Source organism: Saccharothrix coeruleofusca (genome assembly GCF_017876325.1).
In the GTDB taxonomy this organism is placed as follows: Bacteria; Actinomycetota; Actinomycetes; order Mycobacteriales; family Pseudonocardiaceae; genus Actinosynnema; species Actinosynnema coeruleofuscum.
Genome location: NZ_JAGINV010000001.1, coordinates 3,762,460 through 3,993,145, shown reverse-complemented (window position 1 = coordinate 3,993,145; position 230,686 = coordinate 3,762,460). Strand labels below are relative to the sequence as shown.

133 protein-coding genes, 2 pseudogenes and 1 CRISPR repeat array (2 of these 136 running past the window's edge) are annotated in these 230,686 nt (G+C 71.8%); of the genes and pseudogenes, 80 read left to right on the top strand and 55 right to left on the bottom strand.

Annotated features, from left to right (window positions below):
- The 9 genes from JOF41_RS17700 to JOF41_RS17660 form a co-directional block, all read left to right on the top strand.
- A protein-coding gene (locus JOF41_RS17700; protein ID WP_209620396.1) for a LamG-like jellyroll fold domain-containing protein crosses the window boundary here: on the top strand, positions 1-2,924 show its 3' portion. It extends 532 nt beyond the left edge of the window; only the last 2,924 of its 3,456 coding nucleotides appear in the window; the start codon falls outside the window, past its left edge; its stop codon occupies positions 2,922-2,924.
- Positions 2,925-2,959: 35 nt separating this feature from the next.
- Positions 2,960-9,790 (top strand): HNH/endonuclease VII fold putative polymorphic toxin, encoded by a 6,831-nt coding sequence (locus JOF41_RS38305; RefSeq protein ID WP_209620392.1) that lies wholly within the window; start codon positions 2,960-2,962, stop codon positions 9,788-9,790.
- Between the two features lie 8 nt (positions 9,791-9,798).
- Complete coding sequence (locus JOF41_RS17690; protein ID WP_209620390.1) at positions 9,799-10,200, top strand: Imm50 family immunity protein; 402 nt, start codon at positions 9,799-9,801, stop codon at positions 10,198-10,200.
- A gap of 1,060 nt (positions 10,201-11,260) precedes the next feature.
- The gene (locus JOF41_RS37830; RefSeq protein ID WP_372448484.1) at positions 11,261-12,679 is read left to right on the top strand and encodes an RHS repeat-associated core domain-containing protein; all 1,419 of its coding nucleotides are present in this window, start codon (positions 11,261-11,263) and stop codon (positions 12,677-12,679) included.
- Positions 12,651-13,193, top strand: coding sequence for a DUF4265 domain-containing protein (locus JOF41_RS17680; protein WP_209620383.1), 543 nt, complete (start codon positions 12,651-12,653; stop codon positions 13,191-13,193). Before JOF41_RS37830 ends, JOF41_RS17680 begins: the two co-directional genes overlap by 29 nt.
- Before the next feature lie 136 nt (positions 13,194-13,329).
- On the top strand, positions 13,330-14,817 hold the full coding sequence (locus JOF41_RS17675; protein WP_244991259.1) for an RHS repeat-associated core domain-containing protein: 1,488 nt from the start codon (positions 13,330-13,332) through the stop codon (positions 14,815-14,817).
- Entirely contained in the window at positions 14,802-15,122 is a 321-nt protein-coding gene (locus JOF41_RS17670; protein ID WP_209620377.1) for an Imm32 family immunity protein, read from the top strand. The genes JOF41_RS17675 and JOF41_RS17670 overlap by 16 nt, the downstream gene beginning before the upstream one ends.
- A gap of 419 nt (positions 15,123-15,541) precedes the next feature.
- Positions 15,542-16,510, top strand: a complete 969-nt coding sequence (locus JOF41_RS17665; protein ID WP_209620374.1) for a polymorphic toxin-type HINT domain-containing protein — start codon at positions 15,542-15,544, stop codon at positions 16,508-16,510.
- Between the two features lie 167 nt (positions 16,511-16,677).
- Positions 16,678-17,082 carry a hypothetical protein gene (locus JOF41_RS17660; protein ID WP_209620372.1) on the top strand — a complete coding sequence of 135 codons (405 nt, stop codon included), beginning with the start codon at positions 16,678-16,680 and terminating at the stop codon, positions 17,080-17,082.
- A 223-nt stretch (positions 17,083-17,305) separates the two neighbouring features.
- Here the strand turns inward: JOF41_RS17660 and JOF41_RS17655 are convergent, their stop codons facing one another.
- Positions 17,306-18,364, bottom strand: coding sequence for an integrase core domain-containing protein (locus tag JOF41_RS17655; protein WP_209620369.1), 1,059 nt, complete (start codon positions 18,362-18,364; stop codon positions 17,306-17,308).
- Between the two features lie 153 nt (positions 18,365-18,517).
- Between JOF41_RS17655 and JOF41_RS17650 the strand changes: the two genes are divergently transcribed.
- The gene (locus JOF41_RS17650) at positions 18,518-19,297 is read left to right on the top strand and encodes a transposase family protein (RefSeq protein WP_209624283.1); all 780 of its coding nucleotides are present in this window, start codon (positions 18,518-18,520) and stop codon (positions 19,295-19,297) included.
- A gap of 38 nt (positions 19,298-19,335) precedes the next feature.
- Here the strand turns inward: JOF41_RS17650 and JOF41_RS17645 are convergent, their stop codons facing one another.
- The 4 genes from JOF41_RS17645 to JOF41_RS17630 all read right to left on the bottom strand — a co-directional run bounded on the left by JOF41_RS17645 (position 19,336) and on the right by JOF41_RS17630 (position 22,938).
- Entirely contained in the window at positions 19,336-20,265 is a 930-nt protein-coding gene (locus JOF41_RS17645) for a hypothetical protein (RefSeq protein ID WP_209620366.1), read from the bottom strand.
- Positions 20,266-20,386: 121 nt separating this feature from the next.
- On the bottom strand, positions 20,387-21,319 hold the full coding sequence (locus tag JOF41_RS17640; protein WP_209620364.1) for a Hint domain-containing protein: 933 nt from the start codon (positions 21,317-21,319) through the stop codon (positions 20,387-20,389).
- 160 nt (positions 21,320-21,479) lie between these two features.
- A complete protein-coding gene (locus tag JOF41_RS17635; RefSeq protein ID WP_209620360.1) occupies positions 21,480-21,926 on the bottom strand; it encodes a hypothetical protein in 447 nt (148 codons plus the stop codon).
- Positions 21,927-21,963: 37 nt separating this feature from the next.
- Positions 21,964-22,938: an IS630 family transposase gene (locus JOF41_RS17630; RefSeq protein ID WP_372448528.1), complete on the bottom strand. Its 975-nt coding sequence runs from the start codon at positions 22,936-22,938 to the stop codon at positions 21,964-21,966.
- 196 nt (positions 22,939-23,134) lie between these two features.
- Between JOF41_RS17630 and JOF41_RS17625 the strand changes: the two genes are divergently transcribed.
- Complete coding sequence (locus JOF41_RS17625) at positions 23,135-23,755, top strand: DUF6928 family protein (RefSeq protein ID WP_209620355.1); 621 nt, start codon at positions 23,135-23,137, stop codon at positions 23,753-23,755.
- A 189-nt stretch (positions 23,756-23,944) separates the two neighbouring features.
- Here JOF41_RS17625 and JOF41_RS38620 read toward each other — a convergent pair whose 3' ends face one another.
- Positions 23,945-24,160, bottom strand: coding sequence for a transposase (locus JOF41_RS38620; protein WP_372448527.1), 216 nt, complete (start codon positions 24,158-24,160; stop codon positions 23,945-23,947).
- A gap of 581 nt (positions 24,161-24,741) precedes the next feature.
- Here JOF41_RS38620 and JOF41_RS17615 point away from each other — a divergent pair.
- From JOF41_RS17615 to JOF41_RS17600, 4 genes are all read left to right on the top strand, one after another.
- Complete coding sequence (locus JOF41_RS17615) at positions 24,742-25,524, top strand: SDR family NAD(P)-dependent oxidoreductase (protein WP_307867447.1); 783 nt, start codon at positions 24,742-24,744, stop codon at positions 25,522-25,524.
- Between the two features lie 607 nt (positions 25,525-26,131).
- Positions 26,132-27,634 carry a multicopper oxidase family protein gene (locus tag JOF41_RS17610; protein ID WP_209620349.1) on the top strand — a complete coding sequence of 501 codons (1,503 nt, stop codon included), beginning with the start codon at positions 26,132-26,134 and terminating at the stop codon, positions 27,632-27,634.
- 1,429 nt (positions 27,635-29,063) lie between these two features.
- Entirely contained in the window at positions 29,064-29,699 is a 636-nt protein-coding gene (locus JOF41_RS17605; protein WP_189225955.1) for an MFS transporter, read from the top strand.
- Between the two features lie 102 nt (positions 29,700-29,801).
- Positions 29,802-32,576, top strand: coding sequence for an AAA family ATPase (locus JOF41_RS17600; protein ID WP_276515695.1), 2,775 nt, complete (start codon positions 29,802-29,804; stop codon positions 32,574-32,576).
- A 133-nt stretch (positions 32,577-32,709) separates the two neighbouring features.
- Here the strand turns inward: JOF41_RS17600 and JOF41_RS17595 are convergent, their stop codons facing one another.
- Positions 32,710-33,543: an SDR family oxidoreductase gene (locus JOF41_RS17595; protein ID WP_189225953.1), complete on the bottom strand. Its 834-nt coding sequence runs from the start codon at positions 33,541-33,543 to the stop codon at positions 32,710-32,712.
- Positions 33,544-33,772: 229 nt separating this feature from the next.
- On the opposite strand from JOF41_RS17595, the gene JOF41_RS17590 reads away from it, so the two are divergent.
- The 4 genes from JOF41_RS17590 to JOF41_RS17575 all read left to right on the top strand — a co-directional run bounded on the left by JOF41_RS17590 (position 33,773) and on the right by JOF41_RS17575 (position 36,670).
- A complete protein-coding gene (locus JOF41_RS17590) occupies positions 33,773-33,937 on the top strand; it encodes a hypothetical protein (protein ID WP_189225952.1) in 165 nt (54 codons plus the stop codon).
- Positions 33,934-35,115, top strand: coding sequence for an LLM class flavin-dependent oxidoreductase (locus tag JOF41_RS17585; RefSeq protein ID WP_189225951.1), 1,182 nt, complete (start codon positions 33,934-33,936; stop codon positions 35,113-35,115). The genes JOF41_RS17590 and JOF41_RS17585 overlap by 4 nt, the downstream gene beginning before the upstream one ends.
- A gap of 140 nt (positions 35,116-35,255) precedes the next feature.
- On the top strand, positions 35,256-35,447 hold the full coding sequence (locus tag JOF41_RS17580) for a hypothetical protein (RefSeq protein ID WP_209620344.1): 192 nt from the start codon (positions 35,256-35,258) through the stop codon (positions 35,445-35,447).
- 26 nt (positions 35,448-35,473) lie between these two features.
- Positions 35,474-36,670, top strand: coding sequence for a cytochrome P450 (locus tag JOF41_RS17575; RefSeq protein WP_189225950.1), 1,197 nt, complete (start codon positions 35,474-35,476; stop codon positions 36,668-36,670).
- A gap of 121 nt (positions 36,671-36,791) precedes the next feature.
- On the opposite strand, the gene JOF41_RS17570 is transcribed toward JOF41_RS17575, so the two are convergent.
- The 5 genes and pseudogenes from JOF41_RS17570 to JOF41_RS17550 form a co-directional block, all read right to left on the bottom strand.
- Positions 36,792-37,670 (bottom strand): 3-hydroxybutyryl-CoA dehydrogenase, encoded by an 879-nt coding sequence (locus tag JOF41_RS17570; RefSeq protein WP_209620342.1) that lies wholly within the window; start codon positions 37,668-37,670, stop codon positions 36,792-36,794.
- A complete protein-coding gene (locus JOF41_RS17565; protein ID WP_189225948.1) occupies positions 37,667-38,677 on the bottom strand; it encodes a 3-oxoacyl-ACP synthase III family protein in 1,011 nt (336 codons plus the stop codon). The genes JOF41_RS17570 and JOF41_RS17565 overlap by 4 nt, the downstream gene beginning before the upstream one ends.
- Positions 38,674-40,020 carry a crotonyl-CoA carboxylase/reductase gene (ccrA, locus tag JOF41_RS17560; protein ID WP_209620339.1) on the bottom strand — a complete coding sequence of 449 codons (1,347 nt, stop codon included), beginning with the start codon at positions 40,018-40,020 and terminating at the stop codon, positions 38,674-38,676. Before ccrA ends, JOF41_RS17565 begins: the two co-directional genes overlap by 4 nt.
- Positions 40,020-44,018, bottom strand: a pseudogene (locus tag JOF41_RS17555) (type I polyketide synthase); the annotation flags it as partial. The pseudogene JOF41_RS17555 and the gene ccrA, both read right to left, overlap by 1 nt.
- A 150-nt stretch (positions 44,019-44,168) precedes the next feature.
- A complete protein-coding gene (locus tag JOF41_RS17550; protein ID WP_443705586.1) occupies positions 44,169-55,967 on the bottom strand; it encodes an SDR family NAD(P)-dependent oxidoreductase in 11,799 nt (3,932 codons plus the stop codon).
- Positions 55,968-56,343: 376 nt separating this feature from the next.
- Here JOF41_RS17550 and JOF41_RS17545 point away from each other — a divergent pair, with 376 nt between their 5' ends.
- The 9 genes from JOF41_RS17545 to JOF41_RS17440 all read left to right on the top strand — a co-directional run bounded on the left by JOF41_RS17545 (position 56,344) and on the right by JOF41_RS17440 (position 93,160).
- Positions 56,344-56,868: a pyridoxamine 5'-phosphate oxidase family protein gene (locus JOF41_RS17545; protein WP_189226092.1), complete on the top strand. Its 525-nt coding sequence runs from the start codon at positions 56,344-56,346 to the stop codon at positions 56,866-56,868.
- Between the two features lie 312 nt (positions 56,869-57,180).
- Complete coding sequence (locus JOF41_RS17540; RefSeq protein ID WP_209620330.1) at positions 57,181-70,242, top strand: type I polyketide synthase; 13,062 nt, start codon at positions 57,181-57,183, stop codon at positions 70,240-70,242.
- 11 nt (positions 70,243-70,253) lie between these two features.
- Entirely contained in the window at positions 70,254-88,619 is an 18,366-nt protein-coding gene (locus JOF41_RS37120; RefSeq protein ID WP_244989611.1) for a type I polyketide synthase, read from the top strand.
- A 108-nt stretch (positions 88,620-88,727) separates the two neighbouring features.
- Positions 88,728-89,984: a cytochrome P450 family protein gene (locus JOF41_RS17465; RefSeq protein ID WP_209620327.1), complete on the top strand. Its 1,257-nt coding sequence runs from the start codon at positions 88,728-88,730 to the stop codon at positions 89,982-89,984.
- Between the two features lie 38 nt (positions 89,985-90,022).
- Entirely contained in the window at positions 90,023-90,382 is a 360-nt protein-coding gene (locus JOF41_RS17460; protein ID WP_189227122.1) for a nuclear transport factor 2 family protein, read from the top strand.
- A 27-nt stretch (positions 90,383-90,409) separates the two neighbouring features.
- Positions 90,410-90,832, top strand: coding sequence for an allene oxide cyclase barrel-like domain-containing protein (locus JOF41_RS17455; RefSeq protein WP_189227079.1), 423 nt, complete (start codon positions 90,410-90,412; stop codon positions 90,830-90,832).
- Between the two features lie 134 nt (positions 90,833-90,966).
- Positions 90,967-91,800, top strand: a complete 834-nt coding sequence (locus tag JOF41_RS17450; protein WP_189227080.1) for a mycofactocin-coupled SDR family oxidoreductase — start codon at positions 90,967-90,969, stop codon at positions 91,798-91,800.
- Positions 91,801-91,895: 95 nt separating this feature from the next.
- Entirely contained in the window at positions 91,896-92,360 is a 465-nt protein-coding gene (locus JOF41_RS17445) for a nuclear transport factor 2 family protein (RefSeq protein ID WP_209620323.1), read from the top strand.
- Positions 92,361-92,386: 26 nt separating this feature from the next.
- Complete coding sequence (locus tag JOF41_RS17440; protein ID WP_307867446.1) at positions 92,387-93,160, top strand: thioesterase II family protein; 774 nt, start codon at positions 92,387-92,389, stop codon at positions 93,158-93,160.
- A 98-nt stretch (positions 93,161-93,258) separates the two neighbouring features.
- Here JOF41_RS17440 and JOF41_RS17435 read toward each other — a convergent pair whose 3' ends face one another.
- Positions 93,259-94,179 (bottom strand): helix-turn-helix transcriptional regulator, encoded by a 921-nt coding sequence (locus JOF41_RS17435; protein WP_209620319.1) that lies wholly within the window; start codon positions 94,177-94,179, stop codon positions 93,259-93,261.
- A gap of 165 nt (positions 94,180-94,344) precedes the next feature.
- Between JOF41_RS17435 and JOF41_RS17430 the strand changes: the two genes are divergently transcribed.
- On the top strand, positions 94,345-95,319 hold the full coding sequence (locus JOF41_RS17430; RefSeq protein WP_209620316.1) for an SMP-30/gluconolactonase/LRE family protein: 975 nt from the start codon (positions 94,345-94,347) through the stop codon (positions 95,317-95,319).
- A 48-nt stretch (positions 95,320-95,367) separates the two neighbouring features.
- On the opposite strand, the gene JOF41_RS17425 is transcribed toward JOF41_RS17430, so the two are convergent.
- The gene (locus tag JOF41_RS17425; RefSeq protein ID WP_189227082.1) at positions 95,368-95,991 is read right to left on the bottom strand and encodes a TetR/AcrR family transcriptional regulator; all 624 of its coding nucleotides are present in this window, start codon (positions 95,989-95,991) and stop codon (positions 95,368-95,370) included.
- A gap of 158 nt (positions 95,992-96,149) precedes the next feature.
- On the opposite strand from JOF41_RS17425, the gene JOF41_RS17420 reads away from it, so the two are divergent.
- Genes JOF41_RS17420 through JOF41_RS37115 form a run of 3 tightly spaced genes read left to right on the top strand, consistent with a single transcriptional unit; the run spans position 96,150 to position 98,237 of the window.
- Positions 96,150-96,950, top strand: a complete 801-nt coding sequence (locus JOF41_RS17420; protein WP_209620313.1) for an alpha/beta fold hydrolase — start codon at positions 96,150-96,152, stop codon at positions 96,948-96,950.
- A gap of 34 nt (positions 96,951-96,984) precedes the next feature.
- On the top strand, positions 96,985-98,118 hold the full coding sequence (locus JOF41_RS17415) for an FAD-dependent monooxygenase (RefSeq protein ID WP_189227084.1): 1,134 nt from the start codon (positions 96,985-96,987) through the stop codon (positions 98,116-98,118).
- Between the two features lie 8 nt (positions 98,119-98,126).
- A complete protein-coding gene (locus tag JOF41_RS37115) occupies positions 98,127-98,237 on the top strand; it encodes a carotenoid oxygenase family protein (protein WP_372448526.1) in 111 nt (36 codons plus the stop codon).
- Positions 98,238-98,478: 241 nt separating this feature from the next.
- Here JOF41_RS37115 and JOF41_RS17410 read toward each other — a convergent pair whose 3' ends face one another.
- The 4 genes from JOF41_RS17410 to JOF41_RS38300 form a co-directional block, all read right to left on the bottom strand.
- Positions 98,479-99,720, bottom strand: coding sequence for a glycosyltransferase 87 family protein (locus JOF41_RS17410; RefSeq protein WP_209620310.1), 1,242 nt, complete (start codon positions 99,718-99,720; stop codon positions 98,479-98,481).
- Positions 99,721-99,725: 5 nt separating this feature from the next.
- Positions 99,726-100,241, bottom strand: a complete 516-nt coding sequence (locus tag JOF41_RS17405) for a VanZ family protein (RefSeq protein WP_189227086.1) — start codon at positions 100,239-100,241, stop codon at positions 99,726-99,728.
- 141 nt (positions 100,242-100,382) lie between these two features.
- Positions 100,383-101,009, bottom strand: a complete 627-nt coding sequence (locus tag JOF41_RS17400; protein WP_189227087.1) for a response regulator transcription factor — start codon at positions 101,007-101,009, stop codon at positions 100,383-100,385.
- Positions 101,006-102,037 (bottom strand): sensor histidine kinase, encoded by a 1,032-nt coding sequence (locus JOF41_RS38300; RefSeq protein ID WP_209620307.1) that lies wholly within the window; start codon positions 102,035-102,037, stop codon positions 101,006-101,008. The genes JOF41_RS17400 and JOF41_RS38300 overlap by 4 nt, the downstream gene beginning before the upstream one ends.
- A gap of 358 nt (positions 102,038-102,395) precedes the next feature.
- Between JOF41_RS38300 and JOF41_RS17390 the strand changes: the two genes are divergently transcribed.
- Positions 102,396-102,818 carry a hypothetical protein gene (locus tag JOF41_RS17390; RefSeq protein ID WP_189227089.1) on the top strand — a complete coding sequence of 141 codons (423 nt, stop codon included), beginning with the start codon at positions 102,396-102,398 and terminating at the stop codon, positions 102,816-102,818.
- A gap of 155 nt (positions 102,819-102,973) precedes the next feature.
- Here JOF41_RS17390 and JOF41_RS17385 read toward each other — a convergent pair whose 3' ends face one another.
- Positions 102,974-103,519, bottom strand: a complete 546-nt coding sequence (locus JOF41_RS17385; protein WP_189227090.1) for a hypothetical protein — start codon at positions 103,517-103,519, stop codon at positions 102,974-102,976.
- A 76-nt stretch (positions 103,520-103,595) separates the two neighbouring features.
- The gene (locus tag JOF41_RS17380) at positions 103,596-104,714 is read right to left on the bottom strand and encodes an FAD-dependent monooxygenase (protein ID WP_209620304.1); all 1,119 of its coding nucleotides are present in this window, start codon (positions 104,712-104,714) and stop codon (positions 103,596-103,598) included.
- A gap of 652 nt (positions 104,715-105,366) precedes the next feature.
- On the opposite strand from JOF41_RS17380, the gene JOF41_RS17375 reads away from it, so the two are divergent.
- Positions 105,367-106,161: an alpha/beta fold hydrolase gene (locus JOF41_RS17375; RefSeq protein ID WP_307867445.1), complete on the top strand. Its 795-nt coding sequence runs from the start codon at positions 105,367-105,369 to the stop codon at positions 106,159-106,161.
- A 13-nt stretch (positions 106,162-106,174) separates the two neighbouring features.
- Here JOF41_RS17375 and JOF41_RS17370 read toward each other — a convergent pair whose 3' ends face one another.
- The gene (locus JOF41_RS17370) at positions 106,175-106,987 is read right to left on the bottom strand and encodes an IclR family transcriptional regulator (protein ID WP_189227091.1); all 813 of its coding nucleotides are present in this window, start codon (positions 106,985-106,987) and stop codon (positions 106,175-106,177) included.
- Positions 106,988-107,438: 451 nt separating this feature from the next.
- On the opposite strand from JOF41_RS17370, the gene JOF41_RS17365 reads away from it, so the two are divergent.
- The 15 genes from JOF41_RS17365 to JOF41_RS17295 all read left to right on the top strand — a co-directional run bounded on the left by JOF41_RS17365 (position 107,439) and on the right by JOF41_RS17295 (position 165,632).
- Entirely contained in the window at positions 107,439-108,977 is a 1,539-nt protein-coding gene (locus JOF41_RS17365; protein WP_307867444.1) for an alpha/beta hydrolase, read from the top strand.
- A complete protein-coding gene (locus JOF41_RS17360) occupies positions 108,953-110,467 on the top strand; it encodes an FAD-binding oxidoreductase (protein ID WP_209620301.1) in 1,515 nt (504 codons plus the stop codon). The genes JOF41_RS17365 and JOF41_RS17360 overlap by 25 nt, the downstream gene beginning before the upstream one ends.
- A gap of 450 nt (positions 110,468-110,917) precedes the next feature.
- The gene (locus JOF41_RS17355; RefSeq protein ID WP_209620299.1) at positions 110,918-113,968 is read left to right on the top strand and encodes an AfsR/SARP family transcriptional regulator; all 3,051 of its coding nucleotides are present in this window, start codon (positions 110,918-110,920) and stop codon (positions 113,966-113,968) included.
- 194 nt (positions 113,969-114,162) lie between these two features.
- On the top strand, positions 114,163-115,218 hold the full coding sequence (locus JOF41_RS17350; protein WP_209620296.1) for an ATP-grasp domain-containing protein: 1,056 nt from the start codon (positions 114,163-114,165) through the stop codon (positions 115,216-115,218).
- A gap of 524 nt (positions 115,219-115,742) precedes the next feature.
- A complete protein-coding gene (locus tag JOF41_RS17345) occupies positions 115,743-116,393 on the top strand; it encodes a nitroreductase family protein (RefSeq protein WP_229796303.1) in 651 nt (216 codons plus the stop codon).
- Between the two features lie 32 nt (positions 116,394-116,425).
- The gene (gene fabD / locus JOF41_RS17340; protein ID WP_209620293.1) at positions 116,426-117,994 is read left to right on the top strand and encodes an ACP S-malonyltransferase; all 1,569 of its coding nucleotides are present in this window, start codon (positions 116,426-116,428) and stop codon (positions 117,992-117,994) included.
- On the top strand, positions 117,987-118,265 hold the full coding sequence (locus tag JOF41_RS17335) for an acyl carrier protein (protein WP_209620290.1): 279 nt from the start codon (positions 117,987-117,989) through the stop codon (positions 118,263-118,265). The genes fabD (JOF41_RS17340) and JOF41_RS17335 overlap by 8 nt, the downstream gene beginning before the upstream one ends.
- A 5-nt stretch (positions 118,266-118,270) precedes the next feature.
- A complete protein-coding gene (gene asnB, locus JOF41_RS17330) occupies positions 118,271-120,241 on the top strand; it encodes an asparagine synthase (glutamine-hydrolyzing) (RefSeq protein ID WP_209620287.1) in 1,971 nt (656 codons plus the stop codon).
- A gap of 24 nt (positions 120,242-120,265) precedes the next feature.
- Positions 120,266-129,553 carry an SDR family NAD(P)-dependent oxidoreductase gene (locus JOF41_RS17325; RefSeq protein WP_209620284.1) on the top strand — a complete coding sequence of 3,096 codons (9,288 nt, stop codon included), beginning with the start codon at positions 120,266-120,268 and terminating at the stop codon, positions 129,551-129,553.
- Between the two features lie 42 nt (positions 129,554-129,595).
- Positions 129,596-152,758 carry an SDR family NAD(P)-dependent oxidoreductase gene (locus JOF41_RS17320; RefSeq protein ID WP_209620281.1) on the top strand — a complete coding sequence of 7,721 codons (23,163 nt, stop codon included), beginning with the start codon at positions 129,596-129,598 and terminating at the stop codon, positions 152,756-152,758.
- A gap of 34 nt (positions 152,759-152,792) precedes the next feature.
- Positions 152,793-155,036: an ACP S-malonyltransferase gene (gene fabD / locus JOF41_RS17315; protein WP_209620270.1), complete on the top strand. Its 2,244-nt coding sequence runs from the start codon at positions 152,793-152,795 to the stop codon at positions 155,034-155,036.
- Between the two features lie 26 nt (positions 155,037-155,062).
- Complete coding sequence (locus tag JOF41_RS17310) at positions 155,063-156,271, top strand: cytochrome P450 (RefSeq protein ID WP_209620268.1); 1,209 nt, start codon at positions 155,063-155,065, stop codon at positions 156,269-156,271.
- 258 nt (positions 156,272-156,529) lie between these two features.
- Positions 156,530-163,480: an SDR family NAD(P)-dependent oxidoreductase gene (locus JOF41_RS17305; RefSeq protein ID WP_209620266.1), complete on the top strand. Its 6,951-nt coding sequence runs from the start codon at positions 156,530-156,532 to the stop codon at positions 163,478-163,480.
- Positions 163,473-164,690 (top strand): cytochrome P450, encoded by a 1,218-nt coding sequence (locus JOF41_RS17300; RefSeq protein WP_189227104.1) that lies wholly within the window; start codon positions 163,473-163,475, stop codon positions 164,688-164,690. The genes JOF41_RS17305 and JOF41_RS17300 overlap by 8 nt, the downstream gene beginning before the upstream one ends.
- Positions 164,691-164,774: 84 nt before the next feature.
- Positions 164,775-165,632, top strand: coding sequence for a methyltransferase domain-containing protein (locus JOF41_RS17295; RefSeq protein WP_209620263.1), 858 nt, complete (start codon positions 164,775-164,777; stop codon positions 165,630-165,632).
- A gap of 82 nt (positions 165,633-165,714) precedes the next feature.
- Here the strand turns inward: JOF41_RS17295 and JOF41_RS17290 are convergent, their stop codons facing one another.
- The 10 genes from JOF41_RS17290 to JOF41_RS17245 all read right to left on the bottom strand — a co-directional run bounded on the left by JOF41_RS17290 (position 165,715) and on the right by JOF41_RS17245 (position 178,490).
- A complete protein-coding gene (locus JOF41_RS17290) occupies positions 165,715-166,158 on the bottom strand; it encodes a hypothetical protein (protein WP_189227106.1) in 444 nt (147 codons plus the stop codon).
- A gap of 350 nt (positions 166,159-166,508) precedes the next feature.
- Complete coding sequence (locus tag JOF41_RS17285; RefSeq protein ID WP_307867443.1) at positions 166,509-167,297, bottom strand: FHA domain-containing protein; 789 nt, start codon at positions 167,295-167,297, stop codon at positions 166,509-166,511.
- A gap of 12 nt (positions 167,298-167,309) precedes the next feature.
- On the bottom strand, positions 167,310-168,446 hold the full coding sequence (locus JOF41_RS17280) for a serine/threonine-protein kinase (RefSeq protein ID WP_209620260.1): 1,137 nt from the start codon (positions 168,444-168,446) through the stop codon (positions 167,310-167,312).
- On the bottom strand, positions 168,443-170,479 hold the full coding sequence (locus JOF41_RS17275; RefSeq protein ID WP_209620257.1) for a transglutaminase domain-containing protein: 2,037 nt from the start codon (positions 170,477-170,479) through the stop codon (positions 168,443-168,445). The genes JOF41_RS17280 and JOF41_RS17275 overlap by 4 nt, the downstream gene beginning before the upstream one ends.
- Positions 170,476-171,615, bottom strand: coding sequence for a DUF58 domain-containing protein (locus JOF41_RS17270; protein WP_189227109.1), 1,140 nt, complete (start codon positions 171,613-171,615; stop codon positions 170,476-170,478). Before JOF41_RS17270 ends, JOF41_RS17275 begins: the two co-directional genes overlap by 4 nt.
- 2 nt (positions 171,616-171,617) lie before the next feature.
- Positions 171,618-172,580: an AAA family ATPase gene (locus tag JOF41_RS17265; RefSeq protein WP_209620255.1), complete on the bottom strand. Its 963-nt coding sequence runs from the start codon at positions 172,578-172,580 to the stop codon at positions 171,618-171,620.
- Between the two features lie 26 nt (positions 172,581-172,606).
- On the bottom strand, positions 172,607-174,712 hold the full coding sequence (locus JOF41_RS17260; protein WP_209620252.1) for a fibronectin type III domain-containing protein: 2,106 nt from the start codon (positions 174,710-174,712) through the stop codon (positions 172,607-172,609).
- A gap of 59 nt (positions 174,713-174,771) precedes the next feature.
- Positions 174,772-176,412 carry a serine/threonine-protein kinase gene (locus JOF41_RS17255; RefSeq protein WP_209620249.1) on the bottom strand — a complete coding sequence of 547 codons (1,641 nt, stop codon included), beginning with the start codon at positions 176,410-176,412 and terminating at the stop codon, positions 174,772-174,774.
- Between the two features lie 100 nt (positions 176,413-176,512).
- Positions 176,513-177,445 carry a DMT family transporter gene (locus tag JOF41_RS17250; protein WP_209620246.1) on the bottom strand — a complete coding sequence of 311 codons (933 nt, stop codon included), beginning with the start codon at positions 177,443-177,445 and terminating at the stop codon, positions 176,513-176,515.
- A gap of 277 nt (positions 177,446-177,722) precedes the next feature.
- On the bottom strand, positions 177,723-178,490 hold the full coding sequence (locus JOF41_RS17245) for an alpha/beta fold hydrolase (protein ID WP_189227113.1): 768 nt from the start codon (positions 178,488-178,490) through the stop codon (positions 177,723-177,725).
- A gap of 122 nt (positions 178,491-178,612) precedes the next feature.
- On the opposite strand from JOF41_RS17245, the gene JOF41_RS17240 reads away from it, so the two are divergent.
- Positions 178,613-179,374 (top strand): HpcH/HpaI aldolase family protein, encoded by a 762-nt coding sequence (locus tag JOF41_RS17240; RefSeq protein ID WP_209620243.1) that lies wholly within the window; start codon positions 178,613-178,615, stop codon positions 179,372-179,374.
- Positions 179,375-179,469: 95 nt separating this feature from the next.
- The gene (locus JOF41_RS17235) at positions 179,470-179,784 is read left to right on the top strand and encodes a hypothetical protein (RefSeq protein ID WP_189227115.1); all 315 of its coding nucleotides are present in this window, start codon (positions 179,470-179,472) and stop codon (positions 179,782-179,784) included.
- Positions 179,785-180,180: 396 nt separating this feature from the next.
- Here the strand turns inward: JOF41_RS17235 and JOF41_RS17230 are convergent, their stop codons facing one another.
- On the bottom strand, positions 180,181-180,642 hold the full coding sequence (locus JOF41_RS17230; RefSeq protein WP_189227116.1) for a cupin domain-containing protein: 462 nt from the start codon (positions 180,640-180,642) through the stop codon (positions 180,181-180,183).
- 84 nt (positions 180,643-180,726) lie between these two features.
- On the opposite strand from JOF41_RS17230, the gene JOF41_RS17225 reads away from it, so the two are divergent.
- Positions 180,727-181,320, top strand: a complete 594-nt coding sequence (locus JOF41_RS17225) for a TetR/AcrR family transcriptional regulator (protein WP_189227117.1) — start codon at positions 180,727-180,729, stop codon at positions 181,318-181,320.
- Between the two features lie 157 nt (positions 181,321-181,477).
- On the opposite strand, the gene JOF41_RS17220 is transcribed toward JOF41_RS17225, so the two are convergent.
- Positions 181,478-182,953 carry an MFS transporter gene (locus JOF41_RS17220; protein ID WP_209620240.1) on the bottom strand — a complete coding sequence of 492 codons (1,476 nt, stop codon included), beginning with the start codon at positions 182,951-182,953 and terminating at the stop codon, positions 181,478-181,480.
- A gap of 14 nt (positions 182,954-182,967) precedes the next feature.
- Entirely contained in the window at positions 182,968-183,975 is a 1,008-nt protein-coding gene (locus tag JOF41_RS17215; RefSeq protein WP_244989608.1) for an MBL fold metallo-hydrolase, read from the bottom strand.
- A gap of 21 nt (positions 183,976-183,996) precedes the next feature.
- On the opposite strand from JOF41_RS17215, the gene JOF41_RS17210 reads away from it, so the two are divergent.
- From JOF41_RS17210 to JOF41_RS17175, 8 genes are all read left to right on the top strand, one after another.
- Positions 183,997-184,926 carry an AraC family transcriptional regulator gene (locus tag JOF41_RS17210; protein WP_209620236.1) on the top strand — a complete coding sequence of 310 codons (930 nt, stop codon included), beginning with the start codon at positions 183,997-183,999 and terminating at the stop codon, positions 184,924-184,926.
- A 399-nt stretch (positions 184,927-185,325) separates the two neighbouring features.
- Complete coding sequence (locus tag JOF41_RS17205) at positions 185,326-185,898, top strand: hypothetical protein (RefSeq protein WP_209620233.1); 573 nt, start codon at positions 185,326-185,328, stop codon at positions 185,896-185,898.
- Positions 185,899-186,099: 201 nt separating this feature from the next.
- Positions 186,100-186,873 (top strand): LysR substrate-binding domain-containing protein, encoded by a 774-nt coding sequence (locus JOF41_RS17200; protein ID WP_209620230.1) that lies wholly within the window; start codon positions 186,100-186,102, stop codon positions 186,871-186,873.
- A 3-nt stretch (positions 186,874-186,876) separates the two neighbouring features.
- The gene (locus JOF41_RS17195) at positions 186,877-187,332 is read left to right on the top strand and encodes a YbaB/EbfC family nucleoid-associated protein (RefSeq protein WP_189227794.1); all 456 of its coding nucleotides are present in this window, start codon (positions 186,877-186,879) and stop codon (positions 187,330-187,332) included.
- Complete coding sequence (locus tag JOF41_RS17190; protein WP_189227795.1) at positions 187,332-187,637, top strand: type VII secretion target; 306 nt, start codon at positions 187,332-187,334, stop codon at positions 187,635-187,637. Before JOF41_RS17195 ends, JOF41_RS17190 begins: the two co-directional genes overlap by 1 nt.
- 158 nt (positions 187,638-187,795) lie before the next feature.
- Entirely contained in the window at positions 187,796-192,316 is a 4,521-nt protein-coding gene (locus tag JOF41_RS17185; RefSeq protein WP_244989606.1) for an RHS repeat-associated core domain-containing protein, read from the top strand.
- A 19-nt stretch (positions 192,317-192,335) separates the two neighbouring features.
- Positions 192,336-193,118 carry a hypothetical protein gene (locus JOF41_RS17180; protein ID WP_209620224.1) on the top strand — a complete coding sequence of 261 codons (783 nt, stop codon included), beginning with the start codon at positions 192,336-192,338 and terminating at the stop codon, positions 193,116-193,118.
- A gap of 413 nt (positions 193,119-193,531) precedes the next feature.
- Positions 193,532-193,945 (top strand): hypothetical protein, encoded by a 414-nt coding sequence (locus tag JOF41_RS17175; RefSeq protein ID WP_209620221.1) that lies wholly within the window; start codon positions 193,532-193,534, stop codon positions 193,943-193,945.
- Between the two features lie 721 nt (positions 193,946-194,666).
- On the opposite strand, the gene JOF41_RS17170 is transcribed toward JOF41_RS17175, so the two are convergent.
- Positions 194,667-195,050 (bottom strand): MerR family transcriptional regulator, encoded by a 384-nt coding sequence (locus JOF41_RS17170; protein WP_189225104.1) that lies wholly within the window; start codon positions 195,048-195,050, stop codon positions 194,667-194,669.
- A gap of 65 nt (positions 195,051-195,115) precedes the next feature.
- Here JOF41_RS17170 and JOF41_RS17165 point away from each other — a divergent pair, with 65 nt between their 5' ends.
- Positions 195,116-195,922, top strand: coding sequence for an SDR family NAD(P)-dependent oxidoreductase (locus tag JOF41_RS17165; RefSeq protein WP_209620218.1), 807 nt, complete (start codon positions 195,116-195,118; stop codon positions 195,920-195,922).
- A 104-nt stretch (positions 195,923-196,026) separates the two neighbouring features.
- Positions 196,027-196,298: a CRISPR direct-repeat array (repeat unit 28 nt; unit sequence GGACCACCCCCGCTCGCGCGGGGAAGAC).
- A gap of 394 nt (positions 196,299-196,692) precedes the next feature.
- Here JOF41_RS17165 and JOF41_RS17160 read toward each other — a convergent pair.
- Positions 196,693-198,063 carry a helix-turn-helix domain-containing protein gene (locus tag JOF41_RS17160; RefSeq protein WP_209620215.1) on the bottom strand — a complete coding sequence of 457 codons (1,371 nt, stop codon included), beginning with the start codon at positions 198,061-198,063 and terminating at the stop codon, positions 196,693-196,695.
- A 409-nt stretch (positions 198,064-198,472) separates the two neighbouring features.
- Between JOF41_RS17160 and JOF41_RS17155 the strand changes: the two genes are divergently transcribed.
- The 3 genes from JOF41_RS17155 (at position 198,473) to JOF41_RS17145 (ending at position 200,177) form a co-directional block, all read left to right on the top strand.
- Entirely contained in the window at positions 198,473-198,793 is a 321-nt protein-coding gene (locus JOF41_RS17155) for a hypothetical protein (protein WP_189225108.1), read from the top strand.
- A gap of 331 nt (positions 198,794-199,124) precedes the next feature.
- Positions 199,125-199,592 carry a peroxiredoxin family protein gene (locus JOF41_RS17150; protein WP_209620212.1) on the top strand — a complete coding sequence of 156 codons (468 nt, stop codon included), beginning with the start codon at positions 199,125-199,127 and terminating at the stop codon, positions 199,590-199,592.
- 33 nt (positions 199,593-199,625) lie between these two features.
- Positions 199,626-200,177, top strand: coding sequence for a carbonic anhydrase (locus tag JOF41_RS17145; protein ID WP_209620209.1), 552 nt, complete (start codon positions 199,626-199,628; stop codon positions 200,175-200,177).
- A 53-nt stretch (positions 200,178-200,230) separates the two neighbouring features.
- Here JOF41_RS17145 and JOF41_RS17140 read toward each other — a convergent pair whose 3' ends face one another.
- On the bottom strand, positions 200,231-200,629 hold the full coding sequence (locus JOF41_RS17140) for a hypothetical protein (protein WP_189225111.1): 399 nt from the start codon (positions 200,627-200,629) through the stop codon (positions 200,231-200,233).
- Between the two features lie 186 nt (positions 200,630-200,815).
- Positions 200,816-201,454 carry a TetR/AcrR family transcriptional regulator C-terminal domain-containing protein gene (locus tag JOF41_RS17135; protein WP_244989605.1) on the bottom strand — a complete coding sequence of 213 codons (639 nt, stop codon included), beginning with the start codon at positions 201,452-201,454 and terminating at the stop codon, positions 200,816-200,818.
- A gap of 92 nt (positions 201,455-201,546) precedes the next feature.
- Between JOF41_RS17135 and JOF41_RS17130 the strand changes: the two genes are divergently transcribed.
- Entirely contained in the window at positions 201,547-202,749 is a 1,203-nt protein-coding gene (locus tag JOF41_RS17130) for an FAD-dependent monooxygenase (RefSeq protein WP_209620202.1), read from the top strand.
- Positions 202,750-202,794: 45 nt separating this feature from the next.
- Here the strand turns inward: JOF41_RS17130 and JOF41_RS17125 are convergent, their stop codons facing one another.
- Both JOF41_RS17125 and JOF41_RS17120 read right to left on the bottom strand, forming a co-directional pair.
- A complete protein-coding gene (locus JOF41_RS17125; protein WP_209620199.1) occupies positions 202,795-203,529 on the bottom strand; it encodes a TauD/TfdA family dioxygenase in 735 nt (244 codons plus the stop codon).
- Positions 203,526-204,707, bottom strand: coding sequence for an MFS transporter (locus tag JOF41_RS17120; RefSeq protein ID WP_209624267.1), 1,182 nt, complete (start codon positions 204,705-204,707; stop codon positions 203,526-203,528). The genes JOF41_RS17125 and JOF41_RS17120 overlap by 4 nt, the downstream gene beginning before the upstream one ends.
- Positions 204,708-204,866: 159 nt before the next feature.
- Here JOF41_RS17120 and JOF41_RS17115 point away from each other — a divergent pair, with 159 nt between their 5' ends.
- The 3 genes from JOF41_RS17115 to JOF41_RS17105 are packed head-to-tail and all read left to right on the top strand — an operon-like array spanning position 204,867 to position 207,692.
- Complete coding sequence (locus tag JOF41_RS17115; RefSeq protein ID WP_209620196.1) at positions 204,867-205,841, top strand: ABC transporter substrate-binding protein; 975 nt, start codon at positions 204,867-204,869, stop codon at positions 205,839-205,841.
- On the top strand, positions 205,834-206,928 hold the full coding sequence (locus tag JOF41_RS17110) for a FecCD family ABC transporter permease (protein WP_189225115.1): 1,095 nt from the start codon (positions 205,834-205,836) through the stop codon (positions 206,926-206,928). The genes JOF41_RS17115 and JOF41_RS17110 overlap by 8 nt, the downstream gene beginning before the upstream one ends.
- Before the next feature lie 56 nt (positions 206,929-206,984).
- Positions 206,985-207,692: an ABC transporter ATP-binding protein gene (locus JOF41_RS17105; RefSeq protein ID WP_307867442.1), complete on the top strand. Its 708-nt coding sequence runs from the start codon at positions 206,985-206,987 to the stop codon at positions 207,690-207,692.
- 46 nt (positions 207,693-207,738) lie between these two features.
- Here the strand turns inward: JOF41_RS17105 and JOF41_RS17100 are convergent, their stop codons facing one another.
- The 3 genes from JOF41_RS17100 to JOF41_RS17090 form a co-directional block, all read right to left on the bottom strand.
- Positions 207,739-208,173 (bottom strand): VOC family protein, encoded by a 435-nt coding sequence (locus tag JOF41_RS17100; RefSeq protein ID WP_209620190.1) that lies wholly within the window; start codon positions 208,171-208,173, stop codon positions 207,739-207,741.
- A gap of 187 nt (positions 208,174-208,360) precedes the next feature.
- Positions 208,361-208,996, bottom strand: a complete 636-nt coding sequence (locus JOF41_RS17095) for a choice-of-anchor M domain-containing protein (RefSeq protein WP_209620187.1) — start codon at positions 208,994-208,996, stop codon at positions 208,361-208,363.
- Positions 208,993-209,640 (bottom strand): choice-of-anchor M domain-containing protein, encoded by a 648-nt coding sequence (locus JOF41_RS17090; RefSeq protein ID WP_209620185.1) that lies wholly within the window; start codon positions 209,638-209,640, stop codon positions 208,993-208,995. Before JOF41_RS17090 ends, JOF41_RS17095 begins: the two co-directional genes overlap by 4 nt.
- 232 nt (positions 209,641-209,872) lie before the next feature.
- Between JOF41_RS17090 and JOF41_RS17085 the strand changes: the two genes are divergently transcribed.
- The 6 genes from JOF41_RS17085 to JOF41_RS17060 are packed head-to-tail and all read left to right on the top strand — an operon-like array spanning position 209,873 to position 216,899.
- A complete protein-coding gene (locus tag JOF41_RS17085; RefSeq protein ID WP_209620182.1) occupies positions 209,873-211,402 on the top strand; it encodes an anchored repeat ABC transporter, substrate-binding protein in 1,530 nt (509 codons plus the stop codon).
- Positions 211,390-212,226, top strand: coding sequence for a TIGR03773 family transporter-associated surface protein (locus JOF41_RS17080; protein WP_209620179.1), 837 nt, complete (start codon positions 211,390-211,392; stop codon positions 212,224-212,226). The genes JOF41_RS17085 and JOF41_RS17080 overlap by 13 nt, the downstream gene beginning before the upstream one ends.
- Positions 212,223-212,975: an anchored repeat-type ABC transporter ATP-binding subunit gene (locus JOF41_RS17075; RefSeq protein WP_209620176.1), complete on the top strand. Its 753-nt coding sequence runs from the start codon at positions 212,223-212,225 to the stop codon at positions 212,973-212,975. Before JOF41_RS17080 ends, JOF41_RS17075 begins: the two co-directional genes overlap by 4 nt.
- The gene (locus JOF41_RS17070) at positions 212,972-213,841 is read left to right on the top strand and encodes an anchored repeat-type ABC transporter permease subunit (RefSeq protein WP_189225123.1); all 870 of its coding nucleotides are present in this window, start codon (positions 212,972-212,974) and stop codon (positions 213,839-213,841) included. The genes JOF41_RS17075 and JOF41_RS17070 overlap by 4 nt, the downstream gene beginning before the upstream one ends.
- Positions 213,838-215,244, top strand: coding sequence for a choice-of-anchor M domain-containing protein (locus tag JOF41_RS37105; protein WP_189225124.1), 1,407 nt, complete (start codon positions 213,838-213,840; stop codon positions 215,242-215,244). The genes JOF41_RS17070 and JOF41_RS37105 overlap by 4 nt, the downstream gene beginning before the upstream one ends.
- Complete coding sequence (locus JOF41_RS17060) at positions 215,241-216,899, top strand: TIGR03773 family transporter-associated surface protein (RefSeq protein ID WP_209620173.1); 1,659 nt, start codon at positions 215,241-215,243, stop codon at positions 216,897-216,899. Before JOF41_RS37105 ends, JOF41_RS17060 begins: the two co-directional genes overlap by 4 nt.
- 43 nt (positions 216,900-216,942) lie before the next feature.
- Here JOF41_RS17060 and JOF41_RS17055 read toward each other — a convergent pair whose 3' ends face one another.
- The 5 genes from JOF41_RS17055 to rpmB all read right to left on the bottom strand — a co-directional run bounded on the left by JOF41_RS17055 (position 216,943) and on the right by rpmB (position 219,106).
- Positions 216,943-218,100: a GTP-binding protein gene (locus JOF41_RS17055; protein ID WP_209620170.1), complete on the bottom strand. Its 1,158-nt coding sequence runs from the start codon at positions 218,098-218,100 to the stop codon at positions 216,943-216,945.
- Between the two features lie 61 nt (positions 218,101-218,161).
- Complete coding sequence (gene rpsR, locus JOF41_RS17050) at positions 218,162-218,395, bottom strand: 30S ribosomal protein S18 (RefSeq protein WP_189225127.1); 234 nt, start codon at positions 218,393-218,395, stop codon at positions 218,162-218,164.
- An 8-nt stretch (positions 218,396-218,403) separates the two neighbouring features.
- Positions 218,404-218,700 (bottom strand): 30S ribosomal protein S14, encoded by a 297-nt coding sequence (rpsN, locus tag JOF41_RS17045; RefSeq protein ID WP_189225128.1) that lies wholly within the window; start codon positions 218,698-218,700, stop codon positions 218,404-218,406.
- Positions 218,700-218,867 carry a 50S ribosomal protein L33 gene (gene rpmG, locus JOF41_RS17040; protein WP_189225129.1) on the bottom strand — a complete coding sequence of 56 codons (168 nt, stop codon included), beginning with the start codon at positions 218,865-218,867 and terminating at the stop codon, positions 218,700-218,702. The genes rpsN and rpmG overlap by 1 nt, the downstream gene beginning before the upstream one ends.
- On the bottom strand, positions 218,867-219,106 hold the full coding sequence (rpmB, locus tag JOF41_RS17035; RefSeq protein ID WP_229795969.1) for a 50S ribosomal protein L28: 240 nt from the start codon (positions 219,104-219,106) through the stop codon (positions 218,867-218,869). The genes rpmG and rpmB overlap by 1 nt, the downstream gene beginning before the upstream one ends.
- Positions 219,107-219,155: 49 nt before the next feature.
- Between rpmB and mrf the strand changes: the two genes are divergently transcribed.
- The 3 genes from mrf to rpmF are packed head-to-tail and all read left to right on the top strand — an operon-like array spanning position 219,156 to position 220,661.
- Entirely contained in the window at positions 219,156-220,250 is a 1,095-nt protein-coding gene (gene mrf, locus JOF41_RS17030; RefSeq protein WP_209620167.1) for a ribosome hibernation factor-recruiting GTPase MRF, read from the top strand.
- Positions 220,247-220,498 (top strand): type B 50S ribosomal protein L31, encoded by a 252-nt coding sequence (locus JOF41_RS17025; protein WP_209620165.1) that lies wholly within the window; start codon positions 220,247-220,249, stop codon positions 220,496-220,498. The genes mrf and JOF41_RS17025 overlap by 4 nt, the downstream gene beginning before the upstream one ends.
- Before the next feature lies 1 nt (position 220,499).
- Entirely contained in the window at positions 220,500-220,661 is a 162-nt protein-coding gene (rpmF, locus tag JOF41_RS17020; RefSeq protein ID WP_209620163.1) for a 50S ribosomal protein L32, read from the top strand.
- A gap of 148 nt (positions 220,662-220,809) precedes the next feature.
- Here the strand turns inward: rpmF and JOF41_RS17015 are convergent, their stop codons facing one another.
- The 7 genes and pseudogenes from JOF41_RS17015 to JOF41_RS16990 all read right to left on the bottom strand — a co-directional run bounded on the left by JOF41_RS17015 (position 220,810) and on the right by JOF41_RS16990 (position 228,119).
- Positions 220,810-221,550, bottom strand: a complete 741-nt coding sequence (locus tag JOF41_RS17015; protein WP_209620160.1) for a class I SAM-dependent methyltransferase — start codon at positions 221,548-221,550, stop codon at positions 220,810-220,812.
- Complete coding sequence (locus JOF41_RS17010; RefSeq protein ID WP_209620156.1) at positions 221,547-222,023, bottom strand: Fur family transcriptional regulator; 477 nt, start codon at positions 222,021-222,023, stop codon at positions 221,547-221,549. The genes JOF41_RS17015 and JOF41_RS17010 overlap by 4 nt, the downstream gene beginning before the upstream one ends.
- A 19-nt stretch (positions 222,024-222,042) precedes the next feature.
- Positions 222,043-222,477, bottom strand: a complete 435-nt coding sequence (locus JOF41_RS37825; protein WP_307867441.1) for a methyltransferase — start codon at positions 222,475-222,477, stop codon at positions 222,043-222,045.
- Positions 222,478-222,551: 74 nt separating this feature from the next.
- Positions 222,552-223,013, bottom strand: a pseudogene (locus JOF41_RS37820) (methyltransferase family protein); the annotation flags it as partial.
- Positions 223,014-223,211: 198 nt separating this feature from the next.
- Positions 223,212-224,210, bottom strand: a complete 999-nt coding sequence (locus JOF41_RS17000) for a WxL protein peptidoglycan domain-containing protein (protein WP_209620153.1) — start codon at positions 224,208-224,210, stop codon at positions 223,212-223,214.
- 68 nt (positions 224,211-224,278) lie between these two features.
- Complete coding sequence (locus tag JOF41_RS16995) at positions 224,279-225,721, bottom strand: choice-of-anchor M domain-containing protein (protein WP_209620150.1); 1,443 nt, start codon at positions 225,719-225,721, stop codon at positions 224,279-224,281.
- Between the two features lie 148 nt (positions 225,722-225,869).
- Entirely contained in the window at positions 225,870-228,119 is a 2,250-nt protein-coding gene (locus JOF41_RS16990) for a TIGR03773 family transporter-associated surface protein (protein ID WP_209620146.1), read from the bottom strand.
- A 159-nt stretch (positions 228,120-228,278) separates the two neighbouring features.
- On the opposite strand from JOF41_RS16990, the gene JOF41_RS16985 reads away from it, so the two are divergent.
- From JOF41_RS16985 to JOF41_RS16975, 3 genes are all read left to right on the top strand, one after another.
- Complete coding sequence (locus tag JOF41_RS16985; RefSeq protein WP_209620143.1) at positions 228,279-229,325, top strand: GTP-binding protein; 1,047 nt, start codon at positions 228,279-228,281, stop codon at positions 229,323-229,325.
- 120 nt (positions 229,326-229,445) lie between these two features.
- Entirely contained in the window at positions 229,446-230,573 is a 1,128-nt protein-coding gene (locus JOF41_RS16980; protein ID WP_209620140.1) for a FecCD family ABC transporter permease, read from the top strand.
- Positions 230,574-230,576: 3 nt separating this feature from the next.
- Positions 230,577-230,686, top strand: partial view of an ABC transporter ATP-binding protein gene (locus JOF41_RS16975; protein WP_209620137.1) — the 5' portion only. Its footprint extends 682 nt past the window's final position; 110 of the gene's 792 nt are visible here — the first part of the coding sequence; it begins with the start codon at positions 230,577-230,579; its stop codon lies beyond the right edge, outside the window.

Here is a 230,686-nt window from a genome sequence, read left to right as displayed (position 1 = left end):
TCGAAGCGGGGTTGCGGGGTTTCAGCGAGGTCCTGGTGGTCAAGACGCCGCAGGCCGCCGACCACCCGGAGCTGCGCACCATCGACTTCCGGTCGCACACCGAGAACGTGCGCATCGAGGAAGTGCCGAGCGGGCTGGCGGTCAAGGACGAGGCCGGCAACACGGTGTTCGCCGGGGACGCGTCGCGGATGTGGGACTCCTCCGGTGAATCCGAGGAGGATCGGACGGACGGTCCCACCCCTGGTGACCGCCGGGCCACCATGGACGTCGAGGTCACTCCGGACACCGTCGCGGTGACCCCGGATCAGGCGTTCCTGGACGACCCGGCGACCACCTACCCGGTGCACATCGACCCGAACTACTCCTGCACCACCTGCGGCAAGGCCCACCACGTGGTCGTGCAGTCGCCGTGGCCGGACGCGCGCAACTTCGACGCCACGACCGGAATGCTCAGCGACCTCAAGGTCGGCTATGTCAACGGCGACGAGCTGCAGAGCCCGAACGGCGAGGCGGGCACCTCGCGAACCTACGTGCAGATGAACACCGGCGCGATCATCGGCAAGCACATCGAATCCGCCACCTTGAAGGCCAGGGTGATCAAGTCCTACTCCTGCTCGCCTTCGCCGACGTCTGTGCATTTGACCAATTGGGTGGACGCTAATACCACGTGGCGCAACCAGACGCCGTGGATGCGACACCTGGACACCAACAATCGTGCGAACAATCCAGGCGCGAACTGTGCCTCGGATGGCACGGCGAACTTCAACGTGATGTCGGCGATCGAGGAGGCCTCGGCCAAGGGGTGGGGAATCACCACGTTCGTGCTCGCTGCCAGCAACGAGGAAGACCTGAACCGCTCGTGGCGGCGCTTCGACCTCAACCCGTACCTGGAAGTGGTCTACAACAGCTATCCCAACCCGCCGAGTGACATGAGTATGGAAGCCTTCAGCCCCGACGGCGCGCACACACTGCCATGCCGGGTGGGAGCTAACCGAGCCTTCGTGTTCACCCGCACCCCCAAACTGAGCGCACGACTGTCCGATCCGGACCAAGGCTTTCTGGATGCCGCGTTCAAGCTCTACTCCGGAACGGAAGGGGCACTGGGCGACGAGAACCAGTTTGCGCAGTTCACGGCCATCGATATCCCGTCCAACTCGATCGGCTCCGCGTTCGTTCCTGGTGGCTACATCAAGACCGACGGCATCTACACCTGGCGTGTGTGGGCGGGTGACCGCCAGTTCCACACCTGGTCGCCGTACTGCGAGTTCGAGGTCGACACCGTCCGCCCCAACATCCCGGCGGTGTTCTCGAATGACTATCCGACCAGCGGCGTCCACGGCAGCGTGGGGCACACGGGCAACTTCACCTTCAAGGTCAACGGCAACACCGGCCGTGACGGCAGCATGGACATCGTCCGCTACACGTGGTCGCTCAACGGCGGCAGCGGGAAAGCCCACACCGTGGATGTGGCCTCGAGCGATGGCACGGTGACCGTGCCGATCACGCCGACCCGCGCGGGCACCAACGTGCTCTACGTCAACGCTCTCGACCGGGCGGGCAACAGCTCGGGTGCTCCTGCCGAGTACCGGTTCGAGGTCACCCCGCCGCTGCCAGCACTGGCTGAGTGGAAGCTGGACGAGATCTCGGGTGACACCGCGGCCGACACCGGAGCCGGGAACCGGCCGTTGACGCTGTCCGGTGGGGCGGAGTTCGCACCGGCGTATGCCGGTAACGGACTGAAGCTCAACGGGGATAGCGCTGCCGCGGCGTCAGCGTCGTCGATCGTGGACACTGCGAGGGCGTTCTCCGTCGGGGCGTGGGTCAAACTGGAGCGGACCGACGGTTACTTCACCGTGCTCAGCCAGGACGGCAACCGGGTCAGCCCGTTCTACCTGCAGTACGACCCGGCCGTGAACCGGTGGCGGATCAGCGCGACCGAACGGGATGCCGATTCCCCGCCGGCAGTCTCGATCAACTCGTTGGACGCCCCCGAGGTCGGTGCCTGGACGCATCTGCTGGCCACCTACGAGCCCAACAGCCGCAACGCCACGCTGTATGTCAACGGCAAGGCGCAGGGATCGGTGGCGATGAGCTTCTGGCAAGCTGCCGGCAGCCTGGTCGTCGGTGCCGCGCGGTGGAACGGCGCGCGCGCCAACCACTTTCCCGGCGCGGTGGACCACGTCCAGTTGTGGGACCGGGAACTCGGTGCCGACGACGCCGCGGCCGCGACCAACCTCGCCGTGCCGCGTGCCCGCTACCTGCTCGACGAGCGCTCCGGCGGCACGACACGCGAGGAGGTGTCCGGGGCCAACGCCACGTTGGCCGGTGGTGTGGCCTGGGCGGGTGCCGCGCAGTCCCAGGCCGCCAGCGAGGAGAAGTGGCTCAACTACGACGCCTCCGGCACCGGCGAGGTCACCGGAACGCTCCCGGGGAATGCGCGCACCGACCGCTCCTACACGGTCACGGCATGGGTCCGCCACGGCGAATTGGATTCCTCGGCACGCGCCGCCGTGAGTATCGGGGACACCAAGTACTCACCGTTCCTGCTCGGCTACCGACCCGAGACCGGCAAATGGGGCTTCCTGGTGTCCAAGTCGGCCACCACCGGTGACGGGTGGACGGCGCTGTCCGACAAACCCGCCACGGCAGGGGAGTGGGTGCACCTGGCGGCCACCTACGACGCCGTCACCGGAGGTATCACCTTGTACGTCAACGGTGTCAAGCAGAGCACCTTCTCCAACACCCCTGACGGCACCGGCATTCGAGGTTGGCAGGCCACCGGGCCGCTGTGGATCGGTCGCGGCATCTGGGAAGGCCGACGCTCCGATGCGTGGAAGGGCGACGTGGACGACGTGCGGATGTACTCGGGCGTGCTGACCTCGGCCGAGATCAACCTGCTGTTCGACAACACCTTCCACTACTGAGATCGCACCGGTTCGACTTCATGAGGAGCCTTGTCGTGAGCGCTGGATCGCCGTCCTGGAGAAAGCGGGCAGTGGCGTTCGGTGTCGTGCTGGTGCTGGCCGCGTCGTCCACCCAAGCCGTCGCCGCACCGGACACCGGGACCGAGCTGCCCGTGGTGCCGAAGGAAAAACCCCTGCAGGTCAACCCGATCCCGCCGCGAACGCCGCAACCGGATCCGAACGCGGGCCTGGCCATCACCGAACCCGCGAAGGTCGTTTGGCCGCGGGCGGCCCGCAGCGAGGTCGACTTCGCTGCGACCGGTGGCACCCCTGCCCAGGTCGCGGCCCGTGTGGCGGGTACCGCGGTGCGCGCGGCGGGGACTCCGGTCTCCCTGGCTGTCGCGGGGGATCAGTCCGCGCGGCGGCAGGCGGCGGTGGGCACGGTGCGTGTCGAGGTGGCCGATCCTGCGGCCACGCAGGCCGTGGCGCCTTACGGGGTGGTGTTCAGCCTCGTCGACGGCGGCAACGCGGCGAACACGCCGTTGGATGTCCATTTCGACTACGAGTCGTTCGCCGACGCATTCGGTGGTGGCTACGGCTCGCGCCTGAAGCTGACCGCGTTGCCGTCGTGCGCGCTGAGCACGCCGGACAAGCCGGAGTGCCGCACGGCTACCCCGGTTCCCGATGCTGTCAACAACACCGCGGCACGACTGCTGTCGGGTAGGGCGACACTTACCCAATCGGGCCAGCCAGCGGTTTTTGCCGTCACCGCGGCGGCTTCCGGTGAGAGCGGCACGTACAAGGCGACGTCGTTGGCTCCGGCGGGGTCGTGGAGTGCGGGTGGTTCGTCGGGTGATTTCACCTATGGCTATCCGATGCGGGTTCCGCCCGCAATCGCGGGTGCGGCGCCGTCGGTGTCGTTGGGCTATTCCTCGCAGAGCGTGGACGGGCGCACCTCGGCGACCAACAACCAGGCCACGTGGGCAGGCGATGGTTGGGACGTGTCCGCGGGTGGGTTCATCGAGCGGCAGTACAAGCCGTGCAGTCTGGACCTGGGCGGTAACAACGGTCAGACCAAGACCGGTGACCAGTGCTGGGCCACCGACAACGCCACGATCAGCCTGGCGGGTGTGTCGGGCAAGCTGATCAGGATTCCCGGTACCAACACCTGGCGGGCCCAGGCCGATGACGGCGCGCGGGTGGAGTTGCTGACCGGTGCGGCCAACGGTGACGAGGGCGATGCGGGTCGGGATGTCGGTGAGCACTGGAAGGTCACCACGACCGATGGCACGCAGTACTTCCTGGGCTTGAACCGGCTGCCTGGTTGGTCGTCGGGCAGGGACGAGACGCAGTCGGTGTGGACCACTCCGGTCTACGGCAACCACGGCGGTGAGTCGTGCAACAGGAGCACCTTCGACGCCTCGTGGTGCCAGCAGGGCTACCGGTGGAACGTGGACTACTCGGTCGACCCGAACGGCAACGTCACCACCTACTACTACGAGCGGGAGTTCAACCACTACGGCCGTAACGCGGATGCGGCCAAGGGCACGCCGTATGTTCGTGGTGGTCACCTCAAGCGCATCGAGTACGGCCTGCGCGCGGACAACCCCTACGCCCAGCCCGGTGCCAGGATCGACTTCGAGACCGCCGAGCGGTGTCTGCCCGGTGGCGCGGTGACCTGTGACCCGTCGCAGATCAAGTCCTCGCCCTCGTCGTGGCCGGACGTGCCCGCCGACCAGATCTGCAACGCGGGCGAGCAGTGCACCAACCGCAACAGCGCCTCGTTCTTCACCCGCAAGCGGTTGACCAAGGTCGTCACCCGTGTGGCCAACGGCAGTGGCGGGTTCCAGGACGTGGATTCCTGGAGCCTGGAGCACGCGTTCCTGCCCACCGGTGACGGCAACCCGCCGTCGCTGAACCTGACTGCGGTCGTCCACACCGGACTGGTCGGCACCCCGATCACGCTGCCGCCGACGAAGTTCGGCTACAGGGCGATGCCCAACCGGGTCGACGGCGTCGACACCGGCGATCCCTGGACCCGCTACCGGATCGATAGGATCACCGGCGAAGGCGGTGCCATCACCGAAATCCGGTACAGCGAGCAGGACTGCGTGCCCGGCTCGCGGATGCCCGCCTCGCCCGAGAACAACACGCTGCGCTGCTACCCGATCTGGTGGACACCCGACGGCGCACCCGAGCCGATCATGGACTGGTTCCACAAATACGTCGTCACCACCGTGGTCGACGACGAGTTCACCGGCGGCTCCAAACGCATCCCCACCTACTACGAGTACTCCGGTACCCCGGCGTGGCACTTCGACGACAACGAGTTCGCCGAGCCGAACCGGCGCACCTGGTCGCAATGGCGCGGCTACGAGACCGTGCGCACCGCCAAGGGCGGCACCGAATCCGGCGAAGGACCGCAGACGGTCACCGAGACCGTCTACCACCGCGGCATGGACGGCGACAAACAGCCCAACGGCACCCGTGAGGTGTGGGTGCGGACCAGCGAGGGCGAGCCGGTGCGCGATGCGGACCGGTTGCGCGGCTTCGTCCGGGAGACCCGCCAGTACAACAACGGCGAGATCGTCTCGGCATCGGTCAACGACCCCTACCTGCCACAGACGCCGACCGCGACCGACACTGCGGGCAACAAGGCGTTCGTCACCGGCAACGAGGCGGTGCGCGGCCGGACCAAGCTGGAGAACGGCACCTGGCGGCGCACCAAGGTCGTCAAGTCCTTCAACGCCGAGGGCATCGCCACCCAGGTCGAAGACCACGGCGACCTCGCGGTCACCGGGGACGAGAGCTGCACGCGCACCCAGTACGCCCGCAACGAAGCGGCCTGGATGCTCACCTACGCCCAGCAGGTGGAAACGGTCGTGGGTACCTGCGCCGTGACCGCCTCGCCCACCACGATCATGTCTCTGGCCCGCTCGTACTACGACGGCCAGAACTTGGGCGTGCCCCCGACCCGCGGCCTGATCACCAAGGCAGAGGCGCTGGACAAGTGGGACGCCTCCGGCCAGACCTGGGTGACCGCCTCCACCTCCAGCTACGACGCCTACGGCCGCCCGCTGGACGTGCATGACGCGATGGGGCAGAAAACCTCGACGGCCTACACACCCTCCACCGGCCCCGCGACACAGATCTCCAGCACCAACGCTCTGGGGCACACGGCAACGGAAACGGTGGACCCGGCGTGGGGCGCCTCCACCGCGTCGGTCGACGCCAACGGCAGGCGTACCGATCTGGTCCACGATGCGCTCGGACGCCTGACCGCCGTGTGGCTGCCCGGTCATGACAAGACCAAGGTCAAGGCCGACGCGGTGTTCGAGTACTACTACAACACCACCACGCCCAGCGTCGTGGTCAGCAAGAAGCTGCAGGAGAACGACCAGTACCTCACTGCGTACACGCTCTACGACGGCCTGATGCGCGAACGTCAGACCCAAACTCCGGCGGTGAGCGAGGCCGGCGGACGGCAGCTGTCCGACATCTTCTACGACTCGCGTGGCCTGCCCTACAAGACCAACGGCACTTACTGGGACAGCCAGGCCCCCGACGGCAAGCTGACCGGAACCTTCGACAACGCCGCACCCAGCCAGACGATCACCCAGTACGACGGCCTGGAACGACCTGTCAAAGCCACTTTCCGCGTGCTCTACGACGAGAAGTGGCACACCACCACCTCCTACGGAGGCGACCGCGTCCACACTGTCCCGCCCTCCGGTGCCACGGCCACGACCGTCATCAACGATGCCCAGGGCCGCACCGTGGAGAAGCGGCAGTACAAGGCGGGACTGGGCGGCGAGTACGACGCCACGAAGTACACCTACACCGCAGCGGGCCTGCTGGAGACCGTGACCGACCCGGCGGGCAACGTCTGGCGCTACGGCTACGACCTGCGCGGGCGCAAGATCAGCGCGGACGATCCGGACACCGGCCACAGCACCACCACCTACAACGCCGCGGGTCAGGTCACTAGCACCACCGACGCCGAAGGCCGCACGGTGGCCACCACCTACGACCCCCTGGGCCGCCCCAGCGCTCGCTACGAAGGCTCCCCACAGGGCACGAAGCTGGCCGACTGGGAGTACGACAGCGTCATCGGCGGCCTGGGCCTGCCCGCGATGTCACGCCGCTGGGTCGACGGCGCCGCATACACCAAGCGCACGACGAAGTACGACGCCGCCGGACGCCCCGAAGTCCAGCAGGTAAGCATCCCCTCGTCCAAGGAAGGAGTCCTGGGCACCACCTACGAGCTGGTGCAGAGGTACAACTACTCCGGCCAACCCACCACCACCCTGCGCAGAGCGGTCACCTCCGGCGGCGTGCAGATCGTCCCCTCCGAATCGGTGACCAGCGGCTACAACACCGCCAACGGTGTCCTGAACACCACCTCGGGAACCGACACCTACGTGGCCGCCACCACCTACAACGACTTCGGCGAGGTCGAACAGGAAGTCCACGGCCCCGGCCTCAAGATTCCCGGGGCGAAGAACGTCGTGGTCACCAACTCCTACGAAGTCGGCACTCGCAGGTTGTCGACCACGCGGGTGACGCGGACGGCCACCAGCGGCAACATCGTCGCCGATCGCGGCTACAGCTACGACGCGGCGGGCAACATCACCCGCATCGCCGACACCCCCGAGGGCGCGGTTCCCGACATCCAGTGCTTCGCCTACGACTACCTGCGCCGGATGACCGATGCCTGGACCCCGTCCACGGGCAAGTGCGGCGACGAGAAGTCGGCCACGGCGTTGGGCGGTGCGGCGCCGTACTGGCACTCCTGGACCTTCGACAAAACCGGCAACCGCATCACCGAGACCCAGCACGCCGCCGCGGGCGACACCGTGCGCACCACGACCTACCCGCAGCCGGGCAGCCCGCAACCGCACACCGCCCTGTCGGTGACCACAACCGGGCCCAACGGCACCGCACGGGACACCTTCGGCTACGACGCCACCGGCAACACCACCACGCGCAAAATCGGCGGGGACGAGCAGGTCCTGTCCTACGACGCCGAGGGCCGCGTGGCCAAGGTCCGCAACCCCGACGGCAAGGAATCGAGCTACCTCTACGACGCCGACGGCGAGCGCCTGATCAGCCGGGAACCCTCGGCCACGACGCTGTACGTGTTCGGTCAGGAGATCCGCCTGGAGACCGGCACCTCCACCCCGACCTGGACCCGCCAGTACACCCACGGCGGCAGGGTCGTGGCGGTGCGCAACAGCGTCACCGGCCTGAAGTGGGTGCTGCCCGACCACCAGGGCACCAACCTGGCCACCGTCTCCGCTACGACGATGGAGGTCACCCATCGCCGCCAGACCCCCTTCGGTGGGGCGCGTGGTGGGCTGCCCGCCACGTGGCCGGACCGGTTGGGTTTCGTCGGTGGCCGCAACGACGAGTCCGGGCTGACCCGTGTGGGCGCGAGGTTGTACGACGCGGGTTCGGGACGGTTCCTGTCGGTGGATCCGATCATCGACAACAACGATCCGCAACAGCTCAACGGCTACGCCTACAGCAACAACAGCCCCGTCACCTTCAGCGACCCCACCGGTCTGCGCAGTTGTGGTCCGGATGGTGTGTTGTGCGGTCGTTACATCAAAGCCATCCACGGCAGCCAAGACCAGTTCAACAAGGAGCGGGAGACTTTTACACGGCGGGCGCGGGTGGCGCAGTTCGTGCAGTCGCAGGCTGATGAGGGGGCGCGGAAGGCGCGGCGGGCCGCGGGGATCAGTGACGAGGAGTACGCCAGGGCGTTGGCGGATGCCCACAAGACGAAGTGGGATGTGATCAAGGAGGTCGCCTGGGAGGCGGTCAAGGACATCTCCGGGTGGAACGACATCGTCGATTGTTTCACCAAGGGTGACATCTGGGCCTGCGGCGGCATGATCGCCGGCCTGGTGCCGTGGGGGAAGATCGGCAAGGTCCTGGAGGCCGGTTACAAGGCGGTCAAGGCGGTCGCGTCGTTGGCGTCGATCGTGGAGAAGGCGCGGGGTGTCCTGCGTCGGGTCGACTCGGTCACCGCCGAAGCACAGCGGGTGGCCAACGAGTCGTTCGCCAAGCTCGGCAATGCCGGTGAGAGTTGTGCGCTGCACAGTTTCGTGGGCTCGACGCGTGTGCTGATGGCCGACGGCTCGACCAAACCGATCGCCGAGGTCGATGTCGGCGACAAGGTCAAGGCCACCGACCCGACCACGGGTGAGACGAGTGATCGCGAGGTCGTGGGCACCATCGTCCACTCCGACGAAGGTGACATGACCCGCCTGACGGTGCGCGCCGAGGACGGCACCACCGGCAGCGTCGACGCCACCTCCTGGCACCCAGTCTGGAGCGACAGCGAAAAACGCTTCATCGACATCGGCGATCTGGAGCTTCGTCAGTACCTGACCGCTGTTGATGGCACTTCACCGCAGGTTCTCGATGTTGAACGCTATGTGTACTTCGAGCCGGTATACGATATTACTGTTGACAGCGTTCATACCTACTATGTAGTCCTCGGCGCCACTTCGGCTCTGGTGCACAATTGTGCCGCTAGCGCCCCTACGCACAAGACGCTACCTAGCAGGAACGCTGCTTTTCGCGAAGCTAAGCGTGATCTCGGAATTCCAATGGGGCGACAACCGGTCGAAGTTAATAAAGTTCCCATGACGGATCGTAACGGTTCTCAAGTAATGGATGGCAACGGGCGTCGAGTGATGACTCGCGAATACACTTTCGAACAGGATGGTGGCAATCTGGTGATAATTCAAGATCACTCATATGGGCATAGATTCGGCGAAGGTGGAGTCGGTGATCAGGGGGCACATCTCAATGTTCGGCCGCATGAAAACCCGCGGACTGGTAAGATTCCGGGCACTGCTCAACACTACGAGTACTAGCAGGCGTCATGGGCTGGACTGATATCGTGTCGGATGCGCAAGGCGTTATTGCGGTTTACCATGGGCAACCGCCAGACTTGCGGCGAGTACGTGTTCATGAGGTGTCGGTCAGCAGAGAGGGGCCTGCCTTTCGACTTAGGATAGATCTGCCGAGCTATCCTGAATTGCCGCCAGCGAAATGGATTCGCAGTGGTTTTAACACCGTGCAAATTGAATTGTTGTTCGGCGGTGTCGAGAGTGTTTTGATTGATGGCATATCGACGAATGTAATTGCGGACATTGATGTCCGAGTTGACAGGGGGGTGCGTCTGGAGTTGACTTCTCCCTCGATGCGCGTCGTGGTATCCGCAATTTCGGCGCACGTTCTCAAGGTGGGCGCTTACCTGAATGGTGAGCCTTTCTCGTCCTAATTATCCCGGATCTTTCATGAGGTTGGCGGCCTCGCTGCTGTTGCGGGTTCTCCTTTCGGTGTTCGGGATGGTCGAGGTGGCCCGTTGTCGGACTGGGTTGCCGCCGGGTTCCACTGCCCGGTGGTGGGTGCTGATCGCTCGTAGGGGGTGCGTCAAACGAGCGACTCTGGCCTGTAGTCGTGGGGACGTTGGGTGTCTGTCAGGGGAGGAGGATGCGGTGGCGGAGATCGAATCTGGCGCGTTCGTGATTTGATCGATGAATCCGGAAATGCGCACGGATGTCACACCTGCAATGCCACGACCCCTGGCACTAAAAACGGAGACCGGATTCCGGACCATCAGCCGCCGTCTAGCCTCGTGACTCCTGGATCTCCGCAGACGGCGTATCCTCAGTGCCTGTCCTGCGCTAGATGGCAGGGTGGGGTCGTCTCGCAACTTTCACAAGGAAAGAGTAAAAAGGGGTGGTAGCTAATAGTCCCGTGGTCGCGTTCCTGACAAAAATCGAGCATGGATGCCTGATCTTGCGGGATGTGGGAAGTGACGATGACGTCAGCGACTGAGACCCGGCGTTCAGCAGTTGGCATCGAGAGGGCAGTTCACTCATTTTTGGTGTTCAGGCCAGTGTCGACGGTCCTGTTGAATGCGAAGTATGGAAGTCGGCTTCGCCTGTAGCGCTTCCGGTGAACCTCTTTGAAGCGTCACTTCCATGTCCATCCGGATGGCTTGTATTGCGCGACCCGAACGAATATATCCGAATGCAATTTGCGGGATTCCGTGGATCTGTGGCCTGCTCGGTGATGGTGGATGACCCGCAGTTCCGTCAAAGGTTCAAATTTTCCTGAAAGGGGAAGTTGTCGTGGGATAGATCGTGACTGGGGTTTCTGACCCGGTCGGCGGTCCAGGACCTAGAGAGTCCATGGAGCGAGAGATGGAGGAAAAGGAGGACCCGTGCAAGATCGACGACATCTTGAAAGTCGCCCTCACCTTAAACCATTTCAAACACGGACGACTCACCTGAACTCGCCGAAATCACGTCAATGACGAGTCCGGGCTGACCCGTGTGGGTGCGCGGTTGTACGACGCGGGTTCGGGGCGGTTCCTGTCGGTGGATCCGATCATCGACAACAACGATCCGCAGCAGCTCAACGGCTATGCCTACAGCAACAACAGCCCCGTCACCTTCAGCGACCCCACCGGGTTGCGCAGTTGTGGTCCGGACGGGGTGCTGTGTGGCTGGCCGAACTCCTCGATCAAGGGCCCCAACCACAAGGCGGAGAAGGAGACCTTCACGCGGCGGGCGCGGGTGGCGCAGTTCGTGCAGTCGCAGGCTGATGAGGGTGCGCGGAAGGCGCGGCGGGCCGCGGGGATCAGTGATGAGGAGTACGCCAGGGCGTTGGCGGATGCCCACAAGACGAAGTGGGATGTGATCAAGGAGGTCGCCTGGGAGGCGGTCAAGGACATCTCCGGGTGGAACGACATCGTCGATTGTTTCACCAAGGGTGACATCTGGGCCTGCGGCGGCATGATCGCCGGCCTGGTGCCATGGGGCAAGATCGGCAAGGTTCTGGAGGCCGGTTACAAGGCGGTCAAGGCCGTCTCGTCACTGGCCTCGATCGTGGAGAAGGCACGGGGCGTCCTACGCCGAGTCGACTCGATCACCGACGAAGCGCAACGGGTTGCCAACGAGGCGGGTGCCAAGCTCGGTGATGCCGGTGAGAGTTGTGCGCTGCACAGTTTCGTGGGCTCGACCCGCGTGCTGATGGCCGACGGCTCGACCAAACCGATCTCCGAGGTCGACATCGGCGACAAGGTCAAGGCCACCGACCCGGCCACGGGTGAGACGACTGATCGCGAGGTCGTGGGCACCATCGTCCACTCCGACGAAGGTGACATGACCCGCCTGACCGTGCGCGCCGAGGACGGCACCACCGGCAGCGTCGACGCCACCTCCTGGCACCCGGTCTGGAGCGAAGCGCAGGATAGCTTCGTCGACATCGGAGGTCTCCGACCTGGACAGGTTCTGACTTCGACAAACGATTCGGTTCCTACTGTTGCGGAGGTTCGGCGTTATACGAACTTTGAGTCGGTCCATGATCTGACTGTCGAAGGGGCTCACACCTACTATGTGCTAGTAGGAGCCACTCCGATCCTAGTGCACAACTGTGGTAGGGCCGGTTTGGATTTCACCGATGCTGAGAGGCAAAAGGTCTATGATGCTAACGCTGCAAAGAATGGTGGCGAGTGCAGGTGTGACTACTGCGGACAGAAAGTGGAACGACGCGGATCGCGAGACGTCAACGGAAATCCCGTTCAGGGGAGGCCTGACGATGCTCAGATTGATCACGTAGAGCCGAGGGCCAGTGGTGGGCACGGTGGCGCACATAATGGTGCCGTGGCTTGTCGCAGATGCAATAGGGATAAGTCCACGAAAACCATGGAGGAGTGGGACGATGAACTCAGAGACTTCCTCGATCTCTAGTGGCGGTGCGTCAGCATCGGAAGTGAAGCCCGAGAGATTGTACAAAGTAGCCTTCGATCTTCCTGATGAGACTGCCGACTGGGCCCGTGCTTCCTCGGAAAGACTCTGGGCGGGGAAAACGTCCGTGCAAATGGAGGTTCAGGTTCGGAACACTCCCTTCTACGTGAAGGGAGTTGCCTTCGGGGATATTGTGCGAGTCAGGGCCGATCATGAGCGCCGGGAACTCGTGTTCGAAGAATTTGTGTCGGAGGGCGGCCATTCGACGGTCCGGGTAGTCATCAGAGATGACAACGTGCGAAGCATAGTCGACGACATACTTCGCAGCTTCGAGTGTTCCTGGGAGGTTGATGCGACAGGATATCTGTGGGCAATTGACGTACCGCCGGAGGTTGATTATGTGCCCATGAGGGCCGCTCTCCTCCGTATCGTCAATGAGGGGAGAATCGGGATGGAGGAAGGTGTCCTTGCGCGTATTCGACGTGATGAACTCGGACTGCTCGGTTTTGATTGCTGATCAGGCTGGGGAAAGCCCCGAAAAATTCCTGCATTGAGCAATGCTTCAGACGTCGTGCGCACTTCCGTAGTCTGGCCTTTGCTCGAGTGGATTGTGAACCGCTGCATGTAGCTTGAGGTGTGGTGGGTTGCCCGCCATGTGGCCGGACCGGTTGGGTTTCGTCGGTGGTCGCAATGACGAGTCGGGGCTGACCCGTGTGGGCGCGCGGTTGTACGACGCGGGTTCGGGACGGTTCCTGTCGGCGGATCCGATCATCGACGACAACGATCCGCAGCAGCTCAACGGCTACGCCTACAGCAACAACAGTCCCGTCACTTTCAGTGACCCCACCGGGTTGCGCAGTTGTGGTCCGGATGGTGTGTTGTGCGGTCGTTACATCGAGGCGATCCACGGTAGTCGGGAGCAGTTCAACAAGGAGAAGGAGACCTTCACGCGGCGGGCGCGGGTGGCGCAGTTCGTGCAGTCGCAGGCCGATGAGGGGGCGCGCAAGGCGCGGCGGGCCGCGGGGATCAGTGACGAGGAGTACGCCAGGGCGTTGGCGGATGCCCACAAGACCAAGTGGGACGTGATCAAGGAGGTCACCTGGGAGGCGGTCAAGGACATCTCCGGGTGGAACGACATCGTCGATTGTTTCACCAAGGGTGACATCTGGGCCTGCGGCGGCATGATCGCCGGCCTGGTGCCATGGGGCAAGATCGGCAAAGTCCTCGAAGCCGGCTACAAAGCCATCAAGGCCGTCTCGTCACTGGCCTCGATCGTGGAGAAGGCACGGGGCGTCCTGCGCCGAGTCGACTCGATCACCGACGAAGCGCAGCGGGTGGCCAACGAGTCGGGTGCCAAGCTCGGCAATGCCGGGGAAAGTTGCATGGCCGCAGGGCACAGCTTCGTGGGCTCGACCCGCGTGCTGATGGCCGACGGCACGACCAAACCGATCGCCGAAGTCGACGTCGGGGACAAGGTCAAGGCCACCGACCCGGCTACCGGGCAGACGACTGATCGCGAGGTCGTGGGCACCATCGTCCACTCCGACGAAGGCGACGCCCTAATTGAGCTGACGGTCACCGCGCAGGACGGCTCGCGGGGCACCGTAGAGGGAACTTCCTGGCACCCCGTGTGGCTCGCCGAGGAACGGCGGTTCGTTACCCTTGGGGACCTCGAGCCGGGTCAACACCTAGCTGCAGTCGACCGCACGTCACCGATTGTCACCACTGTCGAACCCCGCACCCACTGGGCGCTGGTCTACGACCTCACCGTGGCCGACGCCCACACGTACTATGTGCTCGCCGGTAGCACCTCGGTGCTGGTCCACAACTGCGGTGAAGGCTTGCCAGCAGGAGTGGCCAACCTCAAAGACGGCGCGTACATGGCGACCAGTGACGCCATGGACACGGCTGCTGAGTTCGTCGGGCCGGGATACCGTGACATGGGCGGAGGTCGTTTCTTGAGTAGTGACGGGCTTCGCCAGGTTCGGCTTACGGATGCGGATCTCGCGCACCCGCGGCAGAACCCCCACATTAACTTCGAAACCTATAGCAGCCCGATCGGGCCTGGGGTTCGTGGCGGCAAGCCAGTTAGCAACATCCACATTTTTCTACCTGAGGAGTCAGGATGGCATCGTCCGTAGACCCTGCCGAAGAGCGTTCCCGGTCGGTGGTACCCGTCGAGGTCGAGGTCACCGCATACGACCCCATGCTCGGTGTCAGTACCTGGTGGAACGAAGACACCGTTCTTCGAGTGGAAGTGTGGGATTCGCCCGAGAAAACGGTGGTTATCTCTGGGAATCCGGCCGGCCTCGTGTCCCTCGCCAGGCACCTGCTCACCCTCGCCCAAGAATCGGTTCCGGACGGGCGTCACTTCGACTTCGACACCTATTGCGGATGGCTAGAGGAGGGGTCAGTCGCTATTCGTGTGGAAGTGGACAAGAGGTAAGGGTGCGGCGCTCCATCTGAAGGAACGAGGTGCCACAGCGAGTTGTTGCTCGGTGTGGCCTCAAAGGCTATCCCTGCCGTCCCGGCTCTCACCGACCGGGCGACGACGTGCCGGAGATGGCGCATCGCCGCCCGGTTGGAAGGTCAAGCTCCGGCATCTCAACTGTTCTCGATCCCTGGGGTTCGTGCCTGCAATAGTGACCTCACCAAGAGGTTCAATGATGAGGCGGTAGGCAACTTTGGTTATGACGCCACCAGCGACACCACCTCGTGCAGGATCGGCGGGGGCGAGCAAGTCCTGTCCTACGACGCCGAGAGGGGCAAGGCTTGCAACCTCGACGCAGGGAGTCGACCTACCTTGGGGCAGAATGACATCGTCGACTGTTTCACCCCAACGGTGACATCTGGGCCTGTGGCGGCATGATCGCCGGTCTGGTGCCCTGGGGCAAGATCGGCAAGATCGGCAAGGTCCTCCAAGCCGGTTACAAGGCGGTCGCGTCGTTGGTGTCGATCGTGGAGAAAGCACGGTGCGTCCTGCGCCGAGTCGACTCGATTACCGATGAAGCGCAGCGGGTGGCCAACGAGGCGGGTGCCAAGCTCGGCGGCGCCGGGGAAAGTTGCATGGCCGCAGGGCACAGCTTCGTGGGCTCGACGCGTGTGCTAATGGCCGACGGCACCACCAAACCAATCGCCGAGGTGGATATCGGCGACAAGGTCAAAGCCACCGACCCCGCCACCGGGCGGACCGCCGACCGTGAGGTCACCGCCACCTTCGTTCACGACAATGAAGGCGACGCCCTGGTCAAGCTGACGGTCACCGCGCAGGACGGCTCGCGGGGCACAGTGGAGGGAACTTCCTGGCACCCCGTGTGGCTCGCCGAGGAACGGCGGTTCGCCGACCTCGGGGACCTAGAGCCGGGGCAACATCTAGCCGCAGCCGACCACACGTCACCGGTCATCACTACCATCGAACCCGGCGTCGACCCGGCACTGGTCCACGACCTCACCGTGGCCAACGCCCACACGTACTATGTGTTGGCGGGCGAGACTCCCGTGCTCGTGCATAACTCCGGAGGCTGCCCCGACCTGGATGCGCTTTCGCAGAGTGGAATGCGTCCAGCAAAGGGGAAGACGACCCATGCAGGACGTGAATACCAGAAGCATATGAGCCGAGGCGATCTTTCTGTGGTTCACGGTAAGGATTTGAAGGTTGTCGGGCAGGATTTGTTGGACGACATTCTGACCAATCCGCAAACCGTTACATCGACTGTCAATTCGGGTAACTTCGCGGGCGGAATGCGGTATATCATGCCGGACCCTGCTGGTGGACGTGGGATCGGTGCGACCTTCGACGCAAATGGACAATTTCAATACTTCGGGCGGTACTAGGCATGTTGGTAATCGAGCCGTGGAATGCAAAGGCGCGCGGCGGCGCTACTCTAGATGACTTTCGGAGTGCGATCGCGGGGGCGCCTGTGGCTGCGGTCCGCTACGTAGTTCCGCAGGGAGGAACCTGGCCCGAAGGGCATAGAGAGGATCGTGCTCATGAAGTCGATATGGCCGTTGAGCTGGTCATGAGTACCGGGGCTACACTGTCCCTGTCCTGGGCGATGGATGGCCTCAATGAAGGGGTGGCGATCGAACTCAGGGAACCTGAAGAGTCGGACGTCGACTTGCCTAGGGATACTGTCGACGTAAGCGGCCATGTTGATTGGGAAATGTTTCTGGGGGCGCATATTGTAGAAATCAGTCCTGCTTGGCACATTCCCAACGAAGGTTGTCCTGAAATGCCGTGGGCATATCGCCTTGGATTCTCCAATGAGTCAAGCCTGGTTATAGCTCTAGGTGTCGCTAAGGGGAGAGGGTTCGCGTATATGCCCGACGAGTTGATCGTGTTCTTCGACGAGGGTCTCGCAGCCTCCTATATGATCCCAGTGAGTGATACTTCTTCGCGCGGGTAGGTTGAACCGACTCAGGGGGTTTGATGATCGCCTGGCGCGAGACGTCTGATATTTCGGCATCTCCATTGCTTGGGTAAATAGATCAAACGGATCCCGCCGGAATGACCTCCGGCGGGGTTGGCCTCTTGTGGCGGCAATGTCAGCGGACGATTACCATCGAGGGTGGGACTGTAAAACACGAGCGGCTCTGGCCCTGTACCGCTCGAAAAGTCATCGCTGCTGGTCAAGCTGCGTGTCTGTACTCGTTGATGAGGCCGCCGAGGACGCGGGTGCGGTGCATTCTGTGGGTGTCGAGATTGTGTACCGCGGCCGGGTGCTGTTGGGTCTCGGGTGGTAGTTGGTCTCGGCCCTGGTGGGGGCGGTGTCGGTTGTAGTGGTCTTCGTAGGTCGTGAGGATCTGTCGTGCGTGGCTCTCGCCCAGGATCACGATGTGGTCGAGGAGTTCGCGTCGGAGGGTGCGGATGGCCCGTTCGCAGTGGGCGTTCATCCGGGGCGCCTGTGGCGCGGTGGTGATGACGCGTAGATCATTGGACTGGAAAACGGCGTCGAGCGCCTGGCTGTACTTGCCGTCGCGGTCTCGTAGCAGGAATCGGAGCGACTCCGTCCGGTGTCCGAGGTCGGCGGCGAGGTTCCTGGCCTGTTGAGTGGTCCATGCCTGGGTCGGATGGGCGGTGACGCCGGTGATGTGCGGGCGTCGGGTGCCGTGTTCGAGGAACGCGAGCGCGTACAGGCGTGTGCCGAGCACGGTGTCGAGGTGGAGGAAGTCCGCCGCGATGATGCCCTGGCCCTGGGCGGTGAGGAACTGCCGCCGGGTCGGGCCACCACGACGTGGTGCCGGGTCGATGCCCGCGTCGTGCGGGATCCGCCAGACCGTCGAGCAGGCGATGCGGTGGCCGAGTCGGGCCAGCTCGCCCTGGATCCGCCGATGCCCCCATCGTGGGTTCTCCTGGGCGAGCCGCAGCACGAGCGTCTTGACCGCCGCTCGGGTTGGTGGGCGTCCGGTGCGTCGGTGCGCGGAGTAGTCCCACTTGCGGGCTGTGAGTTTGCGGTGCCAGGCGAGCAGGGTGCCCGGCGTGACCGGGAAGGCCTCCCGCCGCCGGAGGCGATCAACCGGCGCGGACAGGGCGGCGGACCAGAGCCGGTCCGCGGGCTTGTAGCGGACTGGACTGGCGAGTTGCCGACGGAGTACGGCGTTCTCGTGGCGCAGGACGAGCAGTTCGGCGTCCTTCGGCGCTTGACTGCGCAGCAACACCGTCGGGACGGACAGCAGCTTCCGAGTCACCTTGAGCCTTTTTCATCCTGATCTGCATGCGTTGGCGCACAAGGGATGCTGATCACAGGCTGGCGGTAGTCGGCGTGTCGGTGCCCGGACATGGCGAAGCCCCTGGTAGCAGAACTCTCGACCAAGATCGTCCGGCACATCCAGGAGCTTCACGTGCTGTTCTACCGCGCCGCGCTGCCGTTGTCACATCGGACCCTGACCTTTGTCTCCGGCCTGGTCCGCACCCATCGCCGACAGTCCGGTTCGGTGTGGCGCAGGCTCGGCCCGGGACAGCAGGCCCTGCTGGTGCTGGTGTACTTGCGCAAGGGCGAGACCTTCGCCGAGGTCGGCGCCGGGTTCGGCGTCTCCACCGCGACGGCCTGGCGCTACGTCAACGAGACCGTCGAACTCCTGGCGGCGAGGGCACCGAAGCTGCGCCAGGCGCTACGGAAAGCGAAACGCCGGGGCCTGGCCTACGTGATCGTCGACGGTACCCTCATCCCGATCGACCGCGTTGCCGCCGGCCGGCCCTTCTACTCGGGTAAGCACCGGATGCACGGGGTGAACCCGCAGGTGATCGCCTCGCCGGACGGCACGATCCTGTGGGTGTCCGGCCAGTTGCCGGGCAGCACCCACGACACCGCCGCCGCCCGGATCCGGAACATCCTCGCCGCGCTGCGCGACGCCGGCCTGATCGCCCTGGCAGACAAGGGCTATCACGGCTACGACGAGACCGGCCACCATGTGACCACCCCGTACAAGGGCCGCAACAAGCCCGAGTCGCAGAAGCAGGCCAACCGCGCCCACGCCCGCCTGCGCGGACCGGGCGAACGCGCAGGCGCCCAACTCAAGACCTGGCGCGTCCTGCGCAAACTACGCAGCTGCCCCTACCGCGCCGGACGCCTGGCCAAAGCCATCCACATCCTCCAGAACTACGAGACCACCGCAGGATGAAAAACGCTCACTGGGTCACCTTTCCCTGAAAACGATTTCTACCGCTTTGGGCTACCCAGAGCGGAAAGGTCGATGCGTGTACAGAAATTAGCTACAGTGGCAGCGACATCTACAGATCGTTCGATTGCCCTGTCGAGCGCACGATCGTCAGCAGAATCGGTCAAGTCCATACAATCCTGGAACCACATCCGGTCCTCCATGGCCGCCACACCGTCGTAACCAGGCTCCGAAAAAATCCGCTCCAACATCCAGAACGACTCGAAGAACCTTTCAGAAGCATATGCCAGGAGGTCCGACGAGCCCGCTCTAAGCCCTTCCTCGACAAATTTCAAACCTAGCGCCAAAAGGTCACTGATATCTTCCGCACTCAGGTCGCGGGAGGCGCCCATTACAGACGCCTGCGAAATACCCGCCGTCATTTTAATGAGAGCATCTTCCGAAAAACTTGGTTCAACAGCAGGTCGATGTGACATTTTAATCAAATGCTCTACACGACTTCCCCTGCCGACAATGCCGGAGAGAAGGGGCTCCAATCGAATTAGCGCAAGCAGTATCCAGTTCCGCTGCTTCTGAAAATTTAGACGGGCGAGCATTTGTCGACGTTGACGCATGAACTCCGGAAAGAAGCACCGCGGCTCCTGTCCTATTTTCCAGATCCTGCCGACGTTTTCATCAATGACGCGCAGGACAATAGAGGCCACATCCATTCCGGTCGAACCGGGGAATTCGTTACCCGTCACAACGCCCAAGAAGAAGTTCCGAACTCTGCTTACCCCTACACGAAAGGACACGCCAGGAAAAGGCGTGCGGAATCCGGATTCTGCTAGCGACAGGAGACGATCGGCGTCGAAGTGTTCTAGCGTTTCAACAGCCCACCGGACTAGCAGGGCACCACCGGAGAGAGGCTCCGCTGATGGGATAGAAACCACAGGGATACGAATCCCGTCATAACTCGAATCAAAGGACATCGACGTCTCCACAGGCTGGCAAATAGCTATATCTTGATGGTGGCAACCTACTCCAGAGATGCCATGGCCGCAGGTTTGAAGATGACTTCCTGTGGCATTCCCTCACCTGTCGTTCGAGTGATTATTTTCCAGCTGCCACATGTCGATTATACGTACATCTACACATCCTGGCGACCACCACGGCTGCGTCACTTCGCGCGCCGCCATTCCTTGAGACTCCCCACTGGGCAGCATTGCTGAGGTTCGGATCACCAGGACCAGAAATGGCGTAGGTGAACAGGTTCCCAGGTTGCCCCAGTCTACCGCCGTGAGAAGCCGCACGCGCCGCGTCACCACTCAAAGCGTTTTGGTCGATATTTGCAGCGTGTTCGACAGTCGTACCGTGAGCAAAATCAAGCTGCTCATCGCAGTTGTGCACCATAAATGGAGCAGAACCCGCTAGCACATAGTATGTGTGTACGCCTTCGACGGTCAGGTCGTACACGGGTTGGAGATGAAAGTAGCGTTTCACGGAGTCGACCACCGGCGATGAATCATCGGCCGCCAGCAATCGCTGCTCCGACTGCAGGCTGCCGATGTCGATGAAGCGTTTTTCGCTGTCGCTCCAGACCGGGCGCCAGGAGGTGGCGTCGACGCTGCCGGTGGTGCCGTCCTCGGCGCGTACGGTCAGGCGGGTCATGTCGCTTTCGTCGGAGTGGATGATGGTGCCCACGACCTCGCGATCAGTCGTCTGCCCGGTAGCGGGGTCGGTGGCTTTGACCTTGTCGCCGATGTCCACCTCGGAGATCGGTTTGGTCGTGCCGTCGGCCATCAGCACGCGGGTCGAGTCCACGAAGCTGTGCCCTGCGGCCATGCAACTTTCCCCGGCGCCGCCGAGCTTGGCACCCGACTCGTTGGCCACCCGCTGCGCTTCATCGGTAATCGAGTCGACTCGGCGCTGGACGCACCGCGCCTTCTGCACGATCGACGCCAACGAGGAGACGGCCTTGACCGCCTTGTAACCGGCATCCAGAACCTTGCCGACCTTGCCCCACGGCACCAGGCCAGCGATCATGCCGCCACAGGCCCAGAGATGTCGCCCTTGGTGAAGCAGTCGACAACTGTCTGAATCTGCCCGCTCGTCCGCTGACGTTGCCGGAAACTACTGCCAGCAAGACGCTGAGATGGCTTCGTCAGAGTCGACTCTGACGAAGCCATCTCAGCGTCGAGTTAATTTAAGACAACAATTCTCGACGCGACTTCGAATAGGAGTCTGCGTTCTCTGGGAGAAGCTTCGACATCTTTTCGAAAAACACCACTCCCGCCTCCCTCAGCGCCGCCACGAAATCAGATGCTGAAACGCTCGCCTTCTTTACGCTCGCGTCCGATTTCGCCGAAACGAGAACTTGAGACCCTTGCCGTCGGAAAGAAAGCTCAATCGGCTGATCCGGGAAATAAGTCGATGTGCACCCCGCAGTCGAGAGTTGCGGGACCATACTGGCCATGTATGCCCACAGTTGGTCAACGTAATCCCATTCACCGATTCCAATGATTTCAACTCCGTGGATGACAATTCGCGCCGCACCCTCGACGTAGTCTGCATCAATTGGGCGGGTAACACAGGAATCAACCTGCACGAATTTACCACCCGAATCCCTTAGGTACGTCTCGATCTCGATCACGTCGCGATTCCTTATTGAGTCGAAAGTGTTCGGTTGCCTACATGTCGGCGTAGCGGACGTGCGGAGCGCGGAAGTAACCGCGGATGATGTGTGGCTGGCGCTGGCGGCGGCGCAGGAACCGGCGGGTCTGGTGGGCGAGCCGGTCGACGTTGTGAGCCCGCGAGGCATTGACGTTGCGCTTGAGGTCGGCGTTGAGCAGCTCGTCCGGGTTCAACTCCGGGCTGTAGCCGGGCATCAGGTGCAACTCGACCCGGTCGGCGTTGGCCTCCAGCCAGGCGCGGACGGCCTTGCCGCGGTGCACGGGATGCCGGTCGGCGATGACATGGACCTTCCGGTCGGCCTGGCGGGCGACGCGGTCGAGGAAGCCGGTGAACACCGGTGCGGTGAAGCGTTCGGTGAACACGGTGAACCACAACGCGCCACGCGAGGCGACCGCGGACATGACATTGACTCGCAGGCGTTTCCCGGTCACCCGCACGACCGGCGTGCGCCCCTTCGGCGCCCGGGACCGACCGGGCGGGGCGGCATCCGAACGCAGCCCGCACTGATCCACCCACGCGATCACCGCGCCCTCGGCCTTCGCCCGTGCCTCGATCGCCGGATACTCCTCGTCCAGCCATGTACGCACCGCGGCGGGCTGCTGCTCGTAGGCGCGCCGCGCCGGGCGTTGCGGGGTGAAGCCGTGGCGGCGCAGCCACAACCCGACACCCTGCTCGGTCATCTCGACCCCGACCACCAGCCGGATCAGTTCGACCACCGCCTGGCGGGTCCACAACGGGCCGCCGATCAACAACTCCTCGGGCGTGTAGTCGGCCATCGCCGCGAACAGCGTGCCCCGGTCCTCCGCGCTGATCAGTTCGGCGGGGCCGGGAAGTCCTTTGCGGGTCGCCAGGCCGTCGCGACCGTCCCGTCGGTAGGCGCGCCACCAGGTGCCCACCGAGCGCTCCGAGACCCCGAACACCTCTGCGGCCCGCCGGTAACCCTCGACCTGCCCGGACTCCAACGCCGCCACCACCCGCAACCGCAGCACCTCACGCTCCGCGGACGATAACCGGTGCGCACCCTCGACCTCGATCACGAGTGATCAACCTACAGGAAGATGATCGGTTTTGACTCAATAGATATATGGCAGTGTCCTTCGTGTGGCAAGTAAGCCTGGAATGCTAGCATTTGAGTGCAAGTCAGAGGTTGGACGGCAGGGAGGATTTATGGGGACAAAAGCGGCCATGGTTGTTTTTTCGGAAAATGATCCGCGCAAGTCCTTTCGTGTCCACCTGAAACTTAATCGAGGCGAGTCTAGAAGACTTGCTGAAAAATTTTTCGGAAGCGTGGTCGAAGAAGTTCGAACCCGGTCGCTCGATGACGCCGTGTGGCCAGCGCCAGGGATCATGTGCGTAGCTCATTTTGGTGAGCTCGAAATTATTTGTTCTCGTGAGCTTGGACTACGGCAACCTAGCCAACTTACCGATCGAATCCGTGACTTGGCGGGGAATAAAAGGGCTTACGGCGTTTTTATGCACGGTGTGGAGGATTGGGCGGCTTTTGCCGTGTGGTCGAGTGGCAGGCTGGTTCGATCGATAAGTTTGAGCCCTGAGGGCGGGGTAATTGAGGACCTAGGAGAGAGGATGGAATTTGAAGAACCGTTCTGGCAAGGCAAACGCCCCCTGAAGCAAAGTCGGGATTACCCTTTGCCGTTTCATCCCGTCGAATTTGGCAACGAGGCGTTGAAAACGTTCTTTGGTTTCATTCTCGAAGGGTGGGAAGGTAAGGATTGTTTTGACCCTGAAGAAGTCGATGTTATTGCCTATCGGCGACGTGTTGGAAACTAAACTTTTCGTGTGGTCGACAAAGTGAAGGTTAATCCTGTATTGAGCCTTTTTTGTCCTGCGGTGACCTCGTAGTTCTGTAGGACGTGGTATGGCCTCGTCCAGGCGACTGGGGTTTGTCAAACGAGTGGTTCTGTCGCTGATTGCGTGATCAACGATGTGAGTTGAGTGGGCGAGACGCCACGACTGTTGCTACTGGTCGAGCAGGATCCGCTTGCGCAGCAGGGCGAAGCTTGCCCATCCGTAGGTCTGCCGCTTGAGCAGCTTGATCTCGTTGACGACTCCTTCGGTGGGACCGTTGCCATTGGGCAGGGTCAGCCCTGCGAGTACCGCCTCGTTGTCCTTGCGCGGACCGTGGACAAAGCGGTTGGGGCGGGCGGATCGTCGGCCGGAACGGTGTCGATCCAGGCGTCGAGATCGTGTCCTTGGCGGCGGGTGGGGATCGCGGTGAACCCACGGACCCGCTGGGCGAGCGTCGTCATCAACGGACAGTTGGTGACCAGATCATCGAGGTGGCGACGGTGGTGGGCGGGCAGGTTCTCGGGCTTGCTCGTCAGCCGCTCGTTTGACAGAGCCGATGGCGGTGAAGTCGTTCACGCGGTCTGGTCGGCTGGAGCTTTGTGAGCTGCCGACAGCGGGCAGAGCGCGATGGACAGCCTCGGTGTAGGTGGCCGAGGGTGTCCCGGCACACGACCCAGGACGCCGGGATGCTCGCGCAACCGGGACTACAGGGCGGTCGCGTCGCAGCCGGGCAGGACAGCGGCATGTCGATCGGCACGCCGATCACCGGGCGGTGGTGGTGTGCGGGTGTTCGGGGTGGTCCCCCGGTGGACAGGGGGAGTTTGCGGCAGAGATTGGCACCGATCGGGCAGTCGTTGACGGCTTCGTCCGGGATTCCCGACAGCTGGACGAGAATGGGCACGTGCGCGGACGCCTGGTCTTCATCGTCTCCTGACGGCGCCGCTGTCCCCATCGAAAGGAACAGATTCGTGAACGAGAATGCCCCTCGCGGCGACCGGCCTGCCGAGGGCTCCTGGGCGCTGGTCACCGGTTCGACCAGTGGCATCGGGCGGGAGACGGCCCTGCGCCTGGCCGCAGACGGCTACTCGATCGTGGTCTGCGGCCGGGCCGCCGACCGGGCCGCCGAAACCCGGCAGGCGATCGAGGGGGCAGGCGGCCGGGCGGTCGCCCTGCTCGCCGACTTCACCGATCCCGCCGCCGTGCGCCGCCTGATCGCCGAGACGAGGGAGGTCACCGCGGGGGGCACCGTCGACGTGCTGGTCAACAACGCGGGCGGTGGCGGGTTCGCCGCCACCGAGGACACCACCGAGGAGATGTTCGACGCCGTCTTCGCCCTCAACGTCAAGGCGCCCTACCTGCTGACCGGTGCGTTCGCGCCGGCCATGGCCGAACGCGGCCGGGGCGCGATCGTCAACGTCGGCAGCCTCAGCACCAGCATGGCGGCGTCCGGCACGAGCGCGTTCCAAGCCGCGAAGGCCGCTCTCAGCATGCTCACGAAGTCTTGGACCGCGGAGTACGGCCCACGCGGTGTGCGGATCAACTCGGTCGATCCCGGTTACGTCCTGACCAGGGTCAACGAGCACATCCGCGACATGTTCGGCGGCTACCTCGCGGGCCTGCCCGCAGGCCGAGGCGCCGAACCGGGGGAGGTGGCTGAGGCCATCCGGTTCCTTGTCTCGCCGAAGGCGTCCTACATCCAGGGGGCCGTGCTGGCCGTCGACGGGGGGAAGAACGCCGTCGTAGCCATGTGAGTCGCGACGTCCGGCTCCCGTTCGTGCCCAGGCGGCGATCCAGGCCGTCCACAGCGACGTCCACGCCGCGGACCACACCGGCTGGCCCCGGACCCTCGCCTGGGCGGTGAAATCCCTTCCGCCAGCGCGGTTCCTCGGCCGGTGGTGGGGTGCCGGAAGCACTCGATGCCCTGACCCGCCGGGCAACCGGTGATTCTGTGGAGGATCGTCGCCGGGTGTCCTCACTGGACACCCGCTTGCGACGGTGTTCCTGTCGTGCGCACGGTGATCCGAGCCAAGGGGCGCACCGGTGGCTCGCGCCTGTGGCTGGACCGACTCGATCGCGTCTTCCAGCGGCCGAGAGCAGAAACGGCGTGCCGAACGGGAACGTCGCGGGCCTTGGGCATCGAGGCGTACGCGCGCGGCTTGGTGCAGGAGTCGCACATCGCGCACCTGGTCGCCACCGGCGCGACGTCCCACGGGGTCGCGGACCGGTTGTTCAGCAGCTTCCCCGACATCCTCCGGGCTCGGCACCACCTCCCGCAGGCAGTTCGGGGACCGGCGGGACCTCGGATCTACGTAGTTCTTGCCGACGCGACGGCGGCCCCCGTCGCGGGACTGTCGTCCCATGAGACGTCGCACGGTTCTGAAGGCCCTCGGGTTCGGCGTCGGGGGCGCGGCCGTCCTCGGCAGCGGTGGCCTCGGCGCCTACTACTTCACCGCGAAGCAGGACACCACCGGGAAGATCGCCTTTGACAGGGCGCTGGCGATCCCCCCGCTGGCCGAGGCGGGCAGCGGCGCGGCGGGCGCCAGGGTGTTCCAGCTCGGCATCGAGGCGGGCGAGACCCGGTTCAAGGACGGGCCCGCCACCCGCACCTGGGGCGTGAACGGCGCCTACCTCGGCCCGACCATCCGCGTCCGGCGCGGCGAGCTGGTGGAGTTCGCCGTGCGCAACGACCTGGACCAGGAGACCTCGCTGCACTGGCACGGCATGCACCTGCCCGCCGTCATGGACGGCGGGCCGCACCAGACCGTCCCGGTGGGCGGGACCTGGCGACCGCGCTGGACGGTCGACCAGCCCGCCGCGACGCTGTGGTACCACCCGCACGTGCACGGCTCGACCGCCGACCACAGCTACCGCGGCCTGACCGGGCTGCTCATCGTCGACGACGAGGTCACCGACGCGCTGAACCTGCCGTCGGAGTACGGCGTCGACGACATCCCGATGATCGTCCAGGACCGCGCCTTCGACGGCGACAACCAGTTCGAGCAGCGGGTGCCGCTGGGCGGGGCGCTGGGCGTGATCGGGGACGAGATCCTGGTCAACGGCACTATCGGACCGCACTTCAACGTCACCACCAGGCTCGTGCGGCTGCGGCTGCTCAACGGCTCCAACGCGCGCCTGTACAACTTCGGCTTCTCCGACGGCAGGCGCTTCTCGCTCGTCGCCACGGACGGCGGCCTGCTCGCCGAGCCCTGGGAGACCGACCGCCTGTACCTCTCGCCGGGCGAGCGCGCCGAGATCGTGGTGGCCTTCGAACCGGGGGAGCGGGTCGAGCTGCGCTCCTACCCGTCCGAGCACGGTGGCACGCTGGGCAGGCTCGAAGGCTTCGACGACCTCCTGGACATCTGCCAGTTCCGGGCCGCGGGCACCCTGTCCGACACCGCCGAGCTGCCCGCCACCCTCGGGGCCGCGCCGGACCTCGCGGGCCAGGCCGTCGCCCAGGAGCGCTCCTTCGCGCTCGCGTCGGACCAGATCAACGGCCAGGCGATGGCGATGGACCGCATCGACTTCGGCGTCCGCGAGGGCACCGTCGAGGTGTGGGAGGTGACCAACGACAACGGCTACCTGCACAACTTCCACGTCCACGACGTGCGGTTCCAGGTCCTGTCGGTCGACGGCGGGATGCCGGAGCCGCCCCTGCGCGGCTGGAAGGACACCGTCATGCTGGTGCCGGGGAAGCGCTACCGGCTGGCGATGCGCTTCAGCGACCACACCGATCCGAACGTGCCGTACATGTACCACTGCCACCTGCTCCAGCACGAGGACAACGGGATGATGGGCCAGTTCGTCGTTCTGGGCGAGGGCGAGCAGATCGGCGTCGTGCCGCAGAAGCACCACCATTCCTGAGCGCGCCGCTCGCAGTCGGAGCACCGGGGCAGGTCGTCAGCCTGGACGGTGTCGAGCGCTTGGCTGTACCGACGGAGGCGGCCCTGCTGGGAAGAATCGTCGCGGCCTGCCCGAGAGGACCGCACTCGCGCCAACGGTCTCCAAATCGAATGGTCCATTGTGGACACCGCCCTACCGGGACAATCGCACTGAAAACGTCGACACCGCAGGTTCGTCGGCATCGGGCGTCTCTGGGACCACAAACAAGGGCAGGTCCATCGTCGACAACCAGCCATCGGGCACTGTCAGTCACTTCTGCGACTGGCACACCGATCGGGCGGAATGGGTGGACCTGGGCTACTCGCACGCAAAGGCTGGTCGTCCCATCGTCAGTGCTGGCGTCGCTTCGGCGGAGGGTCTGAACGTCTGCTGACCCCGCGTGTCGACGGCCAAGTCCGCAAACAACGCCGACATCCGCCCGAACCGTTTGCTCGCGCTGACGAGCGCAGTGGAAGAATCTACTGCCGGTGCCTGCCTCCGACCTCGGCAGGATGGGGCTCCTCGGTGTGCGGAAAAGGGAACTCCTGGTAGGCCGGACGTTGTCGAAGTGCCGCTCCGCCAGGAGTCCCGTTGCTGCTCATTCGCGGCCCAGGCGGGTTGGTCGAGGTAACGTAATCGCACAACGCGCGACCCGTCGACACCCTCCCCGCCTGCTTCCGCGTCCGCAATCCCAGCCGTAAGCGGGGCCTCGACTCGGCCCTGACGACCGGGTGGTCACCGCCGAGCTGCGCCGAGTCGTCCTGCGCAGCACGTTCCCGCGCGGGAAGTGGCGCATTCCGTCGACCAGGCGGGATCTGCGGTCCGCGCCAGTGCCCGATCTGGTGAACCGGGCTTCAGCGCGCCCGCGTCCGACCGGTTGTGGCACCGATCCTGTGTCCGGTGCTGTGGAGTACGCGATCCGCTCTGGACGTGCGAGACGGACGGTTGATCCGGCACGGCGACCGCAGGTCGGCCCACATGGCTGCACGGTTCACCGAACGGTTGGCGGACACTCCGATTCTGCCCTCGACGGGATCGGTCGACGACTCCTGCGACAACGCCCTGACTGAGAACTCCTCCACGGGGTCTGCGACACCGGGCGCGTCCGGAAGGGCCTCGACTGGTTCGGTCTCGACGGGCGCGAAGCCGCCTGGCGCGCCGTCCAGGCCCAACTGTCTACCATCCCGGCATCGCCGATGGCAGCCAGGTAACAACCGTCTCGGGTTGTCGGGGAACTCTGGCTGGTCAAAAGTGCAGGATTTGTTTTGATGATCTTCACCGGTCCCGTCCGACGGTAGTCTGAGGCCATGATCGATGTGGCCTCGCCGTGCGGGACCCGGCTGTTTCTGGAAACACCACAGCGTAGGAAATCACCCATTCGGGTGACCGGTTGCGCGGGGCAAGGCAAACGGTGGTGATCCCCGCCCCAGCCCTGTTCGATACCTCGCGCCGGCGGATCGGCCCGTCGGGTTTTCTCGACACGACGATCGAGTACTACAGTTTCCTGCTTCGCGGTACCGCCGCGATGATCGTCTTCGACGAGCTCTTCTTCCCCGATCCCGACCCGGTGCTGGGCGCCATCGCGGCGCTGGCGTCGCTCGTCGCCTGGTTGGCCGGTGGCCTGGTGTTCGATCATTTCGGCGACAAGTGCGGCCGCGAGCAGGCGTTGATCATCACGACTGGCGTGGCGGGGACGCTGCCGGTGCTCCCGGGAACGCGGGTAGTGCGCGGCGAAGGCGGTGACGGCGCGCAGGCAGGCGGCGGTGCCGTAGCCGCAAGTCATCAACACCAGCCGCTCGGCGGGCCCTTCGGGGCTGATCCCGACCTCTTCCCTGGCCCCGCCCGCGCGGTCGGCCAGGGTGGTGGTGCGCCGGGGCAGCCGGTGCGCGGCACCGCCCCTTCGAGCGTGTGTCGGCCAAGGCGACGGTGTCCCGCAGGCGGCCGAGCGCCGTTCCCGATCCCCCGAGGCCCGGCCCGTGGGGCGGGCGTGGCGTCGGGGCGGGTCGCTGCCCGGATGCCGAGTCGTCGAGCGCCCAAGGCGTCGTGATCCCTGTCCGGCAGGACTTCTCGCAGACAAGACCAGTGCGGCGATTCGTTCGGGGTTCCCGCCAAGCGGAAGCTCCGGCTCCGTAAGACGAAGGGATCGTGCATGATCGAACGAGAGTCTGAACTCGCTGAGTTGACCGCGGCTTTTGCCGAGTCCGCCACCGAGGGCGTGCGCGTCGTCGTGCTCCAGGGGGTCGTCGGAACCGGCAAGACAGCGCTGATCGACGAGTTCGGCGCCTGGGCTCGGGGCGTGGGGGCGCGACTGCTCCGCGCCAGTGGGGCGTCGACCGAGCACTCGCTCTCCCTGGGCATCGTGCGCCAACTGCTCGCCGGCGAGGTCTTCGACCACGACACGGCGGTGCTCGTCAGCGGTCTGCTCGACCACCAGCTGCTTGCCGATGCGGCATCGGACGGGGTGAGTCGCTCTCGCGTGCTGGACGGGCTGGCGACGGCGGTGCTGGAGCTGGCGGGCCAGAGCCCAGTGGTGATCGCCATTGACGACACGCAGTACCTCGACGCGTTCTCCCAGGACTGGTTGATCTACCTGATCCGCCGTGCCGGGCTCGCCCGAATCCTGATCGTCTTCGCCTGGCGCGACGGTATCGAGATGTCCCCGAGCAACTCCCGGCTGCTCTGCGCCGAGCTCTACCAGCAGCCCTACTTCCGGCAGCTGCTGCTGGCCCCCCTCTCGCCGAGCGGCGTCGCCGAGCTGGTGACCGGGCGAGTCCTCGAGCCGGGTGCGACGGAACTGGCCGCGAAGGCGCACGAGCTCACCGGTGGCAATCCGCTGCTCCTGCACGCGTTGCTGGAGGACAGCCGGGCTGCCGCCGTCGGCGATGGCCCGCCTGCCGAGCTGGATGCGGGGCCCGAGCTCGAGCGGGCGGTCCAGCTCGCCCTGCGCCGGTGCGATCCGGTGACGCTGCGGGTCGCGGGCGCGATCTCGGTGATAGGTGAGCCGTCGCGGTTCGCGTTGCTCGGCTGGCTCGTCGACGCCGCGCCGGACCGGATCGCCGTGGCGATGCGCGTGCTGACCCAGATCGGTCTGGTGGAAGCGGGTCGGATGCGGCACCCGATCATCGCGGGCGCCGTGCTCAGCACCTTCTCAGCCGCTGATCGGTCCAGGCTGCACTGGCGCGTGGCGGATCTGCTCAAGGCCTGCGGCGCGGACTCCTTGACGATCGCGGAGCACTTCGTCGCCTCCGGCCGTCTGGACGACCCGTCGGTCGTGCCGAACCTGGTCGAGGGGGCGCAGCAGGCGCTGGAGAAGGGCTATCCGCGGCGGGCCACGGAGCTGCTGCGGCTGGCGTACCAGGTGGACACCGATGTCCAGCGCAAGGTGGAGAGCCTGGCCCTGCTGATGCGGGCGGAGTGGCGGGTCGACCTGGGAGCCTCGATCGGCCATCTGTCCGAGTTGGCCGACGCGATGCTGAGCGGTCGGCTTCGGGGCAGGCACGCGACGATGCCCCTGATCATCATGCTGGTCCAGGGGCGGGTGACCGACGTCTGCTCCGTGCTGTCCCGGCTGGCGGCCGACTCGCCGCCGGACTCCCGACCCTCGTGGGAGTTCGAGATGGTGCGGATATGGCTGACCGGCATGTATCCGGGCATCTTCGGTCCAGCGGCTGACGAGGGCAGGACGAACGGCACGTCGATCACGCCTCTGGGCGCTATCGGTTATCAACTGCTCGAACACTTCCGGAGCACCCACCACGAGGGGGTGACCGCGGAACGCCTGGTGCAAGTGGACGAGGCGTTCTGGCAGCAGCCGCTGACCGAGATCAACCTGCTGCCGGTCATCCTCGCGCTGTGCACGATGATCTACGCCGAGCGGCTGGAGGAAGCGGAACGGCGCTGTCGGGGACTGATGCTGACCTGCCTCGACCTCCAGGAGCCCACTTGGCATGCGCTGTTCTGCGCGATCGCGGCGGAGGTCGCCCTGCGCAGGGGCTCGCTCAGCGTCGCGGCCACCAGGGCGGCCGCCGCGCTCGAACTGATCCCGGTCGCCGGGATGGGTGTGCTGGCCGGTGTGCCGTTGAGCACCCTGCTGATGGCGCAAACGCTGCAGGGCAAGCACGATGAAGCGGCGCGCACACTCGCCCTGCCCGTGCCGGACGTGATGTTCGAGACGCCGTCCGGCTTGTTCTACCTGATGGCGCGTGGCCGTCACTACGTCGAGCGCGGGCTCGCGCAGGTCGCTCTCGACGATTTCCAGGCCGTCGGTGACCTGCTCGACCAGTGGGGGATGGAGCAGAACGAGGCGTTGCCGTGGCGCACGGAGATGGCCGCCGCTCACCTGCAGCTCGGGGACCGCGAGGCAGCCGCGCGCTATGCCCGCGAACAGCTGCGCCGGATCGGCCAAGGCGGCCACCTGCGGGTGCGCGGGCGCACCTTGCGGCTGCTGGCGGCGACCCGTGAACTGCGCCTCCGGCCACCGGTGCTGCACGATGCCGTGGACGTGCTGCACCGGAGCGGGGACAAGTTCGAGTTGGCGAGTGCGCTCGCCGCCCTGCACGACGCGTACACCCAACTCGGCGAGGCAGGCCGGGCGCGGTCGGTGGCACGCAAGGTCAACAGCATCAAGCAGGCGTTCTTCGTGGAGCAGCCCGCTCGGCGGGTCGACGCGGCGGACGGGCCGGCGGAGACCGAAGTCGACATGCTCATCCTCAGCGACGCGGAGCGCAGAGTCGCCAGGTTCGCGGCGAAGGGCCTGACCAACCGGGAGATCGCGGGCAGGCTCTACCTCACCACCAGCACGGTCGAGCAGCACCTGACCCGGATCTACCGCAAGCTGGGTGTCAGCTCACGGGTGCAGCTGCTGTCCCGCCTCGGGCCCCAACCGGCCGTTCCGCACCCGGCTCACGGCGAGGCGTCCGCTTAGCGCTCCGGCCGCGCTTCGTCAGGTCGGGTGGCGCCGCCGACAACGGTGTCGGCGGCAGCGGCACGGCCGGAGGACGTTCGCGCCGTGGGACCGAGCTGAGCCCGGCCCACGGCGTGCTGCGGAACGAGTGGGCTCAGTCGCGGTGCGCGGTGGCCAGCGACCTGTCGCGCCAGGGGGCGATGTGCTCCGCCACCATCGCGTTCTTGATCTCGAGACGCTCGTAGGCGTCGCTGCCCACCAGCAGGTGCGAGGGCAGCGTCTCGCCGTCGGTCACCTCGACGATCAGCGCCGCGCCCTTGGCCGGGTCCCCTGGCTGGAGGTGGTTGGCCCCACCGATCCCGTCGCGCATGTGGTGGGCGGGGGTGCCGTCGTAGGCCGCCAGCCGCGCTCCGGCGACCGACATGGAGCTGGGGTCGAGGAGGTCGGTGCGGAACGCCCCCGGCTCGACGACCATGCTCTGGATCCCGAACGGACCCAGCTCGACGGCGAGGGCTTCGCTGATGCCCGCGACCGCGAACTTCGAGGCGCTGTACAGGCTCATCCCCGGCTCGCCCTCGAACCCCGCCCTGGAGCCGATGTGCACGATCTTGCCCTTGCCCGCGGCACGCATGGTCGGCAGGACCGCTCGCGTCACGTTGATCAGACCGAAGAGGTTGACGTCGAACAGCGACCTCGCCTCGGCGTCGGTGATCTCCTCCAGCGCACCCACCAGTAGGCGACCGGCGTTGTTGACCAGCACGTCGATCGTGGCGAACCGGTCGACGACCTGCGCGACGGCACGGTCGATTTGCGCCTGGTCGGTGACGTCGAGGGTGACCGGATGGCACCTTTCGGCGCCGCGCAGGTCGTCGGGCAGCGCGTCGACACGCCGGACGCCTGCGGCGACGTCGTGTCCCGCCTTCAGAGCGTGCCGGGCTATTTCGACGCCCAGCCCTCGGCCGGCTCCGGTGATGAACCATGTCGCCATGACGGAAACGCCTCCTTCTGCGGGCATCAGTGCTCGCCCCGAACCGTGATCCGCTCGCTGACGCCCATCCCACCACATATTCACAGCACCGGGTTCGGTCGCCCGCGCGTCGAGACCCCAGAGATGTCGTGCAAAAAACCCCAGAGACGCCGTGTGAAGATTAGGGGGATGCTTACCGAGTCGGCGATGGTCTACCTTGGGGCGCAGCTGGATTTCCGGAGGTAAATTCATGGCCAATGCCGACCACGCGCCCGTCCCGATCCCCTTTCCGGGCGCGCCGTCAATCTTCCACCCCGCGCCGGAGCTGAATCATCCGCCGGTTCGCCGACCGGTCGCGGCGAGCGGGTCGCTCGCGCGGAGCACCGACGTCGAGTTCCCCGTGGTGCTGACGTGACCGGTCTGCGCTTCGGCGCGTTCCTGCCCCCGATCCACCCCCTGGGGGAGAGCCCGACGTGGTGGCTGCGCCACGACCTGGACCTGATGGCGCACCTGGACCGGCTGGGCTTCGACGAGGCGTGGATCGGGGAGCACCACTCCACCGGCCGGGACATCATCGCCTCGCCCGAGATCTTCATCGCGGCGGCCGCGGAGCGCACCAGCCGAATCCGCCTGGGAACCGGCATGACCTCGATCACCTACCACCACCCGCTGTGGGTGGCCGACCGGATGGTGATGCTCGACCACCTCACGCGGGGCCGCGTGATGTTCGGGGTCGGACCCGGCTCCCTGCCCGCCGACGTCGCCATGATCGGCATGACCCCCACCCAGAGTCGCGAGCTCCTCGAGACCCATCTCGACGTCATCCAGCGGCTGCTGGCCGGTGAGTCGGTCACCGCGACGGTCGGGAGCCACACGCTGGTCGACGCGACGCTGCAGCTGCGCCCGTTCACCGAGCCGTGCTTCGAGATCGCGGTGGCCGCGACGTCGTCGCCGACCGGCGCACGCCTGGCGGGCAGCCGCGGGGTGAGCCTGATCTCGCTCGGGGCGACCATGACCAAGGGCGGGTTCGACGCGCTGGCGTACCACTGGGGGATCGCCACCGAGCGCGCCGCCCACGCGGGACGGCCCGCGCCCGACCGCTCGACCTGGCGGCTGGTCACCGAAGTGCACGTCGCCGAGACCAGGGAGCAGGCCTACCGCGACGTCGAGTTCGGGCTGCGGGACTGGTTGGAGCACCTGCAGGAGAACGCGGCCGTGCCGGGGCTCACGCTGCCCAGCGGCAGCACGCGGGAGCTGATCGACTTCGTCAACGAGTCGGGCATGGGCGCGATCGGCACGGCCGACGACGTCCGCCGCCAGATCCAGCGCATGGTCGACCAGTCCGGCGGGTTCGGCACCGTGCTGCTGCTGGCGCACGACTGGGCCGACCCCACGGCGGCGTGGCGCTCGTGGGAGCTCATCGCCCGTCAGGTCGCCCCGCACTTCCAGGGGCCGGGGAAGACCCACGCCCAGTCCTCCCGCGACGCCAGGGCCCGCATTCTCGCGCGGCGCGAGGAGGCGAGCGTCGCGGCCAGCGCGGCGGTCGAGCACATGACCCGCAAGTACGCCGACGAGGTGGCCGGGAGGGCCTGACCGCGCCGTCGTGACACGCCTGTGCGTGGTCGGCGAGCACGGCCAGGGATTGACGTCCGAAGCCGCGCCCGGATGTCGGCGGCGCGTGCTCGTCCTCGGAGCGCGCCGCGACCGGGGTCGGTCGACAGGAGGGTGCGGCCATGAACGCTGGCCTTGAAGTGAGCTGCCCGATGTGCGGAGGTCTCATCGAGGCGACTGACCAGGACGAGCTCATCCGCTTGTCCCAGCTGCACACGCTTGATGCCCACCGCTACAACGTTCCCGCCGAACACGTTTTGGCCGCGATGATGCCCGGTGGTGTCGATCCCGACCGGGGAGAGGACCTGCGATGAACTCCGTAGTGGCGGAATGTCCCACCGTGGACTTCGACATGCTCGATCCCGACTTCGCGCAGGACCCCTACGAGACCATGGGCGCGTGGCGGGCTCTGGGGCCGGTCGTGTACAACTCCCGGCACGACCAGTACATGATCACCTCGCATCACAACTGCTCGCGAGTGCTCGGTGACACCCGCCGCTTCAACTCCGCGAACGTGCTCGCGGAGATGGAGAAAGCGTTCGGCGGGCCGACTTTTCTCGGCATGGACGGTCTCCGGCACCAGACGGTTCGCGAGATCTGGGCGCCGGGGTTCGAGCGCAAGGTCGTCGAGGTCGACTGGCCGGAGCGGATACGACGGGTTGTGGACGTCTACGTCGATCGATTCGTCGAACGCCTTCGGTCCGGCGAATCCCTCGACGCCCTGGCGGAGATGACGCGGATCATCCCGACCATTGTCACCGCCCAACTGCTGGGTGTCGAAGAGGACGTGTACGAGGACTTCATCAAGTGGAGTGACGCCACGGCGGCGGTCCTCAGCGCGCGGCTGGACTCGACTCCGAGGAGTCAGGAGATCTTCGCCGAGGGCGCTGCCGCGGCGGCTGCGCTGAACTCCTACATCGGCGGCCTCGTCGAGAAGCACCGCGCGCTGGGGGTGTCCGATGGCACGCTCATGGCGCAGATGGTGTTCGACGACTTCGCGCCGTCCATGCCCGATCGGGAGATCATAGCGAACGGGACGATGCTGACGGTCGCCGCGAACGAGAGCTCGGCGCAGTTGATGGCGCTGGCCCTGTACGCGCTGGGACGCCATCCCGACCAGCGTCGCGCGCTGGTCGCCGACAGGTCGCTCGTGCCTGCCGCGCTCGAGGAGGTCCACCGCTGGTTGACGCTCACGCAGTCGGTTCTGCGCTACGCGTGCAGCGACGAGTCGCGGGTCCAGGGGGTCACGATCCCCAAGGGTTCCGCGGTCATGCTCCTCCTGGGGGCTGCGAATCGCGATCCCGCTCGCTGGGACGACCCGAACTCCTTCGACATCTTCCGTCCCCGCAAAGCGCATCTGGGCTTCGGCTTCGGGCCGCACATCTGCCTCGGCGTCCACCTGGCCCGGCTGGAGATGAACGTCTGGTTGAACCGGCTGCTGGACAAGCTGCCGGAGTACGAGTTCGCGGGTGACATCGAATTCGGCTCCGACTTCACGCTGCGCGGCCTTCGGGGAGTCCCGATCAAAGCGGCCTGATCGCCAGGGGGAGCGCAGGCCGGAGATGCCGGAGTGCGGCGGGTTTCGCCCGGTCGAGGGTTGAGCCGGGAACGCGAAGGCCGACGAGCGTGGTCGCTCGTCGGCCTTCGCGGCGATGGGGTCAGCCCGCTTTCCGGGCGGCGGGGGAGTAGTCGTGGAAGCCCCGGCCGCTCTTGCGGCCCAGGAAGCCGCCCTCGATCATGCGCAGCAGCAGGGTGGGAGGCGCGTACTGGGGGTCCTTGAGCTCCTCGTACATCGACTGGCCCACCGAGGCGATGATGTCCAGGCCGATCAGGTCGACCAGGCCCAGGGGGCCGAGCGGGTGGCCGCAGCCCAGGACCATGGCGCGGTCGATGTCGGCGGCGGAGGCGACGCCGGACTCCAGCATGCGCACGGCGGAGATCAGGTACGGGATGAGCAGGGAGTTGACCACGAACCCAGGGCGGTCGGTGGACAGCACGACCTGCTTGCCGAGCACGTCGGTGACGAAGGAGCTGGTGGTGGCCAGGGTCTGGGCGCTGGTGCGCAGCGACGGGGTGACCTCGACCAGGCCCATGACCGGCACCGGGTTGAACAGGTGCACGCCGACGACCCGGCCGGGATCGCCGGTGACCATGGCCAGCTTCATGATCGGGATGGACGAGGTGTTGGAGGCGAGCACGGCCCCCGGCTCGGCCACGACGGCGTCGAGCTCCTCGAACAGGCGCTGCTTGACGACCAGGTCCTCGGCGATGGACTCCAGGATGAACTGGCAGTCGCTCAGGTCCTTGAGCTCCTGGGAGAAGGCGAGCCGGGCGATGGCCTGGTCGCGGTCCGAGGGGCTGATCTTCTCCTTGCGCACCAGGCGTTCCAGCGACCCGGTCAGCCGCTCCCGGCCCCGGCGCGCGGAGTCGGCGTCGCGCACGACGACCTGCACGGGCAGCCCGGCCAGGGCGCACACCTCGGCGAAGCCCGCGCCCATGGCCCCGCAGCCGATGACGCCGACGCGCTCCACGCTCATCGCGCGCCCCCGGCCTCGGACCACCGGATCACGCAGTTGCCCATGGACATGCCGCCGCCGAAGGCCGACAGCACGAGCAGGTCGTCCGGCCGCACCTGGCCGGACTTGACGACGTGGTCCAGGGCCACCGGAACCGAGGCGCTGCCGACGTTGCCGTACTGCTCCACGGTCTTGGCGGTGTGCGCCCCGGTCAGTCCACAGCGGACCACCAGCTCGTCCAGCAGCACCCCGTTGGCCTGGTGCGGCACGAAGAAGTCGACCTGGTCGGCGTCCAGCGACACCGAGGCCAGCAGCTTGTCGATGGCGGGCGGCACGTTGTCGAAGACGAAGTCCCGCACGCCACGGCCCCGCATGGTGAAGAAGTGGCCGCCGTCGGCGACGGTCCGGGCCGAGGTCGGAACCCGGCTGCCGCCCGCGTTGACCTTGATCAGGTCCTGGTGCTCGCCGCTGGTGCTCAGGTCGACGTCGAGGATGCCGTAGCCCTCGGCCACCTCGCCGACCACGGCCGCCCCGGCCCCGTCGCCGAGCAGCACGCAGGTGCGCCGGTCGTCGAAGTCCAGGATTCGCGAGTACAGGTCGGCCGCCACGACCAGCGCCTTGGCGCCGGGGTGGGTGGCGACCAGGCCGCGGGCCAGCTCCAGGCCGTAGACGAAGCCCGCGCAGACGGTGTTGATGTCCAGGCACGCCGCGTTCTGGGCGCCGATCAGCTGCTGCACGAGGCTGGCGGTGGGCGGCTGGGGGAAGTCACCGGTGGAGGTCGACACGATCAGGTAGCCGACGCGGTCCACCGACAGGCCCGCGTGCTCCAGGGCGGCCACGGCGGCGGCCGCGGCGAGATCCGACGTGGCCTCGTTCTCGGCGGCCCAGCGGCGGGTGCTGATGGCGGTCTTGCGCAGGATCCACTCGGCGGTGGCGTCCGGCGTCATGGCGGCGACTTCCTCGTTGGTCACCACCCGCTCCGGCAGGTACGACCCGGTGCCCAGCAGTCCGATGGCGCGCGTGCTCATTGGCCTCCTCCAGCGAGGTTCATCAGCGGGGCGAGCTGGTCGGCCCCGAGCCGCGCCCGCAGTTCCGGGTTGGTGACGCCGAGTCCGGCCCTCGGCGCCTGGCACAGCACGGCGACCTTGCCCAGGTGCCCGTTGGTCTGCACGAGCCGGGCCGCCTCGCCGATCTCGGTGAGCGGGTAGACCGCCGACATCGTGGGCCTGATCCGACCGGAGCTGATGAGGTCACCGCACTCGAACTGCTCCCGCATGTTGGCCGCGTGGCTGCCGATGACCCGCTTCAGCCGCATCCACAGGTACCGGTTGTCGTAGACGTGCTGGTAACCGCTGCTCGACCCGCAGGTGACGACCACGCCGCCGCGGGCGGCCACGAACAGGGAGACGCCGAAGGTGGCCCGGCCGACGTGCTCGAACACGATGTCGGGGTCGCGGCCCGCGCGCTCGCGGATGAGCGAGCCCAGCCGCTTGCCGATGGCCACCACCTCGGCCGGGTCGCCGGAGGGGTCGCCGCGCAGCCCGAACTCGTTGCGGTCGATGACGATGTCGCAGCCCAGGGCGCGGGCCGCGGCGGCCTTCTCGGGGGAGCTGACGATGCCGACCGGGGTCGCGCCGCCGTTCTTGGCGAACTGCACGGCGTAGCCGCCGAGGCCGCCCGCCGCGCCCCAGACCAGCACCACGTCGCCCTGCTTGAGCCGGGCGCCGTTGCGGCCGACCAGCATGCGGTAGGCGGTGCCCGCGCACAGCGGGTTGACCGCGGCCTCCTCCCAGCTCAGGTGGGCGGGCTTGGGGATGAGCTGGCTGGCCCTGGCCACGGTGTAGTCGGCCAGGGCGCCGAAGTTGGTCTCGAACCCCCAGGCGCGCTGCTCCTCGCCGAGCATGCCGTCGCCGTGGGTGGCGGGCTCCTGGTCGTCCACCTGGATCGGGCTGACCACCACGTGGTCGCCGACGTTCCAGCGGCGCACGCCCGACCCGGTCCGCACGACCACACCCGCGCAGTCCGAGCCGACCACGTGGTAGGGCTGGTCGTGGCGCGCGGCCCAGCCGCCCTGGCGGGCGAACTGCTTGAGGAACTTGAAGGTCGGCAGCGGCTCGAACATCGCCGACCAGACGGTGTTGTAGTTGACGGCGCTGGCCATCACCGCGATCAGCACCTCGTCCGGCGCCAGCTCGGGCATGGGCACGTCGCCGACCCGCAGCGACTTGCGCACGTCCTTGTCCTGCACGCCGAGGAAGATGTCGGTGTCCTCGACGCTGAGGTGCGCCGCCCGGTAGGACTGCGGGACCGGCGCCCGCAGCAACTCCTCGGGTGTCCCGCCGCCGAGCACGGCCTCCGACAGTGTCGTCATCATCGCTCCCAAGAAGTCACATCCGTCGAAGGATGGCGAAAGTGCTCAGGCCGTCGAGCCAGCCAGCCGGTGATCGCCGAGGCGGTGCTCGCGGCGTGTTCGTCGACCATGCTCAGGTGCGTGCCGGGCACGTCGACGGCGTCGTGGTCGGGGCCCCAGCGGGCCTGCCAGTGCTCGCTTGTGCGGGGCTGGCCGCCCATCCGCTCGGTGGCGCGCAGCAGCAGTGTCGGCACGCCGCTGATCTCGGCGGGTGCCCAGTCGTCGAACAGCCGCAGGTGGTGTGCCATCGCGGTCAGCTCGGCGCCGCGCGGCGGCTGCGTCGCGGTCCACTCGGCGTACGCGTCGCCGAGCAGGTCGAACTGGATCTCGGCCAGACCCGCGCTGCCGGGCAGGTGGCTGTCCAGCAGCACGAGTGACTCCGGTGCGGTGCCGGAATCCTTGAGCAGGGCGGCTGCCGCGTGCGCGATCCAACCGCCGGAGGAGTACCCGACCAGGACGTAGGGGCCGGTCACACTGCCGCGGACCGCCTCGGCGACCGCGGCCACCAGGTCGGTTCGGGTCGGGGAGAGGGTCTCGTGGTCGGCGTAGCCGGTCAACGGCAGCACGGCCATGTTGTGCGTCGTGCGCAGCGCGTCCGCCATCCGCGCGTATTGGTAGACATTGGAGGGCGCGACCACGGACGGGATGCAGATCAGAGTCGGGCCCGCGAGTCCACGGGAGAAACTGACCGGCGCCCGCATCGGCGGCGAGACGGCGCTCACCCGCAGCCGGGCGGCGACGGCCAGCATCTCCAACCCGTCCCGCACCTGCCCCTGCGCGCAGGCCTGGGCGAACAGCGCGGGCAGCGGTTCGGTCGCGGGTGGCGTGGCCGGGCTCTCGGCCGCAGGCGACGGACCCGCCGGTGCGGCGGCGGGGGCGACCGGAAGCGGTTCGAGGTCGTCGAGCGCGGCGAAGCGGTCGGCCAGGTGGGTGGCGACCGCGTACGGCGTCGGCCAGTCGATCACCAGGGCGCGGGGCAGCTCCAGACCGGTGACGGCCCTCAGTCGCTCGGTCATCCAGGCCGCGGTCAGCGAGTCGAAGCCCAGCTCGGCGAAGCCCCGCTGGGCGTCCACGTCCTCGGGCGCGTCGTAGCCCATCAGCTGCGCCGCCTGGTGGCGCACCTCGGCGAGCAGGATCTCCGCCCACTCCTGGCGCGGGCGACCGGCCAACCTGCCGCGCACGGAGGGCATTCGCGGGATCGCCTCGGCGGGCACGGCGTCCGGCGGTGGGACGCCCTTCCCGCCTGCCACGCCCTGGTCGGCCAGCAGGCTCGCACCCGAGGGCAGGTGATCGACCAGCCAGTAGCGGCGGCGCTGGAAGGCGTACGTGGGCAGGTCGAGCTGGGCCGCGCCGGTGCCCGCGTACACCGCGCGCCAGTCGACCGGCACACCGCGGACGAAAAGGGCGGCCACCGCGTCCATCAGCGCGGCCGACTCGGCCCGACCCTGACGCAGCGTCGGCACGAAGGCCCGCTCCGGAACGTCCGGACCGGCAGGGGGCAGGCAGTCCCGGCCCAGGGCGGTGAGGACGCCGCCCGGCCCGAGCTCCAGGAAGGTGGTGACACCGGCCTCGCCCAGGCGCACGACACCGTCCAGGAACCGCACCGCCGCACGGGCCTGGGCGACCCAGTAGTCCGCCGAGCGCATCCGCTCGCCCCGGTCCGCGTCGCCCGGTGCGAGCGGCACGACCGGGATGCGCGGTGCGGCGTAGGAGATGCCCTCGATCGCCGACCGGAAGTCGGCCAGGATCGAGTCGATCCGCGGTGAGTGGAAAGCGTGGCTCACCCGCAGTTCGCGCGAGCGGACACCCTTGTCGGCCAATCTCTCGACCACTGTGGCGAGCGCCTTCTCGTCGCCGGAGAGCACCACCGAGGCGGGACCGTTCACAGCGGCGACGGACACGAGACCGTCCAGTCGATCCAGCATCGGCAGGACGTCTTCTTCGGCCGCGCGCACGGCGACCATCGCGCCGCCGGGCGACATGCCCTGCATGAGCCGGGCACGGGCGGCGACCAGCGCGCAAGCGTCCTCAAGGGACAGTATCCCGGCCACGTGCGCGGCGGTGACCTCGCCGATGGAGTGCCCCGCGACGAAATCCGGCCGCACACCCCACGATTCGACGAGCCGGAACAGGGCGGTCTCGACGGCGAAGAGGGCGGGCTGGGCGAATCCGGTGCGGTCGAGCAGGCCCAGCGCGTCGTCGTCGGCGAAGGTCAGCTCGCGCAGCGAACGGCCGATCGGACCGTCCAGTCGCGCGCAGACGGCGTCGAACGCCTCGGCGAAGACGGGGTGCTCCGCGTAGAGCTCACGGCCCATGCCCAGCTTCTGCGCCCCCTGACCGGTGAACAGGAAGGCCAGCCGGCCGCGCACGGTGGCGCCTGTCGTGACCGCGGCGTCCGGTGTGCCCTGAGCGAGTGCGGTGAGCCCGGCGAGCAGGCCGTCCCGATCGGCGGCCACGACCACCCCGCGGTGCTCCAGGGCGGCGCGAGTGGTGGCCAGTGAGTACCCGACGTCAGTGGGGTCGGCCGGTTCGGCCCGGTTGGTCAGGAAAGCGGCCAGCCGCGCGGCCTGGGCGCGCATGGCGGCCGCGGTGCGGCCGGAAACCGGCCAGGGCACGGCCGCGAGCGTGCGGTGCGCGACGCCGTCGCCCTCTCGTCCAGCCTCCTCTTCGGACACCGCCTCGAGAATGACGTGCGCGTTGGTGCCGCCGATGCCGAAGGCGGAAACGGCGGCACGCCGGGGCCGGTCCTCCGTCTCCGGCCACGGCCGCGACAGGTGCAGGAGCTCGATGTCGCCCGCCGTCCAGTCGACCTCTGTGGACGGCGGGTCGGCGTGCAGCGTCGGTGCCAATACGCCGTGCCGCAGCGACATCACCGTCTTGATCAGACCGCCCACCCCGGCGGCGGACTGGCTGTGGCCCAGGTTGGACTTCAGCGAGCCCAGGAACAGCGGGCGACCGGGCCGCCGGTCCCGCCCGTAGGTGGCCAGCAGCGCCTGGGCCTCGATCGGATCGCCCAGCGTCGTGCCGGTGCCGTGCGCCTCGACGGCGTCGATGTCGGAGGACTTGAGCCCGGCCGCGGCCAGCGCGCGCCGGATCACCCGCTGCTGGGACGGGCCGCTCGGCGCGGTCAGCCCGTTCGACGCCCCGTCCTGGTTGATCGCCGAGCCGCGCAGCACCGCCAGGACCGGGTGCCGGTGGCGGCGGGCGTCGGAAAGCCGCTCGACCACCACCATGCCGACGCCCTCGGCCCAGGACGTGCCGTCCGCGGCGTCGCCGAAGGACTTGCACCGGCCGTCCGGGGCGAGTCCGCGCTGGATGCTGAACTCGACGAACGAGCCCGGCGTGACCAGCACGGAAACGCCACCGACCAGGGCGAGCGAGCAGTCCCCGGCGCGCAGCGCACCCGCCGCGAGGTGCAGGGCGGTCAGCGAGGAGGAACAACCGGTGTCCACGGTCACCGCGGGCCCTTCCAGCCCCAGCAGGTAGGAGATCCTGCCGGAGATGATGGCTCCTGCCAGGCCGCCGAGCAGGAGCCCCTCGAACCCGGTCGGGTAGCGCGCCAGCAGGGCGGCGTAGTCGGTCACGCTCGGGCCCACGAACACCCCGGTCGCGCTGCCGTGCAGCGAGTGCGGATCGATCCGGGCCCTTTCGAGGGCCTGCCACGACGTCTCCAGCAGCAGTCGCTGCTGCGGGTCCATGGCGATGGCCTCGCGGGGCGAGATGCCCCAGAACCCGGCGTCGAAGTCCGCGACGTCGGCCAGGAAGCCGCCCTGCCGGGTGGAGCTGGTGCCGGGGCGATCCGGGTCGGGGTCGTAGAGCGAGTCCAGGTCCCACCCCCGGTCGTCCGGGAACGGGGTGATCGCGTCCCGGCCGGTGACCGCCAGCTCCCAGAGATCCTCCGGTGAGCGCACGCCCCCCGGATAGCGGCAGGCCATGCCGATGATCGCGATCGGCTCGCCCGCCCTCCGCTCGAGCTCCTCCGACCGCTTGCGGGCCTGCATGAGATCCGCCGTGACCACCTTCAGGTAGCGGCGTAGCTTGTCCTCGTTGTCCATCTGCTCCTCGACCTCTCACCGACGCAACAGCACGTTCGCCCGCGGGTGTGCGGGTCACTCGTCCTGGCGGCCGAGTTGCGTGTTGATGAAGCTGAACAGCTCGTCATCGGAAGCCGCGGTCAGCATCGCCACATCGCCTCCGCTGTTCGCGGCCCGCGCCGGGCCCGAAAGCCTGCTGAGCAGCTCTCGCGCCCGGCTGACGAGCACATCGCGCACTTCCGCGTTCTCGGACGGTATCGAGGACAGGGACGCCTCCAGCCGGTCGAACTCGGCGAGTGCCGCGTCCGTCGGTGATGGCACACTATCGGCCACTTCGGAGCGCAGGAACGACGCGAGGCTCGTCGGATTCGGGTAGTCGAACACGAGCGTTGCGGGCAACCGCAACCCCGTCGCCGTGTTGAGCCGGTTGCGCAGCTGGACGGCGAGCAGCGAGTCGAAGCCGATGTCCTTGAAGGCCCGCTTGCGGTCGACCTGCTCCGCGGAGTCGTAGCCGAGCACGGTCGCGACGTGCGAGCAGATCAGGTCGAGCACCGCCGGTTCCCGGTCCTCCTCGGGCAGCGCGGTGAGCTTCTCGATCAGGGCCACACCGCGGGTGGCCGAGCTCGGCGAGTCCACTGTGGACAACGCGCGCACCTCGGGCAGGTCGGCCAGCAGCGGGCTGGGCCTCAGCGAGGTGAACCGGGGGTGGAACCGGGCCCACTCGACTCTGGCCACCACCGGGCACGGCTCGTCCTCGGCGAGGACCCGGTCCAGGGTCGCCAGTCCGGAGTCCACCCGCAGCAGGGGCAGACCGCCGCGGCGCAGCGAGTCGGCCATCTCCTCGTCGTGGGTCAGCATGCCCGCCTCCCACGGGCCCCACGCCACCGAGACGGTGCGGCCGCCGCGGTCGTGCCGCTGCCGGGCCAGGGCGTCGAGGTAGGCGTTGGCAGCCGAGTACGCGGACTGGTTGCCGACGCCCCAGGTCGCCGAGATGGAGCCGAACAGCACCGTCTGGACGCTGTCGTGGTCGAGCAGCTCGTCGAAGTGCGCCGCGCCGAGCACCTTGGCCGCCATGATGTCGCCGAACCCGGCAGGCGTCATGTCGGCGATCGCCCCGCCGTCGAGGCTGGCGGCGGCGTGCACGAGGGTGGTCAGCGGGTGCTCGGCGGGAACGCGGGCCAGCAGTTCGGCCACGGCGGCCCGGTCCGTGACGTCGCAGGCCACCACCGAGGCCGAGACGCCCTTGGCGGCCAGTTCCTCGACCAATTGCCGCGCACCGGCCGCGTCGGCGCCGCTGCGGCTGGCGAGCACCAGGTGTTCGGCACCGCGGTCGGCGAGCCAGCGGGCCACCTCGGCGCCGAGGCCACCCGTGCCACCCGTCACGAGCGCGGTGCCGCTGGTCCGCCAGCGGGTCGGCTCCCGCTCGGGCGTGGCCGCCCTCACCAGACGGCGGGCCAGGACGGCCTGCGATCGCACGGCGAGCTCGTTCTCGTCGCCGCCCGCGAGCACACCGGCCAGTTCGGCGATCGCGTGGTCGTCCACCGTCTCCGGCAGGTCGATCAGGCCACCCCAGAGCCGGGGGTGTTCCAGACCGGCGACCCGCCCGAAGCCCCAGACCAGCGCCTGGGTGGGCGAGCCGATGCGGTCCTGGGGACCGGTCGCCACCGCGCCGCGGGTCACCGCCCAGAGCGGGACGTCGAGCTCGGCGTCGAGCAGGGCCTGGGTGAGCACCACCGTGCCCGCGAGCCCTCGTGGCAGCGCCGCCGAGTCGTCGCACGGGGTCTCGTCCTCGGCCAGCAGCGACAGCACCCCGACCGGCTTCGCGCCGTTCGTCGCGAGTTCGCGCAGCCGCTGGGCCAGCGCCGCCCGGTCGAGCTGCCCGCCCGGTACCGCCCAGGTCACCAGGCCGGGCGCGTGGTCGGCGAGGCGGCGCGTGGTTTCCGCGGCCCAGCTGTCGGCCGGTTGCCCCTCGGCCACCACCGCCAGCCAGGTGCCGTTGATCGGCGGGCGCGTGCCGCTGGGCAGCGTGCGCCACTCCACGCGGTAGTGCTCGTCGTCGACGTTGGTGTCGGTCGCGTTGTCCATGGCGATGCGCAGCTGCTCGCGACTGACCGGCCGCGCGACGATGGAGTCGAACGAGGCGACGGGCTCGCCCGCGCCATCGGCGAGCAGCATGGTGGAGGAGTCGGGGCCCGTGCGTCGGAAAGCGACCCGCAGCGAGCTCGCCCCTCGGGTGCGCACGGTGATGCCGCTCCAGGAGAACGGCATCACCGCCCCGTTCTCGCTGTCGACCAGTCCGGCGACCGGCACCTGCAGCGCGGCGTCCAGCAGCGCCGGGTGCAGGCCGAACCGCCCCGCCTCGGCGTGGACGACGCTGGGCAGCGCGACCTCGCCGTACATGTCCTCGCCGTCCCGCCACAGCGCGCGGATCCCGGCGAAGGCAGGCCCGTAGGCGTACCCGCGCTCGGCGAGTCGCGCGTAGACGCCGGTCACGTCGACCGCCTGCGCACCGGCTGGCGGCCAGACCCTCAGATCGCCCGGCACCGGGCCGGTGCCGACAGGGGCGAGCGTGCCTTCCGCGTGCAGGGTCCACTTGCCGCCCGCGCCGGATTCGGTGCGCCGCGAGTACACCGTGACCGAACGCCGACCGGTGGAGTCAGCAGCGCCGACCGCGACCTGCACGGCCACACCCGAGGTCTCCGAAAGCACCAGCGGCGCCTGGAAGATCAGCTCTTCCAGGCGGGCGCAGTCGACGTGCCGCCCGGCGTGGGTGACCAGCTCGACGAAGGCGGCCCCCGGCAGCAGGAGGGTGCCGAGCACGACGTGGTCGGCCAGCCACGGCTGGGTCGCCAGCGACCACCTGCCGGTGAACAGCACCCGGTCGTCGCCCGCGTGCTCCACGGCGGCGCCCAACAGGGGGTGGTCGGCCGACATCAGTCCGAGGTCGGCGGCACTCGCGGTCGCCGCGCCCGCGGCCTCGACCCACAACCGGCGGTGTTGGAACGCGTACGTGGGCAGGTCGACTCGCGCGCCTGCGGGGAACGCCGTCACCCAGCGCACCGGTGCCCCGTGCGTGAAGGCACGGGCCAGCGAGCGGGTGAACTCGACGTCACCGCCGTCCCGCCGCAACGACCACGACGTGGTGACGTCGACGTCTCGCGCCTGGGCCACCGTCTCGACCGCGTCGACCAGCGTCGGGTGCGCGCTGAGCTCCACGAAGCAGCTGTGCTCGTCGTCGAGGAGGGCCTCGACGGCCGCGCTGAACCGCACCGTCTCCCGGAGGTTGTGGTACCAGTAGTCGGCGTTCAGCTCGGTGCCGTCGACCCGCTCGCCGGTGACCGTGGAGTAGAACGGCACTTCCGCCTCGGAGGGCGCGATGTCGGCCAGCGCGTCGACGAGTTCGGCGCGCAGCTCCTCCACCTCCTGCGAGTGCGACGCGTAATCGACCAGCAGCTTGCGCACCGGGACTTCCTCGGCCGCGAGCGCCGCGCACATGCTCTGCAACTCGTCGGCGGGGCCGGAGACGACCACCGACCGCGGCCCGTTGACCGCGGCGACGCCGAGCCCGGCGTAGTCGGCGAGCCGTTCCTGGACCCCGGCGACCGGCAGGCCGATCCAGGCCATGCCGCCGCGCGCGGTCAGGCCGGCGATCAAGCGCGAGCGCAGCGCGGCGATGTGGGCGCCGTCGGCCAGGGTGAGGACACCGGCCACCACGGCGGCCGCGATCTCGCCCTGGGAGTGACCGACCACCGCGGCGGGCTCGACCCCGAGCGAGCGCCACAGCCGGGCCAGCGACACCATCACCGCGAACAGCGCTGGCTGCACCGCGTCCACCCGGTCCAGGCCGGGCGCGCCCTCGGCACCGGTGAGGACGTCCAGCAGGGTGGCGCCGTTCCAGTCGACGTGCGGGGCCAGCGCGGCGTCGCACTCGGTCATGGCCGCGGCGAACAGCGGGCTGGTGCGCCACAGGTCCACGGCCATGCCACGCCACTGGCCACCCTGGCCCGCGAAGACGAAGACCGACCTGCTCAGGCCACCGCCCTCGCCCAGCACGACGTCCGCGTTGGACTCCGCCGCGTCGGCGGCGATCGCGGTGAGCCCCGCCGTCAGCGCGCCCAGGTCCTGGGCGAGGACCACGGCCCGGTGCTCCAACGCGGCTCGGCCGCCGAGCGAACGCCCGAGCGCGTCGAGGTCCACCCCAGGGTGCTCGGCGAGGTAGGCGTTGAGCCTGGCTGCCTGACCGCGCAGTGCCGCCGCGCCGCGCGCCGAGATGACGAACGGCTTGACCGATGGCGCGAGCACCCGATCGGACTCGGGCGCGGAGGGCGGCTGCTCCGGTTCCGGTGCCTGCTCCAGCACCACGTGCACGTTGGTGCCGCTGATCCCGAACGCGGAGACGGCGCCGCGCCGGGGCCGGTCGCGCTCCGGCCAGTGCCGGGCTTCGGTCAGCAGCTTCACCGCGCCGTCCGACCAGTCCACGTGCGGGGTGGGCTTCTCGGCGTTCAACGTCCGGGGCAGCAGGCCGTGCCGCAGCGCCTGGACCATCTTGATCACACCTGCCACGCCTGCCGCCGCCTGCGCGTGGCCCAGGTTCGACTTCAGCGAGCCGAGCCAGAGCGGGCTCTCCTCGGTGTGCTCCCGCCCGTACGTCGCCAGCAGCGCCTGCACCTCGATCGGGTCGCCGAGCCTGGTGCCGGTGCCGTGTCCCTCCACGACGTCCACGTCGGCGGCCGAGACGCCGGCGTTGGCCAGCGCCTCCCGGATCACGCGCTGCTGCGAGCGGCCGTTGGGCGCGGTCAGGCCGTTGGAGGCGCCGTCCTGGTTCACCGCGGAGCCCTTGACCACCGCGAGGACCTGGTGGCCGTTGCGGCGGGCGTCGGACAGGCGCTCCAGCACGAGCAGTCCGACGCCCTCGGCCCAGCCGGTGCCGTCCGCGTCCGCGCCGAACGCCCGGCAGCGGCCGTCCGGGGAGAGGCCGCCCTGCAGCGCGAACTCCTGGAACACCACCGGTGTGGCCATCACTGCCGCACCGCCTGCCAAGGCGAGGTCGCACTCACCGCTGCGCAGCGCCTGGGCCGCCATGTGCACCGTGGTCAGCGAGGACGAGCAGGCGGTGTCGACCGTCAGCGCGGGTCCTTCGAGGCCGAACTCGTAGGCGATGCGGCCCGAGGCCACGCTGGCCGCCGTGCCGGTCAGCAGGTGGCCCTCCAGCCCCCGCGACTCGCGCGCGAGCAGGTTGCCGTAGTCGTTGGCACTGAGGCCGACGAACACGCCGGTCCTCGTGCCGCGCGTCGCCGACGGGTCGATGCCGGCGCGCTCGAACGCCTCCCACGCCGACTCCAGCAGCAGACGCTGCTGCGGGTCCATCGCGGTGGCCTCACGCGGCGAGATGCCGAAGAACTCGGGATCGAACTCGGTCGCGCCGGGCAGGAAGCCCGCCGCCCTGGTGTTGGTCGTGCCCGAGCGGCCGGGCTCGGGGTCGAACAGCTCGGCCAGGTTCCAGCCGCGGTCGGACGGGAACTCCGCGGCGGCGTCCCGGCCCTGCTCGACCATCGCCCACAACGCCTCCGGCGAGTCGACCCCGCCGCCGTAGCGGCAGGCCATGCCGACGATGACGATCGGGTCGCCGCTGGTGTCGGCCGTGGCGACCGCGGGCGTCGCCTGCGCGGAGGAGTTGGCGCTGACCACCTCGCCGAGCACGTAGTCGGCCAGCGAAGCGGGGCTCGGGTAGTCGAAGACCACCGTCGGGGGCAGCCGCAGGCCGGTGAGCGCGGTGATCCGGTTCCGCAGCTCCACCGAGGCCAGCGAGTCGAAGCCGATGTCCTTGAAGGCCCGGTCCGGCGACAGGCTCGACGCCGAGGTGTGCCCGAGCACGGCCGCGGTCTCGGCGGCGACCGCGTCCAGCACGATCCGATGCCGGGCGGCGGGCGGCCGGGCGAGCAGACGGCGGGTCCACGAGCCCGCGTCGCCGCCACTGGCGACGACGGCACGTCGCACCCGCCCGGAGACCTGGTTGCGCAGCACGGGCGGCACCTGGCCGCGGAACGCGGCCAGGTCGAGCCGGACCGGCAGCACCACCGGGGCGCCGACGGTGAGGGCCGCGTCGAAGAGGGCCAGACCTTCCTCGTCGGATATCGCCTTGATGCCGGAGCGCGTCATCCGCTCCCAGTCGGCCTCCCGCAGCGAGGCCGACATCTGGCTCGCGGTGGCCCACAGACCCCAGTCGAGCGAGACGGCGGGCAGCCCCAACGCGCGGCGGTGCCGGGCAAGAGCGTCCAGGAACGCGTTGGCGGCGGCGTAGTTGGCCTGGCCCGGCGCGCCCAGTGCCCCGACCGCGGAGGAGAACAGCACGAAAGCGGACAGGTCGAGGTCCTCGGTCAGCTCGTGGAGCAGCCAACCGGCGTCCACCTTGGGACGCAGCACGTTGTCGACCTGCTCGGTCGTCAGCGAGCCGACGACGCCGTCATCGCTGACGCCCGCGACGTGCACGACCGCGGTCAGCGGGTGTTCGGCGGGGATCGCGGCCAGCACCCCGAGCAGCGACTCGCGGTCGGCGACGTCGCAGGCGACGGTCGTCACCGAGGCGCCGAGCCCGGTCAGCTCGGCGGCGAACTCGGCGGCGCCGGGGGCGTCCGGGCCGCGCCTGCTCGCCAGCACCAGGTTGCGCACGCCGCGCTCGGCGACCAGGTGCCGGGCGACCAGACCGCCCAGCGTGCCGGAGGCGCCGGTCAGCAGCACGGTCCCGGCCGGATCGGGGGGAACCGGGATGGTGAGGGCGATCTTGCCGACCTGCCGGGCCTGGCTGAGGAAGCGGAACGCCTCCGGCGCCCGGCGGACGTCCCAGGTGGCGATCGGAGGCAGGGTCAGAACGCCGCGGTCGAACAGCTCCAGCACCTCGACCAGCATCTCGTGCACCCGTTCCGGCGCCACCTCGAGCAGGTCGAAGGCCTGGTACCGCACACCGGGGAACGTGTCGGCCGCCCAACCGGCGTCGCGGATGTCGGTCTTGCCCATCTCGACGAACCGGCCGCCGCGCGGCAGCAGCCGCAGCGAGGCGTCCACGAGCTCGTTGGTCAGCGAGTTGAGGACCACGTCGACGCCGCGGCCGCCGGTGGCGCCGAGCAGGTCGGGTTCGAACTGCGCGGTGCGGGAGTTCGAGATCCGTTCGCGGGGGATGCCGAGCTCGTGGACGGCGGCCCACTTGGCGGGGCTGGCGGTGGCGAAGATCTCCGCACCCAGGTGGGCGGCCAGCTGCACGGCCGCTATGCCGACGCCGCCGGCGGCGGCGTGGATGAGCACGGACTCGCCGGGGCGCAGGTCGGCCATGTCGACCAGCCCGAAGTACGCGGTCAGGTAGGTGATCGGGACGGTCGAGGCCTGCAGGTAGGACCACCCGTCCGGGATCGGCACCACCATCCGCTGGTCGGCCACGGCCAGTGGCCCGAACGGCCCGTAGAACAGGCCCATCACCCGGTCGCCGGGCTTGAGGTCGGTGACGCCGGGGCCCACCTCGGTCACCACGCCCGCCCCCTCGCCGCCGAGCACTTCCTGACCGCGCACGAGGCCGAGGGTGGACATGACGTCCCGGAAGTTCATGCCCGCGGCCCGGACGGCCACCCGCACCCAGCCCTCGGCCAGGGGCGCGACCGCCTCCGGCGAGTCGACCAGGGCGAGCCCGTCGAGGGTGCCGGGGCGGGGGGCGGACAGGCGCCACGCGGTCACCCCCTCCGGCACGGCGAGGGTCGTCGAGGAGGAGACCTTGGCCAGGCGCGGCACCAGGACCGCGCCCGCGCGCACCGCGATCTCGTCCTCCCCGGCGCCGAGCGCCGCCACCACGGCCGCGTCGGGCTCACCGGGTGCGAGGTCGACCTGGGCGAGCCTGCCGGGGTGCTCGGCACGCGCCGAGCGGAACAGGCCGTGCAGGGCCGCGCCGACCAGGTCACCGACGTGCTCACCGTCGTAGGTGGCCAACGCGCCGCGGGTGACCAGCACCAGCCGTGAGGTGGCCAGCCGTTCGTCGGCCAGCCAGTGGCGCACCAGTTCGAGCATCCGGTTGACACCCGAGCGCACCTCCTCGGCCGTGTCGCGACCGTGGCCGTGAACGGGAGCGGCCAGCACCACGGAGGGCGCCTCGCCGCCGGCGTCGAGGGCGGCCCGCAGCGCGGGGAAGCCGTCGTACGCCGTGCCTGTCGCGGGCGCTCCGCCGCCCAGGTTCGCCCAGCCTGTGGGCGACGGGACCTCGACCTCACCCGCGGAGATCCACTCGATCTCGTAGAGGGAGTCGTGGGCACGGGGGGCGCCCTGGGCGATCTGCTCCGCGGTGGCGGACCGCAAGGTCAGCGAGTCGACGGACAGCACCGTGCGTCCCGTCCCGTCGGCGACCAGCAGCGCCACCGCGTCCGTCCCCACAGGGGTCAGTCGTACGCGCAGCGCGGAAGCACCGACGGCGTACAGCCGGACGCCCGTCCACGTGAACGGGATGACGCCCCTGGTGGTGCCGGTGACCCCGATCGCGTGCAGAGCGGCGTCCAGCAGGGCGGGGTGCATGCCGTACGCGCCCGCGTCGCCCACGTGCTCGGGCAGGGCCACCTCGGCGAAGACTTCCCCGTCACGCAGCCAAGCGGCCTTCAGGCCGCGGAACACCGGCCCGTAGCCGTACCCGGCCGCGGCGAAGTTCTCGTAGAGATCACCGAGGTCGACCTCCTCGACACCGGCGGGTGGCCACTGGGCCATCTCGGGGTCGTCGCGGCGCACACCAGCGGTCGCTGAGACGAAGCCGCTGGCGTGCCGCGTCCAGGCCCCGTCGATGTCGGGTGAGTCCGGGTCCTGCTGCTGCGACCAGACGGTGATCGACCGTCGGCCGGTGGACTCCTCCGGCTCGCCGATCACGATCTGCAGCGCCACGCCGCCCCGTTCCAGCAGCAGCGGGGTCTCGATGGTCAGGTCCTCGACCAGCTCGCAGCCGACCTGGTCCGCCGCGCGCAGCGCGAACTCGACGAACGCGGTGCCGGGCAGCAGGACGCGGTCGAACAGGGCGTGGTCGGCGAGCCAGGGCTGGGTGGACAGCGACAGCCTGCCGGTGCACAGGAAGCCGCCGTCGTTGGCCAGCGAGACGCCCGCACCCAGCAGCGGGGCGTCCACCGGGCGCAGGCCGATCGAGCCGAGGTCGTGCCCCCCGACGTGGCTGGTCTCCAGCCAGAAGCGTTCGCGCTCGAACGCGTAGGTGGGCAGGTCGACGCGCTGCGCGCCGGTGCCCGCGAAGAAGGCCGCCCAGTCCACCTCGACGCCCGCGTTGTGCAGGGTGGCCATCGCCGTCGCGACGCACTCCACCTCGTCGCGCCGACTGCGCAGGGCGGGCACGACCACCACCGGCTCGTCGCCGTAGCACTCGCGCACGTGGCTGGTCATCGACGCGGCGGGCGACAGTTCGATGAACCGGGTGACGCCGTGCTCGCGCAGCCGGGCCACGCTGCCCGCGAGGTCCACCGTGTCGCGCATCTGCCGGACCCAGAACTCGGGGGTGCGCAGCACCTCGGCGGGCACCGCCATCGGGATGGTCGGGGCCGAGTAGGTCAAGGTCTCCACCACGGCCCGGAACTGGGCCAGGATCGGCTCCATCGTGGCCGAGTGGCCCGCGCGGTCGACCCGCACCACGCGGGTCGCGCAGCCGAGCCCGGACAGCCGCGCCACAGCCGCCCCGACCGGGCCCTCCAGCCCCGAGATGGTGACCGCGCTCGGGCTGTTGACGCCGGAGAGCGAGACGCCCTCGATGTCGGCGATGACCGGCTCCACCACGTCGGCGCCTGCCGCGACCGTGGCCATCACGCCCGCGGCCGTGGTCTGGATCAGCCGTGCTCGGGCGGTGACCATGGTGGCCGCGTCTTTGAGCGACAGCACACCCGCGACGTGCGCCGCCGCGATGTCGCCGCAGGACTGGCCGAGCAGGTAGTCGGGCCGCAGACCCCACGACTGGACCAGGCGGTAGAGCGCCACCTCGATCGCGAACAGCGCGGGATGCGCGTACTCGGGCCGGTCCAACGTCGGGCCGCCCTCGGCCATGATCCGCGGCAGCTCGGGGTCGAGCAACCCCAGGACCTCCGAGTACGCCGCGGCGAAGACGGGGAACGCGGCCGCGAGCTGGGCGCCCATGCCGATGCGCTGCGGGCCGTGTCCGGGGAACATCACCGCGGTGAGTCCGCGGCACTCGGTGCCGACGACCGCCGTGGCGCCGCTGCCGCCGCTTGCCAGCAGGTCGAGCTGGGCGAGCAGGTCCTCCTTGCCGCCCGCGACCACGGCGGCGCGGTGCTCGAACGTCACGCGGTGCAGCGCGAGCGAGTTCGCCACGTCGAGCAGGGCGACGTCCTCGTCGGCGAGCCAGTCGCGCAGCCGCGCCGCCTGACCGGCCAGGGCCCGCGGAGTGCGGGCGGAGAGCAGGAAGGGCAAGGCGGTCGGCCGTGCGCTCACCGGCTCGGCCTCGACCGGCTCCGGCGCGGGCGCCTCCTCCAGGATGACGTGCGCGTTGGTGCCGCTCATGCCGAACGACGACACACCCGCCCGGCGCGGCCACTCGTTCTCCGGCCACGGGCGGTTCTCGGTCAGCACCTCGACCCCACCGGCCGACCAGTCCACTTCGCGCGTCGGCTCATCCACGTGCAGCGTCTTGGGCAGGACGCCGTTGCGGATGGCCATCACCGCCTTGATCACGCCCGCGACGCCCGCGGCCGCCTGGGTGTGACCCACGTTCGACTTGAGCGAGCCCAGCCACAGCGGCTCGCCGTCCTTCTTCTTGCGGCCGTAGGTGGCCAGCAGGGCCTGCGCCTCGATCGGGTCGCCCAGCCGGGTGCCGGTGCCGTGCCCCTCGACCAGGTCGACCTGCTCCATCGGGACCTGGCTGTCGGCCAGCGCCGCCTGGATGACCCGTTGTTGGGCGGGGCCGTTGGGCGCGGTCAGGCCGTTGGAGGCGCCGTCCTGGTTGATCGCCGAACCACGGATGACGGCGAGCACCGGGTGACCGTTGGCGCGCGCGTCGGAGAGCCGCTCGAGCAGGACCAGGCCGACACCCTCCGACCAACCGGTGCCGTCCGCGGTGTCCGCGTACGCCTTGCACCGGCCGTTGGGCGCGAGCCCGCGCTGTCGGGCGAAGTCGACCATGACCAGTGGCGAGCACATCGACGCGACGCCGCCGACCAGGGCCATCGTGGACTCGCCGCGGCGCAGGGCCCGAATGGCGTAGTGCATCGCGACCAGCGAGGAGGAACAGGCGGTGTCGACGGTGACAGCGGGGCCCTCGAAGCCGAACATGTACGCGACGCGGCCGGAGAGCACGCTGGGCGCGTTGCCCAGCAGCAGGTAGCCGTCGACCTCGCGGGGCGCGGTGACGGTCAACGGCACGTAGTCATGGGTGTTCGAGCCGATGAACACGCCCGTCTTGGTGCCGCGGAGGGTCTCCGGGTCGATGCCCGCGCGTTCGAACGACTCCCACGCGGCTTCGAGGACGATCCGCTGCTGCGGGTCCATGGCGAGGGCTTCGCGCGGGGAGATGCCGAAGAAACCCGCGTCGAAGTCGGCCAGGCCGGACATGAAGCCGCCCTCGCGGGAGTACGTCTTGCCGGGCTTGCCGGGCTCCGGGTCGAAGATGCTGTCCATGTCCCAGCCCCGGTCGGTCGGGGCGTCGCCGATCGCGTCGGTCCCGCTGGAGACCAGCTCCCAGAGGTCCTCCGGCGACCAGACGTCGCCGGGCAGGCGGCAGGCCATCGAGACGACGGCGATCGGCTCGGTGTCCTGGGCCTCCATCTCAGTGATCCTCTTGCGAGCCTGGTACAGGTCGCTCGTGACCATCTTGAGGTACTGGCGAAGCTTTTCCTCGTTTTCCACAGGAGAAACCCCATCCGTCTGTGTCTGTTCCAGTGGTCCGGGGGACCCCGGAGTGGTCGACGTACCCCGGACCTGACGTGCCCTGGACACGTGGCAGGCGTCTGATGAGGCCGGCAGCCCGGCGAATCGCGCCGAAAGAAGGCTCGGGTGGGGCCATGATCAGGACTGCCTCTGGGCGGTCGCGTTAACCACCATGGTCTGACGGCGTCAGCGCGGGCACCCCCTAACTCCCCTAGTCGCCGTACCGGTGGAACGACCCCAGCCGCGCGATCCTTGTGGGGTGTCGGTGTCGCAGCCGCGCTGCAAGCATTGGCCGCGAAGCTGGACGGGTGCGTCCCGCTGGTCGCCCGCGACAGACGAGCGAAGGGACGGCGACATGACTGCCGAGCTGTTGGAGAACACGCAGGATCCGGCGGGGACGTCGGCATTCATCTTCAACCAGACCGCGCCGGGACCGGCGAAACCGTGGAGCTGGGCGGAGAACCTGCTGGCGTCCGCGCACACGTACTGGCTGGTCACCACCAGCCCGGACGGTGTCCCGCACAGCAGGCCCCTGTGGGGTGTCTGGGATCAGGACACCTTCCTGTTCTCCAGCCAGAACCGCTGCGGCAGGTTCCTGGAGGTCAACCCGCGGGCCTCGGTGAACCTGCAGGTCGGCGAGGACGTGGTGATGATCGAGGGCAGCTGTTCCAGGGTGATCGCGGTCGACGAGATCAACGTGCTCGCCGAAGCCGTGGGGGTGAAGTACGACTGGAAGCTCTCGGTGACCGAAGGCCGTGTCCACACGCAGTTCGGCCAGAGCGCGCCGGTGTTCCGGTTGACTCCCCAGCGGGTCTACGGTTGGGCGGGTATCGCCGAATGGGAATCCGCGACCAGGTGGGACTTCCCGCGAGCCCGATGACCGTGCTCGCGTCGTCATCCGCTGGATCTGCTTTCTCGACACTCGATTGATCACACTCTTCGTGCGACTGCGCCGCAGCCGCGGTGCGTGAAGTCCGGTGCGCGGCGTTGATCGGGCCATGGCCAGGGATCACGCCGTAGTTCAGGGTGCGTGAAAACACCTGGCCGGGACCGGGAACCGCGAAAACCGAGACGGTGAATCACGCCGGACCTCCGTGCCGGCGGGATCTCTGGCGCCTTCGACTTGATTTTCCGGCACTGGCCGCGGTGGCCCGGAGGACGCGATTTGCGAACGTGGAAGGGGACGACCCAGGTGGATGTCCGCGCCCGGAGTGGCGAAGTCGCGGTGATTGGTGTGTCGTGCCGTTTCCCCGGCGCTGACGGGCCTGGGCAACTGTGGCGGCTTCTGGCTGCGGGACGTCACGCGATCACCGATGGCCCGCCCAGGCGTCCTGGACGTGGTACCTCGGGCAGGACCGTCGCGCCCCCGTGGGGTGGGTACCTCGACGCCGTCGACGAGTTCGACGCCGGGTTCTTCGGCATGTCCACCCGGGAGGCGGCGTCCGCCGATCCGCAGCAGCGACTCGTGCTGGAGCTGGGGTGGGAGGCGCTGGAGGACGCGGGGATCGTGCCGGACAGCGTTCGCGGCGGCCGACTCGGTGTCTTCGTGGGTGCCTTCGCCGACGACTACGCCCATCTCGCGCACCGGAACGGTGCTACCGCTGCGTCGCAGCACACCTACCCCGGCGTCGAACGCGCGGTCATCGCCAACCGGCTTTCCCACTTCCTGGACGTGCGCGGGCCCAGCGTGACCGTCGACAGCGGCCAATCGTCATCGCTGGTCGCCGTCCACATGGCCTGCCAGAGCCTGCTCACCGGTGAGTCGGACCTCGCCGTCGCGGGCGGTGTGCAGCTCAACCTGCTGGCGGAGTCCTTGGACATCGCGGACCGCTGGGGACCGCTGTCCCCCGACGGCCGTTGCTACACCTTCGACGCTCGCGCGAATGGTTACGTGCCAGGCGAAGGCGGCGGCCTGGTGGTGCTCAAGAGGCTCGACCGCGCCCTCGCCGACGGTGACACCGTGCGATGCGTGATCCTCGGGAGCGCGGTCAACCACGGCGGCGGCGGTCGCGCCCTGACCCAGCCCAACGAAGCCGCACAACGGGACGTCCTGCGGCGGGCTCATGAGCGCGCTGGAATCAGCGCCACGCAACTCCAGTACGTGGAGCTGCACGGAACCGGGACGCCCGCAGGCGACCCGGTGGAGGCGTCCGCCCTCGGCGCTGCCGTGGGCTCCGCCCGCCCGCGAACGCGACCGCTGCCCGTCGGGTCGGTCAAGACGAACGTGGGGCACCTGGGAGCGGCCGCGGGCATCGCCGGCCTGATCAAAGTGGCGATGGCGATCCGCCACCGCGAACTCCCCGCCAGTCTCAACTTCGAGCGGGCGAACCCGGACATCGCCCTGGACGAGCTCAACCTCCGAGTCCAGCAGAACCACGGTCCGTGGGAAGCACCCGACCACCCGCTGATCGCCGGCGTCAGCTCCTTCGGGATGGGTGGCACGAACTGCCACCTGGTCGTCGGTGAAGCGCCATCCGACCCGATCACCTCGGACGGGCGACCTGGGACCGGTGAGGCGGACTCCGGGCAGTCACCCGCGATGTTGCCGTTCGTGTTGTCGGCTCGTGGGTTGGGTGCGTTGGGTGGTCAGGCTGCTCGGTTGCGGTCGTTTGTGGTGGAGCGGCCGGATGTGGCGTTGGTCGATCTTGCGTACTCGTTGGCCACTGATCGTGCTGCTTTGGGGGATCGGGCGGTGGTGGTCGCTTCGGGTCGGGAGCAGTTGCTGGATCGTTTGGCGGTTCTTGCGGAGGGCGGGACTGCGGGCGGATGTGTGTCCGGTGTGGAGGGTCGGGGCCGGGTGGCCGTCGTCTTCACGGGTCAGGGTTCGCAGCGGGTGGGGATGGGTCGGGAGTTGTATGGGCGGTTCCCGGTGTTCGCGGCGGCTTTTGATCGGGTGTGCGGGTTGTTGGACCCGGTGGTGCGGTCGGCTGTGTTCGGTGAGGACGGCCGGGATGGTCGTTTGGATTTGACGGAGTTCGCGCAGCCGGGGTTGTTCGCTGTTGAGGTGGCGTTGTTCCGGTTGTTCGAGTCGTGGGGTGTGGTTCCGGATTTCGTGACCGGTCATTCGGTGGGTGAGATCGCGGCGGCGCATGTGGCGGGTGTGTTGTCGCTGGAGGATGCGTGTCGGTTGGTGACGGCGCGGGGTCGGTTGATGCAGGGGTTGGCGCCGGGTGGGGTGATGGTGGCGGTCGCCGCGGGTGAGGGTGTGGTGGCGCCGTTGGTGGCCGAGCTGGGCGATCAGGTGTCGATCGCGGCGGTGAACAGTCCGTCGTCGGTGGTGGTGTCGGGGGTCGGGCCTGCGGTGGAGCGGGTGGTGGCGCGGCTGGCGGAGTTGGGGTGTCGGTCGAGGCGGCTGGTGGTGAGTCATGCGTTCCACTCGTCGTTGATGGAGCCGATGTTGGAGGATTTCCGGGCGGTGGTGTCCGGATTGTCGTTCCGGTCTCCGCGCATTGGGGTCGTGAATGAGGCGGTGGTGGAGCCGGAGTACTGGGTTCGGCATGTGCGTGACACGGTGCGGTTCGCTGACACGGTTTCCCGGTTGCATGGGCGTGGTGTGACCCGGTTTGTGGAGTTGGGTCCGGATGCGGTGTTGACCGGGTTGGTGCGGGAGTGCCTGGACGGCCGCGATATCACAGCGGTGCCTGGTTTGCGGCGTGGTCGTGACGAGGTCGAGTCGGTGTTGACCGGGCTGGGCGGGTTGTTCACGGCCGGGGTGGCGGTGGACTGGTCGGAGGTGTTCGCCGGGACCGGCGCACGACGCACCGAACTTCCCACCTACGCATTCCAACGCCAGCACTACTGGCTGGACATGACGATGGACGACGAGAAGACGTCGATGACGACCTCGGGTCCGGTGAGCGAGCTGCGCGGGCTCGACGAAACCGAGCGCGGGCATCGGTTGACGGAGCTGGCTCGCGCGCACATCACGGCCACCCTCGGCAGCGGCGTGCCCGGTGAGATCGCACTTGACCAGACGTTTCGGGATCTGGGCTTCGATTCTCTGATGTCCGCCGAACTGCGGGACAGGCTTTCACACGCCCTGGAAGTTCCACTGCCCAGCTCGGTGATCTTCGACTACCCCACTCCCGCTGTTCTCGTTGAGCACCTGCGATCGGTCGTGTCGGGCAGAGACGTCGATGTGCGCGCCCAGGCTGCGTCGACTGCCGATGCCGATGATCCTGTGGTGGTCGTGGGGATGGCGTGTCGTTATCCGGGTGGGGTGGGTTCTCCGGAGGATCTGTGGGAGTTGGTCGTCGGGGGTGGGGAGGGGATCACGGGTTTTCCGGAGTCGCGTGGGTGGGACGTGGCGGGTTTGTACCACCCGGATCCGGATCATCCGGGGACGACGTATGCGCGTGGTGGTGGGTTCCTGCACGACGCGGGTGAGTTCGACGCGGGGTTTTTCGGGATCTCGCCTCGTGAGGCGACGGCGATGGACCCGCAGCAGCGGTTGTTGCTGGAGGTGGCCTGGGAGGCCTTCGAGCGCGCGGGCATCGACGCGGACTCGCTGCGCGGCACCCGGACCGGCGTGCTGGTGGGAGCGACACCGCACGGATACGGCGCGGTGCGAACCGACGCGGGCGGATACCTCCTCACCGGTACCACGCCAGGGGTCCTGTCCGGGCGGATCGCGTACCAGTTCGGATTCGAGGGCCCCGCGATGACGGTGGACACCGCGTGCTCGTCATCGCTGGTGGCACTGCACTTGGCGGCGCAGGCACTGCGGTCGGGCGAGTGCTCGCTCGCGTTGGCAGGCGGGGTCGCGGTCATGGGTACCCCCATGATCCTCACGGAGTTCGCGCGGCAGCGCGGGTTGTCCTCGGACGGCCGGTGCCGGTCGTTCGGCGCGGGCGCGGACGGCACGGGGTGGTCCGAGGGCGTGGGATTGCTGGTGCTGGAACGGTTGTCCGACGCGCGGCGCAACGGGCACGAGGTGCTCGCGGTGCTCGCCGGTTCGGCCGTCAACCAGGACGGGGCCTCGAACGGGCTGACGGCCCCCAACGGCCCCTCGCAGCAGCGGGTGATCCGTCAGGCGTTGGCCAACGCGGGGCTGACCGCCGCCGACGTCGACGTGGTGGAAGGGCACGGCACGGGCACGCGACTCGGCGACCCGATCGAAGCACAGGCGCTGCTGGCGACCTACGGGCGAGAGCACACCGACGGCGCGCCCCTGTGGCTCGGGTCGGTGAAGTCGAACATCGGACACGCGCAGGCGGCGGCCGGCGTCGCCGGGGTCATCAAGATGGTGATGGCCATGCGGCACCGGTTGCTGCCGAAGACCCTGTTCGCTGAGGAACCCTCGACCGAGGTGGACTGGTCTTCCGGCGGGGTGGCGCTGTTGAGCCAGGCGCGGGAGTGGCCGGACGCGGACCGGCCTCGGCGAGCGGGGGTGTCCTCGTTCGGGATCAGCGGGACGAACGCGCACGTCATCCTGCAGCAACCACCGGACGATCCACCGACGGCGGCCCAACGGCCGACGCCGACGCTCGCATCGCCTGTGTTGCCGTTCGTGTTGTCGGCTCGTGGGTTGGGTGCGTTGGGTGGTCAGGCTGCTCGGTTGCGGTCGTTTGTGGTGGAGCGGCCGGATGTGGCGTTGGTCGATCTTGCGTACTCGTTGGTGACCGATCGTGCCGCTTTGGGGGATCGGGCGGTGGTGGTCGCTTCGGGTCGGGAGCAGTTGCTGGATCGTTTGGCGGTTCTTGCGGAGGGCGGGACTGCGGGCGGATGTGTGTCCGGTGTGGAGGGTCGGGGCCGGGTGGCCGTCGTCTTCACGGGTCAGGGTTCGCAGCGGGTGGGGATGGGTCGGGAGTTGTATGGGCGGTTCCCGGTGTTCGCGGCGGCTTTTGATCGGGTGTGCGGGTTGTTGGACCCGGTGGTGCGGTCGGCTGTGTTCGGTGAGGACGGCCGGGATGGTCGTTTGGATTTGACGGAGTTCGCGCAGCCGGGGTTGTTCGCTGTTGAGGTGGCGTTGTTCCGGTTGTTCGAGTCGTGGGGTGTGGTTCCGGATTTCGTGACCGGTCATTCGGTGGGTGAGATCGCGGCGGCGCATGTGGCGGGTGTGTTGTCGCTGGAGGATGCGTGTCGGTTGGTGACGGCGCGGGGTCGGTTGATGCAGGGGTTGGCGCCGGGTGGGGTGATGGTGGCGGTCGCCGCGGGTGAGGGTGTGGTGGCGCCGTTGGTGGCCGAGCTGGGCGATCAGGTGTCGATCGCGGCGGTGAACAGTCCGTCGTCGGTGGTGGTGTCGGGGGTCGGGCCTGCGGTGGAGCGGGTGGTGGCGCGGCTGGCGGAGTTGGGGTGTCGGTCGAGGCGGCTGGTGGTGAGTCATGCGTTCCACTCGTCGTTGATGGAGCCGATGTTGGAGGATTTCCGGGCGGTGGTGTCCGGATTGTCGTTCCGGTCTCCGCGCATTGGGGTCGTGAATGAGGCGGTGGTGGAGCCGGAGTACTGGGTTCGGCATGTGCGTGACACGGTGCGGTTCGCTGACACGGTTTCCCGGTTGCATGGGCGTGGTGTGACCCGGTTTGTGGAGTTGGGTCCGGATGCGGTGTTGACCGGGTTGGTGCGGGAGTGCCTGGACGGCCGCGATATCACAGCGGTGCCTGGTTTGCGGCGTGGTCGTGACGAGGTCGAGTCGGTGTTGACCGGGCTGGGCGGGTTGTTCACGGCCGGGGTGGCGGTGGACTGGTCGGAGGTGTTCGCCGGGACCGGCGCACGACGCACCGAACTTCCCACCTACGCATTCCAACGCCAGCACTACTGGCTCGATACGCCCTCCCTCCCGGAGACCGATCCCGCCGCCCTCGGCCTGACGCCGGTCGATCACCCCTTCCTGCGCGCCGAGATGCCGGTGGGCGACGCGGGCGCGCTCGTGCTGACCGGCCGACTGTCCGTGGAGCAGCAACCGTGGTTGGCCGACCACGTGGTGTCGGGCACCGCGATCCTGCCCGGAACCGGTTTTCTGGCCCTGGCCTCGCACGCCGCACGGCGAACCGGTGCCAGCCTGGTGGAAGAGCTCGTCGTGCACGCCCCTCTGGTGGTGCCGGAGCACGGCGACATCCAACTCCAGCTGGTGGTCGACGCACCGGACGACACCGGTCGCCGTGCGCTGCGCGTGCTGTCCCGAGGGGGAGGCACCGCTGGGAACGACACCTGGACCCGGCACGCCGATGGCACCGTTGCCCCACCCGCCGAGCCCGCGCCTGCCGGATCGGCGTCGGCGACCGCCTGGGACGGCGAGGTCGATCCCGACGCCCGGCCCGTCGCCATCACCACCGCGTACGCGGAGCTCACCCGCCGGGGATATGACTACGGACCGGCGTTCCGAGGACTGCGAACCATCCGCCGTGGCGACGACGTGGTCTTCGCCGACATCGTGTTGGACGAGGCGGCAGGAACGGCGGCGGGATACGGCGACCCGGTGTTCGACCTGCATCCCGCCCTCCTGGACGCCGCCGTTCAAGCCGCGCTGGTCGGCCTGTTCGAGGCCGCGGACGAGACGTTGGTGCCGTTCGCGTGGAGCGGCGTCACCGTGCACAGCGCGGCCCCGTCGACCTTGCACGCCCGTGTCCGGAGAACCGGTGCCGACTCGGTTGCCATGACGCTCACCGACCGCGACGGCAACCCGGTCGCGTCGATCGACTCGCTGGTGTTGCGGCCTGCCCCCGACATGTCACCGACTCCGTCGACAGATCAGGGCGAGGCGGCGCTGTTCCGGTTGTCGTGGCTGCCGAAGGAGGTCGACGCCCACCCCGGCACCGACGACTGGGCGATGGTGGGGCAGGACCCGCACGACCTCGGCGCGCGGGTGGCGGGCGGAAGCTCACCGCTGGACCGGTACGCCGATCTCGCCGCGCTGCGGGTCGCGGTGGCGGCGGGGACGCCGACGCCTGCCACGGTGATCACCGCGGTTCCCCCGACCGGCGTCGTGGACTTCGGTGGCGTGCACCGCGTGCTGCGACTGGTGCAGGACTGGCTGGCCGATGAGACGTTGGCCGACGCTCAACTGGTCGTCGTCACCACCGGTGTCGTCGACACGGGGGACAACGGGCGCGTCGATCTCGACAACGCGCCGGTCTGGGGTCTGCTGCGTGCCGCGCAGTCCGAGCACCCCGACCGCATCGTGCTCGTCGACGTGGCGTCGGACGGTGGGGGAGCCCAACGGCTTGCCGCCGCGGTGGCGACGGGGGAACCGCAGTTGGCTCTGTCCGCCGAGGGCGTCCGTGTCCCGCGCCTGACTCGCCTGCCCGTGGATTCCGGCTCTCACCACGCCGCCGGGCAGTCGATACCCGAGCGCGGAACCGTGCTGCTGACCGGGGCGTTCGGCCGACTCGGCCGGTTGCTCGCGCGGCACCTGGCCACCGAGCACGGGGTGACGAGCATGCTGCTGGTCAGCAGGAGCGGCCCCGTCACGCCCGAGGCGCGTGCCTTGGTGGCCGAGCTGACCGGGCTCGGTCTGGAAGTGCGGGCCGAGGCCTGCGATGTCGCCGACCGCGCCGAGCTCGCCGCGTTGCTTCGCGGGTTGCCCGCCGATCGCCCCCTCACGGCTGTGATCCACGCGGCCGGTGTGCTCGACGACGGCGTGTTCACCGAGCTGAGCCCACAACGTCTCGACGCGGTCATGGGCCCCAAGGCGTTGGCGGCCAAGAACCTCCATGAGCTCACCGTCGACATGCCGCTGTCGGCGTTCGTGCTGTACTCCTCCATCTCGGGACTGATCGGCGCGGCGGGCCAGGCCAACTACGCGGCCGCCAACACCTACCTCGACGCGCTCGCCCACCACCGTGTCCGAAGTGGACTGCCTGCGACGTCGCTGGCGTGGGGGATGTGGGATCAGCGGGGAGGTATGGCGGCGGCGCTCAGCGCGGGCGACCTCAACCGGATGGCTCGCTCCGGAGTGGCGACGTTGTCCGAGACCGAGGGACTCGCGCTCTTCGACGCCGCTGTTCGGCGCAGCGAGCCGCTTCTCGTGCCACTGCGGTTGGACAGCGCTTCCGCCGCGGACGGCGGGAACCCGCATCCGCTGCTGCGTGAACTGATCACGATCGCGCCGCGGCGAACTCGCCCGGCGGTCATACCGGGCCGCTCGGACGGGCCGTCGCTCACCGGCGAGGACGTGACGTCCCGGCCTGGGCGACTGCTGGAGCTGGTGCGTGCGGAGGCGGGGCGAGTGCTCGGTTACGACGGGCGCGACCCGATCGGCGTCGACCGCACCTTCAAGGAATCCGGGCTCGACTCGCTCACCGCCGTCGAGCTGCGCAACCGGCTCAACGCGATCACCGGACTGCGCTTGGCGACCACGGCCGTGTTCGACCACCCGACCCCACGGGCCCTCGCCGACCACTTGTCCGGTGAACTCACCACAACCGACGAGGCGCCGGACGCGCCCAGCGCGCCCGCGAGCGATGCCGATGATCCTGTGGTGGTCGTGGGTATGGCGTGTCGTTATCCGGGTGGGGTGGGTTCTCCGGAGGATCTGTGGGAGTTGGTCGTCGGGGGTGGGGAGGGGATCACGGGTTTTCCGGAGTCGCGTGGGTGGGACGTGGCGGGTTTGTACCACCCGGATCCGGATCATCCGGGGACGACGTATGCGCGTGGTGGTGGGTTCCTGCACGACGCGGGTGAGTTCGATGCGGGGTTCTTCGGGATCTCGCCTCGTGAGGCGACGGCGATGGACCCGCAGCAGCGGTTGTTGTTGGAGGTGGCCTGGGAGGCCTTCGAGCGCGCGGGCATCGACGCGGACTCGCTGCGCGGCACCCGGACCGGCGTGTTCGCCGGTGTCATGTACCACGACTACGCGCCCGCGCTGGACCTGGTGCCGGACCAGCTCAGCGGAGCGGTTCTGACCGGCAGCGCGGGCAGCGTGCTCTCCGGGCGGGTGGCGTACCAGTTCGGCCTGGAAGGGCCCGTCGTCTCGGTCGACACCGCGTGCTCGTCGTCGCTGGTGGCGATGCACCTGGCCGCACAAGCACTGCGGTCGGGCGAGTGCTCGCTCGCGCTGGCAGGCGGGGTCACGGTGATGTCCACCCCGATGACGTTCGTCGACCTGGGCCACCAGCGGGCACTGTCCCCGGACGGCCGGTGCCGCGCGTTCGGCGCGGGCGCGGACGGCACCGGCTGGGCCGAGGGGGTCGGCCTGGTGGTGCTCGAACGGCTGTCGGACGCGCGCAGGCAGGGCCACGAGGTGCTCGCGGTGCTCAAGGGCTCCTCGGTGAACTCCGACGGCGCGTCGAACGGGCTGACCGCGCCGAACGGGCTTGCCCAACAGCGGGTGATCCGCCAGGCGCTGGCCAACGCCGCGCTGGCGGCGGCTGACGTCGACGCGGTGGAGGCGCACGGCACCGGCACCCGACTGGGAGATCCGATCGAGGCGCAGGCACTGCTGGACACCTACGGGCGGGCGCACACGGCCGAGTCGCCGCTGTGGCTGGGGTCGTTGAAGTCGAACATCGGGCACACGCAGGCCGCCGCCGGGGTCGGTGGCGTCATCAAGATGGTGATGGCGATGCGGCACGGCGTTCTGCCCAGGACGTTGCACGTCGAGCAGCCCTCGCCGTTGATCGACTGGTCGCGGGGAGCCGTCGCCCTGCTGGACCGGAACCAGGATTGGCCCAGCACCGGTCGACCCCGCCGGGCAGGCGTTTCCTCCTTCGGCATCAGCGGCACGAACGCGCACGTCATCCTCGAGCAGGCGCCGGAGCAGCCCGAGGCCCGGCAGTCGGAGGCCGTGACGCGGCTCGGCGTCTCCGCCTTCCCGGTGTCAGGGCGGGGATCGGCGGCGTTGGCGGGCCAGGCAACCCGGTTGCGGGCCGCGCTGGCCGACTCACCGGACACCGACGTGGCCGGGTTCGGCGCGGCACTGGCCAACGGCGGCTCCCCGCACTCCCACCGAGCGGTGGTCATCGCCGGGAACCGCGACGAGCTGCTGGCCGGCCTTGACGCGATCGCGGCGGGCCAAGCGGACAGCTCGCCCCTCGTGGTGGCCGGAGCCTGCGAAGCCGACCACGACGGCCCGGTCTTCGTCTTCCCGGGGCAGGGCGGTCAGTGGCTCGGGATGGGCGTCGAGCTGTGGCGGCTCAGTCCGACGTTCGCGGAGCTGATGCGGGCCTGCGACGAGGCCTTGGCGCCCTACGTCGACTGGGATGGTTTCTCGCTGCGGGACGTGCTCGCCGGGGCTGCGGGTGCGCCGAGCCTCGACCGGGACGACGTCGTCCAGCCCGCGCTGTTCGCGGTCGGGGTCTCGTTGTCCCGGCTGTGGGCATCCCTGGGCGTTCGGCCCTCGGCTGTGGTCGGGCATTCCCAGGGCGAGTTCGCCGCCGCCGTGGCGGCGGGGGCGCTGTCGTTGGCCGAGGGCGCGCGCGTGGTGGCCCTGCGGTCCAGGGTGCTGCGGCGTCTGGCCGCCCACGGCGGCATGGGCTGGGTGAACCGACCGGTCGACGAGGTGCGCGAACGCCTGGCAGGCCATCCCCGGCTCGGCATCGCCGCGGTGAACGGACCGGTGTCCACGGTCGTCTCCGGGGACACCGCCGAGCTGGACCGGTTCCTCGCGGTCTGGGAGTCCGAGGGGGCGCGGGTCCGGCGGGTGGCGATCGACTACGCGTCGCACTCGGCGGTGGTGGAGGGCATCCGGGCCGAGCTGGCCGACACGCTGGGCGTGGTCGAGTGCTCCGACGGTGACGTCCCGTTCTACTCGACGGTGACCGGCTCGGTGCTGCGCGGCCGGGAGCTGGACGCCGACTACTGGTACCGGAACCTGCGCGAGGTGGTGCGCTTCCAGGACGTGGTCGATCAGCTGCTCAGCGCTGGGCACCGATCGTTCCTCGAAGTGGGCGCGCACCCGGTGCTCGTCAACTCGGTGCAGGAGCTCGCCGACGCCAAGGGGACGTCGGTCACGACGGTCGGCTCGCTGCGTCGCGGCCACGGTGGCGCGCGGGAATTCCTGCGCAACGCGGCCGAGGCGTTCGTGAGCGGCGTCGACGTGCGGTGGTCCGGCCTGTTCCCCTCGGGCCAGCGGGCCGTGCGGCTGCCCACCTACGCCTTCCAACGCACCCACTACTGGATCGAGGCGCTGCCCCACCGCTCGACCAGGGGAGCCGACGTCGACACCCGGTTCTGGGACATGGTCGACGAGGGTGACCTCGAAGGACTGACCACGGCGCTGGCCATCTCCGACGACGCCGGCCGTTCCTCGCTGGGCACCGTGCTCCCGGCACTGTCCTCGTGGCGGGAGCACAACAGGCAGCAGGAGACGCTGGCGGGCTGGCAGTACCGCGTCACCTGGCGTCGCACCGAGGTGCCGGACCGACCGCTCACCGGCCGGTGGTTGCTCGTGGTGCCCGCCGACATCGCCGAGCCGACGTGGCTGGACCAGGCCACCGCGGCGCTGACGGCCCGAGGGGCCCTGGTCGGCCGGGTCACGGTCCCACGGCAGGCGGATGTCGAGGCGCTCCGCCACCAGCTGACCGTGGCGTTGGACGGCCAACGTGCCGCGAACGTGGTGTCGCTGCTGGGCTTGGACGCAGCGGGGGACACCGACGCCGCATCCGTGCCCGCCGGTCTGCGCGGCACGCTCGCACTGGTGCGGGCGGTGAGCACGCTGGGCCTGTCGACCCCGATCTGGTGCGTGACCCAGGACGCGGTGGCTGTCCGACCCGGAGACTCCGTCACCCAGCCGCGGCAGGCCGCGCTGTGGGGGTTCGCCCGACAGGCGGGGCTGGAGCAACCAGTGCCGTGGAGTGGTGTCGTCGACCTGCCACGCGAGGTCGGCCACGCGGACCTCGCGGCGCTGGCCGGGGCGCTCGGCGACGACGAGAGCGAGCTGGCGGTGCGGGGCGGCGCGGTGTTCTGCCGCCGACTGACCCGTGTCGCCGCACCCGCGCACCGGACGTCCCAGCCGCTGGAGCGCAGCGCCCTGGTCACCGGCGGCACCGGCGCACTCGGGGCGGAGGTGGCGCGCTGGCTCGTGGCTCGTGGGGCGCGGCACCTGGTGCTGGCCGGCCGTCGTGGCCCGGCCGCGCCCGGTGCCGCCGAACTGGCCGCCGAGCTGGCCGAGCGGGGTGCCTCGGTGTCGGTGGTCGCCTGCGACGTGGCCGACCGGGCGCAGCTCGCCGAGCTGCTGGACTCCTGGCCCGCGGAGCACCCGCTGACCACGGTCGTGCACACCGCGGGTGTCCTCGACGACGGCGTCATCGACCGGCTCACCCCGGAGCGCTTCGAGCGGGTGTTCCGCCCGAAGGTGGCCGCCGCCTGGCACCTGCACGAGCTGACCAAGGACCACGACCTCGTCGACTTCGTCCTGTTCTCGTCGTTCGTCGGCACGGTCGGCCCGGCGGGCCAGGCCAACTACGCCGCCGCGAACAGCTCGTTGGACGCGCTGGCCGCGCACCGCAGGGCTCTCGGGCTGAGCGGGACCTCCATCGCCTGGGGACTCTGGCAAGGCCCCGGGATCGCCGACCGCGACGGGGTGGAGCGACAGCTGGCGGCCCGCGGCCTGCGGGCGATGGACCCCCGCCGCGCCATCCAGGTCATGGACCAGGTGATCGACCGCGACGAGACGGCCGTGGTCGTGGTGGACGTCGACTGGTCCTCGTTCGCCACCGAACTCGTCGGCACCCGATCGGCACCGCTGCTCGCGGAACTGCTCCCGGCCGAGGAGACCGCGCCCGGACGGTCGGCGCGAGCAGCGGCCGACACCGACGTGCGCGAGCGGCTCGCCGGCCTGCCCGCCACCGAGCGGGCGTACTCGCTGACCGAACTCGTCCGGACCACGGTGGCGGCCGTGCTCGGGTACACCGACATCGGCTCGGTCGAGTCGGGGCGCAGCTTCCAGGAGATCGGGTTCGACTCGCTCACCGCGTTGCGGCTTCGCAACCGGCTCGGCGCGGCGACCGGCCTGCAGCTGCCCGCCACGCTGGTCTTCGACTACCCGACGCCCGCCTCGGTCGCCGAGCTGGTGCACTCCGAGCTGTTCGGCGAGGACACCGGGACCTACGAGAGCGGGACCTACGAGAGCGGGACCGGCGAGGGCGTCGACGACGCCGGGTTGAAGCGGATCATCGACCGCATTCCGCTCGCCTCGTTGCGGCGGGCCGGGCTGGTGGGCGCGCTGCTCGAGCTGGCCGACACCGCCCCCGTGGTCGAGCAGGTCGACAGCGCCGCGCCCACCAGCGCGATCGACTCGATGGACATGGCTGATCTCATTCGCGCCGCATACGGCAGAACCGATGCGAGCGACCAGTCGGAGGGACCGACCTCATGACCACCGCCTCCATGAACGAGCTCGTTGACGCGCTGCGCAACGCGCTCAAGGAGAACGAGCGGATCCGGCAGCGGCTCGGCGAGGTCGAGGCGCGGAACCGGGAGCCGATCGCCATCGTCGGCATGGCCTGCCGCTACCCCGGTGACGCCAACAGTCCCGAAGCCCTGTGGCGGCTCGTGGCCGACGGCACCGACGCGGTGTCCGGCTACCCGACCGACCGCGGCTGGAACCTGGACGAGCTCTACGACCCCGACCCGGAGAAGGTGGGCCGGACCTACTCGCGGGGCGGCGGTTTCCTGCGGTCGCCGTACCTGTTCGACCACGACTTCTTCGCCATCCCCCCGCGCGAAGCCACCGTGATGGACCCGCACCAGCGGCTGCTCCTGGAGACCTCGTGGGAGGCCCTGGAACGAGCGGGGATCAGCGCCGACGCGGTGCGGGGGAGCCAGACCGGCGTGTACGTCGGCGTCAGCTACCAGGACTACATCTCGCTGCGCACCGTGCCGTCGACCTACGAGGGCTACACGCTCACCGGCAACATCGCCAGCGTCGTCTCCGGACGGCTGTCCTACGCGTTCGGCCTGCAAGGGCCTGCGGTCACGGTGGACACGGCGTGCTCCTCCTCGCTGGTCGCGCTGCACCTGGCCACCCAGGCGCTGCGCTCGCGGGAGTGCTCGCTCGCCCTGGTCGGCGGGGCGACGATCATGTCGGGTCCGGCGTCGCTGATCGAGTTCGCCCGGCAGCGCGGAATCGCCCCGGACGGCCGGTGCAAGGCCTTCAGCGACGAGGCCGACGGCATGGGCTGGGGTGAGGGCGTCGGCGTGCTCGTGGTCGAGCGGCTGTCCGACGCCCAGCGCAACGGCCACCAGGTGCTGGCCCTGGTGACCGGGTCCGCCCTCAACCAGGACGGCGCCTCCAACGGCCTCACCGCGCCGAGCGGCGCGGCCCAGCGCCAGGTGATCCGGGCCGCGCTGGCCAACGCCGGGGTGTCCTCGACCGACATCGACGCGGTCGAGGCGCACGGCACCGGCACCAGGCTGGGGGACCCGATCGAGGCCAGGGCCCTGCTGGCCACCTACGGCCGGGAGCGGACGGCGGACACGCCGCTGTGGGTCGGATCGTTGAAGTCCAACATCGGGCACCCGCAGGCCGCGGCGGGCGTCGGTGGTGTGATCAAGATGGTCATGGCCATGCGCAACGGGGAGTTGCCCAGGACGCTGCACGCCCAGCGGCCGACGTCCCACGTGGACTGGTCGGCGGGCACGGTCCGGCTCCTCACCGACCCTCGGCGGTGGCCCGACCGGGGCCGCCCCCGGCGCGCCGCGGTGTCGTCGTTCGGGATCAGCGGCACCAACGCCCACGTCGTCCTGGAGCAGGCCCCCGACGACCCGGTCGCGGCCACCTCCGTGCCGGTGCGGCGGGCCGACACCGGTCCCTGGCCGTTCGTGGTGATGGGTCGGGGCGCCGCCGGGCTGCGCGGCCAGGCCGAGCAGCTGCGCTCCTTCGTCGAGCGCCACCCGGAGCTGGAGCCCGCCGACATCGGGCGGAGCCTGGTCACCACCCGCGCCGCGCTGGCCGACCGCGCGGTGGTGGTCGCCGAGGACAGGGCGGCCCTGCTGGCCGGTCTGTCCGCGCTGGCCGAGGGCGCGGAAAGCGCCGCGGTGCACGTCGGCCGGGCGGCGGAGGGCCGCCTGGCGGTCGTCTTCACCGGTCAGGGTGCCCAGCGCGGCGGAATGGGGCGCGAGCTGGCGGCGCGGTACCCGGTGTTCGACTCGGCGCTGGACGAGGTCTGCGGGGTGCTCGACGAGCTGCTGGGCCGGTCGCTGCGCGAGCTGATGTGGGAGGGCGGTCCAGCGCTGGACCGCACCGAACACGCCCAGCCCGCGCTGTTCGCCTTCGAGGTCGCCCTGTTCCGGCTCGTCCGGTGGATGGGCATCCGGCCCGAGTTCGTCGCGGGCCACTCGATCGGCGAGATCAGCGCCGCGCACGTGGCGGGCGTGCTGTCCCTCGCCGACGCCGGTCGCATGGTCGTGGCGCGCGGCCGGTTGATGCAGGCGCTGCCGGAGGGCGGCGCCATGGTCGCGGTGAACGCCGCCCTCGACGTGGTGGCCCCGCTGGTCGCGGCCGCGCCAGGGGTGTCCGTGGGGGCGGTGAACAGCCCCGGCTCGGTCGTGCTGTCCGGGGCGGAGGAACCGGTGGCGCAGGTCGTGGCCCGGCTCGCCGCCGCCGGCTACCGGACCCGTCGGCTCACGACCAGCCACGCGTTCCACTCGGAGCTGATGGACCCGATGCTCGACGACTTCCGGGCCGTCGTCGCCGGACTCGCCTTCGGCGCGCCCGACATCCCGGTGGTGTCCACGCTGACCGGTGCCCTGGTCGACGCGGCCACGCTCGGCAAGCCCGAGTACTGGGTCCGCCAGGCGCGCGAGCAGGTGCGCTTCGCCGACGGCGTGGCCACCCTGCACGAGCGGGGGGTCACCCGGTTCCTGGAGCTGGGACCGGACGCGACGCTCTCGGCCATGGTCCGGGAATGCCTGCCCGACGACCGGCGGGTGACGGCCGTGGCCGCATCCCGCCGTGACCGGTCCGAGGCCGTCGCCCTGCTCACCGCGGCCGGTCGCCTCTTCGCGGGCGGCGGCGAGGTGGACTGGGCGGCGCTGTTCCCCGACGGCGGCGGGCGGGTGGACCTGCCGACCTACGCCTTCCAGCGGCACCGGCACTGGCTGCCGCGCGACGGCTCCGCCGCCCCGGCTCCCTCGGCCCCGCCCTCAGCCGCCGCGCCCGAGCCGACCACCGGCGCTCGGGTCGCGGACGTGCTGGCCGTCGTGGACCAGCGCCGGGTCATGAGCGATCTGGTGCGGACCTCGATCGCCCTGGTGCTGGGCCACGACTCGCCTGCCGCTGTCGACGTCGAGCGCACCTTCCAGGACCTGGGCTTCAGCTCGCTCGCGGCGGTGGAGCTGCGGGACCGGCTGAACGCGGCGCTCGACCTCCGGCTGCCCGGCACCCTGGCCTTCGACTACCCCACGCCCGCCGCCCTGGCGGCGTACCTGGTCGCGCTGGTGACCGGCGCGGCCGACGAGGAGCCCGGCGCGACCGCCACCCCCGCCGCGTCCGCCGACCCGATCGTCGTGGTCGGCATGGCCTGCCGCTACCCCGGTGGCGTCGGCTCGCCCGAGCAGCTCTGGGAGCTGGTGGACGGCGGGCGCGACGCGGTGTCGGGACTGCCGACCGACCGGGGCTGGGACCTGGACGCCCTGCTGCACCCGGACGCGGCGCGGCAGGGCGCCACCCACGTGCGCGGCGGTGGGTTCCTCGACGACGTGGCGTGGTTCGACGCGGGGTTCTTCGGCATCTCGCCGCGCGAGGCGGCCTCGATGGACCCGCAGCAGCGGCTGCTGCTGGAACTGACCTGGGAAGCGCTGGAGCGGAGCGGGATCGACCCGAAGTCGTTGCGGGGCAGCCGGACCGGCGTGTTCGTCGGCACCAGCGACCAGGACTACGCGGACCTGCTGCTGGGCAGCGCCGAGCTGGCCGACGGCTACCTGCTCACCGGGACCTCCGCCGCGGTGCTCGCCGGGCGGGTCTCCTACCAGTTCGGCCTGGAAGGGCCCGCGCTGACCGTCGACACGGCTTGCTCGTCATCGCTGGTGGCGATGCACCTGGCCGCGCAGGCGCTGCGGTCCGGGGAGTGCGCGCTGGCGCTGGCGGGCGGGGCCACCGTCATGGCCACCCCGGTCGACCTGCAGGAGTTCGACAAGCAGGGGCTGTCCGCCGACGGCCGCTGCAAGGCGTTCGGAGCGGACGCCGACGGGACCGGTTTCGCCGAGGGCGCGGGCCTGCTGGTGCTGGAGCGGCTCTCCGACGCCCGCCGGAACGGCCACCCCGTGCTCGCCGTGCTCCGCGGCTCGGCGATCAACCAGGACGGCGCCTCCAACGGCCTGACCGCGCCCAACGGCCCCTCCCAGCAGCGGGTCGTGCGACAGGCGCTGGCCAACGCGGGCGTGCGGCCCGACGAGGTGGACGCCGTGGACGGGCACGGCACCGGCACGGTGCTCGGCGACCCGATCGAGGTCGAGGCGTTGCAGGCGGTGTACGGCCGGGACCGGCGGGAGGGCGACCCCCTCTGGTTGGGCTCGCTCAAGTCCAACATCGGCCACACCCAGGCGGCGGCCGGGGTCGGCAGCGTCATCAAGATGATCATGGCGATGCGGCACGGCCTGCTGCCCAGGACCCTGCACGCGGACCGGCCCTCGGAGCACGTCGACTGGGAGAGCGCGAACGTCCGGCTGCTCGTCGACGCCCGGCCGTGGCCGACGACCGGGCGTCCCCGGCGGGCTGCGGTGTCGTCGTTCGGGGCGAGCGGGACCAACGCGCACGTCATCGTGGAGCAGGCTCCGGCCCCGGAACCCGAGGACGAACCGGCGGACCGGTCCCACGCGCCGAAGGTGCTGCCGCTGCCGCTCAGCGGTCGCGGTGAAGCCGCGCTGCGCGGTCAGGCGCAGCGGTTGCGCGAGCACCTGCTGGCGCTGGGGGCCACCGGTCCGGCGGAGCTGGCCGACGTGGCGTTCTCGCTGGCGGGCACCCGGTCCTCATTGGACCACCGGGCCGTGGTGCTCGGCGGCGACCTCGCCGAACTGCTGTCCGGGCTGGACGACCTGGCGTCGGGCACCACCCCGGTCACCGGACCCGTCGGCTCCGGCAGCACCGATCCGGTGTTCGTCTTCCCCGGCCAGGGCGGGCAGTACGCCGGGATGGCCCTGCGGCTGTGGGACTCCTCGCCGGTCTTCGCCGCGTCCATGGCGGAGTGCGAGGCGGCGCTCGCGCCGCACGTGGACTGGCACGGCCGCACCCTGCGCGATCTGCTGGCGGGCGCGGACGACCTGGACCACGCCGAGCAGGTCCAGCCCGCGCTGTTCGCGGTCATGGTCTCGCTCGCCCGGCTGTGGCTCTCCCACGGGGTGGTGCCCGCCGCGGTGATCGCGCACTCGGTGGGGGAGGTCGCGGCCGCGCACGTCGCGGGCATCCTCACCCTCGCCGACGCGGCCAGGGTCCTGACCGCGCGGGCGCGCGTGTCCGACGGGCTGAGCGGGTACGCCACGCTCTGGGTCGGGCTGCCGGTCGAGCGGGTGCGCGAACGGGTCGAGCGGCTGGCCGACGTGCACGTCAGCGCGGTCAACGGGCCGCGATCGGTCGTGCTGACCGGTCCGGCCGACCGAGTGGCCGCGCTGCGGGCCGAGTACGAGGCCGCCGGTGTCCGCGCGCGTCCCATCCCGATGGACTACCCGACGCACTCCCCGCACATGGCGGTGGTCGAGGACGAGCTCCTCGCGCTGCTGACCGACATCCGCCCGGCGACCGCCTCGGTGCCGTACTACTCCACGACGCTGGCCCGCCGGGTGGAGGGCCCCGAGCTCGACGGCCGGTACTGGTTGACCAACCTCGTGCGGCCGGTGCGCTTCCACGACACCGTCGCCGTGCTGCTGGCCGACCAGTACCGCGTGCTGCTGGAGGTGGCCCCGCACCCGCTGCTGGCCCCCGCGATCCAGGAGACCGCCGAGGAGCGCGACGTCGAGGTGACCGCGCTGGCGACCCTCCGCCGCGGCGAGAGCGACCCGGACGTGTTCCTGCGGTCGGTGGCCGCCGCGTGGCGGGCCGGGCTCACCGTGGACTGGTCCGCGGTCTTCGCGGGCACCGGGGCGCGGCGGGTCGACCTGCCGACCTACGCCTTCCAACGGCAGCGCTACTGGCCGACGGCGTCGGCGTCCGCGCCGGGCGACCTGGCCGCCAGCGGCCTCGAAGGGGTCGACCACCCGCTGCTCGGCGCCAAGGTGGCGCTGGCGGGGGACGCGGGCTTGCTGTTCACCAGCAGGCTCTCGTCGCGCGTCCACCCCTGGCTGGTCGACCACGCGCTGTTCGACCGGCCGCTGCTGCCGGGGACGGCGTTCCTGGAGCTGGCGATCCGCGCGGCCGACGAGGCGGGCCTGGGCCTGCTGGAGGAGCTGACCCTCGAGGCGCCGCTGGTCCTGCCGAGCGGGCACGACGTGACGGTCCAAGTGCTCGTCGGCGCTCCCGACGGCGACGGCCGCCGCACCCTGGAGATCTACTCCCGGCAGGCGGAACCCGGCGAGGCCGCGGGCGCTTCGTGGACGCGGCACGCGCTGGCGAGCGCGGTGCCCGGCGACGACCCGGAGCCCGCGCCGTGGCCGACGGACTCGACCTGGCCGCCGACCGGGGCGACCGAACTGGACGTCGCCGGGGCGTACGAGCGGCTCGGCGCGCTCGGTTACCACTACGGCCCCGCCTTCACCGGCCTGCGCCGGGCGTGGCGGAGGGGTGATCAGGTCTTCGCCGAGGCGGAGCTGCCCGAGGGGCTCGCGGCCGACGCGGCGCGCTTCGGCCTGCACCCGGCCCTGATGGACACCGGCCAGCACAGCCTCGCCGTGGACCAGCTCGACTCGTCGCGGACCGACCAGGCCCCCGGCGTGCGGGCGCCCTTCCTGTGGTCCGGGGTGCGGCTGCTCGCCTCGGGTGCCGCGGCGCTGCGGCTCGTGTTCTCCCCGACGGGGCCGTCCTCGTGGTCGGTGGACGGGTTCGACACCACCGGCCGACCGGTGCTGAGGGTGGACTCCCTGGTGGCCCGCGAGGTGTCCGCCGAGCAGCTGCGCGAGGTCGACACCGCGCACGGCGACGCGCTGTTCGAGCTGGGCTGGGTGCGGTGCGGGTCGGCCGATGCCGGTTCGCAGGCGAGCGCCGGAGGATCGATCGGCTGGGTGACGCCGTTCGACCGGGCGCGGACCGCGCCGTCGGAGGAGGAGCGCGCGGTCGACGCGCGGGTCCACCCCGACCTGGCCGCCCTGGGCTCGGCGGTGGACGGTGGCGCGCCGCTGCCCGACCTGGTGGTGCTGCGCGTTCCCGACCTCCCGACACCCGAGTCGGTGGTCGAATCGACGCACACCGCCGTGAACGGCACGTTGCGGGTGCTGCAGGACTGGCTCACCGATGCCCGGTGGGAGCGGTCGCGGCTGGTCGTGGTGACCGGCGGCGGGCTCGTGGGCGCGGCGGTAGGCGGCCTGGTGCGCTCCGCGCAGTCGGAGAACCCGGAGCGGGTGGTGCTCGTCGAGCGGGCGTTCGCCGATTCGGAGCCGGTCGGGGCGCGGTCGGCGGAGGCGCTCGTCCGGGCCGCGATCGCGTCGGGTGAGCCGGAGGTGTCGGTCCGGGACGGACGGCTGTGGTCGCCCCGGCTGACCAGAGCCGCCGCCGAGGTGCCCCCCGGTCCCGACGAGCCCGCGCGGGGCGAGCAGCCCTCGGTGTGGGGCACGGGAACCGTGCTGCTGACGGGAGCCTCCGGAGTGCTGGCCGGCCTGGTGGCCGAGCACCTCGTCACCGAGTGCGGGGTGCGGCGGCTGCTGCTGGTGTCGCGGCGGGGTTCCGCCGCTCCCGGTGCCGGTGAGCTGGTCGAGCGGCTGACCGGGGCGGGCGCCTCGGTCCGGGTGGTCGCGTGTGACCTGGCCGTGCGCCAGGAGGTGGCGGACCTCGTCGGCTCGCTGCCGCCGGAGTTCCCGCTCAGCGCCGTGGTGCACTGCGCGGGGGTGCTCGACGACGCGACCCTGGGGTCGCTGACCCCCGACCGGGTGGACGCGGTGCTGCGGCCCAAGGTGGACGCCGCCTGGCACCTGCACGAGGCCACCCGTGACGCCGAGCTGTCGGCGTTCGTGCTGTTCTCCTCGGCCGCGTCGGCGTTCGGCACCGCGGGCCAGGCGAACTACTCGGCGGCCAACGCGTTCCTGGACGAGCTGGCCGACCACCGGCGCAGGCTGGGCCTGCCCGCGGTGTCGATCGCCTGGGGGTGGTGGGCCCAGGCCAGCGGGATGGGCAGCCACCTCGGAGCCCAGGACCGGGCCAGGATGGCCCGCACCGGCATCCGCCCGGTGGACAACGACTTCGGTCTCGCCCTGTTCGACGCGGCCGTCCGCAGGCAGGGCCGCGTCATCGCCGCCCCGTTCGACCTCGCGGGCATGTCCACCGCGGCCACGGTGCCGGGACTGCTGCGCGGGCTGGTGCGCCGTCCGGCGCGGCGGGTCGTCGAACCCCACCTGGCCGGTGGGACCGGATCTCGCGAGGGCCTGGCGGCGCTGGAACCGGCCGAGCGCGACCGGGCCGTCGCCGAGCTGGTGCGCACCCACGCGGCGGCCGTGCTCGGGCACTCCTCGGCCAACGCCATCGACGACCGGCAGCCCTTCACCGCACTGGGGTTCGACTCGCTGACCGCGGTGGAGCTGCGCAACCGGCTCACCGCGGTGACCGGGCTGCGGCTGCCCGCCACGCTGATCTTCGACCACCCCTCCCCGGCCGCCCTGATCGAGTTCGTGCGGGGCGAGGTCGGCGGCGAGGCGGCCGCCCCGGCCCGGCCGACGACCACCGCGGCGGCGGCCGGGACCGGGGACGACCCGATCGCGATCGTGGGCATGGCCTGCCGCTTCCCCGGCGGGGTGAGCTCGCCCGACGAGCTGTGGGACCTCGTCGCGCAGGGGCGGGATGTGATCGGCCCCTTCCCCGCCGACCGGGGCTGGAACCTGGACGAGCTCTACCACCCGGACCCCGACCACTTCGGGACCACCTACACCCGTGAGGGCGGCTTCCTCTACGACGCCCACCAGTTCGACCCCGAGTTCTTCGGCATCTCGCCGCGCGAGGCGATCACGATCGACCCGCAGCAGCGGCTGCTGCTGGAAACGGCCTGGGAGTCCCTGGAGAACGCGGGCATCGACCCGACCTCGCTGCGGGGCGGCCCGACCGGCGTGTTCGTCGGGCTGATGTACCACGACTACAACTCGCGGCTGCGCACCAAGCCCGAGGAGTTCGAGGGCTACCTGGGCAACGGCAGCGCGGGCAGCATCGCGTCGGGTCGGGTGGCCTACGAGTTCGGCTTCGAGGGCCCCGCCGTGACGGTGGACACGGCGTGCTCGTCGTCGCTGGTCAGCATGCACCTCGCGGCGCAGGCGCTGCGGTCGGGCGAGTGCTCCCTGGCGCTGGCGGGCGGTGTGACGGTGATGGCCTCGCCCGAGCTGTACGTCGAGTACAGCAGGCTGCGCGCGAACGCCCCGGACGGCCGGTGCCGGGCCTACGGCGCGGACGCGGACGGCACCGGCTGGTCCGAAGGCGTGGGCCTGGTGGTGCTGGAGCGGCTGTCCGACGCGCGGCGCAACGGGCACCAGGTGCTGGCGCTGGTGGCGGGCTCGGCGCTGAACCAGGACGGCGCGTCGAACGGGCTGACCGCCCCCAACGGTCCGTCCCAGCAGCGCGTGATCCGCCAGGCCCTGGCCAACGCCGGGTTGTCCGCCTCCGACGTGGACGTGGTCGAGGGGCACGGCACGGGAACCCGGCTGGGCGATCCGATCGAAGCCCAGGCGCTGCTGGCCACCTACGGCAGCGAGCGCGCCGAGGACGCGCCGCTGTGGCTGGGGTCGATCAAGTCCAACATCGGCCACACCCAGGCGGCGGCGGGCATCGCGGGCACGATCAAGATGATCATGGCGATGCGGCACGGGGTCATGCCCAAGACCCTGCACGCGGAAACCCCGTCGCCACGGGTGGACTGGTCCTCGGGCGCGGTCGCGCTGCTCGACCGGGCTCGGGAGTGGCCGGATCGGGGCAGGCCCCGCCGGGCCGGGGTGTCCTCCTTCGGCGTCAGCGGGACCAACGCGCACCTCATCCTGGAACAGCCCCCGGCCGAGCCCACCGCCCCGACCCCCGACAACGCCCCTGCCCCCGCGGCGACCCCACCCGCGTGGCCGCTCGTGCTGTCGGCCCGAGGGCAGGCGGCACTGCGGGGGCAGGCCGATCGACTGGAGTCCCACCTGCGCGACCGGCCCGACGTGGCGTTGGCGGATGTGGCCCACTCCCTGGTGGCCGACCGGGCGCACCACGACCACCGGGTGGTCCTGCTCGCCCGCGACCGCGAGCAGGCCCTGGAGCGGTTGGCGGCGTTCGCGCGCGGGGGAGAGGGAGCCGGGGTGGCCCGGCGGGGCTCGCTGGCGATGGTGTTCACCGGTCAGGGCGCGCAGCACCCCGGCATGGGCTCGCTGCTGCACCGGCGGTTCGCGGTCTTCGCGGCCGCGTTCGACCAGGTGTGCGAGCAGTTGGACCCCGAGGTCCGGGAGGCCGTCCTCGGCGACGGGCGCGACCGGCTCGACGCCACGCGGATCGCCCAGCCCGCGCTGTTCGCGGTCGAGGTGGCGCTGTTCCGGCTGTTCGAGTCCTGGGGTGTCCGGCCGGACTTCCTCACCGGTCATTCAGTGGGCGAGATCGCGGCCGCGCACGTCGCGGGCGTGCTGTCGCTGCCGGACGCGTGCCTGCTGGTGTCCGAGCGGGGCAGGCTGATGGCGCGGCTGGAGCCCGGCGGTGTGATGGTCTCGGTGACCGCGGGCGAGCAGGTGGTCGCCCCGCTGGTCTCCGAGCACGCCGGAGCGGTGTCGATCGCGGCGGTCAACACCCCCGGTTCGGTGGTGCTCTCCGGGCTCGAGCCCGCCGTCACCCGGATCGTGCGGCGCCTGACCGAGGACGGGCACCGGGCGAAGCGGCTCGTCGTCAGCCACGCGTTCCACTCGCCGCTGATGGACCCGATGCTCGACGAGTTCCGCGCCTTGGTCGGTGGCCTGGCGTTCCAACCGCCCCGCATCCCGATGGTGGGCGGCGACGAGGTGACCGACCCGGAGTACTGGGTGCGGCACGTGCGGGACACGGTGCGGTTCGCCGACAGGGTGGCCGAACTGCACGGCGCGGGCGTCACGCGGTTCCTCGAGATCGGTCCCGACGCGCCCCTGACCGGCGCGATCCGCCAGTGCCTCGACGAGCCGGACGTCGTCGCGGTCCCCAGCATGCGCCGGGACCACGACGAAGCCGACACGGCGCTCACCGGACTCGGCGCGCTGTTCGCCGCCGGCGTGGAGGTCGACTGGCCTGCCCTGTTCGACGGCACCGGAGCTCGGCGCACCCCACTGCCCACCTACGCGTTCCAGCACCAGCGGTACTGGCTCGACGCCCCCGAGCCGCCCGCCGATCTCGCCGCGGTCGGCCTCGATCCGCTCGACCACCCGCTGCTGCTGGCCGGTGTGGAGGTGGCGGGCGGGGAAGCGGTGCTGCTGACCGGCAGGCTCGCGCCGCGGACCCAGCCGTGGCTGCGCGAGCACGTGCTGTTCGAGCAGGCCCTGCTGCCCGGCACCGCCTTCGTGGACCTGGCGCTGCGGGCCGCCGAGCAGGTCGGCTGCGACCTGCTGGACGAGCTGACGATCGAGTCCCCCCTGCTGATCCCCGCGACGGGCGCGGTCGCGCTGCAAATCCTGGTGGAAGCCCCCGACGAGGGGGGCCACCGGAAGATGACGATCTCCGCCCGCCCGGACGGCGACGCCGACACCCCCTGGACGCGGCACGCCACCGGAGCGGTGTCCGCCGCGCGGAGCGCACCGGACCCCGATCCGCTCACCGAGTGGCCGCCACCGGGAGCCGAGGTCGTCGACGTCGCGAGCGCGTACGAGCTGTTCGCCGGGGCGGGCCACGACTACGGGCCGACGTTCCAGGGGCTGGTGGCCTGCTGGCGGCGCGGCGCGGAGCTCTACGCCGAGGTGGAGTTGCCCAGCGGCGGGACCGACGTCGAGCGCTTCGGCGTGCACCCGGCGCTGCTGGACGCCGGTCTGCACGGCGGCGTGCTGCGGGCCCTCACCTCCGAAACCCCCCAGGGGCTGGTGCCGTTCTCCTGGGCGGGAGCGCGGCTGTTCGCCTCGGGCGCGACCGCGCTGCGCGTCCGGGTCCGACCGGTGGCCACCGACACGGTCGCCCTGGACGCCTTCGACGACACCGGCGCCCCGGTCTTCAGCGTGGCGGCGTTGTCCTCGCGCTCGGTGTCCGCTGACCGGCTCCGCGCCGCCGCCGCTTCCCGCGACGACTCGCTGTTCGAGATCGGCTGGGTCGAGTGCGGCCGCGTCGACGACACCGCGCCCCGCTCCGGGATCACCGTGCTGGACGGCCCGATCCAGCTCGCCGAGCTGGTGTCCGGGCGGGACCGGGGAACCGAGGTTCCGCCCCTCGTGGCGGTGTCGGTGCCGGGGGAGGGGCTCGCCGTCACCGACGACGTCCACGCGGCGGTGAACGACGTGCTGCGTGCGGTGCAGCTGTGGCTGGCCGATCCCGGTTGGGAGTCCTCGCGGCTGGCGGTCGTCACGACCGACAGCCTGACCGGCGCGGCGGTGCGGGGCCTGCTGCGCTCGGCGCAGTCGGAGAACCCCGACCGCATCGTCCTGGTCGAGGGTGACGCCGACACGATCACCACCGCGGCGCTGCACGCGGCCGTGGAGTCGGGTGAGCCGGAGGTCTCGGTGCGCGACGGCGCGCTCCGGGCACCACGGCTGGCCCGCCTGGCGACCGCCGACACCGCGCACGCCACCCCGTGGTCGGCCGGGACCGTGCTGATCACCGGCGCCTCGGGTGTGCTCGCCGGGCACGTGGCCCGATACCTCGTCACCGAGCACCGCGCGCGACACCTGCTGCTGACCTCCCGGCAGGGGCCCGACTCGCCCCGGACCGCCCGGCTCGCCGCCGAACTGGCCGAACTCGGCGCCGTGGTCAGCGTCCTGGCCTGCGACGTCGCCGACCGCGAGCAGGTCGCGGCCGTGGTGGGTTCGGTGCGGCCCGAGTTCCCGCTCACCGCGGTGGTGCACTGCGCCGGAGTGCTGGACGACGGCGTGTTCGACGCCCTGACCAGCGACCGGGTCGACGCGGTGCTGGCGCCCAAGGTCGACGGCGCGTGGCACCTGCACGAGCTGACCCGTGAACTGGACCTCTCCGCGTTCGTGCTGTTCTCCTCCTCCGCCGCGCCTTTCGGCGCACCGGGCCAGGCCAACTACGCCGCCGCCAACGCCTTCCTCGACGCGCTGGCCGTCCAGCGGCACCGCCACGGCCTCCCCGCCGTCTCGATCAGCTGGGGCTGGTGGGGCGAGGACAGCGGGATGACCGAGAACCTCAGCCGGACCGACGTGGCTCGGATGGGGCGGGGCGGGATGTTGCCGATGGCGACGGCCCAGGGCCTCGAACTGCTGGCCGCCGCGGCCGACCTGGCCCGGCCGAACGTGATGGCCGCTCGCCTCGACCTGGCCGCCGTGCGGTCGGCGGGCACGGTGCCCGCCCTGCTACGCGGCCTGGTGCGGCGTCCGGCCCGGCGCGCGGCGCGCTCGTCGGTCGCCGGACCGCAGGTGGCGCGACTGGCCGGTTCCTCCGCCGCCGACCAGGTCAAGGCCATCGGCGAACTGGTGCGCGAGCAGGTCGCCGCCGTGCTCGGCCACCCCAGCGGCGCCTCGGTCGACATGACCCGCGCCTTCCACGAGGTCGGGTTCGACTCGCTCACCGCGGTCGAGCTGCGCAACCGGCTCAACACGGCCACCGGGCTGCGGCTGCCCGCCACGCTGGTGTTCGACTACCCCACCCCCGAGGCGCTGGCCGCGTTCGTCCGGTCCGCGCTGGTGGGCGACGAGGCCGACCCGGACGAGGCCGACACCACCGGGGCCGCTCCGGCCGGGCGCGTCACCGCGACCGGTGACGACCCGATCGTGATCGTCGGCATGGCCTGCCGGTACCCCGGCGGGGTGGACTCGCCGGACGAGCTGTGGCGGCTGGTGGTCGAGGGCCGCGACGCGATCACCGGCTTCCCGGTCGACCGAGGTTGGGACCTGACCCACCTCTACGACCCCGATCCCGAACGCCAGGGCACGACCTACGCCAGGGGCGGCGGGTTCCTCCGCCACCTGTCCGGGTTCGACTCCGACTTCTTCGGCATCTCGCCGCGCGAGGCCATCGCCATCGACCCGCAGCAGCGGTTGCTGCTGGAGACGGCCTGGGAGTCGTTCGAGAACGCGGGCATCGTCCCCACCGTCCTGCGCGGCGGCCCGGTCGGGGTGTTCGTGGGCGCGAACGGGAGCGACTACCCGGCCCTGCTGGCCCAGGACTCCCGCGACTTCGGCGGCCGGGTGCTGACCGGCAACGCGGCCAGCATCATCTCCGGGCGGCTGTCCTACGAGTTCGGGTTCGAGGGGCCTTCGGTCTCCATCGACACGGCCTGCTCGTCCTCGCTCGTGGCCATGCACCTGGCGGCCCAGGCGCTGCGCTCGGGCGAGTGCTCGCTGGCGCTGGCGGGCGGTGTCGCCACGATGGCCACCCCCGCCATGTTCGTGGAGATGGCGCGGCAGCGGGGCCTGTCCCCGGACGGTCGGTGCCGGGCCTTCGGCGCCGGAGCGGACGGCACCGGTTGGGCCGAGGGCGTGGGCCTGCTCGTGCTGGAACGACTCTCCGACGCCCGCCGCAACGGCCACCGCGTGCTGGCCGTCCTGGCGGGCTCGGCGGTCAACCAGGACGGCGCTTCCAACGGCCTGACCGCGCCCAGCGGCCCGTCGCAGCAACGGGTCATCCGCGCCGCGCTGGCCAACGCCGGGCTGTCGGCCCGCGAGGTCGACGCGGTGGAGGGACACGGCACCGGGACCAGGCTCGGCGATCCCATCGAGGCGCAGGCCCTGCTGGCCACCTACGGACGCGACCGCGAGTCCGACAACCCCCTGTGGCTGGGTTCGGTCAAGTCGAACATCGGCCACTCGCAGGCCGCCGCGGGCGCCGCCGGAGCCATCAAGATGATCATGGCGATGCGGCACGGCCTGCTGCCCATGACCCTCCACGCCCAGACCCCGTCACCCGAGGTCGACTGGTCCTCCGGCGGGGTGGCACTGCTGGACCGGGCCCGCGACTGGCCCGAACAGGGCCGTCCGCGCCGGGCGGGCGTTTCCGCGTTCAGCCTCAGCGGAACCAACGCGCACATCATCCTGGAACAAGCGCCCGACGACCTCCCCGCGCCGCCGACGACGCCCGCCCCGGACGAGGGCACCGAGCCCGGGCCGGTGCAGCCAGTGGTGCTGTCGGCCCGAGGGCGGGCGGCCCTGCGCGCCCAGGCGGCGCGGCTGCGCGCCCACCTGACCGACCGGCCCGAACTGACGCTGGCCGAGGTCGCGCGATCGCTGGTGACCGACCGCGCGGTCCACGACCACCGGGCGGTGGTGCTCGCCGCCGACCGCGAGCAACTGCGCGAGCGACTCGCGGCCTTCGCCGACGACACCCCCGCGCCCGGCGCGGACGCCACCGGCGTGGCGGGCAGCGGTGGCCTGGCCGTCGTGTTCACCGGTCAGGGCTCGCAACGAGCCGGGATGGGCCGCGAGCTCCACCGCCACTTCCCGGTCTTCGCCGCCGCGTTCGACGACGTGTGCGCGGCACTGGACCCCGCGCTCCGGGGCATCGTCCTCGACGAGGACGACGCCCGGCTGAACACCACGCAGTTCGCCCAACCCGCGCTGTTCGCGATCGAAGTGGCCCTCTTCCGGCTGTTCGAGTCCTGGGGCATCCGACCCGACTTCGTCACCGGCCACTCCGTCGGCGAGATCACCGCCGCCCACGTGTCGGGCGTGCTGTCGCTGACCGACGCCTGCGCGTTGGTGACCACGCGGGCCCGGCTCATGCAGGGGCTCGCACCGGGCGGGGCCATGCTGTCCGTGAACGCCGGTGAGGACGTCGTGGCCGCACTGCTCGCCGGCGCGGCGGGGCCCGTCTCGATCGCCGCGGTCAACTCCCCGGAGTCGGTGGTCATCTCCGGCACCGAGTCCGCCGTCGGCGATGTCGGACGACGCCTCGCCGACGCCGGGTACCGCACGAAGCGGCTGACCGTCAGCCACGCCTTCCACTCCCCGCTGATGGACCCCGTGCTCGGGCAGTTCCGGGCCGCGCTCGACGCCCTGGAATTCCGGCCACCGCGGATACCGATGACCAGCGGCGACGTGGCCACCCCCGAGTACTGGGTCCGGCACGTCCGGGACGCGGTGCGGTTCGCCGACATGGTCGGCGAACTCCGGGCGGGCGGGGTGACCCGCTTCCTGGAGCTGGGACCGGACGCGGTCCTGACCGGCCTGGTCCGCGAGTGCGCGACCGGTGAGGGCGTCGTCGCCGTGCCCGGCCTCCGGCGAGGCCGTTCCGAGACCGAATCCGTGCTCGCCGCGCTGGGCACCCTGTTCGCCGTCGGGGTCGAGGTCGACTGGCCCGCCCTGTTCCCGGCGGCGGGCGCGGGGCGGACCCCGCTGCCGACCTACGCGTTCCAGCACAGGCGCTACTGGCCGGACACGCCGGAAGCTCCGGCCACCACAACGGCCGACCCGGACGCCGTGGACAGCCGGTTCTGGGGGTTGGTGGAGCAGGGCGACCTCGACGCGCTCAGCGCCGAGCTGTCCACAGAGGAACGGGACGGCCTCGGCGCCGTGCTGCCCGCACTGGCCCGGTGGCGCGTCGGCCTGCGCGAGAAGACGACGCTGGACAGCTGGCGGTACCGGTTGAGCTGGCGGCCCGTGCCGACCCGCCCCGAGGGCGCGCTCACCGGCACCTGGTTGCTGGTGGTGCCCGTCGGCCACCGCGACGACGCCTGGGCAGCGCCCATCGAAGCGGCGATGACCGCCGCCGGGGCCGAGGTTCGCGTCCTGGAGGTCGGCGAGCAGCAGCTGGACCGGGCCGCGCTGGCGACCCGGCTCGGTGAGCCGCCGTTCGCCGGGGTGGTCTCGTTGCTGGCGGCGGAGCAGGCCCGCGTCCAGGGGCACCCCGGCGTGCCGGTCGGTCTGGCGGCCACGGTGAGCCTGGTCCAGGCGTTGGAGGACCGCGCGATCGACGCGCCCCTGTGGTGCCTGACCCAGGGCGCGGTGCACGTCGTCCCCGGCGACGGCCTCGACCACCCCGACCAAGCCCTGCTGTGGGGTCTCGGACGGACCCTCGCACTGGAGCGCCCCGACCGCTGGGGCGGTCTGGTCGACCTGCCGAGCACCCCCGACGACGCCTCGCTGGCCGGGCTGATCCGCCTGCTGGGTGACGGCGGCACCGGGGAGCAGGCAGCGCTGCGGGACGGCGCCGTCCTGGGCGGCAGGCTGGTCCGCGCCGACCCGGACGAGCCGCGACGGCGGAACTGGCGACCGTCGGGCAGCGTGCTGGTCACCGGCGGCCTCACCGGCCTGGGCGCCCGCACCGCGCGCTGGCTGGCCGAGCAGGGCACACCCCACCTCGTGCTCACCTCCCGCCGGGGCCGGGAAGCGCCGGGCGCCGTCGAGCTCGAAGCCGATCTCACCGCCCTGGGGTCCGCGGTGACCATCGTCGCCTGCGACGTCGCCGATCGGGACGAGGTGCGGGCCCTGCTCGCCGATCTTCCCGCCGACCTGCCGTTGACGGCCGTGTTCCACAGCGCGGGGGTGGCCAACGACGGCGTCATCACCGAGCTGACCCTCGACCGGCTGGACAACGTGCTGCGGCCCAAGGTGGACGGGGCGTGGAACCTCCACGAGCTGACCCGTGACCTGGACCTGTCGGCCTTCGTGCTGTTCTCCTCGGCCGCCGGCCTCATCGGCTCGCCCGGCCAGTCGCACTACGCGGCGGGCAACGCCTTCCTCAACGCCCTGGCCCACCACCGGCGGGCGCGCGGTCTGCCCGCCACGACGATCGGCTGGGGCCTGCTGGCAGGCGCAGGCATGGCCGACGACACCGGCGCGACCGACCGGGCGAGCCGTCGGGGCCTGCACCCGATGGATCCCGGCCAGTCGCTGGCCGGACTGCGGCGAGCGCTGGACCACGACGAGACCTACATCGCCATGACCCACGTCGACTGGAGCCGGTTCATCAAGGCGACCGCGGGCACCGTCAAGTGCGCGGTGATCAGCGACCTGCCCGAGTACCGGGCGGCGTTCCCGGTGGCCGCCGAGGCGGATCGGCTCGCCGAGCCCAGCGGCGGGTCCGGGCCCTGGGCGCGACTGGGCACCCTGGACGGGGACGAGCGTGACGCCGTGCTGTTGGAGTTGGTGCGGACGCAGGTGGCCGAGGCGCTCGGTCACAGCTCGACCGAGGAGCTGCCGCCGACCAAGGCGTTCCTCGAACTGGGTTTCGACTCCCTCTCCGCGGTCGAGCTGCGCAACCGGCTCGTCGCGGCGACCGGGCTGACGCTGCCCGCGACGCTCACCTACGACCACCCGACTCCGCTGGCGCTGCGTGACCACCTGCGGACGGCGATGTTCGGCGCGGACGCCGACCAGGCCGAGTCCGCGCTGGCCGAGCTCGACCGGCTGGAGGAGGTGCTCTCGGCGGTGACGGCGGACAACCGCGTCGACGAGGCGGTCAGGAACGAGGTGCTGCGGCGGGTCCAGAAGATGGCCGCCTCGCTCACCGATCAAAGTGGGCATTCCGAGCAGAGCCGGCTCATCGCGGACGCCGACGACGACGAGCTGTTCGACTTCATCAACCGGGAGCTGGGCGGTGCCGGCCGGTGAACCGGGACCAGTGCGCCACGGCTCGACATGTCGCCGGAGCGGTTCGACCGCGACCCGCCGGATCTGTTGATTCCCCCGCTTCGACACCTGAGGACAAAGGACATCCCCATGACGACTGACTCCACAGGGGTCGACACGCCCGGCACCGGGACATTCGCCGAGGCCGACCTGTTGAGCTGGGATTTCATCCAGGACCCGTACCTGACCTACCGCGAGATGCGCGCCGGGACAGGCCCCCGGCGGCTCGTCATCAAGACGTTGAGCACCGGCCTGCGCGCGTGGCTGGTCACCGAGTACGGCGATGTGCGTCGGCTGCTGGCCGATCCCAGGCTCTCGAAAGCGGCCGGGGGCGCCGCGCCGATCATCGCCGAGCACAGCACCGAGGACGTCTCGGGACAGGCGATCACCTCGGAGAGCATGCTGTTCAGCGATCCGCCGCAGCACTCGCGGTTGCGCCGGATGTTCACCAGGGCCTTCACGGTGCGCCGCACGGAGAATCTCCGCCCGCGGATCGAGGAAATAACCGATCAACTGCTCGGTTCGATTCCCGCCGGAGCCGAGATCGACCTGGTAGAGTCGGTGGCGATGGCCATCCCCATCGCGGTGATCGGCGAATTGCTCGGCGTACCCCGCGCGGCCCACCACGATCTCCGCCGGTGGAATCGCACGCTGACCGGTGTCGATTCGGAGCCGGCGGAGAAGTACCGGGCGTACATGGCTTCCCTGGAGTACTTCCGGAACCTGATCGCCGAGAAGGTGAGAAGTCACGACACCGCGGACGACCTGATCAACGCGATGATCGACCCGGACAACGAGGAGCGATTCGACGAGTCCGAGCTGCTTTCCACCATCTTCCTGATGATGAACGCGGGGTACGAGACCACCGCGAACTTGATCAGCAGTTCGGTGTACGCCCTGCTGAAGCACCCGGAACAGCTGGAGCTGTTGCGCGGGGACGCCACCCTGATACCGAACGCGGTGGAAGAGTTCCTGCGCTACGAGAGTCCGCTGAACCTCTCCACATTGCGCTACACCACCGAACCCGTGGAGATCGGTGACACCGTCGTCCCGGCGGGCGAGGTGGTGTTCCTGGCGCTGGCCTCGGCGAATCGCGACCCGGATCGGTTCGCGGCACCGGATCGGCTGGACATACGCCGCGACGCTGCCGCGCACCTGGCCTTCGGCCACGGCATCCACCACTGCGTCGGCGCGCCGCTGGCACGGCTGGAGGGTGAGATCGTGCTGGCTCGGCTCTTGGACAAGTTCCCGCACTGGGAAGCGGTCGAGCCGCTGGACCGGCTCGACTGGCGTTACACCTTGCAGTTCCGCGGCCTGGAGCGGCTGCCGGTGAGGTTGCACGCATGACCCGTGAACACGTGCCACGACGAGAATGGGGCGGAGCCATGTCCGCAGAAGTGATCGACCGATTCTTCAAGAGCTCGGGCGCAGGCGACATCGAGACCGCCGTCGAGTGCTTCGCCGAGGACGGGCAGTGGATCACGCCCGACGGGGACGGGCTCGGGACGGTCCACACCAAGGACGAGATCGGCGATCTGATCAACAGCCTGAACGCGATGCGGGAAAAAATGATCGCCTCCGGGGTCGACGGGAAGTTCGAACCGCCGATCATGCTCGGCGAGAACCTGGGACTGGTCCGGTGGACCGTGGAGACGACCGAGGGGAAGGTCGTCAACCGCGGTGTCGACCTCTTCGTCCTGAGTGACGGCAAGATCGTGCTCAAGGACGTCTACCGCAAGATCTGAAACGCTCGACCGGGAAAGGGCAGAATTGTGATCAACAGCTACGAGGATCTGGTCGAGACCACGATCAGCGCCACCACCGACATCGAGGACCTGCAGAACATCCACGTCGGCCAGAGCGGCACCTACGAGCACGCCCTGTTCACCACGTCCGGGGAGAAGGTGGCCACCACCTCGGGTGGGTTCAAGGTTCTCTACCGGCGGGAGTCCGACCAGCAGTTCATGGCCTACCTGACCAACGAGGTCGTCTTCGAGGACGGCTCCGGGACGATCCGGGTCGCCGGCTGGATCGACATGGGGTCACTCCTGTCCGGGAACTGGGCCTACTACCCGAGTGTGGGTGTCAGCGGCCGGTACCTCGGCCAGACGGGGTTCATGGCTTGGCGTCCGCGCAATCTCGGCAAGGAAGAAGGAGCCGAGGTCAAGCTGATCATGTTCGCGTCCGCCGAGTGAACGATCCCGCGATGGCGCCAGTGCAGTGCGGGTGCGGTCGCGACACCGCGAGGAGTGTCGAGTTCGTGATCTCGTGCGGTCCGCCGCGAATCGCGCTTTCCTTCTTCTGACGTGGAGGTCCAGAGTTGAGCCGGATGGCCGGAAAAGTCGCACTGATCACCGGAGCCGCGCGCGGGATGGGCCGTTCGCATGCGGTGCGGCTCGCCCAGGAAGGGGCGGACATCGTAGCTGTCGACCTGTGCGCGGACGTTGACACCACGCCGTACCCCGGAGCGGGCGGTCAAGACCTCGCGGCGACGACGCACATGGTCGAACAGCTGGGCCGACGGGTCATCTCACGCCAGGCGGACACGCGCGACCTCAAGCAGTTGCAGAGCGTGGTCGACGAGGCGGTAGCCGAGTTCGGGCACATCGACGTGGTGTGCGCGAATGCCGGGATATCCAGCTTCGGGTTCGCCTGGGAGCTCTCCGAGGAGACCTGGCAAGAGATGATCGACGTCAACCTGACGGGATCGTGGAAAACCGTCAAAGCGGTGATCCCCCACATGATCGAGCGGGACGAAGGCGGATCGATAGTCTTCATCAGCTCCGTGTCGGGGTTGATCGGCGTGCCGACCATGGCGCACTACACCGCGTCCAAGCACGGCGTGGTCGGGTTGATGCGCGCCCTGGCGGCGGAGTTGGCGCCGTACAACATCCGGGTGAATTCGGTGAACCCGGGAAACGTCGACACGCCGATGGTCAACAACGCCACGATGCGGCAACTCTTCCTGCCCGAGATCTCCGACCCGACGCCCGAGGACGCGGACAACGTGATGAAGGGGATGAGCGCGCTGCCCGTCGGCTGGATCGACTCGCGAGGGATCAGCGACGCGGTGCTGTACCTGGCCTCGGACGAGGCGCGGCACGTCACCGGGATCGCCCTGCCCGTGGACGCCGGGATGATGATTCCCAACAAATCGCGTTAGGAATTGGTACCGGTCCACGGGCGGAACGTGGACCAGGATTCACAGGTCCACCACGCGCCCAGGTGCGCGAACAAGTTGTCGGAGGCTGTTTCAGCATGACGGAGAAAACGCTCTCGTGGCTGGTCAACCGACTCGAGATCATCGAGTTGACGGCCAAGTACGCCTACCTGCTCGACACCCGCCAGATCGACCTCCTGATGGAGCTGTGGAGCGACGCGAGCCCGGTTTTCGATGAAGAGGACTTCGGGCTGGGGAAGGCCACCGGGAAAGACCAGATCCGGCACCACTTCGAGGTCGACATCTACGGGCAGATGGAGAACCTCTGCCACCTGACGACGAACCACGTCGTCAACGAGATCCTCGAATCCAGGGCCTCCGGCACCTGCACCGTCTTCGCCCAGGGCGACGTGCGGGCAGGCGGGACCTCTCGGGCCACCGCGTACTACAAGGACCAGTACGTCCACGAGAACGGGATGTGGAAGTTCTCCAGCCGCAAAGTGATCCCGCTGACCAGGCCGGAAGCGGGCAACTTCCAACTCCCGGCGGGCAACGCGGGATGAGCGGCATGGCCTGAGGGGGAGGAGACGTGCGCGCATCGACCACGAGTGGCGGATCGTGGATCAGGCCACTGCGAGACTCGGCCAGGCGCAGTCGGGCACACCTCGTCTGCTTCCCCTTCGCGGGCGGCTCGGCGAGCTACTTCCACTCGCTGGCGAGCTCGCTCGAACCCGACATCTCGGTGCTCGGGGTCCAGTACCCAGGGCGGCAGGACCGCAGGCACGAGCCGCTGATCGAGGACATCGGCCTGCTCGCCGACGAGATCTGCGAGGCGTTGCTGCCGTGGGAGACGCGACCACTCGCGCTCTTCGGTCACAGCATGGGCTCGGTGGTGGCGTTCGAGGTGGCGCGTCGCCTTGCGCGAGATGACCGACGCGTGCCGCTCGCGTTGTTCGCGTCCGGGCGCCGCGCCCCGTCGTGCCACCGTGACCAGAGTTCCTACGCGGACGACGACGACAGCATCATCGCCAACCTCCGATGGCTTGGTGGCACCGACCCGGCTCTCCTCGACGACGACGAGATGACGCGCCTGATCGTTCCGGTGATCCGGGGCGATTACCGGGCCATCGCGACTTATCGTGCGCCGACGACCGAGGCGGTGCTGGACGTGCCGATCGTCGCGATGACCGGGGATCGCGATCCCAGCGTGTCGTTCGAGGAGGCGGACGCTTGGCGACAGCACACAGCGAGGTCCTTCGAGATCAAGGTCCTTGCCGGAGGTCATTTCTTCATGCACGAGCACATCGTCGAGATAGCAGGCTACGTCAGGCATGTGCTCTCGGAGCGGAACGTCGGCGGGTAGGTCGCGCTCAGCAGGCCGCCTCGTGGTGCCGCCCCGGCGGCACCACGAGACACCCGCCTGACCACGAGCAGGAGCGAACGCTCAGCTGGCTCGTGGGGTCATGGAAGCGCGAAGTCCGGTTCCGCGGCGTCCGCCTGGTGCGGGGGCGATGCCGCCAGGCTGGCGAGCAGGGTCAGCTTGTCCTCGTCGGCCGAGCCGGGTTCGGCGGTGCAGACGCACATGTGCCGGGTCTCGCCGACGGAGACCGGCAGGCCCAGCGAGTAGTAGCTCAAGCTCAGGCGACCGGCCTCCGGATGCCGGAAGAGCTTGGTCCCCCTGACGTGGATGAGGATGTTGTGCGTGTTCCACCGGGCTCGGAAGTCGGCGCTGGCGGTGGTCAGCTCGCCGACCAGCCCACGGGTCCCGATGTCGTGGGGGTTGCGTCCGGCCTCGGTGCGCAGCGAGGCCACGAGCATGTCGGCCGTGAGGTTCCAGTCGCCGTAGAAGTCGCGGGCACCGGGATCGAGGAAGTGGTAGCGCACCAAGTTCGCGTGACCGCTCTCGCGTGTGGTGGCGCTGCCGAAGAGCGGTGCGTAGAGCGCGCGAGCCAGCGGGTTGGCCGCCAGGACGTCATGGCGTTCGTTGGTGACCATCGCCGTGGACAGCGTCATGCTGTCCAGCAGCCATTGGACGTTCGGTGGCAGTGGTGCTGCCGCTGCCGGGGTGCGGCGTGCCGGCCGGGCGGCGTGGGCCAGGTCGAACAGGTAGACCCGCTCCTCGTCGTCGAGTCGCAGGACTCGGGCGACGGCCTCGAGCACCTCCTGGGAGACGCCGCTGATGTGGCCTTTCTCCAAGCGGGTGTACCAGTCGACGCTGACGCCCGCGAGCATCGCGACCTCCTCCCGCCGCAGCCCCGGTACGCGGCGCCGCCCGGTGACGGGCAGCGAGACCTGCTCCGGGCTGATCCTGGCGCGTCTGCTGATCAGGAACTCGCGCACGTCGGCGCGATTGCCGGACCGGGACAGGCCGTGGTCGCTCATGTCGTGAGTCTATGAGCGCCATCCGACCGAAGGGGGGTCGAGATTCTCCCCCCGATGAACCAGCCCTGCCGCCGTTGGGAACCGAGCGCTTGTATGGCCCTCGTGCCAAGTCCAGCCCGTCGAGGGACGGGATCATCCATTCGACCACAGTTCTGGAGTGCAGCCATGTTCACCACTCGCGCCCGCCTGCTGTTCGGCGGCATCCTCGCCGCCACGCTGGTCCTCTCGACGTCCACGCAGGCAGGCGCTCACGATCGCCAGCCCATCGGCCGCTACGTGGTCCCGGGGGAGCAGGCCTATCCGGAAGGCATCGTCCGCGAGCCCGGCACACCGTACTTCTACGTCAGCGGGCTGACCGACGGAACGATCTGGCGAGGCCGGATCGACCAGCCGCACCTGCAGGTCTTCCTGCCCGGCGGGCAGCACGGCCGCACCACCGCGGTCGGCATGAAGATCACCAGGGACCGGTTGGTGGTGGCGGGTGGTACCACCGGCAAGGTCTTCGTCTACAGCACCCGAACCGGGCAACTGCTGCACGTCTTCGACTCCGGTGCGCGCGACGGCCTGGTCAACGACGTGGCCATCGCCCCGAACGGGGACGCTTACATCACCGACTCGTTCCGCCCGGTCCTCTACCGGATCACCGCGGCACAGCTGGCGAACAGGCAGATCGATCAGCCACTCGAGACTGTCGTGAACTTCGACGGCACGCCGGTGGAGTACGAGAAGGGCGTCAACGAGGAGGGCATCAACAGCAACGGCCTCGTCGTGACCCCGGACGGCCGATTCGTGCTGATGGCCGACACCAACTCGCAGGCGTTCTACCGCATCAGCACCAAGACCGGTGCCGTCGATGCCGTCGACCTCGGTGGGGTGACCGACATCGGCGCGGACGGACTGCTGCTGCGCGACGGCGAGTTGTACAGCATCACCAGCCTCTTCCACCCCGAAGGGGAGATCAGCGTCCTGCGGTTGAGCGAGGACTACTCGCGGGCACAGGTGCAGCGCCGGATCAACGGCCGGGGCATGGACTTCCCGTCGACGGCGGCGTTCGACGGTGACGACCTCCTGGTGGTCAACTTCCAGTACCAGCGCACCGAGCCGAACCTGCCGTTCACCGTCGTGCGGGTGAGCCTCTGAACCACTTCCGGGCCTGGCGGACCGCCGGGGCGTGCGGCCGACCGGACCCTACGGCGCGGTGGCACGGATGCCCGCCAGGACGACGTCGACGATCTTCTCGGCCACCTCGCGGGTGAAGGGGCGGCGTCGCCGGGTGACGTAGAGGTACACCGGCCCGGACAGCAGTTCGGTGAGGAAGTAGCTGTCGACAGGGGGGATCTCCCCCTTGTCGACGGCGCTGTCGAATCGCTTCCGGACGGTGGCGAACCGTCGGTCGTAAGCGGTTCGAACCGCCTCGTCGAGATCCGTGTTCCCCGGAGCTGTGACGGCGGCCTGCAACAGGGCCCGGCCGACCGAGCTCGACAGGCGCTCGGAGAACACCATCAAGAAGTCGACCAGATCGCGCCGGAGGTCGCCGGAGTCGTGCAGAGGTGCGGAGTCCTCCGCGTACTGCAGCAGCGCGTCGCTGACGAGCCTGGCGCGGTCCGGCCAGTTGCGGTAGACGCTGTTCTTGTTGACTCCGGCGAGTTCGGCGATCTCCTCGTAGCGCAGGCCCGCCACGCCGTTCCGGGCCACGAGCTCCGTCGTCGCCGCGAGGATCTGCGACCGCACCCGAGCGTTGCGGCCGCCCGGTCGCGCTGCCGGTCGTGCCCCGGCCTCGGCCGTCTCCGCGGTCTCCACGTCCTCCGGCATGCCTCTGATTCTCACATCTGACTCTCGGTGGACACCGCAGTGGATCACAGCTAGCCTAAAGAGGCGATCAGTCTCTTTAAGGATGTGAGCGTTGTGGAGTCCAGCTGTCCGAGCGTCCGGGGCGACACCCTGGTGCTCAAGCAGGACCGGGCGTGGGCATGACCACCGCGTTGAAAACGGTGCAGGCAGGCGAGATCGAGATCGCCTACGCGGAGTCCGGTGCGGGCGAGCCGGTGATCCTGCTGCACGGCGGCGAGAGCACCCACGTCCAGTACGACACCTTCCGACCCCTGCTCGGTGACGGAATCCGCGCGATCGCCTACGACCAGCGCGACAGCGGAGCGTCGGTCAACCCGCCCGATCCCTACGGCATCCCCGACCTGGCCCAGGACTGCGCCGCGCTCATCAGGGGACTCGGGCACGAACGGGCGCACATCTTCGGGGTCTCCTTCGGCGGCCTGATCGCACTTCAGGTCGCGGTGTCGGTGCCCGACGTCGTGCAATCGCTGACGGTCGGCGCCGCCTTCGCCGACGCCTCGGCCCTGCGGGCACCCGTGGCCTCCGAGATCATCGAGCTGCCGCCGTCGCGGCGCGATGCGCGGATGCTCACCTTCGCCCTGTCCGAACGCGGGCAAGCGGACGAGGAGTTGGTGGCCGAACTCCGGTCGATGTTGGTCCACCGCTCACCGGAGGCGGACGCGCGGCGGCTGGCCGCGATCCGGGGCTACGACCTCACCGACCGCCTGCCCGAGATCGCGGCGCCCACCCTGCTCATCTACGGCGAGGACGATCCCGCGGCCCGTCCTGGGATCGGGCAGGGGATCGCCGAGGCGATCCAGGGGGCGAGGCTGGAAGTGATCGCGGGGGCGCGCCACGGGATCACCGTGGAGTTCACGCGGGAAACCGCCCGGTTGCTACGTCACTTCGTGCTCGCCCACCCGTCGCGGCCTGCGCGGTGAAAACCCCGGCCGATCTCACTGTTGCGGAGAACTCGTGAAGATTCTTGTCTCAGGCGCGGGCGTCGCCGGTCTCGCTCTCGGACGTGTTCTCGGGATGCGAGGGCATCACGTCACGATCGTCGAGCGAGCGGATCGGCTCCGGGGCAACGGCTCGCCCATCGACGTGCGCGGCGACGCGATCCAGGTCGCCGAGGAGATGGGCATCCTCCCCGCGCTCCGCGACGCGCGCATCCGGATGACCGAGCAGGTGCACTTCGTCGACGACGACGGCACGGCCATCGGCCGGCTGCCCGACGACATCGGCGATTCGCCCGACGACATCGAGATCGCCCGCGAGGACCTGTCCCGCATCCTGGCCGAGGCGCTGCCGGAAGCCGTGGAGCTGCGCCTGGGCGAATCGGTGGACTCGATCGCCGAGCACGACGACCGGGTGGAGGTCGGGTTCGCCTCCGGCGACCCGGAGCGCTTCGACCTCGTCCTCGGTGCCGACGGTGTGCACTCGGCGGTGCGGCGGCTCGTGTTCGGTCCGGAGCGGGACTGGACCCGGCATCTCGGTCTCTACGTCGCCATCACCGACATGCCCGGCGAAGCCGATGCCGAAGCCGAGCGGATCAATCCCATGTACAGCTACCCGGGGCACCTGGCGGGCATCGCCCGGTTCAAGGACAGGGCGATCGGTGTCCTGATGTTCGCGTCGGATCCCATCGACTACGACTACCGCGACGTCGAAGCGCAGAAGAGAATCCTGTTCGAGCAGTTCGCCGAGTGCCGCTCGTGGAAGGTCCAGACGATCCTCGACGCGGTGCGCGCCGATCCCGACGTCTACTTCGACTCGATCAGCCAGATCCACCTGCCCAGCTGGCACCGGGGTCGGGTCGCGCTCGTGGGCGACGCCGCCCACTGCGCGTCCCCTCTCGCGGGTCGGGGCGCGTCCCTGGCGCTGACCGGGGCTCAGTTCCTCGCTGAGGAGCTCGAACGATCGCATGGGGACCACGTCACGGCGTTCCCGCGATATGAGGCCCGCCAACGGCCTTACGTCGAATTCGCCCAGGGCGCGGTCGGAGGTGGTGGCGCGCTTCTCGTGCCACCCACTCGGGAAGCGATCGAGGCCCGGAACCGGCTGCTCCAGCCGGTCGGCAGCGCACCGATGGACCCGGTGTCGGAGTAGCCTCCCGGCTGCTGGTCCGCGACGCCACCGCTGTCGAAGCGGGGCCGGTGGCCACCGTCCACCTGCCCCGGCGAGTCCCCACCGGCTTCCACGGCACCTGGACCCCGGCCACTCGTTGAGGTTTCCCAGCGGGAACGGGTCCGCCCGACGAGCGGCTCCGACCCGTGGTCGGCGGTGACGCCGCGCGGTGAGACCAGAAAGCGTCCACAGTGGACCGAACCGATCGCCGGGCCGCTGGCGAGACCGTGCGGATGCGGCAGATCCACCGCGCGAGCCACCGCGGTCCACCCGGTGGGTTCCACGCCGCCGCCCGCGGCCGGTGTCGACAAGGTGGCGGAACCGCGCACCGGATCGTCGTGGTCACCCGCGTGGACGAGGCTGTCGGCAGGCGCGAAGTTCAGCCAGCGCTCGGAGTTGTCGCTTCGCGCTCCGCGCGCTCGGCGTGAACGCGGGTGCTCCCGAACCGCTTGATCGCCATGCGGACACCTCCGCACTCCCTCGCGGTCCCTCCTGAGCCGGAGCGCCCGCCCGGTCCCGCACCACCCGGATCGAGACCCAGCCGAGGAAGGCCAGACCCAGCCACGCATAGCTGTTGCCTGCCAGGTGCTGCCACCACTCCCAAGCCAGTTCGCGGTCACCGGCCGTCGGCAGGAGCCAGTGCGGTCCCACCGCGAACACCGCGGCGACGATGATCCGGGCCCTGCCGTGCAGCAGGAGCAGTGCGGGCGCGATCCACACCCAGTGGTGCGACCAGGACACCGGTGAGACCAGCAGGCCGGCGGCTGCCACCGCGACGAGGGCGCTGAGGTCGTCGTGCAACCGGCGCACGACCAGGACGGTCACCGCCACGACCGCCGCCGCGGAAACCAGCCACGCCGACTGGGGCGCGCCGAGCCGGAACAGCAGGCCGTGCAACGACTGGTTGGCGCTGTAGGCGAGTCCGCCGACGCGCTGCGGGTCGAGCACCGCGTGGAACCAGAACTGCCGGGACTGCTCCGCGGCGAGCGCCCACCCGATCAGGCCGCAGGCGGTGAACGTCGTCACGGCGGTCATGGCGGGCCGCCACCGCCCGCGCGCCAGGAAGTACAGCACGAAGATCGCAGGCGTCAGCTTGATCGCGGCGGCGAGGCCGACGAGCGCTCCCCTGGGCCACGGGGTGCGGGGGAGCAGGCAGTCGAGCACGACGAGACCGATCAGGACCATGTTGACCTGGCCGAGGTCCAGTCCGCCCCGCAGTGGTTCGAGCAGCAGGCACACCGCGGCGAGGCCGAAACCGGTGCGGGCGCTCGGTGCGGGCACCACGCAGGCCGCGGTGAACAGCGCGATGCCCGCCGCGGTGAAGACCAGGGCGGCGATCGGCACCGGCACCGGGGCGAGGCCGCTGAACAGCATCGCCGCGAAGGGCGGGTAGGTGAACGGCAACCCGCCGGGGCCGTGGAAGGCCGAGGTGTAGAGGTCCGCGCCGGACCGCCACGCCTCGCCGCCGGCCAGGTAGACCCGCAGGTCGAGGACACCCGAACCGAGGCTGCGCGCACCGACCCAGACGAGCAGCCCGACCCCGACCACCGTCCAGACGCGCCGAGGGTCGACGCGGTGCGGCACCGCCGTCATCGTGCCGCCGTCCGGTGCCGGTACGCCGCCAGCACACCCGCCGCGAGCGCCGCCGCCACCACGGCTCCCGCGCTGTTGTTGAGGAAGTCCTGCGTCTCGCACAACCCGCGCCGGGTGAGCGGCTGCACGATTTCGATCGCGGCGCTCAGCGCGATCGCCGACCCCAGCACCGCCAGCGGCCTGCGCGTCGCCAGCACGGCGCAGAACACCAGCGGCACGAACAGCAGGCCGTTCAGCAGTTCTATCCCGCCGTTCACCGCGAAGCCGTTGAGCTGGCAGAACTGGTCCCGGCCCGCCCAGTCCGGCAGCGTGCGCGAGAACGTCGCGCCCAGCACGACACCGAGCCAGATCCCCGCCAGCACCGAGGGAACCGGTCGCCACCCGGTCCGCCGCGCCGCGAGCCGTCCGCCGAAGCCCAGCGCCACGCCGCCCACCACCACGCCACCGCCGATGAGCGGGTTCGAGAGCGAGTCGAACACCTGGAGCCACATCCACCACAGCTCGTTCAGCACAGGTCAAAACCCTTCGCCCACAACACAATTCGGTGCGGACGAAGCTATTGCTGGAAGGGCTGTCGCCGGATCGGCCGATGGGCCGGAAGATCATGGCCGTTCGGCCACCCGAGAAGCGCGGAGCAGGCCGGGTGGCCGTGGTCAGCCCGCCACCACGCGCGCGCGGAACGCCCACGTGACGATCTCGACGCGGTTGCGCGCGCCGACCTTGCCCTGCACCGATGCCAGGTGCGTCTTCACCGACGACAGCGAGATCCTCATCGCGGAGGCGATCTCGTTGTTGCTCAGCCCTCGCGCGACGTGGCGGACGACCTCCAGCTCCCGAGGGGTCAGCACGTCCGCGTCGCTGGTCGGGACCGGCGACGCGGACCGCCGCAGCACCCGCGACACGACCTGCGGGGACACCAGGGCCTCACCCCGCGCCGCCGACCTGACCGCCTCGACCAGCAGGCCGGGACTCGCGTCCTTGGTGAGGAATCCGCACGCGCCCAGGTCCAGCGCCCTCTGCAGCACCTCGTCGCTGTCGAACGTGGTCACCACCACGACGCGGGTGTGCGGCGCGAGCTGCCGGGTGACCTCAAGGCCGTCCAACCCCGGCATCCGCACGTCGACCAGGCAGACCTGCGGCAGCAACTCGCGAGCGCGCTGCACCGCGCTGACCCCGTCCGCGACGTCGGCGACCACCTCCACGTCGGGCTGCGCCTCCAGGATGAGGCGGAAACCCGCGCGGACCATGGCCTGGTCCTCGGCGATGAGCACGGAGATCACGCGCGCGCCTCCAGCGGCAGCTCGGCCGTGACCAGCCAGCCGTCCCCCGTGGCTCCGGCGAAGAACCGCCCACCCAGCTCGTGCACCCGTTCCTCCATGCCGATCAGCCCGAACCCGCCCGAGTGCGCGGACCTGCTCGTCCCGTTGTCGACGACGGACAGCAGCACCGCCGACGCGGTGAGCCGCACGTCCACCTCCACGCTCGTCGCGTCCGGGGCGTGCTTGCGCGTGTTGGTCAACGCCTCCTGCACGATGCGCAACACCGACCGTCCCAGCTCGGGCCGCACCACCTCGGTCAGCTCGATGTTGGTCCGCACCGGCAGCTCCGACCGCTCGGCGAGCCGGTGCAGGTCGGCGGTGAGGTCGCCGGTCGCGGCGGAGACACCGCTGTCCCGCAGGGTCCTGACCATCGCGCGCATGGCTCCCATCGCGTCGGTGCCGCCGTCGATGATGCCCGGCAACATCTCGCACGCGCCCGCCTTGTCGTGCTCGGCCACCAACAGCGCCGCCTGCGCCCGCACCAGCATTCCCGACACGTGGTGCGCCACCACGTCGTGAAGCTCCCTGGCCATGTCGAGCCGTTCCTCGTGCCGGGCCCGATCCACCGCCGCGGCGGCGAGCAACACCCGAGACCGTTCCCGCGTCCGCAGCAGCACCCCGATGAGGACCGCGACCACGCCCAGCGCCAGGACCAAGCCGGCCGCTTCCGCGCGCGAGACCAGTTCATACCACCGGATCCAGGCCGCGTGCGCGCCGACGAGCACCACGGCGGCAACGGACGGCGATGCCACGGCTACCGGAGCTGTCCACGCCAGCGCCACCAGCAGCGCTGTCCCCGCGAGCAGCTCGGCCGCGGTCAGCACGGGGTGTTCGAACAGGCTGGCGCCGACGCCGGGCCCGTCCAGCAGCACCGCCCGGCTGAAGCCGCTGAGCAGTCCGGTCCTCAGGAAGACACCGGTGCACATCACGACCGTCGCGACGAGCAGCGTTGGCGTTCGTGCCCACCAGGGGCCGCGAGGTTCCTCCACGACGGGATCGTACGCACTGGGAGAACGGCGTGCCTCGGCCTTCCGGCCGAGGCGACTGGCCATCTGGTCAGACGATCGGGACGTCTCCGTGCTGGACGGCGCCGTGGTGCTGGTACAACTCTCCCGGCGTCCGCGGTCGCGGCGTACTGGGAATGTCGTTCGACGGGGATCGCTCGGCCGCGCGCTGCCGTCACGGCCCGCGGGACCGCCTGCCGACCTTGACGACGAGGAACGACATGGTCTTGAGGCTGCCGCTCCACCCGGCCAGGACCGCGAAAGCGCTCTCACCGATGCGCCTGGCGAGCAAACAGTCGGGAAGCTGTGGGACGAGCTGGTCGCCCGCGCCCCGCCGCACCGGATGGGACACGCCCAGGCGTTGCAGTACTGGTGCAAGAAGTGGTTGGAGTCGCACGAGTTGATGTGCGACTTCGCCACCCGCACGGCGACGGCGTCCCCGTCGCTGGCGGCACTGGCGCTGCGGGCGGCGCACGAGATGGGAACCGACGAGCCCGAAGCGTTCCGCTCGCCGATGGTGCTGGACGCACTGGACGCGCTGCTGCCGTGGCTGGCGAGCGTGGGCGCCGACACGCGGTGGCTGCGCGGCGACCGGGGCTGGGCGATTCTCGCGCTGACGGCGAACGAGCGCTACGCCGAGGTGATCGACCACTTCCGCGTCCTCGGCCACCACGCGGACGGAGCCCCGTGGTCGATGGCCCCCAATCCCGCCAAGCTGTTCCCGCAGACCCGGATCGAGGCGTGCAAGGCGCTGCCCACGCCCTGAGCTCCTGGGATCGGACGATGACCGCAGCGGCGGCGCGCCCGTGAATCCCGGTGACCTCGTGCACGCCCGCGCCGAGTTCTCGGCCGCTGCCTCCCGGTGGTCGCCTTCAACCGCGCCCGCGTCATCCTGGCGCGGGTCGGCGTCGACAGGCCGACTCAGGGCAATGACGGGAAGAGCTCTTCCCACGACTTCAACGGTTCGGGCAGTTGCTCACCATGTGCCAGGTGGGCCAGGCGCAGACCCGGCCGCAGGAACTCCTTGGCGATGCGCAGAACCAGGATTTCCGGTCGTTCCAGCGTCGTCCAGTGCTCGGCTCGCGCTCGGGCCCGCTCGACCGGCATCGGCAGCTCCCGGATCAGGAGTTCGGTCATCCGGTGCGGGTCGAGCAGCTCGATGTCGGGGTTGGCGGGCACCTGCCACAGCAGGTCGGAGGACAGGTGCAGGGCTCGGTACGTCTTCTCCCGGTGGTCGAAGTCGCCTGCTGCGATCGCCGTTTCCACGGCATAGGCGTATGCCCGTGTGACGAGCGGCCAGTCACCTCCGGACAGTTCGACGGCGTCGCGCAGGATATGGGCGGTCAGCAGTTGCACCACGGCCAGCCACTGCTGCGCTTCCAGTTCGGACCGAGCCGGAGACCCGGTGGCGAGACGTGCCGCGAGGGACCGCAGATCCAGCCCGACCAGCTCGTGGAAGGCCGCCATCAGGATTTCACTCCCCGCTGTGGTGGGTGGTCCCGCCTCGAAGTGCTCGATGAGAGCCGGGCGCGCGGTCGGGCGTTCACGGCCGCTGCCCCAGAGTCGCCATCACCCGGCCCATCAGGCCCGGCACGTCGGCGTCGCGGGCATCGTCGAGCAGCCACTGACCCAGCTGCACCGAGGCGTCCACGACCACGCGCACGCGCGGGTAGCGGCGGTCCCGATAGGTGGTGAGCAGGGCGTCGTCCCAGGTGTCGTGGGTGGTCAGCAGCTCGGCCAGGACGGAGGCGTCCTCCAGCGACATGGCCGCGCCCTGGGCCAGGGTGGGCGGGCAGGCGTGGGCGGCGTCGCCGACCAGCACCACGCGGCCCCGGTGCCACGGCCCCTCTACCAGCAGCCGGTCGAACCACGTGTAGTTGACCACCGCCGGGTCGGTCAGCGCGCCCCGGATCTCCGGCCACGGCCCGCCGTAGCCCCGCGCCAGGCGCAGCATCTCGTCGGCGTAGGTGGAGGGGGCGATGTCGCCGCGGTCGCGGTTGCGCTCGACCAGGTAGGCGTAAGCGGTTTCCGGTCCGGTCGGGCAGCACCCGGCGATGAAGCACGGCCCGCCGTAGATCATCTGGGTGTGCTCCAGACCCCTGGGGCGCGGTACCGGGGCCCGCCAGATGGCCATGCCCGTCGGCGCGGGCACGTCCGTGATCCCGATCAGGCGGCGGGTGGCCGAGTTGAGGCCGTCCGCGCCGACCACCAGGTCGTAGCGGCCGGTCGTGCCGTCGGAGAACGCGGCGTCCCCGCTGTCGCTGTCCAGCGCGGTGACCGTGACGCCCAGCCGGACCGACGCGCCCGAGGCGCGCACGGCGTCGATGAGCAGCTGCTGCAGCTGCGGGCGCCGCATCCCGGTGGTGGCGGGCAGGTCGTCGCCGCCGAGGCGGGCGCCCGGCTGGGCGGTGAGCACCTCACCGGTCGGGGCGAGCAGGCTCATCCCGTCGAACGGGAATCCCTCGCGCAGCACCGCGTCGAGCACGCCGACCTCGCGCAGCACCCGCAGGGCGTTGCCCTGCAAGGTGATGCCCGAGCCCGCGGTGGCGTTCCAGCTCGGTTCGGCCTCCACGAGGTCCACCGCGTGCCCGGCGCGGCGCAGCAGGACGGTCAGGGCGTTGCCTGCGGTGCCACCGCCGACGACGAGGACGGTGCGGGTCATGTCGATTCCTTGGTGGTTGCCAGTGGAATGCCGTTGCGGCGGACATCGACGGCGGCGGAAAACGCCGTAACTGAACCGATCGATTCCGAACGGCGTTTCAGAGTAGCCAGGCTCGTTCGGATCGTCAACGCGGTCCCGGTCGAGAATGCCGCCCTCGCGGATCTGTCGCACCGCGGACGGGGCGGTATCCCCAGGAGTCGGGAGGAGCGGACGGTTCGCGGTGCCCGTAGTGCGGCACCGCTCCAGCGCGCGTGGTGTCCGGGACGAAGAAGTCGCGGACGGAAGCGGCCGTTCCGGGAACGGCACGTCGAGGTGGCGGTGGTCGCCGCCCGTCGCTTTTCGCTCCTGCCGCGATCGTCGGGTTCGCGCCTGATTGACGTTTTCGTGGTAATTCGGCTTCGGTGAGCTCGTGCGATACCGCCGGTGATCCCGCCGCGCGGAATTCCGGCAGCTCGGCACCACCTTCGGCGAGTCGGCCGTAGCGGACGGTGCGCGGAGGTGGGCTTTCCGCTCACTCAGCAGTACTGCCGCACCGGTGAGACGACCCCCTGGTCTTCGCCGCACCGGCGCGTTGACAGCCGACGTGCGCCTGTCTAGCTTCATGCTACTGAGCGATACGACGTACCGCATTGTGGCACAAGGAGTGGTTGTGGTGAGGGTGAGCGGGGCGGTCGACCGTGAGGTGCGGCGCTCGGGGGAGACCACCATCCGGTACGCGGTCAGCGGCCCCGAGACGGGGCCGACGGTGGTCCTCGTGCACGGCTGGGCGTGTGATCGGAGGGACTACGACGAGGTGGCCGAGCACCTGTCGGGGGAGTTCCGCGTGATCGCGGTCGATCTCGCCGAGCACGGGGAGTCGCGCTCGACGCGGGAGGTCTGGACGATCGGGGAGTTCGCTCGCGACGTGGCGGCGGTGCTCGACGCCGAAGCGGTGGAGGAGTGCGTCGTCGTCGGGCATTCGCTCGGTGGCGCTGTCACCGTGGAGATCGGCCGGTTGCGTCCCGACGTCGTCACGCACATCGTCGCGCTGGATGCCCTGCACTACCTGTTCCTGTTCGAGGCTGCGGACGAGGAGCGGGCGGAGGGTTTGCTGCGGTCGGTGCGTGAGGACTTCGCCGGGCTGGTGCGGAGCATGGTCGAGGCGGGTTCGCCCGCGGGCACCGACGAAGCGGTGAAGGACGCGTACTTCGAGAAGATGGTGTCGGTGCGCCAGCCCGCGGGCGTGCGCGCGTTCGAAGGGCTCGTCGCGTGGGACATGGACGAAGCGCTGAACGAGGTCGAGCAGCCGATCACGGTGTTCGGCGTGCGCTCGCTGGTGACGCGGGAGGCCCTCGACCGCCTCGGCGACCGGGTCGAGTTCGTGCTGGTCGACCTCGGCAGCCACCACTTCCACGTGGAGTCGCCGAAGGCGACGGCCGAGCTCATCGCGGGTGTGGTGGGCGCGTAAGGGGCGGACGCGGTCAGGTGGCGGAGATCAGGTCGCTGATCTCCTGCGCCGCCGCGACGACCAGTCGCGCGAAGGACTTCTCCCGTTCGCGGTCGTAGCGCATCACCGGTATCGCCAGTGTCACCGCCGCGATGGGCCGTCCGGTCGCGTTGGTGATCGCGGCGCCGATCGAGGCGACGTGGGGGCGGAACCACGACGACATGTCCAGGGCGTAGCCGCGCTCGGTGGTCCGGGCGATCTCCTGCAGCATCTGGTCAGGGGGCAGCAGGGGTGTGTCGGCGAACGACGTCAGGTCCGAGCGCAGCAGGTCGGCGACCTCCTCGGCGGCCAGCCGCGCCATGATCGACACGCCTCCGGTGCTCGCCACGAGCGGCACGCGCGTGCCGATGTCCATGAAGACCCGGACGACCTGGCTGCTCTCCTCCTGCGCGATGATCACGTACTCGGCCTGGTCGCGCAGGCCCAGCAGCACGGTTTCGCCCGTCTCGGCGGCGAGGCGCTTGATCACCGGAGCCGCGGCCTCGCGCAGGTCCTTCTCCCCGGCACCGCGCAACCCCAGCATGAGCGCCTTCATCGTCATGCCCCACCGCGCGTGCTCGGGGTCCACGACCCTGAGCCAGCCCGCCTGCTGCAGCGTGACCAGGCACCGCTGGACGGAGCTCTTCGGGATGCCGGTCGCCCGCGACAGCTCCGAAACGCCGATCGGTTGACGCGCGGCCACTTCCTCGAACACGCGAAGGGTGCTGAGCACGCTGTTCATCGAACGGATGCCGCTGCTCTGCCTGTTCTTGCCTGCCGCGTCGCCTGCTTGGTCCTCGGTGCCCATCGCGGCGAAACGTAACACTCCGACGCACAGCTGTGCCTCACGCCGGCACAACGGTCCTTCGCAACACCTCAACCTTGGACTACTTCTGGGCTTGGTGGGCGCCGTGGAGGAAATCCTCTCGCGGGGCTGACGAAGTGCCAGGGGGGCCGTCCCCGCCCCTGCGTGCGGTCCACCCCGATGCGGTGGTGACGACGATTCGGGTAGCTCCGCAGGCGGCACCGACCACGCATCGGGTGACGGTCAGTCGGCCGTAGGCCGCTGTCCCCCATGAGGGCTACAAGAAGTGTCCATATCAAGGGGATTTTCGGCGCCGCGGCCTCCCATAGGTTCGCTGACAACGGCGTCAGCTCGTCGTGGCACACCGAGAAACTGGAGAACAAGGGCGTTGAAGGCAATGCAACGGTCAGTGAAAGCCGGTATCCCCCGGAGGTTCACCGCAGTGGTGATCGCGGTGGGGTTCACCGTCGCGACGGCGGCCTGTGGTGCCGCCCCGGAGGAAGACGCGACGAACGGGGACGCACCACCGGTCGTCGCCGAAGCGGCCGCCACGGCCGCCACGTCGCGCATCACCTGGGGCAAGTGCCCGGCGTTGGCCGAGGGCGCCAGTCGCGACCCCCGGCTCACCTGCGGAACGGTGAAGGTTCCGCTCGACTACCGCGACCCCGGTGGCGAGAAGATCGAGGTGGCCGTCTCGAAGCTGCCCGCGGCGAAGTCCCGTGACCGCCGCGGTGTCCTGCTGCTGAACCCCGGCGGCCCGGCGTTGGCAGGCCTGGACACACCGGGTGTCGTGGCGCCGACCCTGCCGCCGTCGGTGCTGGCGGCCTACGACCTGGTCGGCTTCGACCCGCGTGGGGTCGGGCACAGCACCCCGCAGAGCTGCGGCCTCGACGACCCGTCCCTGGTCGGACTCTTCCCGTACCCGGCTGCGGACGGCTCGATCACCGCGAACGTCGACCACGCCCGCGCCGACGCCGAACGGTGCGCGGCGAACGCGGGCGAGAAGCTCCGGTACTTCACCACCGCCAACACGGCCCGCGACATGGACCGCATCCGCACGGCGCTCGGCGAGAAGAAGATCTCCTACTGGGGCCAGTCCTACGGCACGTACCTCGGCACCGTCTACGAATCGCTGTTCCCGGAGCACGCCGACCGGGTGGTCCTCGAGGGCAACGTCGACCCCGCGAAGGTCTGGGCCCACGCGACGGACAACTGGGGCAAGGCCATGTCGGAACGCTTCCCCGACGCGGCGAAGGTCGCCGCGGCGCAGCACGCCACGCTCGGACTGGGCAGCACCGTCGACGAGGTGACCCGGAAGTACCTCGCACTCGCCGACCGCCTCGACCGCACCCCCGCGCCCGTCCCCGGCACCCCACTGGCCCTGACGGGGCCGATGCTGCGCACCGTCACCTACAGCCTCCTGCTGCACAACGAGAGCCTCCCGGTGCTCGCGCGGTTCTGGAAGGCCGCCGCCGGGCTGGCCGACGGCACGCTCAGCGAGGCGGACGGCCAGGTGCTGCAGCAGGTCTTCGCCGCGCCGCCGCCGACCCCCGGCGTGCCCGCCGACAACCAGGCCACCATGTTCCTGGCACTGACCTGTGGTGACGCGCAGTGGCCCGGCAACGTCGACGAGTACGCCCGCCGCACCGCCGAGGACCGCGCGGCCTGGCCGCTGACCGCGGGGATGCCCGCCAACATCTGGGCGTGCGCGTTCTGGCCGGAGCCGGTCGAAGAGCCCGTCCGCGTGACGGGCCGGGGACCGCGCAACACGCTGATCCTGCAGAACCGCAGGGACAACGCCACACCGTGGGAGGACGGCATCGGGCTGTACGAGGCCCTCGGCAAGCGCGCGGCTTTCGTCGGCGCGGACAACGGCGGGCACTACGTCTACAACCAGGGCTCCACGTGCGTGGACGAGGCGACGGTGACGTTCCTGACCACCGGCAGGCTGCCGGACAAGGAGGTCGAGTGCGCCGACATCGCCCCGCGATGACCGTGGTCGCGGTGCCGGTGCGGTCGGCCGAACAGCGGTTCCGCGCCGATTCCGCGGCTGGTTGCATCGGGGCCCGGCGGTGGGAGGTCTGCGTGGTGGTTTCACGGCGGAACGTGCTGCGGTGGGCGGGCGCTGCGGTGGTCGGGGGCGACGCGGTCGTCGGGACGCGACCCGAGCGGTGGGCGCGGTTGCGGGATCGGTTGTCCGGTGAGCTGCTGCTGCCAGGCGAGGTCGGCTACGACACCGCGCGGCTGCCGTTCAACTCCCTGTTCGACCACCACCGGCCCGCGGCGATCGCCCGGTGCGCGCGGCCGCAGGACGTGCGGCTCTGCCTGGACGAGGCGCGCGAGTCCGGTGTCCGGGTGGCGGCTCGTGGCGGCGGGCACAGCTACGCCGCCTACTCCACCCCGCACGAGGGGCTGGTGGTCGACCTGGCGCCGATGGCGGCCGTCGAGGTGCGGTCGGACGGCACCGCGGTGGTCGGCGCGGGCGCCCGGCTGCGCGAGGTCTACGCGGCGCTGACCGCCGCCGGTCGCTGCCTGCCGCTGGGCAACTGCCCGTCGGTCGGCATCGCGGGGTTCACCCTGGGCGGCGGCCTCGGGTGGGTGGACCGCACCTTCGGCCTGGCGTGCGACTGGCTGCGTTCGGCCAGGGTCGTCACCGTGGACGGCAGGCTGCTGACCGCGTCGGCCGAGTGCGAACCGGACCTGTTCTGGGCGCTGCGCGGCGGTGGCGGCGGCAACTTCGGCGTGGTGACCTCGTTCGAGTTCGCCACCGTCCCCGTGCCGGAGGTGCTGACCGTGTTCCGCCTGCGGTTCCCCGCCGGTTCGGCGGCGGACGTGCTCGGCGCGTGGCAGCCGTGGAGCGTCGCGGTCCCCGACGAGGTGTCCAGCGTCTGCGTGGCCGCGCCGGACGGTTCGGTGGACGTCACCGGGTGCGCGGTCGGCCCGGAGGGTGTGCTGCTCGGCGAGCTCGCGCGGCTGCGCGCCGCGATCGGGGTCGACGCGCCGCTGGAGCACGCCGAGGTCGACTACCCGACCGCGACCGGCATCATGACCGGCGGCCATCCGACGCGCAACGCCTTCCGGGCGTCCTCGCGCATCGCCGACCGCATGTGGGACGACCCGACGGCCGTGGTGGAGACGTTGCGGGGCAGGGAGAGCGCCCTGCTCATCATCGGCGCGCTGGGCGGTGCGATCGACCGGAGGGGCGCGACCGACACGGCCTACCCGCACCGCGGCGCGCCCACGTCCGTCGAGGTGTTCGGCACCGTCGGCGACCTGCGGCCCGAGCGGGTCACCCGTGAGGTGGACCAGGTGCAGACCGCGTTGGCCCGCCTGATCGGCACCGGTACCTACATCAACTACCTGGACCCCCGGCAGGAGGACTGGGCCAGGACCGCGTACCGGCACAACCTGCCGCGGCTGCGCGCGATCGCGCGGCGGTACGACCCCGACGGCGTGCTGCGGTTCCCGCAGTCCCTGCGCTGATTCCCACTGCTCAGAGCGGCGACAACCCGTGCGCACACTCAATCCCGATTGTCAACCTGTGGCGACAAGTCGTTTTCGGTTCAATAAGCGCGGGGCATTGGGTTCAGGCGGGATCGTTTCCCTTTCGTGCAGGCATCCGTGCGAACTCTTGCGCGATCGGCTTCCGTCTCAGATGATCCAATCGGAGGAAGTCTCGGGTTCTGGTGGAGCGCGGTGAAGGAGCTGGACGTCCATTCTGGGCCGGGGTGAGGGACTGATCGGGAGCGACCGTTCCCTGCCGGAGGCCGGTGTCGTCCGGGATGTCGTGCTGCGCTGTTCCACCGCCCCATTCGGGCATTCGCGGTTCCGCGAGCGGTGGGTGACGTACCGGGGTCCGTCCGCCGCGGCCGCATGGAAGACCTGTGAAGGGTGTGACGGCGTGGCCTGCGTGCGGAAAGGTGTCGACTTCTGATGGGTGGCGCGCCTTCTCAGGCGGAGTCGGAGCTGCGGATCAACGTGCTGGGGTCGCTGGAGTGCTGGGCCGGTACGCGCCGCATCCACCTCGGCGGGGCCGTCCAGACGCGGGTGATGGCCGCGCTCCTGCTCGAGTCCGGTCAGGTGCTCAGCATTTCCCAGCTGGTCGACTCGGTGTGGGACGAGGACCCGCCCGCCACCGCGACGCACCAGGTGCGCAAGGCGGTGGCCCGCCTGCGCCAGCTCATCCCCGCCGGTGACGAGATCATCCTCACCGAGAGCCCCGGCTACCGCGCCGTCCTGCCCGCGGAGCAGGTGGACGTCAACATCTTCCTGGACCTGCTGGACAAGGCCAAGAAGGCATCCGAGGCCCGGAGGTGGGACGAGGCCGCGACACACCTGGAGGGCGCGCTCGCGCTGCGGCGCGGATCCGTGCTCGCGGGCGCCGGTGGTCCGGTGATCCGGGCCGCGGACGTCGCGCTGCAGGAGCGGTACCTGGACGCGGTGGAGCAGCTGAACGAGCTGCGCCTGTCGCGCGGGGAGTCCTGGAAGCTGGTCAGCGAGCTGCGCGAGCGCGTCGTGGCCCACCCGCTGCGGGAGAAGCTGCGGGGGCAGCTGATGCTCGCCCTGTACCGCTCGGGGCGGCAGGCGGAGGCCCTGGAGGAGTACCGGAAGGTCCACGAGCTGCTGGCCGAGGAGCTGGGCATCAGTCCCGGCGGTGAGCTGTCGGACCTGTACCAGCGCATGCTGCGCACCGACCCCGCGCTCGAACCGCCCGTCGCCGGGGAACCGGTGGTGGTCGCGACCGCCGAGCCCGAGCCGGTCGCGGAGCCGACTGCCGCGGCGGTCGCCCGCACGCTGCCCTACGACCTCCCTGACTTCATCGGCCGCGAGTCGGAGCTGCGGGAACTGCTGAGCTACCTGGACGAGCCCGCCGGTCGGGGCCCGCGGATCGTCGCGATCGACGGGATGGGGGGCGTGGGGAAGACGTCGCTGGCCGTGCGCGTGGCGCACCTGGTCGCCGACCGCTACCCGGACGGGCAGCTGTACCTCAACCTGCGCGGCTACACCGCCGGGGCGCAGCCGCTCCCGCCCGGTGACGCCGTGGAGACGCTGCTGGGCATGCTCGGCGTGGGCGCCGACCAGATGTCGGACGACGTCGAGGCGCGGTCGATGCTCTGGCGGGCGACGACGGCGCAGAGCAGGCTGCTCGTCCTGCTGGACAACGCCTACGACGTCGCCCAGGTGTGGCCGCTGCTGCCGCTCGGCCCCGAATCGCTCGTGCTGGTCACCAGCCGGACACGGCTGATCGACCTCGACGGTGCGCACTGGATGTCGCTGGGCACGATGACCAGGGAGGACAGTGCGGCGATGGCCGCCAAGCTGCTGGGTGGCAGGCGCACCGCGGCCGAGCCCGAGGCGGTGGCCGAGCTGGTCGACCTGTGCGGTCACCTCCCGCTGGCGATGCGGATCGCCTTGAGCAGGCTCAGCAACCGTCCGCGCTGGCCGATCGGCTACCTGGTCGACCGCATGAGTGACGAGTCGCGGCGCCTGGACGAGCTCAAGTCCGGGGAGCGCGGCGTCGAACTGACGCTGCGGATCTCCTACGAGGGACTCGCGCCGCGGCTGCGCTGGGCGTTCCGCGTGCTCGGCGCCCATCCGGGCCGTGACATCGACGTCAACTCGGCGGCGGCGTTGCTGGGCATGTCACCGGAGGCCGCGGAGGGCGTGCTGGAGGTGCTCCTGGACGCGCACATGCTCCAGCAGCACGAGATCGGCTACTACACGTTCCACGACCTGGTGCGCAGCTTCGTCAACCAGTTCGACCTGACCGGCGACGACGACGGCGCCGCCGACGCCTTCAAGCGGTTGCTCGACTACTTCGTCCACGCCACCGACCACGTCTGCGACCAGCTGTTCCCCGGTCGCGTGCGGTTGTCGCCCGAACCGACCGACAGCACACCCGCCCTGCCCGCGCTGTCGACCCGCGAAGCGGCGCGGCAGTGGCTCGACCGCGAGCAGACCACCTTGCGGGAGGCGGTCGTGCTCGCGCACGCGCGCGGGTTGGACCGGCACGTGGCCCGGCTCGCCCGCAACGTCGTCTTCCCCCTGGACGCCGATGGCCTGTACACCGAGTTCGTCGAGGTGACGCGGATCGCGGTGGTCTCGTCACGACGCCTCGGCGACCCGGAGCTGCTGCGCCTGAGCCTGTCGAACGCCGCGGTGGCCCACTGGAAGCTCGGCAGGCTCGGCGACGGGATCGCGGCGGCGTCGGAGGCGCTGGACCTCGCGGTGGAGCTGGACGACCAGCGCGGGGTGGCCAAGGACACCGGCATGCTCGGCCTGCTGATGTGCACCTCCGGCCGGTTCGGCGACGCCCTGTCGCTGCTCCAGGAGTCCATCCGGATGAAGCGGGAGCTCGGCGCGGCCCGGACCGAGGCGGAGTCCCTGGCCAACCTCAGCTCGCTCTACGAGCAGTGGGGCCGCTACACCGAGGCGGCCGAGGCGGCCGAAGCGGCCGTGGTCATCAACCGCGAGCTGGGGGCCTCGGAGAACGAGATCGTGGCCCTCGTCGATCTGGCGCTGGCCCTGCTCGGCATGGGCGCCCTGGAGCAGGCCGACGAGCACCTGCGGCGGGTCCGCGAACTCGGCCATGACGTCGGCGCGCCCGGTGACGTCGCGCTCGGCTACGCCCTGTCGGCGCTGGTCGCCCACCGGATGGGCCGACCGGGGGAGGCCCGGAGGTTCGTCGAGTTCGGGCTGCAGTACCACAAGGCGCGCTGGACCCCGATCCGGCGCGTCGTCATCGGCAACATGATCGGCCGCCTGCGCCGGGCCGAGGGGGACCACGCCGAGGCGCTCGTGCTGCACGAGCGGGCGCACGCGCTGGCGGCCGACATCGGCTACCGGATCGAACAAGCCCGTGCGCTGGTCGGGTTGGCCGAGGCCAGTGCCGCGCTGGGCGAGGTGGAGCAGGCCAGGCGCCACCGCGAGCGGGCCGACGAGATCTTCCGGGACCTCGGCGTGCCGTCCGCGGCGCGCACCTGACCGGCGCGCTGCGAAGGGAACGAATCGGTAACCGGTGCGGCCAGGGTGGAGCGGCGCACGTGTCACCCATCGTCGTGGCCGCGGTACGACTTCGGCGGATCGCAGGTCACCGAACCGCGAGGAGTCACTATGAGTCGGCGACACCATGGCGGTCCGTCCGCAACCGCCGGCACCGCCGAGGGCGAGGTGCCGTCGTGAACGTGGAACCCACCGGGCCGCCGTCCTGCAGGCTGCTGCTCTGCCTGCCCTCGCTGCCCTTCGCCCGGAAGGCGGCGCGCTGCGGCCTCGACCTGTGGCTCGTCGTCGACCAGGCGCAGCACGCGGTGTTCACCCTGCTGACCGCCGACCGGACGACACCGGTGGATTCCCACGACGAGGTCGCCGTCGCCGACGCCGTCACCGGGGTGGTCCGGCGCAACGGCATCACGCACGTGCTCGACGCCGAAGGGGTTCCGGCGGCAGGCGTCACCGGGGCCGAGGACCTCGAAGCCGTCCGCGTGCTGGCCGACGACTACCGGCTGGAGCAGGTGCTCGCCCCGAGCCACCACCCGATGGTGCGGACCCGCACGGTGGCTGACGCCGCGGACGTCCCCAAGGCGGTCGCCGACATCGGCCCGCCCGCGGTGATCCGGTCGGCCGACAGGGAAGCGGTCGTGCGGTCCGAGGTGGAGCTGGATGAGTGGGTGCGCCGCCTCGGGGACGGCCAGGGGCCGTTCGCGGTGGGGGAGTTCGTCGCCGGGCCGCAGGTGGTGGTCACGACGTTAACCCACGACGGCATGCACCGCGTCGTGGGCATCACCGCGAGGCAGGTCGCGGCGCACGGGGTGCGCTACCTGCACCCGGCGGTCCTGGACGAGCCCGAGGCGAAGCGGGTCCGGGCGACCGTCACCGCGATGCTGGACCTGGTGGGCTACGAGTTCGGCCCGGCCCAGACCAGGGTGGTCCTGTCCGACCACGGTCCCCGGATCGTGCGGTCCCGACCGGGATTCGGCCACCGGGAGATCCGCAGGCTGATCGAGGTCACCTCCGGGTTCGACGTGCAGACCGAGCTGTTCCGCGCGCTGGCGGGCGTGCCGGTCCACCCGCCGCTGGCCCGCTGGTTCGCCGGTGTCGAGTTCTTCCGGCTGCCCGGCGCCGAACCGCCCTGCGACCAGGACGGGACGTCCGGGCCGCGCGTGCTGGCCGAGGGACCGACAGCGGAACTCGTCGCCGAGCGCCTCGACCTCGCCCGCCACCGCCTCTGGTCGTGAGGCGGGACGACCGCCACCCCCCACCGGACCCGATACCCGCGGGGAGGTACAGAGAGGTATAGGGGGCGGAATGAAAACGGGAACCACGGCTGTGACCATGAATTCTGTCGTTACCGAGCAGAGGAAGTGGTGACATGCGAGGCGGATCCGCCGACACGATTCCGTGGGACCTCGAGGCGCGCGTTGCCGAGGTGTCTCGGACGGTTTTGCCCGCGCTCGTCTCCACCGGTTTCGGCGTGAGCCGGTTGACGCGGGCCGGTGCGCGCGTCGGCGGCGAAGGACCGAACCGCTGACACGTCGCCCGCTGCGCGTGCCGGGGACTCGCACGCACGCGGGAACGGTGGCCAGGGGTGGGGCGCGCACGTCGCGGCCCTGAACCCCGCCGCGGTGCCGAACAGCGCGCCCGGACGGCGGGGGAATCCGGCTCCGGTGAATTCGCGCGGCACTTCGCGCCGCGCCCGGCGCGAACCGCGCTGTCACGAGCCGACTTCGCACGCCTTCAGGACACGCCTTCAGGAGGAGCGATGAACATCGACGTCGCGAGCGTCGACCACGTGCTGAGCACCACCCGCGCGGTCCGCCGCAAGCTCGACCTCGACCGCCCGGTCGAGGAGGAGGTGCTGACCACCTGCTTGAGGCTGAGCACCTACGCCCCGTCGCCGGGCAACCAGCAGCAGTGGCGCTGGATCGTCGTGCGGGACGCGGAGCGGCGCAAGCAGCTGGGCGAGCTGTTCCGGGAGGTCGGCCAGGTCTACCTGGAACAGACCCGTGAGCGGCTGGGCGCCGCGGTCGACTACCCGCCGGTGCGCCGGATGATCACCTCGGTGCAGCACCTGGTCGACGTGATCGACCGCGTCCCGGTGTTCGTGATCCCCTGCGTGCAAGGGCCCCGGCCCTCCGGCAACGTCGAGTCGACCTCGTTCTACGGCGGGATCTACCCCGCGGTGTGGAGCTTCCAGCTCGCGCTGCGGGCACGCGGCCTGGGCACCGTCCTGACGACGCTGCACCTGCACCGGGAGGCCGAGGCCGCGCGGATCCTCGGCCTGCCCGCGGACGTGACCCAGGTCGGCCTGCTGCCGGTCGCCTACACGACCACCACCGACTTCCGGCCCCCGGTCCGCCAGCCGCTGGAGGCGGTGGCCTTCCTCGACACCTGGGGCCACCCGCTGTGCTGACCAGCCACACCAGGAGGAGAGCGGGAACAGCCATGCCGGTCGCCGACGGGACCAGCGTCGCGCTCTTCCCCGGCCAGGGAACCCAGGCCAAGGGGATGGGTGCGGACCTGTTCGACCGATTCCCCGAGCACACCGCCCTCGCCGGTGAGGTGCTCGGCTACGACATCGCCCGGCTGTGCCTGGAAGACCCGGACCACCGACTCGACGACACCCGCTACACCCAACCCGCCCTCTACGTCGTGAACGCGCTGTCCTACTGGGACCGGGTGGCCCGCGGCGAGCCGGAGGCGGACGTCCTGCTGGGGCACAGCCTCGGGGAGTACAACGCGCTGCTGGCCGCGGGGGCGTTCGACTTCGAGACCGGGCTGAAGATCGTGGCCCAGCGGGCGGAGCTGATGGCCGCGCAGCGCGGCGGGGCCATGCTGGCGGTGGTGGGCATGTCCGCCGAGCGGCTGGCCGACCTGCTCGCCGAGCAGGACCTGACCACGCTGGACGTGGCCAACCGCAACACCCCGACGCAGAACGTGCTGTCCGGCCCGGCCGAGGACATCGACCGGGCGCGCGAAGCGCTGACCGGGCACGGGGTCCGGGTGGCCGCGCTGCGCGTGTCGGCCGCCTTCCACTCGCGGTACATGCGCGCGGCGCGGGACGAGTTCGCCGCCTTCCTGCGCGGCTTCCGGTTCGGCCCGCTGACCCGGACCGTGATCGCCAACGTCACCGCCCGCCCGTACCGCGACGGCGAGGTGGCGCGGACCCTGAGCGATCAGATCGCCGGGTCCGTGCGCTGGTCGGACAGCGTGCGCTCGGTGCTGCGCGGGCTGCCCGGCGCGCGGTTCCGCGAGATCGGCGGGACCGGGGTGCTGACCCGCATGGTGCGCCAGATCGAGGGCGCGCCCGCCGCGCCGGAGGCACGACCGCGCCGGGTGTTCACCGTGGCCTACGCGGGCGGGGACGAGAACGCCTACCGCGCGCTGGCCGGGCACACCGGGGACTTGGAGGTGGTGCCGCTAGAGCGGCCGGGACGCGGCAGGCGGGTGGCCGAGCCGCTGCTGACCGATGTCGACGCGGTGGTGGCCGACCTGGTGGACCAGCTGCGGGGCAGGCTCGACGAGCCCTACGCCGTCTACGGTCACAGCCTCGGCGCGCGCCTGGCGTTCCTGGTCTGCCGCGCGCTGCGGGCCGAGGGCCTGCCCCTGCCGCGGCGGCTCGTCGTCTCCGGCGAGTGCGGGCCGTCGATACCGAGCCGGGAGCGCGACACCTGGCGCCTGACCGGGGACGCGTTCTGGGCGCACCTCGACCGGCTCGGCGGCGTGCCGCAGCAGTTGCGGCAGTTCGAGGACCTGATGGCGCACTACGAGCGCGTGCTGCGCGCGGACTTCACGCTGCTGGGCCGGTACGCCCACCGCGAGGAGCCGCCCCTGGACGTGCCGATCACCGTCGTCACCGGCGACCGGGAGCCGTTCACCGACGCGGAGATCGGCGCCTGGCAGCGCGAGAGCACCGAACCACTGGCCCGCCACCGCCTTCCCGGCGACCACTTCTTCATCCGCGGCCACTGGGCCGAGCTGGCCCACCTGATCGAGGGAGCACCCCATGCCTGACGCGACGTTGACCGCCGAGCTGAAGGACTACCTGGAGTCCGAGGCGCTGATCCGGTTCGGCGAGGAGATCACCGAGGACACCGACCTGTTCAAGGCAGGCGTGCTCGACTCGTTCGGCTACATCGCGCTGATGAACCACCTCCACGAGCGCTACGGCGTCGAGCTCGGCGAGGAGCTGCTGGACTCCGTGCGGGTGTCGCTGCGGGCGATCGTGGAGCTGGTCGAGGCGAGCGCCGTGCCCAGCGCCGCCCACGGCGAGGACGGCCGGTAGCGGGCATGTGCGGAATCGCCGGCGCCTACGGTGGCGAACTGCCCTCCGGCAGCCACCGGGACCTCATCGAAGGCATGCTCCGCCAGATCGAGCACCGCGGCCCGGACGAGGCGGGGTGCTACCTGGACGACCGGCTCGTCATGGGCACGGTCCGGCTCGGCATCATCGACCTGGCCAACGGCTCCCAGCCGATCGGCAGCGCCGACGGGCGGTGGTGGCTGTGCTACAACGGCGAGCTCTACAACTACCGCGAGCTGCGCCGGGAGCTGAGCGCGCGCGGTGTCCGGTTCCACACCGACTCCGACACCGAGGTCGTGCTGCAGGCGTGGCTGACCTGGGGCCGCGAGTGCCTGCCCCGGTTCAACGGGGCCTTCGCCTTCGCCGTCTACGACTCGGCGGCCGACGAGCTGACCCTGGTGCGCGACCGGTTCGGCAAGCGCCCGCTGTTCGTGGCGCGCCACGAGGGGACCTGGCTGTTCGCCTCCGAGATGAAGGCCTTCCTGGCCTACCCCGGTTTCCGGTTCCGCTTCGACCAGGAGCAGCTCGCCTCGATCTTCGCCACCTGGACGCCGCTGCCCGCGCAGAGCGGCTACCACGGCGTCGAGCAGGTGCCGATGGGCGAGTACCTGCGCCTGCGCGGCGACCGGGTGGAACGCGGCCGCTGGGCCACGCTCGACCTGGAGCCCGGTCCGGCGCCGGAGTCCGAGCGGGACGCGGTCGAGCTGATCCGCGCGGAGCTGGCCGCCGCCGTGGACGTGCGGCTGCGCAGTGACGTCGAGGTCGGGGTCTACGTCTCCGGCGGCCTGGACTCCTCCATCATCGCGCACCTGGCCGCGGCCAGGCAGCCCGGCCCGCTGCGGACGTTCTCCATCGAGTTCGACGACGCCGCGGTCGACGAGTCCGCCGAGCAGGCCGCGCTCACCGCGCGGCTGGGCACCCGTCACCACGCCGTGCGGATCCGGGACGAGGACGTGGTGCGCGCGTTCCCGGCCGCGGTCAGGCACGCCGAGGTGCCCGCCTTCCGCACCGCGTTCGTGCCGATGTACCTGCTGGCCGAGCAGGTGCGCCAGGCCGGGATCAAGGTGGTGCTCAGCGGTGAGGGCGCCGACGAGGCGTTCCTCGGCTACGGCATCTTCAAGGACGTGCTGCTGCTGACCGCGTGGCACGACCTCGACGAGGACACGCGGCTCGACCGGATCGCGCGGATCTACCCGTACCTGCCGCACTTCGCCGGTGAGGGCGCGGCGCGCCGGATGCTGGGCCTGTACCGGCAGTTCACCGAGGAGCGCCTGCCCGGCCTGTTCTCCCACCAGATGCGGTTCCAGAACGGGCGCTTCGCGGTGCGCCTGCTCCGCGACGCGCCCGACCCCTTCCAGGCGGTCCGGCGGCTGGTGACGGCCGAACCCGGCTACGACGCCCTCGCACCGGTGCGCAAGGCGCAGTGGCTGGAGTTCCGGACGCTGCTGGCCGGGTACCTGCTGTCCACCCAGGGCGACCGGATGGCCCTCGGCCACGGCGTCGAGAACCGCTGCCCGTTCCTCGACCCGGCGGTGGTGCGGCTGGCCGCCTCGGTCAACCACCGCTTCGGCGACCCGTTCGACGAGAAGTACCTCCTCAAGCGCGCCTACGCGGACGTGCTGCCACAGCGGGTGGTCGCCAAGGGCAAGTTCCCCTACCGCGCCACGGACAGCGCGGCCTTCGTGCGCGCGGCACCGGACTACCGCGACACCCTGACCGACTCGACCGTGCTCGACGAGATCGGCGTCCTCGACCCGCGGTTCACCCGCGCGCTCGTGGACCGGGTCTTCGACGGTCCCGCCGAGCGCGTCGGGACCAAGGAGAACCAGGCGTTCACCCTGCTGGCTTCGCTGTTCTGGCTGCACCACTGGTTCGTGCGCGGACAGGCGCGCGAGCGCTCGCCGCTGCGCTGCGGGCTGCACGTGGTCGACCGCCGCACGAGCGCGCTGCCTGCCTGACCGGCACGGAAGACGGGAACTCTCATGGCACACACCTGCGGTGACCCGGTCGCCGACACCGACGTCGCCGTGGTCGGCGCGGCGCTGCGGCTGCCCGGCGCGCGGACGATCGACGAGTTCTGGGCCAACCTCGCGCAGGGGCGCTCGCTGATCAGCGAGGTGCCCGAGAAGCGCTGGCGCGCCGCCGACCACGCCGGCGACCCGCGCCGCGACGGCGACAAGACCAGCAGCGTCTGGGGCGGTTTCGTCGCCGACGTGGAGTGCTTCGACGCCGACTTCTTCCGGGTCTCGCCGCGCGAGGCCCGGCTGATGGACCCGCAGCAGCGGATGGCGCTGGAGCTGAGCTGGCACGCCATCGAGGACGCGGGCTACCGCGCGGACCGGCTCGCGGGCTCGCGCACCGGTGTGTTCATGGGCGTGTGCCACTGGGACTACGCCGAGCTGGTCGAGCGGGAGCTCGACACGATCGACGCCTACTACCCGACCGGCGCGGCGTACGCGGTCATCGCCAACCGCGTCTCCCACCACTTCGACTTCCGCGGCCCGAGCGTGGTCAACGACACCGCCTGCGCCAGCTCGCTGGTGTCGGTGCACCAGGCGGTGCAGGCGCTCGTGGCGGGCGACTGCGACCAGGCGCTCGCGGGCGGCGTGAACCTCATCTGGTCGCCCCGGCACTTCATCGCGTTCAGCAAGGCGGGCATGCTCTCCCCGACGGGACGCGCCAAGGTCTTCGACGCGGGGGCGAACGGCTACGTGCGCGGCGAGGGCGGCGGTGTCCTGCTGCTCAAGCGCGCGGCGGACGCGCGCCGCGACGGCGACGCGGTGCACGCGGTCATCAAGGGGGTCGGCACCAACCACGGCGGGCGCACCAGCTCGCTGACGGTGACCAACCCGGACGCGCAGGCGCAGCTGATCGTCGACACCTACCGGCGGGCCGGGATCGACCCGGCCACGGTGAGCTACGTGGAGGCGCACGGGACCGGCACCCCGGTCGGCGACCCGATCGAGGTGCGCGGCCTGAAGAAGGCGTTCGCCGAGCTCGGCGACACCGGCGCCGAGCAGCACTGCGGGATCGGCTCGGTCAAGACGAACATCGGCCACCTCGAAGGCGCCGCGGGCGTCGCGGGCATCCTCAAGGTGATCGCGGCGATGCGCCACCGCCTGCTGCCCGCCACGGTCGGCTTCGAGCGGCTGAACCCGCTGATCACGCTGACCGGCAGCCCGTTCCGCGTCGTCGACCGGCTCTCGGACTGGACCGCGCCGGAGGGGCGGCCGCTGCGCGCCGGGGTCAGCTCGTTCGGGTTCGCGGGCACGAACGCGCACGCCGTGCTGGAGTCGCCGCCGCCCGTCGAACCGACCCCGCCCGCCGACGCGGACCAGTGGCTGCCGGTGTCGGCGATGGACGACGAGCGGCTGCGCGAGACCTGCGCCGGACTCGCGGCGTGGGCCCGCGCGCGGCTGGCCGAGGGCGGGGCGCCGTCCATGGCCGACGTCGCGCACACCCTGCGGCACGGCCGGGTGCCGATGCCCTCCCGCGTGGTGTTCCGCGCTCGCGACCTGGGGACCTGGGCCGGGCAGTTGGAGGGCTTCGCGCGGGACGGCGCACTGCCCGAGGGCGGTCTGCGCGGGCACGCCGAACCGGACGGTGAGCTCGTGGGCGGCCTGGACGAGGCCGACCTGGCCGAGTTGGCGGCGCGCTGGGTGGAGCAGGGCCGCGCCGAGAAGTTCGCCCGCGCCTGGGCGCACGGCCTGCCGGTGGACTGGTCGGCCTGGCAGGCCACCGGTCGCCGGGTGCACCTGCCGGGGTACGCCTTCGCGCGCACCCCGTTCTGGTTCCGCCCGCTGGACGCTCCCGAGCCCGGACACCCGTCCCTGGGCGAGGGCCGCGAGGAGGACGGTGGCTGGACGTTCCCGCTGACCTTCCACGCCGGGCAGGACGTCATCCGCGACCACGTCGTGAACGGCACCCCCGTCGTGCCGGGCGTCGCGGTGCTCGGGCTCGTCCTCGCCGCCGCCGAGCGCGTCCGGCCGACCGCCGTGCCGAGCCTGCGCAACGTCGGCTGGGTCCGGCCGCTGGCCGTTCCCGGCGAGCGGCTGGACGTGCGCCTGCGACTGGTCCCCAGCGGCGACGGGGTCGACTTCGCGGTCCTCGACGACGCGGGGAACCGGTACACCACCGGCAGGCTGGAAGCGGGTGGGGCCACCGGTGGGCGCACCGACCCGGCCGGGCTGCGGGCGCGGTTCACCGACCGGCTCGACGTGGACCACGGCTACGCGGCGCTGCGGACCAGCGGTGTGCTGCACGGACCCGCGCTGCGCGGGCTCGACGAGGTGGCGCGAGGCCCTGAGGGCGTCCTCGCCCGGATCGCGGTGCCCGCGCAGGCCGCGCCGGGGTGGCGGCTGCACCCGGTGGTGCTCGACAGCGCCCTGCAGGCGGTCCTCGCCCTCGGCGCGGACGGGACCGGCTGGCGTCGCCCGACCGCCGCGGCGGTGCCCTTCGCCCTGGACGAGCTGACCCTGCACGCCCCGGTCGGCCGGACCTGCTGGGCGGTCGTGCGCGGCGCCGACGACAAGTCCAAAGTGGACATCGACGTGCACGACGAGGACGGCGTGCTGTGCGCCCGGCTGCGCGGCTACACGTCGCGGCCGCTGCCCGCCGCCGCGGCCGAGGGCGACCTCCTGGAGGTGCGCCAGGTCTGGCGGCCCGCGCCCGCTGACGGCACCGGTGCGACCGCGCCGCTGGTGGTGCTGAACGCGGTCCTGGCCGACGCGCACGCCCGGTCCGCCGCGCGGCAGTTGGACGCCGAGGTCCTCCCGCTGCCCCGCACCACCGGACGCCGACCGGCCGAGGCCGCCGGAGCGGTGTTCGACGCCTGCTACCGGCACCTGCGCGCACTGCTCGACCGGCCCGGTCCCGCCGCCCGCACCGTGCTGGTCGTCGCGCCGGGCGCACCGGACGACCCGGTGCACGCCCCGCTGGGCGCGTTGCTGAAGTCGCTGCACAAGGAGAACCCCGCGATCCGTGGCAAGCTCGTGCTCGTCGACGGGCTCGACGCCGACGACGTCGAGGGCTTCGTGTCGCTGGTGCGCGCCGAGGCCGCCGCGGACGGCCCGGAGGTCGCCTACGACCGCTCGGGGCGGCGGCTGGCGCGGCAGAGCGTGGCGCTGACCCCGACCGGCGACGGCGGCGGATCGCTGCTGCGCGACGGCGGCGTGTACTGGATCACCGGCGGCGCGGGCGGCGTGGGCAGGCTGCTCGCCGCGCACCTGTGCGAGCGGCACGGGGCGAGCGTCGTGCTCAGCGGCCGCCGCCCGGCGGGCGCGGAGGTCGAGGCGCTGCGGGAGCGCTACGGCGACCGGATCGACTACCAGCCGGTCGACGTCACCGACGAGGCCGCCGTCCGGGCTGCCGCCGCGGCGATCCGCGAGCGGTTCGGCCGTGTCGACGGGGTGTTCCACGCGGCGGGCGTCCTCGACGACGGCTACCTGGTGGCCACGCCGCCCGAGGCCGCCACCGCGGTGCTCGCGCCCAAGCTCGACGGCACCGCGCACCTCGACGCCGCCTGCCGGGAGCTCGGCGTGGGCTTCCTGCTGCTGTTCGGCTCGGTCGCGGGGGCGTTCGGCAGCGCGGCGCAGACGGGGTACGCGGCGGCGAACGCGTTCCTCGACGCCTACGCCGCGCGGGCCTCGGATTACCCGGTGCGCGTCGTCGACTGGCCGCTGTGGGCCGACGGCGGGATGCGGGTCGACGCCGCGACCGAGGCGTACCTGCGCAAGACGACGGGCACCGTTCCGCTGCCGACCGACGCGGCGCTGGCCGCGCTGGAGCGCGCGCTGCTCGTCGACGCCCCGCCGCAGCGCGTCGTGCTGTACGGGGAGGCGGCGAAGCTGCGCCGCTACGCGGGTCTGACGGCCGATGAGCGGCCCGCGCGGGCCGTGCCCGCTGCCCCTGCGGCCCCGGCGGTGCCCACGGCCCCCGCCCGGCCCGAGGTGGACGACCGGACGCTGGCCGCGCGGACCGAGGAGCACCTGTGCAGGCTGTTCGCCGAGCTGACCGGGCAGGAGCCGGAGCACATCCGGCCCGACCAGAAGCTGGAGCGCTACGGCATCGACTCGCTCATCGCCGTGGACGTGACGAGCAGGCTCGAAGACGACTTCGGCTCGCTGCCCAAGACGCTGTTCTTCGAGCACGTCGACCTGCGGGGCGTGGCCGGGTACCTGCTCGCCGAGCACCGGGAGCGCGTGCGGGAGCTGTTCGGCGCGGCCGACCAGCCGCAACCCCAGCCGAAAACGGAGCCGCAGCCGCAGCCCCAGTCGCGAACCGAGCCGCAGCCGCAGCCCCAGTCGCGAACCGAGCCGCAGCCCGAGCCCGAGGCGCGGCCCGAGCCGGTCGCGGTCGTCGGGACGCCGCGCCCGGCGCGGATCGCCGACCGGCCACGTGACGGGCGGGACACCCACGACATCGCCGTGATCGGCATGGCGGGCCGCTATCCGGGGGCCGACACGCTCGCCGAGTTCTGGGAGCTGCTCAGCGAGGGGCGGCACAGCTTCGAGCCGGTGCCGCCGCAGCGGTGGCGCCACGACCACCTGTACTTCGACGAGCGCGACGTGCCGGGCAAGACCGTCGTCAGGACCGGGACGTTCCTGCGGGACATCGACGCCTTCGACCCGCGCTACTTCTCGATCTCCCAGCGCCAGGCCGAGCTGATGTCGCCGGAGGTGCGGCTGCTGCTGCAGGCGGGGGTGACGGCGCTGGAGGACGCGGGCTACTCGCGGGAGACGATCCAGCGGCGCTACCAGGGCGACGTCGGCGTGCTCGTCGGTTCGATGAACAACAGCTACTCGCTCTACGGCTTCGAGAACATGCTCCTGCGCGGCACGTCCACCAGCGGCAGCGAGACCGGCGTGTTCGCCAACATGCTGTCCTACTTCTACGGCTTCACCGGGCCGTCGATGTTCCTGGACACGATGTGCGCGTCGTCGTCGACCTGCGTGCACGTGGCCGTGCGGATGCTGCGCGCGGGGGAGTGCCGGATGGCGGTCGTCGGCGGCATCAACCTGATGCTGCACCCCTACGACCTGATCGCGACCTCGCAGGCGCACTTCACCAGCAAGTCAGCGGAGGTCCTGCGCAGCTACGGCCTGGGCACCGACGGCACCGTGCTCGGCGAGGGCGTCGGGATGGTGGTGCTCAAACCGCTGGCCGACGCGGTGGCCGACGGCGACCACGTGTACGGCGTGATCCGGGGCACCGGCGCGACCAACGCGGGCGTGCGCAACGGGTTCACCGTGCCCAGCCCGGCGCAGCAGGCCCGCGCCATCGAGAAGGCCCTCGACGACGCGGGGGTGGACGCCCGCACGATCAGCTACCTGGAGGGCCACGGCTCGGCGACCTCGCTGGGCGACCCGATCGAGATCAAGGGCGCGACGACGGCCTTCCGCAGGCACACCGCCGACCGGGGCTTCTGCGCCCTGGGCTCGGTGAAGTCCAACGTGGCGCACCTGCTGTCCGGGTCGGGGATCGTCGGGTTGACCAAGGTGCTGCTGCAGCTGAAGCACCGCACGCTGGTGGAGTCGCTGCACTCGGAGACGCTCAACCCCGCCATCGACTTCGCCGAGACCCCCTTCGTGGTCCAGCGCGAGCGCGCGCCCTGGTCGCGCCCGGTGATCGACGGGCGGGAGGTGCCCCGGCGGGCGGGCGTCACGTCGATCGGCGCGGGCGGCGCCAACGTGCACATCGTCGTCGAGGAGCACGACGCCGCGGTCGTCGGCGCGCCGGAGTCTGGACGACCGCGCCTGCTGGTGTTCTCCGCGACCACACCGCAGGCGCTCGGGCGGGTGCTGCGCGACGCCCACGCCCACGTGCTGGCCGAGCGGCCGGGCCTGGACGCGCTCGCGTTCACGCTGCAGACCGGCAGGAACGAGCTGCCGTGCAGGCTGGCGTTCGTCGCCGAGGACGCGGCGGCGGCCGCGACCGGGCTGGCGCGGCTGGCGGAGCTGGACTGGACCGGCGAGGTCGAGGTGCCCGACGGCGTCCGCTTCACCGCCAACACCATGGCCGTCCACCGGGCACCGGACGCGGCGACCGTGGCGCGCGCGCTGGCCGACGCGGATCTGCCCGCGCTGGCCGACTGCTGGACCCAGGGCGCGGCGGTGGACTGGGACGTCCTCTGGCCGCCCGCCGAGCGCCCGGCGAAGCTCTCGCTGCCCCCTTACCCGTTCGAGAAGGTGCGGTGCTGGTACCCCGCCTTCGACGACGCGCCGAGCGTGCTCGACCCGATCGCGTTCGCGCGGCGGGAGCACCCGTGGGTCGGGGTCAACCGGTCGGACCTGACCGGCATCCGCTACCGGCTCGTGCCGCGCGGCGACGAGCTGCTCGACTACGTCTACTCGGTGCGGCGCGAACGCCGGTACGCCACCGCCGCGCTCGTGGACGGCGCGCTCGCCTTCGCCGAGCTGGCGGGCCTCGACGGCGGGCCGTGGGCGGTCCGGGACGCGCGGTGGGGCGCGCTGCCCGCTCCCGACGCGGCCCAGCCGCTGGACTGGCGACTGGGCACGCGGGGCTCCGCGCACCACGTGGAGCTGCGCGCCGCCGACGGCACCGCGCTGTTCAGCGCCGAGCTGGTGCCCGCTTCCGAGGTGGGGGGCGGGACCGAGCCCGCGGTGACCGCGCCCCCGTCGCTGGACCGGGACGCCTTCTACGCCCGGCTCGCCGGCCTCGGCGTGGACCCCCGGCCGTACGCGAAGGTGGTCGAGGGCGTCGCGGAGGTCGGCGGCAGGCTCCTCGTGCACGTCGCCGAGCCCGCGACCTGCCAGGACTCCGGGAAGCGGAACGTCCGCATCCCGGCTCGGGTGTTCATCGGGCTCGTGCAGGGCGTGCAGCACCTGTGCGCGGACGCCGACGTCACGATCCGGCGGCTCGGTTCGGCGGTCGGCCGGGACCTCGACCGCACGCGCGCCCTCCTGCTGGAGCGCACCGGGGACGCGGTCTTCGCCGTCCGCCTGCTCGACGGGACCGGCCGGGTGCTCGGCCTGCTCACCGACGCCGACTTCGGCGCGACGCCGGACGCCCCGGACGCCGGGCGGCCCGGCGACGGCGGCCGGGACCGGCTGACGGGCGTGGTCCGGGAGGCGGTCGCCGAACTGCTCGGGACCGGCGTGGCCGAGGTCGACCTGGACACGCACTTCCCCGCCCTCGGCTTCGAGTCGATCACGCTGGCCTCGCTGGCGGCGGAACTGGGCGCCCGGCTGGGGATCGACCTGCGGCCCTCGGTGTTCTTCGAGTTCCCCAACATCCGCGGTCTGGTCGGCAAGCTGGCCGGGCAGGTCAGCCAGGCCGAGACCCCGGCGTCCCCCGCGTTCACGGCCGCCGCGCCCGCCGCGCTCCCCGCGCCGCCCGCTCCGGAGGAGCAGGCCGGTGACGACGGCGCCGTGGCGATCATCGGCGTCGCGGGCCGCTTCCCCGGCGCGGACGACCCGGATGCCTTCTGGGAACGGCTGCGCTCCGGCGACGACCTGGTCTCGCGCTACCCCGGCGACCGCTTCGACGACCGCTACGCCGAGGTCGTGGCGGGCGCGGACTTCCCGAAGTTCGCCGGACTGCTCGACGGCGTCGACCGGTTCGACGCGGACTTCTTCGCCGTGTCGCGGCTGGAGGCGGAGCTGATGGACCCGCAGCAGCGGCTGGCGCTGGAAACCGTGTGGACGGCGCTGGAGGACGCGGGTTACCCGCCCACCCGGCTGCCCGCCGACACCGGCGTCTTCTTCGGGGTGTCCGGGCACGACTACCACCACCTGCTCAACGCCAGCGGGGTGGCGCCCGAGGGCTACACCGCGACCGGCAACTCCCACGCCGTGCTCGCCAACCGCATCTCGTTCCTGCTCGACGTGCGCGGGCCGAGCGAGCCGATCGACACCGCCTGCTCCAGCTCGCTCGTCGCGCTGCACCGCGCGGTGGAGGCCATCCGCTCCGGGCGCTGCGCCATGGCCGTCGCGGGCGGGGTGAACCTCCTGCTCAGCGTCGACACCTTCGCCGCGACGCAGGCGGCCGGGATGCTCAGCCCGGACGGCCGGTGCAAGCCCTTCTCGGCCGCCGCCGACGGCTACGTCCGCGCCGAGGGCGCCGCGGCGGTGCTGCTCAAGCCACTGGCGGCCGCCCTGCGCGACGGCGACGCGATCCGGGGCGTCGTCCTGGGCAGCGCCGAGAACCACGGCGGCCGGGCCGCATCGCTCACCGCGCCCAACGCGGCGGCGCAGGCGGAGGTCGTCCGGGCGGCGATGCGGGGCGTCGACCCGGACACCGTCGGCTACGTCGAGGCGCACGGCACCGGCACCGCGCTGGGCGACCCGGTCGAGGTCGACGCGCTGGCCACCGCCTACCGGCAGCTGGGCGGCTCGCCGGACCGGGTCCGCGCGCTCGGTTCGGTGAAGGCGAACATGGGCCACGCGGAAGCGGCGGCCGGACTGGCGGGTGTGCTGAAGGTGCTGCAGCAGATGCGCCACCGCGAACTGCTGCCCGTGCTGCACTGCGACCGGCTCAACCCGCAGCTGGCGCTGGACGGCAGCGGGTTCGAGGTGGTGCGCGAGCCGCGCCGCTGGGAGCCGGTGACCGACGGCGCCGGGCGCGAGCTGCCGCTGCGCGCCGGGGTCAGCAGCTTCGGCTTCGGCGGCGTCAACGCGCACGTCGTCCTCGAAGCGCCGCCCGCGCGTCCGGAACCCGAGCCGGTCCACGGCTCCCAAGTGATCGTGTTGTCCGCGCGCGACGCCGATCGCCTGCGCGCCAGGGCGGAAGCGCTGCGCGACTTCCTCGTGCGCGCCCTCGCCGGAGGCAGGCCGCCGTCGCTCGCGGACCTCGCGTTCACGCTCCAGGTGGGCCGCGAGGAGATGGAGCACCGCCTCGGCTTCGTCGCCGACAGCGTCGAGGACGTCGTCGCCGGGCTCGGCGCGTTCCTCTCCGGGACGGGCCGCCGCGGGCTGCGCACCGGCGGGCTGCGCCGCAGTCGCGGCGCGGCCGTGCTCCGGGACCGCACGCCGGAGGCGGAGGCGGTGGCCGCGGTGCGCGACGGCGACCTCCACCGCGTCGCCGCGCTGTGGTGCGAGGGCCGCGTGGTCGGGTGGTCGGACCTGCACCGGTCCGGCGACCGCCGGATCGTGCCGCTGCCCGCGTACCCGTTCGCGCGCGAGCGCTACTGGGTGCCCGAGACGCCCGCACCCGCACCCGCGCTCCGCTCCTTCGACGTGGACGCGCGTGCCGCGCTGCTCGAAGCGGTCCTGGCCGACCGGGAGAGCCCCGATGCGCTCAACGGTGTCTGAGGCCGTTCCCCGCCCTCGCTCGTCCCTGGAAGGAGTTCTCCCGTGACCCGCAGCATCCTGCGCGTGCCCGTGTGGCGCGGCGAACCGGCGGTCGCGGCCGACCCACCGGCCGGTGCCCGGCGGCTGATCATGGTGTGCGACCTGCCCGCCGACGCCGTCCGCGAGCGGTTGCCGGGCATCTCCCTCGCCGAGGCGCACACCGGCGGCGACGACCCGGCCACCGCCTACGAGCGGGCCGCGGTCCGGCTGTTCGGCGAGCTCAAGCGGCTGCTGTCGACGGGAGCGGGTCGCCCGCGCGTGGTCCAGGTCGCCTGTCGAGCGGGCGCGGTGCACTCCGGTCTGCTCGGCCTGCTGCGCACCGCCGCCCAGGAGGACCCCGGCCTGCGCGGACAGCTCATCGAGTTCACCCACGACCCGTCGGACGACGAGCTCGCCGCCGTGCTGGCCGCCGAGGCGGGCGGGGACCGCGAGCACGTGCGCTACACCCCGGTGGGCCGCGAGGTCCCGCACTGGGAGCCCGCCGCGCCCGGCCGCACGGAGCCCGTGTGGCGGCCCGGCGGCGTCTACCTGGTCAGCGGCGGGGCGGGCGGGATCGGCAGGCTGCTCGTCGAGGACGTGGCGCGCCACGCGCCGGACGCGGTCGTGGTCCGGTTCGGCCGGTCGCCGCGCGCCGACGGCCCCGGCGAGTACCGCAGCGTCGACATCACCGACGCGGCGGCGGTGCGCGGGCTGGTCGAAGACGTCCTGCGCGCGCACGGGCGGCTCGACGGCGTCGTGCACGCGGCGGGAGTGCTGCGCGACGACTACCTGATCAACGCTTCGTACCAGGACTTCCTGCGGGTGCTCGCGCCGAAGGTCGCCGGTGCGGTCCACCTCGACGAGGCCACTCGCGACGTGCCGCTCGACTTCTTCGCCGCGTTCTCCGCGGCCGCGGGCGCGCTGGGCAACGCGGGCCAGGGCGGCTACGCCGCGGCCAACGGGTTCCTGGACGCCTACCTGGGCCACCGCGCCGCTCTCGTCGCCGGTGGCGCGCGGCACGGCGCGAGCGTCTCGCTGGGCTGGCCGCTGTGGCGGGACGGCGGCATGCGCGCCCCCGACGAGGAGCTCCCCGCGCTCGTCGACCGGTTCGGCCCGCCGCTGGCGACCGGGGCCGCGCTGAGCGCGCTGCACGAGGCGATCGAGCTCGGTGCCGCCCACGTGGTGATCACCGGGGAAGGGGACGGGATGACCGGCAGCTCCGCCCGCGCGGCAGACCTCCGCGCCGGGGTGCTCGTGCGGTTGAAGGAGCTGGTGGCCGAGGCGACGCGGCTCGACGTCGACCGCCTCGACGCGGCCGCGCCGCTGGACGGCTACGGCATCGACTCGCTCACCGTGACCCGTCTGAACCGGCAGTTCGCGCGGTGGTTCGGCGCGCTGCCCAAGACGGTGCTCTACCAGTACCCGACGCTCGGCGAGCTGGCGGACCACCTCGTCGAGCGGTTCCCCGAGGACTGCGCCCGCTGGCTCGACGACACGCCCGCCGCCCCGGCACCGGCACCCGTCCCGGCACCCGTGCCCGCCCCGGCACCTGTGGTCACGGCTCCCGCGCGACCGCGTCCGGACGCGGCGGGCGAACCCATCGCCATCATCGGCATCAGCGGCCGCTACCCGGACGCGCCGACGCTGGAGGCGTTCTGGGCCAACCTGCGCGCGGGCCGGGACAGCGTGCGCGAGGTGCCCGCGCGGCGGTGGTCGCTGGACGGCTTCTACGAACCCGACCCGCAGCGCGCCGTGGAAGCGGGCACCAGCTACAGCAAGTGGGGCGGGTTCCTCGACGACTTCGCCCGGTTCGACGCGGCCTTCTTCGGCATCGCGCCGCGCGACGCGGCCGACATCGACCCGCAGGAGCGGCTCTTCCTCGAAGTGGTGTGGTCCGCGCTCGAGGACGCGGGCTACACGCGGGCTCGGCTGGCCGAGCGGCACGGCGGCCGGGTCGGCGTCTTCGCGGGGGTGACCAAGACCGGCTTCGACCGCAACCGCCCGCCCGAGGTGAGCGGGCCGCGCCGCGCGCCGCGCACGTCGTTCGCCTCGCTGGCCAACCGGGTCTCCTACCTGCTGGACCTGCGCGGCCCGAGCCTGCCGGTGGACACCATGTGCTCGGCCTCGCTGACCGCGATCCACGAGGCGTGCGAGCACCTGCGGCACGGCGCCTGCGAGCTCGCCATCGCGGGCGGGGTGAACCTCTACCTGCACCCCTCGACCTACGTCGAGCTGAGCCGGGCGCGAATGCTCTCCACCGACGGGCGCTGCCGCAGCTTCGGCGCGGGCGGCGACGGTTTCGTCCCCGGCGAGGGCGTCGGCGCGGTGCTGCTCAAGCCACTGGCCGCCGCCGAAGCCGACGGGGACCCGATCCACGCGGTGATCCTGGGCTCCGCGATCAACCACGGCGGCCGCACCAACGGCTACACCGTGCCCAACCCGAAGGCCCAGGCCGCGGTCGTGCGCGCCGCGCTGGACAGCGCGGGGCTGGGCGCGGGCGACATCGGCTACGTCGAGGCGCACGGCACCGGCACCCGCCTCGGCGACCCGATCGAGGTCGACGGCCTGACCGAGGCGTTCGCGCCGGACGCGCCCGCGCCGGGCTCGTGCGCGCTGGGCTCGGTCAAGTCCAACATCGGCCACCTGGAGGCGGCGGCGGGCATCGCCGGGCTGACCAAGGTGGTGCTGCAGCTGGAGCACGGCGAGATCGCGCCGACCCTGCACGCGGAGCCGACCAACCCGGACATCGACTTCGCCACGACACCGTTCACCCCGAGCCCGCGCGGCGGCCCGTGGCCGCGCCCGGCGGGTGGCCGCCGGATCGCCGGGATCTCCTCGTTCGGCGCGGGCGGCGCCAACGCGCACGTGATCGTCGCCGAGCACCTGCGCGACGACGTCGCGGCCACCCCGCCGCGGCACCCGCTGCTGCTGCCGCTGTCCGCGCGGACGGAGCAGGACCTGCGCGCCCGCGCCGCCGGCCTGGCCGACTGGCTCGACGGTCGGCCGGAGCCGGACCTGGCGGCCGTCGCGGCGACGCTGCAGACCGGCCGCGAGGCCATGGACGAGCGGCTGTGCTTCGTGGCGAGCAGCGCGCGGGAGTGGCGCGAGCAGCTGCGCGCGTTCCTCGCCGACCCCGACGCCGACGGGCCGTGGTGGCGGGGCCGGGTGCGGGCGAGCCGGGAGACCCTCGACGCGCTGGCGGGCAAGGCCGGGTTGCGCGCGCTCGTCGCGCAGTGGGTCGAGGCGGGGGAGTGGGGCGAGCTGGCCGCGTTCTGGGCCAAGGGCACGCCCCTGGACTGGTCCCAGGTCAACGGCGGGGCCCCGACCAGGCGCGTGCACCTGCCCGGCTACCCCTTCGCGGGCCCCGAGTTCTGGTTCGAGCCCGCCGAGCACGAGACCCCGACCGCGTCGCCCGCGCCCGCCGGGCGGCGTGCCGAGGAGGTGGACGCCGAGCGCGTCCTGCTCACCGAGCTCGCGGACATCCTGCAGATGCCCACCGGTGACATCGAGCGGCACCGGCCCTTCGCCGACTACGGGCTCGACTCGATCCTCGGGGTGAGCCTGGTGCACCGCCTCAACGAGGCGCTGGGCACCGACCTGGAGACCACGGACCTGTTCGACCACGGCACCCTCGACCGCCTCGGCGCGTTCCTCGCCGATGCCCGCCCGGCCGCCCGCCCCGCCAGCACCGCGAAGTCCACTTGGGACTCCTCTGCGGAGTCGTCTGCGGAGTCCGAAGTGGACGACGCCATCGCCATCGTCGGCCTCGCCGCGCGGTACGGCGACGCGGAGAGCCCGCAGCGGCTGTGGGACCACCTCGTCGCGGGCTCCGACCTCGTCGAGCCGGTCACCCGCTGGCCCCTGGCCCCGGACATCTCCTGCCGCACCGGCGGCTTCCTGCGCGGCATCGACCTGTTCGACCCGGCGTTCTTCGGCATCTCCGGCGTCGAGGCCACCGCGATGGACCCGCAGCAGCGGATCTTCCTCGAACAGTGCTGGAACGCGCTGGAGGACGCGGGCTACACCGGTGAGCGCCGCCGCGCGGGCCGCGTCGGCGTGTACGTCGGCTGCTACGCCGGGGACTACGGGGAGCACATGGACTCGGCGACGGCGCCCGCGCAGGCGCTGTGGGGCACGATGGGCTCGGTCGTCGCGTCCCGCATCGCCTACCTGCTCGACTTCACCGGTCCCGCGCTGACCGTGGACACCTCCTGCTCCAGCTCGCTCGTGGCGATCGACCTGGCGTGCCGGGACCTGCGGGCGGGCACCGCCGACCTGGCCATCGCAGGCGGCGTGTTCGTGCAAACCACGCCGAGGCTCTACACCTCCGCCACCCGCGCCGGGATGCTCTCGCCGTCGGGCCGGTGCCGCAGCTTCGACGCGGGCGCCGACGGGTTCGTCCCCGGCGAGGGCGCGGGCGCGCTGGTGCTCAAGCGGCTCGCCGACGCCGAACGGGACGGCGACCACGTCTACGCCCTCGTGCGCGCCTCGGGCGTCAACCAGGACGGCACGACGAACGGGATCACCGCGCCGAGCGCGGCGTCCCAGGAACGCCTGCTGCGCGAGGTGCACTCCGGCCTCGGCCCCGGTGGTGTCCAGCTCGTGGAGGCGCACGGCACCGGCACGCAGCTGGGCGACCCGGTCGAGTTCCGCGCGCTGTCCCGCGTGTTCGCGGACGCCGCCCCCGGCAGCGTCGCGCTCGGCTCGATCAAGACCAACATCGGGCACACCCAGTTCGCCGCCGGGGTGGCGGGCGTGCTCAAGGCGGTCCTCGCCCTGCGGCACCGGACGGTGCCCGCGTCCCTGCACTTCGACGCGGCGAACCCGCGGATCGCGCTGGCGGGCAGCCCGTTCACGGTGCCGACGGCGACGACCGACTGGCCCGCGCCGCGACAGGGGCCGCGACGCGCGGCGGTCAGCTCCTTCGGCGCCAGCGGGACCAACGCGCACCTCGTGCTGGAGGAGTACCAGCGGCCACCGGCGGCCGACGTGCCGGGGGAGCAGGCGTTCCTGTTGTCCGCGCGGTCGCCGGAGGCCCTGCGCCAGGTGGCCGAACGGCTCGTCGCGCACCTGGACCGGGAGCCGGGGCTGTCCTCGGCCGAAGTGGCCTACACCCTCGCGGCCGGGCGCGCGCCCCTGCCGCACCGGCTCGCCGTCGTGGCCGAGGACACCGCCGCGCTCGCCGGGCACCTGCGGGCCTGGCTGTCCGGCGCGGACAGCCGGGTGCTCACCGGCGAGGTGCCCGCCGACGCGCGGCCGGACCCGGCCGCCCGGCCCGCGACGGCCCAGGAGCTGGCAACGGCGTTCGTGCGCGGCGCGGTGCAACGGCTCGCCGACGCCTTCCCCGCCGGCGCGCGGCGCGTCGTGCCGCTGCCGACCTACCCGTACGAGCGGCAGCGCTACTGGCCCGCGAAGACCGCACCCGCGTACCGCGTCCGGCTCACCGGGGAGGAGTTCTTCCTGGCCGACCACCACGTCGACGGGCGGTCGGTGCTGCCCGCCGTGCTGACGCTGGAGTTCGCGCGGCGCGCGGTGACCTCCGGCGCGTTCACCCCGGTCGGGGTGCGCGACCTCGTGTGGACCGCGCCGTTCCCGGTGGGCGCCGAGGGCGCGGACCTGTCGGTCGAGCGCGACGGCGACGCCTTCCACGTGCGGCGCGACGGGGCGGAGGTGCACGCGCGCGGGCGCTACGCCGAAGCCGAACCCGCCGCTGCGGTGCCGGTGGACGCGGTGCGCGAGCGCTGCCGCGTCCGGGCGCTGACCGCCGAGCAGTGCCGGGAGGCCCTCGACGCGGTGGGCATCCGCCACGGCGACCGGCTGCGAGCGCTGGACGGGCTCGCCGTCGGCGACGGCGAGGTGCTGGCGCGGCTCGTCCTGCCCGCCGGGGCGCACGACCCCGACCTGGTCGTGCACCCGGCGCTGCTGGACAGCGCCGTGCAGGCGGTCGTCGGCCTGTTCGGCGACGAGACCGGGGCGCTGGCCGAGCGCGGTGGCCGCCCCGCCGTGCCGTTCGCGGTCGACGCGGTCGACGTCCTCGCGCCCACCTCGGGGACGATGTGGGCGCACGTCCGGCGGGCGGCCGACGGCGGCGAGGTGACCACCGTCGACATCGACGTGTGCGACGACGACGGCCGGGTCGCGGTGCGCCTGCGCGGGCTGGCCTTCCGCCGGGTGGCGGAGTCCCGGCCGGTCCGCACGGCGCTGCTCGCGCCGGTGTGGGACGCGCTGCCGGGCGATGTCGAGGTCGAGCGCGCCACGGGCACCAGGGTGGTCCTCGCGGGCGGCGCCCAGGACGAGCGGGACGCGTTCCTCACCCGGTTCCCCGACGCCGTCCTGCTCGGCGAGGACCGGGCCGAGGACCTGCCCGCCGAGGTGGACCACGTGTTCTGGCTCGCGCCCGCGACCGGGGGAGCCCACGGCGCCCTCACCGTCTTCCGGTGGGTCAAGGCGCTGCTGGCCCGCGGCGCGGACGGCCGCGAGGTGGGGTTCACGGCGATCACCCGGCAGGCGTGCCGGGTGCCCGGCGACCGGTCCGTCGACGCCACCCACGCGGGCGTGCACGGCCTGCTCGGCTCGGTCGCGAAGGAGTACCCGCACTGGCGGGTGCGGGTCGTCGACATCGCCGCGGACGAGCCCGTGCCGTGGGAGGCGGTGCTGAACCCGCCCGCCGGGTCGCACGGCGTGGTCACCGCCCGGCGGCACGGCGAGTGGTACCGGCAGCGGCTGCTGGAGGTCGCCGACGCGCACCAGCCCGCCGCGCCGAAGGCCCCCGGCGGCGTCGTCGTCGCCATCGGCGGCGCGGGCGGCATCGGCACCGCGTGGACCGAGCACCTGCTGCGCCGCCACGGCACGCAGGTGGTGTGGATCGGGCGCAGGCCGCTGGACGCGGAGATCACCGCGAACCAGGAGCGCCTGGCGGCACTGGGGCCGAAGCCGGACTACGTGCGCGCCGACGCGACCGACTTGGCCGACCTGCGCCGGGCGTGCGCGGAGATCGTGCGGCGCCACGGACCCGTGCACGGCGTGCTGCACACCGCCATCGTGCTGGGCGACCAGAGCGTGGCGCGGATGGACGAGCAGCGGTTCCGCGCGACCTACGCGGCCAAGGCGGACGTGGCGGTCAACCTGGCCGAGGTCTTCGCCGACCAGCCCCTGGAGTTCGTCGCGTTCTTCTCCTCGATGCAGGCCTTCTTCACCGCGCCCGGCCAGGCCAACTACGCGGCGGGCTGCGCCTTCGCCGACGCCTTCGCCGACCGGCTCGCCCAGCGGCTGGCCTGCCCGGTGAAGGTGATGAACTGGGGCTACTGGGGCGGCGTCGGCGTCGTGGCCCAGGACGGCTACCGGCGGCGGATGGCGAGCCTGGGCCTCGGCTCGATCGAGCCGGACGAGGGCATGGCCGCGTTCGACCGGCTGCTGAGCTCCAGGTTCGACCGGCTGGCGCTGCTGAAGGCGGCCGACGCCCGCAGCATCGCCGCCTTCTACGAGGGCAGCGCGCTCACCGCGCTGCCCGCCGGTCCGGTCTCGCCGGTGGCGGCGCTGCGCGCGGCACGGCCCGACCGGAGCACCGAGGTCGAGCGCGTCCGCGCCGCCGCGGACGGGCACGGGCGGTCGATGGAACCCGCGCTCGTCCGGATCACCTGGGCGCTGCTGCGCGACCTCGGCCTGTTCACCCCCGGTCGCGCGGGCACCGTCGCGGACTGGCTCGCGGCGGGCGGGATCGAGCCCCGCTACGAGCGCTGGCTCGACCACACCCTGACCGTGTTCGCCCGCGCGGGCCTGCTGCGCGAGGCGGACGGCGGCCGGTACGAGGCCGTCGACGCGCGGCCGGTGGACCTCGACGCCGCGTGGCGCCGCTGGGACCTCGACCGGGCGCCGTGGCTGGACAGCGACGGCAAGCGCCCCCAGGCGGTGCTGGTCGACACGACGCTGCGCGCGCTCACCGACGTCCTCACCGGACGCCGCCCCGCGACCGACGTCATGTTCCCGAAGTCCTCGCTGCACCTGGTCGAAGCGGTCTACCGGAACAACCCGGTCGCCGACTTCTTCAACGAGGTGCTCGCGGACGCGCTCGTCGAGCACGTGCGCGCCAGGGTGGCCGAGGACCCCGGCGTCCGGCTGCGCATCCTGGAGATCGGCGCGGGCACCGGGGGGACCAGCGCGGTGGTGTTCCGCAGGCTCGCGCCGTGGCGGGAGCACGTCGAGACCTACTGCTACACCGACCTGTCCAAGGCGTTCCTGCTGCACGCGCGCCGCGCCTACGGCGACATCGCGCCCTACCTCGACCCCCGCATCCTCGACGTCGAGAAGCCTCTGGCGGGCCAGTCCGTCGAGATCGGCGGCTTCGACGTGGTGATCGCGACGAACGTGCTGCACGCGACGCGCAACATCCGCACGACGCTGGCGAACACCAAGGCGGCCCTGCGCGCGAACGGCGTGCTGCTGCTCAACGAGCTCAGCGACAACGTGTTCTTCAGCCACCTCACCTTCGGCCTGCTCGACGGCTGGTGGCGCTACGACGACCCGGCGCTGCGCATCCCCGGCTCGCCCGGCCTGACCCCGCGGAACTGGCTGCGGGCGCTGGCGGAGACCGGTTTCCGGCCCGCGTTCGTCGCCGCCGAGGGCGCCGACGACCTCGGGCAGCAGGTGTTCGTCGCGGAGAGCGACGGCGTCGTGCGGCAGCCGGTCCCGGCAGGCGGTCCGGCTTTCCCGCCGGTGACCCCCGAGCCCGCTCCCGCGCGGGCGGGCACCGCGCGGCCCACGGCGGGCACCGCGCAGGCCGTGCGCGGAGCCGGAGCCGCCGCACCGGGAGGCGACCGGGAGGCCGAGCTGCTGGAGCGGGCGCGCGACCACTTCCGCGCCCTCGTCGCGGACGTGCTCCAGCTGCCGGTGTCGTCGGTGCGCGCCGACGTGACCTTCGACCGCTACGGGATCGACTCGATCCTCGTGGTCCAGCTGACCGAGGCGGTGCGCGAGGTGTTCGACGACGTCGGCAGCACGCTGTTCTTCGAGGTGCGCACGGTCGACGGGCTCGCCCGCCACTTCGCCCGCACCCGGCCCGAGGCGCTGGCCGCCCTCGTCGGCCTCGACGAGCCGGAGCAGGCCCCCGCGCCCGCTCCGGAAGCCACTCCGGCTCCCGCGCGGGTGGCACCGGTCCCGGCTCCGACGGCCGCCGGAGCGCGGGACGTCCCGGACGAGGACATGCCGATCGCCGTGATCGGCATGTCCGGGCGCTACCCCGGCGCGCGCGATCTCGACCAGTTCTGGGCCAACCTGCTCGCCGGGACCGACTGCGTCACCGAGGTGCCCGCCGACCGGTGGGACCACGACCGCTACTACGACCCGCGGCGCGGCGTCCCCGGCAAGACCTACGCCAAGTGGGGCGGCTTCCTCGATGGCGTCGACGAGTTCGACCCGCTGTTCTTCGGCATCTCACCGGCCGCCGCGGCCACGATGGACCCGCAGGAGCGGCTGTTCCTGCAGTCCGCGTACGAGGCGCTCCAGGACGCCGGGTACACGCGCGACGCGCTGCGCGCCGCGGCCAGGGCGCGGGTGGGCGAGGACGCGGGCGACATCGGGGTGTTCGCCGGGGCGATGTACAGCGAGTACCAGCTGTACGGCGCGGAGCAGGGCGTGCGCGGGCAACCGGTCGTCGTGCCGGGCAGCCTCGCGTCGATCGCCAACCGCGTCTCGTACTTCTTCGACGCCAGCGGCCCGAGCATCACCGTGGACACCATGTGCGCCGCGGCGCTCACCGCCATCCACCTCGCGTGCGCCGCGCTGCGGCGCGGCGAGTGCGGTGTGGCGCTGGCCGGAGCGGTCAACCTGTCGCTGCACCCGAGCAAGTACCTGATGATCGGGCAGACCCAGTTCGCCTCCAGCGACGGCCGCTGCCGCAGCTTCGGCGCGGGCGGCGACGGCTACGTGCCCGGCGAGGGCGTCGGCGCCGTGCTGCTGCGCCCGCTGGCCGACGCCGAGGCCGACGGCGACCGCATCCTCGGCGTCATCCGGGGCAGCGCGGTCAACCACGGCGGCCGCACCCACGGGTTCACCGTGCCGAACCCGAAGGCGCAGAGCGCGGTGATCCGGCAGGTCTACCGCAAGTCAGGGGTCGACCCGAGGCGGATCGGCTACGTCGAGGCGCACGGCACCGGCACCCCGCTCGGCGACCCGATCGAGATCGCCGGGCTGACCGCGGCGTTCGCCGAGTTCACCGACGACCGGGGCTTCTGCGCGATCGGCTCGGCCAAGTCCGCCATCGGCCACCTCGAAGCGGCGGCCGGGATGGCGGGCCTGAGCAAGCTGCTGCTGCAGATGCGGCACGGCACCTTCGCGCCGTCGTTGCACGCCGAGCGCGTCAACCCGGAGATCGACTTCAGCGGCACGCCGTTCGTGCTGCAGCGCGAGGCCGCGCCGTGGCCGCGGACCGGGGGCGCCCCGAGGGTCGGGGTGGTCTCCGCGTTCGGCGCGGGCGGTGCCAACGCCCACCTTCTCGTGGAGGAGTACATCGTGCCCGACCGCACCCAGGGACCGGCCGCGGCGCAGGCCGTGGTGCTGTCCGCGCTGGACGAGCAGCGGCTGCGCGAGTCCGCGCGGCGGCTGCGCGACGAACTGCGCGGCGGCTCGTGGAGCGACGCCGACCTCGCCGACATCGCCTACACCCTTCAGGTCGGCCGCGAGCCGATGACCGCGCGGTTCGCCACGGTGGCGGGCGACCTCGCGACCCTGGACGCCGCGCTGGACGCCTACCTGCGCGGCGGCGAACTGCCCCCGGACACCTTCGTGCGCCACGGCGGTGAGCCCTCGGGCGCGCTCGCCGCGCTCGCGGCCGACGACGACTTCCGGGAGACCCTGGACCGCTGGATCGCGCGCGGCAAGCTGGCCTCGCTCGCCGAGGTGTGGGTGGGCGGTGTCGCGGTGGACTGGGCGCGCCTGCACACCGGCAGCCCGCGCCCGCGCCGCGTCGGCCTGCCGACCTACCCGTTCGCCCGCGAACGCCACTGGTACACCGACGTCCTGCCGAAGGGCGCCGCGCCCAGGGAGACCGCGTCTGGGGAGACCGCGCCTGGGGAGACCGTGTCTGGGGAGACCGCGCCGCCGCGTGCGGTGGAGCCCGCGCCGGGAGTGGCGGTGCCCCGCCGGGATGAGTCCGCTGCCCCGGCCCCCGCGCCCGTCGACGAGCTGCCCGCCGACGAACTGCCCGCCGGTGACCTCGCGGTGATCCCGGTGTGGGAGCCGGAACGACCGGCGGCCGACCCGGTGGGCGGCCGGGTGCTCGCGATCGGGCTGTTCGGCACCGAGGTCACCGCGATCCGCGAGTCCGGGGCCGAGGTGTCCACCTGGAACGGCGAGGCGGTGAGCGCCGAGCAGGTGCGCGCCGAGCTGGAGGCGCTGGGCCGGGTCGACCGGGCCGTGCTGCGGGTGCCGACGCGCGTCGGCGGTGACGCGGCCGCGCGCATCGCCGAACACCGCGCCGCGACCCGCCGCCTGCTCCACCTCCTCAACGCGCTGCAGGCGGCGCACGGCGACGGGGAGTTCGAGCTGACGCTGCTCACCCGCGGCGCCTTCGACCCGGCGGGCCGCCCCGCCGACCCGGCGCAGGCGAGCCTGCACGGCCTGCTCGGCGGCCTGGCCAAGGAGCAGCCGCGCTGGCGGGTGCGGGCCGTCGACGTGGCGGGCGACGAGCCGTTCCGGCCCGCGGAGGTGTTCGGGCTGCCCGCCGACCGGCGCGCGCACCCGGTCCTGCGCGCGGGCGGCCAGTGGCTGCGCCGCAGGCTGCTGCCGGTCGAGCTGGCCGCGCCCGAGCAGTCCGCGTTCCGCCGGGGCGGGGTGTACGTGCTCGTCGGCGGCGCCGGGGATCTCGGCGTCGTGCTCAGCGACCACCTGGCGCGCACCCACGGCGCCCGACTGGTCTGGGTCGGCCGCCGGGCCGAGGACGACGCGATCCGCGCCCGCCGGGCCGGGATCGCGGGCCCCGAACCGCTGTACCTGCGCGCCGACGCCGCCGACCCGGCGGCGCTGCGGTGGGTCCGCGACGAGGTGATCCGCCGGTACGGCCGGATCGACGGCGTGGTGCACCTGGCGATGACGTTCAGCCACACCCCGCTCGCGGAACTGGCGGAACGGGACCTCGAAGCGACGCTGAGGTCCAAAGTGGACCCCTGTGCGCACTTCGCGGACGTCTTCTCCGGTCTGGACCTCGACTTCGTGCTGCTGGTGTCGTCGCTGGTCAGCTTCATCCGCAACGCGAACCAGGCGCACTACGCCGCGGCCTGCGCCTACGTGGACGCGGCGGCGGCCGGTCTCGCCGAGGCGCTGGGCTGCCGGGTGAAGACGGTGAACTGGGGCTACTGGGGCAACGTCACCGACGACGTGCTGGCGGGCATGGCGGCGCTGGGCCTGGCGCCGATCGACCCCGCCACCGCGATGGCCGCGGTCGAGGCGCTGATCGCCGGACCGCTGGACCGGATCGGGTTCATGCGGCTGGCCCGGCCGCTGCCGGTGGAGGGCGTGCTCACCGGGGAGCGCGCCGCGGTGCTGCCCGTCGCCGACGCGGCCCCGGTCGAGCCGGTGGCGCTGCCGCTGCCCGCCGCGCTCGCGGCGTACCAGGCGGGTCCGGTGCCCGCCGAGATCGACGCGGCGCTGGCCCGCTGGGTCGCCGCCGAACTGCGCGAGGCGGGGTTCGGCGACCCGGCGGCGATCCGCGCGGGCGACCGGATCGCCGCCTGGATGCCGCCGACGCTGCGGGTGCTGACCGAGCACGGCCTGGTCGACGGCGCGGGCCGGTGGGCCGCGCCGGTGCCGGACGCGGCGGGCTGCCGGGCCGAGTGGCAGCGCTCGGCGCGGCGCTGGGCGGCCGCCAACCCCGACCTGCGCACGCCGCTGGCGCTGCTCGGCCGGACCGTGCCCGCGCTGCCCGCGGTGCTGCGCGGGGACGTCCTGGCCACCGACGTGCTGTTCCCGAACGGCTCGTTCGAGCAGGTGGAGGGGGTGTACCGGGACAACCGGGTGGCCGACCACCTCAACACCGTGCTGGCCGAGCACGTCGTCGGCTTCCTGCGGGCGCGGCGCGCGGCCGACCCCGGCGCGCCGCTGCGCGTCCTGGAGGTCGGCGCGGGCACCGGCGGCACCACGCGCGTGGTGCTCGACCGGATCGTCCGCGCCGGTCTGCCGGTCGCCGAGTACTGCTTCACCGACGTGTCGCGGGCGTTCCTGCACCGGGCCGAGGACACCTTCGGGGTCGACCACGACTTCCTCACCTACCGGGTGTTCGACGCCTCCGAGCCGCCGCACGGCCAGGGCCTGGACATCGGGGCCTTCGACGTGGTCATCGCGGCCAACGTGCTGCACGTCACGCCCGACGTGCGCGCGACGCTGCGCGGCGTCAAGGCGCTGCTGCGCCGCAACGGGCTGCTGGCGCTCAACGAGATCAGCGGCTTCTACCTGGTCAACCACCTGACGTTCGGGCTGCTGGACGGCTGGTGGGCGCACACCGACCCGCAGGTGCGCGTGCCGGGCAGCCCGGCGCTGTCCCCGGCGGGCTGGCGGGCCGTGCTGGAGCAGGAGGGCTTCGGGGGTGTCGCGTTCCCGGCGGCCGATGCGGAGCCGCTCGGGCAGCAGATCGTCGTCGCTCACAGCGACGGGGTGGCGCGCGGACCCCGCGTGGCGGCGGAACCGCAGGCACCGGCGCGACCGGCGGTGCGCCCGACGCCGGTCGCGGAGCCCGAGCCGCAGGCCGTGCCGGTCGCGTCGATCGCCGCCGTGGTGCTCGACGTGCTCGCCGACGCGCTGCGGATGCCCGCGTCCGCGATCGACCCGTCCAGGGCGTTCGCCGACTACGGCCTGGACTCGATCGTCGGCGCGGGCTTCATCCAGCAGCTCAACGCGGCACTGGGCCTGGACCTGCTCACCACGGTGATCTTCGACCACCGCAGCGTCGACCTCCTGGCCGCGCACATCGCCGAGTGCCACCGGCCCACCCCGCCCGGTGCGCCCGCGCCCGAGGCCCCGGCGACGCAGGCTGTCGAGGCCCCGGCTGTCGAGGCACCGGTCGCCATGACGGCCCCGGTCGCCGCGGTCGAGCCGGTCGCCGCGGCCGAGCCTGGGGGAGCGGGCGAGCCGATCGCGATCGTCGGCATCAGCGGCCGGTTCGCCCAGTCGCCCGACCTGGAGGCGTTCTGGCAGCACCTCGTCGACGGCGACGACCTGGTCGGCCCCATCGAGCGCTGGGACGTCTCCGGCCCCGAGTGGGCGGACGTGCCGTGCAAGCACGGCAGCTTCCTCGACGGCATCGACGAGTTCGACGCCCGCTTCTTCCGGATGTCCGGGCGCGAGGCCGCGCACACCGATCCGCAGCAGCGGCTGTTCCTCGAACAGGCGTGGATCGCGCTGGAGAACGCCGGTTACGTGGGGGCCTCCCTCGACGGCAAGCGCGCGGGCGTCTACGTCGGCTGCACCGGCGGCGACTACACCGCCTGGTTCGACGAGCGCCCGCCCGCGCAGGCGGCGTGGGGCAACGCCCCGTCGATCGTGCCCGCCAGGGTCGCCTACCACCTGAACCTGCGCGGGCCCGCGATCGCGGTCGACACGGCCTGCTCCAGCTCGCTGGTCGCGATCCACCTCGCCTGCCAGGGGCTGTGGAGCGGGGAGACCGACCTCGCGGTCGCGGGCGGGGTCGCCGTGCTGACCACGCCGCGCACCCACCTGACGGCCGGGCGCGCCGGGATGCTGTCGCCGACCGGCCGCTGCCACACCTTCGACGCGGCCGCCGACGGCTTCGTCCCCGGTGAGGGCGTCGGGGTGGTGGTGCTCAGGCGGCTGTCGGACGCGCTCGCCGACGGCGACCACGTCCACGCGGTGATCCGCGGCTCCGGCATCAACCAGGACGGCGCGACCAACGGGATCACCGCGCCCAGCGCGTCGTCGCAGGAGCGGCTGATCCGCGAGGTGCACGACCGCTTCGGCATCGACCCGGCCGAGATCGGCCTGCTGGAGGCGCACGGCACCGGCACCAAGCTCGGCGACCCGATCGAGACCGAGGCGCTGGTCCGCGCCTTCGGCGCGGCGGACGGTTCCAGGGGCTGCGCGCTCGGCTCGGTGAAGACGAACATCGGCCACACCATGTCGGCCGCGGGCGTGGCCGGGCTGCTCAAGATCGTCCTGTCGCTGCGGCACCGCGCGATACCGCCGTCGCTGCACTACCACCGGGCGAACCCGGCGATCCGGCTGGAGGGCAGCCCGTTCCGGGTCAACACCGAGCTGCGGCCGTGGGAGCCCAACGGCCGGGGCAGGCTGGTCGCCGCGACGAGCTCCTTCGGCTTCAGCGGCACCAACGCCCACCTGGTCGTCGAGGAGCCGCCCACGCGGGCGCCGCGGCACGACGACGGCCGCGAGCTGCTGTTCGTGCTGTCCGCGCCCCGGCCCGAGCCGCTGCGGCAGCTCGTCGCCGACTTGGCCGAGCACCTGGCCGCGACGCCGGAGGCGGTGCTCCGCGACGTCAGCTACACGCTCGCGCACGGGCGCGCCCACTTCGCCCAGCGCGTCGCCTTCGCCGCCGCCGACCGCGAAACCCTGATCAGCCGCCTGGAGAGGTGGCTGGCGGAGGGCACCACGCCCGCCCCGGCGGACGTCGAGCTGGAGCGGGTCCGGGCGCGGTGGTGCGACGGCGCGGAGCTGGACACGGCCGCGCTGTTCGCGGGCCGCGACGTGCGCCGCACCCCGCTGCCGACCTACCCGTTCCAGCGCCGCTCGGCCTGGGCGGGCGGCGCGACCCCGGACAGCCCGCTGCCCGCCGCCACCCGCTCCGCCGCGCCCACCGCGCCCACCGCGCCCACCGCGCCCACCGTCGAGCCCATCGCGGTCATCGGGATCGCCGCCCGGTTCGCCGACAGCCCGGACGCCGAGCGCCTGTGGGCGCACCTGGCCGCCGGGGACGACCTGGTCGGCGAGGTCACCCGCTGGCACCCGACCGGGAAGCTGGCGGCGAAGGCGGGCTTCCGGCAGGGCAGCTTCCTCGACGACCCGGCCCGCTTCGACGCGCTGTTCTTCAACGTGTCCGGCACCGAGGCGCTGTACACCGACCCGCAGCAGCGCGTCTTCCTGGAGGAGTGCTGGCACGCCCTGGAGGACGCGGGCTACGCGGGTGAGCGGCTCACCGACCGCTCGTGCGGGGTCTACGTCGGCGCCTACCCCGGCGACTACCACGAGCTGATCGGCGACGAGCGGCCGCCGCAGACCATGTGGGGCAACATGGCCTCGGTCATCGCCTCGCGGATCTCTTACCTGCTCGACCTGTCGGGCCCTGCGGTCGCGGTCGACTCGGCGTGCTCCAGCTCGCTGGTCGCGATCCACATGGCCTGTGACAGCCTGCGGCTGGGCACGGTGTCGATGGCGCTCGCGGGCGGTGTGTTCGTCCAGGCGACGCCGAGGCTCTACGAGTACTCGGCCACCGCGAAGATGCTCTCGCCGACCGGGCGGTGCCGCACCTTCGACGCGGCGGCGGACGGCATGGTGCCCGGTGAGGGCGCGGGCGTGCTGGTGCTGAAGCGGCTGAGCGACGCCGTGCGCGACGGCGACCACGTCTACGGCGTCATCAGCGGGTCCGGGGTGAACCAGGACGGCGCGACCAGCGGCATCACCGCGCCGAGCGCGCAGGCCCAGGAGGACCTGGTGCGCCAGGTCCACCGCGACGCCGGTGTGCGGCCCGGCGGGGTCCAGCTGGTGGAGGCGCACGGCACCGGCACCCCGCTCGGCGACCCGATCGAGTTCGGCGCACTGGCCAGGGCGTTCGCGGGCGCTCCCGAGGGCGGCTGCGCGCTGGGGTCGATCAAGACCAACATCGGGCACACCCAGTTCACCGCGGGCGTCGCGGGCGCGATCAAGGCGCTGCTGGCGCTGCACCACCGCCAGCTGCCGCCGTCGCTGCACTTCACCAGGGCCAACCCGGCGATCCCGCTGGAGGGCAGCCCGTTCTACGTCAACACCGAGCTGCGCGACTGGCCCGAGCCGCGGTCCGGGCCGCGTCGCGCCGGGGTCAGCTCGTTCGGGGCCAGCGGCACCAACGCGCACCTCGTCGTCGAGGAGGCGCCCGCCTCCGGAGGGGTGGCGCACCCGGCGCGCGACGAGTGGCTGGTCGTGCTGTCCGCGCAGGACGAGCGCGCACTGCGCACCCACGTGGAGCGCGTGCTCGCCCACGCCGAGGCGCACGAGGACCTCGACCTCGGCGACGTCGCCTTCACCCTGGCGACCGGCCGCCGCCACGAGAACCTGCGGTGGGCCTGCGTCGCGGCCGACCGGGCGCAGTGGGTCGACGCCATGCGGACGTGGCTGCGCGAGGGCCGCGCGGCGGCGGTCGTCACCGGCCGCGTGCCCGACGAGCGCCCCGAACCGGTCGCCGCGGCGGGCCTGGACCCGGTCGAGGCCGCGCGGCGGTACGTGCGCGGTGAGCTCTCCTCGCTGTCCGGCCTGTTCGCCGACGACGGGTTCCGCGTCGTGCCGCTGCCGGGCTACCCGTTCGGCGGTGAGCGCTACTGGATCACCACGCCGCCGGAGGTCACCGGCACCGCCCGCGAGGCGGCCGGGCCGTCGCCGCTGACCGTCCACAAGCGACCGGGGAGCGGGCGCTCCTACGCCGTCGAGCTGACCGGCGGCGAGTTCTTCCTCGACCACCACCGGGTTTCGGGGGTGCCGGTCCTGCCCGGCGTCGCCTACCTGGAACTGGCGCGGGCGGCGGCCGAGGCCGAGGGCTCGCCGAGGACCGGGGTGGTGCTGCGCAACGTCGTCTGGACCAGGCCCGCCCGGATCACCGCGCCGACGACCGCCGAGATCACCCTGGAGCCGCAGGACGGTGGCGGCTACGCCTACCGGATCGCGACGGCGGGCTCCGGCGAGCCGGTCGTCCACGGCCAGGGCCGCGTCGAGCCGTCCGCCCCGGCCGCGCCGCCCCGGCTGGACATCGACGCGCTGCGCGCCCGCTGCACGCGCCGCACGCTCGACCGCGACGCCTGCTACGCGCTGTACGAGGGCACGGAGATGGGGCTGGGACCGGCGATGCGCGGCGTCGAGCGGCTCGACCTCGGCGAGGGGCTGATCGTCGCCCGCCTGCGCCGTCCCGCCGCGGCGGGCGGTGACGACCTCACCGTGCACCCCGCGATGCTCGACTCCGCGCTGCAGGCGACCCTCGGCTTGGCGCTGGCCGAAGGCGCGCAGGAGGTGTCCGCCGCGCTGCCGTTCGCGCTCACCGAGGTGCGCGTGCACGCCCCGACCCCGGCCACGGGCTGGGCGGTGATCCGCCCGTCGGCCAACGACCGCCCCGGCACGGTCCGGCGGCTGGACATCGACCTGTGCGACGAGGCGGGCGAGGTGTGCGTGCGCCTGCTCGGCTTCACCTTCCGGTCCCTCCCGGCGGGCGGCACCCCTGTCGCCGCGCCCGCCGGGCAGGCGCGGCCGGGTGCCCTCGTGCTGGCTCGGCCCGCCTGGCACCCGGTCGCGGCGGGCGCCGGGACCGGGGAGCACGCCCGGCACGAGGTGCTGCTCGCCGGTCTCGACGGCGTCGACGCGGCCGAGGTCGCAGCCCGGCTCGGGGTGCCCTGCGCCGTGCTGCCGGGCGGCGGGGACCTCGCCACCGCGTTCACCCGGCAGGCCGAGGGGCTGCTCTCCCGCGTGCGGGACGCCGTCACCGCCGGTGGGCCGGGCCGGGTGCTGCTCCAGGTCGTCGTGCCCGACGGGGCCGAGCACCAGCCGCTCACCGGGCTCGCCGGGCTGCTGCGCACCGCGCGCCACGAGCACCCGAAGCTGGTCGCCCAGCTCGTCGTGGTGGCACCCGGCGCGGACGCCGACAGCGTGGTCGCGCGCCTGCGCCGGGAGGCGGCCTGCCCGGACGACGTGGTGACCAGGGAAGCGGACGGCCGCCGCGAGGTGGCGCGGTGGACCCCGCTGGCCCAGGCGCCGGAGGTGCGGCCGTGGCGGGACGGCGGCGTCTACCTGATCACCGGGGGCGCGGGCGGTCTGGGCCGGGTGTTCGCGCGGGAGATCGCGGGCAGCGTCGCCAATCCCGCGCTGGTGCTGTGCGGGCGCTCGGCCGACGAGCCGACCCGGCTGCTCGACGAGCTGCGCGCGGCGGGCGCGTCCGCGAGCTACCGGCGGCTGGACGTCGCGGACCGGGCGGCCGTCGAGCGGTGCGTCGCCGGCATCGTGGCCGAGCACGGCCGCCTGGACGGCGTCCTGCACGGCGCGGGCGTGCTGCGGGACGGCTACCTCGCCCGCAAGGACCCCGCCGACCTGCGGGCGGTCCTCGCCGCGAAGGTCACCGGCCTGGTCAACCTCGACGAGGCGACCGCCGGGCTGGACCTGGACTTCCTCATCGCCTTCTCCTCGCTGTCGGCCTCCGGCAACCCAGGGCAGGCCGACTACGCGGCGGCCAACGCCTTCCTGGACGGCTACGCGGTGCGGCGCGAAGCGCTGGTCGCCGCGGGACAGCGGCACGGGCGCACGCTCAGCGTCGGCTGGCCGCTGTGGGCCGACGGCGGGATGCGCGTCGACGCCGCGACCGAGCGGACCATGCGGGACACCGTCGGCGTGCTGCCCATGCCCGCGCAGGCGGGCGTGGAAGCCCTGTACCGCGCCTGCGGCAGCGGCGAACCGCACGTCCTCGTGGTCTACGGCGACCGGGCGCGCATCGAGCGGACCCTGCTGGCCGCTCCGGAACCCGCCGCTCCCGCTCCCACCCCCGCTCCCACTCCCGTCACCGCTGTCGTCACCGATCCGGAGGTGCCCGCCGTGCCCGAAGCCGAAGCCCTGGTCGAACTGCTGGCCGACCGGGTGTCGCGCCTGCTCGACGTGCCCGCCGAGGAGATTGAGGGCGCGGTGGAGCTGAGCGAGTACGGGTTCGACTCGATCTCGCTGGTCGACTTCGTCGGCCTGCTCAACGACGAGTTCGGGCTGAACCTGGTGCCCACGCTGCTGATCGAGTACCCGACCCTGGACGGCCTGGCCGCCTACCTGCTGGACAACCACGGCGACACCTTCAGCACCACCCCGGCCGCCACCCCGGCCGCCACCCCCGCCGCCACCCCGGCCGCCGAGCCCGAGCCGCCGGCGGCGCGACCGGTCGACGGCCCGTCGCCGAGGGCGGCGCTGCTGGCGGAGCTGGTGGAGTTGACCTCGTCGGTGCTGCGGCTGCCGGTCGAGCGGATCGAGGGCGGTCGCGAGCTGAGCAGGTACGGCGTGGACTCCCTGTCGCTGACCGAGCTGACCACGCGGGTCAACGCGCGGTTCGAACTGGAGCTGGACCCGACTCTGCTGTTCGAGCACCCCACGCTGAACGGGCTGGCGGACCACCTGCTGGAGCGGCACCCGGACCGGTTCGCCGCCCTGGTCGCCGCGTCAGCGCCGCAGCCGGAGGCGGAAGCGCCCGCCGCGCCGAGGACGACGACCACGCCGCCGCCGACCGGCCCCGAGCCGATCGCGGTGATCGGGATGAGCGGCCGGTTCCCCATGGCCGACGACATCGCCGGGTTCTGGCGCAACCTCGCCGAGGGCCGCGACTGCATCAGCGAGATCCCGGCCGACCGGTGGGACTGGCGGGAGTGCTACGGCGACCCGATCACCGAACCCAACACCAGCAACGTCAAGTGGGGCGGGTTCATCGACGGCGTCGGCGACTTCGACCCGCTGTTCTTCGACATCTCCCCGAGGGAAGCCGAGCTGATGGACCCGCAGCAGCGGCTCCTGCTGCTCTACGCCTGGAAGGCGCTGGAGGACGCGGGCTACTCGGCGGAGTCCGTGGCGGGCAGCGACCTGGCCATCCTCGTCGGCACCGCCAGCACCGGCTACCCCACGATGGTCTCGAAGTACTCGCCGGTCGTGGAGCCCTACGACGCCACCGGGGCCGCGCCCTGCCTGGGCCCGAACCGGATGAGCTACTTCCTCGGCGTGCACGGCCCGAGCGAGCCGGTCGACACCGCGTGCTCCAGCGCGCTGATCGCCATCCACCGCGCGGTCGGCGTGCTGCGGGAGGGCACCTCCGAGATGGCCATCGTCGGCGGCGTCAACACGGTGATCAGCAAGGACCTGCACATCAGCATGAGCAAGGCGGGCATGCTGGCCGAGGACGGCCGGAGCAAGACCTTCTCCGACCGCGCGGACGGCTACGCGCGCGGCGAGGGCGTCGGGATGCTGGTGCTGAAGAGGCTGTCGGCGGCCGAGCGCGACGGCGACCACATCTACGGGCTGATCGTCGGCACCGCCGAGAACCACGGCGGCCGGGCGAACTCGCTCACCGCGCCGAACCCGAAGGCGCAGGCCGCGGTGATCCGGTCGGCCCACCGCGCCGCCGGGGTCGACCCGCGCACCGTCGGCTACGTCGAGGCGCACGGCACCGGCACCCGGCTCGGCGACCCGGTGGAGGTCAACGGTCTGAAGGAGGCCTTCCGCGACCTCTACGCCGACACGGGCGCGGAGGTGACCGGCGCGCACTGCGGCATCGGGTCGGTGAAGACCAACATCGGCCACCTGGAGGTCGCGGCGGGCGTGGCGGGCGTGATCAAGGTGCTCCTCCAGATGAAGCACCGCACGCTGGTGAAGAGCCTGCACTGCGACACGGTCAACCCGTACGTCAAGCTCGACGGGACGCCGTTCTTCCTGGTGCGGGACAAGCAGCCGTGGCCCGCGCCGGTCGACGGCGCGGGGGCCGAGCTGCCGCGCCGCGCCGGGGTGAGCTCCTTCGCCTTCGGCGGCGCGAACGCCCACGTCGTGCTCGAGGAGTACGTGCCGAAGCCGGTGGCGCAGACGCCGCCCGCGCGGCCGCTGCCCGTCGTGCTGTCCGCGAGCCACCCGGAGGTGCTGCGCACGCTGGTCGAGCACTGGGTCGACGCGCTGCGCGCGGGCACCTACCGCGACGCGGACCTGCCCTCGATCGCCTACACCACCCACGTCGGGCGGACGCCGATGACCGAGCGGCTGGGCTGCGTCGCGGGCACGGTCGCGGAGCTCGCGGCGGGGCTGGAGTCGTGGCTGCGGGGTGAGCCGGACGGCCGGGTCCTCACCGGCCGCGTCGCCCGCGACGAGGTGCCGCCCGCGCCCACGGGCGCGGACGCGGCGGACGTGCTGCGGGCGTGGGTGCGCGGCGCCGAGGTCGACTGGAGCCGGTGGCGGCCCGCCGCGCCGCGGCGCATCCCGCTGCCGACCTACCCGTTCCGGTTGAAGCGCTACTGGCTGGACACCAGCGCCCCGGTGGGCGAGGCGGCGAAGCCGCACCCGCTGGTGCACGCCAACACCTCGGACCTGAGCGGCCTGCGCTACACCGCGCGGTTCACCGGGCGCGAGCCGTTCCTGGCCGACCACCGGGTCCGCGGTGTGCCGGTGCTGCCCGGCGCGGCCTACCTGGAGATGGCCGTGGCCGCGGCCGCGCTGGCGGGCGGCGACCGGTCCTGGTCGATCACCGACGCCACCTGGAACCGCCCGCTCGCGGTCGAGGCGGCCACCGAGGTCCACATCGGACTGTCGGCGGAGACCTCCGGTGCGGTGTCCTACCAGGTGTTCACCACCGACGCGGAGGGCGAGCGGATCGTGCACGGGCGTGGCGCCCTGGCTCAGACGCCGCCGCAACCGCTGCCACGGCAGGACATCCCCGGGTTGATCGGGCAGTGCGACGGCCGGGTCCTCGACGCGGAGCAGTGCTACGAGCGGTTCGCCGCCCTGGACCTGGCCTACGGTCCGGCACTGCGGGCGGTCCAGCGGGTGCACTGCGGTGAGCGCCTCGCGGTCGCCCGGCTGCGGCTGCCCTCGGCCGCCGCGGACGACCCGGCGTTCGTGCTCAACCCGAGCCTGCTCGACGCCGCGCTCCAGAGCACCCTCGGCCTCTTCGCCGGGGACGGCGCGGTCGCGGTCCCCGCCGCGGTGCCGCACGCCGTCGACGAGGTCCACGTGGCCCGGCCGCTGCCCGCGTCGGCCTGGGCAGTCGTCCGGTTCGGCGCGGGGGACGGCTCGACCGGCGAGTACGCGTTCGACATCGACGTGTGCGACGACGAAGGCGAGATCTGCGTGCGACTGCGCGGGTTCCGCGTCCGCGCCCTCGACGGCGCGCACCGCGGCGCGGTGGCCGATCCCGACGACGAGTACCTGGCCAGGCTGGTCGAGGCCGCCGTCGACGGCGCGATCAGCCTGGACGACTTCGCACGGAGCCTGACGTGAGCCGCCGCGCCTGTCGCGCGGGAGAGGAGGACCGGTGAGAGCGGTGATCTTCCCCGGCCAGGGTGCCCAGGTCAAGGGCATGGGCCGCGAGCTGTTCGACGCCTACCCCGAGCAGGTCGAGGCGGCCTCGGAGCTGCTCGGGTACTCGGTCCGCGAGCTGTGCCTGGAGGACCCCAGGGGCGAGCTGGACCGCACGGAGTTCACCCAGCCCGCGCTGTTCGTGGTCGGCGCGCTGGCCCACCGGCACTGGCGCGACAGCGGCGGCGCCGACGTGGCGTTCTACGCCGGGCACAGCCTGGGCGAGTACTGCGCGCTGCACGCGGCGGGCGCGTTCGACTTCGCCACCGGACTGCGGCTGGTCCGGCGCCGGGGCGAGCTGATGGCCGGTGCCAGGGGCGGCGGCATGATCGCGGTGGTCGACCTCGACCGCGACCAGGTCACCGAGCTGGTGCGGGAGGGCGGGTTCTGCACGCTCGTCGTGGCCAACGACAACTCGCCGAGGCAGTGCGTCGTCTCGGGCGACGCCGACTCGATCGACGAGCTGGGGCCCTACCTGAGGGAGCGCGGCGTCCGCTGGGTTCGGCTGCGCGTGTCCGGCGGGTTCCACTCCGCCCTCATGCGCCCGGCCCAGCGGGAGTTCCGCCGCTTCCTCGACGCCTTCGACCTCGCCGCGCCGCGCGTGCCGGTGATCGCGAACGCGACCGCGCGGCCCTACCCGTCCGGCACCACGGCCGCGATGCTCGCCGACCAGATCGTCCAACCAGTGCGCTGGACCGAAACCGTCCGGTACCTGCTCGACGCGGGCGTCACGGAGTTCGTCGAGCTGGGCGGCGCGGTGCTGACCAAGCTCGTCGAGCAGACCCGCGCCGCGTCGTCCGCCACCAGGTCCGCACCCGCACCCGCACCGGTGCCGACGCCCGCGCCCGCGCGTGCGCTCCGGGCGCAGGACCTGGGCAGCGCGGTCTTCCGCGAGCGGCACGGCCTGCGCTTCGCCTACGTCGCGGGCGGGATGTACCGGGGGATCGCCTCGCCGGAGCTGGTCGCCCGGCTGGGCCGCGCGGGCATGCTCGGCTTCCTGGGCACCGGCGGCCTGGAGCCGGTGGAGATCGAGCGCGGGATCAAGGAGGTCCAGGCCGCCCTGGGCGAGGACGGGCCCTGCGGCGTCAACCTCATCGCCGACCACGACGACCCCGACGCCGAGGAGGCGGTGGTCGACGTGCTGCTGCGGCACCGGGTGCGGCTGGTGGAGGCGTCGGCGTACATCCAGATGACACCGGCGCTCGTGCGCTACCGCGCCACCGGCCTGCGCAGGGGACCCGACGGGCGGCCGGTGTGCGAGCACCGCGTCATGGCCAAGGTGTCCCGGCCCGAGGTCGCGGCGGCGTTCATGGCGCCGCCGCCGGACTCGGTGCTGGACCGGCTGCTGGCCACCGGCGCGTTGACCGCGGAGCAGGCCGAGCTGGCCCGGCAGGTGCCGATGAGCCACGACATCACCGTCGAGGCCGACTCCGGCGGGCACACCGACGGCGGCATCCCGACCGTGCTGCTGCCCTCGATGCTGGAACTGCGCCGCAGGGTGCTGGCCGAGCGCTCCTACGCCGAGCCGATCTGCATGGGGCTGGCGGGCGGGATCGGCACCCCGGCGGCGGTGGCGGCCGCGTTCGTGCTCGGCGCCGACTACGTGGTCACCGGCTCGGTCAACCAGTGCACCGTCGAAGCCGCGACCAGCGACGCGGTCAAGGACATGCTGCAGGGCATCGACGTGCAGGACACCGACTACGCGCCGGCGGGCGACATGTTCGAGCTCGGCAGCAAGGTCCAGGTGCTGCGCAAGGGGGTGTTCTTCCCGGCGCGGGGCAACAAGCTCCACGCGCTCTACACCCACCACGACAGCCTCGACGACCTGCCCGCCAAGACGCGGCAGCTGCTGGAGCGCACCTACTTCCGCAAGCCGCTGGAGGAGGTGTGGGCCGACGTGGCCCGACACCTGCGCGCGACCGGGCGGACCGAACTGCTGCGGCGCGCCGAGCGGCAGCCGAAGCAGAAGATGGCGCTGGTCTTCCGGCGCTACTTCGGCTACACCGCGCGGATCGCGCTGGAGGGCAGGCCCGAGGACAAGGTCAACTACCAGGTCCACACCGGACCCGCGCTGGGCTCCTTCAACCAGTGGGTGCGCGGCACCCCGCACGAATCGTGGCGGCACCGGCACGTCGACGAGATCGGCCGGATGCTGCTCGACGCCGCGGCCGACCACCTGGCCGCGTTCCCCCGCCCCTGACCCCGAGCACCGAAAGGACGGGCACCATGATCACCCGGTTCGACACCTGGGGTGTCGACGAACGCCAGTTCTGGCTGCGCGGCGCGCTGCCGGAGCAGGTCGTCCACTTCGACGCCGAGAGCCGCATGTGGCACGTCTACGGCCACGCCGAGGCGGTGCGGGTGCTCAGCGACGCCAAGCTGTTCTCCTCCAACATGATGCGGCTGATGGCCGCGGAGATCGGCGCCGACGTCGAGGAGGCCCAGGCGGGCGAACTGCTCTACCTCGACCCGCCCCGGCACACCCGGCTGCGCAGGCTGGTCAACCACGCCTTCACCCCCAAGGTGCTGGCAGGGCTGGAGTCGAAGATCGCCGGGCTCACCCACGAGCTGCTGGACCAGGCGCCCGCGACCGGCCGCCTGGAGCTGGTCGGCGCGCTGGCCTACCCGCTGCCGGTCATCGTGATCGCCGAGCTGCTCGGCGTACCCGCGAGCGACCGCGACCTGTTCCGCGAGTGGGCCGAGTCGCTGATCCCCACCACCGGCTCGGAGGTCTCCCTGGTCGGCCGGTTCGAGGGCCAGGACAAGGTCACCGAGACGACCCTGCTGCAGCGCAAGGAGTTCGGCGAGTACCTGGCCGAGCACATCGAGGACCGGCGCAGGCACCCGCGCGAGGACCTGCTGAGCGGGCTGGTGCACGCCGAGGTGGACGGGGAGCGGCTCAGCGACAAGGAGATCGCCACGCTGGCCGACGTGCTGCTGCTGGCCGGGCACGTGACCACCACGATGCTGCTGGGCAACACGGTCCTGTGCCTGGACTCGCACCCGGACGAGTTCGCCCGCGTGCGCGCGGACCGCTCACGCCTGCCCGACGTCATCGAGGAGTCGCTGCGCTACCTGCCGCCGTTCGCCGTGACCGCCAGGGCGAGCACGGCCGAGGCCGAGGTCGGCGGGGTCGTGATCCCGCCCGACCAGCTGGTGATGGTCTGGCTCGGCGCCGCCAACCGGGACCCGCGGGTGTTCGACGCCCCGGCGGAGTTCCGCCCTGGGCGCGACCCCAACCCGCACCTGACCTTCTCCAGGGGGATCCACTACTGCATCGGGGCCGGGCTGGCCCGGCTGGAGGGCCGGATCGCGCTGGGCATCCTGTTCGACCGGTTCCGCGAGATCGCCACCATCCCCGACGAGCCGCCGCAGTTCATCCCCAGCGCGCAGATGCTCAACGCGCACACGCTGCCGCTCGCCGTCTCGTCGTGAGCCGCGGCGGGACGCGCACCGCTGTCCGATTTGTCGGTAATACCACGCTGGATCGGCTGCTCGGGAACGGCGGGTACCTGAACGGGAACCGGCTTCGCGAGCATCGTTGCCGAGGCGGCAGGCGAGGGGACCGCGACGGTTCCCCGGCACCGACGCCCACCCCGTGGGCCGGGGCAGTGCCCTGTCCCGGCCCGCTCGTTCCCGGACGGGCGGAGTCGAGCAGCGCCATCAGCGCGACGAACGCGAACGGAGCGTGACATGAGCCACCGCGTCAGTTCGGTGAGCGAGCTGTACGAGCTGATCAGCCGGGGGGAGATCGACAAGGCCGAGGCGGTGCGCCTGGCCAAGCGGCTGAAGGGCGCCAAGCGGACCGAGCCGGCGGACCGGGTCGAACCGGCGCAGCCGGCCGGGATCGACGCGGAGGTGCTGCGGGACCGGGTCTGCGACGTGCTCGCGGACAAGGTCCGGCAGCTGCTCAAGGTCAGCCGCGAGGACCTCGACGTCGACGTCGAGCTGAGCGAGTACGGGCTGGACTCGGTCGTCATCACCCACCTCGTGAGCATGGTCAACGACGCGCTGGAGCTGAACCTGAAGCCCACCGCGCTGTTCGAGCACCCGAACCTGCGCGCGCTGGCCACCCACATCGTCGACGAGCACGGGACGGGGCTGGCGGACCGCCTGGGCTTGCGCCCCGTCCCGGCGCCCGCGGCGCGCGGCCAGGTCCGCGAAACCCCGACGCCCAAGCCCGTCGTGCCGCCCCGACCGGTCCCGGCCGACCCGCCGCCGCCGGGAGACCCGGTCGCGATCATCGGGATGAGCGGCCGCTTCCCCCAGGCCGACGACCTCGACGCGTTCTGGCGCAACCTGTTCGAGGGCCGCGACTGCGTCAGCGAGGTGCCCGCCGACCGGTGGGACTGGCGCGAGCTGTACGGCGACCCCTTCGACCAAGCCGGTCGCACCACCGTCAAGTGGGGCGGCTTCATGGACGGCGTCGCCGACTTCGACCCGGAGTTCTTCGGCATCGCGCCCCGCGAGGCGCAGCTGATGGACCCGCAGCACCGGCTGCTGATGCTCCACGTGTGGAAGGCGCTGGAGGACGCGGGCTACGCGGCCGACGCCCTGGCGGGCAGCGACCTCGGCATCATCGTGGGCACCGCGACCACCGGGTACCACCGCCTGATCGACGCCCACGCCCCCGGCGGGGACGGCGTCGCGGCCACCGCCACGGTCCCCTCCATCGGCCCGAACCGGATGAGCTTCTTCCTGGACGTGCACGGTCCCAGCGAACCGGTCGAGACGGCCTGCTCCAGCTCGCTGGTCGCGCTGCACCGGGCGGTCGCGGCGCTGGACCGGGGCGAGTGCTCGCTCGCGGTCGCGGGCGGGGTCAACACCGTGCCGGTGCCCGACGGCCACATCAGCTTCGGCCGGGCGGGCATGCTCAGCCAGGACGGCCGGAGCAAGGCGTTCTCCGACCGCGCCGACGGCTACGCGCGCGGCGAGGGCGTCGGCATGCTGGTGCTGAAGAAGCTGTCGGCGGCCGAGCGCGACGGCGACCACATCCACGGCGTGATCCGCGCGACCGCGGTGAACCACGGCGGCCGGGCCAACTCGCTCACCGCGCCGAACCCGAAGGCGCAGGCGGCGGTGATCCGCGACGCCTACCGCCGGGCAGGTGTCGACCCGCGCACGGTCGGCTACATCGAGGCGCACGGCACCGGCACGAAACTGGGCGACCCCGTGGAGGTCAACGGCCTCAAGGAGGCGTTCCGCGACTTGTACGCCGACTTCGGCGCCGACGTCGCGGGCGCCCACTGCGGCATCGGCTCGGTCAAGACCAACATCGGCCACCTCGAGCTGTCGGCCGGTGTGGCGGGCGTGCTCAAGGTGCTGCTGCAGATGCGCCACCGCACGCTGGTGCGCAGCCTGCACTGCCAGACCGTGAACCCGTACGTCGAGCTGGAGGACAGCCCGTTCTTCCTGGTGCGCGAACGGCAGCCCTGGGCCGCGCCGGTCGCCGCCGACGGGACCGAGCTGCCGCGCCGGGCGGGCGTGAGCTCGTTCGGCTTCGGCGGGGCGAACGCGCACGTGGTGCTGGAGGAGTACCGGCCGCCCGTCGAATCGCGCGCGGCGGCGGGACCGTTCGCCATCGTGCTGTCGGCCAACGAGCCGGAGACCCTGCTGGCCCGCGCGCGGCAGCTGCTCGGGTGGCTCGACGACCGCCGCCCCGGCGACGACGACCTGCCGAGCCTGGCCTACACCCTCCAGGTCGGCCGGGTGGCGATGCCGGAGCGGCTGGCCTTCACCGTCGAGACGGTGGAGGACCTGCGGGACGCGCTGCGGGCGTTCGTCGCGGGCGACCCGCCCGCCCACCTGTACCGCGGTCGCCCGCAGCCGAACCCGGTGTGGCGCGTGCTCGTCGGCGACGAGGACATCGCCGCCGCGATGGACAGCTGGGTCGCCAAGGGCAAGCTGCCGCGCCTGCTGGAGCTGTGGGCCGCCGGGTTCGACTTCGACTGGCGCCGCCTGCACGGCGACACCCCGCCGCGCCGCATCCCGCTGCCGACCTACCCGTTCAACCTGCGCCGCTTCTGGATTGCCGACCGGGGCTCGCAGCCCGCGCCCGCGCCCCGGCGCGGTCGCGTGCTGGACGGCGGCGAGTACTACCTGCGCGACCACCGGCTGCGCGGCGTGCCGACCCTGCCCGCCGTGGCCTACCTGGAACTGGCGCGCGAAGCGCTCACCGAGGGCGGCCCCGCCACCGGCGTGCGGTTGCGCGACGTGCGCTGGCTGCGGCCGATCGAGGTCACCGAGCCGCGTGGCGTCGAGGTGCGCCTGGAGCCGCCGGACGAGACCGGGGCCCGCGCGTTCGAGGTCCGCATCGACGGTGACGAGGCGGTCTACGCCCAGGGAACCGGCCAGGTCGGCACCGCGCGGACCGAGGAGGCGGTGGAGGTGGAGCGGCTGCGCGACGGCTGCGCCCACAGCTTGGACGCGGCCGGGTTCTACCGGATGTACGAGCGCATCGGCATGGACTACGGCCCGGCGCTGCGCACCGTCCGCTCCCTGCACTACGACGAGGGCATCGCCGTGGCGCGGCTGAGCCTGCCGCGCGAGGCCGAGTCGCCGCTGGTGCTCAACCCCGCCCTGCTCGACGGCGCGCTGCAGGCCGTCCTGGGGGTGTGGCTGGGCGAGAACGACGGCACGGCTGCCCGGCTCGCGCTGCCGTTCGCGGTGCGGGAGGTCGACGTGCGCGCCGCGACGCCCGCGGAGGGCTGGGTCGTCATCCGCGGCAACGCCGACGACCGAGGGGGCGAGCTGCGCAGGCTGGACGTCGACGTGTGCGACGCCGACGGCCGCGTCTGCGTGCGCATGGTGGGGTTCCGCACCCGCACCGCGCCCCGGCCGGAGCCGTCCCGAACGCACCTGATGACGCCGGTGTGGGACGCGCTGCCGGAGGACCGGGCGCCGCAGTGGCCCGCCAGGGGCGCGCGGGTGGTCCTGCTCGGCGGAACCCCGCAGGAGCAGGCCGAGTTCCGCCGCCGCTGCCCCGACACCACCGTCCTGGACGCGGCCGACGCGGTGGAGGACCTGGCCGCCCGCGTCCCGGCGGACGCCGAGCACGTCGTGTGGCTGGCCCCGGCCCCGACCCTGACGGCCTTCCGCCTGGTCAAGGCAATGCTGGCCACCGGGGCCGACGCCAGGGAGGTGGGCTGGACGGTGGTCACCGAGCAGGCCCGCCTGCTGCCCGGCGACACCGCGGTCGACCCCGCCTGCGCCGGGGTGCACGGCCTGTTCGGCGCACTGGCCAAGGAGTACCCGCAGTGGACCGTGCGGGTCGTGGACGTCCCCGACGACGCCCCCGTGCCGTGGGACGACGTGCTGGCGCTGCGGCCGCAGCCGCAGGGCGCGCTGCTGGCGCGCCGCAACGGGGAGTGGTACCGGCAGCGCCTGCTGGAGCTGGGCGCGTCCGGCCCGACCGAGCCGGTGCACGCGAACCTGCAACCCGACGACGTGGTCGTCGCCATCGGCGGCGCCGGTGGCATCGGCACCGCCTGGACCGAGCACATGGTGCGCAAGCACAAGGTGCGCGTGGTGTGGATCGGCCGCAGGCCGCTGGACGCCGACATCGAAGCCCGGCGCACCCGGCTCGCGGCGCACGGCCCCAAGCCCGACTACGTCCAGGCCGACGCCACCGACCCGGCGGCACTGCGCCGGGCCCGCGAGGAGATCGTGCGCCGCCACGGCCCGGTGCGCGGGGTGCTGCACTCGGCCATCGTGCTCGGGGACCGCGGCCTGGCCCGCATGGACGAGCAGCGGTTCAGCGCCACCTACGCGGCCAAGGCCGACGTCGCGGTCAACATCGCCGACGCCTTCGCCGACCAGCCGCTGGACTTCGTCGTGTTCTTCTCCTCGCTGCAGTCCTTGCTCACCTCGGCCGGGCAGGCCAACTACGCCGCGGGCTGCACCTTCGCCGACGCCTACGCCGAGCACCTGGGCACCCGGCTCGCCTGCCCCGTGAAGGTCGTCAACTGGGGCTACTGGGGCGGTGTCGGCGTGGTCGCCGACGAGGAGCACCGCGAGCGGATGGCCAGGGCGGGCGTGGACTCGATCGAACCCGCCGAGGGGATGGCCACCTACGACACGCTCATGGGCTCCCGGCACGCCCGGCTGGCGCTGGTGAAGGTGACCGACACGCGGGTGCTCGACGAGCTGCGCGGCGACGACGCGGTCGAACCGCTCGCCGACCGCACACCCGCGCTGATCACCCCGCTGCGCGAGGGCAGCCCGGACCGCACGCGGGAGCTCGCCCGGCTGCGCGAGCGGGTCGCCGGGCACGACGAGGCGCTGGACGCCGCGCTGGTGCGGATCACCTGGGCCGTGCTGCGCTCGCTGGGCCTGTTCGACGACGACCGCGCGGCCACCGCGGCGCAGTGGCGCGCCCACGGCGGCATCGCCGAGCGGTACGACCGCTGGTTGCGGCACACCCTCGACGTGCTGACCGAGGCGGGCCACCTGCGTCACGACGGCGAGGGGCGCTACCGCCGCGCGGGCGGTCCGGCCGCGGACACCGCCGCCGCCTGGGCCGAGTGGGAGCGGGCCCGTGACGGCTGGCTGGCCGAGGAGTCCACCAGGGCGCAGGCGAGGCTGGTCGACACGGCGCTGCGCGCCATGGGCGACATCCTCACCGGCCGCCGCCCCGCCACCGACGTGCTGTTCCCCGATTCGTCGGTCGAGCTGGTCGAGGGCCTCTACCGGGCCAACCCGGTCGCCGACTACTTCAACGAAGTCCTGGCCGGGACGCTGGTCGACTACGTGCGGCACCGCGTCGCCGAGGACCAGGGGGTGAAGCTGCGCGTCCTGGAGATCGGCGCGGGCACCGGTGGCACCAGCGAAACCGTTTTCCGCCACCTGCGGCCGTGGCAGGACCACATCGGGACCTACTGCTACACCGACATCTCCCAGGCGTTCCTGCGGCACGCCCGGCGCGAGTTCGGCCCGACCACGCCCTACCTGGACACCCGGCTGTTCGACGTCGAGCGGCCACTGGCCGGGCAGCCGATCCCCGTCGGCGGCTTCGACGTCGTCATCGCCACCAACGTCCTGCACGCCACCCGAGACATCCGCACGACCCTGCGGAACACCAAGGCCGCCCTGCGCGCCAACGGCGTCCTGCTGCTCAACGAGCTGAGCAAGGGCACGCTGTTCAGCCACCTCACCTTCGGCCTGCTGGAGGGCTGGTGGCGCTACGACGACCCCGCGCCGCGCGTCCCCGGCACACCCGTGCTGACCCCGGCCACGTGGCAGCGGCTGCTGGCCGAAGCGGGTTTCCGCGGCGCGTTCCCCGCCGCCGACGGCGCCGACGACCTGGGCCAGCAGGTCCTCGTCGCGGAGAGCGACGGCCTGATCCGCCAGCCGCGCCCGAGCACGGGCGAACCCGTCGCCGAGCGGGCGCCCGGCGCGCAACCCGTCGAGCCCGCCCCGGCCTGCGCCCCGCTCGCCGACCGGATCGCGCAACTGCTGGCCGAGGTGCTCGAAGTCGACCCCGACCGGCTGGCACCGGACGTGCCGCTGCGGCGCTACGGCTTCGACTCGATCTTCATGGCCCAGTTCCTGTCCTCGGTGCGCAAGCACGTCGACGCGGGCATCACCATGGACGTCATCGCCGAGTGCGAAACCCTGCGCGACATCGTCGACCGGGTCGGCGCGGCGGTGGCCGCCGAGCAGACGCGGACCACGGCGGAGGAGTTCCCCGAGCTGGTGCGGATGGACCGGGGCGGCCAGGGCCGTCCGGTCTTCTGGATCCACCACGGCAACGGGGGAGTGGAGTCCTACCGGCCGCTGGCCGAGCGCAGCCGCAGGCCCTTCTACGGCATCCAGCCGAAGGGCTGGGGCGGCTCCGGCGAGATCCTCAGCGGCCAGGTGCCGATGGCCGAGCACTACGCCTCCGTCATCCGCGCGGTGCAGCCGGAGGGGCCCTACGACATCGGCGGGTACTCCCTGGGCGGTCTGCTGGCCTACGAGGTCGTCCGCCAGCTCCAGCTGCGGGGCGCCGAGGTGAACACGCTGGTCATGCTCGACACCCTGGACGCCGAGGCGACGAACCGGGTCAACACCACCATGCAGGGCGGGCGAACCGACCCGGACGCGGTGGCCAAGATCTGCGCGTACCGCGCGGTCAACGTGGTGCTCGGCAACAACCGCCTGGACGCCAACGACGGCACCACCCCGATCCTGCACCGGGACGAGGTGGACCCGAGCCTGCCCTACCCGCGGTTCCTCGACTCGCTGATCACCGCCGCGCTGGCCGCCGGGACCACCAAGACCGAGGCGCAGCTGCGCGCGCAGGTCACCCGGCTGGCGCGGTACTTCGAGGTGCTGCACACCAACGAGCACGTCGTCGATCCGCTCCCCCGGCGGGACGCGGTGCGCTGCTACTACTTCCGCAACGGCAGTGGTCGCTTCTTCGGCGACTACGAGGAGTACATGGTGCTGTTCCCCAACCCGGACCTGCCGGGCATGGACGGCGTCGAGTACTGGCGCGGGTGGCAGGAGCAGATCGACGACTTCCGCGTCATCGACGTCGACACGGCCAGCCACACCGAGGTGATGACAGCGCCCCGGTCGCTGGACGAGGTGCTGCGGCTGTGCGACGCGCTCTACGCACCGGACCCCGCGCACCGCGGGCACCAGGAGGACAAGGATGCCTGACATCATCGCCAGATTCGACGAGTGGGGTGTCGACGAGCGGCAGTTCTGGCTGCGCGGCATCGAACCCCCGAAGGCCGTCGACTACGACCCGGAAACCCGGATGTGGCACGTGTACGGCCACCCCGAGATCGTGCACCTGCTGAGCAAACCCCGCGTGTTCTCGTCGAACCTCCAGCGGCTGATGGCCCCCGAGCTCGGCGTCGACAACCCGGAGCACACCTACGACGAGCTGCTCTACATGGACCCGCCGGAGCACACCCGGCTGCGCAAGCTGGTCAGCCACGCCTTCACCCCCAAGGTCGTGGCCGACCTGGAGCCGAAGATCGAGGCGCTGACCCACGAGCTGCTCGACGAAGCCGAGGTGTCGGACCGGCTCGAACTGGTCAGCGCGCTGGCCTACCCGCTGCCGGTCATCGTGATCTGCGAGCTGCTTGGCATCCCCGCCGCCGACCGGGACCTGTTCCGCAAGCAGGCCGAGTCGCTGATGCCCGCCACCTCGGACGACGTGACTCTGGTCGGCCGGTTCGAAGGCCAGGAAGAGGTCACCAAGACCGTCATCAAGCGGCACAAGGAGTTCGCCGAGTACCTCCAGCAGTTCATCGACCAGCGGCGGCGGGAGCCGCGCGAGGACCTGCTCAGCGGGCTCGTGCACGCCGAGGTCGAGGGGGAGCGCCTGAGCGACAAGGAGGTCGCGAGCCTGGTCGACACGCTGCTGCTCGCCGGGCACCTGAACACGACGATGATGCTGAGCAACACCGTCCTGTGCCTGGACGCGCACCCGGAGGAGTTCCGGCGCACCAGGCAGGACCGGTCGCGGCTGCCCGGCGTGATCGAGGAGTCGCTGCGCTACCTGCCGCCGTTCTCGGTGACCTCGCGGGTGACCGCGGCCGAGGCGGAGCTCGGCGGCGTCGTCATCCCGCCCGACCAGCTGGTGATGGTGTGGCTCGGCCCGGCCAACCGCGACCCCCGCGTGTTCGACGCCCCGACCGAGTTCCGCCCGGAGCGCAACCCCAACCCCCACCTGACCTTCTCGCGCGGCATCCACTTCTGCGTCGGCGCCGGGTTGGGACGGCTCGAAGGGCGCGTCGCCCTGAACGTCCTGCTCGACCGCTTCTCCGAACTGGCCACCGTGCCCGACGAACCGCCCGCGTTCATCCGCACCGCGCAGATGTTCAACGCGCACACCCTCCCGCTCGCCGTGTCCTCCTGACACCGCGCGGGAACCGATGACTTCCGGGGCGCCGCCCCGGGAACCGCCCGTCCACATCAAGCGATTCCTGCCTAGGAGATCTTCATGACCACCGATGTGTCGCTGCCCAAGCCCGAGGAAGTCGGCACGTTCTACGACGCCACCAACGACCTGATGACCCAGTTCCTCGGTGGCAGCACGCACTACGGCTACTGGACCGGGCCGGACGACGAGAGCACGTTCGAGCAGGCGGCGGACCGGCTCACCGACATCCTGACCGACAAGCTGGGCGCCGAGCCGGGCCAGCACGTGCTCGACGTCGGCTGCGGTCAGGGCAGGCCGGGCGTGCGCCTGGCGACCAGGACCGGCGCGGAGGTGACCGGCATCTCGATCAGCGCCAGGGACGTGGAGGTCTCCAACGAGCGCGCCCAGCGCGAAGGGGTCGCCGACCGGGTGCGGTTCCAGCGCGCCGACGCCATGGAGCTGCCCTTCGCGGACAACTCGTTCGACCACGTCTTCGCGCTCGAGTCGATCGTGTGCATGCCCGACCGCGTCCAGGCGCTGCGGCAGTTCGCGCGGGTGGTGCGACCGGGCGGCGTGATCGCGCTCACCGACTTCACCGACCGGGACCCCGAGGCCAACGCGCGCAAGAAGGAGGACCTGGCCGAGGTCGGCGAGTCCTGGCACACCGCTCCGCTGATCAAGGAGTCCGACTACCCGACCTTCGCCGCCGAAGCGGGCCTGGAGGTGGTCGAGGTCAAGGACATCACCCTGCACACCAGGTACACCGAGGAGCGGTTCTACGGGCCGCTGCGGGAGTACGCGGCGAACAACGACGTTCCGCCGGAGATCACGCAGGTGCTGGAGATCGCGCCCAGCCCGGAGGAGCTGCGGGCGATGAGCGAGGGCGCCCCCTCGGTCGGCGTGGCCCTGGTCGTCCTGCGCCGCCCCGCCAACGGCTGAGGCGCTCCCGCCGCGGCGCGGGCCGCACCCCGGTGTCCCGACACCGGCGTGCGGCCCGCGCTCGTGCGCGGGCGGTCCGGCGTCACACGCAGGCGTGCCCGATGACCTGCGGCTGCTCGAACGGGTCGTTCGGGTCCACGTAGCTGACCAGGTGGACGCAGAGGTGGTCGATGGGCGGCGTGGTTTGCGGGTAGACGTTGAGGTCCTGCCAGGTGCCCCCGGCCTCGACCCACTTCGCCTCCCGCGGGTTGCTGTCGGCCACACCGCCCGCGAACACGGTGATGTCGGCGAACACGTACCGGCGGTCGGCGCACTCGACCGTCCAGCCCACCTCCCGCGCCGCCGGGTCGAGGTGGATGTCCGTGGTGACGCAACCGGCGGACGCGGAGGCGTCCGCCGGGACCGGCGCGGCCGGGGCTCCGGTGGCGGCGGCCGACGCGCCCGCCGTGACGACGAGCGCGCCTGCCGCCGCGACCAAGGCGGCGGCAGTCCGGGCGATGCGCTTGCGGTTGGTGGAACTCCGCACAGGTCCTCCACTCCAAGGTTGGTCTGGACCTCTGGAGTCTGGCAAGCGCATACCTGGGCACCTACCGCCGTCCGAGCGCGTCCACCGTCACAGTCCGGCGGGCTTGCCAACCGGTGCGCCCTGTGGGATGCGCCACCCCTCGATGTCTACAATGGACGCGCGCCGGTCGGCTGTCGGCCGGCTCGGAGGTCCTGGGGCGATGGCCGGTGGCGTCGCCGGCGACACCGCCAAGCGGCCGTGCCGGATGGGCCGGTCGGAGCGGCGGGCCGATCACCGGTTTGGCGGGTCAGGGCGTCCACCGGCCGAACCGCGGCATCCGCGCCGCCCGAGGCGGGCCTCCGCCCGTGCTCTCAGCCCAGCAGCTCCAGGTCCGTCGGCACGAGCGCGGTCGATCGCACCAGCTCCCGGAGGAGGTTGTCGTTCAGGGCGTTGCCGACGGGTTCGCCGACCTCGTCGCGGGTCAGACCGGGCACCCCTCGGCGGGACAAGCGGTCGCGCACGGCGCCGACCCGGTGTTCGAGCTTCTTCGCGGTCCACCCCGCGCCTGGTTGGAGTTCGGCGAGCCAGAGGGCCGCCTCCTTCCACGTCAGCGGTTTGGGGTTGGGCTCGCGCAGCAGGTAGTTCCGGCCGAGGGCGACGAGCATCAGCTTCTCGTCCGGGGTCAGCGCGTACGGCCGTGGCGGGTCGGTGTCGGCGTCGTGGCGGGAGCGGCGCTGATCGCCGTCGAGGCCGGTGACGTAGACCTCCAGCAGGTGTTCCCGGTCCCGCGAGCCGGGCAGGTGCAGCGGCGTGTACCCCTCGGTCAGCGGGATCGCGCCGTCCTCGGCGAAGAGCCACTGCGACCGGGGCAGGCGGATCGGCCTGCGCCCGGTGTTGCGCAGCCACCACCGGCCGTGGCGGTGGGTCAGCTCGCCGTGCCTGCGGCTGACCTGCTGGTCGTCCTCGCCCACGCAGACGTGCACCAGCGGGCGGTTGCGTCCGAAGTAGACGGTCCGGCCGTCCCTGGGGCCGACCGCGTACCCGCCGCCGAGGGCGAGCGCGTGCACCGACCCCGGCACGGCGCGCGCGACGCCGCGGGTCAGGCTGCCATGGCCCCCTGGCAGCAGGAATCCGTCCGAGTGCTCCACTTTCGGCTCCACGAGCCGACCTCCTCACCTGTGGCAGACCGCCCCGCGCACGCTCTCGGTCTGGCTCTCGTAGATCTGGTCGCCGCCCCTGGTGCCGCGCACCAGGAAGCAGTACTTGCGGTCGGGCTCGACGGTCACCGTCACCGTGGTGCTGAACTCCGCGGGCTCGGTCCGGCTCGGCTCGCCTTCGGCCCAGTAGTTGACGGCGAAGTACAGCCGGTCGTCCGTCGAGGTCCAGCGGAGCGAGACCTTGTCGCCCAGATCGGTGGGCTCGTCCAGCTCCACCACCGGTGCCGCCGGTTCCGCGACCGGCGGCAGGGGCTGCGGCGCGGGCGGCTCCGGCGTGGCGCGGAGCCACAGGACCACCGCCAGCGCGGCGGCCGGTGCCGCCACCAGAGCCGCGTACCCGCGCCGCCGCGCAGGCCTGGCGAGCGGGGCCGCCGGGGTGTCGGCCGCCGCGGGCGCGGGCCGCCGAGCCGGATCGGGGGCCAGCATCCGGCCGATGGCGGTGGACAGCGCGACGGGGACGTCGGGCCTGCTGACCGCGGGCACCGGATCGCTGAGCACGCGCAGGATCCGCTCGCCGGTCAGCTCCCCGATCCGGCTCGGGTGCGGCGACCTCCCGGTCAGCGCGAAGTGCAGCACCGCGCCGAGGCCGTACACGTCGGTCGCCGCTTCGACCACGCCGGTGCGCAGCGTCTCCGGCGACACCCACTCGATGCCCGCCAGCGGATCGCGCCGGAACTGCTGCCGCTGCGCCACGCCGAAGTCCGCCAGCACGACCTCGCCGTTCGCGCGGAACAGCACGTTCGCCGGGGTGATCCCGCCGTGCAGCACGCCGAGCGCGTGCGCCGAGGCCAGCGCTCGTGACAAGGACCCGCACAGGGCGTCCACCTCCTCCGAGGACAGCGGCCCCTCCCTGCGCACGCGGTCGGCCAGCGAGCCCGCGCACAGCTCCATCCGGAAAGCGTGCCTGGTGCCGTCGACCAGCTCGATGCCGTCCAGCGGCAGCACCGGCGCGGACAGCTCGGCGAGCCTGGCCCTCTCCCGCTCGATCACCGAGAGCGCGCGCCGGTCGAACTTGCCGGGGAACACCTTCAACGCGACCCCGTCGACGGCGTACACCTCGGCGACGGGGCCCCTGCCGAGCAGTTGGCTCATCGGATCGCGAACACCGCCCTGATCCGCGCGCCGAGCGGACGCCGGGCCAGCGCGGCCCGGATCTCCGCGACGGCCTCCCACGCGGCCGTCACCGTGCCCTTGTCCGCCCCCGCGCCCGACCACAACGCCGTGTCCAGGTGGACCGCGAGGCGGTGCAGGCCGTCCACGACGGCCCCCTCGGAGACGGCGGCGAGGTCGCGGGCGGTCATGCCGGGGGTGATCCGGGCGCCATGCGCGCGCAGCAGGTCGCGCGCCTCCCACCAGGCGCCGACCACGCCGCGCACGCCGGTGGAGCGCTTGCGGCGCAGGGTTCGGGCGGACTTCCAGACCGGAACGGCGAGCAGCACCGCCACCAGCAGCACGAGCAGGCCCGCCAGTCCCCGCAGCGCCAGTGCTCCGAGCCCGCCCCAAGGACTCGGCTGCGCCACCGGTGCCGGCGCGGGCACGGGCGGGTCGGGCAGCTTCTCGTCCGGCGGCGGCAACTCGGCCCTGGCCTTCGCCATGACCTCGGCCAGCTTGGTCGGCGCTGGACCCGCGTCGCTCGCCGTGCCCGCCGGGTCGAGCGGCACCCAGCCGACGCCCTCCACCGCGACCTCGGGCCAGGCGAGCACGTCCTTGTTGCGCACCACCACCTCACCGCCCACCGGTTCTCTGGGTGCGCGGTACCCGACGGCCAACCGGGCCGGGATGCCGACGATCCGGGCGAGGAGCACGTAGGAGGCGGCGAACTGCTCGCTGGTTCCCCGCTTGGTGTCCAGGAGGAACTCGCGCAGCTGCGGCCAGCCGCTCCCGGTCGGCAGCTGCGAGCCGGTCGCGACCTTGTAGTTGCCGCTGAGGTACTGCTCCAACACGAGCGCGGTCCGGAACGTCGGCCGCGCGTGCCTGGTGGCCTCGGCGGCCAGTGCGGCGATCTCCTGCCGCACGGTGCCCAGGTCGCCGGGGCGGACCTCGGAGGACACCGCAGCGTCGGCGAGGCCGGAGAGGTCGCCGAACGGTTCCCTCCAGCGCAGCTCGTAGGTCACCGGGCCGCCCCGTTCGGGCAGCAGCAGCGTGCCGGTCTCCTGGTCGACGAAAGGCCGCGCCGCGCCCGCCACCGAGGTGGGCATGGCCTGGCTCGGCAGCCACCGCTGTCCGCCGGGGACCGTCACGCGCGCGGAGTGCCGGGTCGTCGGCACAGCCACCCCGGCGGGCGGCGTGATCTCCGCGCCCAGCCTGCGGTACCGGTCGCTCGCCGTCCACGTGACGCCGTTGAAGCCGTCCAGCACCACCAGCCGCCAGCGGTCCACGGGGGTGTCGCTGGTGTACCGGAACACCTCCGCGTCCGGGTCGGCCAAGCGCGCCGCCACCTCGGTCAGCGGGCTCACCTCCCTCGGCAGCGGAACGTGGGCGAACTGGTTCTGCCGCACCGAGTACGCCGGTCCCGTCGGCACCGCCAGCGCGGCGACGCCCGCCACGACGCTCAACCCGGCGGTCAGCGCCACGGCGGACCGCGCGGGGGAGAGGAACAGCCCCGCGACCGCGACGCCGTAGGCCAGCGCCACCAGCGTCGCCACCGCGCCCGACACGGCCACGAAGGTCTGGCTCAGCACGAGCAGCACCAGGCTCGGCAGCACGGCCGCCGCGGGCCAGCGCAGCAGCTCGACGCCCACCAGCGCGGTGAGCAGCACCAGCAGCGGCACGAACAGCAGCAGGTCCGCCTCCGGCCGCACCGGCCACGTCGACTGCAGGGTGAGCTGCCAGGACTCGGTCACACCGGCGACCAGCCGCGCCAGGCTGTCCGGGGTCGGCAGGCCGCTTCGCGTGGTGTCGAACAGCGCCACTTCGACCAGCGCGAGCGCGCCCGCCAGCAGCCCGAGCAGGGGCCGCCACGGCCGCAGCGCGGCAACCGCGAGGCACAGCTCGAAGACCGCGTAGCAGGCCACGACGGCGGCGGCGACCGGTGGCACCAGCGCCCACAGCCCGAACACCGGGGCGAACAGCAGACCCGGCACCGCCGTGGCGAGCAGCAGCCAGACCACGCGGGTCCTCGTCATGCGATCACCGTCCGCCACTGGCGGATCGCGTCCACGGCGTTCGCCGCCCGCAGCACGCGCACCCCCGGCGCCGCCGGCGCGGCACCGGTCGACCCGACCACCAGGATCACGTCCCCGTACCGGGGCCGCACGCCGACGAGCGCCGCGCGGTCGTCCGGCGAGACGGTCACCGCCGAGGAGATCACCACGAGCGTGCCGCCGCCCGCCCGCGCCAGCGCGCCGGGCACGAGCGGCAGGCCCGCCTCCTCGGTCCGCGCCACGACGCACAGCTGCTCCAGGTACCGCTGGACCGCGTCCCACCCCGAGTCCGTGGCGACGTCGACCCCGCCCGGCGTCACCAGCCGACACCGGTGGTCGGCCTCGGCGGCGGCGACGATCAGGGACGCCGCGAGTTCGACCGCCTCCTCGAACTCCGGCGCCGTGATCTCGCGCCGGTCGTCCAGCAGCACGGTGAACTGCGGCTGGTGCGGGTCGGCGTAGTCGCGGATCATCAGCTGCCCGGTCCGGGCCGTCGCTTTCCAGTGCAGGTGGCGGACCTCGTCACCGGGGACGTACGGGCGCACCTCGCGGATGTCGAGCGACCCCCGCGGCGAGGTCTCCGTGGCCTCCCCGTCGTGGTGGTGCAGCGGGAGCCCGCCGGTGACCGCGCCGACCGGGTGCGTCCTCGGGTACACCCACAGCGTCGCCGTCCCGCCGAGGGACAGCTCGGAGCGGCCGAGGCCGAGCGCGTCGGCCCGGAACAGGGTCAGCGGGCCGACCTCGTGCCTGCCTCGCCGCCCGGTCGGCAACTCGTTCAGGTAGGGCTGTTCCGCACCGGCCGCCAGCGGCCGGACCGCGATGGTCACCCGGTCCTCGCCGACCCGGTCGACCGCGGTGAAGCCGCCCTGCCGCCGCGTGCCGGGGTTGTGGACGCGGAGCGTGATCACGGCTCGGCCGTTCCGCTCGACCCGGTCGGGGAACAGCTCGCGGATGACCTCCACCCTCGGCTTGCGCCCCGCGACGCCGATCGCGGCGCCCACCGCGCCCAGCGCGATCGCGCCCAGGGCGACCAGCAGCGGGTAACCCCCGGCCAGGCCGAGCGCGACGAGCACGACCGCGGCCACGAGGGTGCACGCACCACGTCGGGTCAGCCGCACGGTCAGGCTCCCGGCGCGGTCGTGGCCGCGACCGGGACCGGGATCTCGGCCAGCAGGTCGCTCACGACGCCCTCGGCCTCGCGCTGCCGCAGCTCCGCCTCCGGCTTGAGGATCAGCCGGTGGTCGAGCACCGGGTGCGCGACCTCCTTGATGTCGTCGACCGTCACGAACGCCCGCCCGTACGTCGCCGCGAGCGCCTGTGCCGCGCGGACGAGCGCGATGGTGCCGCGCGGGCTCGCGCCGTAGCGGACCTCGGAGTGCTGCCGGGTGGCGGAGGTGATGCTCGTCGCGTAGTCGACCACCGCGCGCTCGATGCGGACGGCGCGCACCTGCGCGATGGCGTCGCGCAGCGTCGGGATGTCCACCACGGCCCGCAGTTCGTCCGGGTCGATCCCGGCGCGGTCGCTCATGACCACCAGCACCTCGGAGGCCCGGTCCGGGTAGCCCATCCGCAGCCGCATCAGGAACCGGTCCAGCTGCGCCTCCGGCAGCCGGTACGTGCCCGCCATCTCGATCGGGTTCTGCGTGGCGATCACCAGGAACGGCCGGGGCACCTCGTGGCGCACCGCGTCGACCGTGACCCGCTGCTCCGACATCACCTCCAGCAGCGCCGACTGCGTCTTCGGGGTGCCGCGGTTGATCTCGTCGGCCAGCACCACGTTCGCGAACACGCTGCCGGGGTGGAAGGCGAACTTCTCGTCGCCCTGGTGGTAGACCTGGACACCGGTGATGTCACCGGGCAGCAGGTCGGGCGTGAACTGGATGCGGTTCCAGGTGCCGCCGATGCTGCGCGCCAGGCACCGGGCGAGCGTGGTCTTGCCCAGTCCCGGCACGTCCTCGATGAGCAGGTGCCCCTCGCTGAACAGCGCGGCCACGGCCAGCCGGACGACCTGGGGCTTGCCCCGGACGACGTTCTGGACGTTCGCCGCGATCAGCTCGTAGACCTGACCGGGAGTCTGCGTCACGATTGCCCTTTCCTCCATCTGAGAGCTCACCAGACCACCGTGTTGGACCGGATGGGGGTGCCGTCCGGGAGGACCACCTCGACCCAGACCGTCTCACCGGGACCGGTGTAGGCGAACTGGTCGATCGTCTCGTTCCCGTTGGCGTCGGTCGTCACCGTGTGCCCGGGGTTGGTGTAGCCGTCACCGGCGTTGTTGTACGGCTTGACCAGGTAGGCGGTGCGGGGGTCGAACCCGGTCAGCACGACGTGCATCCACGCGCAGTCCGGTTTCTCACCGCAGCTCTCCTCGGTGGGGGCGCCCTTGCTCAGGGTGAGCCGCGGCAGGGGAGCGGGCTCGTGGGTGGCCGACGCGGGCGCGCCGGTGAGCAGCTGCCCGTTCGGCGCCCTGGTCACCGCGGCCACCGTGAAGGTGACCGCCTGGGACGCCCGCACCTGCCGGTACACGACCTGGGTTCCGGTCACCTGCTGCGTGCCCAGGCCGGTGGCGGTGACCTCGTAGTGCACCAGCGTGCCGCCGTTGAGGGCGGGCTGCGCCCAGGTCAGCGTGACGTCGCGGGCGGGCCGGGCGCTCACGTCGTAGCTCGGCCGCAGGTTGACCGGCGCCGCGGCCGGTGAGACCGGCGCGTTCGGCGTGACCGGCCCGGTCGAGGCGCCGGGGCCGGTGCCCACCTGGTTCGTCGCGGCGACGGTGAAGGTGTAGCTCACGCCGTTGGTCAGGCCGCTGACCCGGTGCCCACCCGCGCCGCCGCCGACCGGGACGGACCCGGTCTGGCCGTTGCTGCCCCGCCAGGACACCACGTACGAGGTGATCGGCGCGCGGTTGTCCGGCGCGGCCCCCCAGGTGACGTCGGCCGAACCGTCGCCGGGCCGCGCGGCCACCCCGACCGGGGCGCCGGGACGGCTGGGGGGCACCGGTGGCGGTTGCGCCCGCGTCGTGGGCGTGGGGAGCCCGGCCGAGCGCTGCGCCCGGCGCGACTCGTCGCCGGGATCACCGGCCCGCCCCGGCTGCTCGGCGGACGGGGAGTCCGGCTTCCCGGTCGGCGTGGCGGCCCGCCGGGTCAGGTCGACGTCGGTCACGCTGCCGTCCTCGGCGACCACCAGCACCTGCGTGCCGGTGCTGTCCTCGACGTAGACCCGCTCGTCCTCGCCCAGCACCAGCCGCGACTCGCCCGCCTTGTCCCTGAACGGCTTCTCGTCCTTCCTCCTGCCGTCCACGCCGTAGGTCAGCACGGTGCCGTTGCGCCGGTCCACCAGCGTGACGACCTCGCGGGTCGACACGGGGCCGTCGTAGTCCCCGGTGCCGAGGGCCACCGTCACCGATTCGACCGGTGAGGTCCTGGTGTCCACCAGGATCAGGCTGCTCTGCGTCGAGCCCTGGTCCAGGATGGCCAGCCTGCCGTCCGCGTCCTGTGCGGCGGGTCGGGAGTTGGGCGACAGCGCGACGCCGAGCTCGACGCCCTCGCCGAGGGTGTCGCCGTCGATGGTGTGCAGCCTGCTCGTGAACAGGTCGATGAACGCGGGCCGTCCGTCCACGACGGTCAGCGCGCCCGCGTGGTCCGGCGGCGCGGCGACCGGGCAGCCGGAGACCTCGATCCCGTCCTTGGCCAGCCTGCAGATCTGCCCCTTCCCGGTGCGGTGGAACCACAGGGTGCCGTCCGGGGTGGCCACCGGGGTGCCGATCGGACCACCGGTGGGGATCGACGCGGCCGGGTCGCCGAGCCGGACGATCCGGCCGGTGTCGCGGTAGACCGCGTACGGTCCACCGACGACCTCGATGCCCACGGGGATCTCGTCCGAGGGCGGTTTCGCCGACTGCTGCTGTGACTGCGACTCCTTGTCGAACTCGGTGATCCGGTTCGGGCCGACCACCCAGCCGCTGGTGTCGCTCTGCAGGACCTGGCTGCCCACCTCGGCGTCCATCGGGAACCCGGCGTCGACGTTGGCCGTCGCGCCGTCGACGTGGAACACCATCCCGAGGACCGAGTTGTACATCCAGTGGCCGGTGTTGGCGAACCTCGCGGCGGACAGCGGTGGGGTCACTCCGCCGACGACGGCGACCACCACCGCCGCGCACACCACGGCGAGCAGGACGAACGGCTGGCTCGCACGTGCCGCGGCGTGCTTCCTGATCATGGAGCGGGATGCTAACGACGGCGTTTCGGGACCGGTCCCCGGCCGCGTTACCTGCGATTTCACGACCCGACCGGGCGGAAGCTGCCCCGGATCTCGGCGATCAGCGGTTCCGCCGCCGCCCAGTGCCGCGCGAGCGTTTCCTGGTCGGCGGCGTACAGCGAGAAGGTCAGCTTGAACAGCGCCCCGGACGCCACCGCCCTCGTACGGGTGCGGTAGTGGAAGCCGCCCGCGCGGTAGGCGCACTCGAAGTTCGCCGACGAGGCGTTGCCGGACAACTCGATCTCCCGGTAGTCCGAGGTCTGCTGCCTCGTGCTCTGCGCTCTGGCGTCGGCTTCGAGCACCTCGATCGCCGACACCCCGGATTCGCCGGTGCGCCGCTGCACCTCCACCTTCAAGGCGCCGACCTTCGGGTCGGTCCGCTGGCCTTCCCAGGTGACGGAGCTGAGCGCGCCGTCGATCGAGGAAGCGCGCCGCCAGTCGGGTGGGACGCCGATCTCGAAGCCCAGGCGTTCCTGGTAGTTCTTCAGCGTGACGTCCGGAGCGCCCGCCGTGGGCGTCGGGGACTGGCCGGAGGACTGCGACGCGGCGCTCCGGTCGCCCGGGGGCAGGTTCGCCAGGATCACCGCCGCCACCACGGCCACCACCGCGGCGCCGATCGCGATCAGCGGCCCCCGGTTGGACCGCGGCCACGGGGCCGGGGGGAGCGTGGGGGCGTCCGGTGCGACGCCGCGCACCGGAGCGGGAGGCGGCAGGAAGGGCGGCACCGCGGTGCGGGTGTTGGGCACGGTCCCGTGGGCGACCGTCAGCTCGCCCGCCGGGTTGACCACCTTGGTCGGGAACTCCAGCCGCACCCTGGTCCCCGGCGGCGCCGGGGACGGCACGGCCGCGATCTCGGTCAGCCTGTCGATCGCGTTCCTGGCCGTCATGCGCTCGGCGGGTTTCTTGCGCAGCAGCCCGTCGATCACCGGCGCCAACCGGCCGACCTTCGGGTCGGGGGCGGGCTCCCACGACAGCACCGCACCCAGCGTGGCCTGGACGTCCCCCCTGGAGAACGGCGTCCGGCCGACGACCATGCCGTAGAGCATGATGCCGACCGACCACAGGTCGGCCGCGGGCAGCGCTTCCTCGCCCCGGATGCGCTCCGGCGATATGTACTCCGGCACCCCGGGGAGCTGCCCGGTCGCGGTGAGCACCGAGTCCCCGTCGATCAGCGCGATCCCGAAGTCCGTGAGCACGACCTGGTCGTCGACGAGCATGACGTTGCCCGGTTTGACGTCCCGGTGCAGCACGCCGTTGCTGTGGGCGTAGTCCAGGGCCTCCAGGACCTCGATCCCGATCCGCGCGGCCCTGTCCAGCGGCATCGGCCCGTCGGCGGCCAAGGCGTCGCTGAGCGAGCGCCCGTGCAGCAGTTCCATCACGATCACCGGCAGGCCACCGCCGTCGGTCACCACGTCGTAGACCGTGATGACTCTGGGGTGCTTGCTCAACTTCGCGGCGGCTCGGGCCTCCCGCAGCGCGCGCCGCACCTCCGGGTCGTCCTCCCGGATCACTCGCCCCCTCGGCGGCACGATCTCCTTGATGGCCACCTCCCGGTCGAGGTACTCGTCGTGCGCACGCCAGACCACGCCCATCCCGCCCCGACCGAGGACCTGTCGCAGGCGGTATCGCGCAGCGACCAGTCTCCCATCACCCTCCGTCACGGCAGTAATATAGCGACCACGCTCCGTCGCGGACGTCTTTCCCGCACGCGCGGCAGAAGAGGGCCGGGTTTCCTTGCCGGGCAGTCGCGGCGACAGTCGCTCACGACGTCGGGGCGGTTCGGGTGGGCTCGTTCGGCGCGGTGTCCGGCCGATCGGGGGCGGGCGAGGTCGCCACCACGAGGCCTGCCAGCAGCAGGCAGGCACCCGCGCCCGCGGGCCACGGCAGGTGTTCGCCGAGGAAGGCCAGGCCCAGCACCGCCGCGACGAGCGGCTCGGCCAGGCTCAGCGTTCCGGCCGTCGCGGCGGTGACGTGCCGCAGTCCCGACACGAAGAGCAGGTAGCCGATCGCGGTCGCCGGGATCGCGAACCAGCCGACCAGGGCGAGCGCGTTCGGTTCGGCGAGCGGTTCCAGGCCGTCGGTGAAGGGCAGGATCACCACCCCGCCCAGGACGAGCGTCGCGGAGACCGCCACCAAGGCGGGGGCGGTGCTGTCCAGCAGCCGCTTGGCGGCGACGGTGTAGACGCCGTAGCAGATCCCGCTGAGGACCCCGAGCAGCACGCCCGTGGTGTCGGCGCGCACGGTGGCTCCCGGCAGCAGCAGGAGCGCGGTCCCGGCGACCGCCGCGACGGTCCCGAGCAGCCAGGGCCGGGTGAGCCGTTCGGCACCCGCGATCCTGGCCAGCGCTCCGACGGCGGGCGGCGCGACCCCCAGGGCGACGACGGTGGACAGCGCGGCTCCGGCGCGGGCGACGGAGCTGAGGAAGGCGACCTGGTAGGCCGCCGTCGAGACGGCGGCGAGCACGAGCCAACCGGGAGTGGCGCCGTGGCCGAGCAGGCGCCACCGGCCCGGCTCGCCGCGGCCGGTGGCGCTGAGCACGCCGAGCAGGACGAGACCGCCCAGGACGAGGCGGGCGGCGCCGAGCGCGCGGGGATCGGCGTCCGAGGCGGCCAGGACCTGGGCCGGGCCGACGGTGCCCCACAGCACCGCGGCGCCCAGGACCATCACCACTCCGCGAACGGTGGGGCTGCTCATTCGTGCGAACATGGGCGCAGAAGCTAGCCATTAAAGTGGCTAAATGCCACACCGTTCGAACTTTCTACCAGGGAACTTTGAATCGGGTGAATTTAATCCGGTCGGCCCGCGCCTTCCGGGGCTCCTGCGGAACGATGCACGGCTGACCAGTCCCTTCGCGACTGGGTGCTGACGCTGCCCGAGGTGCTCGACTTGTTCGCGGCCTGCGCCCCGCACGGCTTCGTGGTCGACCGGCGCGCCCTGCGGGACCGTCCTCGTCCCGGTCGTCTGCCACCGGTCAATCCGAGGCGCCCTCGCCCGGATCGGTCAGCAGCCCCACGAACCCGTCCAGGTTGTCATCCATCATCAAGTGCCCGGCACGGGGCACGACGCGCACGTCACAGCCTGCCGCGCGCAGAGCGTCGAGGTCCTCGCCGGTCAGCTCGCCCGAGAGGTAGCGCTTCGGCATGGGCAGCGCGGTCAGCTGCGCGCGGAAGCTGGCAGGCCGCTCGGCCAGCAACGACACCGCGGTGCGGTGCAATCCGCGTGGTGACCACCGGCGCAGCGTCCGCGCACCCACCGTGGTGTCCTCGGCGTCGAGGATGTCCCGCATCCCGCCGGCGACGAAAGCGTCCTCGTCGAAGCTCGCGATCCGCGCCGACATCGTCCCGACGCCGGGGTCGAGGTTCGGCTCGGCCACGATCAGCTCACCGACCAGGTCGGGGCGCTGCGTCGCCAGGCTGATCGCGATCGAACCACCGAGCGAGTGCCCGACGAGCGTGATCGCGCGGAGTTCGAGCGCGTCGATCACCGCCGCCACAGCGGCCGCGTGCTCCTCGATCGTGTAGGAGAACGCGTCGTCGTGGTCGCTCCAGCCGCTGCCCACCAGGTCGATCAGCACGTGCCGACCACGGCCCGCCAGCGCGGGGTGACCGATGACCGGTGCGAAGGTGACGGTGCTCGCCAACCCCAGGCCACCGAGGTAGACGCTCGTGCGTCCACCGACAGCCCCGACGTCGAGGTAGGCGACCTGCGTGCCGGACGCGGTGACGGGCAACAATTTCATATTCGCATTATGGATCTATGGCCGGTCGGCGGACGTGCGGGATCGGGCACCCCCGAGCGGTCGTGACCACTCCGGGGCATGAGCGGCGCTACGGTGCTTCAACGACGACCAGGGGAGACACGATGACCCGCACCGGCCGGAACACGGACGCGCCACGCGATCTCGGCACGGGGCTGTGGGTCGGGAGCACCGACGCGCGGGTGGTCCGGGCGGCCTCCGCCGGCGGATTCGACTGGGCCTGCGTCGACGAGCAGCACGGAGGCGCCGCGGGCGGACGGGACAACACCGACCTGATCGCCGCCGTGCGCGCGGCGGGCGTTCCCGCCTTCGTCCGCGTCGCCTGGAACCGTCCCGAACTCATCGGCAGGGCTCTGGACAGCGGTGCCGACGGGATCATCGTCCCGATGGTCGACAGCGTCGAGCAGGCGCGGGCAGCCGCCGCGGCGGCGCGGTTCGCGCCGCGTGGGACGCGCAGCTTCGGACCGATCCGGTCCACCGACGCCTTGACGGCCGCGGTGCCGGCACGGGCCAACGAGGACGTGCTGTGCCTGGTGATGGTCGAAACGGTTCGCGGTCTGGACGCGGTCGCCGACATCTCGGCCGTGGACGGCGTGGACGGCATCTTCGTCGGCCCGTTCGACCTGTCGCTGGCGCTCGGCCTTGACCCGACCGAGCTGCTGGCCGACGACAGCGAGGACTCCCCGCTGCGGCGGGTGGTCAGCGCTTGCCGGGCCAACGGTCTCGTGGCGGGTGCCTATGCGGGATCGGTGGAGCGCGCCGTCCACCTCAGAACGGCGGGCTTCACGATGATCGCCGCGGTCGACGACCTGGCGATGATCGCGCGAAGCGCGAGCGAGGCCGCGGCAGCGGCGAAGGCGCGCTGACTCCGGGGGCGGGCGTGGGTAGTACGTGGGTATGACCCGGAGGACCGGACGGTGGTATGACGACGTGAGGTGCGCCCGCGCCTAGCGTTCGAGCCATGACAGCACTTCTCGTCCGCCTGGGTGTCCACCCACGACCGGGCTTCGTCCGCGCGCTCGCCGCGTCGCCCCTCGTGCTGCTCGTCGTCTACCTGGCGGCCCGTGGCTGGTTCTACCCGCTGTGGCCGGACACCGTGGGCGCCATCGGCCACCCCTTCACCGCGGACCCGATCGTCCTCGGCGGCGCTTGGGGTGGTCCCACGCTCGTCGGCGCCTGGGCCGTGCACGCCGCGATCGCCCTCGGTGTGCAGGCCGTCTGCCTCGCGCTGCTGCGGCTGCTCTACCGCGCGCCTGAACGGGGTCGACTCCCATGACCAGGCCCCGTCCTCCGAGGACGTCGCCCTCGCCTACTAGCCCCACCGCGTCTGCAAGTACTACCCGAGCGCCCTTTCCGAGCGCATAGCTACTACCCGCCCCGGTGGACGGGTAGTAGTGAGCGGCCCGCCGAGGGTGACGGGTAGTACTTGCAGACGCGTTCCTGGCCGCCGCCGGGTACGGGGCTTCGACGCGGGACCGGCGCGGCCTACCGGAGGGGCGGAGGAATCGGTCGACGAGATCGAGCCGTTCGAGCGGTGGACCCGGCGCCGAGGGGCTTGGTCCTGCTCCGCGAGCCGATCCTGCTCAACCGATGACAGCGGAGTGTCGAACAGCGCGTCGTCCGCTGCGAAGCCGATGCCTGCGGCACCTGGCGAAAGCGGTGCGGGCAGGGGTTACGGTGCGAACTCGGTGGACGGTTCGGTGGCGTAGTTCTTCCAGATTGGCGCCATGGTCTCGCGCGTCATGGGCTGCCCGGACTCGACCATGGCCTTGAGGTCGCGGAAGTACTGCACGTACAGGTCCGGCGTGAAGGTGGTCAGCATGACCGCGGGCTCGTCGCCGGGGTTGGCGAAGGTGTGCGGCGCGCCCGGCGGGACCGTGACCCACGTGCCTGCGACGACGTCGTAGTCGTCCTGCCCGATGGTGAACCGCACGTTGCCCGAGAGCACGTAGAAGCCTTCGTCGTGCTGCGCGTGGCGGTGTTGCGGAGGACCGGGGGTGTGCGGGGGGATGACGACTTCGCCGATTCCCAGGCGGTGTTCGGTGTTGCTGCCGTCTTCGAGGATCCGGATACGAGACGGGCCGTTGGCGATGAGCTCGCCCCCGTCGGGGCCGACGATCGACACCTGAGCCATGGAGCAGCCTCCTGGGGTGATTGCAGTTTGTGCAGTCACTGTAGCACTGGTGACTGCACACTGTGCAGTCGCTAGGCTCGTGGCATGCCGCGATGGAAGCCGGACGCAGTCGAGCGCCTGCAGACCGCCGCGTTGGAGCTCTTCGACGAACAGGGGTTCGAGCGCACGACGGTCGCCGAGATCGTCCAGCGGGCAGGGCTCACCCAGCGAACGTTCTTCAACCACTTCGCCGACAAGCGCGAGGTGCTGTTCGTGTTGAGCTCGCAGCTCCAACAAGAGATCATCAGCGAGATCGCGGCCGGTGACGACACCCTGCCGCCCCTCGACGCCGTCGTGCGCGCGCTGGGAGCCGTCGCCGACAGGATGTTCGAGCACCAGCGTGCCGTGGTGACGCGCCGCTACGCCGTTGTCGCCGCCAACCCGGAGTTGCAGGAGCGCGAACTCGGCAAGAACGCCGCGCTCACCGAGGCCATCGCGGCCGTGCTGCACGCGCGGGGTTGTGATCCCGAGACCGCGTTCCTCGCCGCCGGTGCCGCCATGCTCGCGCAGCAGGCGGCGTTCCGGAAGTGGACGCGACCGGACGAGACCCGAACCTTGCGCGATCTCCTGCCGGAGGCGTTGCACTCCCTGCGCGCGAGCGTCGACCGGCAACCGGTCGACCCACCCCTCCCGGCTTGACGGGGCCGCTCGCGGGGCGGCGCGACCACGAAGATGGACGTATTAGGTCGATCCCCAGTCGCTGTGGTGGGCCAACTGTCCGTCTCGCAACACGTCACGCGCTGAAAATCGCGTCCTCGGGCGAACTGCGTAAGTGCGTCCCGAGTCCGGCCCGGTCTTACCGAGCCGGGCAATGCGACTCGGGCGTTCCCGATCCACCCAACGGCGCCGGTGTACCGGCGCTGCGGTGAGGCGGGTGAACTCGGGGCAGGAAGAGGGCCATGAGCAGGCCGACCGCCATCGCGCCCGCCGCGATCAGGAAGGAGAGGCGGAAGCCGTGCATGGTCGGCATCGCGACGCCGTGCACGTCGTTGGCGGTGTCGGTGAGGACCACGCCGATGACGGCGCTGGAGACCGCCGCGCCGATCGAGCGCATCAGGGTGTTGAGCCCGTTGGCCGCGCCCGTCTCCGAGGCGGGGACCGCGCCGACGATCAGGGCGGGCAACGAGGAGTAGGCCAGTCCGATGCCCGCGCCCAGGACCACCACGGTGACGAGGCTCTGCCACGGCGCGCTCATCAGGCCGAGACCGGCGCCGTAACCGATCGCGATGATCGCCATGCCGAGGATCAGCGTGCCCTTGGCGCCGTACTTCGCGGCCAGTCGGGAGTGGACGGGGGCCGTGGACATCATCACCAGGCCGAGCGGCGCCATGAGCAGACCCGCGACCACCATCGACTGGCCGAGGCCGTAGCCGGTGGCCCTGGGCAGCTGGAGCAACTGGGGCAGGACGAGCGAGACGACGAGGAACGAGGAGCCGACCACGAGCGAGGTCAGGTTGGTGAGCAGCACGGCGGGGCGGACCGCGGTGCGCAGGTCCACCAGCGGTGCCTCCGACCGCAGCTCCACCACGGCCCACAGGACGAGCACGACGGCCGCCGCGGCGAACAGCCCCAGGGTCGTGCCGGAGGTCCAGCCCCAATCACCGGCCCTGGTGACCGGCAGCAGGAAGAGGACCAGACCGGCGGACAGCCCGACCGCGCCGAGGACGTCGAAGGTGCCCTGCGCGCGGATCGGCGACTCGGGGACGACGAAGACGGTGACGGCGACGCAGAGGACACCGAGGCAGGCGTTGCCGTAGAAGAGGACGTGCCAATCGGCGTGCTGGGCGACCAGGGCCGCGACGGGCAGGGCGAGACTGCCGCCGACCCCCATGGAGGAGCTCATCAGCGCCATGGCCGAGCCGAGCCGCTCGCGGGGGAGCACGTCGCGCATCAGAGCGATGCCGAGGGGGATCGCGCCCATCCCCAAGCCCTGGAGGGCCCGGCCCGCGATCATCGCGGTCAGGTCGCTGGTGAGGGCGCTGACGAGCGCGCCCACGACCATCGCGGTGAGGCTGACGAGCAGCATGCGGCGCTTCCCGCGAAGGTCGCCGAGCCTGCCGATGACCGGTGTGGCGACCGCACCGGAGAGCAGGGTCGCGGTGATGACCCAGGTCGTGTTGCCCGGCTCGGTGCCCAGCAACCGCGGCAGGTCCTTGAGCACCGGGACGAGCATGGTCTGCGTCACCGCGACCACGATGCCCGTGAAGGAGAGAACCGGGACGAGTGCCCGACTCGCCCTGGTCGCGGGCTGATCGGTCGACGTGAGTGTCATGACGGAGGGCTCGCTCAGGGGTTGACGCTCTTGGCTGCCGCCCACGGGCCCAGGACGAACCCGTCACCCGCCTGCCGGACTTCCACCGCACCCGCACCGCCGAAGTGCGCGGGGACGAGCAGCTCGCGTTCGTCAGCCGCGCGCTGCAGAATCCGGCGACGGCTGGCCACCGCCTGTTCCGGGTCCAGGCAGGCGTTGCTGTTGCAGCAGGGGCGCAGGAGCTGGACCGGGCTGTGCACCAGATCCCCGACGAAGACGGCCCGGTCGCTTTTGGACGCGAGCCGCAGCACGGAGGAACCGGGGGTGTGGCCGGGCGCGGACTCCAGCGTGAGGTGTTCGTCGATGCGGTGCAGACCGTCCCACAGCACGGCCTGCCCGGCCCGGTGGACGGGCGCGACGCTGTCTTCGTAGATCATGCGGTCGACCACTTGCAGACCGTTCCCGTACCCGTTGTCGGGACCGTAGTGGAAGTCGTCCGCCGCAGGGATGAGGTATTGGGCGTTGGGAAACGTCGGCACCCATTCCCCTTCCGCGTCAACGGTGTTCCAGCCGACGTGATCGACGTGGAGGTGGGTGTTGACGACGACGTCGACATCCTGCGGGCGGATCCCTGCCCTGGCCAGGAGACCGAGGAAATCACCCTGGCAGCGGTGGAACGGCGGCATGCCGGGCCGCTCCCGCCCGTTCCCCGCTCCTGTGTCGACCACGACGGTCCGCCCACCGCTGCGCAGCACCCACGTCTGCAGCGCGAGCACCGCCCACCCGCTGTCCGGGTCCCAGTGGTCCGGCGCCAGCCAGTCCTGGTTGTCCTGCCACACCTCGGCGGTCGCCTCCGGCACGATGCCGGAAGCGGGCGCGAACGGTTTCTGCCACTCCACGAGCCGGACGACCTCGACATCCCCCAGCACCATCATTTGCACGCGCTCGTCCTCAGTCGTCACGTGTTCGACCTTAAGAAAGGTCAAGTGACCCTCACAATGCGCGTTCTGCTCATCCGGATAAGCGTTCGTCTCACGCCTCATACGTGGGGATATCCTGCGCGAGTGGATGTGGTGAGCGACGCGATCTCCGCTGTGCACCTCGGGTACCCCTCGTCCCACCGGGTGCGGACGAGGGGAAATTGGTGCGCGCGGCTCGACCCGTACGACGGCGCGGGTTTCTACGTCGTCCTGAAGGGCAGTTGCTGGCTGCTGCCCGACGGGTGCGCCCCGGTGCACCTGGGCGTGGGTGACGCGGTCCTGCTGCCCCACGGCGCCGGCCACGTGATCGCTGATTCCCCGATCGACGCGACGATCGCCGGGCAGAAGGCGGTGCCGTTCGAGCAGTGGGTGGCGGGGACGGGATCGCGGGATCAACCCGAGCCCGGCACGACGGAGATGGTCTGCGGCAAGTACCGGCTCGACTGCAGCCGCCTGCACCCGCTCATGACGGAGCTGCCCGAAGTCGTCCACCTGCCCAACCGGGTGGGCAGCCACCTCGAACTCCGCGCCGCGATCGACCTGCTCGCCGGTGAGCTGGACGAGCAGCGGGCCGGCTCCTGCATCGCGCTGCCGAGCCTGCTCGACCTCCTCCTCGTCTACATCATCCGTTCCTGGATGACCGAGGACACCAGCGGAACGTGGCCACGGGCGCTGGGCGACCCGGTGACGGCCGCCGCCCTGCGGGCGCTGCACGCGAACCCGGCCGCCCCGTGGAGCAACGACCGCCTGGCCGCGGAGGCGGGCGTCTCCCGCCCCACCCTGGCCCGCCGGTTCACCACCCTGGTCGGTCGCCCGCCGATGGCCTACCTCACGTGGTGGCGGCTGATCCTCGCCGCCACCCAGCTCCGGAACACCTCGGACACCCTGGCCACCATCGCAGGCCGAGTCGGCTACAGCAGTCCGTACTCGCTCTCACACGCCTTCGAGAAGGAGTTCGGCGTAACACCGGGGCGGTATCGAGTCCAGGCCGTGGAACGGTCCGCCATGCGGTGACTTCCGGAAAGCGGACCCGGCCCCGCGTCGTGCCCGTGCAGCGACAGGCCAGGATGCCTTGCGCAGTCACAACAGCACGCTGCGTGGGACAGTCCCAAGACGGTTCCACGGAACAGCAGCGTTACCCGACGCGTGCGTGCATCGGGCGTATCGAGGGCAAGCCGTTCGTGGTCCACTTCGATCAGACGACCGATCAACCGGCCATCGCCTTCGCTCGAACTGCGGCCAAGTCGGCGCGATGCTCAACCTCGTGAAGGAGCGACAGTGGTCCGCCTGTACCCCCACCCACCGCACCTGACGGTCGCGGTGTACCCGCGTGGCACGGAGATCGAGTGTTTCGCGCAGGCGTGCGAGGCGGTGCGGCAGGTGGGATGTGAGCCCGAGGGCACTGTTTACCTGGTGCCCCGTGACGTCGCGTTCGTCTTCTCCTCCGACCTCGCCGACCGGTCGGAGACGGCGGGGGTCCGGCCGGAGCGGTTGGAGGGCCTGATCGCGGGTGGCGAGCGGGCATGGCGGGTGGCACAAGCGGGTTTTCGGCACCGTCAGCACGGTCTGGTCGTGGTCGAGTACCTGCACAACCCCCACGAGGACCGTCACCCGATCGCGGTCTCGATCTCCGCGGGCGCCTTGGGATGGCCCGAGCAGTTGCGCGGCAAGTCGCAGCGCCTGTCCGGGAGGAGGCTGGAGAAGTGGGCTGTCAAGCTGCTGCGGGCGATGGCGTCGCGGTGCGACCCCTGGTACGGGACCGTCGATGTGGAGTACTCGCTGCCCACGCCGAGCGCGCTGAAGGCGGGGAAAGCCTCGCTGTCGCCGCAGGTGTTCGTGTCCCGTCACGCCGGGACGACGGTGCTGGAGGCGTTCGACGAGGCGTTTGCCGAGACCGCGAGGACCGAATGGGATTCGGGCTGGTTCTACTCCGGATCGGCCCGCCCGACCAGGGCCAGCGCGTTGCTGGGGCGGGTCGCGACCTGAGCCCGCTGAACCTGGACGACGTCGACGCCCCGTGCTGACCGGTACGGCAGCGCTCCAGGGTGGTGACGATGCGGATGATGACGGGTAGCTCGCTCAGGCGGGCGCGGCGCGCTCCGCTGGAACTGGAGCGGACCAGGGCCGACTGGAACTGGAGCGGGCCAGGGCCGAGATCCGGCCGCACCGGCAGCTCGTCCGGGAATCGTGACATCGGACCTGCTGGAAAGCGCTGTCGAACTCGTCGCCGCACCGCTGCTGGAATCAGTGGGACGTCGTGGGCGGTCGCACCACCCCGCACGGTTTCGCCGACCACGGCACGGTGCCCTGGACCCGCCTGTTCCGGCAGGGCTGGCGCTCTCCGTCGAGGGGCACGGCTTGCGCAGCCTGATCGACCAGGCACTGCGCACCGCTGGTGTCGAGCCCGCGATCACGTGCCAGACCAACTCGATGCTCGTGCGGAAGAAGCTGGTCGCCACCACCGACGTGTGTAGCGTCCTCCCGGCCGCGAGCATCGCCGAGAACGTGGCGGCCGGACGAGTCACCGGTGCCCGTCTCACCGATCCCGAGGTCTCCCGCGACGTCCTGCTCGCCCTGCGGCGAGGAAGCCGAGTGCCGCCCGCCGTCGAAGTCGTGGCCGTCGAAGTGGTCCGGGCGATGCACCGGCAGTCGGAGCTGACGGAGCGCGGGGATCCCAAGTCCTCGTCCCGAGCGCTCATGGGCAGCAGGCACAGCACAACTGCCCTGCGTGGCATCGGTGCGGACGCCACGAACTGCCCGGATGGGCTTGTCGGCAGGCGCGGCTCCGCTGGGCGTCCGGAAAGCCGCGCCGCTATTCGATGTGACCGGTCGCCCCGGTTGACTTGCACCGATGCGCGGAATTCCGCCGCGGTAGGCCGGACGGGTGGCGCGGGGGCAACTCGAGGACGTCTCGCACGGCGTCATGGAGGATCGGCTGGCAGGTTCTCCGCCGAAGGGTGAATCATGGATCGATCGCTGTCCGACATCGAGCGCATGGTCGACGACTGGGAGCGCAACGCCGCCGAGAAGGCCGCTCGTTACCGGGCGATGAGCAGTGAAGTGCAGCAGGTGTCGGTCACTGGTTCGGCGGCGGACGGTGCGGTCGTGGTGACGGTCGGCGCGAACGGCATCCCCACCGGGGTCACGATGACGGCGAAGGTGCGGCAGATGGAGCCCGAGCGCATCGCCGCCGCCGTGATGGAGGCGATGCGGCAGGCGCAGTCGCGCTACCCCGAGCGCCTGGCGGAGATCATGTCGCACACGGTGGGGGAGGACTCCACGACTCGGCACCTGCTCGCCGAGGCCAGGGCGAACTTCCCCGGGCCCGAGAGCGCGCCGGGGACGGATCCGCGGCCCAGGCGCGCCCCCGATGATCCCGAGGACTTCAGCAACAACAGCTTCATGGACGGTGGTCGCTGATGGCAGCCGGGTACGAAGTCCTGGTCGATGAACTCGCAGCGCACTCCCGCAAGGTCGACGGGTTCGCCGAGCGGCTCCGCGCGGCGGTCGACGCGGCCCGCCAGGTGACCATGAACGACAGCGCCTACGGCGTGATCTGCCAACCGTTCGCGGCGATGCTCCAGCCGTTCGAGGAGACGGGGGTCACCGCCCTGTCCAAGGGGGTCGAGGCAATCGCCGACACGGCGGAGCGGATGCGCAGGACAGCCGAATCCTACGGGGCTCAGGAGAGCGCGGAGGCCGCTCGGTTCGGCGGTCCGTCATGACCGAGAACCCCTTGGTCGCTCAGCCGCAGTCCGACACAACGGCTGTCACCGGTGTGGGGATCCTCGAATCGGCTCAGGGGCTCGCGGGCGGATTGGCCAGCGGCGACTGGGTCGCGGGCGGGCTCGGTGGTGTCGGTGTCGGCCTCGAAGTGCTCAGCATGGTCGTGGATCCGATTGGCACGCTCGCCTCCTACGGCGTGTCCTGGCTGATCGAGCACGTCCAACCGCTGAAGGAGGCACTGGACTGGCTGGCGGGCGATCCACCGGTGATCCGCTCCTTCAGCGAGACGTGGGCGAACGTGGCCACCGAAGTCGCGAGCATCGCGCAGGACTACGCCAATGAGGCCAACAACGGCACGGCGGGCTGGATCGGGTCCGCAGCCGACGCCTACCGCTCGCACTCGGCGCAGGTCGCCGACGCGGTGGCGGGCGCGGGCGTGCTCGCGGAGGGCGTCTCCGCCGGCGTCATGATCATGGGCGAGGTCGTCGCGTTCGTCCGCGAGACGGTCCGCGACATCGTCGCCGAGCTGATCGGCAGGCTCATCGCGTGGGCGCTGGAGGCCGTGGCCACTCTAGGGCTGGCCACACCGGTGATCGTCGGCCAAGCGGTGAACGCGATCTCCCGCGTGGTCAGCAAGATCGGCGACCTCATCCGCAAGCTCGTCAAGACCATCGGCAACGTCGCGCCACGCATTCGCAAGGTCATCGACAAGCTCGATGAAATCATGGCCAAGCTGGCCAAGCTCATGCGCGGGGGTGACGCCCCGACGAGCCCGAGCGGCACGACGAGCCCGAGCGGCACGACCTCGCCGTCAGGCCACGGCGGACCGTCGGCGGCACCGCGTGGGACGGACGGGACCACGTCCTCGTCCGGCGCGGACGGCCCCTCCACCCATCAGTCGGGCGCGGAGGCGCCCACCACCCGCGGTCCCAACGGCGCCGACTCCGGCGGTGCCACCAGCCCGTCGGGCAGTCCGGGCGATGGCACGTCGGGCAGTCCCAACGGAAAACCAGACTCGTCCGGCACCGGCAATCCCAGGGGCGACAACCCACCGCCGCGTGACGGCGACGGCGGGGGGCAGCGCTCGGAGGGCAATGGCGGTTGCGACGGCAAGGGCGGCGACCCGGTTGACGTCGTGTCCGGCCAGATGATCACCTCGAAAGTCGACGTCGCGCTGCCCGGTCTCCTGCCGCTGGTGCTGCGCCGTGCCTACGCCTCGGACTACGGCGAGGGACGCCTGCACGGGCCTGGTTGGTCCTCCACGCTGGATCAGCGCCTCGAGGTGACCGACGACGGAATCCGGTACCTCGGCGACGACGCGCAGGTGTTGTCGTACCCGCGGTTGGCTGAGGGACCGGTGCTGCCGCGACACGGCGCGCGGTGGCCGCTCAGCCACGACACCGGAAGCGATACCTACCGCGTCGAGGACCCCGAATCGGGCTGGGTGCGGCACTTCGGACCGGGTGCCGACGGAAGTGGCACCCGGCTGATCACCGCGCTGACCGACCGCGACGGTCACGAGGTCGCCTACGTGCGGGACCCGGCGGGCCTGCCGCTGGCGGTCCGCCACTCCGGCGGCTACTACATCGCCGTCGACGTCGTGGAAGGGCCGAGAGGCCCGCGCGTCGCGGGGCTGCGGTTGATCGACCAGCAGGGACACGGTGTCGCCGTCGTGTCCTACCTCTACGACGAGCGCGGCAGGCTGACCGGCATCGTCAACTCCAGTGGCCTGCCGTACCGCTACGAGTACGACGAATCCGACCGCATCACCGCGTGGGTCGACCGCAACGGGTTCCGCTACGACTACGAGTACCGCGCGGATGGTCGGGTGGCGCGCGGGCACAGCGAGGGCGGCCATCTGGACGCCGAGTTCCACTACGACTTGCGGAAGCGGATCACCTCGGTCACCAACAGCCTCGGGCACGTCACGCACTACCACTACGACGTGCACAACCACCTCACCAAGGTGGTCGATCCGCTGGGCAACGAGGAGTCCACCGAGTACGACCGCTACCACCGCCTGCTGTCGCGCACCGACGCGCTGGGCAACACCACCCGGTACGTGCGCAACGACGAGGGCGACGTCGTTCGGGTGGAGCACGCCGACGGCACGGTCACGTCCATCGAGTACGACGAGCGCTGGCGGATGCCGACTCGCGTGGTCCAGCCCGGTGGTGTCCAGTGGCGGCACACCTACTCCGACACCGGCGCGGTCCTCACGACCACCGACCCGGTGGGAGCGGTGACGACCTCCGAGCTCGACGCGCGCGGCCACCTCATCGCGACCACCGCCCCGGACGGCACCCGCTCGACATTCACCAGCGACGCCACGGGCCGTCCCAGGTCGGCCACCACGCCGTTCGGCGCCACCACCCGCTACGACCTCGACGGGTTCGGCAGGCTCGTCACCACCACCGGACCCGACGGCGCCGTCACCCGCTACGGCTGGACCGTCGAGGGCAGGCTCGCCTGGCAGGTCTCCGCGGACGGCACCCGTCAGGACTTCTCCTACGACGCCGAGGGCAACCTGCTCGCCAGCCGTTCCGGCGACGGCGCCAGAACCACCTTCGAGGTGGGCCCGTTCACCTTGCCGGTGGCCCGCACGGGTGCGGACGGCACCCGGTACGCGTTCGTGTACGACACCGAGTTGCGACTGGTCAAGGTGATCAACCCACTGGGGCTGACCTGGGAATACGAGTACGATCCCGCAGGCAACCTGGTCCGGGAGAACGACTTCACCGGCCGCGAGGTGACCTACCGCTACGACGCCGCCGGGTGCCAGGTGGGCCGTGCCGAAGCTGGCGGGGCCGTGCTGGAGCTGGTGCGCGACGCGCGCGGCCGGATCCTCGTGCAGCGCGTCGCGGGGGAGCGGCCGGTCGAGTTCGAGTACACGCCTGCCGGTTATCTGCGGCGCGCGGGTGACGGCGTCACCGAGGTGGTCTACGAGCGGGACGCACTGGGCCGCCCCGTGCTCGAAGCGGTTGACGGGCGGGCGGTGCGCAACGAGTACGACCTGCTCGGCCGCCGCGTCCGCCGCACCACGCCCTCCGGTGCGCAGACCACGTGGCAGTACACACCGACGCAGCAGCCCGCGGCGCTGATCGGCACGGCGGGCGCGCTGCACTTCGACTACGACCTCGCGGGCCGGGAAGTCGCCCGCCGCCTCGGGGCGCGCGCCGCGCTGACCCAGACCTACGACGCGGCAGGCCGCTTGGCAGCGCAGAACGTGTGGGCGCATCCCTCACCGGACCCGACCACGCCCGACGTGCCCGCCCAGCACTACGTGCCGGTGCAGCAGCGGACCTATCGCTACCGGGCGGACGGCGTGGCCACGGCGATCGGCGACCGGCTGCGCGGCGACCGCCTGTACGAGCTCACACGGGCGGGCCGCGTCGCGGGTGTCACCGGGGCGACCTGGCGCGAGCAGTACACCTACGACGCGCTGGGCAACCTGGCCGCCGCACAACCCGCGACGCCGTCCGACTCGGCAGGCCCTCGCGTGCTCGACGGTCTGCTGCTGCGCGGTGCGGGACGCACCAGCTACGAGTACGACGACGCGGGCCGCCTGGTCCGCCAGACCCGGCGCACCCTGTCCGGTCAGCTGCGCGTGTGGACCTACCGGTGGAGCGGTCACCACCAGCTCGTCGGCGCCACCACACCGGACGGCGCCACCTGGCGGTACCTCTACGACCCGCTCGGCAGGCGCGTGGCCAAGCAGCGGTTGGACGAGCACGGCACGGTGCTGGACGAGACCACCTTCGCCTGGGACGGCGCGGAACTGGCCGAGCAGCGGCACACCCGCGCCGGTCTGGTGACCGCGACGTCGTGGGACTACCGCGGCGGCACCGGCGAACCTCTCGCCCAGACCAGCCGGTCCTGGCTCGCGAGCGCGCCGGACGAGGTGATCGACACCAAGTTCCACGCGATCGTGTCCGACCTGGTCGGCACACCCACCGAACTGGTCGGGCCGGATGGCAGGGTCTCCTGGTACCGCACGGAGAGCCTGTGGGGCGAAGAACTGGCGCTGCACTCGCGCGGCGGCACCGACTGCCCGCTGCGCTTCCCCGGCCAGTACCACGACCGCGAGACCGGCCTGCACTACAACTTCCACCGCTACTACGACCCCACGACCGCTCGCTATCTCAGCCCTGACCCGGTCGGACTGCGCCCCTCGGCCAACCACTACACCTACGTCGTCAACCCGCTCGTGGTCTGCGACCCGTTCGGCCTGGCAGGCCACCGGGGACCGGACGGCCGGTACGCCACCGATCCCAACGCGCCGCCGAGCAGCACGCACAACCGCAGCACCGAGTACCCGCACACCTACTGGGACTCCACGCACGACGCGATGGCCACCAACTGGACCCTGGAAGGACAGGCGCAGGGCGCGCGCCCTGTAGACGCCAGCGGCGTGCCCATTCCACGCGACCAGCTCACCTGGGTCGACGCCAACGGAAACACCATCCCGTTCGACCAGTTGACCTATGACCACAACCCGGCTGTCGTACAGCACTGGAACCAAGAGGGCTACGATCAGACCCGTGCCCAGCGCGAGGCGTGGTACAACCAGACCGACGACATGGAAGCCATGACCAGGAGTGAGAACTCCCGGCGCGGTGCCCAGCTGACCGAGCGCTACAGCGATACACCACCCGGCCCCAACTACTCCTGCACCTGACGCCCTCGGAGGACGGAACGTGGACCTGGCGGCGACCTTCGCGGCGATCCCTGGAGCTGTGCCGATCGACGGGGTGCCCGACGCCTGGTTCTGGACGCACGCGCCGAAGTTCGGCCACTCCGCGGTGCTCAGCCGCGACGGCAAGCACGCCTTCCAGTGCTACGCGCACAACTCCTACGACGAGGGCTTGGCACGTGCGGTCATCACGTTCACGCGGGAGCACGACGCCGAGTTGATCGCACCGCCGCAGCGCCCCCTGGTGGTCGTGGAAGGCTTCGAGCACCCCGGCTTCGGGTTCGACACGGTGGTCGCGGTCAGCCCCGACATACACAAGTACCAGTCGGACAAGCCCGAGGTGCACGAGGTGACCAGGGCGGTGTTCCCGGCCTATCGCTGCGAGTTCTCCGGTGCCGAGACCGAGGACGACGCGGCCTACCGCTACACGCGTGCGGCAGGAGCCCAACCGTCCAGGTGGGACCGTGAACCCAACCCGTACCTGAAGATGCGCCACCGCGCCGCATCCGGGCGGGAGATCCCCGAGCGCGGCTTCGCCAACCCGTCCAGGGTCGTCCACGAGTTCGCCGCTCTGCCCGAGCGGGAGGACGGCTTCGTCGAGTTCGAGAACTTCGAACGGCGGGTGTGGCGGGTGACGTTCCAGAACACCCACTACACCGCGATCGAGGAAGGTCCGGAGAACGCGGCAGCGGAGCGGATGGACTTCGACGACCTGGTCGAGTTCACCAAGCGAGTGCTCTACGGCCCGAACCGGACGTCGGGCGAGTCCGCGATCGACAAGAGCTGACCGCGCGCCCCGGTCACCGGGGCCGGTCGGCGCGCGGTACCGGAAGTGGCATTGGCGTTCCGGCTTGCGCTCCTACGATCGGGCGTTCCGGTCGTGGTGGTGCGAGTCGTGCCCTCCGGTGAGGGCGCCGGAGCGGGAAACTGAGCCACCACTGCGACGATCTCACGACACGCCGGCCCGACGAGCACTTCCGGGCCACGGACCACCTCCGATCGCTCACGGTCACTTTCCGACCAGGCACACGGGCGGCCTCGTCGCGGTCTCCGCCTCTTTCCGCTGCTGCCAGGCTCGCACGAGGGCATTCGGAGACGGCGGGGGTCCGGCCGGAGCGGTTGGAGGGCCTGATCGCGGGTGGCGAGCGGGCATGGCGGGTGGCACAAGCGGGTTTTCGGCACCGTCAGCACGGTCTGGTCGTGGTCGAGTACCTGCATAACCGCCACGAGGACCGTCACCCGATCGCGGTCTCGATCTCCGCGGGCGCCTTGGGGTGGCCCGAGCAGTTGCGCGACAGGTCGCAGCGCCTGTCCGGGAGGAGGCTGGAGAAGTGGGCTGTCAAGCTGCTGCGGGCGATGGCGTCGCGGTGCGACCCCTGGTACGGGACCGTCGATGTGGAGTACTCGCTGCCCACGCCGAGCGCGCTGAAGGTGGGGAAAGCCTCGCTGTCGCCGCAGGTGTTCGTGTCCCGTCACGCCGGGACGACGGTGCTGGAGGCGTTCGACGAGGCGTTTGCCGAGACCGCGAAGACCGAATGGGACTCAGGCCAGTTCTACTCCGGATCGACCCGCCCGACCAGGGCCAGCGCGTTGCTGGGGCGGGTCGCGACCTGAGCCCGCTGAACCTGGACGACGTCCATGTTCCCCGTGCTGATCGGCGCGGCACACCGGAGTACACGCGGGCGGTATCGGTCAGCCGTGCCCGGTAGCCGGTGGCTGGGGTCTTCCCGTTTTTGAGGGGTGGGGGATGGGGCGCTCGACGGCTTGCGGACCCGTTGATGCCGGTCTTCGCCTTGTCCCTGGGTGTGGTTGGTGGGGTCGGGACTTTGCAATGGGGCTGGATGGTTGGAGTGCCCTGGTAGCACAGGCCGCCGATGGTGGGGATGCCGACTATCAGGGTGTCGTCATCCGCCTTGGCGGAGGCCAGTCGGTCATGAGCACGCCCGGCCACGGGGCGGTCAAGCGCGGAGAGGGACCGCCCGGACCCACTTGCGCGGGGAAGACCAGTCGATCCACCGGGCGAGGCTCCACCATGGACCACCCCGCTCGCGCGGTAAGATACGCCTGCTGACCGGGCGGCGGCCGTCGAACAGAGACCATCCCCGCTCGCGCGGGGAAAACCGGGTCTCGGCGTCGGTCAGGGCCTTGGCCGCCGGACCATCCCCGCTCGTGCGGGAAAGACGCGCTGGAAAATCCGGACGCCAAGCTGTTCCAGCGCCCCCCGCTCGCGCGAGGAAGACGTGCCAGCGCTTCTCCACCGGCACGGCCTCGGGGGACCACCCCGCTCGCACGGGGAAGACAACCCTGAGGCACGTCCTCTGCCCCTGTTGACGAGTCAGCAGTCTTGTGAAGGCGAGGTGGCCAGGCCGGTCGGGACCGCAGCGCCGGAGAGGTAGCGCTCCAGCATCCGGCGTCGCTCGGCGAGCTGCTGCTCCTGCTGCGCCAACTGGTCGCGGACCTGCCGGGCACGGGCGACGAGCGCGGCGCAGTCGCCGGTGGGCTGCTTCGACCCGGCGCACGGGATGACCTCCCGGATGACCTCGGAGGGCAGGCCCGCGCGGTAGAGGTCCTGGATGAAGGCCACCTGGCGGATTGCCTGCTCGTCGTACTCGCGGTAGCCGTTGGTGCGCCGTTCGGAGAGCAGCAGACCTTGCTCCTCGTAGTACCGCAGCGCGCGGGTGCTGACCCCGGTGGCCTTGGCGAGCTCCCCGATCCGCATGACGCTACCTCCTGGCCGCACCGGACTTGACATTGACGTCAACGTGAAAGTTTAGCGTCGCTGTCATGAGCGCGAATGAGCAGGGCGAACAGCGGAACAACGATCGGCGCGTCGCGCTGGTCACCGGTGCGGGCACGGGCATCGGAGCCGCCCTCGCACAACGGCTGGCCGCACAGGGCATGGACCTGGTCGTGGTGGGGCGCAACGCCGCCCGCTTGGAGGACGTGGCGCAGCGACTGCACGCCGAGCACGGGGTCGACGTGCTGCCCGTGCCATTGGACCTGTCGGGACAGGATGCCCCCACTCACTTGGCCAAGCAGTTGGCGGAGGCGGGCATCGAGATCGACATCCTGATTAACAACGCGGGTGCCGCCAAGGTCGGGGCGGTCGCTGATACCGATCCGCAGACGATCCGCGCGCTGGTCGACCTCAACGCCGGCGCAGTGGCCGAAACGACCGCGCTGTTCCTGCCCGCCATGGTGGCTCGCGGCCGGGGCGCGATCGTGAACATCGCCAGCACCGCCGCGTACACGCCAGGGCCCTACAACGCCACGTATGCGGCGTCGAAGGCGTTCGTGGTCTCCTTCACCCGATCGCTCTGGCACGAGGTGCGGGGCACCGGAGTCAGGGTCGTGGCGGTCAGCCCCGGCTCGACCGCTACACCGATGAACCTCCGCCGCGTTCCCGGAACGCGGCAGCCCGAGCAGGTCGCGGACACCGTCATGGCTGCTCTGCGCAGCCGCGCCCCCGTGGTCGTCGACGGTCGGGTCAACGCCCTTCTGGCCTTCATGTTCGGCCGCGTCCTCCCGCCTAAGGCGGCAGCCCGGATCACCGGGGCGTTCTTCCGCAAGGCGGCCCGAGAGGGCGATTAGCAAACCGGAACGACGCATCCGCTGGATGGCGCGTTTCTCCCCGTTGGTCGTAGCTGCCTCGCGGCGCTGGCCATCCGGTAGGCGGTAATCAGCGCGGCGTCGCGGGACCACCCCCGCTCGCACGGGGAAGACAGCCGGGTGCCCGGCTGCAGGTTGGCCCAGCCCGGACCACCCCCGCTCGCGCGGGGAAGACGCGTCCGCCTCCGACCGCAGGAACGCACGGTACGGACCACTCCCGCTCGCGCGGGGAAGACGGACCGGTCGGGTGAGACGGCCGGCGGGGAGGTGGACCACCCCCGCTCGCGCGGGGAAGACGGCACTGGGTGGCCTCGCTGTTCCACGCGGGCAGGACCACCCCCGCTCGCGCGGGGAAGACACTTTCTGACCAGGCACTTTACACGGCGTTCCGCTGTTTTGGCATCGGTTTGTGCGGGCTGGCACTGAGTGGTCAGGACAGGGGGCCGGTCTGCGGGCACTCACCGGGGTACCTGCGGCGGCTGGCTCCAACTGCTCAGCGGACACGCTGATTTGACGGGCTCGGCTTGACCTGAAGTAGTTGATCAGTCGGCTATCCGGTGAGCGCGATCAGGTACTTGAGGGCGTGGCCGGACCCATATGTCGGTTCATCGCTGACCACGAGGGACGTCATCGGGAAGCGGAAAGCTTGATCGGACGGCAGGCGATGTCCAGCCTCGACAACAGCGCCACCGGGCGACGGCGAGATGCGTCGTGACGTGGGCGGCTGGGACTGTGGCCCGCGCGGTATCCGATCAAGCGGCGGTTGATCGGAGCAGGTGGACTTCGTGGGCGAGGTCGTTGACGTCGCTGTTGTGGCGGTGGTGCGCGGTTTCGGTGGCCAGGGGTGCCAGGTGGTGCAGCAGGCGGGTGGAGTTGACCGCGCGTACGGCGTCGAGTGCCTGGTGGCCGAGTTGGGTGCCGGTGTCGGGGTCGCCTGCGGCGAGGGTGCAGGTGGCCAGCCAGGTGAGGTTGAACGCACGTTGGCGGGCGTGGTCTGCGGGGGTGTGGTCGAGGGTTCGGCGCAGGCGGATGATGGCTTGGTCGCGGTGTGCGGGGTCGTGCAGGCCCAGGTGGCTGTGCACGCGGGCGGCGGCGGTTTCCAGGGCGGTGTGGTCGAAGAAGCGGGCGAAGGGGCGGTCCTGTTCGTCGGTGCCCGCGTGGGCGAATTCGTTCTCGGCGCGGCGCAGGGAGCTGATGGCGTGGTCGGGGTGGCCTTGGTGGGCGTAGGCGACGGCCTGGTTGGCGTGCAGGAAGGCCACGGCGAGGGGGGAGTGGGCGTCTTGGGCGGCGATCTGGCCGAGTTGGAAGTACTTCAGGGCTTCGTCGGGGTCGCCGTTGTCCAGCGGCACGCGGCCCAGGTAGTGCAGCACGATGGCGGTGTGGGCGGGGTCGCCGGCGGCGCGGGTGTGCTCGACGGCGCGGACCAGGTGGCTGTAGGCCTCGGTGGTCAGGCCCAGGTCGTGGGCGGTCCACCCGGCGAGGGTCCTGGCTTCGGCGACCGCGGCCAGCAGCTGCCTGCGGATGGGGTCGGTGCAGTCGGCGCCCAGTAACGACTCCGCCCAGCGGCTGTGGGCGAGGATGGCCTCGCGGCAGGAGCCGCCGCCGTGGGCGATGTCGTAGGCGCGCAGTCCTGCGGTCAGCGACCGCAGCTGGTCGACCTCGGCGGCGCCCAGGCGCGCCGGTACCGGTGTGGGTTGCGGGTCGGTGCTGATGAGGGTGATGTCGGCGCTGGTCAGCGCCGAGCCCACGACGAGTTTGCCGACGATGCCGAGCAGTTCACGACGACGCACGGGTCCGTCCTTCACGCTGTCCGAGCAGGGGGAGCAGGGCAGGGGAGCAGCCGTACCACCGGCGTAGGCCAAGCCCATGTAGCCGCGTGGAATGCCCAGGCCGTCGGCGATGCGCGCCAGCACCTGGTATGCCTGCACCTCGCGACCGCGGGTGATCGCGGAGACCTCGGACTGGTGCAGGTCGGTGCGTGCCGCGATCTGCCGCTGCGACACCCCCGACCTGCGCAACAGCGCGAACACCCGCCCGATGTCGTGCCGGGCCAGTGCTTCGCGCATCTGCGGGGTCTCCCACAGGCGCGGGTCGAGCGCCTGCTCGCGGGGCAGCACGTTCATGGGGCCTCCGCTCGTGGTCCGCCGATCACGGTAGCGACGCGGGTGTGGCCGTGCCGAGGTCTGATCGGTCAAACCGATCGGTTGCGCTGATCGGGGCTGCTGATCGGGGCGGTGAGCGGTGAACGGGAGCAGTGCGGCTTCTCGCCTGCCGGGGTCGACGTGGGGCAGGGTCGCGGCACCGCACCTGAGCTGGTGCTTCCCGGATGGGTGGAGCGGAGGTGGGCGAGATGGCCGCCCTGAGGACCGAGCGCACCGGGTTGACCGGGGGTGTTCCCAGTCCGCGCGCGGATGAGCCGCCGCGTGCCGGGACGGTGGGACGGTCGCTCCGGGTCGCCGTGATCCGGGCCGGTGTCCGCAGCGAGCGGAGCTGAGCGCGGTGGCGGGCCTGTGGCGCGATGCGGTCGCGCGGATGGTTGACGTGGACAGCCCGCTGGGGCGGGTGGGGGTGGCGGTTGACGAGTTGGCCGCCCACCTCCCGATGCCGGGCACTCAGACCCGCTGTCCGCTGTGCTCGACCATGACGTGGCCGTGCGCGAGCTTCCTCGATGCCGCCCGGCACCTGCACGACGGTGGTGTGCCCGTGGGATTGCTGGTGCCGTTGGACCTGCACCCGGTGCTGTGGCCGCCCACCGCTTCGGCGCCTGCCCCGGTCACCGCCGTGGGTGGATCGACCACCTCGACGCCTCCTGCCGTCCATCCCGCGCCCGTTCGGGAGTCCTGGGCGGGGTGACCTGTTCCGCTCGTTGAGCGCGATCGCGTCGTGGCCGGCCTGCTGCGGGGCTACCGGTGGAGGGTTGCTCGCGGAGGACTGGCGCGCTGGTCCCTGCTGTCCGTATGTCCACTTGCGACGGTTAGACGGCCGTTGCGGCGGATTTTCGGGCTGTGGGCGGAAAGTGGCTTCGTCGGAGTGGCTTGTCGGGGGTTCTCGCGTGCTCGCGAGGCTGATTGGGCAACCTGCTTGACAGATTGAGCAGCTAGGTTGACTATATAAGCAGCTTAGTTGCCTATCTGATCCTCGTGTGCCGTCGCAACACGATCGGCGACCATCCCAGGAGCACCTCATGGCCGAGACCACCGCGGTCCCCGACGTCGGCACCCTCATGCCGGACTTCTCCCTGATCAACCCGAGCGGCGTCCGGACGAACCTGCACGCCGTGCGTGCCAAAGCGACCACGGTCGTCTACTTCCTGAGGGCGAGCACGTGCCCGGCGTGTCTCAAGCACGCCCGTGCGCTGGCCGAACTCGCCGAGGCGGACGAGCTGGGCGGAGCCGAGGTCGTCCTCGTCGCGCCCGGAGACGTCGACGAGGCGCGCCGGCTCGCCGACCGCGTTGCGTCGTCGGCGGTTTCGGCATGGGCGTCGGGAACCGCCCACGGCACCGTGGGCATGGGCAGCTTCCTGGCCGTCCAGCACAGCGGGACCTTCCTCGTCTCGGACGACGGCACCATCCGCTACCGGCGCACGGCGACCCTGCCGACGCGCAGCTTCGACCGCGATGAACTCCTGGGCGCGCTCGCCCGTGTCCGCTGATGGACCAGTGGGAGAAGTTCAAAGGATGACTTCATGACCGAATTCCACGACCTCCTCGAGCGCAACCGCGAGTTCGCCTCGACCACGGATCTCCGACTCCTCGAGATGCCCGACCCCGCTCGCATGCCCGAGCGGATGCCCCTGGTGCTCACCTGCGTCGACCCCCGCGTCGAGCCCGCGGGCTTCCTGGGGCTGCGGACCGGGGACGCCGGGGTGCTGCGCAACGTCGGCGGCCGCGTCGACGACCGGATCGTCGAGGACATCGCCTACTTGGCGATGCGGCTCGGCGTCCGGCTCGACGTCGCTGTCATCCACCACACGCAGTGCGGGTCCGGTTTGCTCGCCGACCACCGGTTCCGCGGGGCTTTCGCCGAGCGCACGGGGGCCGACGAGGAGGTGCTGGCCGCGAGGGCGGTCACGGAGCCGTCGCGGACGGTCCGGCACGACGTGCGGCGGCTGCTCGCGAGCCCGCTCATCACCGGCGACGCCGTCGCCACGGTGTCCGGGCACGTCCTGAAGCTGGAGACCGGTCTGGTCGAGACGATCATCGCGGCAGCCGCTCCCGGTGAACCGGCCTCCGACTGATGCGGGAACGTGCCGCCGTGCCCGTGCTGCCAGGGCACCGGCGGCACGGCCGGTCAGAACACGCCGTACTTCGAGCGGCACTTCTGGGGCGTGCCGGACGCGCCGTCCTGGATGCAGGCCTCCAGCCGGTACGAGGTGCCGACCTCGATCCAGTCGACCACCAGGTACGGGTCGCTGCACTCCGCGTTGGACCCGTTGAAGTCCTGCGCGACAACGGCTTTCGTGTGGCCGGAGACCCACAGGAACGCCATGGCGCGCATCCCGTCCGGCTTCCCCTCGTCGCACGCGTACAGGTGCGCCCCGTCGGTGAAGCCGGCCACGCCGTAGCCGCCCTTCGCCGAACTGCCGCTGCTCACCACCGTGGACGCCGACGCGACCGGAGCCGCCAGCGCGGCGGCTGTGAACAGCGCGATCACCATGCCGATCGCGGTGGCGAATCGTCGTGCTGCCATCTGGACCCCTCTCCGTGGGCTGTCGCGGAACGGGGCCGATGGTGTCGCGCCGGTCTTGGGCGGGTCTTGGATTTTTCTTGGTTTCCCAGGTCGGCGAGATCCCGCCGCACGGCGTGAATCCCGGTGTCCGGTCTTCGAGGGCGACCTGCACCGCCAGGGGCGGCGCTCATCGCGGCTTCGGGTGCCTCAACCGCTCCGCCGGGTGGCGAGCCCGTCCAGCACGATGCCGAGGTGCCGCTCGAACCGCCGATCGCCGTCGTCGTGGAGCCGTCCGGCTTCCTTGACCAGTGACGCGCCCTCGCCCAGCCAGACCTCGCGGTGGGCGACCGAGTACCGCGTCGGATCGGTCTCGGCGGCTTGGCGCTGTTCCTGCTCCTCGATGACGAAGCCGACGACGAACGCGGTGACCACGTCGGCGGCGTCGGCGGCGTCGGCGAGCCGCCAGCCGGACGCGATCCAGCGCTCGAACCACGGTTCCTTCATGCGGACCACGTCCGGGTCGGTGATCCGCGTGCCGCTGAAGGTGCGGGCACCGTCGCGGTGCAGCAGGTATTCCGCGCGCAGGACGCGGGCGTAGGCGGCGAGGTCCTCGCGCCAGTCCGCGCCGGGTGGCATCGCGGCGAGGGCGCCCACGACCCGGCGCATGACCTCGGTGGCCATCTCGTCGAGCAGTTCCTGCTTGTTGCGCACGTGCCAGTACAGGGCGGGCGCGCGGACGTCGAGCCGGGTGGCCAGCGCGCGGACGGTGAGGGCGTCCATGCCCTTGTCGTCGAGCAGTTCGAGCGCCGCCGCCACGATCCGCTCCCTGGTGAGGCCCTTGGTCATGGTTGACACCTTAACGGTGTTCAGGCACCCTGGCCGTACCGCTTAACTTAGTTAAGGAGAGTCCGGTCGTCGTGACCGGAGGGGGAGCGATCATGCGGAAGAGGGCACTGGTGGTCGGGCTCGGCATCGCGGGGATGTCCGCGGCGATCGGGCTGCGCCGGGCGGGGTGGACGCCGGTGATCGTCGAGCGGGCGCCCGAGCGCCGAACGGGCGGCTACTTCATCGCGCTGTTCCCGGAGGGCAGGCGGGCCGCGGTCGACCTGGGGGTCGTCGACCACCTGCACACCCGCACCCCGGAGTGGAAGCCGGACGGGAGCACGTGGGCGTTGACCCGCAGGGGCAGGCGGAAACCGGCTCCGAGGTTCCTGGACCAGCCCGACGGGCCCGCGGCGGTGCTGCGCGGCGACATCGAGTCCGCGCTGTGGCGGAGCGTCGCGGGCGACGGCGTCGAGGTGCGCTTCGCCACCACCCCGGTCGCGATCACCGAGGGCGCTGCCGGGGTGGAGGTCCTGCTGGAGAGCGCCGACACCGGTGCGCGGTACCGGGAGAACTTCGACCTGGTCGTCGGCGCGGACGGGATGCGTTCGAGCGTGCGCCGGATCGCCTTCGGGCCGCACGAGGACTACCTGACGAAGTGGAACGCGATGATCTGCGCCTTCCAGTTGAAGGAGCAGGTGCCCTCCTTCGAGGCGAGCGACAGCGTCGTCGACGCGCGCTCCAAGCGCGCGGTGTGGGTGTTCGGGTTCGCCGATCACGCGCCCACAACGCTGCTGACCTACCGCACCAAGGACATCCAGGAGCAGTTCACCGGGTCACGGGTCCAGCGGCTGCGCTCGGTCTTCTCCGGGATGGACAGTCCCGTGGTGCGCCACGTCCTGGACTCCCTGGAGCAGACCGACGACTTCCTGTTCGACTCGGTGCACCAGGTCAGGATGCCGAAGTGGAGCGCGCGGCGGGTCGTGCTGGTGGGGGACGCGGCGTGGTGCATGAACCTCTACTCGGGCATGGGCGCCACGTCCTCGCTGCGCGGCGGCGCGGCGCTGGGCGCGGCGTTGCGGGAGCACCCCCACGACCTCACCGCCGCCCTGGACGCCTGGGAGGCGGGATTGCGCCCCTTCATCACCAAGCACCAGCGCGCCGCCCGGCTCAAGCAGCAGATGTTCGTCCCGTCCAGCCGCAGGGCCGAGGTGCTGCGCTCGGCCGCTCTCGACCTGCTCCGCAAGGTCCACGACCGCCGGATCACGGCGGACACCACCGCACCGCGGGCCCCGGTCTCGTCCGGCACGACGCGGTGACGACGGTGCCCGCGTCGTGGCCGCCGGGATCGCGCCCCCGCCGCACTACCCGGCGTCGGCGGTGCGCAGGGTCTGGATGTGGGTGGTGCGCTCGCCGGTGTGCGGGTCGCGGCCGTGCCAGCAGCGGTAGTTGTCGAGCACGAGGATGTCGCCTTCCTCCAGGGTGAAGCGGGGCAGGGCGGGGTGGACGCGGGCGACCGCGTCGTCGAAGCGGGCGAGCATGGCGGTGACGCGCTCGGCGTCCGGGTCCCGGTGCAGCGGCACGGCGCCGTCGGTGCGGCGGGTGATGCGCCTGCCGGTGCGGGTGTGCTCGATGTGCCTGCCGACCCTGGGTGTGGCGGGCAGCCCGCGCGTGCCCGCCCAGCGGCCGTAGAGGTCCACGTCGCTGTCGGCCAGGAACGCCCGCAGGTCCGGCGGCAGCGAGTCGGTGAAGGCGTGGGCGTCGAGGGCGAACGACTCGCCCCCGCTGGGCGCCTGCCGGGCGAGCATGACCAGGACGTGGTCCTCGTCGGGGTGGCGGCGTCGGGTGGGGGTGCCCGCGACGTCGACGACCACGTCGAAGCTGTCGGCGTGCAGCGGCACCAGGCCGCCGTCCACCGAGTGCCGGGTCCGGTGGGGGTACAGCTCGCGCAGACGGGTGCCGAACAGCAGGGCCGCGGCCACGGTCAGCGAATCGGGCACGGCGGGCAGCCCGGACAGCACCACCGCCCCCGCCTCGGCCAGCAGCCGCCGAGCGCGGGGGTCGGCGGCGTCGACGCGGTCGGGGACGATGCCGGTCACCGGGCGGTCCCGAACCCGCGCGAGGAGGGCACGAGGGCGGCGGCGGCCGGAGCGGCGAAGCAGACCACCGCGCACGCGGCCAGCACCGGTCCCGCGCCGAAGTGGTCGATCGCCGGGGCGATCAGGGCCAGGCCCGCCGGGGCCAGGCCGTAGGAGAGCAGGAAGTCCAATGAGGACACCCGAGCCAGCATGCGGGGGTCCACCTCCCGCTGGGTCGCGGTGAACCACGGCACGTTGAACAGCTCGATGCCCACGCCCGCCAGCACGTAGGCGGCCAGGATCGCGGTGGCGGGCGCGGGCACCAGCAGGCTCAGCGGGGCGAACCCGTAGCAGGCCAGTCCGGCGAGCGCGGCCCACCCCTGGTGGCGGGGCTTCCAGCGGGCCATGAGCAGCGCGCCGAGCAGGGCACCGACGGTGTAGGCGGTCAGCGCGGCGGCCAGCACGGCCTCGGTGCCGTACCGGTCGCGGCTCACCAGCGGCAGCACCACGCCGGTGGCGGAGTAGCCGGTGGCGATCACCGCGGTCAGCGCGCCCAGGCCGGCCAGGAACCAGGGGTGCCTGCGGGCTTCGCGGATGCCGTCGAGGAAGTCGGCGGCGAAGCGGGTCCGCGCGCCGGGCACCGGCGCCCGGTCGGCTCCGGCGGGTGGGATCAGCGCGGCGCCCAGCCAGAGCACGCCGGTGGCGACGAGCAGGACCGGGGTGTCGACGACCACGGCGAGCAGCGCGGTCACGCCGGGGGCGACCAGGGTGGTGACCCGCACCGAGAGGGTCAGCGCGGCGTTGGCCCGCTGGCGCTGGTGCTCGGCCACGACCTCGGCGGTCAGCGCCTGGAACGCCGGGCGGCAGGCGCCCTGCCCGGCGCCGACGACCGCCGCCGCGGTCGCCATCAGCACCAGCGAGCGCCCCATGCCCATGGCGATCACCGGGGCGGCCACCCCCGCGACCAGGCCCGCCCACAGCACGACCGCGCGGCGGGAGTGCCGGTCGGCCAGCACCCCGGCCACCGGGACGGCGGCGAGGAAACCGGCCGTGCGGGCGGCCAGGACCACACCCAGCTCGACCGCGGTGATCGACCGCTCCAGCACCGCCAGGCCGAGGACGAACGGCAGCGCCCACGTGGCGATGCCGGAGGCGGTGCTGCCCGTCCAGAGCCGGAGGAAGGACGGGCTTCGGAACACCGATGCCGACTGGTGCTCGGCCGGTGCGACGTCGTGCACCACGCGGACTTCCCTTCGCCGAGGGCTTGATTTGGCAATGATTATCGTTCAGGGTAGCGGTGCCGCTTTCGAGGTGTGGAGGGGACCGTGTCGCGCCCAACGTCGCGCTCAGCTCGCCTGGTGTCCGTGCTCGCCGCCGCGATCGTGGCCGCCGCGTGCGCCACACCGCAGGACTCCGCGGGCACCGCCGCGCCGTCCGGCGCGGTCGAGATCGAGAGCTGCGGGAAGCGGCTGGCCTTCGCCGACGCGCCGCGGCGGGTGGTGGCGCTGGACCAGTCGTCCACCGAGACGCTGCTGGCGCTGGGCGTGGGCGACCGGGTGGTCGGCACGGCCAACCTCAAGACCGAGGTGGCCCCGGAGCACGCCGAGGCGTACGCGAAGATCCCCGTGCTCTCGCCGAAGGTGCTCACCGCCGAACCGCTGCGCGCGGCCAACCCGGACCTGGTGGTGGCCTCGTTCAAGGAGCTGTTCACCGCCGACCGCGCGGGCACGCGCGACGAGCTGGAGCAGCTGGGGGTGCCGACCTTCGTCAGCGCGGTCAACTGCCCCGACGGTCGGACCGAGCCGTTCGAGCGGCTGTTCCGCGACTTCACCGACCTGGGGGAGGTGCTGGGCGTGCCGGACCGCGCCGAGCGGCTGGTGTCCGAGCAGCGCGCGATCGTGGAGCAGGTCCGCGCCGCGGGGGAGCGGCGCCCGGAGGGCATCGAGGTCGCCTGGGTGTACTCGGTGTTCAACGGAATGCCCTACGTGGCGGGCGGGACCGGCATGGCCGACCACATGAGCGAGCTGGCGGGCGTGCGCAACGTCTTCGCCGACGTGGACCAGGAGTGGCCGGAGGTGTCCTGGGACGAGCTGGCCAAGCGGGAACCCGACGTGATCGTGGTCGGCGACCTGTCCGAGCGCGGCAACCCCGGTGACAGCGCCGGGGAGAAGCTGGCGATGATGCGGGAGCACCCGGCGGTGTCGCAGCTGGCGGCCGTGCGCGACGGGAAGGTCGTCGAGCTGTCCGGCATCGAGATGGACCCCTCGGTGCGCACGGTCAACGCGCTGCGCGCGTTCTCCGCCGGGCTCGACGAGATCGCCGCCCGTGGCTGATCCCGCCGCACTCCTGGACCCGGCGGTCGAGCCCGTCGTCACGGCGACCGGCCCGACCGCCGGGCCGAGTGGCGCGGGTGGACGTCGTCTGGTCGTGGTCGTGCTCGGCCTGCTCGTGCTGGCGGTGTCCCTGGTGGCCGCCGTGCGCGTGGGCATCGGCGGCGGCATCGGCTGGGCCGAGATCGGCCGCTCGGTCGGCACGCGGTTCGGGCTGCCGGTGCCGCCGCTGCCCCGGCTGACCGACTCGCTGATCTGGGACCTGCGCGTGCCCCGCGTGCTGCTGGCCGCGCTGGTCGGCGCGGCGCTGGCGGTCTGCGGGGCGGCGCTGCAGAGCGTCACCCGCAACGCGCTGGCCGACCCCTACCTGCTCGGCGTGTCCTCCGGCGCGTCCACCGGCGCGGTGGTCGTGGTCGTGGTCGGCTTCGCGGGCTCCCAGCTGGGCATGACCGGCGGGGCCTTCCTCGGGGCGCTGGTGTCCTTCGCGCTGCTGATGCTCCTGCTGCGCCGCCGGGGCCTGGACTCGGTGCGCATAGTGCTGACCGGGGTCGTGGTCGGGCAGCTGTTCACCGCCCTGACCTCGCTGATCCTGATGGCGACCGGCGACGCGGACAGCACGCGCGCGCTGACCCACTGGCTGCTCGGGTCGCTGGCCCCGGCCCGCTGGCAGTCGGTGGTGGTGTGCGCCGTCGCCTGCGCCGTCGGGCTGCTGCTGATCTGGCTGTGCTCGTCGGCACTGGACGGGTTGGCCTTCGGCGCCGACACCGCCGCCTCGCTGGGCGTGGACGTGCGCGCGGTGCGGGTCGTGGTGCTGGTGACCACCTCGCTGATGACCGCCGTCGCCGTGGCGGCGGTGGGGGCCATCGGGTTCGTGGGGCTGATCGTGCCGCACGGCGTGCGGTTCCTGGTCGGGCCGCTGCACCGGGTCCTGCTGCCGGTGTCCGCGGTCGTGGGCGCGGTCTTCCTGGTGTGGACCGACGCCCTGGCGCGCATGGCCTTCGCCCCGCTGGAGGTGCCGGTGGGCGTGTTCACCGCCCTGCTCGGCGTCCCGCTGTTCCTGGTGATCCTGCGACGGCGGGGAGAGCTGTGAGGATCGAAGCGCGACACCTGTCATGGGGAGTTCCCGGTCGCACCATCGTGCGCGAGGTGGACCTGACCGTCGAGTCCGGTGAGACGGTCGGCCTCATCGGTCCCAACGGGTCGGGCAAGTCCTCGCTGCTGCGGTGCCTGGCCGGGCTGCGCGCCCCGACCTCCGGCGAGGTCCGCTACGACGGTGTCGACATCACGGGCTGGTCCGCGCGCACCAGGGCGCGGCACGTGGCGTTCGTCGAGCAGACCGCCGACACCGACAGCGACCTGACCGTCGGCGAGGTGGTCATGCTCGGCCGCACCGCGCACGGCTCGCCGTGGCGCGGACCCACCGCCGCGGATCGCGCGATCGCCGCCGCCGCCCTGGACCGGCTGGACCTGGCGGGGTTGGCCGACCGGCCGTGGAAGCAGCTGTCCGGCGGCGAGCGCCAGCGCGCCCACCTGGCCCGCGCGCTCGCCCAGCGCACGTGGGGCCTGCTGCTCGACGAGCCCACCAACCACCTCGACGTCCGCCACCAGCTCGAACTCATGGAGCTGGCCGCCGCCACACCGCGGACGGTGGTCGTCGCCCTGCACGACCTGGCGATGGCCGCCCGCTACTGCGACCGGCTCGTCCTGCTCCAGCGCGGTCGCGTCGTCGCCGACGGACCCGCCGAGCGGGTGCTGACCCCCGCGCTGCTGCGCGAGGTGTTCGAGGTGGACGCCGACGTCGACCGCGACAGCGCGGGCCGCCTCGCGGTGGCCTACCGAGGACCCGCGCGCTGAGCCGTCGAGCGGCGACGAGGGACGGTCGGGGAGGCGGGCACGCGGGTCACACCGGGGCCGCGCCGACGCAGAACTCGTTGCCCTCCGGGTCGGCCATCACCACGTGGTGTCCCTCGAACTCCTCCAGCACGCTCCCGCCCGCCAGCACCAGACGCTCGGCTTCCGCCTTGATCCGCGCCCACCGCTCGTCGGGACTGCCCTGTCCCGGCACTCGGATGTCGATGTGGAGTCGGTTCTTCGCCGTCTTGGGCTCGGGGACCTTGAGGATGCAGAGCCGGGGACCTGCGCCGTCAGGGTCGCAGAGCCAGGCGCCGTCGTCCGCGGACTCGCCCTCCGGCAGGTCGAACTGCGCGAGCCACTGCTCGCGCGTGGCGAACGGAGCAGGTGGTGGTTCGTCGACATAGCCCAGTGCCGTCTTCCAGAACGCGGCGAGGAGCTGCGCGTCCGCGCAATCAAGCGTCAGATCGATTCCGGCTGCCACGGCAGGACCGTACCGCGCACGTCTGACGGCCGAGCTCGTGATCAGAGGAGCGATCGAGCCGGCGCAACCCCGGTCGCGGGGGTACTCGCGCCCGGTGCTGATCGGCCCTGGCTGATCACCGCGAGGTGAACGCGCTTGAGCCCGAGTCCCGGCACCACCGGCTGGGCGGCGCCGGGACTCCGGTCGATCAGGGCTGGACGGTGAAGGTGTAGCTCTTCAGGCCGCTGGTGAGCGCGCCGCCGGTGGCGCCGGTGGCGGTGACCTCGAAGGTGGCGGTGTAGGTGCCCGCCGCCTCGAACGCCCAGTTGGCGTGGGCGTGGCCGCCGATGGCCAGCGCGCGGCTGTCGGGCAGGCCGTTGCCGCTGTCGAACCACACGCTCACGGACCCGCCGAAGCCGGTGGTGTAGACGCTGAAGTCGGCGGGCCCGGTGACCGAGACGAGCTTCACGGTCAGCGAGTTGTTCAGCAGCACGCCGGTGGGGACGCCCGCGGTGTCGAAGCCGGGCCACAGGACGCCGTTGACCTGGCTCTGGGGCAGGACCCAGAAGGTCGACCCCGGTGCGCCGAGGAAGGCGTAGGCGCTGCTGGAGGGCACGGTGGACTTGCTCGCCGGGACGGCGTTGAGCGTCACCGCGGACGGGTCGCGGTCGACGGCGGGGGAGGCGGTGCCGTCGCGCAGGTCGAGGGTGAGCGCGCTGCCGGTCCAGTCGACGTCGATGACGTCGACGTGGCCGGAGGAGAGGGTGGTGGCCGCGTGGGCGGTGCCCGTCGGGAGCAGGGCGAGCGCGGCGACGAGTGCGGCGGCGGAGAGGCGGGTGCTCATCGGTTCACCTTGAAGCGGTAGGTGGCGGGCTCGGATACGACCCGCTCGCCGGTGGTGGCGAGCGTGCCCGCGGCGCGGACGGTGATGGTGTAGTAGCCGGGCGCCTCGAACGCCCAGTTGGCGTGCTGGTGGCCGCCGGGGGTCAGCGCCAACCGGTCGGGCAGGCCGTTGCCGCTGTCCACCAGCACGCTCGGGGCGCCGACCGCGTCGGTGGTGAAGATGCTGAAGTCGCCGGGGCCGTGGACGCGGGTGACGTTCAGGCGCAGCGAGCCGTCGACGAAGACGTCGGGTTCGACCTCCTCGGCGGCGATGCCCGGCCACAGCAGGCCGGTGTCCTCGACCTCGGGCAGCACCCAGACCGGCCTGCCCGGCGCGCCGAGGAAGGCGTAGGCGGGGTCCGCGGGCACGGTGGTCCTCGCCTGGGACTTGGCGACCAGGAGGACCTCGGCTGGGGAGTACTCGGCCTCGGCGGCCTCGTCGTGGACGTGCAGGTCGAACGCGCCGTCCTCGTAGGCGACGCCGAAGACGTCGACGTGGCCGGTGTCGATCGTGACCACCGGGGCGGCGGTGGCGGACGCCGCGACGACGCCGGACAGGCCGGCCGTCGCGGCGAGGAGCAGGGCGATGCGTGCAGTCGTGCGCACTGTGGGTGCACTCCAATCGTGCGGTGGCGCGGCCGGGTGGGGCCGCCACGGGAGCATTACACATGATTATCGTTTCCAATACGGCTGAACGGAGCACTTCCTCCGGCGCGTGGCGCACGGTGCGCCCGGCGGGGGCGGGCTCCGTTCGGCCCATTGAAAACGGTTGTCGTTTGTATTAGTTTCGCGGTGCCCCGCCGGTCCGGCGAACGGGCGACTGGAGGTTGGAGAGCAGATGCGAGTGCGTGCGCCCTCGCGCGTCGCCGCGGCCCTGTGCGTGCTCGTGGTCGCCGCCACCGCGTGCACGTCTTCCGCCGCCGGGGGTGCGGGAGACGGGTTGTCCGTGGTCACGACCACCGAGATCCTGGCCGACCTGGTCCGCAACGTCGGGGGTGATCGGGTGCGGGTGGACTCGCTGGTGCCGCCCGGTGGCGACCCGCACTCCTACGAGCCCACGCCCGCCGACGCCAAGAAGATCGCCGCGGCGGACGTGACGTTCACCAACCACCTGCTGCTGGAGGAACAGCGGCTGATCAAGGCCGTCGACGCCAACGCCCGCGAGGGCACGCCGAACGTCTCGCTGGCCGAGGCGTCGGAGACCTACGGCGCGAACGTGATCCCGCTGGTGGAGAACGTCGGGCTGGACGTGCTGTGGCTGGGGCTGCGGGTGCGCGGTGACGGGAAGCAGCGCGGCGCCACGCGCACCTCGCAGGTGCGGCTGACCGCGACCGCCGTGGACGGCCCCGGCGAGCTCGTGGCCTACCTGACCGAGTCGCTGGGCAAGCCCGTGACGTACTTCGACTCCGGCGACGGTCTGTCCGATGTGGACTCGACCACCCTGCCCCCGGCCGCCCACACCCACCTGAACTGGGCGTTCACCGCGCCGGGAACCTACCGGTTGACCTTGCGGGCGGCCCTGCTCAACGACGGGGGAGACCCGGTCCCGCTGGGGGAGGGCACCTTCACCTTCGCGGTGGGCGTCGACCCCGGCGGCATCGCGCCCACCGTGCTCAACGAGGGCCACACCGACCTGACGGTCGACCTGGACACCGGTGAGCTGTACACGTTCAACGACCGCGCGGGCGGCACCTCGCAGCAGGTCGTGCCCGCCGCGGAGGCGGTCATCGAGGTGCCCAACAAGGCGATCACCACCGTTCCCGACGACCAGCGGTTCGCGTTCCTGGGCGCGGCGGGCGCGTCGGTGCACCAGCTGCCGCAGGCGGTGCTGGGCAAGCACGTGCACGGCGAGATCGACCCGCACCTGTGGCAGGACGTGCGCAACGCCCGCGCCTACGCCGAGGTCATCCGCGACACCCTGCGCACCGCCGACCCCGACGGCGCGGCCGACTACGACCGCGGCACCCGCGACTACACCGCCCGCCTCGACGAGCTGGACGCCCACGTCCGCGACACCGTGGCGGCCCTGCCCCGGCAGCGCCGCCACCTGATCACCACCCACGACGGCTTCGGCTACTTCGCGCACGCCTACGAGATGAGCGTGGCGGGGTTCGTGGTGCCCAACCCCGCGCAGGAACCCAGCGTCGAGGACGTGCGCAAGCTGACCGAGACCATCCGCAACCTGAAGGTCCCCGCCGTGTTCATGGAACCCAACCTCGCCCAGCGCGCCTCGGTGCTCACCCAGGTCGCCCGCGACCAGGGGGTGCGGGTGTGCCTGCTGTACGGGGACTCCTTCGACGAGCGCACCCGCAACTACGCGGACATGATGCGGCACAACGCGCAGGAGGTCGCCCGGTGCCTCGCCTGACCCGAGCCCTGGCCGCGCCCGTCGTCGCGGTCCTCGCCGCGCTGATGCTCGGCCAGCACACCGCGCACGCCGCGCCGGTGGTCGTCGCGGACGGCCACGTCGACCTCGGTCCACGACTGGTCGAGGGCGACTGGGTGGTCCAGATCCGCGACGACACCGGCGAGGAACCGGTGTGGCGCGAACCCTCCGACGTGGTGATCCAAGTGGCCGACGCGGCGAAGAACACCGTCCCCGACGACCCCGCCTACGCGTTCCTCGGCGCAGCAGGCAGCGACATCTGGGTGCTGCCGCAGGTGCAGGCGCAGGGCGTGGTGTGGCCGGGGTGGAACACCCAGGACCCCAGCATCCGCGACCTCGCCGGGCGTGGCGTGGACTGGCGCCTGCACGGCGTGAGCGGACCCGGCCGCTTCGAGCTGTTCCTCAACGGCAGCTTCGGCGCACCCGAGACGGTCTTCAGCAGCCGGCGGCCCTATCCGCAGCAGACCGGTGTCGAGCCGGGCACCCACGCCCACGGCAACTGGGTGTTCACCGCCCCCGGCGCCTACTCCCTCGACGTGGAGATGGCCACCGCCGACGGCCGCTCGGATCGCGCGACCTTGAAGGTGCACGTCGGGCCGGGCGACCCGGCGGCGGCGTTCGCCGCGGTCGAGCGGAGCGCCGGGCCGTCGAGCACGTCCGCCGCGCGGCAGGCCGGTGCGGCGGGCGAGGGCTCCTCCGGCACGCCGTGGGGCTGGGTCGCCCTGGCAGCCGTGCTCGTGGCGGGGTTGATCGCCACCCCGCTGCTCGCCGCGCGGTCCCGTCGGGCGGCGAGGGGGGACCGGTGAACGCCCCCGTGCTCGACGTCCGGGGCGTCACCGTGCACCTGGGCGGCCGGGAAGTGCTGTCCGATGTGGACTTCCGCCTGCGGCGGGGCGAGCTGGTCGGCCTGATCGGGCCCAACGGCGCGGGCAAGACGACCCTGCTGCGCACCGCGCTGGGGCTGGTGCCGATCCACCGGGGCGCGGTCGTCGTGGGCGACCGCACGCCGCGCCAGGCGCAGGGGTCGTTGGGCTACGTGCCGCAGCGCCACGAGTTCGCCTGGGACTTCCCGATCACGGTGGAAGGCGCGGTCGCGACCGGCCGCACCCACCTGACCGGCCTGCTGCGCCGCCGCACCGCCCGCGACCGGGAAGCCGTGGCCGACGCCCTGGACCGCGTCGGCATGGCCGACCTGCGGACCAGGCCCGTCGGCGAGCTGTCCGGCGGTCAGCGCCAGCGCGTCCTGGTCGCCCGCGCGCTCGCCCTGCGACCGCGGGTGCTGCTGCTGGACGAGCCGTTCACCGGCATCGACGTGCCCACCCAGGAGCTGCTGAGCGGCCTGCTGGCAGGGTTGCGCGACGAGGGCGTGGCGGTGCTGATGACCACCCACGACCTCGCCGCCGCCAGCGCGCTGTGCGACCGGCTGTGCCTGCTCAACCGCACCGTGGTCGCCGACGGCGCGCCGAGCGCGCTGTCCGACACCGACATCTGGCTGCGCACCTTCGGCCTGGATCGCGCCGAGCAGCTGCTCAAGGCACTGGGGGTGACCGGGTGACGGCCCTGGAGTTCCTGACCGCCCCGTGGGAGTACGACTTCTGGCGCCGGGCCCTGCTGGTGGCGTTGATGTCCGGCCTGGTGTGCGGCGTGATCGGCAGCCACGTGGTGCTGCGCGGCATGGCGTTCATCGGCGACGCCGTCTCGCACGCGGTCTTCCCCGGCATCGCGGTCGCCTTCGTGCTCGGCACCAACCTGGTGCTCGGCGGCGCGGTCGCGGGCGTGGTCACCGCGCTGCTGATCGCGGTGTTCACGCAGAACCGCAGGCTCAAGGAGGACTCGGTCATCGGGATCTTCTTCGCGGGCTCCTTCGGCCTGGGCATCGTCATCCTCAGCACCGCTCCCGGCTACGGCGGGTCGCTGGAGTCGTTCCTGTTCGGCTCGATCCTGGGCATCAGCGACTCCGACGTGGTGTCGGTCGCGGTGATCGGCGCGCTGCTGCTGGCGACCACCGGCGTGCTCAACAGCCGGTTCACCGCCGCGACGCTGGATCGCGAGCAGGCCCGCGCGGTCGGGCTGCCGGTGTTCTGGCTCGACCTGGCCCTGCACGTGATGGTGACCCTGGCCATCGTCATCTCGCTGCAGGCGGTGGGCAACATCCTGGTGCTCGCCCTGCTGGTCACCCCCGCCGCGGCGGCCAGGCTGCTCACCGACCGCCTCGGCGCCATGATGCTGCTGGCCCCGCTGATCGGCGCGGGCGGCGGCGTGCTGGGCCTGTACCTGTCCTACGCCTTCGACCTGGCCGCGGGCGGCCTGATCGTGCTGACCCTCACCGCGATCTTCCTGCTGTGCTGGTTCTTCGCGCCCCGCCACGGCCTGCTCACCCGCACCCGCCGGACCGCCGCCCCCGCCGAGGAGAAGCCGTGACCCACGCCCGAACCGGCGCGCTGCTCGGCGTGGCCGCCGCGCTGCTGGTGGCGACGCCGACCGCGAGCGCCCAACCCGTTCCCACCACGCCGACCGACGAACCCACCGCGGACGTGGTGCTCGACGCCGAGGGCGGCGGGCTGTCGCTGGACGCCCCGTCCGCGTCCGTCGAAGTGCCCGCCGGGGACGACCGGGTGGAACTGGACTGGGACACCGCCGGCGTCGAACCCGGCACGGTGTTCGGTGATGCCGTCACGCTGAGCGCGTCGCTCCTGGTCCCGCCTGATCCCGCCGAACCCGCGGCGCAGGACGGACCGACCCCCGAGGAGCAGGTCGGCCTGCCCGCCGTCCTGCCGGTCGGCGCCACCGGCACCCTGGAGGTGGACGCGCCCGCCCCCGGTGAGCACGTGCTGAGGGTGCGCGCCCAAGCGCGCTCGCTCGACGGCAGGCCACTGGCCGCCGAGCGCGACTACCGGCTGGTCGTCGCCGAGGTGACCCGGCCGGAGACCGGCAGGCACCCGACGACGGTCGAACCGAGGGCGCTCCCGCAGGTCCCGGCCCCCGCCGCGGCACAACCGCGGCCAGGGGCAGCGGCCGCCGCGCCGCCGCCGACCGCCACGGGCCGGGTCACCCTCGACCGCGGCCACGTCGACGCCGTCGCACCCCGCCTGCTCCCGGACGGCCTGCACCTCCAGGTCAAGGACGGCACCGTCGCGGGCACCGCCACCTGGCGCGAACCCTCCGACGTCGAGTTCCGCGTCACGGCCGCCGCTCGCACCGCGCTCCCCGCGCAGCCGCAGCTGTCCTTCCTCGGCGGGGCGGGCAAGCAGGTCCACCTGCTGCCCCAGACCCAGCGCAACGACCTGCTGTGGACCGGCTGGTCCACCGAGGAGCTGCGACCGGCCGAGGTGTCCGGGCCGGTGACCTGGGCGCTGACCGCGGTCGACGGGCCAGGCGCGTTCGGCCTGTTCACCACCGGCTCGTTCGGCGCCCCGACCGTCATCTTCAACAGCACCGACGGCCTGCCCGACACCCACTCCGCGGCCCTGGGCACCCACGCGCACGCCAACTGGGTGTTCGCCGAGCCCGGTCGGTACCGCCTCACCTTCACCGTCAGCGCGCCCAGGGCCGGTGGTGGCGCGCTGACCGACACCGAGACCTACACGTTCGTCGTCGGTGACGGCGCGGGCACTCCGGCCGACCAGCGGCCCGCCAACACCGGCACCGACACCGACACCGGCACCGGCACCGGCACCGGCCGGCAGAGCGGCACGCCCAACCGCCTGGCGTCCACCGGTCCCGTCGGCATCCCCGCCACGGCGGGCCTGGCGCTCGTGCTCATCGCGACCGGCGCCGCCGCCCTCGTCCTCACCCGCCGCCGCCCCGCCCCGGAGGAGCCGTGACCACCTCGACCCGCCGCCGGACAGCGCTCGGCGCGCTCGCGGCCGCCGCGCTGGCCGCGCTGTCCTCCACCCCGGTCGTCACCGCGGCCCTCGCCCAGGACGCCACACCCGTGGTCGACCGGGGCCACGTGGACCTGCTCGCGCCCGCCGTCGTGGACGGCGCGCTGAAGATCCGCTACAAGGACGGCAGCACCGAGCCGCCGACGATCCACGACCCCGAGCACGTCGTCACGCACGTCAAGCCCGAATCGGTCATCCAGGTGCCCGACATCCCCGAGTACGCCTTCCTCGGGCCGGTGGGCAGCGACCTGTGGCTCATCCCCGAGATCCAGAACCCCGACGTGGTGTGGGCCGGGTGGAACACCGAGTCCCTGACCGCGGACCGGGTCGCCCCGGACTCGGTGCGCTGGACCCTCGACGCCATCGGCGGCGACGCGCCCGGCAGCGCCGCCCCCGGCAAGCTCACCGTGTTCCAGACCGGTCCGGTCGGCGAGCCGCTGCCCCGCGTGTTCGACACCTCCGGACCGCTGCCCCAGAGCACCCCGCTGGTCCCTGGCACCCACGCCCACGCCAACTGGACGTTCTCCGCCCAGGGCGTCTACCGGCTCACCTTCACCGTCGAGGCCACCACACCCGACGGGACGCCGTTGCGCGACACCACGACCTACGCCATCGCTGTCGGCGCGGTCGATCCCAGCACCGTCAGGCCCGGCACGGGCACCCCGCCCTCGTCGTCCTCCTCGCCTCCCGCGTCCTCTTCGACGCCGTCCACCACGACGACCACGACGACCACGACGACCAGTACGGCCAGCACGACCACGCCATCCACCCCTCCGAAGTCGTGCGTGGTGCTCGACGACGGCCACGTCGACCTCATCGCCCCGCGCCTGCTCGACGGCGCGCTGCGCACCGGGGTCAAGGACGGCGCCGCCGGACCCGAGCGGGCGGTGTGGCGGGAGCCTGCCGACGTGGTGCTGCACGTGGTCCCCGAAGCACGCAACACCGTGCCCGCCGACCCGGCCTACGCCTTCCTGGGGGCGCCCGGCACCCCGGTGTGGCTCATCCCGCAGACCCAGGTCCCCGGCGTCGTGTGGGCGGGCTGGAACACCGAGTCCCTCACCCCGCAGCAGGTCAGCGGCGACGTCGAGGTGAGCCTGTCCGCTGTGGAGGGTCCCGGCGAGGTGGCGGTCTTCCTCACTGGCATCGCCCCGACCGTGCTGGTCGACTCCGGTGACGGCCTGCCCGACGCCATCACCGTCCCCCTGGGCACCCACGCCCACGCCAACTGGGCGTTCGGCGGCGAAGGCGTCTACCGGATCACCGTCGAGGTCACCGCCACCCTCGCCGACGGCCGCGCGGTCGCCGACCGCGACGTGTTCACCATCGCGGTCGGCGATGTCGACCCCACGGCGGGCGAGGACTGCGCGCCGCCCAGCACCACGTCCACCACGTCCACCACGCCCGCCCCGACCGGCACGGCCACCACCGGCCCGCTCACGACCACGCGGCCGGTGGCCGCGGCACCGAGGTCGGCGGGCTTGGCCTCCACCGGTGTCGGCGGTGTGGGCACGATCGTGCTGCTCGCGGTCGTGCTGGCCACCGCCGGTGCGCTGGCACTGGTCCTGGCGCGGCGCAGGCGCTCCCACGGCAGCTGACGGGCGTTCAGGGAGGGGGGAGGGCCGGCCGAGCCCTCCCCCTTCACAGCTCCGCGGTGTGGCGGGAGGGCGGGAAGTGGTGCTCGTGGTCGTGCGGGTCGAGGTCCCACGGCGGCAGCGGGTCGTCCATGCGACGCCAGGCGGTGGGACCCGCGGCCAGTTCGGCGTCGGTGAGCAGGGCCGGGTCCAGGCGGCGGCGCGGCTCGTCGGGGTCCAGGCCGATGCCGATGAAGACCAGCTCCTGGCGGGCGGTGTGGCCGGTGAGCGACTCGCCCGGCTCGATGGTCATGTTCGGGCCCGCTTGGGACCACACGGCCAGGGTGCTCGGACGGCTGGCGAGGTGGCAGAACCCCTTGCTGCGCACCACGCCGGTCCAGTCCTCCAGCGCGGCGGCCAGGCGGGCGGGGTGGAACGGGCGGTCGGCGCGGTAGGTGACCGAGCGGATGCCGTACTCCTCGGTCTCCGGGGTGTGGGAGCCCGCCAGCTCCTGCGCCCAGCCCGGTGACGTCGCGGCGCTGACCGGGTCGTAGCGGCCGGTGTCGAGCACCTCGGCCATGTCCACCACGCCGCGGTGGGAGCGGATCAGCCGGGCGGCCGGGTTGAGCTCGCGCAACAAGCCCTCGGTGGTGGCCAGCCGCTCCGGAGTGGCGAGGTCGGTCTTGTTGAGCACCAGCACGTCGGCGAACTCGACCTGGTCCACCAGCAGGTCGGAGATGCCGCGCTCGTCGCCGTCGGCCGCTTCGAGCCCGCGCTGGTCGAGCCGGTCGCCGCGTTCCAGCTCGGGCAGGAAGGTCGAGGCGTCGACCACGGTGACCGTGGTGTCCAACCGGGCGTGGTCGGACAGGCTGGTGCCGTCCTCGAAGGTCCACTCGAAGGTCGCCGCGACCGGCATGGGCTCGGAGATGCCGGTGGACTCGATCAGGATGGCATCGAACCGGCCCTCCCGGGCCAGCGCGCCGACGCTCTCCAGCAGGTCTTCGCGCAGGGTGCAGCAGATGCAGCCGTTGGTCAGCTCGACCAGGCGCTCACCGCCCCGGCCGGACACCAGCGAGGCGTCGATGTTGACCTCGCTCATGTCGTTGACCACCACCGCCACCCGGCGTCCCCCGCGATTGGCCAGGACGTGGTTGAGCAGGGTGGTCTTGCCCGCGCCGAGGAAGCCGGACAGCACGGTGACGGGAACTCGCGGATCGGTGGTCATGGGTTCTTCCTGGTGGGGGGGCGGTGTGCTCCGCCCGCGCGGGCGGAGCACACCGGTGGGGTCAGCGACCCCGGGACGGGTAGGGCAGCAGTGCCATCTCGCGGGCGTTCTTGATCGCGGTGGCGACCTGGTGCTGCTGTTGCGGGGTCAGGCCGGTGACGCGGCGGGAGCGGATCTTGCCGCGGTCGGAGATGAACTTGCGCAGCAGGTTCACGTCCTTCCAGTCCACCTCGGTGACGCCCTCCTTGCGCAGGAGGTTGACCCGCCGCTTGGCGGGGCGTTCGACTCGGGGCACGGTTCCTCCTACCAGCTGGACTTGGTCACGCCGGGCAGCTCGCCGCGGTGGGCCATCTCGCGCAGGCGGATGCGGGACAGGCCGAAGGCGCGGAAGACCGCGCGGGGGCGGCCGTCCACGGCGTCGCGGTTGCGCAGCCGGGTGGGGCTGGCGTCGCGGGGCAGCCGCTGCAGCGCGGCCAGCGCCTCGTCCCGGCGCTCGGGGTCGGTGCGGATGACCTCCTTCAGCTCCGCGCGCCGCTGGGCGTAGCGGGCGACGGTCTCGCGCCGCTGCCGGTCGCGGGCGATCTTGGACTTCTTGGCCATCAGCGCTCCTCCTTGAAGTCGACGTGGCGGCGCACGACGGGGTCGAACTTGCGCAGCACCAGGCGGTCGGGGTCGTTGCGGCGGTTCTTGCGGGTGACGTAGGTGTAGCCGGTGCCCGCGGTGGAGCGGAGCTTGATGATCGGCCGGAGGTCGGTGGACTTGGCCATCAGAGCTTCACCCCCTGCTTGCGCAGCTGGGCCACGACGGATTCGATGCCGCGCTTGTCGACGGTCCTGATGCCCTTGGTGGACAGCGTCAGCACGACGTAGCGGTTCTCCGAGGGCAGCCAGAAGCGCCTGCGCTGGGTGTTGGGCAGCCAGCGCCGCGAGGTGCGCCGGTGCGAGTGCGAGACCTGCTTGCCGTAGCCGGGCTTGCGCCCGGTGACCTGGCAGTGCCGTGAGGACACGGTACCTCCGCTTTGTGAAACGACAATCGTTTCCGTTAGGCTAGCCCACATGGGAACCGAGGTCCTACTGGTGGCCGGATTCACCGCCCACGACGTGGCCGAGGAGGTCTGGCGCGCCTGGCCGGGGTCGGTGCTGGTCCGCCACGACCTGCGCGGTCTCGCCGAGGGCGTGGTGCGCCGCTGGGTCGACGGCGAGCTGAGCGTGCTGGAACTGGCCCACGGCTGCGTCTCGTGCACGTTGCGCCTGGACCTGCTGCCGCTGCTGGAGCGCTTGGGCGGTCGGGTGGTCGTGCACCTGGACCCGGTGCTGGAACCGGAAGCGGTCTGCTTCGCCCTGCGCGGGATCGACGCGCGGGTCGAGGCCGTGGTCACCGCGGTGGACCGGACGACCTGGTTGGCCGACGCCACCGGCGACGACACCCTGGACGAGCGCGGTCTGGGCGCGGGGGACGGCGACGAGCGGACCGTGGCGCAGGTGGTCGTGGGGCAGGCCGAGTTCGCCGACGCGATCGTGCTGACCGGCGCGGGCGACACCCCCGCGCTGGGAGCCGTGCTGGACCGGTTGAACCCGCTCGCGCCGCGCCGGGACCGCGACGCCCTCGACGTGGCGGAGCTGCTGGCCGCGATCCCCCGCACGGCCCGCAGGGGCCGTTTCGACGACGGCTTCGGCGTCCTGCTGCACGGGCAGCCGCCACTGGAGCCCGCGCACGGCGCGGCCGTGGTCCACTTCACCGAACGGCGCCCGTTCCACCCGATGCGGCTGCACGAGGCGATCGACGTGCTGCTCGACGGTGTCGTGCGCACGCGCGGCCGGGTGTGGGTGGCCAGCCAGCCGGATGTCGCGCTGTGGCTGGAATCCGCGGGAGGCGGGCTCAACGTCGGCAACCTCGGACCGTGGCTCGCGGCCGTCGAGGACTGGTCCGAGGTGCCCGCCGAGCGCCGGGCGGCCGCTTCGGCCGTGTGGCACCCCCGCTTCGGCGACCGGTCGCAGGAACTGGTCGTCATCACCTCCTCCGCGTCGGCGGAGGAGATCACCGCGGCGCTGCGCGGCGCGCTGGTGACCGACGAGGAACTCGCGCTGGCCGACGAGCTGGAGTTCGTCGACCCGTTCGCGCAGTGGCACGACGAGATGGAGGAGCTGTGAAGCAGGGCATCCACCCCGACTACCACCCGGTGGTCTTCCAGGACCAGTCCACGGGCAAGGCGTTCCTGACCCGGTCCACGGCCACGTCGAACCGGACGGTCGAGTGGTCGGACGGCAACACCTACCCGCTGATCACGGTCGACATCACCGCCGACTCGCACCCGTTCTGGACCGGCAACCAGCGCGTCGTGGACACCGCGGGCCGCGTGGAGAAGTTCAACCGCCGCTACGGGAAGAGGAACCGCTGACATGGCCGTGCCCAAGCGCAAGACCTCGCGCAGCAACACCCGCCACCGCCGCGCGCAGTGGAAGGCCCAGGCGCCCGACCTGGTGCCGGTCACCACCCTGGACGGCCGCAAGCTGGTGGTGCCCCGCAGGCTCGTGGCCGCCTACCGGCGCGGCCTGCTGTAAACCCGGCCGACGCGGGGCCGCGGCGGACCCGGCGCGTGGAACCACCCCGCACTGATCGCCGGGAACAGGCGATCGGTGCGGGGTGGTTCCGCAAGCTGGTGGTCGAGCGGGCCGGGTGGTGAAACCGACAGCGTGCCCGAACCGACCACTAACGCCGCCGCCAGGCCAGCAGTCCGTCCCGCAGGTCGGTGGTGGGCTCGAAGCCGGCATCGCCCAGCTCGGCGTGCAGCACCTCATCGGAGACGACGAACGACGGGAACGACACCGACTCCTCGGAGATCAGGCGGTCGCCCTCGTGCACCCGGTAGGTCATCGTCCACACCAGACCGTCGCCGTCCACTGTGGCCTCCGCGACCGTGTCGTAGCGGCGACGTCCGAGGGTGCGGCCGGGCATGGTGGTCGGCGGCACCGCCACCGGGGTCTGCGGGGCCTGCACGTCCACCACGATCAGGCCGCCGGGATTCAGGCGCGCCGCCCAGCGCGCCCACAGCGCCTCGCGGTCGGCGGGGGAGAAGTGGGTGAGCACGTGCAGCAGCACGACCGCGTCCACCGGGCCGTCGACCTCGGCGGTCAGCGCGTCCTCGGGCAGCACGGTCACCGGCGGGTCCTCCAGCGCCGCCAGCCGGGTGATCAGCGCGGCGCGCATCACCGCGGCGGGCTCGACGGCGAACACCTCGCCGCCGTCGGGCAGGTTCGCCAGCAGGGTCTCGGTGAACTGGCCGGTGCCCGAGCCGATCTCCACCACGCGCCGCGCGCCCGCCAGCCGAGTGGTCAGCGCCGCGCTCACCGCGTCGCGCAGGTCGGCTGGGAAGATCAGGTCGTAGTACTGGGCGTTGACGGCGTAACCGTCCGCGCCCCCGGTGTCGGTGGCGGTCGTGGTGGGACTCATCGCTCAGCTTCCTCCGGTGGTTCCGGGACGGTCCTCGCCGATCGCGTTCCGGTCGCGCGCCCGGCCGGGCAGCGCGGGCACAGACCGGTCAGGTCGGCCCAGGTGGTGATGTCGGAGAACCCGTGGGCGGCGGCCGCGTCGGCTGCCCACCTCAGCACGGCCGAGGCGTCCACCGGGGTCGCGTGGCCGCAGCGCACGCAGGTCAGGTGGTGGTCGTGGGTGTCGTCGGTCCTGAGGTGGAACAGGTGGCGCCCCTGCCGGTCCAGCCTGGTGCCGATGACGCCCGCGTCGACCAGGGTCGCGATCTGCCGGTACAGCGTCGACAGACCCACGCGCTCACCGCTCGCCCGCAGGGCGTGGTGGATCGTGTGGACCGCTGCCGGTCCGGGCAGGCAGGCCAGCGCGCGCAGCACCGCGCGCCGGTGGGGTGTCATCCGGAGCCCGGTGACCCCGTCGGCGTTGCTCCGGTCCACTGTCGCACCTCCGGTGCGGTCAGGAGGCGACGGCCTCGATCAGGGAGAACCCCGATGGCGGCAACGGGGTGACGTCGGTGACCGTGAAACCGCCGCCGTGCAGCAGGGTTGCGAACTCGGCGCGCGCGCGTTCCCGGCCGCCGAGGTTGACCAGCATGTTCAAGTCGCTGAGGTAGACCACCGGTGACGGGGCGTCCTCGACCGCCTCGGGGAGCAGTGGCTCGACGACCAGCAGCCTGCCGTGCTCTGGCAGCGCGCGTCGGCAGTGCCCGAGGATCGTGGTGGCGCGTTCGTCGTCCCAGTCGTGCAGGACGCTCTTGAGCAGGATCGCGTCGGTTCCCGTGGGGACCGAGGTGAAGAAGTCGCCGGTCCGGATGGCGCACCGCGACGCCACACCCGCCGCGCGCAGCGTGTCCTCGGCCCGCGCGACGCCCTCGGCCGTGTCGAACAGCACCCGCGCAGCTCCTCGTGCCCGCGCAGGATCGCGGCCAGCAGCGTGCCGTCGCCACCTCCGACGTCGGCCACCACGCCGAAGCGCCCGAAGTCGTACGCTCCGGGCAGGGTGGCCGCGACGAGGCGGGTGCCCTGGCTCATCGCGGCGTTGAACCCGGCCGCCAGTTCCGGCGAGGTCCTCAGGTGGTCGAAGAACGGCGCCCCGAACTCGTCCTCGAAGGTGGTGCGGTCGGCCGCGACGGCCTCGTCCAGGCGGTGCCACGGCCGCACCATGACCGGGTCGGTGAACACCTGGGCGAACGCGTGCAGGGAACCCCGACCGGTGGACCTGAGCATCCCGCCCATCGGCGTCAGGGCGAACCGGTCGTCATCGCGCGCCACCGCTAAGCCGAGCGCGGTCGCCGCGCGCAGCAGGCGGCGCGTCGTGCCGGTCGGGGTGCCGCACGCGCCTGCCACCTCTTCGGTGGACCGCTCCGCTTCGCCGAGGGCGTCCGCCACGCCGAGTCGGACGCATGCGCCCACGACCTGGGAAGCCATGGAACCGAAGATCAGGTTCATCAGAGCGCGGTGCGGGTCGGTGATCGTGTCCTGCGACAAGAGGTCCCCCTGCGGATGCGCCGAACGACAACGATAATCAAAACCAAGATACCCGGTGATCACGCGTGTTGTCGTGGTCGGAATCAGCGGCCCGCCCCTGGAGCGGCACCCCACTCGCACGCCTGACCGGGCAGCGGGTCAGGGCTTGGTCGCCACTCGCAGGGCGCGGATCCGCCGCCGGACGCGCCACAGCGCGACGAGGAGGCCGACGAACAGCACCAGCGTGCCCGTCGCGGTCCACGACAGCGCCCAGACGGTGGTGCCTGCGGTGGCCGGCTCCACCGCTCCGGCCAGGTCCTGCGTCGCCGAGGTGACGGGTTCGGCCCGCACGCGGACCTCGTGCGGACCCAGCGGCCAGATGCCGGTGAGGGTGTGGGTCAGGGTCACGGCGTTGCCGGGCAGCAGTTCGGGGAGCACCTCGCCGGTGGTGCCGCGTTCGACGAGGCCGAGGGGACCGCTCGCGTTCACCGAGGGGCGCAGCGCGAGGCGCAGGTTGCCGTCGTTGACGATGGTGTAGGTGACGTCGACCTCGCCGGTGCCGACCGGGTTGAGCGTGCCGTGGTGGGTGGCGGTCAGCGAGTCGATCCGCGCGGAGGCGGTGATCGGGCCCGCCACGCGGACGTAGAGCCTGCTGCCCACGCGGCGCTCCACCTCGACGGGGGTGTCTCCGCCGGTGGTCAGCGCGGCGACGAGGCCGCCGACGTGGTCGCCCGGTTCGGCGTCGGCGGGAACGGTGACGCTGAAGGGCACGATCGCGGTCTCGCGCGCGGGCACGACGACCCGAGGCGCGGAGACGGTGATCCACTGGCCGATCACGGTGGAGGGCTCGTCGCGGGCGAGCAGGTCGAAGCCGCCGGTGCCGGTGTTGACCGCGTCCCCCGCGTACAGGTCCAGCGCCAGTTCGGTCTCCCCGAGGTTGCGCACGGCGAGGTGGTCGTCGTAGCGCATGCCCGGCTCCACGACGTAGTCGAACCGCGCTCGTCCGTCGGGGCCCGCGGCCGAGGCCGGTGCGACCGACCACGTCTGCCGCCCGGTGTCGCCGTCGGCGGGTTGGGCCGAGGCCCGCGGCACGGGCAGCAGGCTGGTGACGACAAGGGCCGTCCCGATGAGGCGGACCGCGGTCGACAGGGTTCTCACGAGTGCTCCAGCACGGGAAAAGGGGAGTGCGGGTCCGCTCCTCGGAGCGGACCCGCACCGGGGTGGGATCAGATGGCGGTGAGGATGAGCAGGGCCCGGTAGGTGCCCGGCGCCAGGTCGGCCGGGGCCTCCAGACTCAGCTCGGCGCCGAGCTGAGCGGTGCCGCGACCGGCGCCCGCCGCCGCGGTGCCCAGCTGCGACCAGGTGGCCAGGCCGTTGCCCGCGGCGAAGCCCGAGGCGACCTGCGGACCCGCGGCCACGGTCTGGTTGGGCGAGGCGGACAGCACGGTGGGCGTCCAGCCCAGGTACTTGCCGCCGAGCTGCTGCCCGTCCACGGTGGTGAAGGCGCGCACCCGGCCGGAGGCGTTCCAACCGGGGTTCTCCGCACGGGTGTCGGTGACCGTGATCGGCTTGAGCGCGCCCGCGGCGGTGTAGCGGTCGGCGGCCGGGTTGAGCGTCAGCGCGCCGAGGTCGACCTCGCGGTTCTCCGGGGCGACGCTGAGCACGAGCGCGCCCTGCTGCTCGGACAGGGTGGCGGTGATGGTCGGGCCGTTGACCGGGTCGTTGCCGTGGTCGTCGACGTCGATGACGACCGGCGCGGACTCGGCGATGAGCTGGTGGTCGCGGTTGTAGAGCACGGCCTTGATCTCGCGGTTGTCGTCGGAGGTGCGGACGACGAAGCCGTACTTGGCGGTGTAGGCGTCCGGCACGAACGACCACTGGGTCTCGCCCGCGGCGCGGGTCAGCCAGTGGTAGTGGTCCTCGTCGGTGGGCGGGGTCTGCACCGCGGTCAGCGCCGCGACGCCGCCCGCGTGGTAGTGGCTCGCCAACCCGGTGATGGTGAGCTGCGTGGCAGGGGTGCCGGGATCGGGCGTCGGCTCCTGCGGCAGCTCCTCGCCGACGAAGAACGTGTAGACGACGGGCTGGAGCCGCGTGGGCGTGCCGCCGGGTGGCGTGACCGCGGCGCGCACGGTCACCTGGTACTCGCCCTGCTCGGTGAAGCCCCAGTTGGCGTGCTCGTGGTCGGCCGCGCTGGTGAACGACTTCGGCCCGCCGTCGGCGGAGGCGAGGAAGACGTTCGGGCCGTCCTCGCCGTTCTGCCACAGCGCGAACGCGCCGGGGCCCCGCACCGAGTCGAGCTCGTAGGTCACCGACGTGCCCTCGGCCACGGCGGAGCTGTAGCCGAAGCCGCCGAACACCTGGCCCGCCTGGGAGGTCTGCGGCAGCAGGTAGTAGGTCTGGCCCTGCGGCTTCCAGCCGGGCAGGGTCGCGACGGTCGCGCTGACCGTGCGCGAGGCCACCGACGGCTTGGCCTGGATCACCAGGTCGCCGGGTGCGACGTTGCCCGCGGCGGTGTGCGCCACCAGGGTGTGCGCGGAGTCCACCACGTCGACGTAGAACACGTCGACGTGGCCTTCGGACACGACCTGCTTGTCGGCGTAGGCGGACTCGGCGTTCGCGGTCCCGGTCAGGGAGCCGACGGCCAGGCCCAGTGCGGTCAGCGACGCCACAGCGGCGACGCGACCGGTGACCCGCGTTCTGCGTTCTCGTACTGTGTTCAAGGTCTTCCTCGGTTCTGCCGCTCCCCTGCGGGGAGGGCGTGGGTGGGGATGGCGCACGGGCGCCGGGGATGTGTTCGGTTCCTCCCTCGCGGGTGTGTCAACGCCGTCGCCGCACCGCGGCCAACGTCGTCAGGCTGGTGAGCAGGAAGCCCAGTGGGAGCAGCAGCGCGGCGACGACGACCAGGGCGACGACCAGCTCGTCGTCGAGGCCCGTGTCCGCCAGCCCGCCCGCGCCGAGGGCGCAGTCCTGCCCGTCGGGGGTGTGGCCGACCTGCTCGACCACTTCCGACTTCGGCCGGGCGGTCTTCGGGTCGCCCGGCCCGACGTGGAAGGCCAGGGTGCTGCGGGCGGTGGTCGGGCGGCCGTCGACGGTGGCGCTGAACGAGAAGGTCACCGCGTAGCCGCCGGGCGCAGTGAAGGCCCAGACGCCGTGCACGTGGACGCCGGACCGTCCAACCGGGACGGTCGTCGCCCTGGGGAAGCCGTCGGCGGTGCCGAAGTAGCGGTCGCCGACGCCGCCGAACGGGTCCTGACCGTAGACGGCGAGCTTGCCCGGTCCCCGGACCTCCTCCAGGGTCATCGTGACGTCCCCGGTGATCCCGGTGAGAACGGACGGGTGCTGGGTGTTCCAGCCCAACCACGGGATGCCCGAGCGCTGCGTCAACGGCATCATCCACACGGGACCGCCGCCGAGGAAGTCGTAACCGGACCCGGCCGGTGGCGTGGTCCGGGCGGTGTCGTCGAGGTGGAACACGTACCCGCCGGGGTCGCGGAACACCGGCTCGCCGTCGCGGTCGTCCTTGATCCGCGCGGTGAGCGCGCCACCTTCGACCACCGGTCCGTAGTCGAAGTGGCCGTCGGTGACGACTTCCACCTCGCCGGGCTCGACCACGCGGGTCACCGACGTGGGCACGCACGGCGGGGGCGGCGCGCCGGGGCCGGTGGGCGGCTCGGTCGGGGACGGGGACCTACCGGAGGCGGTGGTGGTGGCGGTGGACGTGGGCGCGGGGTCGGGCGTGGGTGCCGGGTCGGGCGTGGTGGTCGTCGGCGGCGCCGGGTCGATCGCGAGCGGGACGGCGCGCGCGGTGGCGACCACCCGCCCCTGCGGGTCGCGCACGTCGAACCCGAGCAGGGCACCGTCGAGGTCGGCGGTGGCGGGGAGGGTCAGCGCCGGACCGGTGCCCCGGTCGGTGACGCGGTCGCCGACGCGCGTCCACCAGGAAGCGGTGCGGTCCGCTCGTTCGGGGGTGATCAGCGCGGAGGCGGTGATGGTCTGGCCGGTGGCGTAGCGGTCGCGGACCCCGGTCACCACCGCGCCCGCAGGCGCCCTCGGGTTGGCGACCGTCGGGGAGTCGGACGGGGCGACCAGGTCGCCGATCGCCGGGACGAAGCGGGCGGTGAAGGCGAGCGCGTCGGGGACGTCGGGCAGCGACAGCGCGCCGCGACCGCCGTCGAGGGCCGCGTGCCCCACGACCTCGTCGCGGTCGGCGTGGTGCCGCGTGAACTCCACCCACCCGGTCGGGACGCCGCCGTCGAGGTGCGGCGGACCGCCGGTGACGGTGGCGGAGAGCCGGAGTCCTCCGCCCGCTTCCCCGACCTCCAGCGCGGTGGAGGTCGGGGTGGCCGCGTGCGGGCCGACCGCGAAGACGTAGCGGGTCGAGGCGGAGACCAGGGGCGTGCCGGAGGTGGTCGTGGCCGACGCGGTGAACTCCAGCTCGTACACGCCGGGCGCGGTGAACGCCCAGTTGGCGTGCGCGTGGGTCGGCACCGAGGCGCGCAGGGTGCGCACGCCCGCGTCCCGCGAGCTGAACACGCGCTCGGGGCCGTCGGTGCCGGTGAAGTAGACCTCCACGTTGCCGGGGCCTCGCGCGGAGCGCAGCGTGATGTCCACGGTGTCACCGGCCAGCGCGCCGCGCGGCACGCCCTCGGTGTTCCAGCCCGCCCACAGCACACCCGGCTGCGATGCCTGGGGCAGCACGTGGATCGGGGCGCCCGCGGGCACGCCGAGGAAGGCGTAGGCGGGTGAGGACGGGGCGCGTCGCGCCGCGGCGTCGCTGACGTGCACCGTCGTGCGCGCCGGGTCGAAGCGGGTCGCGACCCGGTCCACGTCGGCCTTGCCCGCGACGACGAGGCGGCCCTCGTCGAGGAGCACCGAGACGAGGTCGGCGTGCCCGGTGGAGAGCAGCTGCCTGCCCGCAGGCCGAGGCGCCGGGCCCTCCGCGGCGTGCGCGGGGACGAGACCGCCGGAGAGCGCCACGAGGAGCGCCGCGATCACGGCACGCACCGATCTCGGCGCTCGCGCCGTGGTCCACCCGCTCTTGTCGCGGCAGGCCGCGTGGTTCGGCATCGCTCCCCCAGTGGTCGTCTACTGGCAGAACTTAAGGCAAAGGACAATCGTTTTCAATAATTGCTCGATCGCGACCCGCCCCGTCGCGCTCCGGCGGTGGCGTCGGATCGCCGGGTGAACGTGGTTGTACTGAAAATCATTGTCGTTTACCGTGGTCGTGTGGACACATCCGTCGTCTTGGTCGCAGGGTTGGGCGAGCACTCCGTCGCCGAGGAGGTGTGGCGGGCGCTGCCGGGTTCGGTGCTGGTGAGCCACGACCTGAGCGAGTTGTCCGACGGCGTGGTGCGGCGCTGGGTCGACGGGGTGCCGACCGAGCTGCGCCTGGAGCACGGCTGCGTCTCGTGCGCGATGCGCTCGGACCTGCTGCCGCTGCTGCGGCGGCTGCGGGGTCCGGTGGTGGTGCACCTGGACCCGGCCCTGGAGCCCGAGGCGGTGTGCCTGGCGCTGGAGGGCGAGCCCGTGCGCGTCGAGGCGGTCATCACCGTCGTGGACCGCGCCACGTGGTTCGCCGACGCCACCGGGGGTGACCTGATGGCCGAGCGCGGGCTGTCCGCGGCGCCCGGCGACGCCCGCACCGTGGCGCAACTGGTCGTGGGACAGGCGGAGTTCGCCGACGCCCTCGTGCTGACCGGGCCGACCGGTGACGAACGGGTGTCCGCCGTCCTGGAGCGGCTCAACCCCCTCGCGCCCCGGTGCGAGTTGTCGGTGCTCGACGTCGACGCGTTGCTGGCCTCGATCCCGCCGGGATCGCGCCGGGGGGAGGTGGACGACACCTTCGACGCCCTGGTGCGGGGCGAAGTTCCGGGGGAACCCGCGCACGGCGTGCACCTGGTGCGCTTCACCGCGCGTCGCGCCTTCCACCCCGTGCGCCTGCGCCGCGTGCTCGCCGCGCTCTCCGGTGGTGTCGTGCGCATGAGGGGCAGGGTCTGGCTGGCCGGTCGCGACGACTCGGTGCTGTGGCTGGAGGGGGCGGGCCGCGCGGTGCGGATCGGCGACGTGGGCCCCTGGCCCGCCGCTGTCGGCGGTTCGTCCGGGGCGGACGGGCGCGGGCGGGCGCAGGACTTGGTGGTCGTCGCGTACCGGGGAACGGGGGAGGTGATCGAGGCCGCGCTGAGCGAGGCCCTGCTCACCGACGAGGAGCGGTGGTTGGCGGCCGAGCTGACCTTCGCCGACCCGTTCCCCGGTGCGCGCGAGACGCTCGGGTGACCAACGCGGTGCGCGTCGGCCGCCGGTGGAGTTCCGAGGCGGCCGGGCGGGCCGCGCCGCACGGGATGTCGCACAGGACGTCGAGCCGGGCAGCCACTCGATCGTGCTACGTTCCTGTCAATGAAAATCAATGCCAAAGTCGCGGACGGGGGACAGGCTCCGCCCGCGCGGGTTCGCGGCGACGAGGCGGTCCGGGGGCTGCCGACCGCGTCCGGCCGCCCCGGAACCGCCGCCGCCTGCGCGGTCCTGGGCGCCGCGCTGGTGATCTCCGTGCTCGCCGCGATCAGCCTCGGTTCGGCGGTGATCCCCTTCGGCGACACCACGCGCTTCCTGTGGGCGGCGCTGACCGGCGGCGTCATCTCCGCCGACGAGGTGACGCAGTACCAGATCATCTGGCAGGTGCGCACGCCCCGCGTCGTGCTGGCGGCCGTGGTCGGGGCCGGGTTGAGCGCCGTCGGCGTCGCGGTGCAGGCCATGGTGCGCAACGCGCTGGCCGATCCCTTCATCCTCGGCGTGTCCTCGGGCGCGTCGGTCGGCGCGGTGTCGGTCACCGTGTTCGGCGCGCTGGCGGGGTTCGGGATCTACGCGGTGTCGGTGGGGGCCTTCCTCGGCTCGCTGGTCGCCTCGGGGCTGGTCTACCTCGCCGCGCGCTCGGCGACCGGGGTCACCCCGCTGCGCCTGGTGCTGACCGGCGTGGCGCTGGCGTTCGGGTTCGAGGCGCTGATGAGCGTCATCGTGTACTTCGCCCCCGACAGCGAGGCGACCAGCACGGTCCTGTACTGGACGATGGGCAGCTTCGGCGCGGCGACCTGGGGCGCGCTGCCGGTGGTGACCGCGGTGGTGGTCCTGGCCGTGGTGGCGCTGCGCCGGGCCGCGCGGGGACTGGACGTGCTGTCCTTCGGCGACGAGAGCGCCGCGAGCCTGGGGGTGGACGCCGACCGGCTGCGCGGGTGGCTGTTCGTGGTCACCGCGCTGGCCACCGGGGCGATGGTGGCCACCAGCGGTGCGATCGGGTTCGTCGGCCTGGTCGTGCCGCACCTGGTGCGCATCGTGGTCGGCGCGGGCCACGCCAGGGTGCTGGTGATCGCGCCGCTGTTCGGCGCGGTGTTCATGGTGTGGGTCGACCTGGTCTGCCGTGTCGTGGTCGCGCCGCGCGAGCTGCCCCTGGGGGTGATCACCGCGCTGGTCGGCGTTCCGGTGTTCATCACGCTGATGCGCCGCCGCGGCTACCTGTTCGGGGGGCGGTGACCAGTGGAACTGGACGTTGACCGGCTGTCGGTGGAGCTGGCCGGACGCGCGATCGTCGAGCAGGTCTCGCTGCGCGTGGGCAGCGGCTCGGTGGTCGGGCTGGTCGGCCCCAA

Bases quoted from the DNA above. Each gene is read 5' to 3' on its own strand.
- JOF41_RS17690 (WP_209620390.1), top strand. From the start codon at position 9,799: ATGGGCTGGACTGATATCGTGTCGGATGCGCAAGGCGTTATTGCGGTT.
- JOF41_RS17680 (WP_209620383.1), top strand. From the start codon at position 12,651: ATGAACTCAGAGACTTCCTCGATCTCTAGTGGCGGTGCGTCAGCATCG.
- JOF41_RS17675 (WP_244991259.1), top strand. From the start codon at position 13,330: ATGTGGCCGGACCGGTTGGGTTTCGTCGGTGGTCGCAATGACGAGTCG.
- JOF41_RS17670 (WP_209620377.1), top strand. From the start codon at position 14,802: ATGGCATCGTCCGTAGACCCTGCCGAAGAGCGTTCCCGGTCGGTGGTA.
- JOF41_RS17665 (WP_209620374.1), top strand. From the start codon at position 15,542: ATGATCGCCGGTCTGGTGCCCTGGGGCAAGATCGGCAAGATCGGCAAG.
- JOF41_RS17660 (WP_209620372.1), top strand. From the start codon at position 16,678: ATGGCCGTTGAGCTGGTCATGAGTACCGGGGCTACACTGTCCCTGTCC.
- JOF41_RS17645 (WP_209620366.1), bottom strand. From the start codon at position 20,265: ATGTCCTTTGATTCGAGTTATGACGGGATTCGTATCCCTGTGGTTTCT.
- JOF41_RS17640 (WP_209620364.1), bottom strand. From the start codon at position 21,319: ATGATCGCTGGCCTGGTGCCGTGGGGCAAGGTCGGCAAGGTTCTGGAT.
- JOF41_RS17625 (WP_209620355.1), top strand. From the start codon at position 23,135: ATGGGGACAAAAGCGGCCATGGTTGTTTTTTCGGAAAATGATCCGCGC.
- JOF41_RS17610 (WP_209620349.1), top strand. From the start codon at position 26,132: ATGAGACGTCGCACGGTTCTGAAGGCCCTCGGGTTCGGCGTCGGGGGC.
- JOF41_RS17600 (WP_276515695.1), top strand. From the start codon at position 29,802: ATGATCGAACGAGAGTCTGAACTCGCTGAGTTGACCGCGGCTTTTGCC.
- JOF41_RS17595 (WP_189225953.1), bottom strand. From the start codon at position 33,543: ATGGCGACATGGTTCATCACCGGAGCCGGCCGAGGGCTGGGCGTCGAA.
- JOF41_RS17590 (WP_189225952.1), top strand. From the start codon at position 33,773: ATGGCCAATGCCGACCACGCGCCCGTCCCGATCCCCTTTCCGGGCGCG.
- JOF41_RS17580 (WP_209620344.1), top strand. From the start codon at position 35,256: ATGAACGCTGGCCTTGAAGTGAGCTGCCCGATGTGCGGAGGTCTCATC.
- JOF41_RS17570 (WP_209620342.1), bottom strand. From the start codon at position 37,670: ATGAGCGTGGAGCGCGTCGGCGTCATCGGCTGCGGGGCCATGGGCGCG.
- JOF41_RS17565 (WP_189225948.1), bottom strand. From the start codon at position 38,677: ATGAGCACGCGCGCCATCGGACTGCTGGGCACCGGGTCGTACCTGCCG.
- ccrA (WP_209620339.1), bottom strand. From the start codon at position 40,020: ATGACGACACTGTCGGAGGCCGTGCTCGGCGGCGGGACACCCGAGGAG.
- JOF41_RS17545 (WP_189226092.1), top strand. From the start codon at position 56,344: ATGACTGCCGAGCTGTTGGAGAACACGCAGGATCCGGCGGGGACGTCG.
- JOF41_RS37120 (WP_244989611.1), top strand. From the start codon at position 70,254: ATGAACGAGCTCGTTGACGCGCTGCGCAACGCGCTCAAGGAGAACGAG.
- JOF41_RS17465 (WP_209620327.1), top strand. From the start codon at position 88,728: ATGACGACTGACTCCACAGGGGTCGACACGCCCGGCACCGGGACATTC.
- JOF41_RS17460 (WP_189227122.1), top strand. From the start codon at position 90,023: ATGTCCGCAGAAGTGATCGACCGATTCTTCAAGAGCTCGGGCGCAGGC.
- JOF41_RS17450 (WP_189227080.1), top strand. From the start codon at position 90,967: ATGGCCGGAAAAGTCGCACTGATCACCGGAGCCGCGCGCGGGATGGGC.
- JOF41_RS17445 (WP_209620323.1), top strand. From the start codon at position 91,896: ATGACGGAGAAAACGCTCTCGTGGCTGGTCAACCGACTCGAGATCATC.
- JOF41_RS17435 (WP_209620319.1), bottom strand. From the start codon at position 94,179: ATGAGCGACCACGGCCTGTCCCGGTCCGGCAATCGCGCCGACGTGCGC.
- JOF41_RS17430 (WP_209620316.1), top strand. From the start codon at position 94,345: ATGTTCACCACTCGCGCCCGCCTGCTGTTCGGCGGCATCCTCGCCGCC.
- JOF41_RS17425 (WP_189227082.1), bottom strand. From the start codon at position 95,991: ATGCCGGAGGACGTGGAGACCGCGGAGACGGCCGAGGCCGGGGCACGA.
- JOF41_RS17420 (WP_209620313.1), top strand. From the start codon at position 96,150: ATGACCACCGCGTTGAAAACGGTGCAGGCAGGCGAGATCGAGATCGCC.
- JOF41_RS17390 (WP_189227089.1), top strand. From the start codon at position 102,396: ATGGGACACGCCCAGGCGTTGCAGTACTGGTGCAAGAAGTGGTTGGAG.
- JOF41_RS17385 (WP_189227090.1), bottom strand. From the start codon at position 103,519: ATGGCGGCCTTCCACGAGCTGGTCGGGCTGGATCTGCGGTCCCTCGCG.
- JOF41_RS17380 (WP_209620304.1), bottom strand. From the start codon at position 104,714: ATGACCCGCACCGTCCTCGTCGTCGGCGGTGGCACCGCAGGCAACGCC.
- JOF41_RS17370 (WP_189227091.1), bottom strand. From the start codon at position 106,987: ATGGGCACCGAGGACCAAGCAGGCGACGCGGCAGGCAAGAACAGGCAG.
- JOF41_RS17355 (WP_209620299.1), top strand. From the start codon at position 110,918: ATGGGTGGCGCGCCTTCTCAGGCGGAGTCGGAGCTGCGGATCAACGTG.
- JOF41_RS17345 (WP_229796303.1), top strand. From the start codon at position 115,743: ATGAACATCGACGTCGCGAGCGTCGACCACGTGCTGAGCACCACCCGC.
- fabD (WP_209620293.1), top strand. From the start codon at position 116,426: ATGCCGGTCGCCGACGGGACCAGCGTCGCGCTCTTCCCCGGCCAGGGA.
- JOF41_RS17335 (WP_209620290.1), top strand. From the start codon at position 117,987: ATGCCTGACGCGACGTTGACCGCCGAGCTGAAGGACTACCTGGAGTCC.
- asnB (WP_209620287.1), top strand. From the start codon at position 118,271: ATGTGCGGAATCGCCGGCGCCTACGGTGGCGAACTGCCCTCCGGCAGC.
- JOF41_RS17325 (WP_209620284.1), top strand. From the start codon at position 120,266: ATGGCACACACCTGCGGTGACCCGGTCGCCGACACCGACGTCGCCGTG.
- JOF41_RS17310 (WP_209620268.1), top strand. From the start codon at position 155,063: ATGATCACCCGGTTCGACACCTGGGGTGTCGACGAACGCCAGTTCTGG.
- JOF41_RS17305 (WP_209620266.1), top strand. From the start codon at position 156,530: ATGAGCCACCGCGTCAGTTCGGTGAGCGAGCTGTACGAGCTGATCAGC.
- JOF41_RS17300 (WP_189227104.1), top strand. From the start codon at position 163,473: ATGCCTGACATCATCGCCAGATTCGACGAGTGGGGTGTCGACGAGCGG.
- JOF41_RS17295 (WP_209620263.1), top strand. From the start codon at position 164,775: ATGACCACCGATGTGTCGCTGCCCAAGCCCGAGGAAGTCGGCACGTTC.
- JOF41_RS17280 (WP_209620260.1), bottom strand. From the start codon at position 168,446: ATGAGCCAACTGCTCGGCAGGGGCCCCGTCGCCGAGGTGTACGCCGTC.
- JOF41_RS17275 (WP_209620257.1), bottom strand. From the start codon at position 170,479: ATGACGAGGACCCGCGTGGTCTGGCTGCTGCTCGCCACGGCGGTGCCG.
- JOF41_RS17260 (WP_209620252.1), bottom strand. From the start codon at position 174,712: ATGATCAGGAAGCACGCCGCGGCACGTGCGAGCCAGCCGTTCGTCCTG.
- JOF41_RS17250 (WP_209620246.1), bottom strand. From the start codon at position 177,445: ATGAGCAGCCCCACCGTTCGCGGAGTGGTGATGGTCCTGGGCGCCGCG.
- JOF41_RS17245 (WP_189227113.1), bottom strand. From the start codon at position 178,490: ATGAAATTGTTGCCCGTCACCGCGTCCGGCACGCAGGTCGCCTACCTC.
- JOF41_RS17240 (WP_209620243.1), top strand. From the start codon at position 178,613: ATGACCCGCACCGGCCGGAACACGGACGCGCCACGCGATCTCGGCACG.
- JOF41_RS17235 (WP_189227115.1), top strand. From the start codon at position 179,470: ATGACAGCACTTCTCGTCCGCCTGGGTGTCCACCCACGACCGGGCTTC.
- JOF41_RS17230 (WP_189227116.1), bottom strand. From the start codon at position 180,642: ATGGCTCAGGTGTCGATCGTCGGCCCCGACGGGGGCGAGCTCATCGCC.
- JOF41_RS17225 (WP_189227117.1), top strand. From the start codon at position 180,727: ATGCCGCGATGGAAGCCGGACGCAGTCGAGCGCCTGCAGACCGCCGCG.
- JOF41_RS17220 (WP_209620240.1), bottom strand. From the start codon at position 182,953: ATGACACTCACGTCGACCGATCAGCCCGCGACCAGGGCGAGTCGGGCA.
- JOF41_RS17215 (WP_244989608.1), bottom strand. From the start codon at position 183,975: ATGAGGCGTGAGACGAACGCTTATCCGGATGAGCAGAACGCGCATTGT.
- JOF41_RS17195 (WP_189227794.1), top strand. From the start codon at position 186,877: ATGGATCGATCGCTGTCCGACATCGAGCGCATGGTCGACGACTGGGAG.
- JOF41_RS17190 (WP_189227795.1), top strand. From the start codon at position 187,332: ATGGCAGCCGGGTACGAAGTCCTGGTCGATGAACTCGCAGCGCACTCC.
- JOF41_RS17185 (WP_244989606.1), top strand. From the start codon at position 187,796: ATGGTCGTGGATCCGATTGGCACGCTCGCCTCCTACGGCGTGTCCTGG.
- JOF41_RS17170 (WP_189225104.1), bottom strand. From the start codon at position 195,050: ATGCGGATCGGGGAGCTCGCCAAGGCCACCGGGGTCAGCACCCGCGCG.
- JOF41_RS17165 (WP_209620218.1), top strand. From the start codon at position 195,116: ATGAGCGCGAATGAGCAGGGCGAACAGCGGAACAACGATCGGCGCGTC.
- JOF41_RS17160 (WP_209620215.1), bottom strand. From the start codon at position 198,063: ATGAACGTGCTGCCCCGCGAGCAGGCGCTCGACCCGCGCCTGTGGGAG.
- JOF41_RS17155 (WP_189225108.1), top strand. From the start codon at position 198,473: ATGGTTGACGTGGACAGCCCGCTGGGGCGGGTGGGGGTGGCGGTTGAC.
- JOF41_RS17150 (WP_209620212.1), top strand. From the start codon at position 199,125: ATGGCCGAGACCACCGCGGTCCCCGACGTCGGCACCCTCATGCCGGAC.
- JOF41_RS17145 (WP_209620209.1), top strand. From the start codon at position 199,626: ATGACCGAATTCCACGACCTCCTCGAGCGCAACCGCGAGTTCGCCTCG.
- JOF41_RS17140 (WP_189225111.1), bottom strand. From the start codon at position 200,629: ATGGCAGCACGACGATTCGCCACCGCGATCGGCATGGTGATCGCGCTG.
- JOF41_RS17135 (WP_244989605.1), bottom strand. From the start codon at position 201,454: ATGACCAAGGGCCTCACCAGGGAGCGGATCGTGGCGGCGGCGCTCGAA.
- JOF41_RS17130 (WP_209620202.1), top strand. From the start codon at position 201,547: ATGCGGAAGAGGGCACTGGTGGTCGGGCTCGGCATCGCGGGGATGTCC.
- JOF41_RS17095 (WP_209620187.1), bottom strand. From the start codon at position 208,996: ATGAGCACCCGCCTCTCCGCCGCCGCACTCGTCGCCGCGCTCGCCCTG.
- JOF41_RS17085 (WP_209620182.1), top strand. From the start codon at position 209,873: ATGCGAGTGCGTGCGCCCTCGCGCGTCGCCGCGGCCCTGTGCGTGCTC.
- JOF41_RS17055 (WP_209620170.1), bottom strand. From the start codon at position 218,100: ATGACCACCGATCCGCGAGTTCCCGTCACCGTGCTGTCCGGCTTCCTC.
- rpsN (WP_189225128.1), bottom strand. From the start codon at position 218,700: ATGGCCAAGAAGTCCAAGATCGCCCGCGACCGGCAGCGGCGCGAGACC.
- rpmG (WP_189225129.1), bottom strand. From the start codon at position 218,867: ATGGCCAAGTCCACCGACCTCCGGCCGATCATCAAGCTCCGCTCCACC.
- mrf (WP_209620167.1), top strand. From the start codon at position 219,156: ATGGGAACCGAGGTCCTACTGGTGGCCGGATTCACCGCCCACGACGTG.
- rpmF (WP_209620163.1), top strand. From the start codon at position 220,500: ATGGCCGTGCCCAAGCGCAAGACCTCGCGCAGCAACACCCGCCACCGC.
- JOF41_RS17015 (WP_209620160.1), bottom strand. From the start codon at position 221,550: ATGAGTCCCACCACGACCGCCACCGACACCGGGGGCGCGGACGGTTAC.
- JOF41_RS16990 (WP_209620146.1), bottom strand. From the start codon at position 228,119: ATGCCGAACCACGCGGCCTGCCGCGACAAGAGCGGGTGGACCACGGCG.
- JOF41_RS16980 (WP_209620140.1), top strand. From the start codon at position 229,446: ATGAAAATCAATGCCAAAGTCGCGGACGGGGGACAGGCTCCGCCCGCG.